This is a genomic window from Streptomyces sp. NPDC059895 (assembly GCF_042731035.1).
Lineage (GTDB): Bacteria > Actinomycetota > Actinomycetes > Streptomycetales > Streptomycetaceae > Streptomyces.
Genome location: NZ_JBHWKO010000014.1, coordinates 1 through 218879, shown reverse-complemented (window position 1 = coordinate 218879; position 218879 = coordinate 1). Strand labels below are relative to the sequence as shown.

Genomic DNA, 218879 nt, shown 5'->3' with positions numbered 1-218879 from the left:
GCCCGCGCCCGTGCTCGACGCCGCGGCCGCGGCCGCCACCAGCGCCGCCCGCTCCGCGAGGGCCTGGGCGCCCGCGCGCAGCAGCTCCCCGGCCCGGTCGTCGCTCAGGGCCCGCAGGAGCGCCGACGCCTCCGCGTCCCGGGGCCGCAGCGCGTGCCAGAAGTCGACCGGCGGCACCAGACGCGTACCGGCGGCGAACTCGCCGCCGCGCTCCAGCGGTGTCACCCGCCCCCACTCCAGCGCGCCGGCGGCCTCGTCCGCCGTGTACAGGGCGATGTGCCGGTGCACGGCGACCACCATGGGTTCCGCGCCGGGCAGTCGCAGCGCGCCGAGCGGAACGCCCTGCTCTCGGTCCTGTCCCGCCGGCAGGCTGACGGTCCGCCCGTCCGGGGTACCCGCGGTCGTACGGGCCTCGGCGCCCGTGCCCTCCCGGCGCACCCAGCGGCCGAGGACCGTGCCGTCCGTGCCGAACGGGCTGTGCTCCAGACCGGGCTGGAGCGGCAGCACCGCGCAGTGCTGCTGGAGCAGGGTCGTCCCCTCGCGGACCCCGGCCCGCAGGAACGCGGGCAGCGAGGCACGTCCGTGCGTGCCGGTGGCCGGGTCGTACTCCAGCCACACGCGGCGGCGGCCCTCCCTGCCCTGGCGCCAGTACGAGGTGCCGTCCCCGAGGACGGGACGGCCGGGCGGCACGACCGTGTCCCCGGCGTGCAGGGCCCGGCCGCCGGTGGCGCGGCCCCCGCCGGGCAGCGGGATCGACGGCTCGCCCGCGTCGCCGCTGCCGTACCAGTGGGGGAGCTGCTCGCCGCCGAGCGGGAACACCTCGGACGGGCGGGCCGACCAGTAGCCGAACTGCTTGCCGTCCTGCCGCCACATGACCAGCAGTTCCCCGTCCGTGTAACGGAAGACGGGACGCTGCCAGCGGTCCAGCTCCACGGGCAGCCGCAGGTCGTGCTCCAGCAGGATCTCCTGCGGGCCGACGACGATCGCCTTGTGCCGGCGGGAGAGGATCAGCGCGGGCCAGGCCTCCTCCACGGTCAGGGTGTCGTCGCGGCCGCGCCGGGTCTCGGCGTCGAGCCGTGCCAGCGCCTCCTCCAGAGCGGGCCAGCCCAGCTCGTCGGGGATCCCGGCCCGCAGGGTGCGGCCGAGCAGTGGCGCGGCCTGGTGCGCGGCGACCTTGGCGACGGCGGCCGGGCTCACCCGGGCGGCGACCGTCCGGAACGGACGCAGCCGGTCGAGTGCCGAGCGGGCCGCGGGCAGGCCGGCCGCGGCGGTCAGCTCCTCGGCCGCGTCGTCCAGCCACTCGCGCAGCACGTCGGCGAGGACCGGGTGCCCGGCCAGGCCGTCCAGCAGCTTCGGGTCGGGGCGGTGGCCGCTCAGGGTGCCGACGGACACGTACAGCAGCCGCCGGTGGCGCGGATCGGACGCGATGGCCGTCAGATCGCGGCGGCCGGTCCGGGTGTCCTCGAGCCAGCGGTTCAGCGGGAGGAAGACGTCCTGGCCGGCGGTGGGCGGCGTCAGCGGCACGCCCTGCGCGACGCACAGGTCCAGCAGGTCGAGGTCGGCGCCGGCGTGCCAGCGGCCCGTGAAGAGGTCCACGGCGCGGCCCCGGGCGCGCAGCCGCGGCGCCATCCGCTCGACGAGCGCGAGCGTGGACGGCGAGCGGTCGGAGACGGACGAGCCGTGCTTGCGGTGCAGGGCCCAGCGGCTGAGCCAGTCCGCCGGGTCGACACCGGCCGCCGGGTCCTCCCCGCCGGCCGTCGCCCCGGCGTCCCCGGTCAGCAGCAGGTCGGCGCGCGTCTCCGTGAGCAGCGCCAGCCAGAACTCGTCGTCCTCGGTGGACCGGCCCAGGCCCGCCGGCATGATCTCCAGCAGCCGGGCCCGTACGGCGGGCTGCCGCTCGGCCAGGACGACGAGGGCCGCCCGGTAGGTGTTCCAGAAGGACGCGGGCGCCCGGACCGCCGCCGGGGAGGCGAGCAGGTCGGCGACGAGGGAGCACTCCTCGGTGACCCGGTCGAGACCGGCGGCCTTGATCAGCCCGCGCGCGTCCTGCGGCAGCGAGGCGTACGGCGGCATGCCGGCCGCGCAGCGTTCCACGGTCAGCTGCCGGAACTGCGTCCAGGCGTCGGCGGGGCTGAGCCGTGCCGCGAGGGCCTTCACGTGTTCCTTGAGCGCCTTGACCGTGAGCGCCCCGGCGAAGGCGAACTCCAGGAACACGGCCCGCTGCCGCTCCTCGTCCACGGCCAGCGCGTGCACCCGCTCGGCCTCGCGGGCCTTGCCGAAGAACGCGGCCGCGTAGGTGGTGTTCTCGTGCTGGAGGAAGACCCGGGCGGCCTGCTCGTAGAAGGTGGGCAGGAAGTGCGGCACGGCCCGGCCGAGCCGTACGCCGAGCGCTTCGAAGCCCTCCTTGGCGGTGCCGGGGCGGGACTTGGCCTGCCGGGCGAGCCGCTCGACGTCCTTGACCAGGGCCAGCGCGTGGTGCCCGTTCGCCGGGTCGTTGACCAGCGCCCAGGCGGGGAAGCCGAGCGTCTCCCGGCGCACCTGGCCGACCTCGGGGGTCTCCGGCTCGCGGACCAGCCCCAGGAAGTCCAGGGCGAGGTCCTCGGCCTCACCGAGCGTGCCCGCCACGAGCCGCACGACCTGCCGGTCGTCCAGGGCGGGGTGCGAGTACGTGCGGACGGTGAGGGCGTCGGCGTCCTCCCGGCCGGTGGTGCCCGGCGGCAGGACGGCGCCGGCGTCGAGCAGTGCGGCCGTGGTGGTCTCGTCGTACGTCATGCCGCCTGCTCCTCGTCCTCGATGTCGCGTCCGGCGTACAGCGCGGCCGCCATGCGCATGCCCTCCGACCAGGCCACCGGCCCGACCTGACCGAGCTTCAGCACCCGCCCCGCGGGGTCGGTGAAGACCAGCGGGCCGGTCTCCGTCTCCTCGTAGCCGTCGTAGTCACCGACCCACACCCGGGCCTCGACGCCGCGGCCGTCCTCCAGGACGGAGCACACGGCGTGGCCGCCGCGCACGCGGTAGCCGAGCTGGGCCGCCCGGCCGTGCAGGAACCGCAGCTGCTTGAAGAGCCCGCCCGCGTAGTCCTCGACGGAGACGGCCTCCGCGTCGAGCGCGGCGGGCCGGTGCCACACCTCGCGGAAGAGCTGCTGGGCGCGCTGTTCGACGCCGAGTTCGACGGCGAACTCCCTCAGCTCCTCCAGGTCGTCGAGGAGCACCGGGTGCGGAAGCCGGACGAGGTCCGGTGCGATCCGGACGGTGTCGCCGTCCAGGTCGACCAGGCCGAGACCGCGCTCGGGGTCGGCGTCCCGCAGGAATCCGGCCACCTCGCCGTCGGCTCCCGTGACGACGAGGTCGCGCAGGGCGGCCTGCCAGGCCGTGTCGGGCCACACCCGGGTGAGGACGGCGAGCGGTACCGGCAGCGAGCGCACCATCCAGCGCTCGACGTCGGTCAGGCACTGGCGCTCGTGCCGCTCCAGCCACTCGACGAGCTGACGCAGGCCCACCACCGCCGGATCGTCCGCGATCTTGGGCGGTACGGACTTCAGCCGCCGCCCGGCCGCGTTGCGGCACACCACCTTGCCGTCGTCGAGGGCGACTTCGTAGCCGCCGGCCGACACCCACCCCATGTGTGCCTCCCGCACCCGCAGTGATCAAGTGACGGGAACTGTAGAACAGGCCACTGACAACGGGTCCCGGGCCGGGGCGCGGGCCCGGTGGTGCGCGGCATCACCGGGAGGAAACCCCTGGTCGTCGGCGTGCGGGGGCTTGGCCCGACGGGCGGACGGCTGCCCGCGGACGGCTGCCCGCGGGCGGCTCGTTCCGGTCACGAGCCGCTCGTCCCGCCCGGCGTCCCGACGATCTTCCGCCGGCGTCCTCACGGCGTCCCGACGATCTTCCACCGGCGCCTTCACGGCGTCCCGACTCGCTTCCGCCGGCGTCCTCACGGCGTCCTGACGATGTGTCCGACAGCGTCTTTCCGGCGTGCCGAACCCGTGTCCCGTCCGGCTCCACCGGAGCCGGACGGGACACGGGGGTCCTCGGCCGGGAGCCCCGGCCGGGGCTCTCAGCCCTCGACCCAGCCGTGGTTCTTCGCGAACTGGGCCAGCGCGCCGCGGACCTGGAGGATCTGCTCGGCGGTCAGCGAGGGTGCCGCCGTCAGCAGGGCCTCGGTGACGTCCCGGGTGAACTCCTCCGTGCTGAGCACATCGCACAGGACGTCGTCGTCGGCCGCCAGCGGCTTGCCGTCCTCGCCCCGCGCGAGCCGCACCCCGGACGCCTTCGGGCCGCGCTCGCCGTCCTCGATCTCGAACTCCACGACGATGCCCCGCCGCACCTGCGACTCGGGCATCAGCATGTCGTTCACGTGCAGGAAGACGTCCTCGCCGCCGTCGTCGGGCGCGATGAACCCGTAACCACGCTGGCTGTCGAAGCGCACCACACGACCAGCAACCATCCCGACCCCCAACAACCTCGAAACACCCACGTCGGTGAACCTGACCAGATCGTAGTCATCCCGACGGCCCCCGAGCGACTCCCGGGGGCTCACTGAGCACGGTACAGCGCCGTGAGCAGCTCCATCACGGCCTGGGTGGCCGGATGGGGATCGTCGCGCCACCACACCAGGCGCACGGCGACCGGCTCGGCGTCGCGGACGGGACGGAAGACGATCCCGGGCCGCGGATACTGGTTCGCGGTCGACTCGGCGGTCATGCCGACGCCGCGGCCGGTGGCGATCACGGTGAGCCAGTCGTCGACGTCATGGGTCTCCTGCGTGGCAGGCCGCGCGTCGGCGGGCCACAGTTCGGGGGTGGTGGCGCCGGTGCGGCGGTCGATCAGCAGCGTCCGTCCACCGAGATCGGCCAGTCGCAGGGACCGCCGCCGGGCCAGCGGATCGTCGGCGGCCAGGGCGCACAGGCGCCGTTCGAGCCCCACGAGCGCGGCGTCGAACCGCCGGTCGTCCAAGGGCCTGCGCACCACCGCCATGTCGGTGGCGCCCTCGGCCAGCCCCGCGCTCGGGGAGTTGACGCGCACCAGCTGGAGTTCGGTCGCCGGGTGCTCCGCCGCCCACCGCCGCTGGAAGGCGAGGGTGTGCCGGCCGAGCGCCGACCAGGCGTAGCCGATCCGCAGCCGGGTGTGCCGGTGGGAGGCCTCCCGCACCAGCGAGTCGACCTCGCCCAGCACCCGCCGCGGGTGCGCCGCGACGCGCAGCCCGGCCGCGGTCGGCGTCACCACCCGCGAGGTGCGCCGCAACAGCCTCACGCCCAGGGCTCGTTCGAGCGAGGCGAGGGTGCGGGAGACGGCCGCCTGGGAGACACCGAGCACGGCCGAGGCGTCGGTGAAGCCGCCCTCGTCGAGGATCGCCACGAGACACCGCAGCTGCCGCAGTTCCACGTCCGTCCCACGACTCACTCCGGCCACTCCCGTCCGACCTCCGGTCAGCCCCGCCACCCTCCCCGGTTCCCCGGAGGCACCATCCATGACCGCATCGTATGGATGGCGCATCGCATGCATTTTGCGCACCATCGGTCGCGCAGGACGATCCCCCCATGTCTGCCGTCTCCCCGCACGGAGAAGCCTCCGCGCCCGTGGCTCCGCCCGCTCCCACGGCTCCGCCCGCCCCCACGGCTCCGCCCGCCCCGCGGCGGCTCGCCGGGGTGGCCGTCATGGTCGGCAGCGGACTGTCCAACCAGACCGGCGCGGCGATCGGCTCTCTCGCCTTCCCCGTGCTCGGCCCCGTGGGCGTCGTGGCGGTACGCCAGTACGTCGCCGCACTCGTCCTGCTGGTCATCGGCCGCCCCCGCCCGCGGGCGCTCACCCGGCACCAGTGGGGGCCGATCCTGCTGCTCGCCCTGGTGTTCGGGACGATGAACCTCTCCCTCTACACCGCGATCGACCGCGTCGGCCTCGGGCTGGCGGTGACCCTGGAGTTCCTCGGTCCGCTGACCCTCGCCCTGGCCGCCGCGCGCCGCCGCGTCGACGCCTGCTGCGCCGTGCTCGCCGCGGCGGGCGCGGTGACGCTGATGCGTCCGCAGCCCTCCACCGACTACCTGGGGATGGGGCTCGGTCTGATCGCCGCGGTGTGCTGGGCGTCGTACATCCTGCTCAACCGGACCGTGGGGCGGCGGGTGCCGGGAGCGCAGGGCCCCGCGATGGCGGCCGCCGTCTCCGCCCTGGCGTTCCTGCCGGTCGGTGTCGGCCTCGTGCTCCACCACCCGCCGACGGCGTCGGCCGTGGGCTGCGCCGTCGCCGCCGGTGTGCTGTCCTCGGCGGTGCCCTACCTCGCCGACCTGTTCACCCTGCGGCACGTGCCCCCGGCCGCGTTCAGCCTGTTCATGAGCGTCAACCCGGTGCTGGCGGCGCTGGTCGGGTGGATCGGGCTCGGGCAGGCCCTCGGCCTCGTCGACTGGGCGGCCGTCGCCGCCGTCGTCCTGGCCAACGCCCTCGGCGTCGGTGTCGGCCGTCCACGGCGCGGGTGAAGGGGCCCGGGGCGCCCACGCGTCGCGCCGGGGGCGCTGTCGTCGGGGCCCCTTCCCGGCCGGATACCGGCGGCCGGGGGCCGGGGGCCGGGGGCCGGGGTCAGCGCTCCGTGCGCGCGGTCTGCTCCGCCTTCTCGGCCTTCTCCGCCTTCTCGGCCTTCTGCTTCTTGAGGCGGACCGCCTCCTTGCGGACCTCCGCCTGGGTGGCGCGTTCCTTCGCCAGCCACTCGGGCCCGGCGTCCTTGAGGTCCTCGATCTGCTCGGTGGTCAGCGCCTCGGTGATGCCGCCCCGGGCCAGTCCCGCGATCGACACGCCCAGCTTCGCCGCCACGACCGGACGGGGGTGCGGACCGCTCTCCCGCAGCGCCCGCAGCCATGCCGGCGGGTTCGCCTGGAGCTCGTTGAGCTCGGCGCGCGAGACGACACCCTCCTGGAACTCGGCGGGAGTGGCGGGGAGGTACACACCCAGCTTCTTCGCCGCGGTCGCGGGCTTCATCGTCTGGGTGCTCTGGTGCGACTTCATGCTGTCCAGACTATCGGCCGCGGACGGCGCCCCCGACCACAGCCGGTAGCCTGACGGGATGACCGACTCGGCGGATTCCCCCTCGTTCCGGCTCGCGTACGTCCCCGGAGTGACGCCCGCCAAGTGGGTGCGGACCTGGGCGGAGCGCCTGCCCGACGTCCCCCTCGCCCTCCTCCAGGTGACGGCGGACGAGGCCTCCGGCGTGCTGCGCGACCGCGCCGCCGACGCGGCCTTCGTACGGCTTCCGGTGGACCGTACGGTGTTCAGCGCGATCCCCCTCTACACCGAGACGACCGTCGTCGTGGTCCCCAAGGACCACCTGCTGACCGCGGCGGACGAGGTGACCCTCGACGACCTGGCCGACGAGGTGGTCCTCCACCCCCTCGACGACGTCCTCGGCTGGGAGCGGCTGCCCGGCGAGCCCGCCTTCGAGCGTCCGGCGACCACGGCGGACGCGATCGAACTGGTCGCGGCGAACATCGGCGTCCTGGTCGTGCCCCAGTCGCTGGCCCGCCTGCACCACCGCCGCGACCTCACGTACCGCCCGGTCGTGGACGCCCCGCAGTCGAGCGTCGCGCTGTCCTGGCCCGAGGACGCGACCACCGACCTGGTCGAGGCCTTCATCGGCATCGTCCGGGGCCGCACCGTCAACAGCACACGCGGCCGGGCCCAGCAGGCACCGGCGGAGCGCAGGGGCGAGCGGAGCGGCGACGGCAAGGGTGACCGCACGCAGGAGCGGAAGGGCGAGCGGCGGGCGTCGAAGTCCGGCGGTGGCGCCCCGCGCAAGGCCGCGGCGGGTGGGGGGACGCGCGGCCGCGCCGGCGGCGCCCAGGGCGGCGGCCGGCGCGGTACCGGCGGCGGCAGGCCGCGCCGCCGGTCCTGACGGTCACGCTACGGAGTGATCTCAGTCGCACTCCGTCATGCCGCGAAGGTCGCGCTCCGCGCCGTGCTCACCACCTTCTCTCCGGCGGCCTGTCCGAGCAGCCCGTCGGCCACCCAGGCGTTCACCACGCTCCGCACCCGGGCCACCAGCGCTCTCTTACCGCTGAACGGGGCCCCCGCCCACACCTCGTCGAGCAGGGTGGTGCCGTCCGCCTTGGCGGGGTTGGCCACGCCCGAGTCGCTGTTGCCGAAGACCACCCGGGGTTCGGCCCGGCGCACGTAGGCGTGGGTCGGATCCTCGGTGCCCTCGAAGAACGGGGCGAACTCGGTCCCGTCCAGCGTGTGGTGCAGCGGCTTCCCGTCCACGGGAGTGAGGGAGGGCAGCAGGTCGCCGGAGAGGGCCGCGTTGCGGTAGAGGCCGAACTCCAGCCAGGTGGTGGCGGCGTCCCGGGCGACGAGATGGACCGGGCCGTGGAACAGGGTCTGCAGGGCCGGATCGTCCAGGGCCTTCTCGACGCGCAGCCGGAACGGCACCTCGATGCGGACGGTGTCCCCGTCGTGCCAGGTACGGGACACCGTGAAGTAGCTCCCCGGGGCGGGGGTGCCGCCGGCCCTGCGGCCGTTGACCGTCACCCGGAACCCGGCGGTCGCCCAGGACGGCACGCGCAGCCGCAGCGCGAAGGACGCGGTACGGCCCCGCACGGTGAGCGTGGTGCCCTGCTCGCGCGGGAAGTCGGTGCTCTGCGTGACGGTGACGCCCTTCTCCGCCCAGGTCAGGGTGGAAGGGCTGTACAGGTTGACGTAGAGGGCGCTGCCGTCGGCGGCGGCGAAGTAGACCGAGTCCTGGTACTTGGTGGCGCTCTCCATGCCGGTGCCCTCGCAGCAGGTGGTGCCCTGCTTGGGCGTGTAGTCGCGGACATGCCCCGGCGTGAGCCCGATGAAGTACGTGACCAGCGGCTTCTCCGCGTCGGGGGTGTCCTGCTTGGAGCCGAGGACCTGGTTGAGCAGGGCCCGTTCGTAGTACTCCATGTACTTCGGGTCCTGCTCGTGGAGGAACAGCAGCCGGCTGAGTTTCAGCAGGTTGTACGCGCAGCAGGTCTCGGCGGTCGTGGCGCCGATGGTGCCCGCGATGACGTCCCGCGCCTTCCAGAACTCACCCGTGCTGGTGCCGCCGATGCCGTACATGCGGTGCGGTACGACCATGTCCCAGAAGTTCTTCGCGGCGGTGAGGTAGCGCTCCTCGCCCGTCGCGTCGTACAGCCGGACGTACCCGGTGAAGATCGGGATGTGCTGGTTGGCGTGCAGGCCGTCCAGGATGTCGGTGTTCGCGGCGCACGCGTCGATGAGCCGGTCGAGGTCGAACAGCTGGGCGAGTTCGAGGTGCTCGGCCTTGCCGGTGAGCGCGTGCAGATCGCAGATCGCCTCCACGATGCCGCCGAACTCGCCGCTGGAGAACAGGCCCCACATCCGCTGGAGCGTGGCCGCGGGCAGCGGTGACAGCCGGGAGTGCATCCAGTCGCCCAGCCCGGACGCCAGGTCGAGGGCGCGGGCGTCGTCGGTGGCGAGGTGGGCGTCCAGCAGGCCCCGCAGGATCTTGTGCGCGGTGTAGTAGGGCGCCCACACCCGTGTGTAGTCGCTGCTGGTCATCGACTCCAGCTCGATGAACTGCGTCTCCGGGTAGGCCGCGAGGAAACCGGGGTGGCTGGGACCGCCCCAGGTGCGGCGCAGGGTGGCGGTGAGGCCGTGCCCGGAGGTGTCCGCGAAGGTGGAGCCCGACGTCTCGTCGAAGGCGTACGAGGCGAGGTCGCCGGAGCCGCGGACGCTCTGCAGGCCGCCGATCTCCGCCGCGCTCAGGGCACGCGACCACACGTCGAAGCCGCCGAAGGCCCCCGCGAAGACGGGGTCGGAGGCGTAGTGGGAACGGCCGAGCCAGTGGTGGGCGAGACTGCCCAGGGCGGCCGGGGTGAGGGACATGGCCGTGTTCCGGGTCACTTCCGTGCCGTTGACGTACAGCGTCCCGGTGCCTCCCGTGAGGGTCACCGCCAGGTGGCTCCACTCGTCGAGGGGGAGCGCGGCGGTGCCGTCGAGGCCCTGCTCGGCGCCGGGCCCGCCGGTGGTGACGGCGAACCGGGGCACCCCGCCGGCATTGCGCGTGGTCAGGTACAGATAGCGGGTCGTGTCGTCGCCGAAGTCGAGGACGCGGGCCCAGGCGCCGGCGTGGGTGGGCTTCACCCAGGCTGCCAGGGTGATCTCCGACGCGCCGCCGAGGACGCCGGCGGGCAGGTCGACGTACTGGTGGGAGCCGCGGACGTTCTCCACGGCCGTGCCGAACCTGCCGCTGACGCTCAGCACGGCCGGGTCGTGCCGCAGCGCCTCGCGCACCTCGGTCAGCGCGCCGACCACGGTCCCGATCCGGTCCGCGTACAGCTGGTCGCCGGTGCTCGCGTGGGCCTGGGACAGCATCGTCAGGAAGTGGCCGGTGTAGTGGCCGCGCAGATTGCCGTTGGCCTCCCCGTCGAGCCCTTCCCAGCCGCCGGGGGCGACCGCTCCCAGCGTGGAGAGGCCCGCGTTCGCCCGGTACACCTGGAGCAGCCGGTTCACGTCGTAGCCGCGGGCGTGGTCCAGCATCAGCCGGCGCTTGTCGGCGAAGACGCCGGGGCCGAGGGAGACGCTGCCGAGGTCGAAGGGGAGCAGGGTCCAGGCGGCCGGGGGCGGGACCGCGGCCGCCGGGGCCGCGGTGGCCGCCGAGGCCGCCACGGAGGCTCCGCCGGCGATGCCGGGAACGGAGGCCGCGAGGACCGCGCTCTGCAGCAGGGTCCGTCTGGTGAGGGGCTGCGCCATGTACTGCTCCTCCGGAGGCCGATGTTCGATATCACGGACAGTGTGCGAGTGATCGACCAGACGTTAGAGGGGGTGCGGGAGAGCGTCAACGGTGCGGACCGGATCGGCCGCCCGGTCCGTCACTTCCTGACGGGGGACCGGCCGCCGTGCGCGCGTGCTCGGGTCACTTTCCGGCCGCGGACCGGCCGATCGACTCCACCAGCGGCAGCAGGCGGTACGGCACCCGTTCGCGCAACGCGACCTCGGTGCGGGTGCGGACGACGCCCGGGAGACTGATGAGCTTCTGGATGACGTCCTCCAGGTGTGCGTTGTCCCGCGCCACCACCCGGGTGAGGAGGTCGCCGCCCCCGGTGATCGAGAACGCCTCGACGATCTCCGGCACGGCGGCCAGCGCGTCACCCACGTCGTCGAGGTGGCCCTGGGTGACCTCGATGTGTACGAACGCCAGCACCGGGTGGCCCAGCGCCGCGGGGGAGAGGGACGGGCCGGTGCCGGTGACGACACCCTCCCGCTCCAGCCGGTCGAGGCGGGCCTGGAGGGTGCCGCGGGCGATGCCGAGAACGCGGGCGTACTCCCGCGCGCTGGTGCGCGGCTGCTCGAGCAGCAGGCGCAGGATGCGGGTGTCCAGCTCATCCACGGCCACGGGGTGTCCGGCCTCCTCGGTCCGCGGGTCTGTGATCTTCCCCTGACTGTACCAACGGCCCAGCTGCGCATCCTGAGGGTGAGCCGTTCGATCCTGAGCCGTTGGTATTCCGGTGGCCTTGCTGGCGCCCGATCCGATGAGCCATTGGCTCACCTTCAAAGCGACGACTTGAGCCAGTGGAGGCCCGGGTGGTGTCATGGGGGCATCGATGGCGCTGCGGACACCGCGGCGCCTTTTGCGTGCCGATGTCGCAGAGGGGCGGGAAGCAGTGCTCAAGAGGGTGTTCGTGGCTCCGGACCCGGGGCGGGCGCGGCTGCGGTTCGCCGCGCGGGCCGTCCTCGGGATCGGGTCGGCCGTCGTGGCGTGCGGCCTCGCCGGGCACTCCCTGGCCGGTGCCGTCACCGGCGGGCTCGCCGCGCTGCTCGCCCTGTTCACCGTCACCGACGCCACCGTGCGCGGACAGGCGGTCACCACCGCGCTGCTGCCCGCCGCCGGCCTGCCCGTGCTGGCGGCCGCGGCCCTGCTGCACGACCACCCCGTGGCCCGTGACCTCACCTTCCTCGCCGTCGTCGGCGCGGGCGTGTACGCGCGCCGCTGGGGGCCTCGCGGGCACAGCCTCGGAGTGTTCGCGTTCATGATGTTCTTCGTCGCGCAGTTCCTGCACGCGACCGGCGGCCGGCTGCCCGAGCTGTGCGCGGCCGTCGTGCTGTCCGTGCTGAGCGCGGCGGCGGTGCGCTTCGGGGCCTGGTGCTACGAGCGCCGGCTGCCGCCCGCTCCCGTTCCCGCGCCGCCGGGCGGCCGAGGACTCGCCCGCGTCACCACCCGCCAGGCGGTCCAGGCCACGGCGGGTGCCGGCTTCGCCCTCCTCGTGGGCCAGCTGGTGTCGGGCCAGCGCTGGTACTGGGCCGTCGGTGCCACCTGGTGGGTCTTCGTCAACACCACCTCGCGCGGCGAGACCCTGGTGCGCGGCTTCCGCCGGGTCCTCGGCACGGTCCTCGGCATCGGACTCGGACTGCTCGTCGCCGTCCCGGTGAACGGCGCCGGCGTGCCCACCGCCGCCCTCGCCGCCGTCTGCGTCTTCGGCATCTTCTACACCGCCGCCGTCTCCTACACCTGGATGATGCTCTGGGTGACCCTGCTCGCCGAACTGCTCTACGGCCTCCTCGGCGTCCTCAGCCCCGCGCTGCTCGCGCTGCGCGTCGCGGAGACCGGCGTGGGTGCCCTCGGCGCCGTCCTGGCGGTGCTGCTCGTGCTGCCCGTCACCACCCACGCCGTCACCGACGGCTGGATCCAGCGCGCCCTGCGCTGCGTCCACGCCTGCACCGCGGAGGCCGCGGCGCGCCTCGCCGGCGACCCGGAGGCCGACCCCGCCGCACGGGTGGCCGAACTCGAACAGCTCCTCGGCCGGGTACGGCTCTCCGTCGCCCCGCTCGTCCACCCGCTGAACCCCGTCCTCGCCCGCAAGCGGCGCGCCCGCCGGGTCCTGGCCCTGCTCGACGACTGCGCCCGCGAGATCCGAGGCCTGGCCGCGGTCGCCGCCGATCCCGAGTCCTCCCACGACGCCCGCCTCGCCGCCGCCTGCCGGCGCGTGCAGGGCGCGGTGGAGGCGCTGACCGAGGGCGGGCGGGGACGGGCGGTGCGCGCGGTGAGCGTGGTGCCTGTGGTGCATGCGGTGCGTGCGGTGACCGTGGAGCCCGCGGTGCCCGCGGTGCCCGCAGTGCGCGCGGAGCCGAACACCGAGCGCATGCGGACCTCGTCCGTCGACCGTCTGCCGGTGCCGCTCGCGGACCGCCTGCCGGTGCCCTCCCTCGACCACCTGCCGACGGCGTCCGCCGACCATCCGCCGGTGCCGTCCGCCGACCGCCCGCCGACGTGGTCCGCCGACCGCCGTGCGCCGCTCAGTGGTGAACCCGCTCTGACGCACCTGCACGGTCTGGAGCGGGCCCTGGCGGAGCTGGCCCACCCCCTGCGGGCGAGGCGAGAGGAGCCACTGGTCGGCGCGTGAGGCCGCCCCCCTCCTCGTAGGCACCTGTGGCACCCGTGGCACCCGTGGCACCCGTGGCACCCGTGGCACCTGTGGCACCTGTGGCACCTGTGGCACCCGTGGCACCCGTGGCACCCGTGGCAGGGCCGGGCTCGGGGCGGACACGGCGCCACGCCCGGACCGCCGGCGCCCTGGACGTGCCCCGTCTCCAGTCTCCCGTCGCGGGCCTGCGGAAACATCCGCCCCGAGCGTCTCGTTTGGTCTAGACCGATCGGGGCCGGCTGCTACCGTCACCCCCGGGACGACGGCGACACGAGAGGGGACAGCGGTGGCAGAGGTCGGCAGACGGCCCGGGCGGGCGTTCATCGGGTCGTTCACCGCGGCCGGCGGACCCGGGATCGTGATGGCGGCCGTGGACCCGGACGACGGCGCGCTGACCGTCCTGAGCAGGGTGAACGGCATCCCCGACCCCTCGTACCTGGCACTGTCGCCGACCGGCGGCACGCTGTACGCGGTGAGCGAGACCGCCGAGGGCGCGGTGGCGGCGTACAGCGTGACCGGGGACGTGCCCGAGCGGGTGGGGGCGCCGGTGCCGGTCGACGGCAACGGCCCCACGCACCTCAGCGTCTTCGACGGCCACGTCCTGACCGCCAACTACGGGTCCGGCAGCGTCACCGCCGTGCCCGTCCGGGCGGACGGCACCCTGGCCCGGGCCGCCTCCGGCGTTCTGCGGCACAGCGGCTCCGGGCCGCACACGAAGCGCCAGCAGGGGCCGCACGCCCACCAGGTCCTGCCGGACCCGACGGGGCGCTGGGCGGTCAGCGTGGACCTCGGGACGGACTCGGTACGGGTGTGCGACCTGCGCGACGGCCGCCCCCTGCTGCACCGGGAGGTCGCCCTGCGCCCCGGCTCCGGCCCGCGTCACCTGGCCTTCCACCCGGGCGGCTCGTACGCGTACGTCGTCAACGAGCTCACGCCGAGCGTCACCGCCTGCCGTTGGGACGCCCCGGACGGTTCGCTGAAGCCACTGGTGGAGGTCCCCGTGCTGCCCGACGCGCCCGCCGTGGACGCCTACCCCTCGGGCATCGCCGTCTCGCCCGACGGCCGGTTCGTGTGGACGGCCACCCGTGGCGCGGACGTGCTGTCCGTGTTCGCGGTGGAGGGCGAGGGGGAGGCGCTGCGTCTGATCGGCACGGTGCCGTGCGGGGGCCATTGGCCGCGCGCCCTCGCCGTCTCCGCGGGATTCCTCTACGTCGCCAACGAACGCTCCGGCGACGTCACCTGGTTCGCCCTCGACCCGTCCACGGGTCTGCCCCGCCGGGCGGGCTCGATCGAGGTGGCGGCGGCCTCCTGTGTGGTGCTCGGCTGACCGGCGCCCGCTCACACGCCCGACGGGCCACACCGGGCCACCGGCCCGCCCCTCCCGGTGAAGGGCACGCTTCTCACGGCGAAGGGCCCGCTTCTCATCCGGAGCGGGCCCTTTCGACGTACTGCGACGTGCCGCAGGCCCGTACGCGCGGCGTACGGGCTGCCGGAGCGGTCAGCGGACCGGCGTCCCCTGCGGCTGCTGGGGAGCGATGCCCAGGGCCGTCGTGTACTTGGCCAGGGCGAGCTTGCCGATGGCCGGGTACGGGCCGAGGGCGTCGGCGGCGGGGCAGCCGGCTTCCTTGGCCGCCTCCTCGATGAGCGAGGCGTCGATCTCCGGACCGATCAGGTACGGCGCCAGGGCCAGCTGCTGCGAGCCGGACGTGCGCAGCCGCTCGGCGACGGAGGCGATCGAGCCCTCCTGGTCGAGGGCCGCGGCCATCACCGGCACGGCGAGGCGCGCGGCGAGCAGCATGCCCGTGATGCCGGCGGCCTGCACTGCTTCGTCGCCGCCCACGGAGGCCAGGATGATGCCGTCCGCGGCGGTGGCCACCGTGAACAGGCGGGCGCGGTCCGCGCGGGCCAGGCCCGCCTCGGACAGGCGCACGTGCAGCGCCTCGGCGAGGAGGGGGTGCGGGCCGAGGGCGTCGGTCAGGTCGGCGGCGACCCGGCTGTCCATAACGGCCTGGCGGACCTGGCGCAGCAGCGCGCTGTCCGGCCCGGCCAGCAGCGGCACGACGACCGCGACGGGGCCGTCCGGCTCCTTGAGGTCCAGACCGGCGGCGAGGGCCTGCTCGTAGCGGGCGGTGCGCTCCTCACCGGCGTACGCCAGCACGGACTGGAGGCTGGGGAAGTCGCTGTCGTCCCCGTCCAGGTACCCGATGCGCGCGTCGAGGCCGGGAAGCTCCGAGCGGGCGATGCTCACGATCTCCTCGGCGAGGCCGCGGGTGGCGGCGCTAGGCGTGCCCGGCACTGCGAGGACGAGCGCGGGCGCGCCCTCGGGAGCCGCCAGGGGCTCGGGTCGGCGGTGCCGCCCGGGCTGGCGGGGGCGCGGCATTCGTACAGGCAGGCCGGACGCGGGCCCAGTGGGGGAACTCATGGCGCCGCATGTTACTGGCTTCCTGGGCTCCCCTGTTCGGGGAGGGTGCAGGTGAGCGGTATCCGTCCACTTTTGTCTGATGAGTTACGTACGGATCAGAAGTGATCAGCGTGTTTTCCGGGCGACTTGCCCTCGGAGGGGGGCAATCCCCCTTTTTGCGTCATGGCGTGTGGTTCACCACGTACAGCACCGTCTCGTCAACCGGCAGGGTGAGCGCGCCCTCCGCAAGGTCGGTGGCGATCCGGATCGCGCCGTCCAGCGGATCGCCGGCGGCCGCTGCCCGCCGCGCGTGCGGCAGCCGCCGTGCCAGTTCCTCCTCCACGGGGACGAGGAGGGGGGCGCCCAGCCGGAACAGGCCGCCGGTGAGCGCTATGCGGGGCTCTTTGTCGGTCGGGCAGACGGCGGCGGCCGCGTCGGCCATGTGCCGGGCCGCCGCCCGCAGGATGCCGGCCGCGACCGGGTCGTCCGGTGCGCACGCGGCGACCTGCGGCGCGAAGGAGGCGAGGACGGCCGGCCGGTCGGGGCGCGGGTAGAGCCGGCCGGGCAGGCCGGGCATCGGCCCGAACCGCTCCTCGGCGCGGGTGAGGAGCGGGACGGAGCCGCCGGCCCGGCCGTCGTGGGCGCGCAGGGCGGCTTCCAGCCCGGCCCGCCCGATCCAGGCGCCGCCGCCGCAGTCGCCCAGCAGATGGCCCCAGCCGTCGGCCCGTCGCCAGGCCGTCAGATCCGTGCCGACGGCGACGAGACCGGTGCCGGCGGCGACCACGGCACCGGGCCGGGTCCCGAGGGCACCGGCGTAGGCGGTGACGGCGTCGGAGGCGAGGGCGATGCCGCGCACGCCGAACTCCTGCGCGAGGGCGGCCGGGAGTTCGGCGCGCAGCGCCTCGCCCAGGGTGGCGAACCCGGCGGCGCCGATGGCCGCGGCGACGGGACTGCCGACGCCGGTCTCCGCCGTCAACGCCCGGACCATGGGCGTCAGCTGCTCCATCAGATGTGCCGGGTCGATGCCCCGCGCGCCGGTGCGCACCGGCACGGGGGACGAGCGGCGGGCCGGCGTGCCGTGCTCACCGGTGCCGAGGGCGACCCGCAGACCGGAGCCGCCCGAGTCCACGGCGAGGATGCCGGGGGACTTCCGCTGACCGGTCACGGCAGGCGCCAGTCCACGGGTTGACCTTCCTGACGGATCAGCAGGTCGTCGGGGGACGGGTGCGCTGCCCTGTTGAGCAGCAGCACGCCCTGCTGGGGCCGGGGCGTCGGATCGCCGTTGGGCGGCTGGGGCAGGCCCAGGTCGGTGGTCGGCTCCCGGTGGATGTTGATCAGGCTGCCGGGCAGCGACCGTACATCCGGCGCGACCGGGAAGGACAGGCCCACCGCGTGTGCGGGAGTTCCGGGAGCCGGGTATCGGAGAGGAGGGGCCGACGAGGCGCGATGACCATGGCGGAGTGGCTTGATCACTGGTCGCAACGGGCTCCCCTCCTTCCCGGTGACCGGCTGCGCGAGCTGCTGGACCGGCTCGATGACCTTGCCGAGGAGGAAGATTAGCGCTGAGTGCGGCGTCTGTGCGCGGGGGCTTCCGTGCGTGTGCGGGCCCCGGTGTGTGCCGGTAGGGTGACGCGCTGTGGCACGACGACCCTTGCATGAACTTGTTGAAGCGGGCTGGGCTAAGGCTCTGGATCCTGTGGCCGAACGTATCGCCGCGATGGGGGACTTCCTGCGGGCCGAGATAGCGGCCGGCCGGACTTACCTTCCATCCGGGGCCAATGTGCTGCGGGCGTTTCAGCAGCCCTTCGACGACGTGCGCGTGCTGATCGTCGGTCAGGATCCCTATCCCACGCCGGGAATGGCGATCGGGTTGAGTTTCGCGGTGGCGCCTGAGGTGCGTTCGCTGCCGGGGAGTCTGGAGAACATCTTCCGGGAGATGCACACGGACTTGGGGCTTTCCAGGCCGTCGAACGGCGATCTGACGCCGTGGACGCAGCAGGGGGTGCTGCTGTTGAACCGGGCGTTGACGACGGCGCCGCGCAAGCCGGCGGCGCATCGCGGCAAGGGGTGGGAGGAGGTCACCGAGCAGGCGATCCGGGCGCTGGCGGCGCGCGGTACGCCGCTGGTGTCGATCCTGTGGGGGCGTGACGCGCGTAACCTTCGCCCGCTGCTGGGGGACCTTCCGGCGATTGAGTCCGCCCACCCGTCCCCGATGTCGGCGGACCGTGGGTTCTTCGGCTCACGGCCGTTCAGCCGGGCCAACGATCTGCTCGTCAAGCAGGGCGCCCAGCCAGTCGACTGGCGGCTGCCGTAGGGCATGACGCTTCGGCGCCAACGACTTCATCGCCTCCGGCGAGGCGGGCGCCCTGCGGAAGGCCGCCGGCTCGTTCGACTTCGTCATGTCCACCGTGTCGGCAAACCTGCCCTGGGACGACTACCTCGGCCTGCTGCGGCCGCAGGGCCGACTGTCCGCCGCGCTTTCCCCGCCACGTCCCGGACGGCGCCGATGTCCGCAGCGCCCTGCTGGGCCTGGTCGGGGCCGCCGGAAGGCGCGCAGGAGGTTCGGTCCGGGTCACCCGACCACCGCGGCGCGCACGCACAGCACGTCGGGCAGGTGCGCGGCCAACTGCCGCCAGCTGTCCCCGTCGTCGGCCGACGCGAACACCTCGCCGTTGCGATTGCCGAAGTAGACGCCGGCCGGGTCCGCGTCGTCCGTGCAGAGCGCGTCGCGCAGGACGGTGCCGTAGTGGTCCTCCTGCGGCAGTCCCGCCGACAGCGGCTCCCAGCTCCTGCCCGCGTCCGCCGTGCGGAAGACCCGGCAGCGGTGGCCGGCGGGCACCCGGTCCGCGTCGGCGTTGATCGGGAAGACATACGCCGTGTCGCCCCGGCGGGGGTGCGCGGCAGCGGCGAACCCGAAGGTGGACGGCAGTCCCTCACCGATGTCGGTCCAGTGCGCGCCCGCGTCGTCGCTGCGGTACACACCCCAGTGGTTCTGCAGGTACAGGCGGTCGGGCGTGGCCGCGTCCCGCGCGACCTTGTGCACGCACTGCCCGAACTCGGGATTCGGGTCCGGCAGGAACACCGCGGAGACACCGGAGTTGGACGGTGCCCAGCTCGCGCCGCCGTCGGTGGTGCGGAACACGCCCGCCGCCGACACCGCCACCGTCACCGCCCTCGGGTCGCGCCGGTCGGTGAGCACCGTGTGCAGCCCCTCACCGCCGCCGCCCGGCACCCACTGGGACCGCGTCGGGTGCTCCCACAGCGGGCGGATCAGCTCGAAGCTCTCCCCGCGGTCCTCGGAGCGGTACAGCGCGGCCGGTTCCGTGCCCGCGTACACCACGTCCGGCTCGGCTGCCGACGGGTGCAGCTGCCACACCCGCTCCAGCGAAACCTCGGTGTCCGGTGGGAACTTCACGGCCGGTCGCGCCGGTTCGGTCCAGGTCCGGCCGAGGTCGTCGGAGTGGAACACCGACGGGCCCCAGTGGGCGCTGTCACCACCGGCGAGGAGCCGCGGCCGGTCACCCCGGGTGTCGATGGCCACCGAGTAGATCGCCTGAGCGTTGAAACAGGGGGATGGGTCGAACTCCCATGTGCCCGCGCGCCCGCGCCCGATGAACAGGCCCTTGCGCGTTCCCACGGCGAGCAGTACCTCGGTCATGCCGGTCACCTCCGCTGTGCTCGGACGGGACGGCGCTGTCCCGGCCACCGGCCAGTCTGCACCCCGCCACTGACAGTCACCTCCGGAAGCGGCGTCGCCGCAGGTCACATCGGCGGTGGCAGCCCCCGGACGCGCCGTCCGCCGGGCGGGTCCGTGCCGCCGCGTCGAGGGGGAGACCCCGCCTCGAGGGGCACGGTCGCGGCGGCGGGAACGGCTCAGGCGCGGGCGGTGCGGGCGGTGCGGGCGGTGCGGACGGTGCGGGCGGTGCGGCGGTGCGGGCGGTGCGGGCGGTGCGGCGGTGCGGGCGGTGCGGCGGTGCGGGCGGTGCGGGCGGTGCGGCGGTGCGGGCGGTGCGGGCGGTGCGGCGGTGCGGGCGGTGCGGGCGGTGCGGGCGGTGCCCGGTGCGTGCGGGTGAGGAGGAACGCCCGCCGGTCAGCGCCCGCCGGTCAGCCCGCCGGTCAGCGCCCGCCGGTCAGCGCCCGCTCCAGGATGCCGTCGAGGTCCGCGCCGTCGGGGAGGGTGCCGAAGGCGTACCCCCAGTCGCCGCCGAGCCGGGTCGCGCAGAAGGCGTCGGCGACCGCTGCCGGGGCGTGCCGGACCAGCAGGGAGGCCTGGAGGACCAGGGCCATCTGCTCCACCAGACGGCGGGCTCCGGCCTGCGTCGCCTCCCCGAGCCGGGACCTGAGCCGGGTGACCGCCGCGTCCAGCCGGGCATCGGCCCCCCGCGCCAGGGCGAGCTCGTCGAAGAGGGCCTCCGCGGTGGCCGGCTCCCTGGTCAGCGCCCGCAGCACGTCGAGGGCGTTGACGTTGCCGGAGCCCTCCCAGATCGACAGCAGGGGGGCCTCGCGGTAGTGCCGGGGCATGCCCGACTCCTCCACGTAGCCGTTGCCGCCGAGGCACTCCAGGGCCTCCGCGGTGAAGGCCGGACCCCGCTTGGTCACCCAGTACTTGCCGACGGCGGTCGCGATCCGCCGGAACGCCCGCTCGCCCGCGTCCCCGCGCACCGCCCGGTCGGCCGCCCCGGCCAGCCGCAGCGTGAGCGTGGTGGCGGCCTCGGACTCCAGCGCGAGGTCCGCCAGCACGTTGCGCATCAGCGGCTGGTCCAGCAGCCGCGCGCCGAACGCGCTGCGGTGGCGTACGTGGTGCCCCGCCTCGACGAGCGTCCTGCGCATCAGCGCCGCCGACATCATCACGCAGTCCAGGCGGGTGCAGTTCACCATCTCGATGATGGTCTTCACGCCCTCGCCCTCGGGCCCGACCAGCCAGGCCACCGTGCCGTCGAACTCGGGCTCGGAGGATGCGTTGGAGCGGTTGCCCAGCTTGTCCTTCAGTCGCTGGATGCGGAACGGGTTGCGGGTGCCGTCGGGCAGGACGCGCGGCACGAGGAAGCACGACAGACCCCCCGCTCCGCCGCGCGGGGACGCCTGGGCCAGCACCAGGAAGACGTCGCACATCGGCGCCGAGGTGAACCACTTGTGTCCCCGCAGGGTGTACACGCCGGGCTCGGCGGTCGGCGTGGCGGTCGTGGTGTTCGTCCGGACGTCCGAACCGCCCTGCTTCTCGGTCATCCCCATCCCCGCGAGCAGTCCGCGCTTGCCCGTCGGCGCCCGCAGCCCCGGGTCGTACTCCCGGCCGGTGAGCAGGGGTTCGTACACCTCGGCGAGCTCGGGCCGGCGGCGCAGGGCGGGGACGGCCGCGTACGTCATGGAGGTGGGGCAGCCGTGACCCGCCTCGGTGTGGCCCCAGACCAGGCCGCCGGCCGTCCGGGCGACATGGGCGCCGGGCCGGCCGTCCGCCCAGGGCGCCCCGGCCAGTCCCTCGGCCACCGCGACCCGCAGGAGCGCGTGCCAGCTCGGGTGGAAGTCGACCTCGTCGACGCGGTGGCCGTACCGGTCGTGCGTGCGCAGCACCGGTTCGTGCCGGTTGGCCAGCTCGGCCCACTCCTGCGCCTCGGGACCACCGGCCCGCAGCCCGAGCCGTCGGACGTCCGCCTCCGCCCAGCCGGCGCCCTCGCGCCGCAGCCCCTCCAGCAGGGCGGCGTCCTCGGAGGCGTCGTACGGGGCGAGCGGCGGGGGCTGGTTGGTGACGTCGTGCGTGGTGTGGGCCGGGACCGGTGACTGCGGCTGCGCGACGATGAGGGACATACGCCCATGTTGCATCCATTCAGCGGTCGCAGCAATAGTGCAACATCGTGGCGGACGTACAGTACGTCGTCATGCACGCGAACGTGCCGGCGGAGGCCGGTGAGGTGGAGCTGAGGCCGCTGTCGGCCCGCTCGGTGGTCCTGAGCCTGCTGCTCGGCTCCCACCCTCCGGAGCTGCCGGTGAAGGACCTCGTCCGGCTGGTGGAGCCGTTCGGCGTCGGCGGCTCCACCCTGCGGGCGGCCCTCAGCCGGATGGCGGCCGCCGGTGACCTGCGGCGTGCCGGTGCCGTCTACGGTCTCAGCGACCGTCTCCTGGAGCGGCAGCGCCGGCAGGACGACGCCGTCCGCCCGGCGACCCGGCCCTGGGGCGGCGACTGGGAGATGGCCGTGGTGACGGCGACCGGCCGCGGCCCCGCCGAACGCGCCGAGCTCCGTGCCGCGCTGACCCGGCTCCGCCTCGCCGAACTGCGCGAGGGGGTGTGGCTGCGCCCCGCCACCCTGCTCCGCCCCTGGCCGGACGGGCTCGCCGGCGTCGTCCGGTGTTTCTCCGCCCGCCCCGAGGCGCCGGCCGGCGCGGAGCGGCAGGACCGGGAACTGGCCGCCACCCTCTGGCCGTTGGACGAGTGGGCCGGCACGGCCCGGGCCCTGCTCGCGCACATCGCGCGGGCCGAACGGCCCGCCGACCGCTTCACCGCCCACGCGGCCGCCGTACGGCACCTCCTCGCCGACCCCGTCCTGCCCCCCGAACTCCTGCCCGCCGACTGGCCGGGCGCCGCCCTGCGCGCCGCGTACACCGCCTACCAGCGGGAGGTGTCGGAAGCGGTGCACGGGCGGACGCGCGTCTGACGGGCGTGGTGTGCGGGCGGGCGCGTATCCGGCGGGCGTGGTGTGCGGACGGGAGCACGCCTGACGGCCGGGGGAAGCGGGTGGGAGCCGCTTGCCCCGGCCGTCCGGTGGGGGGAGGGGAAGGGGTCAGGGGTAGGTGATGTCCGAGGTGGAGTACAGGCAGTTGGTGCTGTCGGGGCCCACGCCCACCGCCGTGTTGTTGTTGTACTTCTGGCAGGGCACGACCTTGCGGCTCGCGTCGTTGAGGACCGTGATGTTGCGCAGGGTGGCCACGTCGTTGCGGTTGACGTTGATGCCCACGATCCGGGCCGTGCTCCCCGTGCCGGTCACCTCGATGGTGTTGAGGTTGACCTTGCGCGTGTACGAGGTGGAGCAGTCGCCGCAGGAGCGGTACAGGGTCTTGAACTCCTGCACGGCGAAGCCCGAGATGTTCACCGTGCCGCCGCCGTTGTGCTGGAACACCTTGTCGGACGCCTTCTTGGCGCCGCCGCCGATGACGTTGTACGTGGCGCTGCTGCCCCCGCGGAAGGTCGCGGCGTCCTCGCCGACGTCCTCCCACCAGACGTTCTGGAGCGTGCAGCTGCCCAGGCAGTGGATGCCGTCGGCGCCGGGCGCCCCGATGACGACGTTCTTCAGGGTCACGCCGTCGGCGAGGGTGAGGATCGGCTGCTGGTCCTCGGCCTGGTCCCCGGTGCCCAGGGCGCCGCTGCCGTACAGGCGCAGCATGCCGTAGTCCTTCGAGCCGGTCAGGCTGATGGTCGCGGTGACCGCCTGGCTACCGGAGGCGGACGGCCAGGTGGCGGCGCTCGCCGGAGCCGTACCGACTGTCGTGATCATGCCAAGCGAAAGACCGAGAGCGGCCAGCGCTCCGGTGACCGCACGCCCATGGGTGCGCGGTCGGATGGCGGAGGTCTGTGCGCGTGTACGCATGCGGGTGCGTCCCTCCAAGGATGCGGCTCGATCATGTATGAGAACGCGGAGCTTCAGCTTGAACGACCAAGGCCGTACATTACCTGTTTCGGGCGCTGCATGAACGGCTGGGTCACGCTGCTGAACGGAACGTAGAGCGCAAGCGCTTTCTAGTCAACGCTTCGCGTAGACGACATCCGGACACCGTGACTGACCTACTGACCGACCGGCTCACCTACTGACCGCCCGGCCCCCTGTCCTCCTGACCGCCCGGCCGACAGCCCGCCTTGCCTGTTCCAATGCCCGCCTGTTCCAATGCCCGCCTGTTCCAATGCCCGCCTGTTCCAATGCCCGCCTGCTCCACTGCCCGCCCCGCCACCCGGCCGCCCGCCCGGTCCAAGTGGTCGGCTGCACGCGGCTGCGGCGGGCCGCGGGAGAGCCCGCCGCCGACGGCGACGGGCTCTCCCCTCAGCTGCTTCGGGCGGGCGTCTAGACCGCCTCCGCCCGGGGCTTCCCGACGCCCGCGTCGGCGCCGCCGTCAGCCGGCGCGTCCGGCGAGGCGTCCGCCCGCGCGTCCACCGTCGGTGCGTCCGGCGAGGCGTCCGCCCGCGCGTCCGCCGCCCGTGCGTCCCCCTCGGCGACCGCCGGACCGCTCCTGCCGGGCAGGTGGTTGAAGAGCAGGTTCAGCACGATCGCGGTCACGCAGCCCGCGCTGATCCCGCTGTTCATCACCGTCTGGAACCAGTCGGGGAACTTCTCGTAGATCGTCGGGACGCCGACCGGCAGCACGCCCATCGCCACCGACACGGCCACCACCGTCAGGTTGTGGTTGCCCCGGAAGTCGACCTCGGCCAGGGTACGCAGCCCGCTCGCCGTGACCGTGCCGAACATCACCAGGCCCGCGCCGCCCAGGACGGGCGCCGGGATCGCCGCGACCACCGCGCCCAGCTTGGGCAGCAGACCGAGCAGGACGAGGATGCCGCCGGCGGCGGCGACCACCCAGCGGCTGCGCACCCGGGTCATGCCGACCAGGCCGACGTTCTGCGCGTACGCCGTGTACGGGAAGGTGTTGAAGACGCCGCCGAGGACGGTCGACAGGCCGTCGGCGCGCAGCCCGTCCGCGAGGGAGCGCGGCTCCACCTTGCGGCCCGTCATCTCCCCGACCGCGATCAGGTCACCCGTCGTCTCGGTCATCGTCACCAGCGCCACCACCAGCATCGAGATGATCGCCGACGCCTCGAAGACGGGCGCCCCGAAGTGGAACGGCGTGCTGATCCCGACCCAGTCGGCGTCCGAGACCCCGCCGAAGTCCGTGAAGCCGAAGGGGACGGCGACCGCGAGGCCCACCGCTATGCCGATCAGCACCGCGACCCGGCTGAGGAAGGCGGGCGCGAACCGCTGCACGCCGAGCACCACCGCCAGTACGAACGCGGCGAGCGCGATGTTCTTCGGCTCCCCGAAGTCCTCCGAACCGGCGCCGCCCGCCACCCAGTTGCCCGCGACCGGCAGCAGCGAGATGCCGATGACCAGGATCACCGTGCCGGTGACGAGCGGCGGGAAGAACCTCAGGAGCCGGCCGAACACCGGTGCCAGCAGCACGATCGCGAGTCCCGCGACGATCACCGAGCCGTAGATCGCGGGCAGTCCGCCGCCCGTCGTCCCGATCAGCACCATCGGCGACACGGCCGCGAACGTACAGCCCTGCATGATCGGCAGCCGTACGCCGAAGCGCCAGAACCCCACGCACTGGACGAGCGTGGCGATGCCGCAGATCAGCAGGTCCGCGGTGATCAGGTACGCCAGGTCGGCGGGCGACAGCTTCATCGCCCCGCCCACGATCAGCGGTACGGCCACCGCGCCGGCGTACATCGCGAGCACGTGCTGCAGGCCGAAGGCGGCCAACTGCCGTGCGGGGGGCACCTCGTCGACGGGGTGGACGGGTGGGGTCGTGGACATGGGCACTCCAGGGCGGCGAGGGAGGGCGGGCTTGAGGGGGTGGCAACATCCGGACAGCACGAGACCGTACGAGCCTTAAACAGTTTGTTGATTTCACGGGTGTTGCCGGTGTGTGTCCTGCACCCCGGACCCGGCCGTGCCCGCCGCCGCCCGCAGGGCCGCCCAGTCCGGCAGCTTCACCACACCCCGCCCCAGGGAGGCCCCCAGCTCCGCCTCGGCACGCTCGATGGCCAGCCATCCCGCCCACTCGACCGGCTCGGCCCCCGCGGCCCGCAACAGCGTGAGCGGATCCCCGAGTTCCCGCCGCAGCAGGACGGGGGCGTCCTCCACCAGGGACGTCACCGTCTCCTTCGCGCACGGCCGGTTGGTGCCGATGACGCCCGTCGGGCCCCGCTTGATCCAGCCGGCCACGTACTCGCCCGGCGCCACGGCCCCGTCGCGCAGCACCCGTCCGGCGAGATGCGGCACCGTCCCCCGCTCCGCGTCGAACGGCAGCCCCTCCAGCGGCACTCCGCGGTAGCCCACCGACCGCAGCACTACCTGGGCGTCGACGTCCTCGTGCCCGCCGGTACCCGTCACCCCGCCGCGCCCGTCGGGAGCGGTCCGTTCGAAGCGCACCGCACCCACCCTGCCGTCGGCCGCGAGGAGTTCGACCGGCCGCAGGAAGAAGCGCAGGCGGATCCGGCGCCGCAGGCCCCGTGGCGGTGCGGCCGCCCAGCCGCGCAGTACCTCGATGTTGCGGCGCTGCGCCGCCGGCAGGGCGGACGGGTCGCGGTACGCGGGGTCCAGCGCCAGCTCCGCCTCGTCGACCACCACGTCGGTGTCCGGCAGGCCGCCCAGTTCCCGCAGCTCCTTGGTGGTGAACCGCGCCTGGGAGGGGCCGCGCCGCCCGACCATGTGGATCTCGGTCACCTCGCTCGCGGCCAGTGCCGTCAGCGCCGCCTGCGGCATGTCGGTGGCGGTCAGCTCCGCCGCGCCCCGGGCCAGGATCCGCGTGACGTCCACCGCGACGTTCCCCACGCCGATCACCACGGCCGAGCGGGCACCCGTCAGGACGCCGTCGACGACGGCGTCCGGGTGGGCGCTGTACCAGGCCACGAAGTCGGTCGCCGACCAGCTGCCGGGCAGGTCCTCCCCGGGGATCCCCAGCCGCCGGTCCGCCGCCGCGCCGACGCAGTACACCACCGCGTGGTACACCTCCCGCAGCCGCTCGACGGGCACCCCGCCCGCCCCGACCCGCACCCCGCCCAGGAAGCGCACCCGCTCGTGCTCCAGCACCGTGCGCAGGTTCTGCTGGAGCGATTTGATCTTCTCGTGGTCCGGGGCGACGCCGTACCGCACCAGCCCGTACGGGCACGGCAGCCGGTCCAGGACGTCGACGAGCACCTCGGGGTCCTGCTGGACCAGGCTCTGGGCGGTGTAGACCCCACTCGGCCCGGAGCCGACGACGGCGACACGGAGCACGGCCGAACTCCTTACCCCGGCAGGCGCAGGAGAGCGCTGACGCTTCCAGCATGGCACCGCCGCGGCCGCGCTGACAGGGCGCTGAGCGCCGGGGTCGTGCGTGTCCGCCCGTATGGAGGGTGATCGGGCGGTCACGTCACGTGGTGTGACGGACGTGCCCTGCCGCGCGGGACGCGTCTCGGCCGAGGGCGTGCGGGCCAGACGGGCCCGTCCAAACCGGCGGACCTGGCGGGCCCGTCCAGCCCGTCCAGCCCGGCGGGCCTGGCGGGCCAGACGGGCCCGCCCATGGTCGACCAGGTAGACCAGGTCGTCCTGGTCTACCTGGTCGACCTGGTCTATCTGACGGTGCCGGCGGGCTTACAGCATCGCCCTCATCCGCGTGATCTCCGTCGTCTGCTCCGCCACCACGTCGTCCGCCATCTCCTCGACGCGGATGTTGTTCCCCTGTGCCTTGACGTCCGCGGCCATGGTGAGCGCGCCCTCGTGATGGGTGATCATCAGGGTGAGGAAGAGCTTGTCGAAGGCCTTGCCGCGGGCCGCCCGCAGCTTCCCCATCTGCGCCTCCGTGGCCATCCCGGGCATCGCGGCGTGATCGTGCCCGCTGCCCGCAGTGCTTCCGTCGCTCGCCGTGCTTCCGTCGCTCGCCGTGCCGCCGTCGCCGTCCGCGCTCGCGCCGCCCGCCGGGCTCCCGTCGTCCTCGCCGTGGGCCGACAGCCAGCTCCGCAGGGCCTCGATCTCCGGCCCCTGGGTGGCGGCGATGCGCGAGGCCAGGGCCTTGACCTGCGCCGAGTCGGCCTGCTCGGGGGCGAGCTCGGTCATCTCCAGGGCCTGGCCGTGGTGCTCGATCATCATGCGGGCGAAGGACACGTCCGCCGAGTTCGGGGTGTCGTCCTCGGCCCGCTGCTCCGCGGCGTCCTCGGCGGACAGCGTCCGGTTCTCCTCGCCCGGCTTCCCCGGCACGATCACCGAGGGTCCGCCCGCCGCTCGGGGAGTGCTGTCCGCCCCGGAGTCGCAGCCCGCGAGGACGAGACAGCCCGCGAGGACGAGCGCCGGCAGCGAGGCACGGGCGAGGGACGCGCGGCGGAAGAGCACAACGACCTCCTGACGTGACGGGTCTGACCCCCTGTCGGGATCCGACGGGGGCATGTGTGACCGTCCTAGCACGACGTCCGCCCCGGCCGGCCGGAGACGTTCATGACGAGTATGTTGCCGACCCTTGATATGTGCATGATGAAGACGATACTTCGGAGGACCGTGAACCGTTCCGTCGTGAACGGCAGCAAGGGAGGACGCAGTGACCCTGTTGAACGATCCCCGAAGGCGGCGCAGACGGCGGACGGCCGTCGCGGCCTGTGCCGGCATCCTGGCCGCACTGCTCACAGCGGTCCCGGCGGCCGCGACCCCCGACCCGGGGGACGGTCCGGCCGCGGAGCCCAAGGTGTCCCAGGATGTACGGACCGAGGTGGCCGAGGCGATAGCCGCGGGAGAGGTGCCGGGACAGGACGAGATCGTCCACTCCGCCAACATCGAGCACCTCGCCAACGTGCCCAAGGACGCGCTCACCAGCCTCAATTCGGACATCGCCTTCCAGGGCAGGTACGCCTTCGCCGGCAACTTCGACGGCTTCCGTGTCTTCGACATCAGTGACCCGAAGTCCCCGAAGACCGTCGCCCAGGTGCTCTGCCCGGGCTCGCAGAACGACATCTCCGTCTCCGGGAACCTGCTCTTCCTCTCCACCGACTCCTCGCGCAGCGACAGCAGTTGCAACAGCACCACGCAGCCCGCGACCGAGAAGTCCTCCTGGGAGGGCATGAAGATCTTCGACATCAGCGACAAGCGGAACCCGAAGTACGTCGCCGCCGTCGAGACCGCCTGCGGCTCGCACACCCACACGCTGGTGCCGGAGCGCCGCAGCGTCTACGTGTACGTCTCCTCGTACGCCCCCAACGCCGCGTACCCCGACTGCCAGCCCCCGCACGACGGCATCTCGATCATCAAGGTGCCGCGCGGCGCCCCCGAGAAGGCCGCGATCGTGAACTTCCCTGTGCTCTTCCCCGGTGAGGGGGCGGACGGCGGCGGCAACCCGGGCGGGCCCACCAACCCGGGCGTCTCCAAGACGACCGGCTGCCACGACATCACGGTCCTCCCGGAGAAGGACCTGGCGGCCGGCGCCTGCATGGGCGACGGCATCCTGTTCTCCATCGAGGACCCGGAGAACCCGAAGATCATCGACCAGGTCCAGGACAACGTGAACTTCTCGTTCTGGCACTCGGCGACCTTCAACCAGACGGCGGACAAGGTCGTCTTCACCGACGAACTCGGCGGCGGCGGCGCGGCCACCTGCACCCCGGAGATCGGCCCGGACAAGGGCGCCGACGGCATCTACGACATCGTCGGCAAGGGCGACCACCGCAAGCTCGTCTTCCGCAACTACTTCAAGATCGACCGGCCCCAGACGGCCACCGAGGTCTGCGTGGCGCACAACGGCTCGCTGATCCCGGTCAAGGGCAGGGACCTCATGGTCCAGGCCTGGTACCAGGGCGGCATCTCCGTCTGGGACTTCACCGACTCCGCCCACCCCGAGGAGATCGCCTACTTCGAGCGCGGCCCGGTGGACACCGAGCGGCTCACGACCGCCGGCTCCTGGTCGGCGTACTACTACAACGGCTACATCTACTCGAACGACATCGCCAAGGGCCTCGACGTGCTGAGGATCGACGACCGGCGCACGGATCCGGCCCAGCGGGTCCGCCTGCCCGAGCTCAACGCGCAGACGCAGCCGGACTACTTCGGCTGATCGCCGGCGGACCGTCCCGTCGCGAAGTAGCGGGACAGGTCGCCGTCACCGCTCCCGCCGGGCGCCTCGGCGTCCGGCGGGAACCCCAGTTCCCAGTCGAGCCGGTAGCGGGCGAACAGTTCGGCCCGCACCGGGGCGAGCGGCATCCCCGCGGCCGGCAGGACCATCGCGTAGACGGAGCCCATCAGCAGGGCGCGCAGCACGGGGTAGTCGGTGTCGACGTCCCGCGATCCGTGCCGTGCCACGGTGTCCCGCAGCAGCTCCGCGAGCCGCCGCTGCTCCGTGCACGGGACGAAACCCTCCGCCTGGAGCAGCCCCGCCATGTGCTGGCGCATGAGTACCGTCCGGTCCCGCGCCAGGCCCAGGACGGCGTCGATGGCCCGCGCCATGCGCTCCCGGCCGTCCTCCGTGCGCGGCTCCCGCTCCAGCGCCTCCTCCAGCGTGCGGTGCATCAGCCGGTGCACGGCCGACTGCACCAGCCGGCGCTTGCCGGGGAAGTAGTACGACACCAGTCCGCGCGCCGAGCCCGCCCGGTCGGCTATGTCGCCGAGCGTCGTCGCCTCGTACCCGCGCTCGCTCACCAACTCGACCGCGGCGTGCAGCAGTCGCTCCCGGGAACGCCGCCGCAATTCTTCATTGACCGAGGCGCTGCGCGGGGACATGCTGTAACTCCTGCGTTGACTGGCCGACAGCCAACTATACTCAGCGCATCCCCGCCGGTTCCGTGTGCGAGCCGGGCCGGGCGGCCGCCTGCTCTGGGCGACACGGGGGATCGTCCAGAGTCGGCGTGCTCCGCACCGACGGGCCGCGGGCCCCGCCGTCTCAGCCGACCAGATCCAGCACCGGCCGCAGCCCGTCCGGACGTTGCGCCGCCGGCAGATGGTCCACGAAGTGCACCGCGCAGCCGAGCGCCGCCGCCCCGCCGTCCGCGCGCCGGTCGTCACCCACCATCAGCGTCGTGCGCGGATCGACACCGAGCGCCTCGCACGCCGTCCCGAACAGCCGCGGGTGCGGCTTCTGCACGCCGTGCTCGTACGACAGCACATACGTGTCGACGAACGGATCGAGGCCGTGCTCGCGGAACACCGGCCTGAGGTCCCAGCCGATGTTGCTCACCACGCCCACCCGGATCCCGCGCTCGCGCAACGCGCCCAGTACGGGCAGGGCGTCGGGGTACGGCGCCCAGGCGGCCGGCGTCATGTGCCGGTCGTACAGCGCGTCGTGGAGCGTCGGGTCGGGCAGCGGGACCTGACGGGAGAGCCCGGTGTACGCGGCCCGGTGCGACTCGGCGCTCGTGTCCCGCACCCGCCACAGCCCGGCCAACTCCTCGGGCACCCGACCGGGCGGCGCGCCACCCGGCAGCGCACCGGCCGCTTCGAGCGCCCGCGCCGCGGACGCCAGGTGCGCCCCGGTCAGTTCGACACCCGCCGCGTCGAGCACGGCCCGCAGCCACGACTCCGCGGACTCGATGCGGAAGAGGGTCCCGGAGAAGTCGAACAGCACGGCGGAGGTCATGGAACGGATCCTACGGACGCCACGCGTCGACGCTCCATGAACGGCGGAGCCCGGCGCCATGGAAAGCGCGCGGACGGGAACATCCTCGCGGACCGCACCGATCCGCCCGTCTCCCGGCGCCCCGTCCGGCCGACCGCCCGCCCGCCGCACCTGATCCGGCGAACCGGGCCCGGCCCGGGCTGCCCTCACCGTCGGCGGGGAGGACCGGCCGGCCCGCCCCGCCGAGCTGTCCGACGTGGCGGTACCGCCGGCCCGGTGGGCTCACGGCCGCCAGCGCAGGTGGGCCGCGATCGCCAGTGCCACCACCGTCGTGCCCAGGAGCCAGCCGCCGAGGACGTCCGAGGGCCAGTGGACCCCGAGCCACACCCGGGTCAGCCCCACGCCCGCCACCGAGACGACGGCCACCGCCACCGCCGTACGCCACACGGCGGGACGGACGCCGTGGCGGTACAGGAGCCACAGCAGGAGGCCGAGGACGACCGTGGCCGTGAGGGCGTGACCGGAGGGGAAGGCCGCGTAGTGGGCGGAGTCGACCGGGTCGGGCCAGCGGGGGCGTTCGCGGCCGACCGCGGCCTTGAGGCCCTGCTGGAGGACGGTGCCCACGGCCGACACCGTGACCAGCCACGCCGCCGTCCACCACGCCGCGCGCCGCCACACCAGCCATGCCGCGACCCCCGCGCACAGCAGTCGCATCGCCACCGGGTCCCAGACCCAGTCGCTGAGGACGCGGCAGACCTGGGTGAGGCCGTGCTCGGTGACGGCCCAGCGGTGCGTCGTGCGCGAGATGTCGCGGTCGGTGGAGACCAGGGGGTGCCACTCGGCCCACACCGGGACCAGGAGCAGCAGGGAGCACAGTCCCAGGGCGAGGCCGGCGCGGACGGCGGTGCGCAGGGGCGACGGGGCGGTGGGCGGGGAGTCGACGGACGGGTCGTGCATGAGGTGATCCTTGCCGAACAACGGCGTTCGAAGCCACCCCGGAAGGCGGCCTCCGAACCCGCAGGCGGCCCGGCGGGCCCCGGGCCGGGTCAGCCGAGCGCCCGCAGCCCCGGAACCAGCGTCACCAGCACCGGGATCACGGGGACCGGTGAGGCCGCCGCCGTCAGCCGCAGCCGACGGGCCGCGGTGAGCCGGTCCGGGGGCGTGAGCAGGCGGTGCACGCGCTGCGGCACATGCGCCTGCGCAGTGGGGGAGGGGCCGAACACGCCCCGGTCCTCGTTGAGTTCCACCAGCGCCAGCCCGGTCGCCAGCCGGCCGAAGCGCCGGGAGGCCGTGTCGTCGGCGGCGAGCTCGACCAGCCGGCGCATCTCGTCCCGGAACGCGGCGAACACCGGCACCCTCGGAGACCCGTTGGCCAGCGCGGACGAGCAGTGCAGCAGCCAGTCGTGCCGGGCCCGGGCGTGCCCCTGCTCGTGCGCGAGGACCGCGTCGAGCCGACGGCCCTTCAGGCGGCGCGGCGCGGCGGTGGTGACCACCAGCCGGGGCGCCCCGCCCGGCAGCCACCAGGCGTCGGGCCGTTCGCCCTCCAGCACCACGACCCGTCCGGCCGCGGGCTCCTCGCCCGGCAACAGGGCAACAGCGGTACCCGCAAGCGCAGTTCGGCCCGTCGGCGCCGACGCCGGGAGCCCGCCCGCGCGACTTCCCGCACCAGCATGGCCCCGCTCCACAGCCCGGCGCCCGCCAGCGCCACCGCGGTCCTTGTGAGCGGCGCACCGCTCAGGGGTACGGCTTGTCACGGCAAGTGACACAGGCCACGACCGCCCACCGCCGGCCCCGACCCGGCGCGGCCCGTCAGGGCAAGGGACGCGCGCCCCGGGAGTCCGCCGGACCGGCCGGACCTCACATGGTCAGCAGCATGGCCAGCATCCCGATCCCCATCGACAGCCGGCAGGCCCGCGCCAGTTCGGGCCGGTCGCTCCAGGCGAGGGTGCCTCCCCCCGCCGTTCCCGCCGGCAGCAGCAGCCGCATCCCCGAGACGAGGACGTATCCGGTGAAGTACAGCAGCAGCGCGCCCGTCAGCAGCGGACTCCCGGCGCCGCCGTGGACGTGCCCGGCGGTGCCGGGGGAGGCCGCGGGGGCGGCGGCCATCGCGACCGCCATGTAGACCATGGCCGAGGCGCCCACCAGGTGGTGCAGATGGTGGACGCCGCCGCGGGCCGTCCACAGGGCGTGCAGCGCGGCCGCGCCGAAGACCGCCGCGTACGCCCCCCACGCCCACGGCGGCGGGGTGAACGCCGCCGCGGGCACCGCCATCACCGCCATGCCGAAGCCCATGAGCGCCTCACCGCCCGCGGCCCGGCGCTGGTCGTCGTCCCTGCTGCGCATCCGCAGCAGGCAGTAGGCGCCGGTCGCCGCACACAGCGCGACCAGCAGCCAGCCGGGCGAAGCCGGTCCGTGCACGCGCACCTCCCCGCTCGACGGTCGGTCGAGGGATGCGATGCCCAGGACACGCGGTGCGCACGCGAGCGCAAGGGGGTACGCGGGGAGCGTTCGGCGGAGCACGGCGACGGGTGACGGACCGGTGACGGACGTCACGGCTGATGTTTTACGAGTAAAACACATGCTAAATTAGTTGCCATGAGAAGTGCGACCCGACTCCCGCTCGCCGGTGTGCTGCGCCTCGGCCGGCCCTCCGACATCTGGTTCAAGCCCGCCCTCAGCGTGGTCGCCGCGGTCGCCCCGCCGAACCTGATCCTGCTGGCGCTCGGCCGCCTCGACCTGGCGATGTACACGATGGCCGGATCCCTGTGCGCGCTGTACGCCCACAACCGCCCCTACGCCGTCCGCGCCCGTGTCCTCGCCTGGGTCGTGCTGGGCATGACCGGCGGACTGGCCGTCGCCCTGCTCACCGCCGCGCTCACCACGGACGCCGTCGTCCTCGTCACCGTCGGCGCCCTGCTCGCCGCCGCGCAGAAGGTGCTCTGCGACGTCACCCGCCTCGGCCCGCCCGGCAACGTCGTCCTCACCTTCATCACCTCGGCCTCGCTGTTCGTCCCCCAGACCCCGGGACAGATCCCCGGCCACCTCGGGCTGGCCCTCGCCGCGGGCGCCTGGTCCTGGATCATCGGCATGGCACCCGGGCTGCTGCGTCCGCACGGCCCCGAGCGCCGGGCCACCGCCCAGGCCCTGAACGCGGCCGCCGCGTACGCCGCCACACGCGGCACCGGCGACGGCCACACCCGGGCCCGCGCCGCCGCGGCGGCCGCCGTCCAGGCCGCCTGGCAGTCCCTGCTGTCGGCCCGCGAGGGGGAGACGAACCGCGCCCTGGAGCGGCTCGTGATCGGCGCCGAGGTGGCCCTCGCGGCCCCCGCCGACACCGACCCGGAGCGCCTGCGCGCCTGGGCCCGCGCACTGCGCGGCACCGGCCGCGTCCCGTGCCCCGACGACCTGGCGTCCCCCGGCGGCGGCCCCGGACACAGCGGCCCCGGTGACGGCGGCACCGGGAAGGGCGGCACCGTTGACGGCGGCCGCGGGGAAGACGACGAACTCCTCGGCGTCGACGTCGAGCGGGCCGCCGGACGGCCCCCGCTGTGGAGCCGCCTCGGGCCGCTCACCCCGCTCGCCGTGCGCACCGCCCTCGGCTGCGCCCTCGCCGGATACGCCTCCCTCGCCCTCGGTATCGGCCGCCCCTACTGGGCCCTGGTCACCGCCGCCTCCCTCTACCAGGCGAACCTCACCCTCACCTGGAGCCGCGGCGTCCAGCGCGTCGTCGGCAACCTCGTCGGGGTCCTCGCCTTCGCCGTACTCGTCCCGCTCGCCCATCTCCACCAGGCGGCCCTGGTCCTCGTCTGCGTCGCGCTCAACTTCGGCGCGGAGGCGCTGATCGGCCGCAACTACTGGCTCGGCAGCGTCTGCGTGACCCCGATGGCCCTGCTCATCAGCGAGTTCGCCCACTACCAGGACGCGGGCACGCTGATCACCGAACGGGTCGTGGACACCGTCGTCGGCGCCCTGGTCGGCTTCGCCGCCGCGGTCGTCGTCACCAACCGCCGCGCCGGCGACCGCCTCGGACACGCCCTGACGGCCGCCGAACGCGCCCGTGAACGCGCCGCCCGCCTGCTGGCCGAGCCGTGCCCCGCCCCCGGCGCCCTGGAGTCCGCCCGCCGCGCTCTGGCCGCCGCCCTGGTCGACCTGCGCGCCACCGCCGACGCTGCGTCCGGCGAATGGTGGCAGCGGGCGCTGCCCCAGGAGAGGGTCGTCGCGGCCGAACAGTGCGGACACCGTACGCTCGCCGCGACGGTACGGCGCCAGGGACTCCTCCCGGCCCGGGACACCAGCGCGAGAGCGGAGGGCGTACGGCCATGACGGCGACGCAGGGACGGCCTGCCGACGGGGACGGCGCAGAACGGGGACGGTCCGCCGCCGTCCGGCCCGGAGGAACCGGGGACCCGGCCGGCGGCGACACCGTCGCCGCGGTCGTACGGCAGTGGCGGTCCGTCCGCCCGGACCTCGACACCGCCCCCATGGAGATCATCGGGCGCGTCAACCGCTGCGCGGCCCTGCTCCAGCAGGCCGAGGACGCCCCCCTGCGCCGGGCGGGTCTGAGCCGGCCCGAGTTCGACCTGCTCGGCGCGCTGCGCCGCACCGGTCACGAGCTGACGCCGGGCGACCTGGCCCGCGAGACCTTCTCGTCGGGCGCCGCCGTCACCAAGCGCCTCAAGCAGCTGACCGAACGCGGTCTGGTGGAGCGCCGGGGCGACACCCGCGACCGCCGCGTCGCCCACGTCCGCCTCACCGACGCCGGCCGCGACCTGGTCGACGGCATCCTGCCCGAGCAGCTCGCCTACGAGACCGCCGTCCTGTCCGCCCTCGACGCCGACCGGCAGGGCGAGCTGGCGGGGCTGCTCGGGGACCTGCTGAGCCGCCTCGAAGGACATATGCAGGCGCTGCGGGTCTGACGCCCGCGGACCGAACGGCGCCCGGCCCTCGGCAGGGCCTCCCGGGGCCCGGTCGGCCGGCTTCCGGCCGGTCTTCCGACGCCCCGGCGAGCCGGGGGGATTGGGATTCTCTAGGGGACCGGACCGGACCGTACTGGACGGGGTCAGACCGGACGGGTCGTACCGTACCGGGGCAGGTCAGACGGGACAGGTTGGACCGGACAGGCCGTACCGGACCGGGGAAGGCGCACGGTCCCCCCGCCTCGCCCGTCCCGGACTACCCCTCGTCACCGGCCCGGTACACCCCGAACATCGCGCCCTGCGGATCGCGCAGCACCGCGATCCGCCGGCCGTTCGGCAGCGAGGTCGGTGCCATCAGCGCCGTACCGCCCGCCCGCTCCGCCGTCGCCGCGCCGGCGTCCACGTCGGCGACCGCGAAGTACGGCAGCCAGTGCGGCGGTACCTCGGGCGGGAACTTGTCGTCCATCGTGACCATGCCGCCGAAGTCCGCGCCGCCCACACCCCACTGCGTGTAGTGCTCCGAGGGGCGCACGGTCCAGCCGAACACCGTCGTGTAGAAGGTCTCCGCCCGTTTCGGGTCGCGGGACATCAGCTCCACCCAGCCCAGGGAGCCGGGCGCGTTGACCACCCCGGCGCCCGGGAAGGTCCGCGCCTGCCAGAGCTGGAAGGCGGCGCCGCCCGGGTCGAGGGCGACCACGAAACGGCCGAGGTCGAACACGTCCATCGGGCCGACCAGCACCTTGCCCCCGGCCTCCTCGATCAGCCGCGCGGTGACGTCGGCGTCGGAGACCGCGAACGAGACGCTCCAGGCGACGGGCTGACTCTCCTGGTACAGGGGACTGAGCGCGGCGGCCGCCGCGTCACCGAGGTGCGCCACGGTGTAGCCGCCCGCCTCCTGCCGCGGATCGGTCTCGCACCGCCAGCCGAACAGGTCCCCGTAGAACCGCCGGGCCGCCTCCAGGTCACTGGTGCCCAGCTCGGCCCAGCAGGGCCCACCGGGCACGGGCGCGTCGAGCTTCATCGCGTTCCTTCCGAAGGGAGCACCCCTTCCAGCACGCTAAGCCCGGACCCCGGGGCCCGGCATCCGCTGGCCTCAGATCCCCGGCCGGTACCGCATCGGATGGTCGGCCGGCACCTCCACCAGCACGATCGGCGTCCCGTCCGGGTCCGCGACCCACATCTCCAGCAGGCCCCACGGCTCCCTCACCGGCGGCCGCACGATCCCGACGCCCTTCGCGCGCAGCTCGTCGTGGGCCGCCGCGACGTCCGGGACCTGCACCCACAGCCGTACGGCGGGGTCCGGCGGTGTCTCCGAGCGGCCCGAGACCTCCAGGAACCCGCCGCCGAGGAAGTAGACCGTGCCCCGCTCCGGTCCGGTACCGAACTCGCGGTAGACGGGGAGGCCCAACTGCTCGCCGTAGAAGGCGCGGGACCGCTCGGGGTCGACGGGGCTGAGGAGGATCCGGCTGCTGAGTACATGCACCATGCGTCCGGAGACTAGGGGAGAGTTAGGCTCTGCGGTGCCCGAGCCGCGCCGCACGCCCGTCACCCCGGAGAGCCCGTATGGACGCCACCGCCACCGACCTCGTCTTCCGTGACGCCACCGAGGCCGACGTGGACACGCTCGTCGCGCTCGTGGAGTCGGCCTACCGCGGGGAGTCCAGCCGGGCCGGCTGGACCACGGAGGCGGACATCCTCCAGGGGCAGCGGACCGACCCCGAGGGCGTGCTGGACATCGTCACGTCGCCCGACGGGCTGGTGATCACCGCCGGGCGGGACGGCCGGATCGTCGCCTGCTGCCAGCTCGAGCACCGCGGCGACCACGCCTACTTCGGCCTGTTCGCGGTCAGTCCCGCGGCACAGGGCGGCGGTCTGGGCAGGACCGTCCTGGCGGAGGCCGAGCGCCGGGCCCGCACGGCGTGGGGCGCCACCGAGATGCGCATGACGGTGATCTCCGTGCGCGAGGACCTCATCGCCTGGTACGAGCGCCGCGGCTACCGCCGTACGGGCCGGATGACGCCCTTCCCGTACGGCGACGAGCGCTTCGGCATCCCGCAGCGCGACGACCTCCGGTTCGAGTTGCTGGTCAAGCCCCTGACCTGAGCCCGCCGGGGACGCGTCACGACGGGACGCCGGGCGGCTCACGCGGTGAAGCGGCCGGTGCGCTTGGTCCCGGGATGGTCGGTGGTGGCGCCGTCCAGCTCCAGGGCCCGCACCAGCCGCAGGTGGTCCGGTGTGTTGACCACCCACCCGATGATCCGCAGGCCGCGCGCGCGGGCGTGCTCGACGGTCTCCAGGGTGAGCCGCCGGATGTTCAGGCACACGGTCGCGGCGCCGACCGCGACCGCCCGGTCCACGATGTCGAGGCCGATGGGGGTGCACCCGCTCGAGCATGTTCGAGGGTGGGGGAGGCTGCCGATGAGCGCCGTGCGCACCCCGGGCACCAGCCGGGCGATCTCGGCGACGGCCTCGTCGTGGAACGAGGACACCTCCACCCGCTCCACCAGGTTCCGCTCGTGTATCACCGCGGCGAGCGCCCGCGCCGCCTGCACGTCCTTGATCTCGGCCTGGATCGGCACCGACACCGCCTCCAGGACCTCCTCGAAGACGGGCACCCGCTCGCCGCGCCCCGCGTCGAGGGCGCGCAGCTCGGCCAGTGTGTGGTCCGCGATCGGCCCGCTCCCGTCGGTCGTGCGGTCCACGTCCGCGTCGTGCATGACCACGAGCGCGCCGTCCTTGCTCAGGTGCAGATCGAGTTCGACGACGTCGAGGCCGGCGTGCTCGGCGGCGACGAACGACCGGAGGGTGTTCTCGGGCTCGACACCCATGACTCCGCGGTGACCGATGGTGAGGAGGTTCAAGACTCGACTCGCTTCCGTCGTCGGCGGCGCTGGAAGAGCCCGCAGCCTAGTCGCCCCGGGCCGACATGGACATGTGTCTGCGCCGACGGTTCCCCTACCCGCGACGCCCTGACGGAAGTCGCCGAACGGCCGTGGTAGCACAGGAAAAAACACGGTGACCATGAGGGTGAGCAGGATGATTTCCGGATGATCCTCTTGCTGGAGGAAACCCCGTCCGCATACGGTGTTCCTACGAGAGGTTCTCCCGTGGAGGATGGGTCATGACGGAAATTCTTGTGCAGGTGGGTTCGGAGGGACAGGTTCCTCCCGCGTCCAGGGTGGTGGAGCACTCGGCGTGGCCCGTGCTCAAGGATGCCGTGGAGCGGATCCGCCCCTGGCAGTCGAAGGACGGGTCGATCGACTTCGCGGCCGAGGGCGCTCCCGGGCGCTCCGACGCCGAGCACGCCGTGCGCCAGGTGAGCGAGGCCGTCGAGGAGCTCTCCCCGCTGCTCCCGCACGACGCGGACTACCACCGCGCCCTGGTGCGGGACCTGCGCCGCTGGGCCGACGGCGGCTTCGAGGTGCCGGACTTCCTCGACTCGCTGCTGGCCTTCCAGCCCGCGGCCCACCGCGCCGACGGCCTCCAGCACCTGGTCGTCTTCCCGATGTACACGCAGAACGGCAACCCCGACCGCAACCTGGAGGCGGTCGTGCTGCGCATGGTCTGGCCCGACTGGCTGGCCGAGCTGGAGCGCACCCGCTACGACAACCCGCTGTTCTGCGGCATCACCTTCGAGGACTTCACGGCCGGCTACGACACCAACTCCGCCGTCCTCTTCCCGGAGACCATCGCCGTGCGCGAGGCGCCGGAACGCTTCTCCTGGGGCGGCATCTTCTGCGACCGCGAGGCGGCCCGCTTCCGCCGCGTCACCGCCGCCGCCGTCGACATCCTGGGCCTGGACCTGCCCGAGGACATCGCCGCGATGGTCCACGACCAGAAGCGCTGCGAGGAGGCCTTCGTCCTGTGGGACATGGTCCACGACCGCACCCACAGCCACGGCGACCTGCCCTTCGACCCGTTCATGATCAAGCAGCGCCAGCCGTTCTGGATGTACGGCCTGGAGGAGCTGCGCTGCGACCTCACCGCTTTCAAGGAGGCCGTGAAGCTCCAGGCCGACGGCGTCCCGCAGGCCCGGGACGTGCAGTACGCGGTGCTCTTCGACCGCATGTTCCGCTTCCCGGTCACCGGCGAGCGCGTACGCAACTACGACGGCCTCGGCGGCCAGCTCCTCTTCGCCCACCTCCACCGGCACGACGTCGTGCGCTGGACGGACAACAAGCTGCACATCGACTGGCAGCGCGCCCCGCAGGTCACCAACGAGCTGTGCGCCGAGATCGAGAAGCTCTACCGCGACGGCATCGACCGCCCCAAGCTCGTCCACTGGTTCGCCGGGTACGAGCTGGTCTCCGGTTACCTCGCCCCGCATCCCGGCTCCCGCTGGGCCAAGGGCCCCGACGCCCTGGACCTGACCCAGCCGCCGCGCAAACTCGTCGATGACGTGCTTCCGGACGAGTTTCCGCTCAGCATGTTCTATGAGGCACTGGCCAAGAAGCTGAAGAACGTGATCGCCTCCACCAAGGGCATCACGGCGGGCGGCGCCGAGCGGATCGCCGCGTGAGCGACCGCCGTACCCGGAACACGGCTGACCAGGAGGCGAAGGACATGGGGAACGGGGCTCTCAGCGGTGCGGTGATCGCGGTGGCCGGCGCGGGCGGACCGGCAGGCCGGGCGGCACTGCTCCGCCTCGCGGAGGCGGGCGCGACGGTCGTCGCCGCGGACAACGACCCCGAGCGCCTGGCGGAGGCCGTCGACGAGGCCCGCTACGGCGCCGGCGGCGCCACCGTCACCGGCGAACCGGTCGACCTGCTCGACCTGCGCTCCACCCGCGAGTGGGCCGCCCACATCGAGAAGGAGTTCGGCCGGATCGACGGTCTCGTCCACCTCGTCGGCGGCTGGCGCGGCAGTGAGACGTTCATCAAGACCAGCCTCGACGACTGGGACTTCCTCGAACTGCTCCTCATCCGCACCGTGCAGCACACCTCGCTGGCCTTCTTCGAGGCACTCCAGGCCAGCGAGCGCGGACGGTACGTGCTGATCAGCGCCGCCGGCGCCTCCAAGCCCAGCGCCGGCAACGCCGCCTACGCCGCCGCCAAGGCCGCCGCCGAGGCCTGGACGCTCGCGCTGGCCGACGCCTTCCGCAAGGCGGGGGGCACCGCCGGGCCGACCTCCGCGGCTGCGATCCTGGTGGTGAAGGCGCTGGTGCACGACGCGATGCGCGCCGACCGACCCAACGCGAAGTTCGCGGGCTTCACGGACGTGAAGGACCTGGCCGAGGCCATCGCCGGAGTCTGGGAGCAGCCCGCCGCCGAAGTGAACGGACACCGTCTGTGGCTCACCGAGAAGCCGTGAACCCACCCAAGACCGACGCCCGCCGCCACCACGACCCGCAGGCCCGCGGTTTCGCCAGCGACAACTACGCCGGCGCCCACCCGGAGGTGATGGCCGCCCTCGCCCTGGCCAACGGCGGCCACCAGGTCGCCTACGGCGAGGACGAGTACACCGCCGGCCTCCAGCGGATCATCCGCAGTCACTTCGGGCCCACGGCGGAGGCCTTCCCGGTCTTCAACGGCACCGGCGCCAACGTCGTCGCGCTCCAGGCGGTCACCGACCGCTGGGGCGCGGTGATCTGCGCCGAGAGCGCCCACATCAACGTGGACGAGGGCGGCGCGCCCGAGCGCATGGGCGGCCTCAAGCTGCTCACCGTCCCCACGCCCGACGGCAAGCTCACCCCCGAGCTGATCGACCGCCAGGCGTACGGCTGGGAGGACGAGCACCGGGCGATGCCGCAGGTGGTGTCGATCACCCAGAGCACGGAGCTCGGCACCCTCTACACGCCGGACGAGATCCGCGCGATCTGCGACCACGCCCACGCGCACGGCATGAAGGTGCACCTCGACGGCTCCCGGATAGCCAACGCGGCGGCCTCCCTGGACGTGCCGATGCGCACGTTCACCAACGCGGCCGGCGTCGACATCCTCTCCCTGGGCGGCACGAAGAACGGCGCGCTCTTCGGCGAGGCCGTCGTCGTCATCGACCAGGACGCCGTCGGCCGCATGAAGCACCTGCGCAAGCTGTCCATGCAGCTCGCCTCCAAGATGCGCTTCGTGTCGGTGCAGCTGGAGGCGCTGCTCGCCAAGGACCTGTGGCTGCGCAACGCCCGCCACGCCAACGGGATGGCGCAGCGGCTGGCCGAGGGCGTGCGGGCCGTGCACGGCGTCGAGATCCTCCACCCGGTGCAGGCCAACGGGGTCTTCGCCCGGCTCCCGCACGACGTGGCCGAGCGGCTGCGGAAGCGGTTCCCGTTCTACTTCTGGGACGAGGCGGCCGGAGTGGTGCGCTGGATGTGCGCCTTCGACACGACCGAGGAGGACGTGGACGCCTTCGTGGCGGCGCTCAAGGAGGAGATGGCGCGCTGACCCCGGCACCCCTGCGTTATGCATAAGTATGCGGTCACCCGAAAAATCATTGACTCTCGGGTGATCGCGTTCCTATGCTCTCCAGACATGGAGCTGATCCAGGAGAACCCCGACCTGTCCGCCTATCTGGCCGCTGACGAGGTCATCGACCATGAACACCCGCTGGTGCGGGCCACCGCAGGACGTCTCGCGAAGGACGCGGAAGACTCGTATGCCTATGCGCGACTGGCGTTCGAGTTCGTACGCGACACCATTACCCACTCGCAGGACTCCGGCGATCCGCGCGTCACCTGGCGCGCCTCGGACGTCCTGGAGCGCGGGACGGGCATCTGCTACGCCAAGGCCCACGCGCTGGCCGCGCTGCTCCGCGCGGAGGACATCCCGACCGCGCTGTGCTACCAGCGGTTCGACGTGGTGCACGGGCTGGTCGCCGTCCGCTTCAACGGCGCCTGGCACCGGCAGGACCCGCGCGGCAACAAGCCGGGCGTGAACGCCCGGTTCTCCCTGGCCGGCGAGCGGCTCGCCTTCACCCCCGACGCCGCGGCCGGGGAGCTGGACCACCCCGTCCTGTACGCCGCGCCGCACCCGGCCGTCCTCCGCGCGCTGAAAGCCGCCCCCGACCGGCCGACCCTGTGGAAGACCCTGCCCACCGCCCTGTGAGCCCCGGCGGGTCGCCGCCACCGGCTCCCCCGGCCGGGGGAGGGGAGGGCGTTCGCGACCCGCCGCGCGCCGAGCGGGCCCGTCAGCGGGCCTCGGCCTGGCGGACCTGTTCCGGCGTCGGCGCGGTGCCGCCCAGGTGGGCCGGCATCCACCAGGTGTCGTCCGCGTCCTTCGGGCGCACCGGGTACGCGCGCTGGGCGGCCTCCAGCAGCTCCTGGACGCGCTCGCGCAGCTGCCGGGTGATCGCGCCCGCGTACTTGTCGCGGGAGGCCTCCACCGCCTCGCCGACCCGGATGGTGACCGGGATGTGGCTGCGCCGGAAGTTGCGCGGGTGGCCCTTGGTCCACAGCCGCTGCGTGCCCCACAGGGCCATCGGGATCAGCGGGACGCCCGCCTCCTGGGCCAGCCGCGCCGCACCGGACTTGAAGCTCTTCAGCGTGAACGACTCGGAGATGGTGGCCTCCGGGAAGACTCCGACGACCTCGCCGGAGCGCAGCGAGTCCAGGGCGTGCGCGTACGCCGTCTCGCCCTGCTTGCGGTCCACCGGGATGTGCTTCATCCCGCGCATCAGCGGACCGGAGATCCGGTGCCGGAAGACGGACTCCTTGGCCATGAACCGCACGAGACGCTTCTGCGGGAGCGCGGCCAGGCCGTTGAAGACGAAGTCCAGGTAGCTGATGTGGTTGCTCACCAGCACGGCTCCGCCCGAGCGCGGGATGTTCTCCGACCCCTGGCAGTCGATCTTGAGGTCCCAGACCTTGAAGAGCGTCTGGGCGAGGCCGACGACGGGGCGGTAGACAAGCTCTGCCATGGGCGGGGCGGACCCTTCCTTCTCTCTGCCCGGGAGGAACTCCCGACGGCAAAGTTACGCAGCCGTAGGTTTACGGCATCTCGCAGATCGTGCCCGAAGAACGGCCGGGTAGCCAGTCCTGGCACCTGTGAACCGCGAGACAATCATCACGTGGCACCATGATCCACCTCGGGCTTTGACGCCCCCTTTACTCCGCCCGTACCGCCACCCGCCGTACGAGCAGGTACATCTCGCACCCCAGGCAGAACCCGAATCCGGCGTTGAGGAAGGCGGCCGCCAGGGCCGCCGCGGTGGCCGCGTGGCCCAGCCACTCCGGGCCCAGCGTGAACCCGGCCAGACCCGCGCCCGCGAAGACCAGCCCCACCGCCTGGGCGAACCGCGGCGGCCGGGGTGACTCGAACTCCCTGGGGGGACCCAGCCGCGGCCGGACGGCCGTACGGAAGGCCCATCCGTAGGGCGAGCGTCCCACGCCGCCCGCCGCGCCGAGCGCGAAGGCCAGCGTCTGCCAGGCCAGCAGCCAGGGATTCCGGGTGATCAGCACGACCGCCAGGACGACGGCCGTGACCGCCGCCGCGAAGCGCGGCCCCCGCACATCGATGTCCATGAATCAAGCATTCCGCATCGGAAAGCCGGAAGGGCGGCGGGAATCTTTGCGGTCTCGTGAACGCTGGTGCGGGTGATGACCGGACTTTTCGTGTGTGCGGCGGTGCTCGCGGCGGCGAGCGCCTTCGGAGTGCTGCACCGGCGGCGGAGCGGGAGGGTGCGCGTGCGCGGGCGCGACGAGGGACAGCGGCTCGATGCGGACCGGCTGGGGGGCGAACTCGGCGAGCGGGCCACGCTCGTGCAGTTCTCCAGCGCCTTCTGCGCCCCCTGCCGGGCGACCCGCCGGATCCTCGGTGAGGTGTCCGGCATGGTCCCGGGTGTGCGGCACGTCGAGATCGACGCCGAGGCCCGGCTGGACCTCGTCCGCGAACTCGGCATCCTCAAGACCCCGACCGTGCTGGTGCTGGACGCCGGCGGGCGCGTCGTGCGCCGCGCCGCCGGCCAGCCCCGCAAGGCCGACGTCATCGCGGCCCTGGGGGAGGCGGTGTGAGGTCCGTCGCAGAGCAGGTCAGAGGACTTCCGGATGACGGGACGCACTTGACGGTGCGGGCCATCCGTCGTCAGCCTGACCCCATGCCTGAGGACCCCCTTCTCCACGGACGCGCGCACGTCGACCTGGTGCGCACCGCGAGCGCATGCTGTCCGGGCCGTTGAGCAGCCCCCGACGCCCGCGCCCCTCCCCCGAGAAGGACAACTCCATGACGGCCACCCCCGGCCTCCGCACCCCTCGGCTCGCCTCCCCCGACCTGCTGCGCTCCGTCTTCCGCCGGCACGCGGCGGGCGTGGCCGTGATCACCGCGTCCGCCGGGACCGGCCCCGTCGGCTTCACCGCCACCTCCCTCACCTCGGTCTCCGCGCAGCCCCCGCTGCTGTCGTTCGGCGTCGGCACCGGCGCCTCCAGCTGGCCGGCGCTCTCCGACGCCGACCACGTCGGGGTGCACATACTCGGCGAGCACCAGCAGGAGCTGGCCGCCACCTTCGCCCGCAGCGGCGCCGACCGGTTCGGCGCGCCGACGGCCTGGCAGGAAGGCCCCGAGGGCGTCCCCGTCCTCGACGACGTCCTGGCCTGGCTGGTGTGCCGGGTCGTCGCGCGGGTGCCCGCGGGGGACCACCGCATCGTGCTGGCCGAGGTCGTGCACGGCGATCCGGCGGGCGCCGGGCGGCCGTTGCTCTACCACCAGGGCCGGTTCACCGCGCTGCGTGACTGACCGCCGCCGGGCTCTTCTGCGAAACCGTCGGATTCCGATTACGCTGCGTTGCACAGGTCACAGTTCAAAGCGCTTGCTCAGCGGGAATGAACTGGGTGTACTGGCGAGTAATATTTCGGTCGGAGCGCAGGTCGCCCCGGTCGGGATCGGCCGCTTGTGGCGCCTATGCTGCCTGGAAGAAGGCAGCCGAGAACTGACGATGCAGTAGGAGAGCCGGCGTGAGCTTGAGGATCGTTGTCACTGTGAAGTACGTGCCCGACGCCACTGGCGACCGGCACTTCGCCGATGACCTGACCGTCGACCGGGACGACGTGGACGGTCTGCTCTCCGAGCTCGACGAGTACGCCGTCGAGCAGGCGCTGCAGATCTCCGAGAACTCCGACGACGACGTCGAGATCACCGTCCTGACGGTGGGCCCGGAGGACGCCAAGGACGCCCTGCGCAAGGCGCTGTCCATGGGCGCCGACAAGGCGGTCCACGTCGAGGACGACGACCTGCACGGCACCGACGCCATCGGCACCTCGCTTGTCCTGGCCAAGGCCATCGAGAAGGCCGGCTACGACCTGGTGATCTCCGGCATGGCCTCCACCGACGGCACCATGGGCGTCGTCCCGGCCCTGGTGGCCGAGCGCCTGGGCGTGCCGCAGGTCACGCTGCTCTCCGAGGTCTCCGTCGAGGACGGCACGGTCACGGGCCGCCGGGACGGCGACACCGCCTCGGAGCAGCTTCAGGCCTCCCTGCCGGCCGTCGTGTCGGTCACCGACCAGTCGGGCGAGGCGCGCTACCCGTCCTTCAAGGGCATCATGGCCGCCAAGAAGAAGCCGGTTCAGTCCTGGGACCTGTCCGACCTCGACATCGAGGCGGAGGAGGTCGGCCTCGACGGCGCCTGGACCAAGGTCGAGACGGCGACCGAGCGCCCGGTGCGCACGGCCGGCACGATCGTCAAGGACGAGGGCGAGGGCGGCAAGCAGCTCGCTGAGTTCCTCGCGGGCCAGAAGTTCATCTAGAGCCCCGCATCCGCTGACCGCCCCTCAAGATCGTTACGCAGGAGAGCATTCCCATGGCTGAAGTCCTCGTCTACGTCGACCACGTGGACGGTGCCGTCCGCAAGCCCACCCTGGAGCTGCTGACCCTGGCCCGCCGTATCGGCGAGCCCGTCGCCGTCGCCCTCGGCGCCGGTGCGGAGAACACCGCCGCCACGCTCGCCGAGCACGGCGCGGCGCGGGTCCTCACGCACGACGCCGCGGAGTACGCCGACTACCTGGTCGTACCGAAGGTGGACGCGCTCCAGGCCGCCCACGCGCAGGTGTCCCCGGCCGCCGTGCTGGTGTCGTCCTCCGCGGAGGGCAAGGAGATCGCCGCCCGTCTGGCGCTGCGCATCGGCTCCGGCATCATCACCGACGCCGTCGACCTGGAGGCCGGCGACGAGGGCCCGGTGGCCACCCAGTCGGTGTTCGCCGCGTCCTTCACCACCAAGTCCCGTGTCGTCAAGGGCACCCCGGTCATCACCGTCAAGCCCAACAGCGCCGCCGTCGAGGCCGCTCCGGCCGCCGGCACGGTCGAGGCGCTGTCGGTCTCCTTCGGCGAGCTCGCCACCGGCACCAAGGTCACCGGCCGCACCCCGCGCGAGTCGACGGGCCGCCCGGAGCTGACCGAGGCCGCGATCGTGGTCTCCGGTGGCCGTGGCGTCAACGGCGCGGAGAACTTCACGGTCATCGAGGCGCTCGCCGACTCGCTCGGCGCGGCCGTCGGCGCCTCCCGCGCCGCGGTGGACGCCGGCTGGTACCCGCACACCAACCAGGTCGGCCAGACCGGCAAGTCCGTCTCGCCGCAGCTGTACATCGCCAACGGCATCTCCGGCGCCATCCAGCACCGCGCCGGCATGCAGACCTCGAAGACCATCGTGGCCGTCAACAAGGACCCCGAGGCCCCGATCTTCGACCTGGTCGACTACGGCGTCGTCGGCGACCTGTTCGACGTCGTCCCGCAGCTCACCGAGGAGATCAAGACCCGCAAGGGCTGATCGCCCGCCCGCTCCCGGGCACGTCCGAGGCCCCTGTGACCGCGCCGGTCACGGGGGCCTCCGCTCATCCCAGGCCGAGCGTGGCGCACACCGGCAGATGGTCGCTCGGGAACCGGCCGTCCAGCGAGAAGGTGTCGACCCACGCGCGGTGCACCGTGACGCCCGGACGCACCAGGATCCAGTCGATCCGGGCGCCGCCCGGCACGAGCCCCTGGTAGCCGTGGTACGTCGCGTACCCCTCGCCGCGCCGCCGCGCGGTGTCCCAGCTGTCCACCAGACCGGTGGCGAGCAGGGCGTCGTAGACCGGATCGCGGTGGGCGACGGCGTTGAAGTCGCCGGTCACCACGAGCGGCAGGGACGGGTCGAAGCGCGCCGCCCGCGCGGCGATCAGGGAGGCGGAGCGCAGGCGCGCGTACCGGCTCTCGTTGTCGAGGTGGGTGTTGAGGAGGCAGAACTCCCGCCCTGCGGCGCGTACGTCGCGGAAGCGGACCCAGGTGACCATGCGCGGGTACGCCGCGCCCCAGGTGTTGGAGCCGCGCACGTCGGGCGTGTCGGAGAGCCAGAAGTGGGCGTGCTCGACCGGTTCCAGCCGGCGGGTGTCGTAGAAGACGGCCATGGACTCCTCGTCACCGCCGCCGCGCCCCCGGCCGATCCAGGCGTAGTGCGGCCCGAGGTCGGCCTCGATGTCCCGCAGCTGCGGTGGTTCGCCCTCCTGGGTGCCGATGACGTGCGGGGCCGCCGCGCGCAGCAGGGCGCGCATCACCGGGCGGCGGATGGGCCAGCTGTGCGGCTCCGCGGCGCTCGGGAAGCGGAGGTTGAAGGTCATGACGTCCAGCGGGGGGACGGAAGGTGCCGGGCCGGGGCTCACGCCCGTCTCGCGGGTCCGGGGCCCGGAGGAGCGGACCGCTCCGAGGACGGGGATCGCGACGGCCGCCGCCGCCACGGTTCTCAGCCCGGTGCGGCGCGTCGGCCCTCTGGTGACCGCCATGTGCGTCCTCCCCTCGTGAGCCAGGATGAAGGGGGGAACCGCTGTGCGGAAGGGGGCCGGGGGACGGCCGGGGTGACCGGGGCGCGGACCGGGGTGTTGACCCGTCGGAAGATCCACGGATAACTTCGTTCTACGGATTGTTGATTCCGTACAGCGGAAAAAGGAGGGTCTGGGATGGGTCAGGGCCAGCAGGAGACCGTGACGACGAGCCTCGCGGGCGCCGTCAGCGAGGAGATCAGCGCCTCCCTCGCCCCGGTCGACGCCGAACTCGAGCGCCTCTACCCCGGCGACCCCGGCACCCGCCAGCCCGTGCACACCGTCTACGTGCCCGGTGACGCCTTCCGCGCCGACACCCTCCGCTCCTGGGGCGACCGGGCACTGGCCGCCCTCGACGAGCACGCCCCGGACGCCGCGTCCTTCGCCGCCGTCCTTGGCCTGTCCGACGACCTCGCCGAGCCGGTGTACACCCGGGTCCGCGCCAAGCTGGAGCGCGAGCCGATCGAGGACCTGCGCGTCGACTTCGAGGACGGCTACGGCCCCCGTCCCGACGCCGAGGAGGACGAGGCGGCCGCCCGCGCCGCGCGTCTGATCGCCGAGGCGTACGCGAAGGGCACGGCGGCGCCGTACATGGGCATCCGCATGAAGTGCATGGAGGCCGCCGTGCGCGACCGCGGGATCCGCACCCTGGACATCTTCCTCACCGGACTGATGGAGGCCGGCGGCCTGCCGGACGGGCTGGTCCTCACCCTGCCGAAGGTGACGTACCCGCAGCAGGTCACCGCGATGGTCCGGCTCCTGGAGGCCTTCGAGAAGGCCCGGGGCCTCGCGCCCGGCCGGCTCGGCTTCGAGATCCAGATCGAGACCAGCCAGGCCGTTCTCGCCGCCGACGGCACCGCCGGCGTCGCCCGCATGATCCAGGCGGCCGAGGGCCGCGCCACCGGCCTGCACTACGGCACGTTCGACTACAGCGCCTGCCTCGGAGTCTCCGCCGCCCACCAGGCCAGTGACCATCCGGCCGCCGACCACGCCAAGGCCGTCATGCAGGTCGCGGCGGCCGGCACCGGCGTACGCGTCTCGGACGGCTCCACGAACGTCCTGCCCGTCGGCCCCACCGAGCGGGTGCACGACGCCTGGCGGCTGCACTACGGCCTCACCCGCCGGGCCCTCGCCCGCGCCTACTACCAGGGCTGGGACATGCACCCCGGCCACATCCCCACCCGGTACGCGGCCGTCTTCGCCTTCTACCGCGAGGGCTTCGTCCAGGCCGCCGAGCGTCTGGCCCGGTACGCCGACCGGGCCGCCGGCGACGTCATGGACGAGCCGGCCACCGCCAAGGCCCTCAGCGGCTACCTGCTGCGCGGTCTGGACTGCGGTGCGCTCGACCCCGCCGAGGTGACCGGCGCCACGGGGTTGTCCCGGGCGGCCCTGATGGGCTTCGCGGCACCGCGGCGGGGCGATCTTACGGCGTCGGCCCAGTAGAGCCGGGGCCTGTGGTCCGGGGTCTGTGGTCCGGGGCCTGCGGTCCGGGGCCTGCGGCCCGGGGCCTGTGGTCCGGGCCTGCGCCCGGTCCGTGGGCGGGTTGCCGCAGGGCAGGCCCGTACGGGCCTGCGTGACGGCCTGCGTGACGGTCTGCGTGACGGTCTGCGTGACGACCTAACGGACCCGGAGGTGTTCGAGCCCGGAGCGCGTCACCAGCCGCTCCCGCGCGAACAGCCGGGTCCCGCGCTCGCACAGCAGCGCGTCGGCCCGGGCCGCGGCGCAGAACGCCTCCGGGGTCACGCCGAACAGTCGCCTCAACTCGGCCGATGCCAGCAGGAGTTCGCTGATCAGGGCGTGCTGTCCCGGGTGGCTGCGCGGGGCGGCGGTGCCGTTGTGCAGGACGCCGTGGCGATTGACGTAGGCGAACGCGCCGCTGAGCTCGTCGCCGTCGTCCAGCTCGATCCGCACCTGGGAGGCGGGCAGCCGGACCCGGTCGAAGTTCGGCTCGGTCGCGTCGACGACGGCGAGCTGCACCGCGTCCAGCCAGATGACGAACAGCTCCCGGGTGACGCGGGGGGCGAGGACCGGGGAGGCGGACACGTATCCCAGCCGGCTGACGTGCGCCGAGACGCCGATGTCCACGCCCGTGACCCGGGTTCGCACCATCGGGACCGGCGAGCGGACGCCGCACTCGGCCATCTTGTGGCGCAGCTGGCCCGGGCAGGCGTTGGAGCCGACGGCCAGGACCGGTGTGCGGCCGGGGAACACCAGGCGGTCCAGGGGCAGCAGCTGGTCCCCGTCGAGCAGCCCGGACTCCTCGGGCCAGGCGCCGGGATAGGTCAGCGGGTGGTCGCGCGGCGCGTCGGCGAGGCCGAGTGCCTCCAGCGTGCGCCCCTCGGCGTGTCCGTCCACGCGGTCCTCAGCCCGCCGGGGGCAGCTCGCCCGAGCCGCGGGTGATCAGGCGTGTGGACAGTACGACGCGTTCCGGGGCGATCAGGGTGCCCTCCAGCCGCTGGAAGAGACGCTCGGCGGCGGTGCGGCCGATGGCGGCCGCGTCCTGGGCGACCACGGTGACCCCCGGCTGGAGCAGGTCGGCGAGCTCCAGGTCGTCGAAGGCCACGAGGGCGACCCGCCGGGCCTGCTCGGCGAGCACCCGGATGACGGTGACGGTCACCCGGTTGTTGCCCGAGAACACCGCCGTGACCGGCGCTGGCCCGGACAGCATCGCCTCGGTCGCCCGGCGCACCCGCGCCGGATCCGTGGCCCCCAGGGACATCCAGGCGTCCTCCACGGGTATGCCCGCGTCCTCCAGGGCCGCCCGGTAGCCACGAAGGCGCTCCGCCGCGGTGTGGATGCGCGGCATGTCGCCGATGAAGCCGATCCTGCGGTGCCCGTGCGCCAGGAGGTGGGCCACGCCCTGCCGGGCGCCGCCGAAGTTGTCCGACAGGACGCAGTCGGCGTCGATGCGCCCGGCCGGACGGTCGACGAAGACCGTGGCGACGCCCGCCCTGATCTCGGGCTCCAGGTACCGGTGGTCGTCCCCGGCCGGGATGACCACCAGGCCGTCCACCCGGCGCGCGCACAGCGCCAGCGCCAGTTCCTGCTCCCGTTCCGGGTCGCCGGCGCTGGAGCCGTTGATGAGCAGCGCGCCGTGGGCCCTCGCCACCTCCTCCACCGCGCGGCTGAGCGGGCCGTAGAACGGGTCGGCGAGATCCTCCAGGACCAGGCCGACGCTCGCGGTACGGCCTTTGCGCAGCACCCGCGCGCTGTCGTTGCGGCGGAAGCCGAGCGCGTCGATGGCCTCCTGCACACGCTGCTCCGTCTGCGGGGTGACCCCCGGCTCGCTGTTCACCACCCGCGAGACGGTCTTCAGTCCGACGCCCGCGCGCGCGGCGACGTCCTTCATGGTGGGACGGTTGCCGTAGCGAGGTCCGACGAGGCCGACGGGCCGGCTGGGCGTCTCGGGCACGGGGCGGTGTCCTGTCCTGTTGTCCATGGGGATGCGGCGTCCCGGGTGTCGTATGAGGATGTGCGGACGAGCATAGGCCCTGGACAACGTTGTCAGATGCGGGGGAGACTGTCCCCCGCAATCTCCGGCCCGCGTCCCCCACCGCCGGACCGGCCGGCCCATGTCCCAGGGTGGACGGGGAGGAGCGAGACGTGATGCACACCGACCTCGTGGCCGCGCTCGACATCGGCGGCACCAAGATCGCCGGAGCGCTGGTGGACGGCGACGGAACGATCCTGCTCCGCGCCAGGCGGCCCACGCCCGCGCGGCAGGACGGCGACACCGTGATGCGGGCCGTGGAGGAGGTGCTTCGGGAGCTGACGGCGTCGCCGCTGTGGGGACGCGCGCGCACCGTCGGCATCGGCAGCGCGGGACCGGTGGACGCCTCCACCGGCACGGTGAGCCCGGTGAACGTGCCGGGCTGGCGCGACTACCCGCTGGTGGAACGCGTGCGCGCCGCGGTCGGGGACCTGCCCGTCGAGCTGATCGGCGACGGCGTGGCCATCACCGCCGCCGAGCACTGGCAGGGAGCCGCCCGCGGCCACGACAACGCGCTGTGCATGGTGGTCTCCACCGGTGTCGGCGGCGGCCTGATCCTCGGCGGACGCCTGCACCCGGGCCCCACCGGGAACGCCGGCCACATCGGTCACATCAGCGTCGAACTCGACGGCGACCCCTGCGCGTGCGGGGCGCGGGGCTGTGTGGAGCGGATCGCCAGCGGCCCGCACATCTCCCGGCGCGCCCTGGAGAACGGCTGGCGCCCCGGCCCCGACGGCGACACCTCCGCCGCCGCGGTGGCCGCCGCGGCCCGCGCGGGCGACCCCGTCGCCCGGGCCTCCTTCGAGCGCGCCGCGCGGGCACTGGCGGCCGGCATCGCCGCCACCGCGGCGCTCGTCGAGATCGACATCGCGGTGGTCGGCGGCGGCGTCGCCGAGGCGGGCGAGGTCCTCTTCGCGCCCCTGCGCCGGTCCCTCGCCGACTACGCGACCCTGTCGTTCGTCCGCCGGCTGACGGTCGTGCCCGCACGGATGGGCACGGACGCCGGACTGGTCGGAGCGGCCGCGGCGGCCCTGGAGAGGAGACCGGGGGTGACGGCGGCGGGGGTGTGACGGGGTGGGAGGGGTGGTGGCAGGGGTGGGGGACGGGGCACGGCGGGGCGGTGGCAGGGGTGGGGGACGGGCAGGCGGGGCCGTGGCATGGGCGGGGGGCGTAGCACCGATGGTCGGTGCGGGTGCCGGCGAAACGTTGCGCCGATCGCCCGGCGGAGGCACGCCGCCCGGCCGCGGCCCGGCGCGCACCGGTTGCCGCGTGACCTCGCGCGCCCTGCGCAGTTGATCCCGGCATGAAGAAGCGCAGCATGCTCGCCATCGCCTCCCTCGCCACCGGCTTCGTCGTCGCGGCGATCACCCCCTCGCACGGTCTGGCCGGTCAGGATCTCGACGGGCTGAACGTGGGGGACACCCTCAGCACGCTCGACCCGGCCATCGCCAGCGACAGCCTGGCCGGCGTCGACGAGAGCGCCCTGGGCGGGAACGACTGACGGATTCCGTACACCGCCGTGGCGCCGGTCCCCACCGTGAGGGGCCGGCGCCGCGGTGTTCACGCGACCTCAACGGGAGGTGGTTTCCGTGGCAGGGTGGAGCGGGCAAGCCACAGGGGGCCAAACAGAAGAGGGGGAAACGTGATCGTCTGGGTCAACGGTGCGTTCGGCGCGGGGAAGACCACCACCGCACGCGAACTGGTCGACCTGATCCCGAACAGCACGCTCTTCGACCCCGAGGTCATCGGCGCGGCGCTCCCGCATCTGCTGCCGGCCAAACGCCTCGCCGAGGTCGGCGACTTCCAGGACCTGCCGATCTGGCGCCGGCTCGTGATCGACACGGCGGCCGCCCTGCTGGGCGAACTCGGCGGCACCCTCGTCGTCCCCATGACCCTGCTGCGCCAGGAGTACCGTGACGAGATCTTCGGCGGTCTCGCCGCCCGGCGCATCCCCGTGCGGCATGTGCTCCTCGCCCCGGCGGAAACGATCCTGCGCGAGCGAATAGCCGGGCGGGACATCCCGACCGACCTCCCCGACGGCGAGATGCGCCTACGGCAGTGGTCGTACGACCACATCGAGCCGTACCGCGCCGCCCTCGCCGCCTGGCTCACCGCGGACGCCCACCCGGTGGACACCAGCGACCTCACCCCGTACGAGACCGCCGTGCGCATCGCGGGGGCCGTCGGCAGCGGCGCGGTGCCCGCCTGCGACATCGTGCAGACCCCCGAACCCACCGCGGAGACGCTGGCCGCCGGCGTGCTGCTCTTCGACGAACGGGACCGGGTGCTGCTGGTCGACCCGACCTACAAACCCGGCTGGGAGTTCCCCGGCGGTGTCGTGGAGCCCGGCGAGGCTCCCGCGCGCGCGGGCATGCGCGAGGTCGAGGAGGAGACCGGCGTGCGCCTGGACGACGTACCGCGGCTGCTCGTCGTCGACTGGGAACGGCCGGCGCCGCCCGGCTACGGAGGGCTGCGCCTCCTCTTCGACGGCGGCCGGCTCGACCCGGCGGTGACCGAGGAACTGCTGCTGCCCGGGCCGGAGCTGCGCGCCTGGCGCTTCGTGACGGAGGACGAGGCGGCCGATCTGCTGCCACCGGTCCGGTACGAGCGGCTGCGCTGGGCGTTGCGGGCGCGCGAGCGGGGCGCGGCGCTGTACCTGGAGGCGGGGGTCCCGGTCTGACGGGGTAGCCGGCTCCGGGCCGGCTACCCGCGGCAGACTCCCGGCCTCGGGCCGCCGCCTCGGACGAACTCCCGGCCCCGGGTGGGAGGGCCCGGTCCGGCGGGGTCAGCCCGCCGGACCGGGGCAGTGGTTCCCGCCGGGCCGGGGCGGTGGTTCAGCTCGCCGCGTAGGTGCGCAGGAACAGGGCCTCCGCCACCGAAAGGCGCTCCAGCTCCTCGGGGGACACGCTCTCGTTCACCGCGTGGATCTGGGCCTCCGGCTCGCTCAGGCCGATGAGCAGGATCTCCGCCTTCGGGTACAGGGCGGCGAGGGTGTTGCACAGCGGGATGGAGCCGCCCTGGCCGGCGTACTGCATCTCCTGGCCGGGGTAGGCCACCGCCATCGCCTCGGCCATCGCCGCGTACGCCGGGCTCGCGGTGTCGGCGCTGAACGGCTGGCCCTGCCCGACCTGTTCGGTCCGCACCCGCGCGCCCCACGGGGTGTGCGCCTCCACGTGGGCCCGGAGCAGCCCGGTCGCCTCGGCCGCGTCCTTGCCCGGCGGCACCCGCAGGCTGATCAGCGCGCGGGCGCTCGCCTGCACGGACGGGGTGGCGCCGACGACCGGCGGGCAGTCGATGCCGAGGACGGTGACCGCCGGGCGGGCCCAGATGCGGTCCGCGACCGTGCCGGAGCCGATGAGGCCGACGCCGTCCAGAACCTTGGCGTCCTGGCGGAACTGCTGCTCGTCGTACTCCAGTCCCTCCCAGGCGGGGCCGTCGGTCAGCCCGTCGACGGTCGTCGAACCGTCCTCGGCGCGCAGCGAGTCCAGGACGCGGATCAGCGCGCCGAGCGCGTCGGGCGCGGCGCCGCCGAACTGGCCGGAGTGCAGGTTGCCCGCCAGCGTGTCGATCTGCACCCGCACCATGGTCATGCCGCGCAGGGTGGTGGTGACGGTGGGCAGGCCGACGCGGAAGTTGCCGGCGTCGCCGATGACGATGGTGTCGGCCGTCAGCAGCTCGGGGTGCTGCTCGGCGTAACGCTCCAGACCGCCCGTGCCCTGTTCCTCCGAGCCCTCGACGATCACCTTCACGTTCACCGGGACGCCGCCGTTCGCCTTCAGGGCGCGCAGGGCGAGCAGGTGCATGATGAAGCCGCCCTTGCAGTCGGCCGTGCCGCGCCCGTACCAGCGGCCGTCGCGCTCGGTCAGCTCGAACGGCGGGGTGACCCAGCCGGCCTCGTCCAGCGGGGGCTGTACGTCGTAGTGGGCGTAGAGCAGGACCGTCCGGGCACCGTCGGGCCCGGGCAGGAAGCCGTACACGGACTGCGTCCCGTCCGGCGTGTCGAGCAGGGCCACGTCCTGGAAGCCCTCGGCGCGCAGCGCGGCGGTTATCCAGTCCGCCGCGGCCTCGCTCTCGCTCCGGGGGAACTGGTCGAAGTCCGCCACCGAGCGGAAGGCCACCAGCTCGGTGAGCTCCGCCTTCGCCCGGGGCATGAGCGAGGCGACGGTCTCGGCGACCGGATTCGACGACATGGGCACGCTCCTTGTGGGTGCGACGTTGTACCGATGAGTGCCGTCGATCCTCCCACAACGGGCCGTGGCGATCTCGGTCGTAGGATGCGGGGGACAGGTGCGGCAGGCGGCGTGATCGGGAGCAGTAGACCATCGTGAGCAGCGAGAACTCTTCGGCGGACGACGAGCGGCGGGTGTGGGACGTCGTCGTGGTGGGCGCGGGACCCGCGGGGGCTTCGGCCGCCTACGCGGCGGCGGTCACGGGACGGCGTGTGCTGTTGCTGGAGAAGGCGGAACTGCCCCGCTACAAGACGTGCGGCGGCGGCATCATCGGTCCTTCCCGCGACGCCCTGCCACCCGGCTTCGAACTGCCCCTCCAGGACCGGGTGCACGCGGTGACCTTCTCCCACAACGGGCGCTTCACCCGCACGCGCCGCTCCCGGCACATGCTGTTCGGGCTGATCAACCGGCCCGAGTTCGACCAGCAGCTCGTCGAACACGCCCAGAAGGCGGGCGCCGAGCTGCGCACGGGCGTCACCGTGCAGCGCGTCGAGCAGCACGGTTCGGCGGTGCCGGACCGGCGGTCGGTCGCGGTCGTCCTCCAGGGCGGCGAGACGCTCCTGGCGCGCGCGGTCGTCGGCGCCGACGGCAGCGCCAGCCGCATAGGGGCGCACGTCGGGGTGAAGCTCGACCAGGTGGACCTCGGCCTGGAGGCGGAGATCCCGGTGCCGGAGACGGTCGCCGAGGACTGGAAGGGGCGGGTGCTCATCGACTGGGGCCCGATGCCCGGCAGTTACGGCTGGGTGTTCCCCAAGGGCGACACGCTGACGGTGGGGGTGATCTCGGCGCGCGGTGAGGGCGCCGCCACCAAGCGGTACCTGGAGGACTTCGTCGGGCGGCTCGGCCTGGCCGGCTTCGAGCCGAGCATTTCCTCCGGCCATCTGACCCGCTGCCGGGCCGACGACTCACCGCTCTCGCGCGGGCGGGTGCTGGTGTGCGGGGACGCGGCCGGCCTGCTGGAGCCGTGGACCCGGGAGGGCATCTCCTTCGCGCTGCGCTCGGGCCGGCTCGCCGGGGAGTGGGCGGTCCGCATCGCGGAGGCGCACGACGCGGTGGACACCCGCCGCCAAGCCCTGAACTACGCGTTCGCGATCAAGGCGGGCCTGGGCGTGGAGATGAGCGTGGGCAAACGCATGCTGGCGCTCTTCGAGCGGCGCCCGGGTCTCTTCCACGCGGTCCTCACCGGCTTCCGTCCGGCCTGGCGCGCGTTCACGGACATCACCCGTGGCCGGACCACGCTCGGTGAGCTCGTCCGTACGCACCCGCTCGCCCAGCGCGCGCTGAACGCGATGGACCGGCGCCAGACGGGCGAGGGCACCGGATCCGGCTCCTGAGCGGACGGACGGCGCGGATCGCTGTCTGTCCGCATCCGCGTCGTTGTCGGTCCGCGTCACTGTTGGTCCGGATCGCCGTCGGTCGCGTCATTGTCGGTCCGCGTCACTGTCGGTCCGCATCGCCGTCGGTCCGCATCGCCGTCGGTCCGCATCGCCGTCGGTCCGCATCGCCGTCGGTCCGCATCGCCGTCGGTCCGCATCGCCGTCGGTCCGGATCGCCGTCGGTCCGCATCGATGTCGGTCCGGATCACCGTCGGTTCGTGACGGTGATCCGGAACACCGGGTGGTCGGGGGCGGCGCGGCGCAGGTCGGCGTCGGAGGAGTCCGGGCCGACGCCCTTGAAGAAGGCCCCGACCTCGGCCTTCCAGCGCTTGAGGTAGGCCCGCAGCAGCGGCACCTTCTCGTCGTCGCCGACCTCGACGGCGGTGAACTCCTCCACCGTCCGGCCCAGGTGCAGCTCGCCGCCGCCGGCCGCGCGCATGTTGTGCGTCCACTGGACGTGCCCGCGCGGGGCGACGAGGTACTGCTGCCCGTCCACGGTCAGCAGGTTCACCGGCGTGGTCCGCCACTCCCCGCTCTTGCGGCCGCGTACGGCCAGCATCCGCGATCCCCACACGCTCAGGCCGCGGCGGGTCAGCCATGCCACGGCGCGGTTGAGCACGTTCACGGTGATCCAGCCGGGCTTCTGGACGTGGGTGGTGGTGGACATGGCTGTGGCCTCCTCGGAAGTAAGTGTGAGCACTGCTCTCGCTCGCTCATGGGAAGTCTGCACCGGATCGGTGATCCAATGCAAGAGCAGTGCTCTCTTTTGTGGTCACTGCTCCGCTTTCCGTGGGAGACTGGGCCCATGAGCAGCAGCGCACGCGGGGTCCGCGCCCGCGCCCGGATCGAAGTCACCGCCGCCATCAAGGAGGAGGCGCGCAGACAGCTCGAGGCGGAGGGCGCCGCCAGGCTCTCCCTGCGGGCCGTGGCCCGCGAGCTGGGTATGGTCTCCTCCGCCCTGTACCGCTACTTCCCGAGCCGTGACGACCTCCTCACCGCCCTGATCATCGACGCCTACGACTCCCTGGGGGAGAGCGCGGAGGCCGCCCATGCCGCCGTCGTGGACGCCGGGCCGGTCCGGCGCTGGGTCGCGGTCTGCGAGGGGGTGCGGGCGTGGGCGCTGGCCCACCCGCACGAGTACGCGCTGATCTACGGCTCACCGGTGCCCGGCTACAGCGCGCCCCGGACGACGGTCCCTCCCGCCGCCCGCGTCGGCACCCTCCTCATCGGCATCGCACGCGACGCCCGGGAAGGCGGAACGCGGCCCGTCGAGCCGGAGCTCCCCGCCGACCTGCGCGCCGAGGCCGAGCGGATGGCGTCCGACCTCGCGCCCGACCTGCCGCCGGAGGTCGTCGCGGCGCTGGTCGCGGCCTGGGCCCAGCTGTACGGGCTGGTCGGCTTCGAGCTGTTCGGGCAGTTCCAGCGGGTGGTGGAGGACCGCGAACCGTTCTTCCGGCACGCGGTGACGCGGCTCGCCCACGGGGTGGGGCTGGCGGAGACCGGCTGACGGGTTCGGTGGCCGGCGACGCGCTGCCGGGCGCGCACCACGGACGGGGCACGGCCGGGGCGGTGCCGGCCTGGGCCGACAGGGGCCGGCTAGGAGCCGGGGTCGGTCCGGCGGTTCCGGTCGGTCCGGTCGGTCCGGTCGGGCTGGGTGTCGTCGGTCCGGCCGGGCCGGCCGCCGGTGGAACGGAAGCGCGTCAGGACGCTCACCACCCGGGCCGTGAAGAGCACGGGCGCGAGCACGCCCCCCGTGCGCAGCAGCAGTGTCTCGACGGTGTCCGGGAGCCGGAACAGCAGCGCCGGGCCGGCGACCGCTCCGAAGAGGACGGCCGCCGCGAAGGCTGCGCTGACCAGCGCGTACCCGATCTCGACGGTGATGGCATCGCGTTCGGCCTGTGTGCGCCGTCCCCCGTGACCGCTCATGCCGTGAGTGTCACAGGCGTGCGCCCGGCGGGACAACCGCCCCCGCCGGGCGCACGTACGGAGGCGCCCCCTACTTGCGGACCGGGACCGGTTCCGCGTGTGCCTCCTCCACCGTGGACCCGGCGACCACGACCGACCGCCGCGCGTGGCGCGTGCGCAGGCCGGTGAGGCTGATCAGGAGCCCGAGGGCGGCGATCGCGGTGACCATCGCCAGGCCGGGCCGGTAGCTGTCCAGGACCGTTTGCGGGGTGGGGTCGGCCGGGGCGCCCGCGGTCACCACCGCCGTCACGACGGCGAGGAACAGCGCGCCGCCCACCTGCACCGAGGTGTTCAGCAGGCCGGAGACCATGCCCTGCTCGTGGTCCTCCACCCCGTTGGTGGCCTGGATGTTGAGCGAGGGGAAGACCAGCGCGCAGGCAGCGCCGATCAGCAGCATGCTGGGCAGGATCGCCGTGGCGTACACCGGGTCCAGGTCGACGCGCAGGAACAGCGCGTACCCGACGGCCATCAGGGCGAAGCCCGTCACGAGCAGCCGCGGGGTGCCGTACCGGTCGACGACGGAGCCGACCCTGGTCGAGGAGAGCGCCACCAGCGCACCCGCCGGCAGGAAGGCCAGCGCCGTGTGCAGCGCGGACCAGCCCAGCAGCGTCTGCATGTAGAGCGTCGCCAGGAACTGGAAGCCGACGTACGAGCCGAAGAAGGCCATCGCGCCGAGCTGGGCGCGGACCTGGCTGCCGGAGCGCAGCACACCGAGCCGGACCAGCGGACCGGCCGAGCGCCGCTCGACGAGGACGAACACGGCCAGCAGGGCGGCCACGGCGAGGAAGGACAGCAGGGTGCGGGCGGAGGCCCAGCCCGCCTCGGGCGCCTGGACGACGGTGAAGACCAGCAGCAGCATCGACGCGGTGCCGAGCACGGCGCCCGGGACGTCGTAGCCGCTGTGCCGCGGTTCGCGTTCGCCGCGCGGCAGCAGCTTCAGGCCCGCCAGCAGGGCGATGAGCGCGATCGGCGCGGGCAGCAGCATGGTGAGGCGCCAACTGGCCTCCGTGAGCAGGCCGGAGAGGACGAGGCCCATGGAGAAGCCGGTGGCGGCGCAGGTGGTGTAGAGGGAGAGCGCGCGGTTGCGCAGCGGACCCTCCGGGAACGTCGTGGTGATGATCGACAGGCCCGCCGGGGCCGTGAAGGCCGCGCTCAGGCCCTTGACGAACCGGCTGGCGATCAGCAGCGGCCCCGAGTCGACGAGTCCGCCGAGCAGGGAGGCGAGCGCGAAGACGCCCAGGGCGACCAGGAAGACCTGGCGGCGGCCGAGCAGGTCGGCGGTGCGGCCGCCGAGGAGGAGGAGACCGCCGTAGCCCAGGATGTAGCCGCTGACGATCCATTGCAGGGTCGAGGTGGACAGGCCGAGGTCGGAGCCGATGGACGGCAGGGCGACGCCGACCATCGACACGTCCAGCGCGTCCAGGAACATCGCCGCGCAGAGCACCAGCAGGGTGCCCCACAGCCGCGGGGTCCAGCGGACCTCCGACGGAGGTGACGCGGGGGAGGGGAGCGGAGAGGTCATGCCGCGACACTACATGCACGTGCATCGAATGCAAGTGCATTTAATGTCGGTGCAATGAAATCGGTCCTCTGCTACGGTGCGGGCCATGGCGGCGGAGAAGGCCGGACAGGCGGCGCTCGTGGAGCGGTGGCGGGGCATCCTGGCGACGCACGCGCGGACCCAGTGCGAACTCGACCGCGCCCTGCACCGGCACGGCCTGTGCGGCAGCGACTTCGAGGTGCTCGACGTGCTCGCCGGGAAGGCGCCCTCCGACGGCTCGTGCGGTTTCCGCGTCCAGGAGATCGCCGAGCGGGTGCATCTGAGTCAGAGCGCGCTCTCGCGGCTGGTCGCCCGGCTGGAGAAGGAGGGCCTCGTCGAGCGCGCCATGTGCGCCGAGGACCGCAGGGGCGTCCGGGTGGCGCTCACGGGAAAGGGGCGCGCGCTGCACGGCGAGGTGCTGCCCGTGCAGCGCGCGGTACTGACGCGGATGCTGGCGCAGTGACGGCACCGGCCGGCCGGTGCCGCCGGGCGGTCACTTCAGGACGATGGCGGACGTCTCGCGCCACAGGTCCGCGAGCGTGGCGTCGCCCGTGACGGCGGGCAGTGGCAGCCGGTTCCACAACGCCAGGTAGAGCTGCGCCGCCGTCCCCGTCACCTCGCAGTCGGCGTCGCCCTCGGCGCCCCGCTCGGCCTTGGGCGGCTCGGACGACAGGCGTACGGTCCACACGGCGTCGTCCGCGTCGGTCGCCCGCACCCGCAGGACGCGGGGGGTCACGGTGCGGACCCGGCTCTCGGGGCGCGCGTGGAGGGCGCGCAGCAACTCGTCGACGCCGTCCGCCGCGAACGCGTGGTCGAAGAGGTCGGCGCTCTCCCCGGGCGCCGTACCCTGCGCGGACTCGGCGTCCACCCGGTGCACGGCCGTCTCGTGCGCCTGCCGCCGGGCCCAGAAGGCGAGCGGCGAGGGCGCGGGCAGGAAGGCCCAGCACTCCACGTCGGGCGGGGCGGTGGCGAGGGTGTCGACGAGCCGGCGGTGTCCCTCCTCGAACCAGGTGAGCAGGTCGGCGCCGTCGAGGTCCGGCGGGTCCTCCACCGGGTGCGGGGCGGTGAGCCGCTCGGCGACGTGCGACGCCGCCCAGCGGTGCACGATGCCCGTGTGCCGCAGCAGGTCCCGGACCTGCCAGTCCGGGCAGGTCGGCACCTTCGCGTCCGGGCCCGCCGCGGCCGCCGCGGCGGCGAGCCGTGAGCCCTCCCGGTCGAGGACGCTGATGAACTCGGCAGTCTCCATGCGGTGAAGTGTGCCGGATGGAGTGTGCTCAAGGAGCTCCGCGCGGTGCTGCCGCTGAGCTCAACTCGGTGCCGCGCGGCGGAAGAAGAGGCCGATCAGGGCCGCGACCGCCGCCAGTGCGGCCACGCTGGTGAGCGCGACGGGCAGGGAGAACCAGTCCGCCATGAAGCCGATCGCCGGCGGCCCGAGGAGCATCCCGCCGTACCCGAGGGTGGAGGCGACGGCGACGCCGGTGGGACCGGCGAGGGCGCCCGCGCGTTCCACGGCGACGGGGAAGAGGTTGGCCAGTCCCAGCCCGGTGACGGCGAACCCGAGCAGGGCCACCCACACCGTGGACGTGAGGGAGGCGACCAGCATGCCGGCCGCCGCGGTCGCCCCGCCCGCCACGACCGTGCGCGTCCGGCCCAGGCGCTGCAGCAGCGTCGTGCCGGTGAGCCGGCCGACGGTCATGGCGAGCGCGAAGCAGGAGTAGCCCGCGGCCGCGAGCCCGGCGGAGGCGTCCAGGTCCTGCTGGAAGTGCAGGGCGCCCCAGTCGGCGAGGGCGCCTTCGCCGTAGGCCGTGCACAGGGCGATGAGGCCGAAGACGACGACGAGGCGGCGGGTGCGCGGGGTGAGGCGGCGCGGCGGTTCGGCGGGGCGTGTGGGCTTCTCTCGGACAGGCGCCTCGTTCACGCTGGTTGCGGGGTGCGGGTCGTCGCCGGCCGTCCCGCCGGTGTCCCGGGCGGACGCCGGCGGGGGCGGCGTCTCGCGCAGCAGCGTCGGTCCGGCGAGCGCGGTCACCAGCAGGCCGATGACGCACAGGCCCACCAGGTGGCGCGTGGGGGAGAGGGAGTCCGCGACCAGCCCGCCCAGACCGGCGCCGATCATCCCGCCCAGGCTGAAGGCCGCGTGGAACGTGGGCATGATCGGCCGGCCGAGGGCCGCGACCAGGTCGACGGCGGCGCTGTTGAAGGCGACGTTGATACCGCCGTAGGCGGCACCGAAGAGAAGGAGGACGGCCGCCAGCGCGGTCGCGGAGTGGGTCAGCGGGGGCAGGGTGACGCTGAGCGAGAGCAGGACCGCGCAGACCACGGTGACCTGGTGGTTGCCGTAGCGCCGGCAGAGCCGGCCCGTGAGCATCATCGTGACGACCGCTCCGGCGGAGACCCCGAGCAGGGCGAGCCCGAGCGCGCCGGTGGAGGCGTCCGTCTGTTCCTTGACGGCCGGGATGCGGACGACCCAGCCGGCGAAGACGAAGCCGTCGAGGGCGAAGAAGACGGTCAGGGCGACCCGGATCCGGCGGAGCGCGTCGCCCGGCACGGCGTTGTGCGGACGGGCTTTGTTTATGAGCGGCACAAAGTGAGGCTAGGTGAGGGATGCGCCTGGAACAAGGGAGGCTCCGGGCGGTGGGGGTGGCTCCGCCCTCCCCGGGATCTGGCTTCCGGCGCCCTCGGGCCCGGCCCCGGCGTCCTCGGGCCCGGCTCCCGGCGTCCTCGGGCCCGGCTCCCGCCGTCCTCGGGCCCGGCTCCCGCCGTCCTCGGGCCCGGCTCCCGCCGCCCTCCGGTCCTTGCTCCCGCCCTCCCGGGATTCCGGCTCCCGCTCCCCCTCGGGTCCGCAGATTCTTCACACTCCGCTCACCGAAAACTCTACTTGCTTAAGTCAATCAAAGGGATCTAGAGTCTGGGCGTCGTGCACACCGCATCTCCCCCCACGGAGGCCCGGCCCATGAGCCCTGCGCACCCCAGCCCCGAGCCGACGGCGGAGGTCCCCGCCTCGCGGGCCGGTCTCGTCGTCGCGGTGCTGGCCTTCGGCGGGATCGTGGTCTCGCTGATGCAGACCCTGGTGATCCCGATCGTCCCCGAACTGCCGAAGCTGCTGGACGCGTCGGCCTCGGACGCGGCGTGGGCGGTCACCGCCACGCTCCTCGCGGCCGCCGTCGCCACCCCCGTCATGGGCCGCCTCGGCGACATGTACGGCAAGCGCCGCATGCTGCTGGTCAGCCTGGTGCTGCTCGTCGCCGGGTCCGTCACCGCCGCGCTCAGCGACACGCTGGCCCCACTGCTCGTCGGCCGGGCGCTCCAGGGCCTGGCCTCCGGCGTCATCCCCCTCGGCATCAGCATCATGCGCGACGAACTGCCCGCCGAGCGGCTCGGGGCGGCCACCGCGCTGATGAGCGCCTCCCTCGGGGTCGGGGGCGCGCTGGGGCTGCCCGCCGCCGCGCTGATCGCGGACCGCTTCGACTGGCACGCGCTGTTCTGGACCTCGGCCGGGCTCGGCGTCCTCGCCGTGCTGATCGTGCCGCTGGCCGTGCCCGAGTCGGCGGTGCGCACCGGCGGGCGGTTCGACCTGGTGGGGGCCGTCGGTATCGCGGCGGGGCTGGTCTGTCTGCTGCTGGCGGTCTCCAAGGGCGCCGACTGGGGCTGGACCGGCGGCACCACGCTCGGGCTGTTCGCCGCCGCGGTCGTCGTCCTGCTGCTGTGGGGCGTGTTCGAACTGCGCGTCGCGCAGCCGCTGGTGGACCTGCGCACCACCGCCCGCCGCCAGGTGCTGGTGACCAACCTCGCCTCGACGGCGTTCGGGTTCTCCATGTTCGCCATGTCCCTGGTCCTTCCGCAGCTCCTGCAGTTGCCTGAGGCGACGGGGTACGGTCTGGGCCGGTCGCTGCTGGACGCGGGCCTGGTCATGGCCCCCGCGGGCCTGGTGATGATGGCCGTGGCGCCGGTCTCCGCCGCGCTCTCCAGGGCGCGGGGGCCGAAGGCCACCCTGATGCTCGGTGCGGTGGTCGTCGCCGTCGGCTACGGTCTCGGCACCGTGCTGATGGACGCCGTGTGGCAGCTCGTCCTGGTGTCCTGCGTGATCGGCGCGGGCATCGGCTTCGCCTACGGTGCGATGCCCGCGCTCATCATGGGCGCCGTGGACACCGCCGAGACGGCCGCCGCCAACAGCCTCAACACCCTGATGCGGTCCATCGGCACCTCCACCGCCGGCGCCGTCGCCGGCGTCGTCCTCGCCCGGATGACCACCACGTTCGGCACCACTGCCCTGCCCTCGGAGAACGGGTTCAAGGTCGTCATGGCCGTCGGATCGGGCGCCGCCGTGCTCGCCCTGCTGGTCGCCGCCTTCCTCCCCCGGCAGCGGACGGCCGCCGCCACGGAGCGGGAGGGCACGGACGGTCCCGTACCGGCCACCGCCGGGCAGCAGCCCGAGCGCTCTGTACCGGCCGCCGCCGGGCAGTTCCCGGAGCGCCCTGTACCGGTCGCCGCCGAGCGGCGTCCCGGCCACCCCGTCCCGGCCACCGCCGGGGTGTCGGAGCGGGCCGTGGGCGCGGCCGTCGCCGTCCCGCTGGCCCGTGCCGTCGCCGACCTGGTCGCCGCGGTGCCGGGCCTGGCCGACGGCGGCCCCGCGACGGGCGGGTACCGGGTGCGCGGCCGGGTGCGGGGCGCGGAGGGCGCTCCGGTGGGCGGCGCCTCCGTCACCCTGATCTCCCTGGGCGGAAGCCAGCTGAGCCGCTCGGCCGCCGCGCCCGACGGCTCCTACACGGCCGAGGCGCCGGGGCAGGGGACGTACGTGCTGATCGTCTCCGCCGACGGCCACCAGCCGCAGGCCACCACCGTCGTCGTCGGTGCCGCGCCCGTGACGTACGACGTGCTCCTCGTGGGCGGCAGCGTGCTCGCCGGCGTGGTGCGGTCGGCGGACGGCGGGAAGCCGGTCCCGGGGGCCGTCGTCATCGTCACGGACGTCCGGGGCGATGTGCTGGCCACCGTGCGCGGCGACGGCGTCGGCGCGTTCTCCGTCGCCGACCTGGTACCGGGGCCGGTGACCCTCGCGGTCAGCTCGCCCGGACACCGTCCGTCGGCGATGTCCGTCGAGGTCGCCGCCGCGGGGACCACCCGCGTCGACGTCGAGCTGCGGCCCGGGGCGCAGGTGCGGGGCACCGTGCGCGGAGCGGGCGCGCCGCTCGGCGACGCGCGGGTGACCCTGGTCGACGCCGCCGGGAACGTCGTCGCCACCACCACGACCGGGAGGGACGGCACGTACGCCTTCTCCGACCTGGACAGCGGGCAGTACACGGTCACGGCCACCGGCTACCCCCCGCGCGCGCAGGGCGTGCGCCTCTGCGGCGGGGACGCCGACGGCCACGACATCGAACTCGCCCACGCCGCCGACTGAGTTCCCGGGACGGGATCCGTTCCGCGTTCGCCGGTTCTCCGGACCGGGATTCCCTTCACGGCGCCTACGCGCCGCGGAGGGAATCCATACGTTGCGGCGTGGGAGGTGTACGCGGGGCCGCCGCGTCTGGCAGTACTGCAAGGAGCCGGAAGCCCGGGGTCCGCCCCTCCGGCGCACACGTCCGCCCGCTCGTCAGGGAGTCGCCCATGCCCCGCTCGGAAGCCCGCGTCCGCACCGACCGCCCCCATCGCTACGGCAAGCAGCTCGCCGCCCACCTCGGCCGCCGCGCCGAGTCGAGCTGGGACGAGGAGAAGGGTGAGGGCAGCATCACGTTCCCGCAGGGCACCGGCACCCTCACCGCGACCGAGGGTGCCCTGCTGCTCACCCTGGAGACCGAGGCCGAGCACCTCGACCGGCTGGAGGACGTGATGGGCCGTCACCTGGTCCGCTTCGGCACGCGCGACGAACTGGTCGTCGAGTGGCACCGCGACACCGGGGAGCCGGGCAGCACCCAGCGCGGCGAATCCGCCTGAGAACAGCGGCCGCAGCGACCGCGCAACGCCCCCGCCCGTCCCGTGGCGGGGGCGTTCGTGCTTCGCTCGTCAAGACGTACGTCTCGGCATGCGAGACGCCTCTTTGACATTAGCCGGACTTATGAAAGATAAAGGGGATGCTTTGGCCATCTATTAGCAATGTGTAGTCGATGGCCCCCTTCTAGCCGAATGAGTTCCGCCGTGCCCGAGCCCGCCACCGCTCCTCCTTCCACCGATGCCGCCGAGCGGTGGAACACCTGGTGTGCCGGGCGCCGCGCGGCGCTCACCGCCCCCACCGGGAACCTCGCCCTCGTGGAGACCCGCTGGCTCCCGGCGGGCGAACTCCCGGACGTGGACGCGGCCGGGGCCGGTCTGCCCGACACCGTGACCGTCACCACGGTGACCCGCACCGACCTGGTCACCGGCGCGCCCGAGCACGGGCTGCGCTTCTGGGACGCCGCCGCGCCCGCCATCGAGGGCTTCGAACGCGTGGACGTCTTCCCCTACGACCCCTCCTGGGTCCTCGAGGCCTCCTACACCCCGGTCCCGGGCGCCCGCCGCGTCGCCTTCGAGCACATCCGGGACAACGGCGGCACCCGCGACCTCGTCGTGCCCGGAGACATCTCACTCACCGTCGACGGCCACGACTACACCCTCAGCGCCTTCGACGACGACGGCACCCTCCTCCTCGTCTTCGGCGACCCCACCAACGGCGACAGCACCTACGGCGCCGGCCGCTTCCTCTTCGTCGAGCGCACGGACGACGACCACCGCGTGGTCCTCGACTTCAACCGGGCCTTCGTACCGCCCTGCGGGTTCTCCGATCAGTACAACTGTCCGATGCCGCCGCGGCAGAACCGCCTCCACCTGGCCGTCGAGGCCGGCGAGAAGCGCCCCGTCTTCCGCGACGGCTTCACCGCACAGCACTGATCGCTCCCTTCCCCGTCCCGCAGCACGCACGAAAGCACCGCACGCCATGAGCCTCCAGAAGTCGTCCCTGTACGCGATCACCACCGCGGCCGCCCTCTCCCTCACCCTCACCGCCTGCGGCGGCGGCTCCACCGGGGGCAGCGCCTCCGGCGGCACCTGGGACAAGAACGCCACCGTCGACATCGGCTCCCTCTACGAGCCGCAGAACCTCGACAACACCGCGGGCGGCGGCCAGGGCGTCACCGAAGCGCTCAACGGCAACGTCTACGAGGGCCTGTTCCGGCTCACCGACGACGGCGACGTGGACAAGCTCCTCGCCCAGGACTACCAGGTGAGCGCCGACGGCCTCACCTACACCTTCACCCTCCGCGACGGCGTGACGTTCCACAGCGGCAAGGAACTCACCAGCGCCGACGTCAAGTACAGCCTGGAGAAGGTCCTCGCGGACGACTCGCAGTCGGCCCGCAAGAGCAACCTCGAGGTCGTCAAGGACATCGCCACCCCCGACGCCAAGACCGTCAAGGTCACGCTGTCGCAGAAGTCGATCTCCTTCGTCTACAACCTCTCCTACGTCTGGATCATCAACTCCGAGGCGAAGGACCTGAAGACGAGCGAGGACGGCACCGGCCCCTACACCCTCGCCAAGTGGACCCGCGGCTCCGCCCTGAGCCTGAACCGCTTCGCCGGCTACTGGGGCGACGCCGCCGCCAACAAGCAGGTCGTCTTCCACTACTACAAGGACGCCACGGCGCTCAACAACGCGCTGCTGACCAACGCCGTCGACGTGGTCACCAGCGAGCAGTCGCCCGACGCCCTGGAGCAGTTCAAGAACAACCAGAACTACAAGGTCAACGACGGCGACTCCACCACCAAGCTGCTGCTCGCCTTCAACGACAAGGCCAAGCCCTTCACCGACGTCAAGGTGCGCCAGGCCGTCTCCGCCGCCATCGACGACAAGAAGCTCCTGGAGTCCGTCTGGGGCGGCTACGGCAAGCTCATCGGCTCGATGGTGCCGCCCACCGACCCCTGGTACGAGGACCTCACCGACGTCAACGCCCACGACGTCGCCCAGGCCAAGAAACTGCTCGCCGAGGCCGGTTACGCCAAGGGCTTCAGCTTCACCCTCGACACCCCCAACTACGACCCCCACCCCACCGCCGCGACGTTCATCAAGTCCGAACTCGCCAAGGTCGGCATCACCGTCAAGATCAACACGATCACGCCCGACGAGTGGTACACCAAGGTCTACAAGAACCACGACTTCACGGCCACGCTCCAGGAGCACGTCAACGACCGCGACCTCGTCTGGTACGGCAACCCCGACTTCTACTGGGGCTACGACAACGCGCAGGTCACCCAGTGGGTCGCGCAGGCCGAGGCGGCCTCCACCGCCGCCGAGCAGACCGAGCTGCTGAAGAAGGTCAACCGCAAGACCGCCGAGGACGCCGCCAGCGACTGGCTCTACCTCTACCCGCAGATCGTCGTCGCGAGCAGCAAGCTCTCCGGCTACCCGCTCAACGGCCTGAACTCCCAGTTCTACGCCTACGACATCAAGAAGAAGAGCTGATGGGCCGCTACCTGCTGCGCCGGCTCGCCTTCCTGCTGGTGTCGCTGGCCCTGGCGAGCGTGGTGCTGTTCGTCCTCCTGCGCATGCTGCCCGGCGACCCGGCCAACGCCCTCACCGCGGTCGGCGCCAGCGACGATCAGATCGCCGCGGCCCGCCACTCCATCGGCTCCGACCGCCCGCTGCCCGAGCAGTTCACCCACTGGCTCGGGCAACTGGCGGGCGGCGACCTCGGCACGTCCTTCGTCAGCTCGCTGCCCGTCGGCCCCGAGGTCACCGCCCGGCTGAACGTCACCGTCCCGCTCACCCTGGCCGCCTTCGTGCTCGCGGTCCTGGTCGCCGTACCGGCCGGGTTCGTCGCCGCGCACAAACGGCGCACCTGGTACGGCGCCCTGCTCAGCGGCGTCTCCCAGCTGGGCATCGCGGTACCCGTGTTCTGGCTCGGCATGATCCTCATCGCCGTGTTCGCGCTGAACGCCGGATGGCTGCCCTCCGGGGGATTCCCGCAGGACGGCTGGTCCGCGCCGGCCGACGCGGTCCGCTCGCTCGTCCTGCCGGTCGTCACCATCGCCCTCGTGATGAGCGCCTCCCTGATCCGCTACGTCCGCTCCGCCACCCTCGACGTGCTCGGCAGCGACTACCTGCGCACGGCCCGCGCCCTCGGCGAGGGCTTCGGCACGGCCATGTGGCGCCACGGCCTGCGCAACGCCTCCGTACCGGTCATCTCCATCCTCGGCATCGAACTCGCCTCCACCCTCCTCGGCGCCGTCGTCGTGGAGTCCGTGTACGCGCTGCCCGGTCTCGGCTCCCTGCTGGCCACCGGCATCGCCCAGCACGACTACCCGGTGATCCAGGGCGTCCTCTTCGTCTCCACCCTCGCGGTGCTGCTCATCGGCTTCCTCGCCGACCTCGTCCAGCGGATCGTCGACCCGCGGCTGCGCGGCCGCCTCTCGGGAGGTGCCCGGTGACGGCCCCCACGGACATCCTCGCCCGCCCGGCCGAACGGCGGACGGGCTCCCGCCCCCGCCGCGGCTCGGCCACGCTGGCCGTGGGCTGCGTCCTCACCGGCCTGGTCGCGCTGCTCGCCCTCGTGTCGTTCCTCTGGCTGCCCTACGCCCCCGACGACACCACCGGCGGACGGCTCGCCGGACCGGGGGACGGGCACCTGCTCGGCACCGACAAGCTGGGACGCGACCTGTTCACCCAGCTCATGACCGGTGCGCGCATCGCCTTCGGGGCGGGCCTCGGCTCCGTCGCCGTCGCCGCCCTCATCGGCGTCACGCTGGGCGTGCTCGCCGCCTTCGCCCAGGGCTGGCTCGACGACACGCTCTCGGCGTTCCTCGACATCCTCATCGCCTTCCCGACCCTGCTGCTGGCGATGCTCGTCGTCGCCGCCCGTTCGGCCACCCTCGGATCGGCGGTCCTGGCCATCGGGCTGGCGCAGAGCGCGGTCGTGGCCCGCCTCGTCCGCATCCTGGCCAAGCGGGTCCTCACCCAGGACTACATCACCGCGGCCCGCACCTCCGGCACCTCCTGGCCGCGCACCGTCGCCGGCCACGTCCTGCCGAACATCTGGCCCACCCTCGTGGTCAACCTGGCCCTCCAGTTCGGCCTCGCCGTCCTCGCCGAGGCCGGACTGTCCTACCTCGGCCTCGGCGCGCCGCCGCCCAACGCCTCCTGGGGACGCCTGCTCCAGGAGGCCCAGGCCACCTTCACCACCGCGCCGGCCGGCGCCCTCGCCCCCGGCGTCCTGCTCGTGCTCCTCGTCGTGGGCGTCAACCTGATCGCCGACGGCCTGCGCGACACCCTCGACCCGGCGAGCCGCGGGAGGCGGACATGACCCTCCTCGACGTGGACGGGCTGTCGGTGCGCACCGCCGGCGGACGGCCCCTCGTCACCGACCTGTCCTTCACCCTCGCGGGCGGCGAACGCCTCGGGCTGATCGGCGAGTCCGGTTCCGGCAAGTCCCTCACCACGCTCGCGGTGCTCGGACTGCTGCCGGAGGGCATGACGGCCACGGGCAGTGTCGTCCTCGCGGGAACCCAGATCGTCGGCGCCCCGGAAAGGCGCCTGACCGCCGTCCGGGGCCGCGACGCCGCGGTCGTCTTCCAGGAACCGCTGACCGCCCTCGACCCCCTGATGCGCGTGGGCCGCCAGATCGCCGGCCCCCTGGCCCGGCGCACGGGCCTGAAGGGGAAGAAACTGCGGACCGCCGTGTTCGACACCCTCGAACGGGTCCGGCTGCCCGAACCCGAGCGCATCGCCCGCGCCTTCCCGCACGAGATCTCCGGCGGCCAGCGCCAGCGCGTCGCCCTCGCCGCCGCCCTGGCCTGCGAGCCCGCGCTGCTCATCGCCGACGAACCGACCACCGCCCTCGACGTGTCCGTGCAGGCGGAGATGCTCGACCTGCTCGACACCCTCGTGCGGGAACGCGACATGGCGGTGCTCTTCGTCAGCCACGACCTCGCCGTCGTCGCCAAGGTGACCGACCGGGTGCTCGTGATGAAGGACGGCCGGGCCGTCGAGGAGGGCACGGTGCGGGACGTCGTGGGCGACCCCCGCGAGGAGTACACCAGGAACCTGGTCGCCAGCGCCCGCACGCTGGAGTCCGCACTGCACCTGAGGAGCGCGACGTGACCCCCGTGCTGGAACTCGCCGACGTGGCGGTGCGCTACCGGGGTGCCCGCGCCGACGTGGTCCGGGACGTGTCCCTCGCGGTGCGTCCCGGCGAGAGCCTCGCCCTCGTCGGTGAGTCCGGCGCCGGCAAGACCACGCTGCTGCGTCTCCTGCTCGGCCTCGCCCGCCCCACCGCGGGCACGGTCCGCTTCGACGGCGCGCCCCTGGCCCTGCGCGACCGGCAGCAGATGCGGCGCTTCCGGCGCAGCGTCCAGTGCGTCTTCCAGGACCCCTACTCCTCGCTCGACCCGCGCCGCCGGGTGGGCTCGATCGTCGCCGAGCCGCTGCGCTCACTGGGCCTGGACTCCCGGGCGAGCGCCGCGCCGAAGGTGGCCGCCGCGCTCGAAGGGGTCGGGCTGCCCGCCGACGCCGCCGAACGCTATCCGCACGAGTTCTCCGGCGGCCAGCGCCAGCGCATCGCCATCGCCCGCGCCACGGTGTGCGACCCGCGCGTCCTGCTCGCCGACGAGCCCGTCAGCGCGCTGGACGTCACCACCCGCGTGAAGGTGGTCGACCTGCTGGCCGAGCTGAAGCGGGAGCGGGGCCTGACCCTGGTGATGGTCTCCCACGACCTGTCCGTCGTGGCCTCCCTGTGCGAGCGCACCGCCGTGCTGGAGCGCGGCCTGATCGTCGAACAGGGCGACACGTCCCAGGTGCTGGGCGACCCGGCCCACCCGTACACCCGCCGCCTGATCGACAGCGTTCCCCGCCTTCCCGTCTGACGCGCCACCGTCCCCCGTCTTCCCGCCTGACGCGCCACCGGGCCGCCGGGCGCGGTCCCCACCCGGCGGCGGAGGGCCCGGCCTCGGCTGTCCGTCGCGGGGTTCGGCCCGCATGCCGCGACCCGCGGGGTTCGGCCCGCGTGCCGCGACCCGCGGGGTTCGGCCCGCGTGCCGCGACCCGCGTACTGCGGCCCCGCCGCGCACCCGTCGCCCCCGCTCGGGGACGCGGCAGGCGCTGACGCGGCAGGCGCTGACGCGGCCGGATCCGGCGGTCCTAGATCCGCCCCGCCCTGCGCTGTCGGCGCAGCAGCAGGCCCAGGTACAGGCCGCCGGCCACCGCGGTCACCACCCCCACCGGCAACTGGGTGGCCTCGTGGACGCGTTGGGAGGCGAAGTCGGCGGTCACCACGAGGAACGCGCCGGCGCAGGTCGCCGCCGCCAGGTTGGGGCCCGGAACCCGGGTGAGCCTGCGGGCCAGTTGCGGCGCGACGAGGGCCACGAAGGGGATCGGCCCGGCCGCCGCCGTGGCGACCGCGCAGGCCGCCGTGGCCAGGACGAGCAGTACCAGCCGGGTGCGCTGCACCGGCACGCCGAGTCCGCCCGCCGCGTCGTCGCCCATCTCCAGCACCTTCAGCCGCCCCGCCGCCGCCGCGACCAGCGGCAGCACCACGAGCAGCCCGAGGGCGGCCGGGCGGACGTCCTGCCAACCCCGGCCGTTGAGACTGCCGTTGAGCCACACCATCGCCTGCGCGGCCTGTGTGAAGCGGGCCTTGGCGAGCAGGTAGGCGTTGACGCCCTGGAGCAGCGCGCTCACGCCGATGCCGACCAGCACGAGCCGGTAGCCCTGCACTCCCCGCCGCCAGGCGAGCACGTACACCAGGACGGCCGTGACCAGGCCCCCGCCCACCGCGCCCATCGCGATCTGCCCGCCGGTGCCGCCGGCCACCAGGACGACGAGGAGGCCGCCGGTGGCCGAGCCGTAGGTGAAGCCGACGATGTCCGGGCTGCCCAGCGGGTTGCGGGTCAGGCTCTGGAAGAGGGCGCCGCTCAGGCCCAGCGCGGCCCCGACCAGGACGCCGGTCAGCAGCCGGGGCAGCCGCAGCTCGTTCACCACGAAGTCGGTGCGCCGGCTGCCGTTGCCGAGCAGGGTGCGCACCACGTCCGCCGGGGAGATCGTGTACTCGCCGGTGCCGAGGGCGAGGACGCCGATCCCGGCGGTGAGGGCGAGGGCCACCGCGCAGACCGTGATCGCCCGCACCTCGACGCGCAGGGAGACGCGGTGGGAGGGGCTGCGGACTACGCGCGCACGGCGCGGGGCCGGAGCCGGGGCCGGGGCCAGGGCCGGGGCCGGGGCCGGGACCTTTCGGCCCTCCGGCGTCTTCGCTTTCCTGACCTTCCCCCAGGCCTTCCTGGCCTTCCTGGCCTTCCTCGCCTTCTTCGGGTCCTTCGGGTCCTTCGCGTTCTTCGGGTCCTGCGGGTTCCTGGTGGAAGGGGTGGCCGCCGTCATACCGTCACCACCCTGCGGTAGCGCACGAGCGCGATGAACACGGGCGCGCCGACCACGGCCGTGACCACGCCCGCGTCCAGTTCGTCGGGGCGTACGGCGACCCGGCCGAGGACGTCTGCGTACAGCAGCAGCGCCGGTGCCAGCAGCATGGACAGCGGCAGCGTCCAGCGCTGGTCGGCGCCGACGATCATGCGGGCCATGTGCGGGACGGCCAGGCCGACGAAGACGAGCGGACCCACGGCGGCGGTCGCCGCGCCGCACAGCACGGTGACCGCCAGCAGCCCCAGGGAGCGGGTGCGGCGCAGCGGGGCGCCGAGGGCGCGGGCGGAGTCGTCGCCCAGCGCCATCGCGTTGAGCGGCCGTACCAGGGACAGCGCCAGCAGCAGGCCGACCGCGACGAACGGGCAGAGGGTGGTGAGGATCTCCGCGTCGGCGCGGGCGAGCGACCCCACGCTCCAGAAGCGCAGCTGGTCCAGTGCCTGGGCGTCGAGCAGCATCAGCGTCTGGCTGAGGCCGGTGAACACGGCGGCCACCACCGCGCCGCCCAGCGCGAGCCGCTCCGGTGTGGCGCCGCCGCGTCCGCCGGAGGCCAGCGAGTGGGCCAGCAGCCCGGCGATCACCGCGCCGGCCATCGCGAACCAGACGGAGGCCCACATGCTGGTCAGGCCGAGGGCGGTGAGCGCGAACACCACGCCGCCGGCGGCGCCCGCGTTGATGCCGAGCAGTCCGGGGTCGGCCAGCGGGTTGCGGGTCAGGGCCTGGATGAGCGCGCCCGCGACGCCCAGCGCGGCGCCGGCGGCGATGCCGGCGAGGGTGCGGGGCACCCGGACGTCCCGGACGACGGACGCGGCGACGGACCCGTCGTCGTGCAGCAGGGCGTCCAGCACGGTGGTCGGGGACAGGGAGCGCGAGCCGATCCCGAGGCTGAGCAGCACCGCCACCAGCAGCAGGAGCAGCGCGCCGGACACGGCCAGGGTGCGGGTGGCGGTCCGGCGGCGCACGGGGGGCGGGCCGGGGCGTCGTACGGAGCCGGTGGTGCCGCCGGAGTCAGTCGTCGCCACCGGTGCCCTCCGCCCGGAGCCGCTCGACGATCCGGCGCCCGAGCGCCTTCTTGTCGATCTTCCCGACCGAGGTGCGGGGGAAGGCGTCCACGCTCTCCACCCGGTCCGGCAGCTTGTACGCGGCGACCCCCCGCTCGGTGAGGAAGGCGGCCAGCTCCCGCTGGGTGGGAGCCGCGGCCCGCCCGCGCGGGACGAGGCAGGCGCAGGTGCGTTCGCCCAGCGTCGGGTCGGGTATGCCGACCACGGCCGCGTCGTGCACGGCGGGGTGCGCGAGGAGGTGGTTCTCCAGCTCCTCCGCGGAGATCTTGTCGCCGCCCCGGTTGATCTGGTCCTTCTCCCGCCCCTCGACGACGAGATGGCCCGACGGCAGGACCCGCACCAGGTCGCCGGTGCGGTAGAAGCCGTCCGGGGTGAAGGAGCGCGCGTTGTGCTCGGGCGCCCGGAAGTAGCCGCGCGGCGTGTAGGGGCCGCGGGTGAGCAGCTCGCCGGTGGCGCCGGGCGGCACGTCGTGGCCGTCCGGGGCGACGACCCGTATCTCGTCGGCGGGGGAGAGGGGCCGGCCCTGGGTGTGCAGGACCAGCTCCTCGGGGTCGTCCAGGCGGGTGTAGTTGAGCAGGCCCTCGGCCATGCCGAACACCTGCTGGAGGGCGCAGCCGAGGGCGGGCCGGACCCGGGCGGCGGGCTCGGCGCCGAGCTTGGACCCGCCGACCTGGAGCAGCCGCAGCGAGGAGAGGTCGGCCTCCTCCCACTCCACCGCGTCCAGCCACAGCAGGGCGACCGGCGGGACGACGGCCGTGGCGGTGACCTTCTCCCGTTCGATCAGCGCGAAGGCGTCCTCGGGACTGGGCGTGGGGGAGAGGACGACGGTGCCGCCGGCCATCAGCGTGCCGAGCAGTCCGGGGCAGGCGAGCGCGAAGTTGTGCGCGGTCGGCAGCACCACCAGGTAGACGGTCGACTCGTCGAAGCCGCAGATCTCGGCGCTGGCCCGCACGTTGTAGGCGTAGTCGTCGTGGGTGCGCGGGATGAGCTTGGGCTTGCCGGTGGTGCCGCCGGACAGCAGGAGCACCGCCACGTCGGCGGGGTCCGGCTCGGGCAGCGCGACGGGGTCGGCGTCGACGTCGGCCAGCGCGGTGAACTCGGCCGGCTCCCCGGCCACCAGGACGTGTTCCACGGACGGCACCGCCTTGCGCAGGGAGCGGGCGAGCGTGCGGTGGTCGAAGCGTTCGTGCACGTCGGGGATGGCGTACGCGGTGGCGCCTGCCGTCTCGGCGACGTGCACGATCTCGCTCTCGCGGTGCGCGGGCAGGGTCAGCACGGGGATCGCACCCGCCCGCAGCAGCCCGAAGAACAGCACCACGAAGGCGTCGGTGTTGGGGAGCTGGACGACCACGCGGTCGCCCGCGCCGATGCCGGTCCGGCGCAGCCCCGCCGCCGTGCGGTCGGCGCGCAGGTCGAGTTCGGCGTACGTCCACCGGTCGCCGTCGGCATCGACGAGCGCGGTGCGTCCCGGTGTGCGTTCGGCCCGCTCCCGCAGCAGCCGGTCCAGTGGCCGTCCCCGCCAGTACCCCTCCGCCCGGTACCGCTCCGCCAGCGCCTCGGGCCAGGGCACCCCACCGTCGAGCATGCTCAACTCCCGCCTGCCGTTTAGGAAAGGCTTGCCTAATCTCGCATGGGGGGTCAAGGCCGCGTGCGTGACGGCGGAGACCAGTACATATGTGCGGGTGGTCGGGGGGCGCGGATCGCGGCGTGCGATCTGGACGGGCCTTGCCGGGGAGGCTAGGGTCTGTGCTGAATTAGGTTAGGTTTACCTAAGTTCAGGGAGGTAGGTCGTTGCTGCGTTATCGGAGCGCGGAGACGGAACTGCCGGGAAGCCCGTTCCACGCGGCCGCGGGGCTGGCCGAGTCGGGCTTGTTCGACCAATACGTGGTCTATGAACGGGAAGGCGACGTCCGGTTCGCCGGAGGAGTGCTCGGCGAGGTCGTGGTCACGCGCTCCGAGGTCTGCGGCCGCTGGCTCGCCGAAGAGACCGCGACGCCCCTCGGACCACACCCCCTGCGACAGGTCGGGGACCACCTCGACCACATGGGCGTCGAGGACTGGCGCGCCTACGGCTGGATGGCCTTCGAGTTCTCCCACCTCCACGCCGGGCGGCCCGACCGCGCCGGCGACGGGGAACTGCTCCGACTCGTCGTACCGCACAGCGAAGTGAGGCTCCATCAGGGGCGGGCCGAGGTGCGCAGCGCCGACCAGCACACGCTGGAGGCACTGGCCGCGTCGCTCGGGCGGCCCGTCGGCCGCGCCGTCGCCCCGCCCTGGCCCGTCGACGTGACCGACACCGAGGGCCGCTACCCGGAGCTGGTCGCCCGGGCCGTCGAGGAGATCCGCACCACCGGCCTGCAGAAGGTGATCCTCTCCCGGAGCGTGCCGGTGCCCTTCCCCGTCGACTTCGTCGGCACCTATCTGCACGGCCGCTCCCACAACACCCCCGCCCGCTCCTTCCTGCTGCACCTGGGCGGACGCCGGGTCGTCGGGTTCAGCCCCGAGACCGTCGCCGAGGTGAGCGCCGACGGCGAGGTGGTCACCCAGCCGCTGGCCGGCACCCGCGCCCGCGGCCTCGGCCGGGAGGAGGACGAGCGGCTGCGGGCCGAACTCCTCGCCGACCCCAAGGAGATCTCCGAGCACGTGCTCTCCGTGAAGCTCGCGGAGGAGGAGCTCGCCACGGTCTGCCGCCCCGGTTCCGTCTCGGTGCGGGACCTGCTGAGCATCCGCCGGCGCGGCAGCGTGCAGCACCTCGGCTCCAGCGTGCGCGGCCGGCTCGCCGACACGGCCACCGCCTGGGACGTACTCCGTGCGGTCTTCCCCGCCGTCACCGCGTCCGGCATCCCCAAGGCATCGGCCTACGACTGCATCGCCCGGCTGGAGGGCGGCCGGCGCGGTATCTACAGCGGGGCCGTCCTGATGGCCGGCAGCGACGGGGATCTCGACGCGGCGCTGGTGCTGCGCAGCCTGTTCGAGGAGGACGGGCGCACCTGGCTCCGGGCCGGCGCGGGCATCCTCGCCGGATCGACACCGGCGCGCGAACTGGAGGAGACCTGCGAGAAGCTGCGCAGTGTCGCGCCGTACATCGTGCCGGCGCTCACGCCCGCGGCGGGCTCCGTGCCGGGTGCGCCGGGTCCCGGGACAGGCTCCGTGCCGGGTGCGCCGGGTCCCGGGACAGGCTCCGTGCCGGGTGCGCCGGGTCCCGGGACAGGCTCCGCGCCGGATTCCGTGCAGGGTCCGCCGAGTGTGCAGGGTCCGCCGAGCGTGCCGGGTCCGGTGCCGGGGGGCGTCCGTTCGCCGGGTCCGGTGCCGGGGGTCGTCCGTTCGCCGGGTCCGGCGTCAGGGGTCGTCCGTCCGCCGGGTGGCACGGCCGACGACCTCCGTCCGTTGAGCTAGGGAGCGGCGTGCGTCTCGGAGAGGTCGTCGTCGACGTCGCGCCCCTGCGGTCCAGCAGGGACTTCCGGCTGGTCTTCGCCACCCAGGCGATCTCCATGCTGGGCACCCAGCTGACCTCGGTCGCCGCGAGTCTGCAGATCTACCACCTCACCGGCTCCTCGGTGCAGGTCGGCCTGATGAGCCTCGTCCTCGGACTGGCGCTGCTGGCCGGGCTGGTCGCCGGCGGGGTGCTCGCGGACCGGGTAGACCGGCGCCGCGTGGTGCTGGTGACCCGGGCGGCGACCGCGGTGGTGATCGCGGGTCTCGCCGTGAACGCGGCCCTGCCCGACCCGCGGGTCTGGTTCGTGTACGTCGCGGCCGTCCTCGCGGGCGGGATCAGCGGACTGGGCGGCCCGGCCATGATGGCCGCCACCCCGTCCCTGGTCGCACCCGGCCAGCTCGCCGCGGCCGGGGCGCTCACCACGCTCACCGCCCAGCTGGGCGGCATGGCCGGCCCCTCGCTCGCGGGGGTGATCGCGGCGGGCCCGGGCGTCGCCGCGTGCTTCGCGATCGACGCGGCCGTGTACGTGGCCGGCCTGGCGCTCCTCGCCCCGCTGCCCGCGCTGCCGCCCGACGGTCCCGCCGACGCCCAGCACCCCCTGAAGGCGATGGGGGAGGGGCTGCGCTTCCTGCGCGGCAACCAGGTCGTGGCCGGACTGCTCCTCATCGACGTGTGCGCGGTGGTCTTCGCCATGCCCTACGCGCTCTTCCCGGAGCTGGGCACCGAGCACTTCGGCGGCGGTCCGTCCACCGTCGGCCTGCTCTACACCGCCCCCGCGGTCGGTTCCTTCTTCGGCGCGCTGACCAGCGGCTGGACCGGCCGGGTGCACCACACCGGGCGGGCCCTGATCGGCGCCGTCGCGGTGTGGGGCGCGGCCATCACCTGCTTCGGACTGAGCCCGGACCTGTGGCTCGCCCTCGCCTTCCTCGCCCTGGCCGGGCTCGGCGACACCGCCTCGGAGATCCTGCGCCGCGCCCTGCTCCAGCACTACACGCCGGACCGCCTCCAGGGCAGGGTCGGCAGCCTGTGGCTGGCCCAGGCCACCGCGGGCCCCTCCGTGGGCAACGTGGAGGCGGGCCTGGTGGCCCGCGCACTCGGCTCGGCCACCGGGGCGGTCGCCGCGGGCGGCCTGGTCTGCCTCGCGGGGGTGGCCGCGCTGGCCGTGACGATGCCGGGACTGCGCGGGGCGACCCTGCACGGACCTGCGGAACCGCCCGCACCCGGAGCCGGCGCCACCGGGTCGGGTACCACGGGGTCGGTCACCACCGCGCAGGCCGACGAACCCGACTGACAGCCGATGGAGAGGGGCACCGGGACAGCCGTGCCGAGCGCGCGGATCAACGGAGTCAGGCTCCACTACGAGGTGGCCGGGTCCGGAGCACGCGTTCTTCCACCCGGAGCGACGTTGTATTAGGTTAGCCTCACCTAAGTATCCGACTAGGGGGATTCAGCAGCCATGGCCAACCCGTTCGACGACGACAACGGCGTCTTCCTCGTCCTGGTCAACGACGAGGGCCAGTACTCCCTGTGGCCGGAGTTCGCGCCCGTCCCGGCCGGCTGGACCGGCGTCCACGGCCCCGACACCCGCGCCGCCTGCCTGGAGCACATCGAACGCAACTGGACGGACATGCGCCCGCGCAGCCTGGCCGAGGCCATGCGCGGAGCCGGCGACTGATGGCGGCCCGCCCGGTCGTGGAGGACGTCCTCCCCCTGTCGCCGATGCAGGAGGGCATGGTCTTCCACGCGCTGTACGACGCCCACGCTCCCGACGTCTACACCGGCCGGACGGCACTCCACCTCGAAGGCCCCCTGGACGAACGGCGGTTGCGCACCGCCGCCGGCGCGCTCCTCGCCCGGCACGCCGTCCTGCGGGCCGCCTTCCGCACCCGGCGCTCCGGACGCCCCGTCCAGGTGATCCGCAGGGCGGTGCCCACCCCCTGGCAGGTCACCGACCTGTCCGCGCTGCCGCCCGACCGGAGCGCGGCGGCCCTGGAGGAGTTACTGACCCGGGCCCGGGACGAACCATTCGACCTCGCCCGCCCGCCCCTGCTCCGGTTCCACCTGGTGCGCCGCGCCGACCACGACCACCGTCTGCTGATCACCTCCCACCACCTGCTCTGGGACGGCTGGTCCGCGCCCGTGCTCGTCCGGGAGCTGTTCCGGCTGTACGCCGCGGACGGCGACCCCACCGCCCTGCCCCGCGTCCGCCCGTACCGCGACTACCTGGCCTGGCTGGCCCGGCAGGACCGCGAAGCCGCCCGCCGGGCCTGGCGGGCCGCCCTCGACGGGCTCGACGAACCCTCCCTCCTCGCGCCGGGCGCCCCCGACCGCCCCGACGGACGCCCCGAGCGCCTGGTCCGCGACCTCTCCGAGCGGGACACCGCCGCGCTCACCGCCGCCGCCCGCACCCACGGAGTGACGGTCAGCACCGTCCTGCAAGGCCTGTGGGCGGTGCTGCTCGGCCGCCTGACCGGGCGCGACGACGTGGTCCTCGGCGCCACGGTCTCCGGCCGCGACGCCGACGTCCCCGGCATCGACACCATGGTCGGCCTGTTCATCAACACCCTGCCCGTCCGCGTCCGGCTCCGTCCCGCCGAACCCCTCGCGGCCCTGCTCGCACGCCTCCAGAGCGAGCAGTCCACGCTCCTGGACCACCAGCACCTCGGCCTCGCCGACATCCAGCGCGCCGCCGGGCACCCCGTCCTCTTCGACACCCTGCTCGTCTTCGAGAGCTACCCGATCGACGACGTCGGCATCGCCCGCGCCCTCGGCCCCGACGGCCCGCGGATGACCGCGGTGTCCGTCGACGACGCCACCCACTACCCGCTGACACTGACCGCCCTCCCCGGCGACCGGCTGACCCTCACCCTCGCCCACCGGCCGCCCGCCGTCGACCGCGCCGCGGCCGAGCGCGTCGCCGCCGGACTGCTCCGGCTGATCAGGACGTTCACGAAGGACGCCGGCCGTCCCGTGGCCGGCGTGGACCTGCTGGCCGAGGACGAGCACCGCGCCCGGCGCGAGCGCGCCGCCCGCACCGCCCGCCCCCTCCCGCACCCCACGGTCCGCGCCCTCCTCGACGACCAGGCCGCCCGCACCCCGCACGCCCCCGCCGTCCTGCACGGCGACACCACCCTCACCTACGCCCGCCTCCACGCCCGTGCCGACCGGCTGGCCGCCGTCCTCACCGGCCGCGGAGCCGGACCGGAGTCCCTGGTCGGCGTGGCCCTGCCCCGCGGCACCGACCTGGTGACCGCGCTGCTCGCGGCCCTCAAGGCGGGCGCGGCCGTGCTCCCCGTCGACCCCGCCCACCCGCGCGAGCGCATCGCGCTGACGCTGGACGAGGCGCGCCCCCGGCACGTGATCTGCGACCCCGCGACGGCCGAACGGCTCGGCATCCCACCGGAGTCGGTGATCCCGCCCGACCCGCCCGCCACTCCGCCCGACCCGCCTGACGCGCCCGCCATCCCGCCCGACCCGCTCGCCACCCCGCGCGGAGCCCCCGCCACTCCGCCCGACCCGCTCGCCACCCCGCGCGGAGCCCCCGCCACTCCGCCCGACCCGCTCGCCACCCCGCGCGGAGCCCCCGCCACCCCGCCCGACGCCCCCGCCCCGCCCGCCACCCCGCCCAACGCCCCCGACGCCCCCGCCACCCCGCCCCCCACCCCCACGCCCCTCTCGCCCGACCACCCCGCCTACGTCGTCCTCACCTCGGGCTCCACCGGCCGCCCCAAGGGTGTCGTGGGCACCCAGCGTGCCCTCGCCAACCGTCTGGCCTGGGCGCGGGAGCTGGCCGCGGGCGAGCCTCCCGGCGTCCGTATCGCCAAGAGCCCCGTCAGCTTCATCGACGGCCTCACCGAACTCCTCGGCGCCCTCGCCACCGGAGACGCCCTCGCGCTCGCCGACGACCACGAGGCCGGCGACCCCACCGCGCTGGCCGCCCTGGCCGCCCGCACCGGCGCCACCACGCTGACCGCCGTGCCCAGCCTCTACACCGCCCTCGTCGAATCCACCCCGCCGGACGCCTTCGCCACCGTCCGCACCTGGATCGCGAGCGGTGAACCCCTGCCCGGACCCCTGGCCGACGCGCTCACCCGGCACCGGCCGCACGCCCGCCTGCTCAACCTCTACGGCTGCTCGGAGGCGGCCGGCGACAGCCTGCTCCACGTCCACGACGGCGAGGAGGGCCCGGTGCCCCTGGGGCTGCCCCTCGCCAACACCCGCGCCCACGTCCTCGACACCTGCCTGCGCCCCGCCCCCGTGGGAGCGGCCGGCGAGCTGTACCTCGCCGGGGACGGCCTGGCCCGCGGCTACCTGAACCAGCCCGCCCGCACCGCCGAACGGTTCGTCGCCGACCCCTACGGCCCGCCCGGCAGCCGCCTCTACCGCACCGGCGACCTGGCCCGGCTGCGGGCCGACGGCACCGTCGAGTTCCTCGGGCGCGCCGACGACCAGGTCAAGATCCGGGGCTTCCGCGTCGAACCCGGCGAGACCGAGGCGGCCGCACGCGCCCTGCCGGGCGTGGCCCGGGCGGCGGTGACCGCCCGCCGGGACGGCACGGCACCACCGCGGCTGGTGGCGTACGTCGTCCCCGAGAGCGGCACCGACCCCGATCCGCTGCGCCTGCGCCGCGCCCTCGCCGACCGCCTCCCGGCCCACCTCGTGCCGTCCGCCGTGGTGGTCCTCGACGCGCTGCCGCTGACCCCCAGCGGCAAACTGGACCGGCGTGCGCTCCCGGCGCCCGACCACACCGGCGCGAGCACCCACGCACCCCCGCGCACCGCACCCGAGAAGGTGCTGTGCGCCCTGTTCGCCGAGGTGCTCGACCTGCCGCGGGCCGGCGTGGACGACGACTTCTTCGAACTCGGCGGCGACAGCATCGTCACCGTCCGGCTCGCCGACCGCGCCCGCAGGGCGGGCCTGGCACTGACCCCCCGGGACGTGTTCACCCACCGCACCCCGGCCGGCCTCGCCGCCGCCCTCACGGACGACGCCCCCGCGGCCGCGGACTTCACGGCGACCGGCGCGCCGCTGGTCTCGCTCAGCCCGTCGCAACTCGACAACGTCAAGGCGAGGTGGAGGAGGACCCCATGAGCAAGGAACCGGGGGACGACGGCTCCCTGGTCGAGGACGTCCTGCCGCTGTCCCCCCTGCAACAGGGCCTGCTGTTCCACGCCCTGTTCGACGAGGGCGCCCAGGACGTCTACACCATGCAGACCCTGGTCGGGATCGAGGGCCCGCTCCGCCCGGACCTGCTGCGCACCGCCGCCGAGGAGCTCTTCGCCCGGCACGCCAACCTGCGCAGCGCCTTCCTCCACGAGGACCTCGACGAACCGGTGCAGGTGGTCCTCAAAGAGGTCACCGTGCCCTGGCGGGAGGCGGAGGCCGCCGACGGGGCCGAGGCGGCCCGGCTGGCCGCCGCCGACGCCACGGCCCGCTTCGACCTGGCCGACCCGCCCCTGCTCCGCCTCACCCTGATCTCCCACGGCGACCGCCGCCTGCTCGTCCTCACCAACCACCACCTGCTGCTCGACGGCTGGTCGATCCCGCTGCTGGTACGGGAACTGCTCCAGCTGTACGCCGCCCGGCTCGCCCCCGGTCGCACCGCCCCGCTGCCCGCCGTCCGCCCGTACCGCGACTTCCTCGCCTGGCTGGCCTCCCGGGACCGGGAAGCGGCCGCCCGCGCCTGGCGGGAGGCGCTGGCCGGGGCGGTGCCCACCCTGCTGTCGCCGGCCCCCGCCGGGGCGGTGCCGGTGCCGCCCGAACTGCACACCCTGCGCCTGACCGGGGACCTCACCGGCCGCCTGGGCCGGACGGCCCGCTCCCGGGGCGTCACCGTCAACACGGCCGTACAGGGCCTGTGGGCCCTGCTGCTGGCCCGGCTCACCGGCCGCGACGACGTCGTCCTCGGCGCCACCGTCGCCGGCCGCCCCGCCGGACTCGCCGGCGCGGAGGACATGATCGGCCTGTTCATCAACACCGTGCCGGTACGGGTGACCACCCCGCCGGGCGAACCGGCCGGCGCGTTCCTGCGCCGGCTCCAGGACGAGCAGGCCCGGCTGCTGGAGCACCAGCACCTCGGACTCACCGAGATCCAGCGACTCGCCGCGGCGGGCGAACTCTTCGACACCCTGGTCGTGTTCGAGAACTACCCGGTCGACGGCGAGGCGGTGGCGGAGGCCGAGGCCCTCTCCGGTCTGCGGATCACCGACGTCCAGGGCTCCGGCGCCACCCACTACCCCCTCACCCTGGCCGTCCTGGACGAGGAACGCCTCGGCGTCGTCTTCGAGTTCCGCCCCGACTGCTGGACCCGCCCGGCCGTGGAGAGGCTCGCCGCACGTTTCGAACACCTGGTGCGGGCCGTCGTGGCCGACCCCGACGTCCCGCTGGCCGCCCTCGGCGTCCTCGCCCCCGACGAGCGGTCCGCGCTGCTCGCCCTCGGCGCGGGGCAGCGCCTGCCGGTGCCCCGCGCCACCCTGCCCGACGTGTTCCAGGACCGCGCGGCGCGCACCCCGGACGCGGTCGCCGTCGTCGGCGGCGACCGGCGGCTCACCTTCGCCGGCCTGAACACCGAGGCCAACCGGCTGGCCCGGCTGCTGGTCGCGTCGGGGGCGGGACCCGAGCGGTTCGTGGCACTGGCGCTGCCGCCGACGCCGGACACGCTCGTCGCCCTCCTCGCGGTGCAGAAGGCCGGCGCGGCGTACATGCCGCTCGACCCCGCGTGGCCCGCGGAACGCGTCGCAGGGATGCTCGCGGACGTGCGGCCCGTTGCCCTGCTGACGGTCTCCGGGTCCGCGCCCGCGCCGGACGCCCTGGGCGGCGTGCCCGCCGTCCTCCTCGACGACCCCGGCCTCCTCCGGGGCGTCCACGACGGCTCCGACCTGACCGACGCCGACCGCACGGCCCCCCTGCTGCCCGAGCACCCCGCGTACGTCATCCACACCTCGGGCTCCACCGGCCGGCCCAAGGCCGTCGTCGTACCGCAGCGCGCCATTGTGAACCTCTACGCGGCCCACCACGCGGCCCTGCACACACCGGCGTCGGCGGCGGCCGGCGGGCGCCCGCTGCGCGTCGGGCACGCCTGGCCGACCGCGTTCGACGCCTCCTGGCAGCCCATGCTGTGGATGTTCGGCGGGCACGAACTGCACCTCGTCCCCGAGGACGTGCGCCGGGACCCGGACGCGCTGCGCTCCTTCCTCCGGGAGCACGCGATCGAGTTCATCGAACTGTCGCCGTCACTCGTGGGGGAGCTGGTCACCCGCGACGGCTGGCGGGCGGACCTCAAGGTGCTGGGCGTCGGCGGGGAGGCCGTGCCGCCGGACCTGTGGCGCACCCTGCGCGAGACGGACGGCCTCACCGTCCACAACCTCTACGGGCCCACCGAGGCCACCGTCGACTCGGCCACGTGCGACCTCGCGCTCAGCGAGCGGCCCGCGATCGGCCGGCCGGTCGCGGGCGGCCGGCTGCTCGTCCTGGGCGCACACCTCGACCCGGTGCCGGTCGGCGTCGAGGGCGAACTGTACGTCGCGGGCGCCGGCCTGGCCCGCGGCTACCTGGGCCGGCCGGGGGCCACCGCGAGCCGTTTCGTGGCCGATCCGTTCTCCGGCGAGCCCGGCGCCCGCATGTACCGCACCGGGGACATCGCCCGCTGGACCGCGGACGGCCTGGTGGAGTGCCTCGGCCGGGTCGACGACCAGGTCAAGATCCGGGGCTACCGCGTCGAACCCGGCGAGATCGAGACCGTCCTGCTCGACCACGACCTCGTGGAGCGCGCCGCCGTCGTCGTCCGCGAGGACGCCCCGGGACCGCGCCGCCTGGTCGCCTACGTGGTGACGTCCGCCGCCGCGCCCCCCGCCGAGGAGACCGCCCACCTGCTGCGCCGGGCCGTCGCGGAGGTCCTGCCCGACCACATGGTGCCGTCGGCGTTCGTGCCCGTCGACGGCTTCCCGCTCACCCTCAACGGCAAGCTGGACACCGCCGCCCTCCCGGCCCCCTCCCGTACCGCGGGCCCCACCGGACGGCCGCCCGCCGACGGCGCCGAACGCCGGCTCGCCGAGCTGTTCGCCCAGGTGCTCGGGCTGGACGAGGTCGGCGTCGACGACAGCTTCTTCGCCCTCGGCGGCGACAGCATCGTGTCCATGCGGCTGGCCGGGCAGGCGCGCGCCGCCGGGCTGGCGATCTCCCCGCGGGACGTCTTCGAACAGCCGACGGTCGCCGGACTCGCCCGGCGCGCGGGCACGGCCGGGCCGGGGGAGACGGACCCCTCGGCGGGCACCGGCGACATCCCGCTCACCCCCGTCCTGAGCCGGCTCGTCGAGCAGGGCGTCCCCTTCCGCGCCCTCAGCCAGGCCCGGTTCCTGCGGACACCGCCCGCCATGGACCTCGACGCCCTCCACCGCACCGTCCAGGCCGTCCTGGACCGGCACGACCTCCTGCGCGCGACCCTCGCCCGGGACGGCGCGGACGGACGGTGGCGGCTGCGCGCGGCCCCCGTCGGCACGGCCCGGGCCGCCGACCTCGTACGGCGCGTCGACGCCTCCCGGCTCAACCCCACCGCCGTCGCCACGCTCGTGCCCGACGCCTTCGACGACCTGGTCGCCGAACTCGACCCGGCGTCGGGAGCGGTGGCGCGGTTCCTCTGGTTCGACCCGGGCGGGGGGCGTGAGGGCAGGCTGCTCGTCGTCCTGCACCACCTGGTGACCGACGCCGCCTCCTGGGGAGTGCTGGCGGCCGACCTGGCCGCCGCCTGGGAGGGCAGGCCGCTGTCACCGCGGGGCACCTCCTACAAGGAGTGGGCCCGGGCGCTGCACCGGGAGGCGCACTCCGCGCGACGCGTCGCCGAACTCCCCTTCTGGCAGGAGCTGCTCGACCGGCCCGAGCCGCCGCTGGGCGCGCACCCGTTCGACCCCGCCCGGGACACCCGGGACACCGTCCGCAGCCACTGGACGGCGCTCGGCCCCGACCTCGCCGGGCCCCTCGCCGGCGGCTCCGTCCAGCACCTCCTGCTCACGGCCCTCGCCCTCGCCGTCCCCGCCTGGCGCGACGCCCTCGGCCGCACGGCGGAGGGCGCCGGCCGCTCCGTCCTGCTCACCCTGGAGAGCCACGGCCGCGAGGAGCGCCTCCTGCCCGGGGCCGACCTGTCCGCCACCCTCGGCTGGTTCACCAGCGACTTCCCGGTCCGGCTCGACGCCGGTCCGCCCCCCGCCGCCGACCGCGTGCGCCGGATCCGCGACCAACTGGCCGCCTTCTCCGACCAGGGCATCGGCCACGGCCTGCTGCGCCACCTCAACCCCGACACCGCCGCCGCGCTCCGCGCGCTCCCCGAACCCCAGATCGGGTTCGGCTACCTCGGCCGGATGGCGCTCGGCGAGCGCCGCGAGCGCCCCGGCGCCGCCGCGTTCACCGGCGCGCCCGAGACCGGCGTCATGGGCCACACCACCGACCCCGGCATGCCCGCCTCCCACCCCCTGGTCGTGACGGCGGGCATCGACGAGGGGGCGGACCGAGCCGGGCCCGTCCTGAGGGTCTGCTGGCAGTGGCCCGAACGGCTCTTCACCGAGCCGGAGATCACCCGGCTGGCCGACCTGTGGACCAGTTCCCTGCACCTGCTGCTGAAGGGCGGTACCCCGTGACGCGGACGAGCCCGTCCCCCGACCTCGCCGCCCGCCGGCGCGAACTGCTGCGCCGCAAACTGGAGTCGGCCGGCCTGGCCGACGCCCGGGCCCGCTCCGAGCACATCCCGCCCCGCTCCCCGCACCAGGGGCCGCTGCCGCTGTCGTACGCCCAGTCGCGGATGTGGCTGCTCCAGCGGCTCGACCCGGACAGCCCCGCGTACAACGTCTGCCTCGCCGTCCGGCTGCGCGGACCGCTGGACGCGGCCGCCCTGCACACGGCGCTCCAGGGGCTGCTGGACCGCCACGAGGTGCTCCGCACCCGCTACCCGGCGACCGCGGACGGCACCCCCGAGCAGGTCGTCGACACCGCCGCCCGGGTCGCCTGGGACACCGCCGGCCTGGCCGGGCTGCCCGAGCCGGAGCGGGACCGGCGCGCCGGCGAACTGGCCCGCACCGCCTCCGCGACCCCCTTCGACCTCGCCGCCGAACACCCGCTGCGCGCCCTGCTCGTCCACCGCGCCCCGGACGACCACACCCTCGTGCTCACGGTCCACCACATCGCCTGGGACGGCGGCACCTTCGACGCCCTCTCCCGGGACCTGACCGCCCTGTACCGGGAGGCCGTCGACGGCACGCCGTCCGGTCTCGGCCCGCTGCCCGCGCAGTACGCCGACTACGCCGCCTGGCAGCGCGCCACCTGGACCGACGAGCGGCTCGCCGGCCACCTCGCGCACTGGCGGTCCGTCCTCACCCCGCCCCCGCGGCCGCTCGCCCTGCCCGTCGACGCCCCGCGCGCCGACCGGCCCACCGCCCGTGGCGGGCGCCGCTTCCGCACCTTCGCACCCGGCACCACCGACCGGCTCACCTCGTTCGCGCGCGCCGCGGGCGCCACCCCGTTCATGGTCCTGTTCGCCGGCCTCGCCGCCCTGCTGCACCGCTGCACCGGCGCCACCGACATCCCCATCGGCTCCGCCGTGATGAACCGCGACCTCCCCGGACTCGACCGGCTCGTCGGCAACTTCGGCAACACCCTCGCGCTCCGCGCCGACCTCGCCGGCGACCCCGGGTTCGCCGTACTCCTCGAACGGGTCCGCCGGATGTGCGCCGACGGTTTCGCCCACCAGGACATGCCCTTCGACCGTCTCGTCGAGCAGCTGCGGCCCGAACGGCGGCCCGGCCGCTCCGTCTGGTTCGACGTCATGCTCCTCTTCCTCACCCAGGGACTCCAGGGCCCCGAACTGCCCGGCGTCACCGCCGAGTGGGAGACCGTCCACAACGACACCACCCAGTTCGACCTCTCCCTGGAGGCCTTCCTCACGGGCGGCCGGCTGCGCATCGAGGCCACCCACCGCGCCGGACTGCTCGCGCCCGACACCGTCGACCGGCTCCTCGGCCACCTGGAGACCCTGCTGGCCGCCGCTCTCGCCGACCCCGAACGCCCGGTCTCCGAACTGCCGTTGATGCGGGAGGACGAGGAGCACCGGGTCGTCGCGGAGTGGAACGCCACGGAGCGTCCCGTCCCGGCCGCCACCCTGGTGGACCTGCTCACCCCGCGCACCCCGCACGCCCGCGCCCTCCTCGCCGACGACGCCCCGGACGGGCTCGCGTACGCCGCCCTCCACGCCCGCGCCAACCGGCTCGCCCGGCTCCTGATCGCCCGGGGCGTCGGCCCCGAGAGCCTCGTCGGCGTCGCCCTCGACCGGGGCACCGACCTCGTCGTCGCGCTGCTGGCCGTCCTCAAGGCGGGCGGCGCGTACGTCCCCCTGGACACCGGATATCCCGCCGAACGCCTGGCGTTCCTCGTCGAGGACACCGCGCCGCGGCTGATCCTCACCTCGGAGGCGGTGGCCGGCCGGCTCCCCGCCCACGGGGTGCCCCTGCTGCGGCCCGACGACCCGGGGACCGCCGGCACCGACGACGCCGAGCTCACCGACGCCGACCGGCTCCGGCCGCTGCGGCCCGGGCATCCGGCCTACGTCATCCACACCTCCGGCTCCACCGGCCGCCCCAAGGGCGCCGTCGTCCCGCACGCGGCGATCGTCAACCGGCTCCTGTGGATGCGGGACGCCTACCGGCTCACCCCCGACGACCGGGTCCTGCAGAAGACCCCGGCGAGCTTCGACGTCTCCGTCTGGGAGTTCTTCTGGCCCCTCATCAGCGGGGCGACCCTGGTCCTCGCCCGCCCCGGCGGCCACCGCGACCCCGCGTACCTTGCCGGGCTGATCCGCGAACGGCGCGTCACCACCGCCCACTTCGTCCCCTCGATGCTGCGGGTCTTCCTCGACGACCCCGCCGCCGGCCGGACCCGCGGCGTCCTGCGCCGCGTCGTGTGCAGCGGCGAGGCCCTGCCCACCGACCTCGCCGACCGCTGCGCCGCGGCGCTGCCGGGCACCGCCCTGCACAACCTCTACGGGCCCACCGAGGCCGCCGTCGACGTCACCCACCACCCCTGCGCCGAGGGCACCCGCTCCGCCGCCGGATCGGTGCCGATCGGCCGGCCGGTGTGGAACACCCGCACCCTGGTCCTGGACGCCCGGCTGCGGCCGGTGCCCCCGGGCGTCCCCGGCGAGCTGTACCTGGGCGGCGACCAACTCGCCCGCGGCTACCTCGGCCGCCCCGCCCTGACCGCCGACCGCTTCGTCGCCGACCCCCTCGGCCCGCCGGGCGCCCGCCTGTACCGCACGGGCGACCTCGTCCGCTGGAACGCCCACGGCGCCCTGGAGTTCCTCGGCCGCGCCGACGACCAGGTGAAGATCCGCGGCTTCCGCGTCGAACCGGCCGAGACGGAGACGGCCCTCGCCGCCCTGCCCGGCGTCTCCCAGGCCGCGGTCACCGTCCGCCGCGACGCGGGCGGCGAACCGCAGCTGATCGGGTACGCCGTCCCCCGCCCCGGCGCCGCCCTGCGCCCGCTCCGGCTGCGCGAGGACCTCGCCACCACGCTCCCCGACCACCTCGTGCCCGCCGCCGTCGTCGTCCTGGACGCCCTCCCGCTCACCCCCAGCGGCAAGCTCGACCGCCGCGCCCTGCCCGCGCCCGACCTCGCCGCCCTGACCACCGCCACCGCACCCCGCACGCAGGCGGAGGCGGCCCTGTGCGCGCTCTTCGCCGACCTCCTCGGCCTGCCCGCCGTGGGCGTCCACGACGCGTTCTTCGCGCTCGGCGGCCACTCCGTGCTGGCGACCCGGCTCGTCGCCCGCGTCCGGGCCGAGCTGGGCGTCGAGATCCCGCTGCGCGCCGTGTTCGACACCCCGACCGCGGCGGGACTCGCCCCGCTCCTGGACACCCCGGCCGCCGCGGGTCCCGCCGCCCCGGACACCCGGGCGGAACACCCGCCTGCACTACGCCCGGCAGCCCGCCGCCCCGACCCCCTCCCCCTCTCCTCCGCCCAGGCCAGGCTCTGGTTCCTGCACCGCATGGAAGGCCCCGACCCCAGCTACAACGTTCCCACCGCCCACCACCTCGCCGGCCCGCTCGACGCGGCCGCCCTGCGCGCCGCGCTCGACGACGTGGTGGCCCGCCACGAGGCCCTGCGCACCCTGTTCCCGGACGACGACGGCACCCCCCGCCAGCACGTCCTCGCCCCGGAGGAGGCGTCGGTCCCCTTCGCCGTCGTCACGGCCCGCCCGGACGACCTCGACGCGCTGATGCGGGAGGCCGCCGCCCGCCCCTTCGCCCTGGACGCCGAACTCCCCGTCCGGGCCACGCTGTACGCCCTAGGCGCCGAGGAACACGTCCTGCTGCTCCTCCTCCACCACATCGCCACCGACGGCTGGTCGCAGGCCCCGTTCCTGGCCGACCTGGAGACCGCCTACGCCGCCCGCTCCCGGGGCGAGGTCCCCGACCTGCCCCCGCTGCCCGTGCAGTACGCCGACTACACGCTCCGGCAGCGGGAGCGCTCCGACGAGGGCGACCTGGCCCACTGGACGCGCCGGCTGGCCGGCCTGCCCGAGGAGCTCCAGCTGCCCGTCGACCGGCAGCGCCCCGCCGTCCACGACCACCGGGCCGGCGCCGTCGACTTCACCGTCGACGCGGACACCCACCGGGCGCTGCGGGACCTGGCGGCCGCCACCGGCGCCACCGTCTTCATGGCGCTCCAGGCCGCCGTCGCCGTCCTGCTGTCCCGGCTCGGCGCCGGGGACGACATCCCCCTGGGCACGCCGGTCGCCGGCCGCGGCGACCCCGTCCTCGACGACCTGGTGGGCCTGTTCGTCAACACCCTCGTCCTGCGCACCGACGTCTCCGGCGACCCCACCTTCCGTACGCTGCTCGCCCGGGTCCGCGAGAGGGACCTCGACGCCTACGCCCACCAGGACCTGCCGTTCGAACGCCTGGTGGACGCCGTCGCCCCCACCCGCTCGACGGGCCGCCACCCGCTGTTCCAGGTGATGCTCGCCCACCAGCAGGCCCGGCCGCCCGGCCGGGACTTCGCGGGCCTGACCCGCACCGAACGCCGTGTCGACTTCCACACCGCGAAGACCGACCTGGCCTTCCACCTGTCCGAGAGGGCGGACGCCGCCGGCATTGACGGATCGCTCGTCTTCAGCACCGGCCTGTACGACCGCGAGAGCGCCCGGGAGACCGCCGAACGACTCGTCCGGCTCACCGCCGACCTGGCCCGCCACCCCGACCGCCCGGTCGGCGCCGCCGACGTCCTCACCCCGCGGGAGCGCACCCGGCTGCTGCGGGAGTTCAACGACACCGCCCACCCCATGCCCGTCACCACCCTCACCGCCCTGGTCGAGGAACAGGCCGCCCGCACCCCGCACCTCGTCGCCGTCGAGTACGGCACCCCGGACGGCCCGTCCCTCACCTACGCCGAACTCGACGCCCGCGCCAACGCCCTCGCCCACCGGCTGCGGGCCCTCGGCGTCGGCCCCGAGCGGTGCGTGGGCGTCCACCTCGAACGGTCGGTGGAGATGGTGGTGGGACTGCTCGCCGTCCTGAAGGCGGGCGGCGCCTTCGTGCCCCTGGAGCCGTCCTGGCCGGCCCGCCGGGTCGCCGAGGTGGTCCGGGGCGCCGCCCTGACGGCGGTGCTGGGCCGTCCCGGGGACACTGTGGAGGGCGTTCCCGTCACCGAGGTCGACCTCGGCGGCCCCGTCCCGGACGCCGCACGGCCCGACGTCACCGTCGACCCCGAGGGCCTCGCCTACGTCATCCACACCTCCGGCTCCACCGGCGTCCCCAAGGGCGCCATGATCCGGCACCGCGCCATCGCGCACCGGCTGCTGTGGCAGCGCGGCCTGCTCGGCTTCGGGCCGGACGACGCCACCCTCTTCAAGGCCCCGCTCGGCTTCGACATCTCCGTCAACGAGATCTTCCTGCCGCTGGCGCACGGCGGCCGCGTGGTCATCGCCGAACCCGGCCAGGAGCGCGACGCCGACCACCTCCTCGACACCCTCGAACGCCACCGCGTCACCTTCACCTACCTCGTCTCCTCGATGCTGGACCTCCTCCTCGAAACCGACGGCTTCGCCCGCCGCGCGGCGTCGCTGAAGCACCTCTGGTGCGGCGGCGAGGTCCTCACCCCGGAACTCTTCGCCCGCTTCCGCGCCGCGAGCGACGCCGTCATGTACCACGGCTACGGCCCCGCCGAGGCCACCATCGGCGTCAGCCACGTCGTCTACCGCACCGGCGCGGTCCGCGGCGCCGTCTCCATCGGCCGCCCCAACACCAACACCCACCTGTACGTCCTCGACGACCGGCTGCGCCCCGTCCCCGTGGGCGTCCCCGGCGAGCTGTACGCGGGCGGCGTCTACCTGGGCCGCGGCTATGTGAACGACCCGCGCCGCACCGCCGACCACTGGGTGGCCGACCCCTTCGGCCCGCCCGGCGAACGCCTCTACCGCACCGGCGACCTGGTCCGCTGGCGCCGCGACGGCACACTGGAGTTCCTGGGCCGCGCCGACCACCAGGTGAAGATCCGCGGCATGCGGGTCGAGCTGGAGGAGATCGAGGCGATCCTCGAACAGCACCCGGGCGTACGGCGCGGGGTGGTCGTGGTCCGTGAGGACTCCCCGGGCGTCAAACGCCTCGCCGGATACGTCCTGGCCTCCCCGGAAGCGGTGGACCCGCTGGCCGGCCGGCTGCGGGAACGGCTGCCCGAGCACATGGTCCCGGCCACGCTCACCGCCCTCGACTCCTTTCCGCTGCTGCCCTCCGGCAAGGTCGACCGGGCGGGCCTGCCCGCCCCCGCGCCGGTCGCCGCGGGCCCGGTCCGGGCGCCCGCCGACGACCGCGAGCGGCTGCTGTGCGCCCTGTTCGCCGAGGTTCTCGGCCTGCCCCGGGCCGGCGTGGACGACGACTTCTTCGCCCTCGGCGGCGACAGCATCGTCTCCATCCGCCTCGTCACCCTGGCCCGCCGTGCCGGTCTGGCCCTCAGCCCCCGCCAGGTCTTCCAGTCACCCACCCCGGCCGGCCTGGCCGCCGCGCAGGGGACGCCGGAGCCGGCCGGGTCCGCGGCGGCCGACGACCCGGTCGGCGAACTGGAGCCGACCCCGGTCATGCACGGCGCCCACGACGGCCTCGCCCAGGCCGTGCTGCTGGTGACCCCGGCCGGCCTCACCCGCCAGGGGCTCACCGACGTCCTCCAGGCCGTCCTGGACCGCCACGACATGCTGCGCGCCCGCCTCACCGACCCGTCCGCGGGCCGGCCCCGGCTCGTCGTCCCGCCCGAGGGCACCGTGCGGGCCGGGGAGGTGCTGGGCACCGACGGCGACGGGGACCTCGCGGAGCGGATCGCCGACGCGGCCGCCCGCCTGGACCCGCGCGCCGGCCGCATGCTCCGGGCCGTGTGGTCACCGCACACCCGCCGGCTCCTCCTCGTCGCACACCACCTGGTCGTCGACGGAGTGTCCTGGCGGATCCTCACCGCCGACCTGGCGGAAGCCTGGCGGGCGGTCGCCTCCGGCACCGCACCGCGCCTGCGGCGCACGGGCACCTCCTTCCGCCGCTGGAGCGCACTCCTCGCCCGGGAGGCCCGCACCCCGGGACGGACGGCCGAACTCCCCTGGTGGACGGGGACGTCGGCCGGGGCCCGTCCGCTCCTGGACCGGCCCCTGGACCCGGTCCGCGACACCGCGGCGACCCTCCGCGAACGGACCCTGGTCCTCCCCGAGGAGATCACCGCTCCGCTGCTGACGACGGTGCCCGCCGCCTACCGCGCGGCCGTGCCCGACGCCCTGCTGACCGCCTTCGCGCTGGCGGTCGCGGCCTGGCGGCAGGAGCGGCACGACCCGGCCGGACGGTCGCTGCTCGTCGCCGTCGAGGGCCACGGCCGCGCCGAGCACCTCGCCGACGGCGTCGACCTGTCCGCCACCGTCGGCTGGTTCACCACCGTCCACCCCGTCGCCGTCGACCCCGGCCCGCTCGACCTCGACGAGGCGCTCGACGGCGGCCCGGCCGCCGGAACGGCCCTCAAACGCGTCAAGGAACAGCTCCGCGCGGTCCCCGACCACGGCCTCGGCCACGGCCTCCTGCGCCACCTCAACCCCGGCACCGCACCCGAGCTGGAGAAGCTTCCCCGGCCCCAGGTCGGCTTCAACTACCTCGGCCGGTTCACCGCGTCGGCCACCGGCGAGGAACCCTGGGATCTGGCCCCCGAGGCACCCGTGCTGCGCGTGCCACCGGACCCCGGGCGGGCCGCGCCCTTCGGGCTGGAGATCAACGCCGTGGCCGTCGAGGACACGGGCGGCGTCCGGCTGCACGCCGTCGCGGCCTGGCCGGAGGCGTTCCTGGCACCGGAGGAGGCGGAGTCCCTGCTCGCGCTCTGGGAGAGGGCCCTGCGCGGGCTCGTCCGGCACACGCGGGACACCGCCGGCGGCCTCACCCCGTCCGACCTCCCCCTGGTCGACCTGACCCAGGAGGACATCGACGACTTCGAGAACGACTTCCAGGACTTCCCCGACGACGTGTGAGTGAGGGAGCGGAGGAACCGGTGACGCAACACCCCCCGACCGCGGACGACTTGCTCCGTGCGGTCATCGACACGTTCGACCCCGCGGAGCGACCGGGCGAGGACGACAGCCTCATCTCCTGGGGCCTGGACTCGATCACCCTGATGAGGATCGCCGGCGGCTGGCGCCGGCAGGGCGTCAGAATCGGCTTCGCCGAACTCGCCAAGGAACCGACGCTCAGGGCCTGGCGGACCCTGCTGGCCTCCCGCACCCGGGCCACCTCAACCCCCACCCCCGGTCTCGGCCCCGACCCCGGGCCGCAGGCCGGACCCGGACCCGAACCCGCCCCGGCGCCCGCCCCCGTCACCGCCCCGGACGGGCCGTTCCCGCTGGCCGTGATGCAGCACGCGTACTGGATCGGACGCGGTGAGGACACCACCCTGGGATCCGTCGCGGCCCACCTCTACGTCGAGTTCGACGGCACCGCCGTGGACCCCGCGCGCCTCGACACGGCCGTAGGGGCCCTCGTGGCCCGCCACGGCATGCTCCGCGCCCGGTTCACCGACGACGGCCGCCAGGAGATCCGGCCCGCGCTCACCCGCCCCGCCACGACCGTCCACGACCTGCGCGGCCTCGACGAGAAGGCGGTCACGACCCGCCTGGAGGAGCTGCGGCAGGCCTCCTCGCACGCCCGGCTGGACGTCGAGGGCGGCGAGGTGTTCTCCGTGCGGCTCTCGCTGCTGCCGGAGGGACGCGCCCGGCTCCACGTCGACGTCGACATGCTCGCCGCGGACGCGCTCAGCTACCGGGTCCTCCTCGCCGACCTCGCCGCGCTGTACGAGGACCCCGGCGCCGCCCTGCCGCCCATCCGCACCAGCTACCCGGCCTACCTCGCCGAGCGCGCGGACGTACGCCGGCTCAGCCGTGAGCAGGCGCGCGCCCGGTGGCGGCGGCGGGTGCCCGAGCTGCCCAGCGCGCCCGAGCTGCCCCTGGTCGCCGAGGCGGAGCGGGCCGACCCGACCCGGGTGACCCGGCGCCACCACTGGCTGCCGCCGGGGGAGAAGCGCCGGCTGACCGCCCGCGCCCACCAGCACGGGCTGACCCCCGCCATGGCGGTGGCGACCGCCTTCGCGGAGGTGCTCGCCGCCTGGAGCGGTCAGCCGCGCTTCCTGCTCAACGTGCCGATGTTCGACCGGCGCGGCTCGCACCCGGACGTCGACCTGCTCGTCGGCGACTTCACCAGCTCGGTGCTGCTGGACGTCGACCTCGGCGCCCCCGCGCCCTTCGCCGAGCACGCCCGGCGCCTCCAGGACCGGATGCACACCGACGCCGCGCACGCCGACTACTCCGGCGTGGAGGTCCTGCGCGACCTCTCCCGCGAGCGCGGCGAACAGGTCCTCGCCCCGGTCGTGTTCACCAGCGCGCTCAACCTCGGCGAACTGTTCGACGCCGGGGTGCGGCGGTCCTTCGGCGAGCCGGTGTGGATCATCTCCCAGGGCCCGCAGGTCCTGCTGGACGCCCAGGTCACCGAGGTCGACGGGGGTCTGCTGGTCAACTGGGACGTCCGCGAGGACGCCTTCCCCGCCGGGCTGGTCGACGCGATGTTCGCCGCCTTCCACGGGCTCGTCACCCGCCTCGGCACCGAGGACGAGGCCTGGGACCGGCCGGTGCCCGCCCTGCTCCCCGCCGACCAGCGCGAGGTCCGCTCCGCCGTCAACGCCACCGCCGGCCCGCGCGGGCACCGCCTGCTCCACGACGGCTTCTTCGCCCGGGCGGCCGCCAACCCGGAGGCGCCGGCGCTGCTGTGGGGGACGGACGGAGTGCTGACCCACGGCGAGCTGGCCGACCGCGCGCTGCGCTGCGCCGCCGCCCTCGCGGCCCGCGGCACCCGCCCCGGGGACACCGTCGCCGTGAGCCTCCCCAAGGGACCGGACCAGCTCACCGCCGTCCTCGGCGTGCTCGCCGCGGGCGCCGCGTACGTGCCGGTCGGGGTGGACCAGCCGCCCGCCCGCCGCGACCGCATCCTCGCCACCGCGGGCTGCCGTACGGTCCTCACCGACGGCCGCCCCCTGGCGGGACCGGACGGCCCGCACGCCCCGGACGCCCCGCGGCCGGACGTGCTGCCGGTCGCGGAGGCGGTGCGCGAGGCGCCCCTGCCGGAGCCGGTGCGGGTGGACGAGGAGCAGGTCGCCTACGTCCTGTTCACCTCCGGCTCCACCGGCGAGCCCAAGGGAGTCGACGTGCCGCACCGGGCGGCCGTGAACACGATCGACGACCTCAACGACCGGTACGCGGTGGACGCGTCGGACCGCTGCCTCGCCCTGTCCGCGCTGGAGTTCGACCTCTCCGTCTACGACGTCTTCGGCCTCCTCGGCGCCGGCGGCGCGGTGGTCCTCGTCGACGACGACGACCGGCGCGAGGCCCGCCGGTGGGCCGACCTGGTGCGGCGGCACCGGGTGACGCTCGTCAACTGCGTGCCCGCGCTCCTCGACATGCTGCTCCTCGCCACCGCCCCCGGCGAACTCGGCGGCCTGCGCGCCGTGCTGCTGGGCGGCGACCGGGTCGGCACCGACCTCCCCGCCCGGCTCGCCGAGCGGGCCCCCGGCTGCCGGTTCACCGGGCTCGGCGGCACCACCGAGACGGCGATCCACTCCACCGTCTGCGAGGTGACGGGCGGTCGGGTGCCCGCCCACTGGAAGGCGGTCCCCTACGGCACCCCGCTGCGCAACGTGCGCTGCCGCGTCGTCGACCCGCGCGGCCGGGACTGCCCCGACTGGGTGCCCGGCGAACTGTGGATCGGCGGCGACGGCGTGGCCCTCGGCTACCGGTCCGATCCGGACCGCACGGCCGAGAGGTTCACGGAGGCGGACGGTGTGCGCTGGTACCGCACCGGCGACCTCGCCCGCTACCGGCCCGACGGCACTCTGGAGTTCCTCGGGCGCCGCGACCACCAGGTGAAGGTCCGGGGCTTCCGCGTCGAGCTGGGCGAGGTGGAGGCGGCCCTCGCCGGACACCCCGCCGTACGGGGGGCCGTCGCCGGTCTCACCCGGGGCCAGGGCGTCCAGCTCGCGGCCGCGGTGGCCGCCGAGGCGGTCACGGAGGCGGATCTGCGGGAGTGGGCCCGGTCGGTGCTGCCGCCGCACATGGTCCCGGCCCGGATCGCGGTCACCGGGGAGCTGCCGCTGACGCAGAACGGCAAGCTCGACCGGCGGGCCGTGCGGGAGCTGTGGGCGGGGGACCACGACGGCGGGCACCGCGCGCCCGGCACCGCGCTGGAGTCGGTGGTCGCCGGCACCTGGGCCGACGTCCTGGGCGTCGAACGGGTCGGCCTCGACGAGGGGTTCTTCGCGCTCGGCGGCGACTCGGTGCTCGCCACCGTGATCGTGGCCCGGCTGCGTGAGGCGCTGGACACCTCCGAGGTGTCCGTCCGCTCCCTCTTCGCGAGCCTGACCGCCGGCGGTATGGCCGAGCGGCTGGCGGCCGAGGAGAGCACCCCCGGCCGGCTGGAACAGGTCGCCGCCCTGCATCTGGAGATCCAGGCGATGTCGGCCGAGGAGATCGACGCGGCGCTCGGCGAGGCGTAGGAGCGAGAAGGACGAGTGGGAAGGGAAGCAGCAAGAAGGACGAGCGGGAAGGAAAGAAGGAGGGGCCGCGGGGTGGACCGTACACCCCGAGGCCCCTCCGGCTCGGACGGGTCGCCTCGATCACCGGCCGCCGGTGGTCGCTAGTCGAACTTGGCGAACCCGGGCTCCAGGTTGTCCAGCGCCCAGGGGATGCCCAGCGCGGACGGGCTCCTGAGCTGGCTGACCGTCTCGACGTCGGTGACGACGTAGTTGTCCTTCTCCACCGCGGACATGCTCTTGACCAGCGCGCTCGCCTCGAACGCCTGCTGGAGGTCCTTCGTCGTGAATGCGATGACCACCAGATCGGCGTCCAGCCTGTCGAGTTGCTCGAAGGACAGCTCGCCGGTGGGGGAGCCGCTGACCGTCTTGATGTCCGTGATCGACGGGGTCAGTTTCAGCCCCAGCTCGCCCATCAGCTTCGCCGCGAAGTCGTCCTCGGAGGCGATCGTGTAGATCTTGGCCGGGGTGTTGCCGATGGACAGGGTGTACGTCTTGCCGTTCAGCCCCGGGTGGGCCGCCCTGACCTCGTCGATGGCGGCCTCGGTGCCGGCGACGACCTTCTCCGCCTCCTGCTGCTTGCCGACCGCCTTGCCCACCACCTGCACGTGCTCCTGCCAGGACTGCGCGCCCCACGCGGTCTCGTAGCCGATGGTCGGCGCCACCGCGGCGAGGTTCTTGTAGTCCTTGTCCAGCTGGAAGTCGGAGGTGGCCAGGATCAGGTCGGGCTGGAGCGAGGCCACCTTCTCGAAGTCGACGCCGTTGACGGTGTCGAGGAGCGTGGTCTTCTCCGTGTCGATCCGGTCCTTCAGCCATGGGTAGACGCCGTCGGCGGCGAAGGCGTCCTGGGTGATGCCGACCGGGGTGATGCCCAGCGCGTAGAGCGCGTCGATGTCGTCCGTGCCGCCGCCCCCGATCACCACCACGCGCTCCGGCGCCTTCGTGATCCGCGTGGAGCCGAACTTGTGCTCGATGGTGACCGGGAAGGCGGAGGAGGAGGTGCTCGCCTCGCCCGAGGCGCCCGACGCGCCGTCCTCGTCCTCCTCGACGGAGCCGCAGGCCGTCGCTCCGGCGGCCAGTATGACGGTGAGAAGGGTCGTGAGGAGCTTTCTCGACATGGGCATCCCTTTTCGCCGGTGCGGGAGGAGCCGTACGGCCGTCAGTAAAGCAAGGTAAGGCTTACCTTAGCAATGCGTTCTGGCCGAAGTCGCGGGCCGGGCGACTGATGTGACGTTTCCTCAGAACACCTGACCTCAGAACACCTGACTGAATAAGGGAGTTGAGGGAAGGGGGCGCCGGTGCCCGGCTCCGTCTCAGGGCCGGTCGGTGAGGTAGCCCCCCATCGTGCGGAAGTACTCGCCCGCCGCGTACTCCGTGCCGTCGTCCGTGCGCAGCCGCCGGATCACCAGCCCCCGGGACCGGCCGGTGTGCGCCTCGGGACCGGCCACGACGACCACGCCGTCGCCCTCCCGGATGAAGATCCGCCCCGGCGTGCCGCCGTAGCGGCCCTCCGAGACCGCGGCCGAGACGATCCGCAGCCGCTGACCCCGGTGGTGGGTGAAGGCGTTCGGGTACGGGTCCGACTGGGCGCGCACCAGCCGTTCCAGCCGCTCGGCCGGCCACCGCCAGTCGATGCGGCTGTCCTCGGGCGCCCTCTTGTGGAAGAAGCTCGCCCGGTCGCGGTCCTGCGGCACCCACTGCCCGGCGTCCCGGCCCGAGGCGATGAGGTCGAGCGATTCGCGCACGATCGGCGCGATCAGGCCGACCGTGCGGTGGAACAGGTCGGTCGCCGTGTCGGCGGGCCCGACCGGCACCGCGCGCTGCACCAGGATGTCCCCGGCGTCCAGTTCGGCGTTCATCCGGTGCGCGGTCACACCGACCCGCTCCTCGCCGTTGATCAGCGCCCAGATGAGGGGGGAGAAGCCGGCGTACGCCGGCAGCAGCGAGTCGTGGATGTTGAGCGTGCCGTGCGGCGGGAGGTCGAACAGCTCGGGCGGCAGCCAGGTGCGCCAGTTGTTGGCGACGATGATGTCGGGGCGGGCCGCGCGGACGGCGTCGAGGAGTTCGGGGTCGTCGGGGCGGTTGCGGAGCAGGACCGGGATGTCGTTCTTCTCGGCGAGTTCGGCGACGTTGTCGCCCCAGATCCTCTCGTAGGCGTGATCGCTCCTGGGGTGGGTGAGTACGAGGACGACCTCGTGCTCGGAGTCGAGCAGGGCCTGGAGTGTGCGGTGCCCCCAGGTCTGGTAGCCGAGCATGACGACGCGCAAGGCGGTTCTCCCCTCCGACGGCTCCATTGCAAGGTAAGGCTTACCTTATCTAACATGTGGCTGCCTGAGGGAGGCGATGCCACGGTGAAACCCCCACCGCATCTGGGATCGGACACCAGCCACGACATCCTCGGAATCGGCTTCGGCCCGTCGAATCTCGCCCTGGCCATAGCGATCGAGGAACACAACGCCGGACTCCCGCCCGAGCGGCGGCTCGACGCCCACTTCCTCGAACGCCAGCCGCGTTTCGGCTGGCACCGGGGCATGCTCATCGACGACGCCACCATGCAGGTGTCCTTCCTCAAGGACCTGGTGACGTTACGGAATCCGGCCAGCGACTTCAGTTTCCTGTGCTTCCTGCGCGACCGCGGCCGGCTCGTCGACTTCCTGAACCAGAAGACGCTCTTCCCGCTGCGCGTGGAGTTCCACGAGTACTTCGAGTGGGCCGCCGAGCGGATGCGCCACCTGGTGTCGTACAGCCACCACGTCGTCTCCATCGACCCGGTCCGGGACGAGTCCGGTGTCGTGACCTGCTTCGACGTCGTCTGCCGGGATCCCGAGCGGCCCGGCCGGACCCTGACCCGCAGGGCCCGCGACATCAGCGTGGCCGTCGGCCTCGAACCCCATGTGCCCCCGGGCGCCGAACTGACCGAACGGGTCTGGCACAACAGCGAGTTACTGCCCCGCGTCGCCGAACTGCGCGCACAGGGGCGGCCGGTGCGCCGGGCCGTAGTCCTCGGCGCCGGACAGAGCGCCGCCGAGACCGTCGACTACCTCCACCGCGCCTTCCCCGCCGCCGAGATCTGCGCGGTCTTCGCCAAGTACGGCTACACCCCGGCCGACGACAGCCCGTTCGCCAACCGCATCTTCGACCCGGAGGCGGTGGACGTGTACTTCACCGCGCCCTCCGAGGTGAAGCAGTCCCTGTTCGACTACCACCGCTCCACCAACTACTCGGTCGTCGACATGGACCTGATCGAGTCCCTGTACGCCACCTCCTACCGGGAGAAGGTCACCGGCGGGGAGCGGCTGCGCTTCCTCAACGTCTCCCGCATCCGCGACGTACGGCCGAGGGCCGACGCCTCGCTCGACATCGCCGTGGAGTTCCTGCCCACCGGCGAGGAGCAGGTGCTGGAGGCCGATCTGCTGGTGCACGCGACGGGATACCGCCCACGGGACCTGACGGCCCTGCTCGGCGAGGCGGCCAAGGTCTGTCTGCGCGACGACGGGGACGCCCTCCGGGTCACCCGCGACCACCGCGTGGAGACCGCGCCCGACGTCACCGCGGGCATCTACGTCCAGGGCGGCACCGAGCACACCCACGGACTGACCTCCACCCTGCTGTCCACCACCGCCGTCCGCGCCGCGGAGATCCACGGCTCCCTGCTGGACCGGCACGCCGCGTCCGCGTGACCCGGCCACCCGCGCCGGCCGTCCCACGGGCGCGCCCCATGGCCGGCCCCGGATCCCCGCCTCGTCGCACCGCCGCACCGCATCCGTCCGACCACCGCCCCGGCCCCGTCGCGGGCGGCGGCGCCGGCCCGACCCGCTCGCCGGCCCGGTCCGAACCCAGCGCCTCGCCGCCGTCCGACCGCCGTCCGACCACCGTCCGACCGCCGTCCGACCGCCGTCCGACCGCCGTCCGGCCGCGGCCCGCGGCCCGGCCCCGGTCGGCCGGGCCGGCCCACCCGCCCGGTCGTCCACGTCCCCTGCCCCCGACCGGGAGGCGTCGTGCCCCTCACCACCACCGGCGAACTGGTCACCCGGGCCCGCGCGGCCCGCACCGCCGTCGCCGCCTTCAACATCGTCACGCTGGAGCACCTCGAGGCCGTCGTCACCGGCGCCGAGTCCGTCCGCGCCCCCGTCGTCCTCCAGGTCAGCGAGAACGCGGTCAGGTTCCGCCGCGGACGGGTGCTCCCGCTCGCCCGTGCCGCCGCCACCGCCGCCGAACGGGCCGCCGTACCCGTCGCGCTGCACCTCGACCACGTCCGGAGCGACGCCCTGCTCCGGCAGGCCGCGGACGCCGGCTTCAGCTTCGTCATGTACGACGCCTCCCGCCTGCCGTACGAGGAGAACCTCGCCGCCACCCGGGCGGCCGTCGACTGGGCGCACGCCCACGGCCTGTGGATCGAGGCCGAGTTGGGAGAGATCGGCGGCAAGGACGGGACACCCCCGCGCGACGCCCACGCGCCCGGCGCCCGCACCGACCCCGCCGAGGCCCGCGCGTTCGTCACGCACTCCGGGGTGGACGCCCTGGCCGTCGCCGTCGGCAGCGTCCACGCCATGACCACGCGCACCGCGTCCCTCGACCACGACCTGCTCGGGCGGCTCGGCACCACCCTGGACGTGCCCCTCGTCCTGCACGGCTCCTCCGGCGTGCCCGACGAGGAGCTGCGGGCCGCCGTCGCGGGCGGCATCGCCAAGGTGAACGTCGGCACCGCCCTCAACCTGGCCCTGACGGGCGCGATCAGGCAGTACCTCCACACGCACCCGGACGCGGTCGACGCGCGCGCCTACCTGGACGCCGGCCGCGAGGCGATGGCCCGGACGGTCCGGCGGATCCTCACCGGCGTGGGGCTCACCCCCGCTTGACGGCCTTCAGCACCACGAACTTGCGGTCACCGGCGACCAGCCTGCTGTTGCCGAACAGCCGTCGCAGCTTCACGTGGTACCCGAGGTGCCGGTTGCCCACCACCCACAGCTCACCGCCCGGCCGCAGGGCGCGCCGCGCCCCGGTGAACATCCGCCACGCCGTGGCGTCCGTCGTCGCCTGGTGGGAGTGGAACGGCGGGTTGTTCAGGACGAGGTCGACGCTGCCGTCCGGTACGCCCGCCAGCCCGTCGCCGACCCGGAACTCCGCGTGCCCCGGCATTCCGTTCGCCTTGTACGTCGCCTCCGCCGAGGCCACCGCCTGGAACGACTCGTCGGTGAACAGCACCTCGGCCCGGGGGTCGGCCAGCGCCACCGCCGTCCCGACGATCCCGTTGCCGCAGCCGAGGTCGACGACGCGGCGCGCGCCCCGGGTGTCCGGCAGGTGCCCCAGGAAGAACCGGGTGCCGATGTCGAGCCGGTCGGCGCAGAACACCCCCGCGTGGTTGACGACCGGACGGCCGGAGAGCGGCCCGATGCCGTCGGGGAGGTCGTAGCCGTACGGCCACGGACTGGCGGGACGCTCCAGGGACGGGTCCGCAGCCGTGAGGACGAGTCGCGCCTTCTGCTCGGCGAGGGAGGTCCGGGTCGGGCCGAGGATCCGCTCGAACAACCGGAGCGTCGAGGTGTGGATCTCCTTCACCATGCCGGTCCCGACGACGACCGTGCCCGCGTGCACCGACGGCGCCAGCCGCAGCAGCTGGTCCTCCAGGAGCGCGAGGCTCTTCGGCACGCGCACCAGCAGTACGTCGATCCGGGCGGGCGGCGGGTCCTGGGTGGTCAGCAGCCGCACGGAGCCGGGTTCGGCGCCGTTGCGGGCGAGGTTCGCCCGGGTCGCCTCCTGCCCCAGCCAGGAGTCCGTGATCTGCGCCGGCCGGTGCGCGGCGAGCGCGGTCGCCAGCGCGCCCCAGCGGTCGCCGAGCACCACGACCGTCCCGGTCAGCGGGGTCCGCTCCGCGGCGAGGTGGCGCAGCAGGTACGCGTCGGAGGCGTCCCAGGCGCGCAGGCCGTCGCGCGGGTCCTCGGGGTGGCGGGCCAGCGAGAGCTCGCCCCACGGCGTCGTCATACGGTCGTCCATCGTGTGCCAAGGCTAGCCGAGCCGCAGCTCAGGCCCGCCGGGGGAGGATGGGGTCATGGACGGTGAGCTGTTCCCCCGCGAGCGCGCGCTGATCGCGCCGGGCGCGGTGCACGTTCCGGGCTGGCTGGACGCGACCGGCCGGCGGCGGCTCCTGGACGCCTGCCGCGAGTGGGCCCGGCCGCCCGCCGGCCTGCGCACGGTCCGCACCCCCGGCGGCGGCACGATGACCGCCCGCCAGGTCTGCCTCGGCTGGCACTGGTACCCGTACGCCTACGCCCGCACGGTCGTCGACGGCGACGGCACCCCCGTGAAGCCGTTCCCGGCGTGGCTGGGCGAGCTGGGCCGGCGCGCGGTGGCCGACACGCTGGGCCCCGAACAGGCCGGGCCGGCGGCGTACGACATCGCCCTGATCAACTTCTACGACGGCGACGCCCGCATGGGCATGCACCGCGACGCCGACGAGCGGTCCGACGCGCCCGTGGTCTCCCTCAGCCTCGGCGACACCTGCGTCTTCCGCTTCGGCAACACCGAGACCCGGACCCGCCCCTGGACCGACGTCGAGCTGCGCAGCGGCGACCTGTTCGTGTTCGGAGGGCCGTCGCGGCACGCCTACCACGGGGTGCCCCGGGTGCTGCCGGGGACGGCGCCGGCCGGGCTGGGACTGAGCGGGCGGCTGAACGTCACCCTGCGCGTCAGCGGCTTCCCGGGGGCCACCTGACCAGCGGATCATGGGAGACTCCCCCTCATGAGCGGCAAGGCGGACCCCCGGGCGGCGGGGGAAGGGACCACCTCCAGAACGCGGCTGGACCGGGGGCGCGGTGCGCTCGGACCCGCGTTGGAGCTCGTGCACACCGGACGGGCCCCCACCCGTGCGGTGCTCACCGCCGAACTCGGCGTCACGCGCGCCACCGCCGGCGCGGTCGCCGCCGAACTGGAGGCGCTGGGCCTGATCCGGGTCGACGCGCGGCCCGGTGCCGCCGCCGGCTCCCAGGGCCGCCCCTCCCACCGGCTCGAACTCGCCGAGGACGGTCCCGTCGCCCTCGCCGCCCAGGTGCACGCCGACGGATTCCGGGCCGCGCTGGTCGGCCTCGGCGGGCGGATCGTCGCGACGACGCCCGGCTGCGAGACCGTCGACGCCGACCCGGCCAAGGTGCTCGCCACCGTCGTGGAGGCCGGCGCGGAACTGCTGCGCGCCACCGGCCGCCGCTGTGTGGGCGCCGGACTCGCCGTGCCCTCCGCGGTCGCCGCACCCGAGGGCCTGGCCCTCAACCCGCTGCACCTGGCCTGGCCGGTCGGGGCGCCCGTCCTGGAGATCTTCGCCGAGCGGGTGCGCGCGGCCGGCATCACCGGCCCGGCCTTCGCCGCGAACGACGTCAACCTCGCCGCCCTCGCCGAGCACCGGCACGGCGCCGGGCGCGGCGCCCGCGACCTGCTGTGCGTGGCGACCGGCCACCGCGGGGTCGGCGGCGCGCTGGTGCTCGACGGGCGGCTGCACACGGGCAGTTCCGGGCTCGCCCTGGAGGTCGGCCACCTCACCGTCAACCCCGAGGGCCGGCCCTGCCACTGCGGCAGCCGCGGCTGCCTCGACGTCGAGGCCGACCCGCTGGCCCTCCTCACCACCGCCGGCCGCCGGCCCGGCCCGGAGGGCTCCCTGCTCCAGCAGGCCAACGAACTCGTCCGCGAGGAGTACGCCGACCCGGTCGTCCGCATGGCCGTCGAGGCCCTCATCGACCGGCTCGGGCTGGGCCTGGCCGGCCTGGTGAACATCCTCAACCCCGACCGGATCATCCTCGGCGGGCTGCACCGCACCCTCCTGGACACCGACCCCGACCGCCTCCGCGCGGTCGTCGCCGACCGCAGCCTGTGGGGCCGTAGCGGAGGCGTCCCCATCCTGGCCTGCTCCCTCGACCACAACAGTCTGGTCGGCGCCGCGGAGCTGGCCTGGCAGCCGGTGCTGGACGACCCGCTGGAAGCGCTGAGCCGGGTCTGAACACCCCTGTCCGCCGCGGGGTGCCCGGCGGCGGACGGTCACGCCCCCTGAGCCGGCCGCCCGCGCAGCCGGTCCGGCGTCGCCCCGCCACGGCGCACACCGCGGCGCGGTCCCGCCCGCCGCCCTTCCGGCGGGACGCCTGCGAGCGCGGTGCGGACGGCGTTCACCACTGCCGGCCCCCGGACAGCACGGCCCGCCCCGGCGCCGACACGTGCAGCACCTGGAACAGGTCGCCGCCGCGCACCGCGCCGGGTTCCGCGTGCTCCCACAGCGAGAAGTGCACGGTCTCCCAGCGGCTGGTGTCGACGGCCGCCGCCGCGAGCACCGCCCCGTCCTCCCGCGCGAGCCGCCCGGCCTCGTCCGCCGCCTCCCGCGCCACCTGCGCGTACTCCACCCCGTCCGGCACGGGTCGGCGGTGCCGTACGGCGAACCGGGCGGGTGCGCCGGCGGCGACGCCCTCCTCGTACGCGAGGCCCGTCCACTGCCGGACCGCCGGACGCCCGAAGTCGTCGCTCAGCCCCTGGAAGGGGCCGCCCCACAGGAAGGCGTTCATGCCCTCCACCGTGTTCCACAGGTAGAACGGCGCGTACTGGTCGACCGGCGAGCCGTGCACCCCGCGCTCGCGCAGGAGGTACGCCTTGAGGCCGAGCCCGGCCCAGTCGTCGAGCCTGTGCCCGACGCGCGACACTCGGGCGCGGATCAAGTCCGTGTCGTAGTCGGCGGGCAGCGTCACCGCGTACTGCATGGCGTGCATCGGGATCGGACTCCTCGTGAGGCGGGGCGGTCGTACGGCCGGAGGCACCGGGCGGGCGGACCGGGGTGCCGGGCGGGGGCGCTGGGCGGGCGGAGCGGGGTGCCGGGCGGGGCGCTGGGCGGGCGGACCGGGGTGCCGGGCGGGGCGCTGGGCGGGCGGACCGGGGTGCCGGGCGGAGGTGCTCGGGGGCCGGGCAGGTGGCACAGGGCGAAGGTGCCCGCCGGTTGGTCCGGGGTGCCGGGCGGCGGGTGGTTCCTGGCGGGTGGTCCGGGGTGCCCGAGGGGTGTTCCCAGCAGGCGACGGGAGGCGGGCGGCAGGTGGTTCCTGGCGGGTGGTCGGGCGTGCCCGAGGGGCGTTCCTAGCAGGCGGCACGGGAGGCGGGCGGGGAGGACAGCAGGGACAGCAGCCCCCGGACGCCCGCGTCGAAGGCGGCGGGTGAGCCCGAGGCGCGGGCGAGCACATAGCCGCCCTGCACGGTCGCGACCACGGCCGCGGCGATCTCCTCGCCGTCCAGCCCGGGCCCGAAGTCGCCTCGCGCCTTGCCCTCCTCGACGATCCCGGCGAGCCGCCCGCGCAGCCAGCCGATCGTCTCGTCGACCGGTGCGCGCAGTTCCTCGTCGGCGACGACGTCCGGATCCATCGTCAGCCGACCGAGGGGACAGCCGCGTAGTACGTCCCGCTCCCGCAGCAGATACGCCTCGATCCGCTCGTACGGCGTACCCGGCCCGCCGAGCACGCCCTCGGCCGAGGCCCGCATCTCCTCGGCCGTCCTGCGGATCGCCGCCGCGGCGAGATCGGGTTTGCCCCGGAAGTGGTGGTACATGCTGCCCTGCCCGGCGCCGGCCCGCTCCAGGATCGCCTTGGGGCTGGTGCCCACATAGCCGCGCTCCCAGAGCAGCTCCCGGGTGGACTCGATCAGTCGCTCCGACGTGCTCATACACCGAACAGTACATACCAGTAGGTACAGAAGTCGACCTCTGCCGCCCCGGCCTCGGCGTACCGCCCGGGACGCCCCGACGGGGGCGGAGGGGACACCGCCAGGCGTGGTGAGGGCATGCGCCGCCGAGGCACCGTCGGGGGCCGGCCGGGCGCCGCCGGGTCAGCCGACGGCGGCCGACCGGGCGGGAGCGTGCGCCGGAGCGCGGTCGTCGACCGCGACGACCTCCGGGAACAGGCGCGCACCCTGCTCGCCGGCCGCCCGGCGCGGCGGACGTGCCGCGCGGTCCCGTGCCGCACCGAGGGCCGGCAGTGTGAACCACACGACCTTGCCGGACTCGCCGTCCGGCCGTGCTCCCCAGCTCTCGCTGACCGCGGCCACCATCGCCAGGCCGCGCCCGCACGTGGCGAGGGCGTAGGGGTCCGTGACGTGCTCCACCACGGGAAGCCGCGGGTCGTGGTCACGCACGGAGACGGTGAGCCGGCCGAGCAGCAGTTCCATCTCCACGGTGCACGTCTTGTCGGGCTGGGCGTGCCGGTGGACGTTGGTCAACAGCTCCGTCACACCGAGCGCGGCCCGGTCTATGAGGGGATCCAGATGCCAGTAGCGCAACTGCGCCGATACGATTCTGCGGACCTGGCCGATCCGCGACGGCAGGGCTTGAAGCTCCACCGTGCAGTGCCTGCTTGGGTTGCTGATCACGGCTGCGACTCCCCGACGTGAGGTCCGGAAGAACACGGAGTTCGGATCGATCGGAGCAGTGCGTCTGCGCGAGGCGGCCGCCTGCTGTCGTGGCCGGCGGGCTGGTTCGCAGCGTTATCGCCGGTAAACCCAGAGTGACGTGAGACCAGCGTGACGCAAGGTTCCCCGGACCGCAACTCGCCGTCATGGGCCCGTCACCCTGCGCGGCCGGCTCAGTCGCCGCGGCCCGCCGCCCGGCGTACCGCCTCGATGAACCGGCTTGCCGCGGGCGGCCCGGGCTCTCCCGGTGCCGGGTCGTGGTCACCGAGGGTGAGCAGGTACCGCTGGCCGTTGAGGTCGGCCAGCGCCCGGTCGTCCGGCGCGAACCACGGCCGCGAGGCGCGTACCGCCTGCACCGGAGCGCTGTCGATCTCGCTGCCGTAACTGGTGAGCAGCTCCAGCCGGCCGTCGCTGATCCGGACCTGTCCGGCCCGGGTGAGCGACCGCAGCCGCTTGCCGATCCGCACGCCCTTCGCGGTGAACTCCGGCTCCGCCATGCCCGCCCCCTTGCCCGTGGGTGTCCCGGCCCGCGTCCCGCGCCTCCTCCGGCGTGCTGCCACGCGGGCCGGCACCAGCTCGTGTCGTGATCCAGTGTGCGCCCCCGTACGGGACCTTCGTCCCGCCGGGTGCAGTCTGCCCGCGCGGGACGCCGAGCACCAGTACGTGCGACACGCGGTCCGGGGGCGGCCGGAGCACTCGCGCGAATGCGCCCCCGCCCGGCCCCCACCCGGCGCGGCCGCCCGGCCCCCGATCGGCGCGCCCCGCTCGCCCCCAGGGCCGCCTTTGAGCCGCTCAAAGCGGTGTTTATGCAGGTGGGAAGCGGTGTGAAAGGTGCTTATGATCGAACCGTCGGCCGCCCGAGGGGCGTCGGCGCGCAGCACGAAGGAGCACCGCCGTGACCGTCCCCGCGCAGAGCCCGACCGGCGCCACCCTCGACGTCGACCGCAGCGATCCCGCCTACCGCACCTGGCTGAAAGAAGCCGTCCGCAAGGTCCAGGCCGACGCCAACCGTTCGGCCGACACGCATCTGCTGCGCTTCCCGCTGCCCGAGAGCTGGGGCATCGACCTGTATCTCAAGGACGAGTCGACCCACCCCACCGGCAGCCTCAAGCACCGCCTCGCCCGCTCCCTCTTCCTCTACGGCCTGTGCAATGGCTGGATCCGGCCGGAACGCCCGGTGATCGAGGCGTCCAGCGGCTCGACGGCCGTCTCCGAGGCGTACTTCGCCCAGCTGATCGGCGTGCCCTTCATCGCCGTCATGCCGCGCACGACGAGCGCAGAGAAGATACGCCTGATCGAGTTCCACGGCGGCCGGTGCCACTTCGTGGACGACTCACGGAAGATGTACGAGGAGTCCGCCCGCCTCGCGGGGGAGACCGGCGGTCACTACATGGACCAGTTCACCTACGCCGAACGGGCCACGGACTGGCGCGGCAACAACAACATCGCCGAATCCATCTTCCGGCAACTGGCGTTGGAGCGGTTTCCCGAGCCCGCGTGGATCGTCGCCACGGCCGGCACCGGCGGCACCTCGGCGACCATCGCGCGCTACGTCCACTACATGCAGTGCGACACCCGCGTGTGCGTCGCCGACCCCGAGAACTCCTGTTTCTTCGACGGCTGGACCACCGGCGATCCGGACGTCACCTGCGACCGCGGCTCCCGCATCGAGGGCATCGGCCGGCCCCGTATGGAACCGAGCTTCGTCCCCGGCGCCGTCGACCGGATGATGAAGGTCCCGGACGCCGCCGGCGTCGCCGCGGTCCGCGCCCTGGAGCGGGTCATCGGTCGCAGGGCGGGCGGCTCGACCGGTACCGGCCTGTGGAGCGCGTTCAAGATCGTCGCCGAGATGGCGGCCGAGGGGCGGCAGGGCAGTGTGGTGACCCTGCTGTGCGACCCCGGCGACCGCTACCTCGACAAGTACTACTCCGACGCCTGGCTCACCGGACAGGGCCTGGACATCACCTCGTACAGCGCGGCGATCGACACACTGCTGGCGACGGGCGTCTGGCCGCACTGAGGGCCCCGGAAGAGCGTGACCCGCGCTCGGGCCCGAGCGCGGACGTCCACGGACGGTCCCGCTGATCCGCGCTCCTCGGCACGGATCCCCGCCACGGTCCCGCGAGTCTCCGCCGGCGCCGTCCGAAACCCCGTCAGGTGTCCGTGTCCGAATCCGAGTCCGTGTCGGGCTCGCCCGCGACCACCAGCCGCCGCAGGTGCTCGGAGACCTCCGCGCGGGCCTCGTCCGGCAGGCCGGAGTCCGTCACCAGCGTGTCGACCTGCTCCAGCGCCGCGAAGGAGCTGAGCCCCACCACACCCCACTTGGTGTGGTCGGCGACCACCACGACCCGGCGCGCCGACTGCACCAGACGCCGATTGGTCTCGGCTTCCGCCAGGTTCGGCGTCGACAGGCCGGCCTCGGCCGATATCCCGTGCACCCCGAGGAACAGCACGTCGAAGTGGAGCGCCGCGATGGCCTGGTCGGCCACCGGCCCCACCAGGGAGTCCGACGGGGTGCGCACGCCGCCGGTCAGCACCACCGTGGCCGCGCCCTGCCGGGGACCCGCCGCGCGCTGGGCGACGTGGAAGACGTCGGCCACCCGCACCGAGTTGGTCACCACCGTCAGATCCGGCACGTCCACCAGCCGGTGCGCGAGCGCGTACGTGGTCGTGCCGCCCGACAGCGCGATGGCGCTGCCCGGCACGACCAGGTCCGCCGCAGCCCGCGCGATGTCCTCCTTGGCGGTCAGCTCCAGGCCCGACTTCGCCTCGAAACCCGGCTCGTGGGTGCTCGCCTCCACCACCGGTACCGCGCCGCCGTGCACCTTCTCGAGCATGCCCTGCCGGGCCAGCGCGTCGAGGTCGCGGCGCACGGTCATGTCCGACACGCCGAGCTTGCGCGTCAGCTCGTTGACGCGGACGCCGCCACGGCGCCGGACCTCGTCCAGGATCAGGGCACGGCGCTGCTCCGCGAGGAGGTTCTGATTCTCACTCACGTCCGCTCCGGTCCTCTCGCCTCAAGCCGATCCGCTCCGTCCGACACACCCCGCGCACCTGCGACGACGGCGCCGTCACGCCGGTCGCCGGGTGAGCGGGCGTCCCATCCTCGCACGGGCCGGTGCGGGCCGCGCCACCACCCATCCGACGCGCACATGCCATCGCCGGACCGTACATCGGTTCCGTTCCTCACACGGATCGGCGGAGATTCGGTGACGACACGTGTGCGCGGGCCCCCGAACGGAGAACCTGATGCCCGCACGCACACAGAGACCGACACAGCGTCACGGGGGAAGTGCGAGACAGTGGAACGTGTCCACGAACGGGACGGCATCCGCCGGCCGACCGGAACAGCCCTGGAACTCCTGGTGCACGGCGTGGGCGGGGCCACGCCCGACAAGATGCTCAACGACCCGCGCACGGTGCGGATCACCGGCGACGACACGGCCGCCGTGTTCCGCCGCGCCGACGACGTGGACGCCGACCGGGCCGGCGACGCGACCGGCGGCCCCCGGCAGCGGCCGGTCCCCGAGGCCTACGTCTGGTGCAACCTGACCTCCGGCAACGGCACACGCGCCCTGTGGCTCCTGCTGCTGCCGTTCATGGTCGTCAACCTCGCCCACTGGATGCGCCCCGCCGCCCGGGAACGCACCCGCGGGGTCCGCCTCTACGGGCTCCTGGTGCGGCTCGCCGGCCTGACCCTGACCGTGCTGCTCGTCGCCGCGGCCTGCGAGGTCGCCCTCGACCTGACGGCCTGGCAGTGCGCGGGCACCCGCGCCTGCGCCGAACGGCACTCCTGGCTGGGCTTCCTGTCGCCGGACGTCAGGGACGGCGGCTGGTGGACCCGGCCCGGCCGCCGCCTCGCCCTCGCCGCCCTGGTCCCGGCCGCCCTCACCGGCCTGCTGTGGTACCTCTCCCACCGCACCTGGCGGGCCTACGAGTCCCAGGAGCCCCTGGGCGGCAGGCCCGAGCCCGAGGACGTGCTCGGCCACACCGCGCTGGGCCGCCCCGGCTTCTGGTACGGGCGCCGCCTGGTCGCCCGGCTGCGGGCGGCGCACACCGCGGCCGGCCTGCTCACCGTGGCCGCCGCGGTCGGCACGGCCGCCGCCCGCCAGGACCACCGCCCGGGCGGCCCCGCCCTCCTCGACGTCCTCGGCCGGCTCCTGGAGACCTCCCTGGCCGCCGGAGCCCTCGCCACGGTCTGGGTGGTGTGCCGCCGCGGCCGCAGCGAACACCGCCTCGACCGCCGGCTCGACGCCCACCTGGTGCGGATCCTGCCCCTGGCCGCCCTCGTCCTGCTCGCCCTCACCCTGGTGTACGCCGGCTGGCACCGCCCCGGCTGGACATCGGCCGGACGTCTCCCCGGCGACGCGGCGTTCGGTGCGATCGCCCTGTTCCAAGGCGCCCTGGTGCTCGTCCTGGCCGTCGTCGCCGCCGTCCTCCACCGCGCCGCCGGCCCCGACCCGCAGGGGCGCGCCGCGCTCCGGGGCCTCGGCGGTCCCGCCGTCGTGATGCTGGCCTGCGCGCTCGGTGGCGTGATGTCCGGCGGGGTCTCCCAGCGCGTCTCCGACTGGCTCGACGGCACCGGCACCTTCCTCGCCGGCCCGCCGGTGCTGCTGACCTGGCAGGCGTCCGTGATCCCGGTGCTGCTGATCGTGCTGGGCGTGCTGGGCGGTCTGCTCGGCCGGAGCGCCTGGAGCCTGACGCGGACCGAGCGCACGGCAGTGGCCCGTGAGTACGGTGCCGACCCGGGCGACCCGGCCCGCACCCAGCGCATCGCCCGCGCCCGCGCCATGGCCACGCTCACCGACCGCGCCCCGCTCCTCGTCGGTGTCACCTCCGCCACGACCCTCCTGCTGGGCGCGGGCGCCCTGGCCGGCGCCTTCACCACGGGCAGGACACCCAGCCGGGCCGCCGAGGGCGCCCCCTCCTTCCTCCAGGGCGCCGCCCAGACCGGCCAGGCGCTCGGTTCCTGGCTGATCGGGCTCGGCTTCATACTGTTCGTCACCTGGGGCAGGCGCGCCTACAAGGACGCCTCCGCACGACGCACCATCGGCATCCTCTGGGACGTCGGCACCTTCTGGCCCCGCGCCGCCCACCCCTTCTCGCCGCCCTGCTACGCCGAGCGCGCGGTGCCCGACCTGACCTGGCGCATGGCCACCTGGACCCGTGCCACCGGCGGCCGCCTGGTCATCTCCGGCCACTCCCAGGGCAGTGTCCTCGCGGCGGCCGCGGCCTGGCAGCTGAGCGCCGCCGACCGCGGACAGGTCGCCCTGCTCACCTACGGCTCCCCGATCGAGAGGCTCTACGGCCGCTGGTTCCCGGCCCACTTCGGCCCGGCCGCGCTCAAGGCCCTGCACGAGGACGTCGACTGCTGGCGCAACCTCTACCGGCTCACCGACCCCATCGGCGGCCCCGTCCGGCTGCCCGGCGGCGGCCGCGGGCCCGAGGTGGACCGCGCGCCCCTCGCGGACCCGCTCGCCTACGGACGTACGGAGCACCACCCCCTGCCCGCGCCCGTGCTGGGCCACTCCGACTACCAGGCGGACCCGGCGTTCGCGGAGGAACGCGAGCGGCTGCTGGCGCGGCTGTGCCCCGTGGTGCCCGCGCAGGGCGGCGAGCCGCGGGAGCGGGAACGGTCCTGACACCCCTGCGGCCCGCCGTCCGGGCGGACGACGGGCCGCAGGCCGGGCCGTGGGCTGGGAGGACGGGCAGGGTCAGTGCAGCTCGGGCAGGTCCTCCGCGTACACCAGCGTCAGATCGTCGGTGGTCGGATCGGCCACCTGAGCGACCCGGCTGGCGTGCCGCTCGACCATCGCCTCGAACGTCTGGCGCGCGGTGCGGCCGTTGCCGAAGGCGGGGCCCTTCGGGATCTCCGTGAAGTACTTCAGCAGCGCCTCCTCGGCGCCCGGCGCGAGCCGGTACTCGTTCTCCTCGGCCTGCTGCTGCACGATCCGCAGCAGCTCCTCGGGGCCGTAGTCGCCGAAGGTGATGGTCCGGGAGAACCGGGACGCGACACCGGGGTTGACCGTCAGGAAGCGTTCCATCTCGGCGGTGTACCCCGCGACGATCACCACCACGGAGTCCCGGTGGTCCTCCATCAGCTTCACGAGCGTGTCGATGGCCTCCTTGCCGAAGTCCCGCCCGGCGTCCTCCGGCGACAGGGCGTACGCCTCGTCGATGAAGAGCACGCCGCCACGGGCCCGTTCGAAAGCCTCCTGGGTGCGGATCGCGGTGGAACCGATGTGCTCGCCGACCAGGTCGACCCGGGACACCTCGACCAGATGCCCCTTCTCCAGGACGTCCAGCGCGGCGAGGATCTCGCCGTACAGGCGCGCGACGGTCGTCTTGCCGGTGCCGGGGGAGCCGGTGAAGACCAGGTGGCGCTTGACCGAGGCCGCCTTCAGACCGGCCCGCTGCCGGCGCCGGCCCACCTCGATCATGTCGGTCAGCGCCCGCACCTCCCGCTTGACGCTCTCCAGGCCCACCAGCGCGTCGAGCTCGCCGAGGACGTCCTTCGGGGTCCGCGCCGGCTGCTCCGCGGCGGCCGACGCCGCCCCCGGTACGTCGGCCCGTTGCCCGGGGACCGCCCCGAGCAGGCCCGCCGACGGGACCGTCGTCTGCGCGGCCGTCTCCCGCGCCGTCTCCGGCGGAGTGCGCGGGCCGGCGCTCTCGTCGCCCGTGCAGTCCTCGACGACGGGCCCCGCGCCGGCCGCCGCGTCCGGTCCGCCGTCGGCGAACTCGTAACCGCCCCGCGTGCAGCGCTCGGTGCGGCACTTGCGCAGGGTCGTACGGCAGCCGTCTATCACGTGGAAGCCGTAGCCGCCGCTGTTGGTCACGCGGCAGTTCAGGAAGCTGCCGCGGCCCCCGGCCGACACGTAGAACCCGGCCTCGGCGGGGGAGTCGACGGTGCAGCGCTCGATGGTGGGGTCGGCGCCCTTGGTGACGATCACACCGGTCTGGGTGGCGTCGATGCTGCAGCTGTTGAGGGTGCCGCCGCTGCCGTGGTCGCGGAACCAGGCGCCGGTCCCGGCGTCCCGGATGCGGCAGTCGTCGAGCTGGGCGGTCGCGCCGTCGCTCACCGACACGGCCGTGTTGCGCACCTGGGACAGGTCGCTGTCGACGACGTCCGCGCGTGAACCGCGGTCGAGGACGAACAGCGCGTCCGGCACGTCGTGCACCCGGCAGGAGTCCAGGACCACGGTGGCGCCGTCACTGACCCAGACGGCCGGGTAGTCACCGGTGCTGTCGAAGATCTCGCACTGGTTGGCGTCCACGCGTGTGCCCGGATCCCATACCGACAGGCCGTTGCGCCCGAACCGGCTGACCGTCGTCCGGGTGAGCGTCAGCACGGAACGCGACCTCAGGTCGACCGCGTTCTCCGGGATGTCGTGGATGCGGCAGTCGGCCAGGGTGAGCACGGCGTCCGTGTCGAGTGTGACCCCGTCGGCGGTGGTGCGGTGGACATCGCAGTCGATGAGGTGCGCGGTGGCCCGTGCGGTGATCTGCACGCCACTGCCACGGACCTCGTACACCTCGCAACCGACCGCCTCCAGGGCCGAGTTGTCGCCGGTCGCGCTCAGTCCGGCGCCCGAGGCGTGGTGCACCCGGCAGCGCTCCAGACGGGGGTGGGCGCCGCCGCGCACCGCGACACCCGCCTGCCCGGCCGCGACGACCTCGCACTCCTCGAAGACACCGCCGCCGCCGTCGACCACTGCGATGCCGATGCCGGCCGGGTTGTCGACGGTGCACCGCCGCACGGTCGGGCGGGCACGGCCCCGCACCTCGATGCCGGCCGCGGACCGCGTGACGACCCGTACGTCCAGCAGCTCGGGGGTGCCCTCCTCGACGAGCACCGCGGGCGCCGCCGCGTCCTGGCCCTCCACGTGCAGGTCCTGCACCACGGCCGAGGCACGCACGGTCAGCGGCACCCCGTCCGGCGGCGCGATGCGCACGGATCCGGGGGAGCCCTCGGGACCACGCAGGGTCACGGCCCGCTCCACCACGAGGTTCTCCCGGTAGGTGCCGGGGGCGATGGTGAGGACGTCGCCCTCGGCCGCGGCCTCCAGGGCGGCGGCGAGCGAAGCGTACTCACCCGTGCGGCGCCGCCACCGCGACGTGCCGGTGTGCGTCACCTGGACCGTGCCCTGTGCCATGGCGTTGCTGTGCCCCCACCTCGGTCGTGCTGATGGCTCGTTCGCCTTCGGGGCGTGCGCCCCTAGGGATCCCTCGCGCGCGGGTCGTGCCGAATGCGTCGGCCGGTCCACCGTAGCGTGCGCGGGGGCGGTGGGTTGACCACAGACGCGACACTGTCAGCTACCAGTGCCGGTACGGCCCCAATCCGGGCCCGCGCGGTCCCACGCCTGGTCCCAACGGGCGTACCGGCGCCGGACCATGCGCCACACGATCAGTCTTCGTCCGGCCTCCACCACACCGGCGGCGAGCAGCGCGGCACCGAACCCGGCGAGGACCGCGTGTGTCGTCGCCGTGGTGGAGTCGAGCGGACGGGCCACCAGACGGCCGTGGGTGTCCGTCCATATCGCGAAGTGGTCGCCGCGGTGCGTGGACTCCAGGCCCGCCAGGACCGTGCCGTGGCGCGCCGTGCCGTCCGGGGCGGTCCAGTCGGCGATCACCCGGCTGCGGAGGTCCCGCCCGGAGGCGATCTCGGGATCCGCCTCCACCAGCGGTCCCTCGAGCTTGCGCACGACGGTGGCCGTCACCAGGTGCCGGGCCGCGTGCTGGGCGCGGACCGACCGCTGCAACGCGTCCTGGGCGACAGCGCCGGTGAGCGAGCCGACGACGGGCGCGCCGATGAGGATCAGGAGCAGCGCGGACAGGGCGAGCCACGCCTCTACCAGATCCGTCGTACGGCGCAGCGGATTGTGCCGCCAGTGCCAGAGCCCACCGATCACCCGCACCGTCCGCACCCCCTTTCCGCTCCGTGATAACCCCCCGCCGGGCCGTTCACGCGCGGGACGGGCCGAAGAGAGAGGCACATCACCCGCGGCCGCGGCGCGTCGTGGACGTCCGGGAACGTCTCACCACAGCGAACGGCCAAGGGGGCGGCGGAGGTTCCCGCGGCCGTCCGCCGGTGCGGAACCCGCCGACTACGCGACGACCGTGACCGGATCGCCGACCCGGACGGTGCCGCGGGACAGGGGCACCAGGTTCTGCCCGAAGATCAGCTTGCCGCCGAGGCGGCGGTGCCGGCCCAGGGTGTGCAGGGGCTCCCTGCCGCGGCCCGCGGTGGCCTGGTCGGTCGTGGTCACGACGCACCGCCCGCAGGTCTTGGCGACGCGGAAGTCGACCTCGCCGATCGTCAGGCGGGTCCAGCCGTCCTCCGCCCACGGGTCGGTGCCCGCCACGACCAGGTTCGGCCGGAAGCGGTTCATCGGCAGCGGGCCCTCCGCGGCGTGCTCGCCCTGTGCGATCAGCGCGTTGAGGGCGTCGAGAGAGGCGCTGGCGGTGACGAGGAGCGGATAGCCGTCGGCGAACGTGACCGTCTCGCCCGGCAGCGCGTACGCGGGGTCGACGGGGCGGCGCGTGGCGGGATCGTCCATGTGCACCAGCCGGACGTCGGCGCCCAGGTGCGCGCTGCACCAGGCGTGCGCGGCCTCGTCGGCGAGGACCCCCTCCACCTTGTCGCGGAAGATCGCCAGCGAGACCGTCCCCACCGGCTCGGGCACCCGCACGGTCAGCGGTTCGAGTCCGGGTGCGGACAGACGAAGGCCGCCACCGGGCAGAAGCTCGGCGGCGGCCAGCGCGAGGCGCGGCTGCTGGCGTTGGGTGACGACCTTGCCCCCGTCGTCGATCAGCGCCCAGCGTCGGTCTCCGGCCAGACCCCAGGGTTCCACGACGGCCTCCCGGGGTGACTGGGCCCGGAACGCCTTGACCGGATGAACGTGGATCGACAGCAGCTGCGCATTCCCCATGAGCCCATCCTGCCAGGTGGCGCGGACGGTCCCCGGGTCGGCTCAGTAGCCCCGGTACTGCTGGTTGCCGTACGGGTCCTGGTACTGGGGGGCGGCGGGCCGGGGCGCCGCGGGGCGCATCGCCTCGTAGCCCATGCCGGGCGCGGCAGGGCGCGGCTGCTGCGCCTGCGGGCCGGGGTAGCCGCGCGGCGCGGTGGCCTGCGGCGGGATGTAGGCCGCCGGGGCCTGCTGCAACGGGGCGGGCTGCTGGGTCTGCGGGTAGCCGTAGGACGGCTGGGACGGTGCCGCCGGGAGGGCGGGCAGCGCCGACGGCAGCGCGGGCAGGTTGCTGCCCGTGTCGTAGGCGGCGGGGACCCGGATCGGGGCGATCTGCGGGGTGCCCCGCTCGGCCACGAGCGAGTCGTAGATCGGGGTGTCCGGGAAGGAGGCGGAGTAGTAGCCGCCGCCATAGGTGGAGCGGGGGGAGGTCATGGCACATAAGTTAAGCCCACGATGTGCTGGTTGGGGAGACCGATAAGAGGGTTGTTTTCCGTGTCGGCGGTGACCTTGGATCCTCAATGCGAGCGAACTTGGGAAAAAGGGGCGGCATTCACGGTTTGGATCGTGTAAGGACCCATTTCTGACGGGGGTTACCGGTGGTCCGGTGATCGCCGGCCACGGCCGTCCCGGCGCCGGGCGGACGCCTTCCGGGGCCGGTGCGCGCGGGTTCCTGTGCCGGGGATGGGAGTTCGCCGTCCGGCCGCATAGGTTGGCCGGGTAGAAACCCGATGGGTGCCGGGGCGCGTGGCCCGGCGCGGAGACAGGGGGCGGACATGTCGATGTCGAAGGGATCCAACGCTCCGGTGCCGACGACGGCGCTGCGGGTCGAGGTGGGCTGGCGCTCCGGTCCGGGCGTGCCCGACGCGGACGCCTCGGCGCTGCTGCTGGCCGCCGGAAAGGTCCGCTCCGACGGCGACTTCGTCTTCTACAACCAGCCGGCGCACTCCTCCGGAGCGGTCCGTCACGAGGGCAAGCGGGAGGCCGGTGGCCGGGTGACCGACACCCTGGTCGTCGACCTCGCGCGCGTGGAGCCCGCGATCGAGACCGTCGTCCTCGCGGCCTCCGCCGACGGCGGCGCGTTCGGGCAGGTGCCGGACCTGTGCATCGAGGTGCGGGAGGCGGCACGCGACACCGTGGTCGCCCGGTTCGACGGCACCGGCGCCACCGTCGAGACGGCGTTCGTGCTCGGGGAGTTCTACCGCCGCCAGGGCGCCTGGAAGTTCCGGGCCGTCGGTCAGGGCTACGACAGCGGACTGGAGGGCCTGGCCACCGACTTCGGCATCACCGTCGACCAACCGCAGCACACCGGGGCCCCGGCGGCCACCGCGCCCGCGCCGCCGCCTCGCCCTCCGGCGCCGCCCGCCACCGTGCCGCCGCCCGTCCCCCGCACCCCGCCACCACCGCCCGCCGCACCGGTCCGCCTGACCAAGGTGACGCTCACCAAGGCCGCCCCCTCGGTGTCGCTGACCAAACAGGGCGGCACCTCCGGCGCCATGCGCGTGAACCTCAACTGGGAGGTGCGCAAGCAGTTCTCGGGCTGGGGCGGCAAGCGGGGCCGCGCGGTCGCCCTGCACAACGACCTCGACCTCGACCTGTGCGCCCTGTTCGAACTGGCCGACGGCCGCAAGGGCGTCGTCCAGTCCCTCGGCAACGCCTTCGGCGCCCTGCACCAGCCGCCGTACATCCACCTCGACGGCGACGACCGCACCGGTGCCCTGGCCACCGGGGAGAACCTCACCATCAACCTCGACCACAGGGACGACTTCCGCCGCATCCTCGTCTTCGTCACCATCTACGAGGGCGCCCGCTCCTTCGCCGACCTGCACGCCACCGTCACACTGCACCCCCAGTACGGCGCCCCGATCGACTTCTCCCTGGACGAGTGCACCGTCCCCTCGACCGTGTGCGCGCTCGCGCTGATCACCCGGCAGGGCGGCGACCTCGTCGTCCGGCGTGAGGCCCGCTACCTGGTGCCCGAGCGCGGGGTGAGCCCGCAGCGGACCGTCGACCACGTCTACAGCTGGGGCATGAACTGGACGCCCGGCCGCAAGTAGCGCCCGGCGCCGGGCTCAGCCCTCGTCGGCCACCGCGTCCGGACGCGCGTAGGTGCGGCCCTTCCAGGCCGCGCCACGCCCCCGGTGATGCCGCACCGCGGAATCCACCGTCATCAGCAGATAGAGGAGCGCGGTGAACGGCAGCAGCGGGGCGAGCCGCACCGGCAGCCGGTAGTAGCGGAGCATCGGGACGTACGTCCCCGTCATCACCAGCCACGCGGAGCCCCCGAGCACGGCCGCGGCCGGATCGCCCAGGACGAGCCCGGCGAGCAGGGCGACCGGAGGCACCAGGTACACCAGCCCCAGCCCCAGCACCGTGCCCACCAGCACCGGCGGACTGTGCCGCAACTGCGCGTAGGCGCTGCGCGACACCATCCGCCACAGGTCCCGCAGCCCCGGGTACGGGCGCACGCTGTCCACGTGCTCGGCGAGCCCCAGCCAGATGTGACCGCCGCCCGCCTTCACGGCGCGGGCCAGCGCCACGTCGTCGATGACGGCGTGCCGGATCGCGTCCGGGATCCGGGCCCGCTCGGCGGCCTCGGTCCGCAGCAGCACACAGCCGCCCGCCGCGGCCGCCGTGCGCGCCCCGCGCCGGCCGACCCGGCGGAACGGGTACAGCTGCGCGAAGAAGTAGACGAAGGCCGGCACGACCAGCCGCTCCCACCGGCTCTCCGCCCGCAGCCGCGCCATCTGGGAGACGGCGTCGAAGCCGCCGGTGCGTGCCGCCGCCACCAGTTGCCGCAGGCTGTCGGGTGCGTGCGCGATGTCGGCGTCGGTCAGCAGGAGGTATTCGGGCCCACGCGCGCGTGCCAGGCCGACACCGTGCCGCACCGCCCACAGCTTCCCCGTCCAGCCCGCCGGCGGCTCACCGGGCGAGTCCACGGTCAGCGGCACCCCGCCGTGCCGCCGCGCGAGCTCACGGGCCAGCTCCCCGGTCCCGTCGGAACTGCCGTCGTCGACGAGGAAGATCTCCACCCGCCCCGGATAGTCCTGCGCCAGCAGTGACGGCAGACTCGCGGGCAGGACCGCCGCCTCGTCGCGCGCGGGGACGACGACGCAGACCGACGGCCACTCCCGCGGCTCCCGCCGCGGCGGCAGCCGCACGTCGGTGCGCCAGAAGAAGCCCTGACAGAGCAGCAGCCACAGCCAGACGGTGAAGGACACGGCGGCGATCCACCCGATGAGGCTCACGGGCGCAGTCTGCCCCACCCGGCCGGGCGGCACCGGCACATCGTCTATGGTGGCCGGGTGAAGATCGCGCTCATGGACTCCGGAATCGGGCTGCTGGCGGCCACCGCCGCGGTACGGCGCCTGCGACCCGACGCCGATCTCGTGCTGTCCCTGGACCCCGACGGGATGCCCTGGGGGCCGCGCACCCCCGAGGACCTCACCAGGCGCGCGCTGGCCGTCGCCGAGGCCGCCGCCGCCCACCGCCCCGAGGCCCTCATCGTCGGCTGCAACACGGCCACCGTGCACGCTCTGCCCGCCCTGCGCGCCCGTCTGGAACCGGCCGTTCCGGTGATCGGCACCGTCCCCGCGATCAAGCCGGCCGCGGCCGGTGGCGGCCATGTCGCGATCTGGGCCACACCCGCCACCACCGGCAGCCCCTACCAGCGCAACCTCATCCGGGACTTCGCCGACGGCGTCCCCGTGGCCGAGGTGCCCTGCTGGGGCCTGGCGGAGGCCGTGGAGCGGGCGGACGAGGAGGCGATCGCCGCCGCCGTCGCCGCGGCCGCCGAGCTCACCCCCGAGGACGTGACGACCGTCGTCCTGGGCTGCACCCACTACGAACTCGTCGCCGAACGGATCCGCGCCGCCGTCCAGCGCCCCGGCCGTCCGCCGCTCGCCCTGCACGGCTCGGCCGGCGCGGTGGCCGCCCAGGCACTGCGCCGCCTCGAGGCCGGGCCCGCCCCCGACGCGGCGGCGTACGGCACGGTGACGGTCCTGCTCAGCGGCCGGGAGGGCGTGCTTCCGGCGCCCGCCCTCGCCTACCCGGAGGGCCGGCTCCTCCAGGCGGTCAGCCCCGCCCGCTGACCCCGGGCCGTGCGGACGGCCGGATTCCCTCCGTCGTCGACCGGTCGGCGCAGTCACCCTGCGCGACCCGGTACCGGCGGAGCGAAACGTGAGTAACCTCATGAATATGAGGGACCACCACCCCCGCGACGAGGACGTCCCGTACCCCGATGTCTGGCACGGGCGCGCCACCAACCGCTTCCAGTGGCTGCTCGCGCTCGCCGGTGCCGCCTGCATGGCGCTCGGCATCGCGCTGGCGGTCGACTCCGCGTGGACCTCGGGCATCGCCCCGCTGGTCATGTCAGTCGTCGGCTGTATCGCCGCCGGTCTGCTGGTCCTCTTCGGCACCCTCGCCTTCGTGCACGTCGACCTGAGACTCGACAAGGAGTGCCTGGAGATCCGCTGCGGCCACATCGGCGTCCCGCGCCGCCGCATCCCGCTGGCCCACGTCGCCGGAGCCGACTTCGAACCGCACGTCACCCCGCGCCAATGGGGCGGCTGGGGCTATCGCTGGCGCCCGGAGAAGGGCACCGCCGTGGTCGTACGGCGCGGCGAGGGAGTGGTGCTGCGGCTGTGGGACGGCCACACGTTCACCATCACCGTGGACGACGCCGAGTCCGCCGTACGGGTCATCCGGGACCGGCTGCGGCAGGAGACGCCCGGCACGGCGCACTGACCTCAGGCGGCGGGGCGGTCGCCCCACGGGCGCGGGTCCCCCGCCCATTCCGTCGGCGCCTCGGCCGCCGACGGCTCGGCGCCGAACGGGCGGGCCGTGGCCAGGCCGGCCAGCAGGCCGGCGCCGGCCGACACCGTGGTGAAGCTGAGCGCGTTGCCCACCGAGGCGAGCGCGGCCAGTGCCGTGAGCGTGGCACCCGCCGTGAGTACGACCGGGGTCGGCCGCGCCGCGCGCCACAGCGCGAACAGCACCCAGCAGAAGGCCGCCGCGAGGAGCAGCACTCCTACGACGCCCTGTTCCGCGGCCATCTGCAGCGGCGCGGAGTGCGGCCTGCCGTCGGACGGCGCCGCTCCGGCCGCCGTGGCGCTGAGCTCCCCGAAGCGCCCGGGGCCCACGCCCAGGCCGGCGTCGTCGTGCGCCAGGCGCAGGGCGTCGCGCCACAGGCCGACCCGGTGGGGCGTCAGCTGGTCCTCTAGCGCGGCGGCGAGTCCGGCGGGCAGCGCGTTCCCGGCGACCGCCCAGGTCAGGCCCGTCACGACGGCCGCCACCAGGGCCAGGCCCGCCAGCCCCGGCCCCCGGTGTCGCACACGGCCCGCGGCCAGGGCACACAGCAGCACCCCGCAGCAGGTCACCACCGCCACCGTCGAGCCCAGCACCGCCCCGGCGAGCGTGACACCCGCCGCGAGGCCCCACAGGCCGAGCCGCGGTACGGGCCGGGGAGCGGACCGGGCGGCGCAGCAGGCGGCACCGGCCGACAGGGTGAGCACCGCGGCCGTGGCGCCCGCACGGCCCAGGGGCGCGGCGATCTCCGGCCCGGGAGTGAGCCGGGGCACCGCCACCGTCAGGGCGAGCCCGGCCAGCGCCGCCGCGCCGGGCGCGGCGACCGGCAGCAGCGCCCCGGCGATACGGCCCGTGGCGTACCCGGCGGCCACGGCCAGCACCGCGAGCAGCACGCCCTCGGGCCGTCCGCCGTGCGCGGCCGCGGTGATCAGGGACCAGGCGGCGCAGGCGCCGAGCACCGCCACACCCGTCACGTCCGAAACGTTTCGTCTTTCCCCGTCCGCGTCCTGACCGGCCGTGGACGTCATCCCCGTGGACCCCACCCCGTCCGTCCCCCCTGCGTCCGGTCGCCCCCCGACCGTGACGGCCCCGGCCACCCCGCGCGACAGGAGCTCTGCCACACCGTAACCGCTGATGGGCGGTTTGGGGATGCGTCGTACACGGGCGCGAGGACCCGAGGCCGGGAGCGTCCGGGCGCCGTGCGGACCACGGGAGTGGGCGTCCGTGGACCGTGCCGGTTCGGGGCCGGGCTGCCCGTGGACCGTGTTGCCGGCCGAAAGGTCACCCGCCGTACACTCCCGGAGTGACCGTCACCGCAACTCCCGTGGGCCGGCAGGACGAGCCGGAAGCCACGGCCCCGCCGTCGTGGCGCGCCCGGCTCCTGCGCCTCGTCCCGGCCGCCGCAGCGGCGCTCTCCGGAGTGCTGCTCTACGTCAGCTTCCCGCCGCGCACCCTGTGGTGGCTGGCCCTGCCGGCCTTCGCCGTGCTCGGCCGGGTGCTGCGCGGCCGCGGCTGGAAGGCGGCCCTCGGTCTCGGTTACCTCTTCGGCCTCGGCTTCCTGCTGCCCCTGCTGGTGTGGACCGGCGTCGAGGTCGGCCCCGGCCCCTGGCTGGCCCTGGTCGTCATCGAGGCGGTCTTCGTCGCCCTGGTCGGCGTCGGCGTCGCCGCGGTGTCCAAGCTGCCGGCCTGGCCGGTGTGGGCGGCCGCGGTCTGGATCGCCGGCGAGGCGGCACGCGCGCGTGTGCCCTTCCACGGCTTCCCCTGGGGCAAGATCGCCTTCGGGCAGGCGGACGGTGTCTTCCTGCCGCTCGCCGCGGTCGGCGGCACCCCCGTGCTCGGCTTCGCCGTCGTCCTGTGCGGCTTCGGCCTGTACGACGCCGTCCGGGTGGGCCTGGAGTGGCGGCACACGCGCCGGGTGCGGCGCCCGGCCGCCGCGATCGCCCTGCTCAGCCTCGCACTGCCGGTCCTCGCTGCCCTGGCCGCCCGCCCCCTGGTGAGCGACGAGGCGGAGGACGGCACCGCGACGGTCGCCGTCATCCAGGGCAACGTCCCCCGCCTGGGCCTGGAGTTCAACGCCCAGCGCCGCGCCGTGCTCGACTACCACGCGCGCGAGACGGAGCGGCTGGCCGCCGAGGTCGCGGCGGGTACGGTGCCCCGGCCCGACTTCGTGCTGTGGCCCGAGAACTCCTCCGACATCGATCCCTTCGCCAACGCCGACGCCGCCGCCGTCATCGACAAGGCCGCGCGGGCCATCGGGGCGCCCATCTCGGTCGGCGGGGTCGTCGAGCGCGACGGCAAGCTCTACAACGAGCAGATCCTGTGGGACCCGGACAAGGGCGCCACCCAGACCTACGACAAGCGGCAGGTCCAGCCGTTCGGGGAGTACCTCCCGCTGCGCTCCCTCATCGGGGCCGTCAACGAGACGTGGACCTCGATGGTCCACCAGGACTTCAGCCGGGGCAGCGAGCCGGGCGTGTTCGACTTCGGCGACGCCGAGGTCGGCCTCGCCACCTGCTACGAGGCCGCCTTCGACTGGGCCGTGCGCGACACCGTCACCCACGGCGCCCAGATGATCTCCGTCCCCAGCAACAACGCCACCTTCGACCGCAGCGAGATGACCTACCAGCAGCTCGCCATGTCGCGCGTACGCGCCGTCGAGCACAGCCGCACCGTCACCGTGCCGGTGACCAGCGGGGTCAGCGCGATCATCATGCCGGACGGCACGATCAGCCAGAAGACCGGCATGTTCGTCCCGGACTCCCTGGTCCAGGAGGTGCCGCTGCGCTCCTCCCAGACACCCGCGACCCGCCTCGGCATCCTGCCGGAGATCGCCCTGGTGCTCGTCGCCGCGGGCGGTGTGGGCTGGGCGATCGCCGCGGGCGTGCGCGGACGGCGGGCCTGACGGGGGCGCGGACGCGGACGGCGGGCTCCTTCGGGCCGGACGCCGGTCCCGTTAGGGTCGGGGCATGCCGATTCCTGACTTCATCCGTGACATCCGGGCCAGTGCCGGCCACCAACTGCTCTGGCTCCCCGGCGTCAGCGCCGTCGTCTTCGACGACGACGGCCGGGTACTGCTGGGGCAGCGCTCGGACAACCACCAGTGGACCGTGATCACGGGTATCCCGGACCCGGGCGAGCAGCCCGCCGACTGCGCCGTCCGGGAGGTGTACGAGGAGACGGGGGTGCGCTGCGTGCCCGAGCGCGTGGTGCTGGTCCGCTCCGGACGGGAGGTCGAGTACCCGAACGGCGACCGGTGCCGGTTCATGGACATCACCTTCCGCTGCCGGGCCGTCGGCGGGGAGGCCCGGGTCAACGACGACGAGTCCGTCGAGGTGGGCTGGTTCGCGGTGGACGCGCTGCCGGAGATGCACGAACGGCAGCTGTTCCGTATCAAGCAGGCCCTCTCCGACGAACCCACGTGGTTCGAGACCACGACTTCCTGATGAACTGTGGGGCGTGACCATATGGGGTGGGGGGTGGGCGCTGCCTAGGGTCGAGTCATGACGACGCCCCCCGCCGCCCCGGGTTCCCACGCCCCCTCGCTCGACCTCGGCGGTCGCACCGCCCTCGTCACCGGCGCCGCCGGCGGTATCGGCCGCGCCTGTGCGCTGCGGCTGGCGGCCGCCGGGGCCAAGGTACGGGCCGTCGACCGGGACGCCCCCGGTCTTCAGACGCTCACCGAGAGCGCAGCCGGCCTGCCGGGCGTCGTCGAGCCGCACGTCCTGGACCTCACGGACCTGGACGCCGCCGAGAGCGCCGCCGCCGGAACCGACGTCCTCGTCAACAACGCCGGGCTACAGCTCGTGCGCCCCCTGGAGGACTTCCCGCCCGACGTCTTCCACACGGTGCTCACCGTGATGCTGGAGGCGCCGTTCCGGCTCATCCGCGGCGCCCTGCCCCATATGTACGGGCAGGGCTGGGGCCGCATCGTCAACGTCTCCTCCGTCCACGGACTGCGCGCCTCGGCCTACAAGTCGGCGTACGTGGCCGCCAAGCACGGGCTGGAGGGCCTGTCCAAGACCGCCGCCCTGGAAGGCGCGGCCCACGGCGTGACCTCCAACTGCGTCAACCCCGCCTATGTGCGCACCCCGCTGGTGGAGCGGCAGCTCGCCGACCAGGCGGAGGCGCACGGCCTGCCCGAGGAGCGGGTGCTGTCCGAGGTCCTCCTGCGGGACAGCGCCGTCCGACGGCTCATCGAACCGGAGGAGGTCGCCGAGGCCGTCGCGTACCTGTGCGGTCCGTCGGCGTCCTTCGTCACCGGCACCTCGCTCGTCCTCGACGGCGGCTGGACCGCGCACTGAGCAGCCTCGCGGCCCGTGGGACGGGAGTTTTCCACAGGGCTGACGGGCCGGCCCGGTCATGAGTGATCCTGTGGACATGTCCCGCGATCACGTGGAGCCGGCCGAGCGCTCCGTCAGCGATGCCCAGGCACCCCGAGGTGCCGAGGCGGCCCCGGGCGCCTCCGACGGCGTCGAGGCGCCGTTCCTCGCGCTGCTCGCCCGGGGCGCACCCACCGAGGCGTACGAACGGCCGGTCCTGCTCGCGCGCGCCGAGGGGCTCCCCGTCGAGCGGATCGCGGCACTCGAACACGCCAAGCTGCTCGCGCTGCGGGTCCGCGCGGAGCTGGAGGGGCTCCGCAGGCGGGAGACCGAGCTGTCGGCGCTCTTCGAGACCGCCCACGACCTGGCGGGCCTGCGCGACGTCGACGCCGTCCTCCAGGCCATCGTGCAGCGGGCCCGTTCCCTGCTCGGCACGGACGTCGCCTACCTCAGTCTCAACGACCCGGTCAGGGGCGACACCTACATGCGGGTGACCGAAGGCTCGGTCGCCGCCCGCTTCCAGCAGCTGCGCCTCGGCATGGGGGAGGGGCTCGGCGGCCTCGTCGCCCAGACGGCCCGTCCGTACGTCACCGACGACTACTTCCGCGACGACCGCTTCCGGCACACCACGACCATCGACGCGGGCGTCCACGACGAGGGCCTGGTGGCCATCCTCGGCGTCCCGCTGACCCTGGGGGCGAACGTCATCGGAGTGCTGTTCGCCGCCGACCGGCGCGCCCGGGTATTCGAGCGGGAGCAGATCGCGCTGCTCGGTTCCTTCGCGGCGCTGGCCGCGGCCGCCATCGACACCGCGAACCTGCTCACCGAGACCCGCTCGGCCCTGGCCGGCCTGGAACGCGCCAACGAGATCATCCGGGACCGCAGCGGTGTCATCGAACGAGCCTCGGACGTCCACGACCGGCTCGCCGAGCTCGTCCTGCGCGGCGGCGGCGTCCACGACGTGGCGGCCGCCGTCTCGGAGGTCCTCGACGGCGCGGTCGAGTTCACCGAGGCCGCCGACACACCATCCGAGGCGCTGGAGCGGTCCCGCGCCGAAGGACACGCGGTACGGCACCGGGACGACTGGGTCGCCGCCGTCGCCGCGGGCGGCGAACTGCTCGGCGCGCTCGTCCTGCGCGGCCACCCCGGCCTCGACCCCGTCGACCAGCGCACCCTGGAGCGCGCCGCGATGGTCACCTCCCTGCTGCTGCTCGCCCGGCGCTCCGCCGCCGAGGCCGAACAGCGCGTGCGGGGCGAACTCCTCGACGACCTCCTCGACGCCCGCGACCGCGACCCGCGCCTGCTGCGCGAGCGCGCCTCGCGGCTCGGGGCCGACCTCGACGCCACGCACGTCGTGCTCGCCGCCCGCCTGGACGCCGGCGCCGCCGACGCCGATCAGGAGGCCGTCGCCCGCCGGCGCCTGTGGTCCGCCGCCTCCCACCTCGCCGCCACCCGGCACGGCCTGGCCGCCGCCCGAGACGGCGGCACCGTCCTGCTGCTGCCCCTCGCACCCGGTGACACGGCGACGGAGCTGGCCCGCCGCACCGCCCGCCGGCTGGGCACCGCCGTCCGCGAGGCCGTCACCGTCGGCGCCTCCGCGCCGGTCCAGGACCTCACCGTCCGCCCCGACGCGGTGGTCGCCGCGTACGAGGAGGGCCGCCGCTGTCTGGACGCCCTGCGCCTGCTGGGGCGCTCCGGCGACGGAGCGGCGGCCGAGGACTTCGGCTTCCTCGGGCTCCTGCTCGCCGGCCGCCGCGATGTGAGCGGCTTCGTCGAGCGCACCATCGGTCAGGTCGTCGCCTACGACGAGCGGCGCGGCACCGACCTGGTGCGCACCCTCGACGCGTACTTCGCCAGCGGCATGAGCCCGGCCCGCACCAAGGACGAACTCCACGTCCACGTCAACACGGTGGCCCAGCGACTGGAGCGCGTCGGCCGCCTCCTGGGCGACGACTGGCAGAGCCCGTCCCGCGCCCTGGAGATCCAACTGGCCCTCAGACTGCACCGATTGGCGTCCCCCATATCCCGCTGACCCCCATATCCCGCTGACCCCCGATCCCGCTCACCCCCGATCCCATCCCTCCCCGTACGCGGGCCGGCGTACGGGGGGCGACGGGATCGGGCGGGGTCAGACGGCGCGGGCGTCCGCCGCCGGGGCCGTCGCGGGTTCCGCGTCGGCGGAGGCATCGATCTCGGCGAGGTCGCGGTGACGGGTCTCCCGGGCCGCGCCCACGGCGACGACCGTCAGCAGGGCCGCGGCGATCACGTACAGGGCGATCGGCGTTGAGCTGTCGTAGTCGGCCAGCAGCGCGGTGGCGATGAGCGGTGCCGGCGCGCCGGCCGCGACCGAGGCGAACTGCGCGCCGATGGAGGCGCCGGAGTACCGCATCCGGGTCGCGAACATCTCGGAGAAGAACGCGGCCTGGGGCGCGTACATCGCCCCGTGGAACACCAGACCGACGGTCACGGCGAGGAGGAGGCTGCCGAAGCCGCCCGTGTCGACGAGCGCGAAGAAAGGGAACATCCACAGTCCGACCCCGACCGCGCCCAGCAGGTACACGGGACGCCGCCCGATTCGGTCGGAGAGTGCCCCCCAGGCCGGGATCACGGCGAAGTGCACGGCGGAGGCGACGAGGACGGCGTTGAGGGCGGTCTGCTTGGAGACCCCGGCCGAGGTCGTGGCGTAGACGAGGATGAAGGCGGTGATGACGTAGTAGGAGATGTTCTCCGCCATGCGCGCACCCATGGCGACCAGCACATCACGCCAGTGGTGCCGCAGCACGGCCACGAGCGGCAGCTTCTCGGCGGCCGCCTGTGTCGCCTTGCGCGCCTCGGCCTGGGCCAGCGCCTGCCGGAAGACGGGCGACTCGTCGACGGACAGCCGGATCCACAGACCGACGATCACCAGTACACCGGAGAGCAGGAACGGGATCCGCCACCCCCAGCTGCCGAAGGCGGAGTCCGACAGCACGGCGGTGAGCAGCGACAGCACACCGGTCGCGAGCAACTGGCCCGCCGGCGCCCCGGTCTGCGGCCACGACGCCCAGAACCCGCGCCGCCGGGCGTCGCCGTGCTCGGACACCAGCAGCACGGCCCCGCCCCACTCACCGCCCAGCGCGAAACCCTGCACCAGGCGCAGCAGGGTCAGCAGCACCGGCGCGGCCGTCCCGATGGTGGCGTGGGTGGGCAGCAGCCCGATGGCGAACGTCGCCCCGCCCATCAGCAGCAGACTCAGCACCAGCAACTTCTTGCGTCCCAGCCGGTCCCCGTAGTGCCCGAAGACCAGCGCCCCGAGCGGCCGCGCGGCGAACCCGACGGCGTAGGTCAGGAAGGACAGCAGCGTGCCGACGAGCGGGTCGGAGTCGGGGAAGAACAGCTTGTTGAAGACGAGGGCGGCGGCCGAGCCGTAGAGGAAGAAGTCGTACCACTCGATGGTGGTGCCGATGAGGGAGGCGGCGACGATGCGCTTGAGGTTCGACGGGGCTGGTGGAACGGCTGCGGGCGACGACATCGGCACCACTTCCTGGCGTTCGACGGGGACGGTTGCGTGTCGCCATACCGTAGGAAGGCGCAGGTCAGAGGCGTATGTGGTGGGGCACCATAGTTTTGGGCGCGGGAGTGCGCGCACCCACCATGGAGGTGGTGCGAGGGTTCCAGGACGGCGCCGACGAGGGCGCGAACGGGACTGCTGCATGATCGGGTGACAGTGGGGTTTATGCAGCCAGAGCTGCGGTGGGGTCACGGTGGTCTCGTACTCGACGGGGGTCAATCGGCCCAGGCGTCGTTGCCGTCGGCGCCGGTGGTGGGCCCACTCGATCCAGGTGACGATCGCGATCCGCAACTCCTGGCGGGTGGCCCAGACGCGGCGGTCGAGGACGCTGTCCGCCGCGGGCGCGCTGCTCCTGGCCTCGGTGGTCGTGCTGAACGGGCGAGCGGGGACGGTCCCCTGAACAAGTTCGGTTATAGCGGCGCCTTTCCCGTCGCATTCATGGAATTCCGGTTTACCGGCCGACGGGGCCTGAATTCCGTGACGATCTTTACGAACGTTTGATTGTCCCGGTCGTCGGAGCCGCGTCAATCTTGATCACGCGCCGTGGTCGGGCATGTACCCGAATGCAATTCCGGCGCCTGATCCGAGCGGAAGCGCAAAAACCGTCGATCGTGATGAATTGTTGATGCACTGGAAAGCGAGACGCCCGGGGACAGCAAAAGTCCGCTCTTTCTGTTCCCCCGCGATCACCTCCGGCCTGTTCGCCCTCGTTCTCGCCCTGTCCTGCGTCTTCCTGGGGTCGGGACCGGCTTCGGCCGACAGCTGCAAGGGGTCGGCCTGCACCGGGCTCAACCCCGCCGCCATGGGATGCGACGACGACGCCCGGGTCCTGGAGGAACTCACGGAGACGGGCCTGTCGCTGTCGTTCCTCTATTCACCGGAATGCGCCGCGTCCTGGGCCTATCTGACGCTCAGCCCGAGCGAGTCCCTGTGGCCGCAGTCCCTGAACATCTTCTACGTGCCGCAGCTCGGCGGCAGCGAGCAGTCGTTCTCCACCGGTTATGTGGACCCGGACGACGTGGCGAAGCCCTCCGCCATGGTCGGTGGAAATGTCCTGGCGAAGGGCTGCACGACCGAGATGGGAGAGGGATTCGACCCCTCGCCCGAGTCGTGGCAGGACGGAACAGCGGGGGAGTGCACGCAATGGCACTGACGAACCGGTGCGGAGCCTCGCGCCCGCGCGGACACGCGTCGGCATGGACGGCCCGGACGGCCGCCGTGTCCTGTGCGGTGGCCCTGGCCGGGCTGCTGCCCGCCACGGGCGCCGCCTCCGCCGAGCCCGCCGCGCAGGCGACCGCCGCGCCGTCGTCCGACGGCCGGCCGTTCGCCTCGCCCGACACGGCCCTCGGCAAGAGCCGGCGGACCTCCGAGGACCGCTCGGTCATCGGCACCGGCGACATCGCGGGCTTCCACATACTGGTGGCCGACGAGTCCGATTCGTTCCGCTACCGGGAGCTGGCCACCCTCACGCAGTCCGGACTCGACGGCATCGGACTGTGGACCGGCTATGTGTGCACCACCGGCTCGGGCCGGTACGCGGCCGCCGTCTACGCCCCCTCCACAGCGACGAACACCCCCGAGCTGACCCGGCACGGGGCCTTCGCCGCCGTCGTGGACCTGGAGACGGGCAAGGCCACCCAGTCGATCACCGGCGTCCAGCTCGCGTACTTCTCGCCGGGCTGCGGGCGGGGCGACACGGTCACCTTCACCCGCAGCGACACCGGCGATTCGGCGAAGGGGACGACCAAGCCCTACGACGTCGACGCCAAGACCGGCAAGACGGTCGCCTCCCACGACGTCACCGGCCAGCTGACCAATCCGGTGCCCACGGACGACGGCGATCTGGACGTGCTCGGCGGCGATCTCGTCAAGGTGGCCGCCGACGGGTCCACGGCCCCGCTCGCCAAGCTCCCCGGACGCCCGTTCGCGCTCACGGCGGCGGCGGACGGAGCTGTCGACCTGGGCGTCGTCACCGGCGGCAAGGACGTGCTGCACCGCTGGGACGGCAAGCGGCTCACCCGGCTGGGCACGGCCCCGCTGGGCACGCTCGGTCTCCACGGCCGCGACCTCGTCGCCGGTGACGTGTCCGGCATCGACGTGTCCAAGGCGCCCGGCCTGCGCAAGACGGAGGCTCCCGGCAAACCGCTGGCCGCCTCCCGTCAGGGGCACCTGCTGACCACCTCCGCGGTCTCCGGCGCTCCCTTCGCCGAGGGGTACACCGGGACGGCCTACGTCGACGCGGTGGCCGAGGGGTGGCACATCGAGCTGAGCGAGCGGAAGAAGAGCGACCTCGACCCCCAGGACGAGGTCCCCGCCGTCCTGTACTCCGCGGGCTCCGCCGACGCGTCCTCCGACGACAAGCTGTCCTTGAGCGTCACCTGGAGCCTGTCCGGTGAGCTGGAGTCGCTGGTCTGCTCGGCGGGCCACAAGGCGGCCGACCACGAGAAGTTTCTGGAGGACTGCGCGAAGCTGGACCACCCGAAGTCCCGGCCCGCCTCGGCGGCGACGTGGCTCGACGGCATGCTGCCCCTCCTCGACAAGAGCTACCGGCAGAACAAGAGGCCGGTCGGCAGCCCGCTGCACCGGCAGGGCACGGCGGCGTTCTTCCTCCAGGCGTACAACGACGGCGCGAAGGGCATCGTGTACCGGCTGCGCGTCTTCGGCACCGACACGTGAGGGGCGGCCGAGACGGACGGCAGGTACCCGCCCGGTCCAGGCCTCGGTGACGCGCTGCAGGGGTCGTGCGGCGCGGAGCCGTGTACCGGACCGCTCGGTCTCCAGCGCCCGCACCCTGGCCACCCCCACCGCCGTGGCCCACACTCCCGACGGCCGCACCCGCTCCTGCCCATCAGTCACCGCGCCAGCCTGGATGATCAGTTCCAGGGGGCCTGATGAGTGGAGCCACCTCCAGGCGCGGCCGGCCGGTCATACGCGCACTGACCGCCTACGACCACCGAAACCACCATTAGGCGAAGATCAACAGTCACCCCGTGTACGCGACCACACGAAGTGGACCAGAGCCGTAACTCACCGACAAAGCCACGTCACCAGGAGCTCTCCCTGCTGGCGCGCCTGGACACCGGTCGGCCCCCGGCGAGCGACGCGATCGACCTGCGGCGGCTGGCAAGGGACGCAGTCCAGGACGCCCGGGTCATCGCTCCCGACCGCGTCATCCGCCTACACCCTCCGCTCCCATCTACGTCACTGGGGACCTGGAGGTACCCCGGCTGCAGCAGGCCTTGCACCATCTGATCGGCAACGCCGTCCAGCACACCCCGGACGACGCCATGATCGACGTCTCCGTGGAGACGTCGAGGCGGAGGAGGTCCTGCTGTCGGACGTTTGGGACTATGGACTCACGTTTCGCCCCGCACACCGGCGTGGCAGCGCGTCGGGATGGGTGGTCGCAGTGCTCAGGAGCGATGTCCGGCTGGAGTGGTTCGTCTCGTTCCTCGCCGTGGTGGACACCGGCAGTTTCGGTGCCGCCGCCGAGGCCACGCACCGTTCCCAGCCCCGGGTCAGCATGCATGTGGCGGCGCTCGAACGGGAGGCGGGGGTGGCGCTGTTCGACCGGCGCAGACGGCCGGTCGCCCTGACCGACGCGGGTACGGCGCTGGCCGAGCACGCCCGCCGCATCCTCGGGGAGCTGCACGCGGCGGAGGAAGCCATGGCCGCCCGGCGCGGCACCGCGCGGGGTGTGGTGACCCTGGGCAGTTATCCCAGTCCCAGCGCGGCCTTCGTGCCCCGTGTCCTCACCGCGCTCGCCCGAACCAACCCGGACATCGAAGTGGTCCTCTCCGACCACTCGATCCCGGTACTGGACGAGGCGTTCACCGCCGGGAAGATCGATGTGTGCCTGCGGCCGCTCACCCCGCCGCCGGTCTCCAAGTCCCTGCGCCACCAGGTGCTGTGGCGTGAGCCGTTGGTGATCGTCCATCCGCTGGACCATCCGCTCGCCGCGCTCCCCGGCCCGCTGCCGGCCGCCGCCGTCGCCGAGTACCCGGTCATCACGATCGGGCGGGCGGAGGACATGGCCTTCGAGTGGTACAAGCTCTTCCGCGACCGCGGACAGGACCTCCAGCCCGTGCACACCACCAACCAGCCCCAGACGGTCATCGGGCTGGTCCGGGAGAACCTGGGCGTGGGCATCATGAACGCCCTGGCGGCGCAGGTCTCGGACACCACAGGCGTGGCGGTGCGCCGGCTGGAGGGGGACTGCGGCCGCCGGGTCGCCGCCTTCTGGGACACCTCCCGCTCCCTGACCCCCGCCGCGCGCACCCTCTTCCGCCTTCTCGGCACCACCCCGATTCCGCAGGGCACACAGCCCCCGCCGGAGCAGGACGTCGCCACCGTCTGCTGAATCCCGCCGCGCCACAACCCGCCGGGGCGCCGCCGCCCTGCGCGTGCCCACATCAGCAATGCGAATACAGGCATTCGAAACCTGTGCTTAACGCGCACGACAAGTCTGCATAGCCTCTTGTCGCAGACGGTCCGAGCCGCTTCCGGGCCGTCCGGCGAAGGATGTCGTCCACCGGCCGCCACGGCCTCGTCCCCACCCTTCGCGGCAGTCCCCGTCCAACCGCCGCACGGCCGTATCACTCTGGAGCACGTATGCCCTCTGCCACGGAGAGTAATGAGCTGAACACGGCGAGAGATGTTCCGGTGTCGTCGGGTGGGAAGGGATTCCGCGGCACCCGCTGGGGGATCATCTCGGTCGTCTTCGCCGGCACCGCCATCAACTACATCGACCGCGCCAACCTGAGCATCGCGCTGCCCTACATGTCGGACGACCTCCACCTGTCGGGCACCGCCTCCGGTGTCCTGCTCGGCGCGTTCTCCCTGACCTACGCGCTGATGCAGTTCCCGGCCGGCTGGCTGGTGGACAAGGTGGGGCCGCGCAGGCTCTACGGCTACGCGCTGATCGTCTGGTCGATCCTCACCATGCTGGTCGGCGCCGCCACCGGACTGCTCGTCCTGGTGCTGCTGCGGATGCTGCTGGGGGTGGGCGAGTCCCCCGCCTACCCGTCCAGCGCGAAGATCGTTTCCCGCTGGTTCCCGCAGAAGGAACGCGGGCTCGCCTCCTCCATCTTCGACAGCGGCGCCCGTATGGGCAGCGCCGTCTCCCTGCCGCTGATCACCGGCGTCATCGCCCTGCTCGGCTGGCGCGGCGCGTTCGTCGCGGCCGGTGTCGTAGGACTCCTCTTCGGCCTGTTCTGGCTGCGCTTCTACCGTGACCCCGAGGACCACCCGAGGCTCTCCGCCGAGGAACGCGCCTACATCCAGACCGACACGCCGGCCGGCGGTGAGCAGGCCCGTGAGGCCCTGCCGTGGCGGGCGCTGTTCGCGCACCGCGCCACCTGGGGCATGATGCTCGGCTTCTTCTGCCTCTCCTTCGTCCTGTACTTCTTCATCACCTGGTTCCCGTCCTACCTGGTCGACGAGCGCGGCTTCGACCTGCTCAAGCTGGGCTTCTTCGGCATGATCCCGGCGCTGTGCGCCATGCCCGCGCAGTGGCTCGGCGGGCTGCTCCAGGGCCGTCTGATAGCCCGCGGCCGGCCGGTCTCCTTCGCCCGCAAGGTGCCGCTGGTCAGCGGTCTGCTGGTGGCGTCGGTGATCGTGTTCGCCGGTTCCGCCCCCAACGCGGCCACCGCCCTGATCCTGCTCACCATCTCCTACTGCGCGCTGACCTTCGCCGCCTCCAGCCTGTGGGCCCTGCCCTCCGACGTGGCACCGGCCCCGGGCAACGTGGCCTCGCTCGCCGGCATCCAGGGCTTCGGCTCCAACTTCGCCGGATTCCTCAGCCCCATCGTCGTCGGTGCCCTGCTGGACGCGGGCGGCGGGTCCTACGCGGTGCCGCTGACCGTCGCCGGGGCCGTGTCGATCACCGGCGCCCTGGTCTACGGACTGGTCATCGGCCGGATCGCGCCGCTGGGGAGTGCCAAGTGACATTCCTCGAAAGGCTTGAGGACGCGGGCTGCGTGGCGGTGCTACGCAGCCGGTCCGCCGACGACGCCGTGGCCACCGCCCACGCCCTCGTCGAGGCGGGCGTCCGCGCCGTCGAACTCACCTTCTCCACCCCGGGCGTCCTCACCGCCGTCGACCGGCTGCGCGGCCAACTGCCCGGTGACGTCCTGGTCGGCGTCGGCACCGTCACCCGGCCCGCACAGGTCCGGGAGGCGGTGGCGGCGGGCGCGGCGTTCCTGGTCAGTCCGGGCACGGACGCCATGCTGGGCCGCGCGCTGGCCGACGGCGGCGTGCCGTTCCTCGCGGGGGCGCTGACCCCGAGCGAGGTCATGGCGGCCGCCGCCCACCGCCCCGCCGCCGTCAAACTGTTCCCCGCCTCGGCCGTGGGCCCCGACTACCTCAGGGCCCTGCGCGGTCCCTTCCCCGGCCTGCCGATCGTCCCCACCGGGGGCATCGGCCCGGACAACGCCGCCGACTGGATCCGGGCCGGCGCCCCGGCCGTCGGCGCCGGGGGCGCGCTCGCCCCGGCCGACGCCTCACCCGCCGCTCTCGACCGGGCCCGGGAGACGGCCGCCGCGCTGCTGGCCCGGATACGCACCGCCCGCACCACCACCCCCACGGGAGTTCCCACGTGAAAGTCGTCATCACCGACTCCGAATACCCCGACCTCGACATCGAGCGTGCCGTTCTCGAAGAGGCCGGACTGACCGTGGTCCGCGCCCAGGTCCGCGACCCCGAGGAGGTCGCCGAGGCGGCGCGGGACGCGGATGCGCTGATCGTCCAGTGGGCCACGGTCACCGACGCGGTCTACGAGGCGGCGCCGAGCCTCGGCCTGGTCTCCCGTTACGGTGTCGGCGTCGACAACTTCGACCTGGCGGGCGCCGAGAAGCGCGGCATCTGGATCGCCAACGTCCCCGACTACGGCACCCAGGACGTCGCCGCGCACGCCTTCGCCGGCGTCATGGCCGGGGTCCGCCACCTCAAGCAGTACGACGCGCTCAGCGCCGGCGGCACCTGGGACTACTTGGCCACCGGCCCCGTCCGCCGGCTGTCCACGCTGACCATCGGCGTCCTGGGGCTCGGCCGGATCGGCCGCACCCTGGCCGCCGGCGCGGCACCATGGTTCGGCGCGGTCGTCGCCTACGACCCGTCGCTGCCGGACGCGTCCTGGCCGTCCGGTGTGGAACGCGTCGGCCTGGACGAGCTGTTCCAGCGGTCCGACGTGCTGTCCCTGCACCTTCCGCTGAACGACGGCACCCGGCACATCGCCGACGCCCGCCGGCTCGGCCTGATGCCGCGCGGCGCCATCGTGGTCAACACCGCGCGCGGCGGCCTGGTGGACGAACAGGCGCTGCACGCCGCCCTGGAGTCCGGGCAGCTCTCGCTCGCCGCGGTCGACACCTGGACCGACGAACCGGTCGCCGCGGACCACCCGCTCGTCGGCCACCCCAGGGTCATCGCCACCCCGCACGCCGCCTGGTACTCGCAGGAGGCCGAGGAGGAGGTACGGCGCCGTGCCGCCCTCAACGTCGTCACCTGGGCGCGCACCGGCAAGCCCGACCACGCCGTGGTCACCGGCACCCGCACCGCCGCCTTGTGAAACCGACTTCCCTTCCCCGATCCCCCACCGCACACCCCGGCCGATTCCCGGGGCGCACAACCGAAGGAGCAGCCATGCCCGCCACCTACCCGCAGGACGTCCTCGACGCCTTCCGCGCCATCACCACCGCCTCCATCGCCGACGCCGCCGAGCAGGTCGGGGTGCGCGGCTACCTGGACGGCGCCATCAAGCCGGTCGTCCCCGGCAAGATCGTCGGCCCCGCGGTCACCGTCCGCGAGGTGCCCGCGGAGGACGCCGAGGCCCCGACGCACGCGCTGCGGGCCATCGACGAGTCCGCGCCGGGCAGTGTCATCTGCATCGCCGCCGACGGCGCGGACGTCGCGGTCTGGGGCGGTCTGATGACCGCCGGCGCGGTCGCCAACCAGCACGCCGGTGCCGTCCTGGACGGGGGTGTGCGGGACGTCGAGGAGATCAAGCGGGACTTCGGCTTCCCGGTGCAGGCCCGCAGCGCGGTGCCCGCCACCACCCTCGGCCGGATCAAGACCCTCTCCCTCAACGAGCCCGTCGTCATGGGCGGTGTGACCATCGAGCCGGGTGACCTGATCGTCGCCGACAGCGACGGAGTGGTCCGCATCCCCGCCCGTCACGTCGAGGAGGTGCTGCGCATCGCGACGGACATCGAGGAGCGCGAGAAGGAGCAGACCAAGCTCATCCTGCAGGCCGGTTCGCTGCGCGAGGGCCTCGCCAAGTACAACCGGATCTGAGGCCATGACGAACACCCCGACCAGCACCGACACCCCGGCGGTGCCCGCCGCCGACATCCTCGCCCTGGGCGAACCGATGCTGGAGTTCAACGCCGACGCCGACGGCGCGCTGGAGAACGCCGAGTCCTTCGCGGTCGGCTATGGCGGCGACACCTCCAACTTCCTGGTCGCGGCGGCCCGGTCCGGCGCCCGCGCCGGATACGTGACCAGGGTCGGCGACGACGCCTTCGGTACCGTACTCACCCGTCTGTGGGGGCGCGAGGGCATCGGCACCGCCCATGTGGTACGGGAACCGGGCGGCCGTACGGGCATCTACTTCATCGCGCGCGGCCCGGCCGGACACGGCTTCACCTACTACCGGGCGGACTCGCCGGCCAGCCGTCTGGCCCCCGCCGACGTGCCCGAGCAGGCGGTCGCCGACGCCCGGCTGCTGCATGTCACCGGTATCACCCAGGCCATCGGCACCGCCGCCTGTGACGCCGCCTTCCACGCCATGCACGTGGCCCGCGCCCACGGGACGCTGGTCACCTACGACCCCAACCACCGGCCCGCGCTGTGGTCCGGCGACCGGGCCCGGGCGATCATCCTGCGCAGCCTGGAGCTGTGCGACATCGCCCTGCCCAACATCGACGAGGGCCGGATGCTCACGGGCGAGGAGTCGCCGGAGGCGGTGCTGCGGGCGTTGCGTGCCCGGGGGCCCGAGGTGGTCGTGCTGAAGCTCGGCGAGCAGGGGGCGCTGGTCGCCGACGGTGACACCGTCACCCGCGTACCGGCCCACCGGGTCACCGCCATCGACGCCTCGGGCGCCGGCGACACCTTCGACGGGGCGTTCGCCGCCCGGCTGGTCGACGGTGCGTCGCCGGTCGAGGCCGCCCGGTACGCGGCCGTCGCCGCTGCCCTGACCACCACCGGACACGGCGCCGTCCGGCCGATCCCGGGCCGGACGGAGATCCTCGCCCGGCTCTACAGCGCCGGGGAGACCGCAGTAGCCGAGGAAGGAACACACGCATGAAACGCCGTACGTTCCTCACAGCCACCACCGTCGCCGCGGCCTCCGTGTCGGCCGCCGGGCTCGCCGCACCGGCGTACGCCACGGGCGCACGAACCGTCGGGTACGAAGTCGTCGCCCGTTTCCGGCGGGCGATGCCGACCGGTGTCACCGTCTCCCGTCGCGGCCGGGTCTTCGTCAACTTCCCCCGCTGGGGGGACGAGGTGCCCTTCACCGTGGCCGAGCTGCGCGGCGGGAAGGCGGTGGCCTATCCGGACACCGAGGTGAACCGCGAGGACGCGAGCGACCTGGCCGGGCACTTCCAGTCGGTGCAGAGCGTCGTCGTCGACCCCCTCGACCGGCTGTGGATCCTGGACACCGGCAGCCCGCTGTTCGCCGCGTCCTCCTACGGCGGTCCGAAACTGGTCGCCGTCGACCTGCGCACCAACCGGATCGTCCGCAAGATCCTCTTCCCGTCCGACGTGGTGCCGTCGGACAGCTACCCCAACGACGTGCGCTTCGATCTGCGGCGCGGCGCCGCGGGGACGGCGTTCATCACCGACTCGGGCGGCCGCAACGGCATCATCGTCGTCGACCTGGCGACGGGCCGCTCGTGGCGCCGCCTGGCGGGCCACCCGTCCACGCTGCCGGACGAGGACTTCCTGCCGGTCATCGACGGCGAGCCGTTCATGAACCGCCCGGCGGGGGCCGCGCCCACCTACTACGAGGTCGGCTCGGACGGCATCGCCGTCAGCGCGGACGGCGAGCGTCTGTACTACTGCCCGCTGTCCAGCCGCCGGCTGCACAGCGTCCGTCTGGACGCGCTCGCCGACCCGGACGCCACTGACGCCCAGGTCGCCGCGACCGTCGTCGACCTGGGCGCCAAGCCGATGGCCGACGGGCTGGAGAGCGACGACAAAGGGCGCATCTACGGCGGCGACCTGGAACACGACGCGCTGTGGCGCCGCAATCCGGACGGCACGTACGACACCCTCGCCCAGGGACCGGACCTGGTCTGGATCGACACCCTCTCCGTCGCCTCCGACGGACACCTGTACGCCATCGCCAACCAGCTCAACCGGCAGGCGGACTACCACGAGGGCCACGACCTGCGCCGCGCGCCCTACCTCCTGATCCGCATACCGGTCGACGCCGGCCCGGTCCGCCTACGCTAGCCGACGCCGCACACCGCGGGGGCGGCTCCCTTCCCGGGAAGCCGCCCCCGCGCGTCCGCCGCTCCCCGGGACCATGCGATGACGGTCTGAATGGGCACGAAGTCGAGGTGAGGTGGGTACCTGGGTATCGGTGCGCCTTTCGCCTCGCCTGCGGCGCACGCCCGTGGTGCGATGAAACAGGGGGTCGGGAAGGAGAGAGCGATGGCCCCACCGGCAGGGGAGCGCACAAGTGGCACGGGCCCGTTGTCGGTCCGCCCGCTGGGTGAGGCGGACCTGGATCGGGCCGACGAGATCTTCAGGGTCGCTTTCGGGACGTTCCTCGGGGCTCCCGATCCGAAGACGTTCTTCGGGACCGCCGACTACGTCCGCACCCGCTGGGCGGCCGATCCGCGGGCGGCCTTCGCAGCGACGGTCGAGGGCGAGCTCGCCGGATCGAACTTCGCCGCCAACTGGGGCAGCGTCGGGTACTTCGGCCCGCTGACCGTGCGTCCGGACCTGTGGGACCAGGGCGTCGGCAGGCGCCTCATGGAGCCGGTCATGGACTGCTTCGACACCTGGGAGAACCGCCACCTGGGCCTGTTCACCTTCTCGCACAGTCCGAAGCACCTCGAGCTCTACCGCCGGTACGGTTTCTGGCCCCGCTTCCTCACAGCCATCATGAAGAAGCAGGTGGCAGGCAGTGCCGCAGTCCCCGGCCGAGTGCTGTACGGCCACCTGCCCGCCGCCGGGCAGCCCGACGCCCTGAGCCTCTGTCGCGCACTGACCGGGGCCGTGTACGAGGGCCTGAGCCTGGAACGCGAGATCGTGGCCACGCACGCGCAGGGGCTCGGTGACACCATCCTGCTCCAGGGCGCCGGCTCCGAGCTCGATGGCCTGGCCGTCTGCCACTGCGGAGCCGGGTCGGAGGCCGGCGAGGACGTGTGCTTCGTCAAGTTCGGAGCCGTACGCCCTGGCCCGGAGGCCGCCAACCGGTTCGAACGACTGCTTGACGCGTGCGAGCAGCTGGCCGCCGAGCGCGGACTGGGTCAACTGGACGCCGGGATGAACCTGGGCCGCCCGGATGCCTACCGTCGCATGGTCGACCGCGGGTTCCGCACCTGGTTGCAGGGCGTGACCATGCACAGGCCCAACGAACCCGGCTACAGCCACCCCGACGCCTACGTAATCGACGACTGGCGCTGAGATACCGCCACACTCGGCTTGCGAGGACGGCCCGGTGCCGCCCGAACCCGTGAACATCTCGCGCCCGCCGTGGCGGCGGGCAAAACAGTGGTTCTACGGGGATCGGCGCGCGGATCAGTCGGACACGGGGGCTGAGGCCGTGCCGTGGTGCGGTCGTCGGCTCCGGCGGGGCGGAAGAGTTCCAGCAGCTGCTTGGGGCCGATGCTGTGCAATGCCTTCACCACCCGGCTGCCGGCGAGGTGGCGCTGCACCAGTTCACTGGAGGTCAGCTCGTTGCTGTCGAGTCGCGGAACCGAGAAGCCGGGATACACCGCGTAGTTCATCGGGTCGATCACGGTCTTGCCGGAGAGCTCAGCTCGGGGCAGCCGCTCGTGGGCTGCCAGAGGCACGGCGGCGAGGACCAGATCACCGGCGCTCGCTGCTTCGCTCGGGTTGGCCGCGCGGGCACGGTCGCCGAGTTCTGCCACCAGAGCGTGCCGACGCTGACGGTGCGCACGGACCGTTACGGCGGCGCCCGCCGGCCGACGGCCAGGTGCGCCGTGGCAGTCGACTGGAGCGATCGTGCGGGTCGGTCCTGACCCACCATTCTTGGTAGTCCTCTTTCGCGGCCCTTTTCGCGAAGGTTGCGCGTGGTAATTTCCTCGGGTCGGAGTCCCGTGCGCACGGTTACCGGTAAGGCTCCGGCATACGGGGTGGCGCATTGCGGTGCATCGGATTTCCGGGAGTCCTCCGTGGTGTTTCCCGGGGTTTACGGAACGGATTCCGCCTTGACGTTTCCGGCCGATGTCTCCGGCGTGCCGAGTAATTGCCCCGACAGCTGCGCATCCGTTTGTCGGACCGAAGGGGGATCAGCTGGTGAGGTCTGGAACCGATGTCGTCCTGGCCGCCCCGGTGGCCCCGCTGGCGGCCCATCCGCTGCTCGTCTTCCTGACCCAGGTGACGCTGCTGCTCCTCGCCGCGCTGCTGCTCGGCCGGCTGGCCCGGCGGCTGGGCATGCCGGCCATCGTCGGTGAACTCAGTGCGGGCGTGCTGTTCGGGCCCACCGTGCTCGCGCATCTGGTGCCGTCGATCTCGGACTGGCTGTTCCCGCCGGAGATCGAACAGCTCCACCTGCTCGACGCCGCCGCACAGCTGGGCGTGCTCCTGCTGGTCGGCTTCACGGGCGTCGACCTCGACATCGGGATGATCCGGCGGCGCGGTACCACGGTGCTGCGGATCAGTCTGGCGGGCTTCCTGCTGCCACTGGGCCTCGGTGTCGGACTCGGGCTACTGCTGCCCGCCGACGTCCTCTCCGGCGGCGAGGACCGGGCCACGTTCGCCCTGTTCCTCGGCGTGACCATGTGCGTCAGTGCCATCCCGGTGATCGCCAAGACGCTGTCCGACATGCGGCTGCTGCACCGCAACATCGGTCAGTTGACGCTCGGGGCGGGCATGGTCGACGACGCGCTCGGCTGGTTCATGCTGTCGGTCGTCTCCGCCATGGCCACCGGCGCGGTGCGCGCGCACAACGTCGCGCTCTCGCTGATGTGGCTGGCGGTCGTCCTCGTCGGAGCCTGGCTGGTCGGCCGCCCGCTGGTGCGATGGATCCTGCGGCAGGCCACCCGCGGCGACGACGCGGCGCCGGCGGTGGCCGCCTCCGCGATCATCATCGTGGCCTGCTCCGCGTGCACGCACGCCATGGGGCTCGAAGCCCTCTTCGGCGCCTTCGTCGGCGGCGTCCTCATCGGCACCAGCGGCGTCGAGGTCAACGGCCGGATCGCCGCACTGCGCACCGCCGTGTTCGCCGTGCTCGCGCCGCTGTTCTTCGCCACCGCGGGACTGCGCATCGACCTCAGCGCGCTCGGGCGCCCCGTCGTGCTGTTCACCGGCATCGTGGTGCTGCTCACCGCCATCGTGGGCAAGTTCGCCGGTGCCTACATCGGCGCGCTGACCAGCAGGCTCAACCGGTGGGAGGCACTGGCGCTGGGCGCGGGGATGAACGCGCGCGGTGTCGTGGAGGTCGTCGTCGCGATGACCGGTCTGCGGCTCGGCGTCCTCAACGTCGCCTCGTACACGATCGTGGTGCTGGTGGCGATCGTGACGTCGGTGATGGCGCCGCCGATCCTGCGCTACGCGATGGCCAGGGTCGAGCACACCGGCGAGGAGGAACTGCGGCTGCGCGGCGGACTGGCGTATGCCGCGGAACAGCAACAACAGCAGCAACAACAGAAACAACGGCCACAAGAGCCACAACAGCAACTCGTCCTGCCGGAGCGGGGCGACCGGGAGTAGCGCGTGCTGGACCTGTCGCCCGCGGGCCCGCTCCGCGCGCCGGCCGACCTGTCCCGCTCGGCCCGTGCCGCCGGCCTGGTCGAGCGGGACGGCGTCATGGCACGACTCGCCGGGCTGTACGCCGAATCCGCCCGGGGGCGCGGGCGGTGGGCCGTGCTGCGCGGGCCGATGGGCATCGGCCGCAGCACCCTGCTCGCGTGCTTCCGGGAGGCGGTCGCCGAGCAGGGGGCGATCACCCTGCACGCCACGGCCACCCCGCGCGAGCGGCTCGTGCCCTACGGAGTCCTGGCACAACTCGTCCACTCGGCCGCCGTGCCCTCGGCGCTCGCGGGGCGACTGACCGCCCCTCTCGACGCGCTCACCGCGGGAACGGGCACCGAGCCGGACCCCCGGCACCTGCACGCGCTGGCCGTGGCGCTGGCCCGCCTGGCCGGCACCGCGCCGGTGCTGATCACCGTCGACGACGCGCACCATGTGGACACGGCGTCGCTGCACGGATTGGCCGCACTGCTGCCCCGTTCCGCCGCGGCACGGATCCTGCTCGTGCTCGCCGTCCGCCCGGGGCTGGCACCACCGCCTGCGCCGCAGTTGACAGAACTGCTCACCGACCCGGCCCTGCGCCCGGTGGTGTTGGCGCCGCTGAGCGAGCGCGGCGTCGCCGAGGTGCTGGCCCGGCGGCTCGGCGCCCCCGCCGCCCCGCAGACGGTCCGTGCCTTCGACCAGGCCAGCGGCGGCAACCCGTTGGTGTTGCACTGCCTGCTCGACGCGCATCGGCCCGATGCCGCCGAACCCGTGCCCGAGGGTGCCGACCGGGCCATGACCCGCTGCCTGCGCGACGCCGACGAACCGGCCCTGGCCGTGGTCCGCGCCTGGGCCGCACTCGGCCCGCTGGCCTCCCGCGACCGCGTCTCCCGGCTCGCGGGTACCGGTCGGGACGAGGTCGAGCGTGTCGCGCACGCACTGCGCGACGCCGGTCTGGCCCCCGACGCCGATCTGCGGGACTGGCACGGCGGCGACGCCGTACTCGCCGGGCTGCCGGCCGGCACGCGGCGCGCCCTGCACCGACGGGCGGCCCAGGTACTGCGCGACGAGGGCGTCGCGGCGTGCGACGTGGCCACCCAACTCCGGCAGGCCGGCACCGCCGAGCAGCCGGCTTGGGCGCCGTGGGTCCTCACCGCCGCGGCAGCGCAGGCGTCCGCCGCCGGCCGGCTACCGGACGCGGTGGACTTCCTCCGGCTCGCCACGGCAGCGAACACCGGGGGCGGGTCTGCGACGGATACCGGGGGCGGGTCCGCGGCGGATACCGGGGGCGGCGGGTCTGCGGCGGATACCGGAGGCGGGTCCGCGGCGGAATCCGTACCGGAGTCCGCGGCGGGCTCTGTGGCTGGACCTGCGGCTCGGTCCGTAGCCGGGTTCGCGGTCGGTTCCGGAGCACGGTCCGTAGCAGGATCCGTTGGGGTGTCCGAGGCCGGCTCCGCCGCGGAGTCCGTGACCGAGTCCTCGGCGACGACCGCGGTCACGACCGCGGTCACGACCGCGGCGACGACCGCGGCTCGGTCCGTAGCCGAGTCCGCGGCCCTCTCCCGGGCCACCCTGCATGCCCGGCTGACGCGTGTCGAGTGGCATCTCGCTCCCGCCGGGGCCGCGGGCCGGCTCGGTCGGGTGCGTGAGGACGTGCTCGCCGGGCGGTGTGATCCGCCTGCGGGTGTCGAGTTGGTGTGGCAACTGGCCTGGGCCGGGCGGCTGGACGAGATCGACGCCGTACTGGACGTGCTCGACGGGCACCTGGCGCGGCCCCCGCACGCCGCCGCCACCGCCTGGCTGAACGCCACCTACCCGCTGCGCCGCACCGCCACCGGAGTGCGCCCGTCCGGCGACCCCGGCCCGGAGGCGCTGCCGGCCGCGGCGGCGCTCGCCGACGCCCTGGTGCACGGCCGGCCCGCCGATCTCGCGCGCGTCGCGGAGCGCGTACTGCGGGGCGTACGCCCGGACCTCGGGACGCTGTGGAGCACGGAGGCCGTCCTGCTGGCGCTGCTCTGCCTGATCTCCGCCGAGCGGTTCGACGTCGCCGGGGCCTGGTGCGACCGGCAGCTCGGCGCGCCCCGGGTCCGATCGGTGCCGGTGTGGTCGGCCCTGCTCACCGCGGTGCGCGCCGAGATCGACCTGCGACGCGGGCGGCTGTCCGAGGCGTACGACGGGGCCACGGCCGCCCTGGGAACGCTGACGGTGCCGGGCTGGGGAGTGGCGGCGGGACTGCCCCTGGGCTGCGCCGTCCAGGCGGCCGTCGGCATGGGGCGGTCCGACGACGCCGAGCGGCTGCTCGCCGAAGCCGTCCCGGACGCGCTGCCGGAGAGCCGCTACGGCCTGCACTACCTGCACGCACGGGGCTGCCACCGGCTGGCCGCCGGTATGGAGCAGGCCGCGCTCGCCGACTTCCTGTCCTGCGCCGAGCTGACCCGGGGGTGGGGGAGCGCGGCCATCGGTCTGGTGTCCTGGCGTACCGGAGCCGCCGAGGCCTGGCTGCGGCAGGGAAACCCCGAGCAGGCCCGTCGGCTGCTGCGCGAGCAGATGGCGGCGCTGCCGCCGGGCAGCCCCCGGGCCCGCGGCCTGTCGCTGCGGATGCTCGCCGCGGCCGGCCCGCCCGGACGCCGCGCCCAACTGCTCACCGACGCCGTCGAGGTGCTGCGGGACGCGGGTGACACGGCCGAGCTGGCCCGTGCGCTGAGCGACCTCAGCCGTGAGCGGGAACGCCTCGGGGACCGGCAGGCCGCGCGGCGCGCGGCGCACCGGGCCCGGCGGTTCGCCCGTCACTCGGGGACCGCGCAGATCGGCGACTTCTGCGAACCCGAGCCCGTGGAGGTGCCGGACCGGCAGGACTGGTCGGCGCTGACCGAACAGCAGAGACGGATCGCCGCGCTGGCCGCCGACGGCTACACCAACCGCGAGATCGGCGCCCGGCTCTTCATCACGGCGAGCACGGTGGAACAGCACCTCACCCGGATCTTCCGCAGGCTGGGGGTGGCCGGCCGTGCCCAGCTGACGCCGGTGCTCGCGGATCAGGCGGCGGGGGCCGGTCAGTCCACGGTCTCCAGCAGCGCCCGCGCCGCGAGACGGTAGCCCGGCGCGCCGAGCCCGAAGATCACCCCGTTGGCCAGCGGGCCGAGCACCGACGCATGCCGGAACTGCTCGCGGGCCCACAGATTGGACAGGTGCACCTCGATCCACGGCCGGGGGAAGTTGGCCAGCGCGTCGCGCAGGCTCCAGCCCGCCATCATCAGCGCGCCCGGATTGACGATGGCGCCGACGGTCTCGTAGCTGTCCTGCACCGTGCGCACCATCTCGCCCTCGCCGTCGTGCTGACGGGCCACCACCCGCCAGCCCCGGCCGGCCACCTCGTCGGCGACCGCCTTCTCGATGTCGGCGAGCGTGTCCGTGCCGTAGATCTCCGGCTCGCGCCGTCCGAGAATGCCGAGGTTCGGGCCGTTGAGCAGCAGCAGGTCGGGCATCGCTTCCTCCTCCAGCGCGCTCGTCGACGGTCGGCGCGCACCCCTGGGCGGGCCCCGCTTACGCGTCGGCGGGCCCCGCGCACTTGTCGGCGGGCGGATTCGTGAATTTAGCACCCGGGCGTCCGAGAGCGGCACCGCGAACGGCTGTGAGAAACGACTGAGGGGGGTTGAGGGGGTGCCTTACGGGGTGTGGGCCCTTGTCATTGTCCGGGTAGCGTGACAACGGCCGACGGAAATGCGAAAACAATTGCGGGAGAGGTTTCCGATGACCGAATCCACACCCGAGAAGCTCTCTTTTCCCGACTGGCCGCAATTCGACGAGAACGAGCGGGCCGGCCTGCTGCGAGCACTCGACCAGGGCCAGTGGTGGCGCATGGGCGGCAGCGAGGTCGACCAGTTCGAACGCGAGTTCGCCGAGTTCCACGGCGGCGGACAGGTCTTGGCCGTGACGAACGGCACGCACGCCCTGGAACTGGCGCTCCAGGTGCTGGGCGTCGGGCCCGGCACCGAGGTGATCGTCCCCGCCTTCACCTTCATCTCGTCGTCGCAGGCCGTGCAGCGGCTCCAGGCCGTCGCCGTGCCGGTGGACGTCGACCTCGACACCTACAACATCGACGCGGCGGCGGCGGAGGCCGCGATCACGCCCCGCACCCGGGCCATCATGCCGGTGCACATGGCCGGGCTCGCGGCCGACCTGGACGCGCTCGGCAAACTCTCCGCGGCCACCGGCATCCCGCTGATCCACGACGCCGCCCACGCGCAGGGCATGCGATGGCGCGGCCGAGGACTCGGCGAACTCGGCTCGGTCGCGGCGTTCAGCTTCCAGAACGCCAAGCTGATGACCGCGGGTGAGGGCGGGGCCGTACTCTTCCCCGAGGCCGAGCAGTACGAGCACGGGTTCCTGCGGCACAGCTGCGGGCGGCCCCGCGCCGACAAGGCGTACCTGCACCAGGTCTCCGGGTCCAACTTCCGGCTCAACGAGTTCTCCGCGGCCGTGCTCCGTGCCCAGCTGGCCCGGCTGGCCGGGCAGACCGACGTCCGGGAGCTGCGCCGGCCGGTGCTCGCCGCCGAACTCGCCCGGATACCCGGGGTGCTGCCGCAGGGCACGGACGACAGGTGCACCCGCAACCCGCACTACATGGCGATGTTCCGGCTGCCCGGCAGCACGGCCGAGCGTCGGGACGCCGTGGTGGAGGCGCTGAACGAGCGCGGCCTGCCCGCGTCCAAGGCGTTCCGCGCGGTCTACCAGAGCCCCGGGTTCTGGGAGTACGGCGCCCCCGCGCAGTCCCGTGAGGAGCTCGCCCGCCGCTGCCCCAACTCCGAGCGGCTCAGCCGGGACTGCGTCTGGCTGCACCACCGCGTCCTGCTCGGCACCGAGCAGCAGATGCACGCCGTCGCCGAGACGGTCGCCGACGTCCTGGCGAGGACGGCATGACGGCGCTGCGGACGGCGGTGGTGGGGCTCGGCTGGGCGGGCCGCAGCATCTGGCTGCCGCGGCTCGCGGCGCACCCCGCGTTCGAGGTGACGGCGGTCGTCGACCCCGACCCGGCGGCCCGCGCCGCGGTCGTGCGCGAGCTGCCCGGCTGCACCGCGTACACCCGGCCGGACGGACTCGACGCCGGCGCGATCGACCTGGCGGTGGTGGCGGTGCCCAACCACGCCCACGCGGACGTGGCCGCCGGGCTGCTGCGCCGGGGCGTGCACGTCTTCGTCGAGAAACCGGTCTGCCTCAGCACCCGCGAGGCCGACGAACTCGCCGCCGCGCAACGGGCCAAGGGCGCCACCCTGGTGGCCGGCAGCGCCGCCCGGCACCGCCGTGACGTCGGCGCGCTGCGTGAACTCGTGGACCGCGTGGGCACCCTGCGGCACGTCGAGGTCTCCTGGATCCGCGCCCGGGGCGTCCCCGGCACCGGCTGGTTCGTACGGCGCGACGCCTCCGGCGGCGGGGCCATGGTCGACCTCGGCTGGCACCTGCTCGACGTCGCGCTGCCGCTGCTGGGCACGGCCACCGTCGACCAGGTCGCCGGCTCGGTGGCCGCGGACTTCGTCAACCGGTCCGCCTCGCGCGCCGCCTGGAAGGCGGACCCGAGCGCGTCGCCGGCCGCCGAGGGCGACGTCGAGGACACCGTCCGGGCGTTCCTCGTCACCGACGGCGGGGTCTCCGTCGCCCTGCACGCGGCGTGGGCCTCGCACGCCCCGCTGGACCGTACGGAGATCACCGTGAGCGGCAGCGCCGGGACCGCCACACTGCGCTGCACCTTCGGCTTCAGCCCCGACCGGGCGGCCCCCTCGCTGACCCTGGTCAGCGACGGAGAGCTGAGCACCGTCGCGCTGCCCGAAGAGCCCGTCGGAGCCGAGTACGACCGGCAGGTCGACGCCCTGCCCGCGATGCTGGCCGACGGCGACCCGGACGCCGCCGTCGCCGAGGCCCGCCGGATCATCGACGTGGTCGAACGCGTCTACGCTTCGGCCCGCCGCCGCGCCCCGTCCGCCGCGAGGGAGCCGGCATGGGCCGCCACCACCGGCTGACGGGCGAGCGGCGGACGCCGGACCCGCGGACCGCCGATCACCGGCCGCCGTGGCCGCAGCGGCGGCTGGACGAAGTCGTCGCCCGGATCGCCGAGCGGCCGCCGCTGGTCACCGCCGACTCGGTCACCCGGCTGCGCCGGCGGCTCGCCGAGGTGGCTCGCGGGGAGGCGTTCCTGCTCCAGGGCGGCGACTGCGCCGAGACCTTCGACGCGGTCTCCACGGCCCGGGTACGGGCCCTGTCGGACACCATGGCCCGGATGGCCGCGACACTCACCGGCGCACTCGCGGTACCGGTCGTCAGGGTCGGTCGGATCGCCGGCCAGTACGCCAAGCCACGGTCCAAGCCCACCGAGATCCGGGCCGGCGTGGAACTGCCGGCCTACCTCGGCGACGCCGTGAACGACCGCCGGTTCACCGCGGCGGCCCGCGCCGCGGACCCCGGGCGGCTGCTCACCGCGTGCGAAACGGCGGCGGCCACCCTGGAGTTGCTGCACGCCGCGGATCCGGAGATGTTCGCCAGCCACGAGGCACTGCTCCTGGAGTACGAGACGGCGCTGGCCCGCACCGCCCCGGGCGACGGCCGCCGCTACGGTTCCTCCGGCCACCTGCTCTGGATCGGCGAGCGGACCCGTCGGCTCGACGGCCCGCACCTCGCGTTCGCCGCCTCGGTGCACAACCCGGTGGCGGTCAAGCTGGGCCCCTCCGCCACCGGGGACGAGGTGCGCGCGCTGATCGAGCGGCTGGACCCGGACCGGACGCCCGGGCGGCTTACCTTCGTCACCCGGCTCGGCGCGCACCGCGTCCGCGACGTGCTGCCGGACCTGGTCGTCGCGGCGCGCGCGGCCGGCGCCGCCCCGGTGTGGGTCTGCGACCCGATGCACGGCAACACGTTCGAGGTGGCGGGCGGGCGCAAGACCCGGCACGTCGACCAGCTGCTCGCCGAGATCGAGGAGTTCTGGACGGTGCTGTGCCGGCACGGCGTCCGCCCCGGCGGCCTGCACCTGGAGATGACCGGCGAGGACGTCACCGAATGCCTCGGCGGCCCGGCCGGCCTGGTCCCCGACGACCTGCGGCGGCGCTACGAGACGGCCTGCGACCCCCGGCTCAACCGGGACCAGGCGCTCGGACTCGCGGCACACACGGCGGAGTTCGTCCGGCGGACGGCCGGGACGGGGCCCTGCGGCCAGGAGGCCTGACATGCTGCGCGGCGACCTCGTCGTCCCCCTCCCGGAGCTGCTGCGCCGCCAGGCCGAGCGCCACCCCGAGACGGTCGCGTTCGACGACGGGCACCGCGCGGTGACGTACCGGCAGCTGGAGGCGCGGACCCGGCGGCTGGCCGGGCACCTCGTCGAGCTGGGGCTGCGACAGGGCGACCGCGCGGCACTGCTGCTCGACGACCGTACCGAGCTGGTGGAGAGCTACCTCGCGGTGCCGCGGGCGGGTGCCATCGGCGTGCCGGTCGGACCGGGCGCCTCCGACGACGAACTGACCCGGCTGCTCTCCGACAGCGGCGCCCGGCTCGTCGTCACCGACGCGGCGCACCGCGAGCGGCTGTCGCGGCTGGAGCTCGGGTGCCCGCCCCGCACGGTGCTCGTCGACGGCGCCGGGCCGCACGGCTACGCCCGGCTGGCCTCCGCCGAGCCGGCCGTGCCGGCCCCCGACGACCTCGGCCTGGACGAGCCGGCGTGGCTGCTCTACACGGCCGGGACCAGCGGTGTCCCCAAGGGCGTCCTCTCCACCCAGCGCAACTGCCTGTGGTCGGTGGCGGCCTGCTACGTACCGGTGCTCGGCCTGGGCCCCGGCGACCGGGTGCTGTGGCCGCTGCCGCTGTACCACAGCCTCGCCCACATCGCGTGCGTGCTGGCGGTCACCGCCGCGGGCGCGAGCGCCCGGATCGTCGGCGGCCACGACCCCGGTGAGATGCTGCGGATCTGGGACGAGTACCGGCCGACCGTCGTGGCCGGGGTGCCCGCCACCTGGCACCGGCTCGCCGACGAGGCCGCGGCCCGCGGCGCGCCGCCGCCCGGCCCGCGCGTCTGCCTGGTGGGCGGCGCCGCCGCCACGCCCGCCCTGCGCCGCCGCATCGAGCGGACCTTCGGGGCACCTCTGGCCGACGCCTACGGCTCCACGGAGACCTGCGGCTCCATCGCGATCAGCTGGCCCGGCTCCCCGGTGCCTGGCGACGCCTCCTGCGGGCTGCCCGTGCTGGGTCTCGCGGTGCGCCTGGTCGACCCCCGGACCGGCCACGACGTACCGGACGGCACCGAGGGCGAGGTCTGGGTCCGCGGTCCCAACGTCATGGCCGGCTACCACAACCGGCCCACCGCCACCGCCGAGGCACTGGCGGACGGCTGGTACCACACCGGCGACCTCGCGCGCCGCGACCGCACCGGACACCTGACCATCACCGGGCGCCGCACCGAGCTGATCGTCCGGGCCGGCGAGAACATCCACCCGGCCGAGATCGAGCATGTGCTGTACACCGTCCGCGGCATCGCGGACGTCGCCGTCGCGGGACGGCCGCACGAGGTGCTCGGCGAGGTGCCGGTGGCCTACGTACGCCCGGCGCCCGGCGGCTTCGACCCCGCCGAGGCGCTGGCGGTCTGCAAGGCACGCCTGGCGCACGGCAAGGTGCCCGAGAACCTCTACGAGGTCGCGTGGATCCCACGGACACCCGCGGGCAAGGTCGACCGCCGGCGGCTGCTGACCCTGCCCACCCGGCTGCGGGCGGTCGGCGAGGAGTACTTCCCGGCGCTGTACCGGCTGGACTGGGTGCCCCGGCCGTCGGTGCGGCGGGCCGGCTCGGCCCGGTGGGCGCTGGTCGGACCGCACGCCGAACGCCTGGCGCGGGCCTGCCCGGACGCCCCGGTCACGCTGTACCGCGACGTCGCCGCGCTGGCCGCGGCCGTCGAGGAGGGCCTGCCGCCGCCTCCGGTGGCGCTGCTCGGCACCGCACCGCACGACACCGAGCCGGCCGGCCGTCGGGTACGGTGGCTCCGTCCCTGGCTGGCCGACCCGCGGTTGGCCGGCACCTGCCTGGCCGTGACGATGTGCGGCGCGGTGACCACCGGGCCGGGGCAGCCGGCCGCCTCCCCGGGGCGTGCCGGACTCTGGGCCCGGCTCGGCGCGTTGCAGGCCGAGCACCCGGGCCGCCTCGCGCTCGCCGACATCGACGACGACACGGCCGTGGCGCTGCTGCCCGCGGCCGTGACGGCGGGCGAGCACCGGCTCGCGGTACGGGCGGGCGTGGTCCTGGCACCCCGGCTGGAGCGGGTCGCCACCGATCACGACCGCACGCCGCCGCTCGTCTTCTCCGCCGCCGGGACCACCGTGCTCACCGGCGCCGACACCCCGTGCGGCGCGGCGGTCGCCCGCCACCTGGTCGGCGCGTACGGCGCCGCGCACCTGATCCTGCTCACCGCGCCGGGCCGGGCCGGCCACGCGGCGCCGGTCCGCGCCGAACTCACCGCGGCCGGCGCCGGCGTCGCGCTGCGCGAGTGCGATCCCGCCGACCCCGGGGCCGTGGCGCGGGCGGTGCGCGACGTGTGTGCCGAGCCGGTCACCGCCGTCGTCCACACCGGCCCGCCCGGGGCCCGCCCCGCCGAGGACCCGTCGGCGGTACGCCACCTCTACGCGGCGACCCGGGGCGAGGCGCTGTCGGCCTTCGTGGTCCTCGCCCCGGCCGCCGGGCTGCTCGGCGTGCGGGCCGACGGCCACGACACCGCGTACGCCGCGATGCTCGACGCCGTGACCGGTCAACTGCGCGACGAGGGCGCCCCCGCGCTCTGCGTGGGCTGGGGACCGTGGGCGGACGACGGCACCATCGGCGGCCTGAGCGAACGGACGGCGCTCGCCATGCTGGACGCGGCCCTCTCGGTCGGCCAGGACCGGCTGCTGGCCTGGCACCTCGACACGGAGCCCGTCCTGACCGGCGGCACGCCCTCGGTCCTGGCCGGGCTGATGGGGTGAGCGGCACGGCGCGAGGCCGGCCCCGGCGCGTGCCGGGGTCAGCGGGGCATGTCGGCCAGTGCCGCGCGTACCGCCGACTCCGGTACGTCGCGCACCAGCTCCGCCCCGCCGGGACCGTCCAGGACGAAGGCGAGACCGCCCGCCGCCTTCTTGTCGCGGCGCATCAGGGCGACCAGCCGGTCCGCCGCGACACCGTCGGGCAGCGTCACCGGCAGCCCGTAGTGGGCCACCACCTCGCGGTGTTCGGCCGCGCGCCGCGCGTCGACGCGGTCCAGACGGTGGGCGAGCAGGCCGGCGAAGACCGTGCCGACCCCGACTCCCTCGCCGTGCCGCAGCGCGAAGTCCGTGGCCCGCTCCAGGGCGTGCCCGAGGGTGTGGCCGTAGTTGAGCAGGTGCCGCAGGCCGGTGTCGCGCTCGTCGGCCGACACGATCTCGGCCTTGCGCCGTACGCTCGCGGCGATCTGCTCGGCGACCGGCAGCTCCCGCAGGTCCCCGGCGCCGATGAAGTGGCAGCGGGCGATCTCCCCGTAGCCGTTGATCCACTCGGCGCGCGGCAGTGTGCTCAGGTAGTCGGTGTCGCACAGCACCGCCCGCGGCTGCCAGTACGCGCCCATGAGGTTCTTGCCCTCCGGCAGGTTGACCGCGGTCTTGCCGCCGACGCTGGCGTCCACCTGGGCGAGCAGCGAGGTCGGCAGGTGGATCACCGCGACGCCCCGGTGGTAGAGCGCCGCGGCCAGGCCCGCGCAGTCCGTGGTGCTGCCGCCGCCCACCGAGACCACCGCGTCGTCGCGGTGCAGGTCGAAGCGGGCGAACTCGCGGCACATCTCCTCGACCGAGGCCAGTGTCTTGTTCGCCTCGCCGTCGCGGGCGGCCACGAAGCGCCACGGCACCCCGGGGTCCGGCACGGTGTCGCGCGGCCGGGCGGAGACCACCACGGCACGCCGGGCGCCGACCTGCTCGAGCACGGTGGGCAGGGCGTGCCGGGCACCGGGGCCGATGTGGACGTCGTAGGAGCGGTCGGCCAGCCGTACGCCGACCCGGGTGATCGTCTGTGTCACGGGAGTTCCTCCGATGTTCGGCGGCCGTCGAGCGACCGGGCCAGCCGCAGCGCGCCGCGCAGCGAGGACAGCCCGTCGGCCGCGGCGGCGCGGACCCGCGGGACGTCGAAGCCGGTACGGGCCAGGCGGCGTACGGCGGTGTCGACGGCGTCGACGAAACCGGGGACCCCGGCCGCGAAACCGCCGCCGATGAGCGCCAGTTCGGGATGCAGCAGCTCGGTCACGCCGACGACCGCCGAGGCGAGCGCCGCACCGGCGTCGTCCACCGCCCGGGTGGCCCACGCCTCTTTCGCGCTCACGCCCGCGCGGAGCTCGTCGAAGGTCACCGGGGCACCGCGCAGCCGGGCCGCCCGGCGCAGCACGGCCGGGCCGCACGCCGTCGCCTGGAGGCAGCCGGTACGGCCGCAACGGCAGCGCGGGCCGCCGCGCCGCACGATCAGGTGGCCGATCTCGAACGCCGGCCGTCCGGGCCGGGGGTGGGGCACGCCGCCGAGGACGAGGCCGCCGCCGACGCCGGTGCCGACACCGACGTAGAGCACGTCGTCGCAGCCGCTGGCGGCGGCCTCCGCGAGCGCACCGAGGCCGCCGTCGTCGGACCACGCCACGGGGACGCCCGGCAGGAACGCGCGCAGGGCGGCACCCAGGTCGAGGCCGAGCCAGCCGGGCCGGCTCGGCCAGGCGGTCACCCGCCCGTCCGCGTCCACGGTCGCCGGTACGGCCACGCCCACCGCCGTGAAGCCGCCGGTGCCCGCGGCGAACTCGCGGACCCAGCCGCCCAGCGCGGCCAGGTCGGCGGCACCGCCCGGACCCGGCGCCCAGGTGTGGGTGACGGCGCCGCGGATGCTCGTGCCCTCCCGCTCCGTGCCGTCGTGTTCGGCGCGCAGGGCCACCTTGGTGCCGCCGATGTCGATGCCCAGGTAACCCGGTCGGGACGTCATGCCACGGCTCCGGTCACGCGGGCACGGCGGGGCAGTGGGCCAGCAGCTCGCCGGGGGAGCGGATCACCAGGTCCGGGTGTGCGGCGAGCAGGTCGCCGTCGTCGGACAGCGCCCAGGTGGCGGCGACGGCGGTCACCCCGGCGCCGCGCGCGCTGGCGATGTCGGTGGGCGCGTCGCCGACCATGACCGCCTCGGCCGTCGGGACGCCGAGCAGCCGCAGCGCATGCTCGACCATGTCGGGCGCGGGCTTGGGCCGCGGAACCTCGTCGGAGCCGATCACGTGGGCGAAGAACCCGGCCAGGCCGGCGTCGTGCAGCAGCGCCCGGGCCCGCGGACCGCTCTTGCCGGTCGCTATGGCCATGACCAGCCCCCGGGCGCGCAGCTCGGTCAGCAGATCGAGGACGCCGTCGAAGACGGTCACCTGGTGGGACAGCCGATAGCTCTCCCGTACGAAGGGCGCCTCCATCGCCAGCGGCAGGCCCATGATCTGCATGATGTCGGGGAAGTGCCGGCCCAGATGGCGCCGGTACTCGTCGAACGGCGCCGGACCCGGGCCGACGACCTCGGCGTACGCGACGGCGAACGCCTGCTCCATCACGGCGAAGCTGTCCACCACGACGCCGTCCAGGTCGAAGATCACCGCGCGCCGGGCCGGTGCGCCCGTGGTCCGGGCGCCGGTCCCGCGGAGGTCGGTGCTGCGGGCGTCGGTGCTGCGGGCGCCGGTCCGGTGGGTCGGGTCGATGCTCATGGGGCTCCGATCTGTGCGGGGCACGGTCAGCCGGCGGCCACGGCGTCGGCCAGGGTGTCCGCCACGATCCGGGCGACGAGGTGCATGTCCTCCTCGGTGGCGAGCAGCACCCGGTGGTGGAGCCAGACGCAGTCCTGGCTCAGCGCCTCGGAGACCGGACAGCGCCGGGCCAGTTCGTCCACGGTGGTGTCCGGCGCGGCCGTCTCCCAGAACCCTCCGGTCCGGTAGACCACGCGGAACGCGCGGAAGGCGGGCAGCCCGGCGGTGACGAGCCGGTCCACGAGGTCGTTGCGGCGCCGCTCGTCCCAGCCCGGAAGCCGGAACATCGCCATGTAGTGCGGGTTGCGGTCGCCGCGCTTGTCCACGCCCTGCGGTACCACGCCGGGTATCTCGGCGAGCAGTGCGGACAGCAGCGGCCAGCGCTCCTCCCGGACGTCGATCTGCTGCTCCAGCCGTCCCAGTTGGGCGCGGAGCAGCGCCGCCGAGAACTCGTTCATCCGGAAGTTGGAGCCCGACGTCTCGTGGAAATAGCCGAGGTCGTCCTGCGGACGCCCGCAGGTGTGCCGCAGATACGCCTGCTGGTGACGTTCCGGGTCGGGGCCGAGCAGCGCGCCGCCCTCGCCCGCGGTCATCAGCTTGCCGTTCTGGAAGCTGAAGGCCGCGTCCGAGCCCAGTTCGCCGACCCGCCGGCCGCGCCAGCGGGCGCCGTGCGCGTGCGCGGCGTCCTGCACCAGCGCCACGCCGGCCGCGGCGGCCAGCTCCGGCAGGGCGTCCATGTCGGCCAGCTGACCGGCCATGTGCACCGGCATGATCGCGCGGGTCCGGTCGGTGATCGCGGCGGCGGTGGCCTGCGGGTCGAGACACCAGGTGCGCGGGTCCACGTCGACGGGGACGGCCACCGCGCCGATCCGCTGGACCGCCTGCGACGACGAGATGAACGTGAAGGCGGGCACGATGACCTCGGTGCCGGGGCCGACGCCGTGGCACTCCAGGGCCAGTTCGAGCGCGGCGGTTCCACTGCTGACCGCCAGTGCGTGCGGGGACCCGTGATGCTCGGCGAACTCCCGCTCGAAGGCCGTCACTTCGGTGCCGGTCACCCGCCACCACTGGCCCTGGTCCAGGACGCGGAGCAGGCCCTGCCGCTCCGTGTCGTCGGATTGCGGCCACTCGGGAAAACTCGGCCGCGCCGCTGCGCGCATGACGACTCCCTCACTGGGTTCGGTAGTGCGTACGGTGCAGGAACTCGTCGACGAGGCCGGGCAGTCCGGCGGTCGAGGCCACCGCGCCGAAGACGTGGTAGTCCGGCCGGACCAGCGCCGCGGCGGCCCCGGCGGCGGCCAGCCAGGCGTGGTAGACGCCGTCGGTGTCGGTCACTTCTGTCACTTGCGTCACTTGCGTCGGCTGCGTCACTTGCGCCGGCTGTGCCGGTGGTGCCGGTGGTGCCGGCTGTTCCGCTGTCGCCGTCCCGTCCGCGGGCAGCAGGTGGACGAGGCGGCAGCCCCAGCGATCCAGCGCGGCGAGCCGGTCGGCGCCGAGCGCCGGGCGCGGGTCCGCCGTGGCGACGAGTACCAGGCCCGTGCCGACGGCCTCGTCGAAGAGCGCCACCCGGCCGGCGCGTGCCACGCGGCCCTGGGGGACCACCTCGCCCACGGCGAGCCGCCGTTCGGCATCGCGGGCCAGCAGTCCCTGGGGCAGCGACTCGGCGGGGTCGGGCGCGGCGGCGGGCCGGTTCTCGGCGCCCGTCAGCATCGAAGCGTCCCGGTCGGCCGCCGCCGCCGGGTCCGTCACACAGATCACCTGGCCGAGCTTCACCGAGGCGACGATCGACTCCTTCGCCAGCCGGCGGCGCTCGACGGGGTACGTGTCGAGCAGCCGCTCGCCCGCCAACCCGCGCAGCACCGCGTCGAGCTTCCAGGCCAGGTTGGCCGCGTCGCGAATGCCCGAGCACATGCCCTGGCCGACGAACGGAGGCATGAGGTGGGCGGCGTCCCCGGCGAGCAGCACGCGTCCCGAGCGCCACCGTTCGGCCCAGCTCGCCTGGAAGGTGTAGACGGCGCTGCGGGTCAGTTCGGCGTTCTCCGGGGTGACCCCGTGGTCGGCGAGCAGCCGCCACACCGTCTCGGGCCGCTCCAGTTCGGCGGCGGTCTCGCCGGGCAGCCGCATGAACTCGTAACGGCGCCGGCCGTGTCCGCTGCCGACCAGGGTGGTGGGGCGGACGGGGTCGCAGATCTGGATGTTCGTGGGTACGAAGGTCACCGGGCCGTACGGCACCACGTCGCACAGCAGCCAGTCGTACGAGAAGCCCAGGTCGGTGCCGGGCGGGTCGAGGTGCTTGCGGACGAAGCTGTTGGCGCCGTCGCAGCCCACCACCCAGGCACCGCGGAGTACCTCGGTGGTGCCGTCCGGCAGTGCCGCCGTGACCTCGACCCGGTCGGAGTGGTCCGCGATGCCGACGACGGTGTGCCCGTGGCGGACGGACAGCCCGGGGTGTTCCCGCTGCTGTGCGTGCAGGGCGGCTTCGAGGTGGGGCTGGTGCATGGTGGTGGCGTCCGGCCAGCCGTAGCGTCCCGGGTCGGCGAAGGCGAGGCGGACCAGCGGACGGCCTGCGGCGTTGCGCCACTCGTAGCCGGTCGCGGGCTCGCCGACATCGGCCAGCCGGCCGCCGACGCCGGTCGCGGCCAGCAGCCGCGCCGTCTCCCCGTCGAAGCTGGTCGCGCGGGGCAGGGTGTAGGGCCCGGTGCGCCGTTCCAGTACGACGACCCGGTGCCCCCGCCGGCCCAGGTAGAGTGCCAGCGCCGCGCCGACCGGACCGTGTCCGACGACGATGACGTCCGGGTCTTCGACGTCCGCGTCGTGCGGCGGTGCTGAGCTGGACAAACCTGCCTCCGTACCTTCGGGTGGACCCCTGGGGCCCTTCTGACGGACCCGGGTGGCGGCCCGCCGTGCCGCCCGGGGCCGGGGTCCGCCGTCAGACGCCCGTCACCCTCCCGTCGCACTCCCGCCCGCGGGCCGTGCCGCGCCGCGGGCGGGAGTACGACGGTGACGACGGGCCCCGGCGGGGCGCGTGTCGACCGCGCACGGTCACCAGGTGACCGGCAGCTCGCGGACGTTGAAGATGGACGTCTTCGTACGCAGCGGGATGTCGGACGACGGCACGGCCAGCCGCAGCCCCGGCAGGCCCTCGAACAGGGTCCGCAGCCCGGCCTTGAGGAGCACCCGGGCGAGGTTCTGCCCGATGCACTGGTGGATGCCGTGCCCGAAGGCCACGTGCCCGGCGGCGTCGCGGCCCAGGTCCAGCTTGGCCGGGTCCGGGAAGACCGACGGATCGCGGTTGGCGGCCGGCAGGGACACCGTGACGGTCTCGCCCTTACGGACCAGGACGTCACCGAGCTGCACGTCCTCCAGCGCGGTCCGGAAGATCTCGTACTGGTTGACCGTGACGTAGCGCAGCAGTTCCTCGAGGCCCTTGTCGAGCAGCGCGGGTTCGGCCCGCAGCCGCTCCAACTGGTCCGTGTGGTGCAACAGCGCGAAGCTGCTGACCGCGAGGGCGCCCTCGGTGGTGACGGTGCCCGCGACGAACAGGAGCATCAGGATGCTCGTCAGTTCCTCGTCGTTCAGCTCGCCGGCCTGGACCAGCCGGGTGATGATGTCGTCGCCCGGCTCGTCGCGCTTGCGGGCCACGAACTGCGGGACCATGTTGAACGTCTCCGTGGCGACCCGGTCGGCCCAGTCGATGTCCGCCTCGGGGTTGTGGATGACGTCCGGGTACTCCGCGAGCTTGAGGTACTCCTCCTCGGAGAGCCCGAGCAGATCGGTGATCACCCGCAGCACCAGCGGCTCGACGTAGTGGCGTACCAGGTCGGCCCCGGGCCCCTGCTCCTTGAGCAGCTCCAGCTGAGAGGTCGCGAACTCCTGTATTTTCGGCGCCAGTTGGTTCATGCGGCGGGTGGTGAACTCGCCGGTCAGCATCCGCCGGTACTTCGTGTGGTCCGGCGGGTCCATGTGGATGAACATGCCCGGCACCGCGGGCCAGACCGGGATCGGCTCACCGTTCTTCGTGACCGGGAAGTGCCCGATCTCGATGTCGTGGCTGAACCGCGGATCGGCCAGGACCTGGCGGGTCAGCTCGTAGTTGCAGACGAACCAGCCCAGGTGCCCGGAGGGGTAGGTCATCCGTACGGCGGGCTGCTCCTCGCGGAGCGCATCGAACAGCGCCGGCGGATCGAAGGCGTCGGTGCGGTCCCAGTGTTGCTGGAAGGTGATGGTGTCGACCATGAACGGCCCTCTTCTCAGACGGTGGCCAGCTTCCGCAGCGTCTCGATCGCAGTGGCCTTGGATTTGTCGGCGGCGGGGATGAATTGCGCCAGCGGCGGAGCGACGTGCGCCATCGTCAGCTCGGCCTGCACGAAGGTCAGGTCCTCGTCGAGGCCGATCGAGGCCAGCACGTGCCGCAGATACGGCTCCACGTGGTCCCGGGGCTCGCGCGAGGGCACCATCGAGTTGGAGCCGCCGCGGGCACTGGTCAGGACGACCTGCTTGCCCTTGAGCAGAGCGCCCGCACCCGGGATCACCTGGTGCCGGGGGACGACGATCCAGTCGAACCACGCCTTGAGCGTGGAGGGGATGTTGTAGTTGTACATCGGGACGCCGATCAGGATCGTCGTCGCCTCACGGATCTCGGCGATCAGCCGCGCGGCGAGTTCGCGCTCCTGCTCCGTCTCGCCGTGGTGGCCGCCCGCCGGATCGTACAGGTGCTCCCGGATTCCGTGGGTGAGGTGCGGCACCGGATCGGTGGCCAGGTCGCGGTAGACGTAGCCGGCCCCCGGATGCGCGGCCTTCCACTCCTGTGCGAAGAAGGCGCTCAGCTCCCGACTGGTGGAGCCGGTCCGGCGGATGCTGGAGTCGATGTGCAGCAGCACGGGCATGCAGTCTCCTTCGCACGTACGGGTGCGACGTGTCGGGGTGTGTGAACAGCGGCCCGGTCAGGCTATGAAGCCCCGTGGAGCGCCCACATCCCTCGTCTTGATAGGCGCCGCGGACCGCCCCCGGAGCGCCGGGGGTCCCGCCCGCCGGCAGGGACTCAACGGCCGGTCAGGGAACGGGAGACGACGCGCAGCACCGCGGGGGCCTGCTCGACGAGGAAGAAGTGACCGCCGGGGAAGCGGTGCAGCGCGAAGGCGCCGTCGGTGTGCTCGCGCCACGCCTCGGCCTCCTCCTGGGACACCCGCGGGTCCCGGTCGCCGGTCAGCACGGTCACCGGGCAGTGGAGCATCCGGCCCGGCACGTCCCGGTACGTCTCGACCGCCCGGTAGTCGGCACGGATGGCGGGCATGCTCATGGCGAGCACATCGGGGTCGGACAGGAACGGCGCGTCGGGTCCGGACAGCAGCTTCATCTCGGCCACGACCTCGTCGTCGCTGCGCCGGTGCACGTTCTCCGGCCGGTGGCGCGAGGGAGCCCGGCGGCCCGACGCGAACAGATGGCTCGGGCCGGGCCGGCCGGTCTCCTGGAGCCGCAGGGCCAGCTCGTAGGCCAGGGTGGCGCCCATGCTGTGTCCGAACAGGGCGAACGGCCGGTCGCTGATCGGGGTCAGCGCGGCGAAGATCCGGTCGACCAGCTCGGAGATGTTGTCGATGTTGGCTTCGGTACGCCGGTCCTGCCGCCCGGGGTACTGCACCGCCAGCACCTCCACAGCGGGCGACAGCGACCTCGCCACCGGGAAGTAGAAACTGGACGATCCGCCGGCGTGCGGCAGGCACACCAGCCGGGGCGCGCCGTCGGGCGCCGGCTGGAAGCGGCGGATCCAACGGCTGGCGGCGACCGTCTCGACCTGGCTCTGGGACACGCTGCTGCTCCTTGCGTCGACAACGCCGCGAGGCCGGACGCCTCGCGGGGCCGGACCGGAAGGGGTCCCGGAAAATGCTCCGGGACAGCCCCCCGGCGGCGCCCCACCAGGTTTGACAGTCCTGCCGTGTCCGTGGGTTCCGTCGGCCGGTCGCCACTCCTGGCGGTCAGCCGTGGGTTCCGTCGGCCGGTCGCCACTCCTGGTGGTCAGCCGTGGGTCCCGCCGGCCGGTCGCCACTCCTGGCGGTCAGCCGTGGGTTCCGTCGGTCGGTCGCCATTTCTGGTGGTCAGCCGTGGGTTCCGTCGGTCGGTCGCCATTTCTGGTGGTCAGCCGTGGGTTCCGCCGGCCGGTCGCCACTCCTGGCGGTCAGCCGTGGGTCCCGCGAACCGGTGCCCGTACTGCCGGTTCGTCGCCGGTTCCACCGGTCAGTCGCTCTGCTCGGCCAGGCGTGTCCACAGGCTCGTGAGCTCGCCCCGGGACGAGACGCTCAGCTTGCCGAAGATGCTTTTCAGGTGGTAGGCGACGGTGTGTCGGGACAGGTAGATCTGGTTCGCGACCTGGCTGTTCGTCAGGCCCTGTGAGACCAGCTCGGCCACCTGCGTCTCGGTCTCGGTCAGACTGGAGCGGCCCGAGGGCGCTTCCACGGAGCGTGCCGACGGGGACCGCCGCCGGTGGTCGCGCATGTCGCGCAGCCTGGCCCTGACGCGGGCGAAGTCGTGCAGGGAGCCGATCGCGTCGTAGGCCTTCAGCGCCTGCTCGAGGCTCTCGATCCCGGCGGCGCGGTCACCGGGGCGGCCGGCCAGCAGCAGACCCAGGTGCTCGGTGGCCAAGGCCCGCGTCCATGGGTCGGTGTGCTCCTGCGCGGCCCGCCGTAACTCCTCGGCCTCCTGGTGGAGCAGGCCCGCGGCGTGCATGGCGGAGACCTGCAACGTGTGGAACTCGGCGTTGTTGCGTGCGATGGTGTCGGCCAGTTGCACCAGGCGCTCGGCCATCCCGGTCGCCCCCGACCGGAGGGCGAAGCGGACCAGCACCGGCGCGGCGGCGGGCTGCCCCAGGAAGATATCGTTGTCGTAGAGGGCGTTCTCCGCGACCGCGGCCATCACGCGCGCGGCCTCCTGCGGGCCGCGGTGGACGCGCACCACCTGAGCGGTGATCCAGGCGGCGTCCGCGCCGATCAGCGGCAGCCGGCCGAAAAGGGCGTCCTCACACAGGCGCTGCGAGTAACGTAACGCCGTGCGCAGGTCGTTCAGGCGTAAGCCCACGGTGGTCATGACGATGTGTCCGAGGGGCACGATCCGGCAGTTCTCCTGCCGTTCGGCCTCGTCCAGACCGGCCGTGGCCAGCTTCAGCGCCTCTCTGTAGCGGCCCTGCGCGAGCCGTATGTGGGCCCGCACTATGGCCGCGTCCGCGCCGCCGTGCCGCCGGGCGTGGGGGACGAGGAAGCGTTCGAGCGCCGCCTCCGCCTCCGCCGTCCGGCGCAGCTGGGTGAGCTGGAGCGTCAGGACCAGTCCGGCGGCGGAGAGGTCCTGGCGGTTGTGTTGTTCGACGTGCTGCTCCGCCACGTTCTCCATGCAGGACAGTGCAGGTTGGACCTCGGCGTGCTGCCAGAATCGCAAACCTTTTTCGAACAGGTCCATGCGCACGTCGCATGGCGTCGTCGCCACGGCGTCGTGCGATTTCCGACTCGGACTCCTGTGGGAGATTTTCAACCTGAACATAATGGTGCTCCCGCTGTTGTCTGTCTAGACGCGACCCCCGTGAACGCGCCACGGTGGCGAGGTTTGGCGCAATCATTTCCGCCCGCGGCGACGCGACCCGTCGTGTCGATAGACAGGCCCCGTGGTGAGCCGGTTCCATGATGTGCCCAAGAGCTGCTCGCGCATGATCATTTGGGAGAACTGTTGATCAGTGCCTCTCACTGTAGTCTCACGCCCACTACGAGTATGTGAAAGCTTATCTATTTCTTGGTTGTTAAAGAGTCTGTAACAAATGCGGGCCGCGAGACCGTGCGAAGTGGGATGACCGGCCGGTCATGCCGACCAGAACGGGGCGAATCGGAACGGTGGTGCGTGGAGTCGGGGCCGCCGACGCCGTCGCTACCAATCTGGGGGATGTGACGCTCTGTCGGAGCGATCTAGCGTGGCGTCACAGCGGTCGGGGAAAGCGGTGGTGAGCGGGGCGGGAGGCGCCCGCCGGCCTGCTTCGCCGGGTGCCGGCGGTGACCCGCGCGGCCCGGTCCGGTACCTGGCGCGGGTGCGGTCGCACCCTTCATCGGGATTCGTGGCGCCTACGCAATGACTCACAGGGACGGACAGCTCTTCAGGGGGAAGGTGTGGTGGTTCCGTTCATGCGTTCCGACCTTGTCAGGCCGCTGACTGAACTCCTGATTCGGCATTCCGTGGAACGCGGTTCGCGGATTGCGTTCGCTGATGATCTGCGCGCTGTCACTTACCGCCAACTTGAGGCACGGACCCGCCGACTCGCAGGTCACCTGGTGGAACTCGGGGTCGTTCGCGGAAGTAAAGTTCTGATGTGCTTCGGTAATCGTGTAGAAATGGTGGAATCCTATCTGGCGGTGTTGCGCGCGGGCGCCGTGGCCGTACCCGTCAACCCGCGGTCCACCACCGCGGAACTGCGTTATCTGCTGGCCGACAGCGGCGCGGCCTTCGTCCTCGCACACACCTCCTGCGCGGCCGCCCTGCGCGCCGCCCACGGCGCCGAGCCGCCCGTCACGATCGTCGCCGGAGCCGGGACGCCGGAGCCGGGTGAACTCGCGTACGAGCGGCTGGCGGACGTCGAGCCGCCCACGGATCCACCCGACGACCTCGGCCTCGACGAGGTCGCGTGGATGTTCTACACATCGGGAACCACCGGACGGCCCAAGGGGGTGCTCTCCACTCAGCGCAACTGCCTCCACTCCGTGGCCGCCTGCTATGTGCCGGTGCCGCAACTGTCCCCGGAAGACCGGGTGTTGTGGCCGCTGCCGCTCTTCCACAGCCTTTCGCACATCGCCTGCGTCCTGTCCGTGACCGCCGTCGGCGCGCAGGCCCGGATCATGGCGGGCAACTCCGGCGCCGACGTGGTCGAGGCGCTGCGCGCCGAACGCTCCACGTTCCTGGCCGGCGTGCCCACCGTCTACCACCACCTCGTGCGCGCCGCACAGGACGGCTTCACCGCCCCGGACCTGCGGATCGGCCTGGTCGGCGGCGCGGTCACCAGTGCCGAACTGCAACGTGCCGTGGAGGAGACGCTCGGCGTGCCGCTGGTCGACGCCTACGGCTCCACCGAGACGTGCGGCTCCATCACCGTCAACCCGCCCGGTGGCAACCGGGTGGAGGGCTCCTGCGGACTGCCGGTGCCCGGCGTCGACGTCCGCGTCGTCGATCCCCGTACCGGCGCGGACACCGCCGACGACGAGGAGGGCGAGGTCTGGGTCCGCGGCCCCAACGTCATGGCCGGCTACCACGGTGCGCCCGAGCTCACGGCCGAGGCGTTCCGCGACGGCTGGTTCCGCACCGGCGACCTGGCCGTCCGGGCCGCCACCGGCCACCTCAGCATCCGCGGCCGGATCAAGGAACTGATCATCCGGGGCGGGGAGAACATCCACCCCGTCGAGATCGAGAGCGTGCTGCGCACCGTCCCCGGGGTCGCCGACGTGGCCGTGGCCGGGCTGCCGCACGACACCCTGGGCGAGATCCCGGCCGCCTACGTCGTCCCCGGGCCCGGCGGATACGACCTCGCCGCACTGCTGGCCCGCTGCCGCACGGAGCTGTCCGCCTTCAAGATCCCCGAGCAGGTGCACGACGTCACGGAGATCCCGCGCACCGGCTCCGGCAAGGTGATCCGGCACCGGCTCGCCGAACTCCCCACCGAACAGCGGTACTCGGCGAGCGCACCCGGCGACCCGGCACCGGCGCACCGCGCGGACCCGGCCGTCGCCGCACGGCTGCGCACCGAGCTGAGCGGCCTCGACGCGCAGGACCAGGAGGAGACGCTCACCGCCCTGGTGTGCGCCGAGGTGGGCCGGCTCCCGCTGCCGCCCGGCGCGCCGGAACCGGCTCCCGGGCAGGCCTTCCGGGACCTGGGCCTGACCTCGGCCCTGGTCGTCCAGTTGCGCGACCACCTCACGGGGCGCACCGGACTGCGGCTCACCTCCACCGTCGGCTTCGACCACCCGACGCCCGCCGCGCTCGCCGCACACCTGCGCCGCGGGCTGTTCGGGATCTCCGAACCCGACGCCCCCTCGCCCGCCGGTCCCGCGGACGCCGACGAGCCCATCGCCGTGGTCGGCATGAGCTGCGAACTGCCGGGCGGGGTCACCGGCCCGGCCGGACTGTGGGACCTGGTCCGCGCCGGACAGGAACGGCGCTCCGAGTTCCCGGCCGACCGCGGCTGGGACCTCGACCGCCTGCTCGACACGGAACCGGGCCGGACCGGCACCTCGCACACCCGCCACGGCGGCTTCCTGGCCGACGCCGCCGGCTTCGACGCCGCGTTCTTCGGGATCTCCCCGCGCGAGGCCCTGGCCATGGACCCGCAGCAGCGACTCCTCCTGGAGAACTCCTGGACGGCGCTCGAACACGCCGGTCTCGCACCCGACGGACTGCGCGGCGCCGACATCGGCGTCTTCACCGGCGTCATGAACCGCGACTACGCGAGCGGGCTGCGGCAGGTCCCCGAGGAGACCGAGGGCTTCCTCACCACCGGCCTGGCGACCAGCGTGGCCTCCGGCCGGATCGCGTACGTGTTCGGCTTCGAGGGCCCCGCGGTCACGGTGGACACCGCCTGCTCCTCCTCACTGGTCGCCGTCCACCTCGCCGCGCAGGCGCTGCGCTCGGGGGAGTGCTCGATGGCGCTCGCCGGCGGCGCCACGGTGATGGCCTCGCCGGACTCCTTCGTGGAGTTCTCCCGGCAGGGCGGCCTCGCCGCGGACGGCCGCTGCAAGTCCTTCGCGGCCGGCGCGGACGGCACGGCCTGGGCCGAGGGCGCCGGTGTCGTCGTCCTGGAGCGGCTCTCCGAGGCCCGGCGCCGCGGCCACCGCGTCCTGGCCGTGGTCCGCGGCTCCGCGGTCAACCAGGACGGCGCCTCCAACGGCCTCACCGCCCCGAACGGCCGCGCCCAGCAGCGCGTCATCCGCCGGGCCCTGGCCACGGCGGGCCTGACCGGCGCCGACGTGGACGCGGTGGAGGCGCACGGTACGGGTACGACGCTCGGCGACCCGATCGAGGCGCAGGCGCTGCTGGCCACGTACGGCCGTGACCGGGACGCGGACAACCCGCTGTGGCTGGGTTCGGTGAAGTCCAACATCGGCCACGCGCAGGCCGCCGCCGGAGTGACCGGGCTGATCAAGATGGTGCAGGCGCTGCGCCACGAGGAACTGCCGCCCACCCTGCACGTCGACGAGCCGACCCCCGAGGTCGACTGGTCCGGCGGCACGGTACGGCTGCTCACCGAGACCCGGCCGTGGCCGCGCACCGACCGGCCGCGCCGGGCCGGTGTCTCCGCCTTCGGCATCAGCGGCACCAACGCCCACGTGATCATCGAGGAGGCGCCGGCCGAGCCGCCCGCCACCGACGAACCCGGCACCGAACCCGACGCCGTGCTGCCCCTGGTCCTCTCCGCGCGGGGCACCGCAGCCCTCACCGAACAGGCCCGCCGCCTCGCCGACTTCCTCGCGACGGACCGGGCGGACCTCCGGCAGGTCGCCCGCACCCTGGCCGACCGGCGGGCCACGCTGCCCGACCGGACCGTCGTCGTCGCGGCCGACCGGGCCGCCGCGGTCACCGCCCTGACCGCGCCGATCCCGGCCGCCGCCGACCGCGGTGACACCGGCGTGGTGTTCCTCTTCCCCGGACAGGGCGCCCAGTGGGCCGGGATGGCCCGCGGCCTGTACCACCGGTTCCCGGCGTTCGCGCGGCGCTTCGACGAGACCTGCGCGCTGCTCGACGAGCACCTGGCGGGCGCCGTCTCGTGCCCGGTCGCGGACGCGGCGTTCGGCGCGGTGGGCGAGGACGCCGCGGACCTCGTCGACGGCGCGGTACCCGGCCTCGGCCCGCTCGACCAGACCGTACTGTCCCAGGCCGCCCTCTTCGCCGTGCAGAGCGGGCTCCTGGCCCTGCTGCGGCAGGCGGGCGTCCGGCCCGCCGCGCTGGCCGGACACTCGATCGGCGAGGTGGCCGCGGCCCACGCCGCCGGAGCGCTCTCCCTGCCCGACGCGGCCCGCCTGGTGGCCGCCCGCGGCCGGGCCATGCAACGCGCCGCCGCGGGCGGGGCGATGGCCGCCGTGGCGGCGGCCGAAGCGGACGTCCGCCCGCTGCTGCGCGACGGCGTGGAGATATCCGCCGTCAACGGCCCGGCGGCCGTCGTCGTCTCCGGCCGCGGCGGCGCCGTGACCGACCTCGTCGCCGCCGCCCGGGAACGCGGCTGGCGGGTCCGCGAGCTGCGCGTCTCGCACGCCTTCCACTCCGCCGCCATGGAACCGGTGCTGCCCGGCTTCCGCGACGCGATCGAGCACCTCGACCGGCGGGCCCCCACCCTGCCGGTCTACGCCGGCCGCACCGGGGCCCGCGCCGCCGACGACTTCGCCACCGCGGACTACTGGGTCGCCCAGACCCGGCACCCGGTCCGCTTCGGCGACGCCGTGGCCGCCGCGCTGGCCGACGGACACCGCACCTTCCTCGAGCTGGGCCCGGCGACGCTGGGCGGACTGATCGGCGAGCCGGATGCCGTCACGCACAGCTTGCTGCGCCGGGACCGCGACGACCGGCAACAGCAGGAGGACCTGCTGCGCGCCCTCGCCGCGCTGCACACCGACGGCACGACCGTCGACTGGGGCGCGCTGCTGCCGCCGGGCGCCGACCCGGTCGTGGACCTGCCGACGTACCCCTTCCAGCACCAGCGCTACTGGCTCACCGACGCCGCCCGCCCCCGCGGCGGCGACGGGCTCGGCCTCGGCGCCGCCGGACACCCGCTGGTCGACGCGTTCGTCGAGGCACCCGGCACGGACGTCCGGATCGCCGCCGCGACCTGGTCCCGGCGGACGCTGCCCTGGTCCACCGTGCCCGCCGCGGCCCTGGTCGAACTGGCCATCCGGCTCGGCGACGAACTGGGCACGCCCCGGCTGCGCGAACTCGTCGTGGACCGGCCGCTCACGCTTCCCGAGCGCGGCGGGATCGCGGCGCGGGTCACCGTGGACACCGCGGGCGACGACGGGACGCGTGCGCTGCGCGTCCACACCCGGGGCGGGGCGGACACCGGCTGGCGGGAACACGCACGGGGAGTCCTGGAACCGGACACCGCGCTGCGCGAGGTCCCGGCCGAGGGCGCCGGTGAGGCCGAAGAGTCCGCGTACGCCGTTGAGTCCGCGTACGCCGTTGAGGCCGCGTACGACGTTGAGCCCGCGTACGACGATGAGTCCGCGTACGCCGATGAGCCCGCGTCCGACAATGAGTTCGCGTACGCCGAAGAGTTCGCCCAAGACGCCACGCCCGACGCCACGCCCGACGGCGACACCAGCGCCTACGACGTCGCGCTCGGCCCCGACGACGACGCCGGCGCCTACGGACTGCACCCCACCCTGCTGGACGCCGCCGTACGGACCGTCCTCGGCGACGGACGGCACCCGGCGCGCTGGAGCGGCGTCTCGCTGCTCGCCTCCGGTGCCACCGCCGTACGCGCACGCTCGGCCGGCTCCCCCTCCGCCGAGGGCGCTCGGCTGGTCCTGAGCGATCCGGACGGCCGCCCCGTGATGACCGTCGACGCGGTGGCCGGCGCCGAGCTCGGCGCCGAGCAGCTGCGGGCCGACCCCGGCCTGCTCCGCGACGCGCTGTTCCGTCCCGAGTGGACGGCCGTCGACCTGCCCGTCCCGGCCGCCGGGAGCGGCGACCTCCCGGACCCGGTGCGGGTCGCGACCGCCGCCGACCTGGCCGTGCTGGCCGCGGGCGGCGACGCGCCCGGACTGCTGCTGTTCGAGGTCGGCGCGGACCTGCTCGACGACCCGCTGGCGGCCACCGGCACCGTCCTGGAGGTGCTGCACCGCTGGCTCGCCGAGCCCGCCCTGGAGCGGACCCGCCTGCTCGTGCTCACCCGCGACGCCGAACAACCGGGCATCGACCGGCCGGGCGCCGCGGCCGTCGCGGGCCTGATCCGCTCGGCACAGTCCGAGAACCCCGGACGGCTCCACCTGGTGGCCGCCGACACGCCCCCCACCCCCGGCACCCTGCGCGCCATCGCCGCCGCCGGCCATCCGCAGACCCGGATCAGCGGAGCGGCAGGAGCGGCCGGAGCGGACCGGCCGACGGTTCTGCTGCCCCGGCTCACTCCGGTCCCGGTGCGGCCGGCCGACCCCCGACTCGCCCCCGGCGGCACCGTCCTGATCACCGGCGGCACCGGCACCCTCGGCGCCCTCGTGGCCCGGCACCTCGTCACCCGGCACGGCGTACGCCACCTGCTGCTGGTCAGCCGCCGGGGACCCGCCGCGCCCGGCGCGCGGCGGCTGACCGACGACCTCACCGCGCTCGGCGCCGAGGTCACCGTCGCCGCCTGCGACGCCGCCGACCGGCCGAGCCTGGCCGCGCTGCTCGACTCGATTCCCGCCGCACACCCGCTGACCGGCGTCGTGCACGCGGGCGGCGTCCTCGACGACGGCGTCCTCACCGCGCTCACCCCGCAGCGCCTGGCCACCGTGCTGCGCCCCAAGGCGGACGCCGCGCTCGCGCTCGACGAACTCACCCGGAACCTCGACCTGGCCGCCTTCGTGCTGTTCTCCTCGGCCGCGGGCGTGTTCGGCAACCCGGGCCAGGCCAACTACGCCGCCGCCAACGCCACCCTCGACGCGCTCGCCGAACGACGCCATGCCCAGGGGCTGCCCGCCGTCGCCATCGCCTGGGGACAGTGGGCGCCACCCGGCGAGATGACCGGCCGGATGAGCGCCACCGACCTGCGGCGCACCCGCCGTACGGGCATGGTCGCCCTCACCGAGGCGGCCGGCCTGACGCTCCTGGACGCCGCCCTCGGCGCCGGACAGCCCGTGCTGGTCGCCGCCCAGCTCGACCTGCCGACCGTGCGCGCCGCCGCGTCCGGCGCCGCCCTCAGCCCGCTGCTGCGGGCCCTCGCCCCGCCCGCGCGCCCGGCCGCCGGCGCCCCACCGGCCGGTCCGGACGGCCTGGCACGGCGCCTGGCGCCGCTGCCCCCCGCCGAGCGGGACGCCGCGCTGCTCGAACTCGTCCGCCGGCACGCCGCCGACGTGCTCGGACACCCCGACGCCACGGCGATCCGGCCCGACCGGGCCTTCCGCGAGGCCGGCTTCGACTCGCTGACCGGCGTCGAACTGCGCAACCGGCTGGCCGCGGCGACCGGCCTGCGGCTGAGCCCCACCGTCACCTTCGACCACCCGACGGCCGCCCGGCTCGCGGCCCGCCTCGGCACCCTGCTCCTGCCGGAGCCGGCGCGGGAGGCCCGCCCGACCGTGCCGCGGGCCGCCCCGGCGGACGAGCCCGTCGCGATCGTCGCCATGGGATGCCGCTTCCCCGGCGGCGTCACAGGCCCCGAGGACCTCTGGCGGATCGTCGCCGACGGCGTCGACACGGTCGGCCCGTTCCCCGCCGACCGCGGCCTCGACGCCGAGGCGCACTACGACCCCGACCCCGACCGGGCCGGCGCCGTCTACGTCCGCGACGCCGCCTTCCTCGACGACGCCGCCGGCTTCGACGCCGCGTTCTTCGGCATCTCGCCCAACGAGGCGCTGGCCATGGACCCCCAGCAGCGGCTGCTCCTGGAGACGTCGTGGGAGACCTTCGAACGGGCCGGGATCGACCCGGACACGCTGCGCGGCCAGGAGGTCGGCGTCTTCGTCGGCACCAACAGCAACGACTACGCCCTGCGCCTGCACGACGCGAACGCGCTCGAAGGACTGCGCCTGACCGGCGTCTCACCCGGTGTCGCCTCGGGCCGTATCGCCTACCACCTCGGACTCGAAGGCCCCGCCCTCACCCTGGACACCGCCTGCTCCGGCTCGCTGGTCGCCCTGCACCTGGCCGCGCAGGCACTGCGCCGCGGAGAGTGCACGATGGCCCTGGCCGGCGGTGTCATGGTCATCGCCGCCCTCGACACCTTCGTGGAGTTCTCCCGGCAGCGCGGCCTCGCACCCGACGGCCGGTGCAAGGCCTTCGCCGACGGCGCCGACGGCACCGGCTGGTCCGAGGGCGTCGGCCTGCTGCTGGTCGAACGGCTCTCCGACGCCCGGCGCAACGGGCACGAGGTCCTCGCCGTGCTGCGCGGCAGCGCGGTCAACCAGGACGGCGCCTCCAACGGACTCACCGCGCCCAACGGGCCCTCGCAGGAACGCGTCATCCGGCGCGCCCTGGCCGACGCCGGCCTCACCCCCGCGGACGTCGACGCCGTCGAGGCACACGGCACCGGCACCGCCCTCGGCGACCCGATCGAGGCGCAGGCACTCCTCGCCGCCTACGGCCAGGACCGCGCGGACGGCGCACCGCTGTGGCTCGGCTCGGTCAAGTCGAACATCGGGCACACCCAGGCCGCCGCGGGCGTCGCCGGGGTCATCAAGATGGTGCAGGCCCTGCGGCACGGCGTGCTGCCCCGCACGCTGCACGCCGACCGGCCCACCACGCAGGTGGACTGGACGGCCGGCGCGGTGCGGCTCCTGACCGAGCAGCAGCCCTGGCCGCGCACCGACCGCCCCCGGCGCGCGGGAGTGTCCGCCTTCGGCGTCAGCGGCACCAACGCCCACGTCATCCTCGAACAAGCGCCTCCGGCCGCACCAGAAGCCGGGCCCGAGGGCGACGCCACCGACGGCACGCCGGTGCCCGTGCTGCTGTCCGCGCGTACCCCCGCCGCGCTGCGGGAGCAGGCCGCCCGACTGGCCGGACACCTCGCCGCACACCCCGACCTGCCGCTGCGCGACGTCGCGTGGACCCTGCTGCACGGCCGGGCACGCCTGGAGCACCGGGCCGTCGTGGTCGCCGCCGACCGGGCCGAACTCCTCGGCGAACTCGGCCGGCTGGCCACCGGCACGGCCGGGGAGACGGTCGCCGCCGGCACCGCGACCGAGGGCCGGCTCGCCTACCTCTGCACCGGCCAGGGCAGCCAGCGAGCCGGTGTCGCACGCCGCCTCGCCGACGCCCACCCCGTCTTCCGTACCGCCCACGACGAGGCACTGGCGGCGGTGGAACGGCACCTGGCGCCCTACGACCCGCCCCGGCCGCCGCACGCGGTCGCCCACGCCGAGCCCGGCACGCCCGACGCCGTCCTCCTCGACGAGACGCTCTACACCCAGGCCGCGCTCTTCGCCCTCCAGACCGGGCTGTTCCGGCTGCTGGAGTCCTGGGGCATCCGCCCCGACCACCTCGCCGGGCACTCCATCGGCGAGGTCACCGCCGCGCACCTCGCCGGCGTCCTGACCCTCGCCGACGCGGGCCGTCTCGTCGCGGCGCGCGGCGCCCTGATGCAGCGGCTGCCGCGCGGCGGCGCCATGGTCGCCGTGCAGGCCGCCGAGGACGAGGTACGGCCGCTGCTCGCCGGACACCCCGGCACCGACCTGGCCGCGGTCAACGGGCCGGACAGCGTGGTGGTCTCCGGGCAGGAGGGCGGTGTCCTCGCCATCGCCGAGGAGTTCACCGCACGCGGGCGCCGCACCCGGCGGCTGACGGTCAGCCACGCCTTCCACTCACCGCTGGTCGAGCCGATGCTCGACGCGTTCCGGGCGGTGCTCGACCAGCTCACCTTCCGGCCCGCCGCCCTGCCGATCGTCTCCACCCGCACCGGCGAACCGATCACCGCCGACGCGCTCGCCGACCCCGGCTACTGGACCGGACAGGCCCGCCACACGGTGCGGTTCGGCGACGCCGTCGCCGCGCTCCGCGACCACGGGGTCACCACCTTCGTCGAACTCGGCCCCGGCGGTGCGCTGAGCGCCATGGTGCTCACCTCCGCCCAGCCACCCGCCTCCGTTTCCTCGTCCGTGTCCGCCGAGGCCGCGGTGCCTCTCCTGCCCCACGACACCCCGGAGCACCTCGGACCGCTGCGGGCCGCCGCCCACCTCACCGTCCGCGGCCACGCCGTGCGCTGGGACCACGTGTTCGACCGGCCCGGCGTCCTCCGCACCGACCTGCCCACCTACGCGTTCCAGCACCGGCGCTACTGGCTGGACGGCCCCGGCGGCACCCCGCTCGCCGCGCTCCCGCCCACACCCGCCGTGCCCGAGCCGGGCGAGCCCGCGGACAGCGAACTCGCCGCCGAACTGGCCGCACTGACCCAGGCCGAGCAGACCCGGCGGCTGACCGCGCTGGTCCGCGACGGCGTCGCCGCGGTCCTCGGCCACCGCGACACCGAGGACATCGACCTCGCCCGCCCCTTCCGCGACCAGGGCTTCGACTCGCTCGCCGCGGTCAGACTGCGCAACTGGCTCGGGGCCCGCGCCGGCGTCGGACTGCCGGCCACCCTGCTGTTCGACCACCCGACGGCCGCCCGGCTCGTCGAGCGGATCCGCGCCGAACTGCTTGGCGAGACCCCGCCCGGCGCGGCGGCCGTGACCGCGGCCGGACACGCCGACGAGCCGATCGCCATCGTCGGCATGAGCTGCCGGCTGCCCGGCGGCGTCGACACCCCCGAGGACCTGTGGAACATGGTGCTCGACCGGCGCGACGGGCTCTCCGGCTTCCCCGCCGACCGCGGCTGGAACCTCGACGAACTCTTCTCCACCGACCCCGACCGGACCGGCACCAGCTACGTACGCACCGGCGGCTTCCTGCACGACGCCGCCTCGTTCGACGCCGGCTTCTTCGGCATCTCGCCCCGCGAGGCACTCGCGATGGACCCGCAGCAGCGGCTGCTCCTGGAGTGCTCCTGGGAGGCGATGGAGCGCGCCGGCATCGACCCGGGCAGCCCCGACGTCACCGACGTCGGCGTCTACACCGGCATCGTCTTCCACGACTACGGCACCCGGCTGCGCCGCGTCCCCGAGGAAGCCGAGGGCTACCTCGTGACCGGCGCGGCGGGCAGTGTCGCCTCCGGCCGCGTCGCCTACACCTTCGGGTTCCAGGGGCCCGCGGTCACCGTGGACACCGCCTGCTCCTCCTCGCTGGTGGCGATCCACCTCGCCGTACAGGCCCTGCGCCGCGGCGAGTGCGCCACCGCGCTGGCCGGCGGCGCCACGGTGATGCCGTCGCCCGACGCCTTCGTGGAGTTCTCCCGGCAGCGCGGCCTGGCAGCCGACGGCCGCTGCAAGTCGTTCGCCGCCGCGGCCGACGGCACGGGCTGGGCCGAGGGCGTCGGCGTCGTCGTCCTGCAACGGCTCTCCGAGGCCCGGCGGCACGGCCACCGCGTCCTCGCCGTCATCCGCGGCAGCGCCCTCAACGCCGACGGCTCCTCCAACGGGCTGACCGCCCCGAACGGCCCCGCTCAGGAACAGGTCATCCGCCGCGCCCTGGCCTCGGCGGGCCTGACCGGCGCGGACGTCGACGCCGTCGAGGCACACGGCACCGGCACCACCCTCGGCGACCCCATCGAGGCGCAGGCGCTCCTCGCGACGTACGGCAAGGAGCACGACGACGCCAACCCGCTGTGGCTCGGCTCGCTGAAGTCCAACATCGGCCACGCCCAGGCCGCCGCGGGCGTCGCCGGCGTCATCAAGATGGTGCAGGCACTGCGCCACGCCGAACTGCCGGCCACCCTCAACGTCGACGAGCCCACCCCGCAGGTCGACTGGTCCAGCGGCGGCGTGCGACTGCTGACCGAGCCACGGCCCTGGCCGGCGGCGGACCGCCCGCGCCGCGCCGCGGTGTCCGCCTTCGGCATGAGCGGCACCAACGCCCACCTCGTCCTCGAACAGGCACCCGCCGACCTCGACCTGCCCGTGACACCCCCCACCGCCACCGGCGACGACGAGCAGACCCGCGTCCTGCCGCTGGTCGTCTCGGGACGGGGCACGCCCGCGCTCGCCGCGCAGGCGGGCCGCCTCGGCGCCTTCCTCGCCGGCTCCGGCGTCCCGCTGCCCGCCGCGGCCACGGCACTCGCCCGGCGCTCCGTCCTCACCGACCGGGCCGTCGTGGTGGCCACCGACCGGCTCCGGGCCAGGGACGCGCTCGCCGCGCTCGCCGCCGGCACGCCCTCGCCCGACGTCGTGACCGCCCCGGCGGCCCGCCCGCTCGACCCGGACGCACCGGTCGTCCTCGTCTTCCCCGGCCAGGGCGGCCAGTGGGTCGGCATGGGCCGCGGCCTCCTCGCCGACTCGGCCGTCTTCGCCGCCGAGATCGACCGCTGCGCCGAAGCCCTCGAACCCTGGGTCGACTGGTCGCTGCGCGAGGTCCTCACCGCCGACGGCGAGACGGGCGCCGACCTGCTGCGCCGGGTCGACGTCGTACAGCCCGCCTGCTTCGCGGTGATGGCCGGCCTGGCCGCCGTCTGGCGCTCCCTCGGGCTGCGCCCGGACGCCGTGGTCGGCCACTCGCAGGGCGAGATCGCCGCGGCCTACGTGGCCGGCGCCCTCTCCCTGGCCGACGCCGCCCGGGTGGTGGCCGTCCGCGCCCGGGTCATCGCCGAACGACTGGCCGGGGGCGGCGCGATGGCCTCCGTGGCCCTGCCCGCCGCGCGGCTCGCCGAACGCCTCGACCCGGCCGACGGAGTCGAGATCGCCGCGGTCAACGGGCCCACGTCGGCCGTCGTCGGCGGCCCCGTCGACGCGGTCGCCCGATTGGCCGGCCTGCTCACCGGCGAGGGCGTCAAGGCACGCGTGCTCCCCGTGGACTACGCCTCGCACACCGCGCAGATCGACGCCGTCGCCGACGCGCTGCGCACCGAACTCGCCGGCATCGAGGCACGACAGCCCGCCATCCCGCTCTACTCCACCGTCGACGACGACTGGATCCGCGAGCCCGGGGTCATGGACGGCGAGTACTGGCTGCGCAACCTGCGGCGGACCGTCCGCTTCCACGACGCCGTACGCGCCCTCGCGGGCAGTGGCCACAGCGTCTTCGTCGACCTGGGCGCACATCCCGTGCTGGTCCAGCCGATCACCGAGACGCTCGACGAGTTCGGCGCCGCCACCGCCGTCACCGGCTCACTGCGCCGCGACGAACCCGAACTGCGCCGCCTGCTGCTCAGCGCGGCGGAACTCTTCGTCCGGGGCGTACCCGTCGACTGGACCGCGGCACTGCCGCCGGCCGGCGAACCGGTCGCGCTGCCCACGTACGCCTTCCAGCGCCGGCACTACTGGCTGCTGGACGCCGACGGCGAGGACGCCGGTGACGACCAGGGGCCCGGCGCCGACCCCGAGTTCTGGGCCGCCGTGGAGGCCGCCGACCTGGACGGCCTGGCCCGCCTGCTGGATCTGCCGGCCGACGACGGCCGCGACGCGCTGCGCACCGTACTGCCCGGCCTGGCCGGCCGCCGCGACGGCCGCCGGGAGAGCTCCACCGCCGCCGCCCTGCGCTACGACCTCACCTGGCGCCCCCTGGAGCCGGCCGGCACCGGGCTGCCCGCCGGCCGGTGGCTGGTCGTCCTGCCGCCCGGCGACCCCGCACAGCCGGCCGCCGAGATCCTGGACGCCCTGATCGCGGCCGGCCTCGACGCCCGGCCCGTCCGCGCGCCCGCTGACCGGGAAGCGCTCGCCGACGCCGTCCGCGCGGCCGTCGCCGACGCCGAACCGCCCGGCGTGCTCAGCCTCCTCACCGCCGGCGCACTACCGGACGGCACAGCGGCCCCCGACCCCGTCGCGCCCGCCGCGGCGCTGCTCGCGCTCACCCAGGCACTCGCCGACGCCGGCGTGGACGCGCCCCTGTGGTGGGTCACGCGCGGCGCCGTCAACACCGGTATCGACGTCACCGACGTCGAGGAGTCCCAGGCCGCGCTCTGGGGACTCGGCCGCGCGGTGGCCCTCGAACACCCGGACCGCTGGGGCGGCCTGGTCGACCTGCCGCCCACCGTGGACACCCGCGTCGCCCGCACCCTGCTGGCCGTGCTCGGCGGATCCGGCGACGAGGACCAGCTCGCGGTCCGCAGGTCCGGCGCCTACACCCGCCGACTGGTCCGCAAACCGCTGCGCGAACAGAGCCCGCAGCAGCGCTGGCGGCCCCGCGGCACGGTCCTGGTCACCGGCGGCGCCGAGGGACTGGGCCTGCACATGTCGCGCCGGCTGGCCGAGGGCGGCGCGGACCGGCTGGTGGTCACCACGGACCCGGCGACCCCGGACGGCAGTGTGGCCGCGCTCCGCGCCGAACTGGCCGACGCGGGCCTTTTGACCACCGTGGCCGACTGCCCCGCCGCCGACCGCGACACGCTGGCCGCCCTGCTCACCGACGACCTGACCGCCGTCGTCCACGCCGCCGACATCACCCACACCAGCAACGTCGCCGACTCCGGCCGCGCCGACCTGGAACGGGTCTTCGCACCCAAGGTCGGCACCGCGATCTGGCTCGACGCACACCTCCACGACACCGACCTGGACGCGTTCGTCGTCTTCTCGTCCATCGCCGGCATCTGGGGCGGCGGCGGCCAGGGCGTCACCGCCGCGGCCAACGCGGCCCTCGACGCACTCGCCGAACGCCGCCGCCGCCGCGGCCTGGCCGCCGTGTCGCTGGCCTACGGCGCCTTCGACGGCATCGGCATCGGACTCGACCCGGAAGCCCTGAACCAGCTGCGCCGCCGCGGCGTGCTCGCGCTCCCGCCGCGGGCCGCGGTCGCCGCCGCGGAACGCGCCGTCGCGACCGGCGAGAAGGCCGTGACCGTCGCCGACATGGACTGGGCGGCGTTCGTCACCGGCTTCACCTCGGTGCGGCCCGCACCGCTCTTCGACGAGATCCCCGAGGCGAGCGCGGCGCTGGCGGCCCTGGCCGCCGACACCGGCGGCGCCGACTCCGCACTCGCCGAGTCCCTCAAGGGCGCGGGCGAGGCCGAACAGGACCGCATCCTGCTCAAGCTGGTGCAGAGCCAGGCGGCGGCCGTCCTCGGCCACGGCGGCACCGAGGCGATCACCCCGCTCCAGGCGTTCTCGGACGTCGGATTCGACTCGCTCGCGGCGGTCGGCTTCCGCAACAGCCTCCAGGGCGCGACCGGACTCGCCCTCCCGGCCACCCTCATCTTCGACTACCCCACCCCGGACGCACTCGTCCCCTACCTGCGGGACGAACTGCTGCGGGACCCCGCCGACGCGTACGCCGGCCGCGAGGACGAGCTGCGGCGCGTCCTGGCCGACGTACCGCTGGCCCGCTTCAAGGAACTCGGCGTGCTCGACACGCTGCTCGCGCTGGCCGAGACCGGGGAGGCCGGGCCGGCCCCCGCGGAGCCCGCGGACCAGGAATCCGAACTCATCGACACCATGGACGTCGCCGACCTCGTGCGGCACGCCATGGGCAACCTGAGCTGATCACTGACGGTGACCGGAGGGACGGGCATGGCAACCCAGGACGAGCAGCTGGTCGGCGCGCTGCGCCAGTCGCTCAAGGAGAACACCCGGCTGCGTCAGGAGAACACGAGGCTGGCCCAGGCCGCTTCGGAGCCGATCGCGATCGTCTCGGTCGGCTGCCGCTACGCGGGCGGCATCGACGGACCCGAGGAGTTCTGGCGGGTCGTCCGCGACGCCGCCGATGTCTACACGCCGTTCCCCACCGACCGCGGCTGGGACGTCGACGGCCTCTACGACCCCGACCCCGACCAGCCCGGCAAGACGTACGTCCGCGAGGGCGCCTTCCTGCACGAGGCCGCGCGGTTCGACGCGCCGTTCTTCGGCATCTCGCCGCGCGAGGCGCTGGCGATGGACCCGCAGCAGCGGCAACTGCTCGAAATAGCCTGGGAGACCTTCGAACGGGCCGGCATCAACCCCGCCCGCGTCCGCGGCAGCGAGATCGGTGTCTTCGCCGGCAGCGTCCACCAGGACTACGCCCCCGACCTCAGCGGCCTCGAAGGGTTCCTCAGCCTGGAGCGCGCACTCGGCAGCGCCGGCGGTGTGCTCTCCGGACGCATCGCCTACACCCTGGGCCTGGAGGGCCCGGCGGTGACCGTCGACACGATGTGCTCCTCGGCGCTGGTCGCCATCCACCTGGCCTGCCAGGCACTGCGCCGCGGCGAGTGCGAGATGGCGCTGGCCGGCGGAGCGGCGATCATGGCCACCCCGGGCGGCTTCGTCGGCTTCGCCCGCCAGCGCGGACTCGCCGTCGACGGACGCGTCAAGTCGTTCGCGGCGGCGGCCGACGGCTCCGGCTGGGCCGAGGGCGCCGGCCTGCTGCTGCTGGAGCGGCTGTCCGACGCGCAGCGCAACGGCCACCGGGTCCTGGCCGTGATCCGCGGCTCCGCCGTCAACCAGGACGGCGCCTCCAACGGCCTCACCGCCCCGAACGGCCCCTCCCAGCAGCGCGTCATCGCGCGGGCCCTGGAGACGGCACACCTCGGCCCCGCGGACATCGACGTCGTGGAGGCGCACGGCACCGGCACCGTCCTCGGCGACCCGATCGAGGCGCAGGCCCTGATCGCGACCTACGGCGCCGCGCGCACCCCGGAGTCCGGACCGCTGTGGCTCGGCTCGGTGAAGTCCAACATCGGGCACACCCAGGCCGCGTCCGGCGTGGCCGCCGTGATCAAGATGGTGCAGGCGCTCCAGCACGAGGAGCTGCCCGCCACCCTGCACGTGGACGCGCCGACCCCGCAGGTCGACTGGTCCGGCGGCAGCGTACGACTGCTCACCGAGCCCCGTCCGTGGCCGGCGGGCGACCGGCCGCGCCGCGCCGGCATCTCCGCGTTCGGCGCCAGCGGCACCAACGCCCACCTGATCCTGGAGGAGGCGCCGCAGCCGGAACCCGAGGCGGAACCCGGCGCCGACCCGGTACCCGCCCCCGAGGCCACGGCACCCGCCGGACTGCGCTCCGACGTCCTGCCGCTGATCGTGTCCGGGCAGGGCGAGGCGGCGCTCGCCGCCCAGGCCGGCCGGCTCGCCGCCTTCCTGCGCCACGACACCGACGACCGCCCGCGGACGGCCGACCGGCCCGACCTGACCGGCGTGGCCCGCGCGCTCGCCACCGGGCGCGCCGTCCTCACCGACCGGGCGGTCGTGGTCACCTCCACCGCCGACGGGGCCGCCGCCGGTCTGGCCGCACTGGCCGCCGGCGAGCACACCGCAGGCCTGGTCGACCTGGCCGGCCTCGGCGCCACCGGGCCGGTCCCGGCCGGCGGCGTGGTCTTCGCGTTCCCCGGCCAGGGCGCGCAGTGGGCCGGCATGGGCCGTGAACTGCTCGCCGCCTCCCCGGTCTTCGCCGCCGAGATCGACCGCTGCGCCGAAGCCCTCGAACCCTGGGTCGACTGGTCGCTGCGCGAGGTCCTCACCGCCGAGGGCGAGGCGGGCGAAGCCTGGCTGGCCCGCGTCGACGTGGTCCAGCCGGCCTGCTTCGCCGTCATGGTCGCCCTCGCCGCGCTCTGGCGCTCCCTCGGCGTCCACCCCGACGCCGTGGTCGGCCACTCGCAGGGCGAGATCGCCGCCGCCTGCGTCTCCGGCGCCCTGTCGCTGGCCGACGCCGCCCGGGTGGTCGCGGTCCGCTCCCGGGTGATCGCCGCGGGACTCGCCGGACACGGCGCGATGGCCTCCGTGGGCCTGCCCGAGACCGAGATCCGCGAACGGCTCGCCACCGGACGCTGGCCCGGCGTGGAGGTCGCCGTCCGCAACGCCCCCGAGTCCGTGGTGCTCGGCGGCCCCACCGACACCGTCCGCGAACTCGCCGCCGAGTGGCGCGCCGAGGGCGTGCGGATCCGCCTGGTCACCGTCGACTACGCCTCGCACACCGCGCACGTCGACGCCATTCGCGACGACGTCCTGGAAGGGCTCGCCGGGATCCGCTCCAGCGCACCGCAGACCGAGTTCTACTCCTCGGCACGCGGCGACTTCATCCGCGAGGCCAACGCGCTGGACGCCGCCTACTGGTTCGACAACCTGCGCGGCGTGGTGGACTTCGAGTCCGCCGTGCGCGCACTGCTCACCCAGGGCAGGCGGGTCTTCGTCGAGATCGGCGCCCACCCGGTCCTCGTGCAGTCGATCGCGCAGATCACCGACCAGACGGCGACCGACGCCGTCGCCGTCGGCTCGCTGCGCCGCGACCAGCCCGCCGTGCGCGCGCTGCTCACCCACGCCGCCGAACTGTTCGTACGCGGCGTCGACGTGGACTGGACGGGCGCACTGCCCCCCGGACCGGCCGCCGACGTCGCGCTGCCCACGTACGCCTTCCAGCACCAGCACTACTGGATCGACCTGGCCCGCGAAGGCGGCACCACCGACGCCGCGACACTCGGCGTCACCGGCGCCGACCATCCGCTGCTCGGCGCCGTCGTGGAACTGCCCCACACCGACGGGCTGCTGTTCACCTCCCGGCTCTCGGTCCGGACCCACCCCTGGCTCGCGGACCACTCCCTGCAAGGCGTCGTCCTGGTGCCCGGCACCGTCTTCGTCGACCTGGCCGTCCGCGCCGGCGACGAACTCGGCTGCCCCGCGCTCGACGAACTCGTCATCGAGGCGCCCCTGCTGCTCCCCGAGCACGGCGGAGTGCGCCTCCAGATCGCCGTCGGCGCCGCCGACGAGGACGGGCGCCGCAGCATCGGCGTCTACTCGGCCCGCGAGGACGGCGGCGAGGTCGGCCCGTGGGTGCGCAACATCTCCGGCACCCTGTCCCCGCACGGCGCCGGAGACAGCGACTTCGACTTCACCGCCTGGCCGCCGCCGGGCGCCGAACCCGTCGACGTCACCGACCTGTACCCGTCGCTGGCCCGGCGCGGCTACGAGTACGGACCCGCCTTCCGCGGCCTGCGGGCCGCCTGGCGGCGCGGCGAGGAGATCTTCACCGAGGCGTCGCTGCCCGAGGGACAACTCGACCAGGCCGGCCGCTTCGGCCTGCACCCCGCCCTGCTCGACGCGGCCCTGCACACCAACGCCCTGCACCTGCGGCCCGGCGACGAGCGCAACGTGCTGCCGTTCGCCTGGAACGGCCTGGTCCTGCACGCCGAGGGCGCCGCCACGCTGCGCGTACGGGTCGCGCCGTGCGGCCCTGACGCGCTGTCGTTCGAGTCCGCCGACGAGACCGGCGCACTCGTGCTGACCATGCGGTCGCTGGTCTCCCTGCCGGTCACCGAACAGCAGCTCGGCTCGGCCGGCGGCGCGGTGGGCGGCGACTCGCTGTTCCGGCTCGGCTGGAGCGCACTGCCCGAACCGGCCGCCGGCCCCGAGGCGGGACCGCCGGCCGACCGGGACGTCTGGCACGCCGTCGCCGACGCCGCCCAGATCGAGGACCTGTCCGTCGAGGCCGACGCCGGGGGAGTGCTGCCCCGCTGGGTCCTGATGCCCGCGACCGCCGAACCCACCCGGCCCGGCGCCGACCTCGACCCCGCGACGGCACTGGACCTGACCACCCGGGTGCTCGCCGCCCTCCAGGCCTGGCTGGCCGATCCGCTGTTCGAGGACGCCACGCTGGTGGTCGCCACCCGCGGCGCGGTCGCGGCCGGCGACGACGCACCGCCCCTGGACGTGGCCGGCGCGGCCGTCTGGGGCCTGCTGCGCACCGCCCAGGCGGAGAACCCGGGCCGGTTCGTCGTCATCGACACCCCGACCGGGACCGGGCCGGGCGCACCACCGCCCGGCGTCAACCCGCTCACCGGCGGCCCCGTCCTCTCCGGCGCCTCCGTCGCCGCCATCGAGGCGGCCGTGACCGCGGGGGAGACCCAACTCGCCGTCCGCGACGGGGTGCTGCACGTGCCCCGGCTCGCGCGGGCCGTCGCCCGCACCGACGCCCCGCCGCCCGTCCTCGACCCCGAGGGCACCGTACTCGTCACCGGTGGCACCGGATCCCTGGGCGCCCGCGTCGCACGCCACCTGGTCGACCGGCACGGCGTACGCCACCTCGTCCTGGCCGGCCGGCGCGGCCCCGACGCCCCGGACGCGGCGGCCGTCACCACCGCCCTGACCGACCTCGGCGCCACCGTCTCCGTCGTGGCCTGCGACACCTCCGACCGCGACCAGGTCGAACAGCTCCTCACCACCCTGCCGGGCGGACGCCGGCTCACCGCCGTGCTGCACCTGGCCGGCTTCCTCGACGACGGCGTGCTGCGCGAACAGACCCCCGACCGGCTCGCGGCCGTCTTCGGGCCGAAGGCCGACGCCGTGGCCCACCTCGACGCGCTCACCCGCCGACTCCACCCCGACCTCGACCAGTTCGTCCTCTTCGCCTCCGCGTCCGCGGTGTTCGGCTCGCCCGGCCAGGCCAACTACTCCGCCGCCAACGCCGTACTCGAAGCGGTCGCCCACCGCCGCCGCGCCGCCGGACTGCCCGCGCTCAGCCTGGCCTGGGGCCTGTGGCAGCAGGACACCGGCATGACCGGCCACCTCAGCGACGTCGACCACGCCCGCATGCGGCGCGGCGGCGTACTCCCCTTCACCCCCGACGAGGCCGTCGAACTGCTCGACGTGGCGCTGCGCGCCGACGACGACCGGCTGGTGCCGATCAAGCTGGACCTGCGGACCGTGCGCAACGCCGGCGGCGCCGTCCCGCCGCTGATGCGCTCGCTGGTCACCCCGCTGCGCCGGCAGGCCCAGGGGCAGGGCGCGGGCGGTGCCCGCGGACTCGCCGCCCGGCTGTCCGGGCTGCCCGCCGCGGAGCAGGAGAAGATCCTGCTCGACATGGTGCGCGGCGAGAGCGTCGACGTCCTCGGCCTGACCGCCCGCGACCTCGCCGACGGCAGCCGTGCCTTCGGCGACATCGGCTTCGACTCGCTCACCGCACTCGAACTGCGCAACCGGCTCAGCTCCGTCAGCGGCCTGCGACTGCCCGCGACGCTCATCTTCGACTACCCGACACCCCAGGCGCTGGCCCGCTTCCTGCGCGAGGAGATCGACGCCCCGGCCACCGGCACCACCGCAGCCGCGGGCACCCCCGCACCCGCCGCCCCCGCGGCCCTCTCGGCCGACGAGCCCATCGCGATCGTCGGCATGAGCTGCCGGCTCCCCGGCGACGTGCACAACCCCGCCGAGTTCTGGGAACTCCTGCGCACCGGTCGGCACGGCATGACCGGATTCCCCGCCGACCGCGGCTGGGACCTGGAGTCGCTGCTCGCCGACGACACCGAACGCGCCGGCACCTCCGCCACCCGCGAGGCCGGATTCCTGCACGACGCCGCCGAGTTCGACGCCGCGTTCTTCGGGATCTCCCCGCGCGAGGCGCTGGCCATGGACCCGCAGCAGCGGCTCCTGCTGGAGGCCTCCTGGGAGGCGCTCGAAGACGCCGGCATCGACCCGGGCACGCTGCACGGCAAGGACGTCGGCGTGTACTCCGGCGTCTCCATCCACGACTACCTCGGATCGCTCGCCGACGTCCCCGAGGAGATCGAGGGCTACGTCACCACGGCCATCGCGGGCAGCGTCGCCTCCGGCCGGGTGTCCTACACGTTCGGCTTCGAGGGCCCCGCGGTCACGGTGGACACCGCCTGCTCCTCCTCGCTGGTCGCCATCCACCTGGCCGCGCAGGCGCTGCGGCAGGGCGAGTGCTCCATGGCGCTGGCCGGCGGCGTGGCCGTGATGGGCTCCCCCGTCGGGCTGCGCGGCATGTCCCGCCAGCAGGGCCTGTCCCCGGAGGGCCGCTGCAAGTCCTTCTCGTCGACCGCCGACGGCACCGTGCTCTCCGAAGGCGTCGGCATCGTCCTGCTGGAGCGGCTGTCCGAGGCCGAACGCCTCGGCCACCAGGTGCTCGCCGTGATCCGCGGTTCCGCCGCCAACCAGGACGGCGCCTCCAACGGACTCACCGCCCCCAACGGCCCCTCCCAGCAGCGCGTCATCCGGCGCGCCCTGACGGCCGCCGGCCTCACCGGCGCCGACGTCGACGCCGTGGAGGCGCACGGCACCGGCACGGTGCTCGGCGACCCGATCGAGGCACAGGCGCTGATCGCCACGTACGCCCGCGACCGCGACCCGGCGGCCGGGCCGCTCTGGCTCGGCTCGGTGAAGTCGAACATCGGGCACACCCAGGCCGCCGCCGGCGTGGCCGGCGTGATCAAGATGGTGCAGGCGCTGCGGCAGGGGGAACTGCCCGCGACCCTGCACGTGGCCGAGCCCACCCCGCAGGTCGACTGGTCCAGCGGTGCCGTCCGCCTGCTCACCGAGTCCCGGCCGTGGCCGGCCGGCGACCGGCCGCGCCGGGCCGGCGTCTCGTCCTTCGGCATCAGCGGCACCAACGCGCACCTCATCCTGGAGGAGGCGCCGCCGACGCCCGCCGCGGCCCCGGCCGAACCCGCCCGGGCACCCCAGGACGGCGCCGTCGTACCGCTGGTCGTCTCCGCCCGCGGCCGGGCCGCCCTCGCCGCACAGGGTGCCCGCGTCGCCGAACTGCTCGCCACCGGGGTCCCGTTGGCCGACGTCGCGGCCGCCCTGGTCACGCGCCGGGCCCGGCTCACCGACCGGGCCGTGGTCGTCGCCGCCGAGCGGGCCGAGGCGATCGCCGCCCTGACCGCACTGCCCGCGCAGCGTCCCGAACCCGCCGGCCCGGACCCGGTGTTCGTCTTCCCCGGACAGGGCGCGCAGTGGGCCGGGATGGGCCGCTCGCTGTGGGAGAGGTTCCCCGTCTTCGCCGCCCGCTTCGACGAGGCGTGCGCCCTGCTGGACGAGCACCTGGCCGACGTGGTGGACGGCGGGGTCCGCGCCGCGGTGTTCGGCACCGGAACCGGTTCGGTGACGGACGCCGTCGACGGCGTCGAACTGCTGGACCAGACGGTGCTGGCCCAGGCGGGCCTGTTCGCCGTCCAGACCGGCCTGCTCGCCCTGCTGGAGTCGTCCGGGGTGCGGCCGGCCGCCGTGCTCGGCCACTCCATCGGCGAGGTCACCGCCGCCCACGCGGCCGGTGTCCTGACCCTGTCGGACGCCGCGCGGCTGGTCGCCGCGCGCGGCCGGGCCATGCAGCAGGCGCCCTCCGGAGGCGCGATGGCCGCCGTGCAGGCCACCGAGGACGAGATACGCCCCCTGCTCACCGACGGCGTGGAGATCTCCGGCGTCAACGCCGCCGACTCCGTCGCCGTCTCCGGCCGCCGCGAGGCCGTCGAGGCACTGGTCCAGCGGCTGCGCGAGGACGGCCGCCGGGTGCGGATGCTGCGGGTGTCGCACGCCTTCCACTCGGCCGACATGGACCCCGTCCTGCCGGGGTTCGCGGACGCGCTGACCGGGATCGCGTTCGCCCCGGCCCGCCTGCCCCTCTATTCCAACCTGACCGGCGAGGCGGTGGGCGAACGGATCACCGACCCCGGCTACTGGATACGGCAGGCGCGCGGCGCCGTACGGTTCGCCGACGGCGTCACGGCCGCGCTGGCCGCCGGGCACCGGCTGTTCGTCGAGGTGGGCCCGGCCACGCTGAGCGGCCTGATCGAGCACGACGAGGCGGTGGCGGTCCCGCTCACCCGCCGCGACGGCGCGGAGGACCGCGACCTGCTCACCGCCTTCGGCGACCTGTTCGCGCGGGGCGTCGACCTCGACTGGCGGCCCGTGCTGCCCGCCACCGCGCCGGCCACCCCGGTCCCGCTGCCCACGTACGCCTTCCAGCACCAGCACTACTGGCTGGTGGAGGACGCCGCAGCCGGCGACCTCACCGCGCTGGGCCTGGCCGGCGCCGACCACCCGCTGCTCGGCGCGGTGGTACGGCTGCCCGACACCGGCGGCGCCCTCTTCACCGCCCGGCTCGCCCCGGCCGGCCACGCCTGGCTCGGCGACCACGCGATCGCCGGCACGCCCCTGCTGTCGGCCGCCGGCCTCGCCGAGCTGGCCGTGCGCGCGGGCGACGAGGTCGGAGTCCCCGTCCTGGACGAACTCACCGTCGAGACCCCGCTGCTGCTGCCCGCGCAGGGCACCCTCCGCCTGTACGTGGCGGTCGGCGGACCCGACGAGACGGGCCGGCGCGCCGTCCACATCTACGCGAACCCGGTCCCGGGGAACGCCGACGCCGCCGCCGGGACCGACGGCGGTGACACCGGCTGGCGTCGGCACGCCGTCGGCACGCTCTCGGACCGGGCCGGCGCCGCCCCGCCCGCCGGGGAGCTCGGTACCGACGTCTGGCCGCCCGCGGGCGCCCACCCGGTCGGCCCCGCCGACCTGCACGGCCGGCTCGCCGCCCTCGGCCACGAGTACGGGCCCGCCTTCCAGGGCATCGACGCCGCCTGGCGCCGTGGCGACGAGCACTTCGGCCACGTCGCGCTGGCCGGCGAGCAGTGGGCCGAGGCCGGCCGGTTCGGCATCCACCCGGCGCTGCTGGACGCCGCCCTGCAACTCGGCGAGGCGACCACGCGGACATCCGCGCCGGCCGGCACCGTGCGCCTGGTCACCGGGTTGCGCCGGTTCGTGCTGCACGCCACCGGAGCCGTCGCCCTGCGGGTGCGGGTCACCCCCGGCGAGCACGGGTACGCCGTGCACGCCGTCGACGACGACGGAGTACCGGTCTTCTCCGTCGACGCCGTCCGGTCCGGCCCGCCGGCCGCGGACGGCGGGCTCGGCACGACGGTGCCCGGCGCCGACACCGGTCTGCTCCAGCTCGGCTGGAGCGCACGGGACGACCTCGCCGTCGAACCCGCCGGCACCGCGTCCGACGACCACGGCTGGACGACGGTCACCGACCCGCAGGACGTCCGGGCGCTGGCCCACCGGCAGGCCCGGCCCGAACAGGTGCTCCTCGCCGCCGTCCCGCCCGCCGGCACCGACCCGGCCACGGCCACCGCCCTGCTCAGTGAACGCGTCCTCGGCGTGCTCCAGGCCTGGTTCGCCGAGCCCGCGCTGGAGACCACCCGGCTGGTCGTCGCCACCCGCGGCGCGGTCGAGGCCGCCCCGGGTACGCTCACCGACCTCGCCGGCGCCGCCGTATGGGGCTTGGTGCGCGCGGCCCAGGCGGAGCAGCCGGGCCGGGTCGTCCTGCTGGACACCGACCCCGCCACCGACCCCGCCACCGCCCCGGACACGAGTCCGTACACGAGCCCGTACACGAGCCCGGACACGAGCCCGGACACGAGCCCGGACACGAGCCCGGACCGCACGGACCTGCCCCGCGGCCTGGCCGCCGCCCTCGACCGGGCCACCGCCGCGGACGAGTGGCAGATCGCCGTGCGCGGCGGGACGCTGTCCGTCCCGCGGCTCACCCGCCTCGCCCCCGAGCCCACGGCTCCCGAACCCACCGCTCCCCGCCCCGGGTTCGACCCCGAAGGCGTCGTCCTGGTCACCGGCGGCACAGGCTCCCTCGGCGGCCTCGCCGCCCGGCACCTCGTCGAGACCCACGGCGTCCGGCACCTGGTGCTCGCGGGCCGTCGGGGCGCCGACGCTCCGGGCGCCGCGGAACTCGCCGCCGAACTGACCGGCCTCGGCGCCGAGGTCTCGGTCGTGGCCTGCGACGCCGGGGACCGCGACGCCCTGCGCGCCCTGCTCACCGGCCTTCCCCAGGGCCGCGCCCTGAGCGGCGTCGTGCACACCGCGGGCACCCTCGACGACGGCATCCTCGGCGAACAGCGTCCGGACCGGTTCGCCACCGTCTACCGCGCCAAGGTCGACGCCGCGGCACACCTGGACGAACTGACCCGCGAACTCCACCCGGAACTCGGCGCGTTCGTCCTGTTCTCCTCCGCCGCCGCCGTGCTCGGCGCGGCGGGCCAGGCCAACTACGCGGCGGCCAACGCCTTCCTCGACGCGCTCGCGACCGCACGCCGCGCCGCGGGCCTGCCCGGCAGCGCGCTCGCCTGGGGCCTGTGGCAGCAGGACACCGGCATGACCGGGCACCTCACCGAGACCGACCACGCCCGGCTCGGCCGCGGCGGCATCCTGCCCATGACCCCGGACGAGGGCCTGGCGCTCTTCGACGCGGCCCTGCGCACCGGGCGAGCGCATGTGCTGCCCATGAAACTGGACCTGACGAAGGTCCGGGCAGCCGCGACGGCCGCCGGCGGGCCGGTGCCCACGATGCTGCGCGCGCTGGTCCGCCCGGTGCGCCGCCGGCTCGGCTCCGCCGTCCCCGGTCCCGCCGGCCCGGTGGCCGCCGACCGTCCCGAGGGGCTGGCCGGACAGCTGGCCGCCCTGGACACCGACGAGCAGGAGCACCTGCTGCTCGCGCTGGTGCTCGACCACGCGGCCGAGGTGCTCGGCCACCGCCACGGCGGCGACGTGGACGCCGCGCAGGCGTTCAAGGACGCCGGCTTCGACTCCCTGACCGCCGTCGAACTGCGCAACCGGCTGCGCGAGAACACCCGGCTCAAGCTCCCCACCACGGTGGTCTTCGACTACCCGACGCCGCAGGCGCTGGCGAGGTTCCTCAGGACGGAGCTGGTCGGCGACACCGAGACCGCCGCGGCGCCCGCCGCGGCCACCGCGATCGCCACCGACGAACCGATCGCCATCGTCGGCATGAGCTGCCGGTTCCCCGGCGGCGTCGAGGACCCCGCCCAGATGTGGGAGATGCTGCGCGACGGCGTCGACGGCATCGGCGACTTCCCGACCGACCGCGGCTGGGACCTCGGCCGGCTCTTCGACGACGACCCGGACCGCCCCGGCCGCTCCTACGTCCGCCAGGGCGGCTTCCTGCACGGCGCGGCGCAGTTCGACCCGGGCTTCTTCGGGATCTCGCCGCGTGAGGCGACCGCGATGGACCCGCAGCAGCGGCTGCTGCTCGAAGGGTCCTGGGAGGCGCTGGAGAACGCCGGCATCAATCCGGACACCCTCAGGGGCACCGAAGTAGGCCTCTTCGCGGGCGTGTTCGGCCAGGCGTACGGCTTCGGCGCGGGCACCGCGGCCGGCCTCGACGGCTTCCTCGCCACCGGCGCCAGCGCCAGCGTCGCCTCCGGCCGGGTCTCCTACGTCTTCGGCTTCGAGGGCCCCGCGGTCACCGTCGACACCGCCTGCTCGTCGTCGCTGGTCGCCATCCACCTGGCCGCGCAGGCACTGCGCTCCGGGGAGTGCACCACGGCCCTGGCCGGCGGTGCGACGGTGATGGCCTCACCCGGTACGTTCGTCGAGTTCTCCAAGCAGCGCGGACTGGCCGCCGACGGCCGCTGCAAGCCGTTCGCGGCGGCCGCGGACGGCACCAGCTGGGCCGAGGGCATGGGCATCGTCGTCCTGGAACGCCTCTCCGACGCGCAGCGCCTCGGGCACCGTGTCCTGGCCGTGGTCAAGGGCTCGGCCGTCAACCAGGACGGCGCCTCCAACGGCCTGACCGCCCCGAACGGACCGTCGCAGCAGCGCGTCATCCGCCGCGCCCTGGCCGCGGCCGGGATCTCCGCCGCCGAGGTGGACGCGGTGGAGGCGCACGGTACGGGCACGACGCTCGGCGACCCGATCGAGGCACAGGCGGTGCTGGCCACCTACGGCCGCGAGCGCGACGGCACCGACCCGCTGTGGCTGGGTTCGGTGAAGTCCAACATCGGTCACGCGCAGGCCGCCGCCGGTGTCGCCGGTGTGATCAAGATGGTGCAGGCCCTGCGGTACGGGACGCTGCCCCCCACCCTGCACGTGGACGCCCCGACCCCCGAGGTCGACTGGTCCAGCGGCACGGTCCGCCTGGTGACCGAGGCCCGGCCCTGGGTGCGGGACGGCCGTCCCCGCCGCGCGGGCGTGTCCGCGTTCGGCATCAGCGGCACCAACGCCCACCTCATCCTCGAAGAGGCACCCGAGCCCACGCAGAGCGTCACGCGGCCCGCCCCCGTGCCCGGCCGCGTCGTCCCCCTCGTCCTCTCCGCGCGCGGCACCGACGCCCTGACCGCGCGGGCCGCCCGCCTGGCCGACCACCTTGGCACCGGCGCGAGCCTCCCCGACGTCGCGCACGTCCTGCTGACCGGACGGGCCCAACTCCCGGACCGCACCGTGGTGCTCGCCGCCTCCACCGAGGAAGCCGTGGCGGGGCTGGCCGACATCACCGTGGCATCGAACCGTGCGGGTGGTCGTACGGCGTTTGTTTTCCCGGGGCAGGGGGCGCAGTGGTTCGGGATGGGTCGTGAGTTGTTGATGTCCTCGTCGGTGTTCGCGGCGGAGGTGGAGCGGTGTGCGGGGGCGTTGGCGCCGTGGACGGACTGGAATCTGTATGAGGTGTTGACGGGGGAGAGCCGGGCGTGGCTGGGGCGGGTGGATGTGGTGCAGCCGGTGAGTTTCGCGGTGATGGCGGGGTTGGCGGCGGTGTGGAAGTCGTTGGGTGTGGTTCCGGATGCGGTGGTGGGTCATTCGCAGGGTGAGATCGTGGCGGCGTATGTGGCGGGTGCGTTGTCGTTGGAGGATGCGGCGCGGGTGGTGGCGGTGCGGTCGCGGGTGATCGCGGGGGGTCTGGCGGGGCGCGGTGGGATGGCGTCGGTGGGGTTGGGTGAGGAGGCGGTGGTTGCCCGGTTGCCGGAGGGTGTGGAGGTGGCGGCGGTGAACGGGCCGGGGTCGGTGGTGGTGGGTGGTCCTGAGTCGGTGTTGCGTGTGTGGGTGGAGGGTTTGGTGGGGGAGGGGGTGCGGGCGCGGATGATCGCGGTGGATTACGCGTCGCACACGGTGGCGGTGGAGGGGGTGCGGGAGGAGTTGGGTGAGGCGTTGGGTGTGGTGGAGTCGGTGGTGCCTGGTGTGGGTTTCTATTCGACGGCTGAGGGTCGTTGGGTGGAGGGGGCGGGTGAGCTGGATGCCGCTTACTGGTTCGCGAATCTGCGGGGTCGGGTGCGGTTCGGTGATGCGGTGGCGGCGTTGGCGGGTGCGGGGTTCGGGGTGTTCGTGGAGGTGAGTGCGCATCCGGTGTTGTTGCCGGCGGTGGTGGACGGGGTGTCGGACCAGGTGGTGGCGGTGGGGTCGCTGCGGCGTGAGCAGCCGGAGCTGCGTGCGTTGCTGGGTGCGGCGGGCGAGTTGTTCACCCGGGGCGTCGACATCACCTGGGACAGCGTCCTGCCCCCGCCCGGCGACACCGACCTGGAACTGCCCACCTACCCGTTCCAGCGCCGTCACTACTGGCTGAACGAACGGGCCGGCGACGACGCCACCACCTTCGGGCTCGCCGGCGTGGGCCACCCGCTGCTCAACGCCGTACTCGAACTGCCGCACGCCGGCGGCGCCGTGCTCACCTCGCGCCTGAGCCTGGCCACCCACCCGTGGCTGGCCGACCACGCCGTCTCCGGCGTCGTCCTGGTCCCCGGCGCCGCCCTCGTCGAGCTGGCGGTCAGCGCCGGCGACCAGGTCGGCACCCCCGTACTGGACGAGCTGGTGGTCGAGGCGCCGCTCGTGCTGGCCGCCGACGGCGCCGTCCGGTTGCAGGTCGCCGTCGACGCCGCGGACGTCCAGGGGCGGCGCCCGGTCGCCATCTACTCCGCGTCCGAGGGCGACGGCCACGACGGCCTCGACATCGGGCTCGACTCCGAGGCGACCGTCTGGCAGCGGCATGCCACCGGTCTCCTCGCCGGCACCGCCCCGGACGCCCCGCAGGCCCTCTCCGAGTGGCCGCCGCCCGGCGCCGAACCCGTGGACGTCACGGACTTCTACCCGCGACTCGCCGAGCGCGGCTACGAGTACGGCCCGGTCTTCCAGGGCCTGCGGGCGGCGTGGCGGCGCGGCGACGAGTTCTTCGCCGAGGCCGTCCTGGCCGAGGAACAGCACGGCGACGCGGCCCGGTTCGGCCTGCATCCGGCCCTCCTCGACGCGGCGCTGCACACCGGCCTGCTGGGGATCGGTGACATGACCGGCGGCGAGCGGGACGGACACGAGGGCGACAGGGGCGAGCGGGGCGGAAGCGAAGGGGTGGGCCTGCCGTTCGCCTGGAACGGGGTCGCCCTGCACGCCGCCGGCGCGACCGCCGTACGGGTCCGGGTCACCGGCGGGAGCGACGGCCTGACCGTCCACCTCGCCGACGAGCTGGGCACCCCGGTCCTCTCCATCGACTCCCTCGTCTCCCGCCCGGTCTCCGCCGAGCAGCTCGACGCCGCGGCACGCCCCGACCACGACGACTCGCTCTTCGAGGTGCACTGGCAGGCGCTGCCGGACCGCCCGGTCTCCGCCGACCGGGCGCAGCCCGCCGACGTCCGGGCCGTCGTCGACGCGCCCGGCCGGATCGGCGAACCGGCGGCCGGGACACCGGCCTGGCTGGTGCTCCCGCTCGCCGGTGCCGGAACCGGCCCCGACGCGGCGGCCACCGTCGCCGGGGACCTGCTCGCCGCGCTCCAGGCGTGGCTCTCCGCGCCCGAGCGGGACGGCACCCGGCTCGTCGTCGCCACACATGGCGCCGTCGCCACGGGAACCGGCGACGCGGTCACCGACCCCGCGGCGGCGACGGCATGGGGCCTGGTCCGCGCGGCGCAGGCGGAGAACCCGGGCCGTTTCGTGCTCGTCGACGCCGATCCCGGGGTGTTCGAGGGGGGTGATGTGCCGGCGGCCGTGGTGGCCGCGGTGGACGCGGGTGAGTCCCAGCTCGCCGTGCGGGGCGAGGCGGTGTTCGTGCCTCGTCTGGTGCGTGTGGGGGCGGGTGTCGGTGGTGCCGGGGTGGCCTTCGATCCCGAGGGTGTGGTGGTGGTGACGGGTGGCACGGGTTCGGTGGGTGGTCTGGTGGCGGGTCGGTTGGTGGCCGGTCATGGGGTGCGGCATGTGGTGCTGGCGAGTCGTTCGGGGCGTGCGGAGGAGTTGAGGGGGGAGTTGGAGGCGGCTGGGGCGTTGTCGGTGTCGGTGGTGGCGTGTGATGTGTCGGACCGGGCCGCGGTGCGGGAGTTGCTGGCGGGGTTGCCGGGGGGGCGGCGGTTGTCGGGTGTGGTGCACAGCGCGGGTGTGCTGGACGACGGTGTGGTGGGTGAGTTGTCGCCGGAGCGGTTGGCGGCGGTGTTCGCGCCGAAGGTGGACGCGGTGCATCATCTGGACGAGGTGGTGCGGGAGTTGCATCCGGATGTGGACGCGTTCGTGGTGTTCTCGTCGGCGTCGGGTGTGTTCGGTGCTGCGGGGCAGGGCAATTACGCGGCTGCCAACGCGTATCTGGACGCGTTGATGTCGGTGCGCCGGGCGGAGGGGCTGCCGGGGCTGTCGTTGGCGTGGGGTCTGTGGCGGCAGGCGTCGGGCATGACCGGGCACCTGACCGGGACCGACCACGCCCGGCTCAGCCGGGGTGGTTTCCTGCCGCTGGACAGCGACGAGGGCCTGGACCTGTTCGACGCCGCCCTCACCGTCGATCGCGCGGTGCTCGTGCCGGTCAAGCTGGACCTGGCCGCCGCCCGGACCAACGCGCTCCGAAACGGCGGCGCCGTCGCGCCCCTGCTGCGCGCCCTCGTCCGCCCCGTGCGCCGTACCCTGCAACCGTCCGCCGCCCACGCGGGCGAGGCCGGCGGACTCGCCGCCCGGCTGGCCGCGCTGGCCGCGCCGGAGCAGGAGCAACTGCTCGTCGAACTCGTCCGCAAGCACGCCGCCGCCGTCCTCGGCCACGACGGCGCCGCGGACATCGCCGCCGACGGCGCCTTCAAGGACGCCGGCTTCGACTCGCTCACCGCGGTCGAACTGCGCAACCGGCTGCGCGAGGCCACCGGCGTACGCCTCGTCGCCACCGCCGTCTTCGACTACCCCAGCCCCGGCGCGCTCGCCCGCCACCTGCGCGACGAGGTCGTCGGGACGGACCCCGCCCCGGCGACGCCGGCGACCGCGCGCACGGCCACCGACGAGCCGATCGCGATCGTCGGCATGAGCTGCCGGCTGCCCGGCGACGTGCACGATCCCGCCGAGTTCTGGGACCTGCTCCGCGGCGGCCGCGACGGCATCGGCGACTTCCCCACCGACCGCGGCTGGGACCTCACCGCCCTCTTCGACGACGACCCCGAGAGCACCGGCACCTCGTACGCCCGCCAAGGCGGATTCGTCAGCGGAGCCACCCACTTCGACGCCGCCTTCTTCGGCATCTCACCGCGCGAGGCGACCGCGATGGACCCGCAGCAACGGGTGCTCCTCGAATGCTCGTGGGAGGCGCTGGAGCACGCGGGTCTCGACGTCGCCACGCTGAAGGGCACCGAGGTCGGCGTCTTCTCCGGCGTCTCCGGCGGCGGCTACATGGGCGGGCCGGGCACGCTGCCCGACGACCTCGAGGGCTACATGGGCATCGGCAACGCGGCGAGCGTCGCGTCCGGCCGGGTGTCGTACGTGTTCGGCTTCGAGGGCCCCGCGGTCACGGTCGACACGGCGTGCTCGTCGTCGCTGGTCGCGATCCACCTGGCCGCGCAGGCGCTGCGCTCGGGCGAGTGCACCATGGCGCTGGCCGGCGGCGCGACCGTCATGTCCGACCCCGGTACGTTCGTGGAGTTCTCCCGGCAGCGCGGGCTGGCCGCCGACAGCCGCTGCAAGTCGTTCTCCTCGACCGCCGACGGCACCGGCTGGGCCGAGGGCGTCGGCATCCTGGTACTCGAACGGCTCTCGGACGCGCAGCGGCTGGGGCACCGGGTCCTGGCGGTCGTGAAGGGCTCGGCGGTCAACCAGGACGGCGCCTCCAACGGGCTGACCGCGCCGAACGGGCCGTCGCAGCAGCGGGTCATCCGCCGTGCCCTGGCCGCGGCCGGGCTGCGCACGGACGACGTCGACGCGGTGGAGGCGCACGGCACGGGTACCACGCTCGGCGACCCGATCGAGGCGCAGGCGCTGCTCGCCACGTACGGCCGCGACCGGGACCCGGAGCACCCGCTCTGGCTCGGCTCGGTCAAGTCCAACATCGGCCACGCCCAGGCGGCGGCCGGCGTCGCCGGGGTGATCAAGATGATCCAGGCGCTCCGCCATGAGACGCTGCCCGCCACCCTGCACGTCGAGGCCCCGACTCCGCAGGTCGACTGGACGGCGGGCGCGGTCGAACTGCTCACCGAGGCCCGCCCGTGGGCGCGCAACGGCCGGCCCCGCAGGGCAGGTGTGTCCGCGTTCGGCATCAGCGGCACCAACGCCCACGTGATCATCGAGGAGGCGCCCGTCACCGGGCCCTCGACCGAGGCGTCCGCCGCCGAGCAGCCCACCGGCACTCCCGGAACCGCTCTGCTGCCGGTCGTCGTCTCCAGCCGCGGCCCCGACGCGCTCGCCGACCAGGCAGGCCGGCTCGCCCGCCACCTCGCCGACGAGGCGCGGACCCTGACCCCGGCCCAGGCCGCCGCCGCGCTGGTGCACCAGCGCACCCTGCACGCCGACCGGGCCGTCGTGCTCGCCCGCACCACCGACGAGGCCGTCGCCGGGCTCACCGCGGTCTCCCGCGGCGAACGCCCGGCAGGCGTGATCGCCGGCCCGGCCCCGGCCGTCGCGGGCCAGACCGTCTTCGTCTTCCCCGGCCAGGGCGCCCAGTGGGCCGGCATGGGCCGGGAACTGCTGATGACCTCACCGGTCTTCGCCGCCGAGATCGACCGCTGCGCGGCGGCGCTCGCGCCGTGGGTGGAGTGGTCCCTGCACGGTGTGCTCACCGACGACGACCGGTCCTGGCTGGACCGGGTCGACGTGGTCCAGCCGGTCAGCTTCGCCGTCATGGTGTCGCTCGCGGCCGTGTGGAACTCCCTCGGTGTCGTCCCGGACGTGGTGCTCGGCCACTCCCAGGGCGAGATCGCCGCCGCGTGCGTGGCGGGCGCCCTGTCGCTGGAGGACGCGGCCCGCGTGGTCGCCGTCCGCTCCCGCCTGATCGCGGCCGAACTGGCGGGCAAGGGCACCATGGCGTCCGTGTCGCTGCCCGAGGCCGAGGCACTCGCCCGGCTCACCGACGGCGTCGAGATCGCCGCCGTCAACGGCCGCACCTCGGTGGTCGTCGCCGGCCCGGACACGGCGGTGCGCGCGCTCGTCGACTCGCTGACGGCCGAGGACATACGAGCCCGCCTGGTGGCCGTGGACTACGCCTCCCACTCGGCCTACGTGGACGATATCCACGACGCGCTCCTCACCGACCTGGCCGGCGTCGAGTCGCGGACCCCGCTGGTGGGCTTCTACTCCACCGCGCAGAGCCGCTGGATCACCGGCGCCGGCGAACTGGACGCCGCGTACTGGTTCGCCAACCTGCGCGGCCAGGTACGCTTCGCGGCGGCCGTGGACACCCTCACCGACGCGGACGCCAGGATCTTCGTCGAGGTCAGCCCGCACCCGGTGCTGCTGCCCGCACTGGAGGAGGTCGTGCCCGACGGCGTCGTCGCGGTCGGCACGCTGCGCCGCGAACAGCCGGAACTGCCCGCGCTGCTGACCGCCGCCGCGCACCTGTTCGTCCGGGGCGTCACCGTCGACTGGGGCACCCTGCTGCCGCCCGCCGACACGGTCCTCGACCTCCCGGCCTACGCCTTCCAGCACCGCCACTTCTGGCTGCCCGAGCCCACGGTGCCCGGCGACGTCGCCCGGCTCGGTCTGGCCGGCGCCGACCACCCGCTGCTCGGCGCGGTCGTCGAGACACCTCGCTCCGGCGGCCTCCTGTTCACCTCCCGGCTCGGCCTGACCAGCCACCCGTGGCTCGCCGACCACGCCGTCACCGGTGTCGTGCTCGTACCGGGCACCGCGCTGGTCGAACTGGCCGTCCGCGCCGGCGACCACGTCGGCACGTCCGCCCTGGAGGAACTGGTCATCGAGGCGCCGTTGGCGCTGCCGCGGCAGGGCGCCGTCCGGGTACAGGTCGCCGTGGACGCCCCGGACGAGCAGGGCCGGCGCGCGGTCGGCGTCTACTCCGCCCCCGACGACGAGCCCGGCGCACCCGCCACCTGGCAGGTGCACGCGACCGGCACACTCGCGCCGCAGCCCGCCGCCCCGCCGGCCACCGCCCTGGACACCGAGACCTGGCCGCCCGCCGGCAGCGAGCCGATCGACCTCGACGGCCTCTACCCGCGCCTGGCCGGCTCCGGCTACGAGTACGGGCCGGTGTTCCAGGGACTGCGGACGGCGTGGCGGCGGGGCGACGAGATCTTCGGCGAAGCGGCCCTGGCCGAGCCGCAGCTCGACGAGGCCGGCCGGTTCGGCATCCACCCGGCGCTGCTCGACGCCGCCCTGCACACCGCCATGCTGCGGACCGGCGACGGCGGCGACGCAGTGGACCTCGGCCTGCCGTTCGCCTGGAACGAGGTGGCACTGCACGCCACCCGCGCCACCGTCCTGCGGGTGCGCCTGCTGCCCACCGGCACCGGAGCACTCACGGTCGAGGCCGTCGACGAGAACGGCGCGCCCGTGGTGACCGTCGGTTCCCTCGTCAGCCGCCCGGTCTCGGCCGAGCGACTCACCGCGTCCGGCTCGGCTGCCGACGACGCCCTGTTCCGGGTCGACTGGACGGAGAGCGCGGTCCGCACCGAGTCCGCCCTGGCCGACCCGGACGCCTGGGCCGGCGAACGGGCACTGGTCACCGACGCCGCCGGCATCACCGCGCTGGCCGCCGAGGTCGCGGACGGCCACCCGGCCCCGCGCTGGCTGCTGCTGGAGGTCGCCTCGGCACCCGCCCAGGACGTCACGGTCGCCGCCCTGGCCGCCGTGCGGGAGTTCCTCGCCAGCACCGAACTGGAGGACACCCACCTCGTCGTACTGACCCGGAACGCGGTGGGCGCCCCCGCGCCCGCACCCGCCGACCCGGACGTCACCGCCGTCTGGGGCCTGGTACGCGCGGCACAGGCCGAGGCGACCCAGCGGATCACGCTGGCGGACCTCGACACACCCGTCACCGATGCGGATGACGCGTCCCTGGCACCCGCGCTGGCCGTCGCGGCGACCGGCGAGACCGAACTGGCCGTCCGTTCGGGTGTGGTGTGGTTGCCGCGTCTGGTGCGTGGTTCGGGTGCGTTGGTGGTGCCTGGGGGGTCGTCGGTGTGGCGTCTTGCGGGTGGGGGTTCGGGTTCGTTGGAGGATCTGTCGTTGGTGGCGGCGCCGGAGGTGGCGGTGCCGTTGGGGGTGGGTGAGGTGCGGATCGGGTTGCGGGCGTTGGGGTTGAACTTCCGGGATGTGCTGATTTCGTTGGGGATGTATCCGGGGGAGGCGTTGCCGGGTACTGAGGGTGCGGGTGTGGTGACGGAGGTGGGTCCGGGTGTGGGTGGTGTGTCGGTGGGGGACCGGGTGATGGGGATCGTGTCGGCGGGGTTCGGGTCGGTGGCGGTGGCTGATCATCGGTGTGTGGTGCGTATTCCGCGGGGGTGGTCGTTCGCGGAGGCGGCGTCGGTGCCGGTGGTGTTCTTGACGGCGTATTTCGGGTTGCGGGATCTGGGTGGGCTGCGGGCGGGTGAGCGGGTTCTTGTTCATGCGGCGGCGGGTGGTGTGGGGATGGCGGCGGTGCAGTTGGCGCGGTGCTGGGGTGCGGAGGTGTTCGCGACGGCGAGTCCGGGGAAGTGGGGGGTGCTGCGGGGGCGGGGTTTCGACGAGGCGCATCTGGCCTCGTCGCGGGATGCGTCGTTCGTGGAGCGGTTCGCCGGTGGTGTCGATCTCGTGCTGGACAGTCTGGCCGGTGGTCTGGTGGATGCGGGGTTGGGGTTGCTGGGTGAGGGGGGTCGTTTCGTGGAGATGGGCAAGACCGATGTCCGTGAGCCGGGTGAGGTCGCTGAGGCGTATCCCGGTGTCTCTTATCGTGCGTTCGATCTGGTGGAGGCGGGTCCGGCGCGGATGGGGGAGATGCTGGCGGAGGTGGTGGGGTTGTTCGAGGAGGGTCGTCTGGAGTTGTTGCCGCGGTCGGTGTGGGATGTGCGGCAGGCGCGTGCGGCGTTCCGTTTCATGAGTCAGGCCCGGCATGTCGGGAAGATCGTGCTGAGTGTGCCGCGGTCGCTGGATCCCGAGGGTGTGGCGGTGGTGACCGGCGGGCTGGGTTCGCTGGGTGCGTTGACGGCGCGGCACTTGGTGGCCGAGCACGGCGTACGCCATCTCGTACTGGCGGGCCGTCGGGGCGCCGAGTCGCCGGGTGCTGCGGAGGTGGTGTCCGGGCTTGAGGGTTTGGGTGCGTCGGTTCGGGTGGTGGCGTGTGATGTGGGTGACGGTGAGTCGGTGCGGGCGTTGTTGGGTGATCTGCCGGAGGGTCGTCGGCTGACGGCTGTGGTGCATACGGCGGGTGTGCTGGATGACGGTGTGGTTGGTGAGCTGACGCCGGAGCGGGTGGCGAGGGTGTTCGGGCCGAAGGTCGATGGTGTGGGTCATCTGGATGTGGTGACGCGTGAGCTGCATCCGGATGTGGATGCGTTCGTGGTGTATTCGTCGGCGTCGGGGACGTTCGGTTCGGCGGGGCAGGCGAACTACGCCGCCGCCAACGCTTATGTGGACGCGGTGGTGGCGCGTCGTCTGGCGGACGGGTTCGCGGGTGTGTCGCTGGCGTGGGGGCTGTGGCGGCAGGAGTCCGGTATGACCGGGCATCTTTCCGGGACCGATCATGCCCGCATCAGCCGTGGGGGCTTCCTGCCGCTGGAGCCGCAGGAGGGCATGGCACTGCTCGACCGGGCACTCGAAGCGGGCCTGGCCGCACTGGTGCCGGTGAAGATCGACATGTCGGCGATCCGCGCCGCGGGTGGCGACGTCGCCCCGCTGCTGCGGGGACTGCTCCCGCCGTCCCGCCGGGTGGTGCGGGCCGGCCGTGCCGCGACCGCGGCCGGTGGCCTGGCCGCACGCCTCACCGGCCTGGCCGGTCCGGAGCAGGAACAGACGCTCCTCGAACTGGTCCGCGCCGAGGCCGCCGCGGTGCTCGGCCACGCCGGTGCCGGTGAGGTCGCCGTGGACCGGGCGTTCAAGGACGCGGGCTTCGACTCGCTGACCGCCGTCGAACTGCGCAACCGATTGCGCGAGGCCAGCGGCGTACGGCTGCCCGCGACCGCGGTGTTCGACTACCCGACACCGCTGGTGCTGGCCCGCTTCCTGCGGGACGAGCTGGTGGGTGACCAGGCGGCGCCGGTGACGCCGGCGCCGGTGGCCTCCGCCTCCCCGGACGAGCCGATCGCCATCGTCGGCATGAGCTGCCGGCTGCCCGGCGGAGTGACCGACCCCGCCGGGTTCTGGAACCTCGTCCGCGAGGGCTGGGACGGCATGGGCCCCTTCCCGACCGACCGCGGCTGGGACCTGGACGGGTTGTTCGACGACGACCCGGAGCGAGCCGGCACGTCGTACGTCCGCCAGGGCGGATTCGTACAGGACGCCACCCACTTCGACGCCGGGTTCTTCGGGATCTCGCCGCGTGAGGCGACCGCGATGGACCCGCAGCAGCGGCTGCTGCTCGAAGGGTCCTGGGAGGCGCTGGAGAGCGCCGGCATCGACCCCACCTCGCTGCACGGTCAGGACGTCGGCGTGTTCACGGGCGTGTTCGGCCAGACCTACGGAGCGGGCGTCCAGAGCACGCCCGGCCTCGAAGGGTTCATGGCGACCGGCAGCGCGGGCAGCGTGGCCTCCGGCCGGGTGTCGTACGTGTTCGGTTTCGAGGGCCCCGCGGTGACGGTCGACACGGCATGCTCGTCGTCGCTCGTCTCGATCCACCTGGCGGCGCAGGCACTGCGCTCGGGCGAGTGCTCGATGGCGCTGGCGGGCGGCGCCACGGTGATGGCCTCACCGGGCATGTTCGTGGAGTTCTCCCGGCAGCGGGGGCTGGCCGCCGACGGCCGCTGCAAGTCCTTCGCGGCGGGCGCGGACGGCACGGGCTGGGCCGAGGGCATGGGCGTCGTCGTCCTGGAACGCCTCTCCGAGGCCCGGCGCCTCGGGCACCGCGTCCTGGCCGTGGTCAAGGGCTCGGCCGTCAACCAGGACGGCGCCTCCAACGGCCTGACCGCGCCGAACGGACCCGCGCAGCAGCGGGTCATCCGCCGCGCGCTCGCCTCCGCGGGGCTGACCGGCGCCGACGTGGACGTCGTCGAGGCACACGGCACGGGCACCGTCCTCGGCGACCCCATCGAGGCGCAGGCGCTGCTGGCCACGTACGGCCGTGACCGGGACGCGGACAACCCGCTGTGGCTGGGTTCGGTGAAGTCCAACATCGGCCACGCACAGGCCGCCGCCGGAGTGGCCGGCGTGATCAAGATGGTCCAGGCGCTGCGCAACGAGGAGCTGCCGCCGACCCTGCACGTGGACGCCCCGTCCCCGGAGGTCGACTGGACCAGCGGCGCCGTCCGTCTGCTGACCGAGGCCCGGCCGTGGTCGCGCAACGGCTCCCCGCGCCGGGCCGGTGTCTCCGCGTTCGGCATCAGCGGCACCAACGCCCACCTCATCCTCGAAGAGGCACCGGAGCCGGAGAAGCCGAACCCGCCCGTCGAGCCGTGGGCCGGCGGCGTCCTGCCCCTCGTCCTCTCCGCTCGCGGCGCGGACGCCCTCGCGGGACAGGCCGGCCGGCTCGCGGACGTCCTGCCCGGCGAGAGCCTGCCCGCCGTGGCCCGCGCCCTGGTCTCACGGCGCGCCGCCCTCACCGACCGGGCCGTCGTACTCGCCGACTCGACGGCGGAGGCCGTCCACAGCCTGACCGCGCTGGCCTCCGGCGAGCACCCGGCCGGGGTGATCGCGGGACCGGTGAGCCGTGCGGGTGGTCGTACGGCGTTCGTGTTCCCGGGGCAGGGGGCGCAGTGGTTCGGGATGGGTCGTGAGTTGTTGATGTCCTCGTCGGTGTTCGCGGCGGAGGTGGAGCGGTGTGCGGGGGCGTTGGCGCCGTGGACGGACTGGAATCTGTATGAGGTGTTGACGGGGGAGAGCCGGGCGTGGCTGGGGCGGGTGGATGTGGTGCAGCCGGTGAGTTTCGCGGTGATGGCGGGGTTGGCGGCGGTGTGGAAGTCGTTGGGTGTGGTTCCGGATGCGGTGGTGGGTCATTCGCAGGGTGAGATCGTGGCGGCGTATGTGGCGGGTGCGTTGTCGTTGGAGGATGCGGCGCGGGTGGTGGCGGTGCGGTCGCGGGTGATCGCGGGGGGTCTGGCGGGGCGCGGTGGGATGGCGTCGGTGGGGCTGGACGAGGAGGCGGTGGTGGCGCGGTTGCCGGAGGGTGTGGAGGTGGCGGCGGTGAACGGGCCGGGGTCGGTGGTGGTGGGTGGTCCTGAGTCGGTGTTGCGTGTGTGGGTGGAGGGTTTGGTGGGGGAGGGGGTGCGGGCGCGGATGATCGCGGTGGATTACGCGTCGCACACGGTGGCGGTGGAGGGGGTGCGGGAGGAGTTGGGTGAGGCGTTGGGTGTGGTGGAGTCGGTGGTGCCTGGTGTGGGTTTCTATTCGACGGCTGAGGGTCGTTGGGTGGAGGGGGCGGGTGAGCTGGATGCCGCTTACTGGTTCGCGAATCTGCGGGGTCGGGTGCGGTTCGGTGATGCGGTGGCGGCGTTGGCGGGTGCGGGGTTCGGGGTGTTCGTGGAGGTGAGTGCGCATCCGGTGCTGTTGCCGGCGGTGGTGGACGGGGTGCCGGACCAGGTGGTGGCGGTGGGGTCGCTGCGGCGTGAGCAGCCTGAGCTGCGTACGTTGCTGGGTGCGGCGGGCGAGTTGTTCACCCGGGGCGTCGACATCACCTGGGACAGCGTCCTGCCGCAGGTCGAGGCGGCGGCCGGTCTCCCGGCGTACGCCTTCCAACGCCGTCACTACTGGCTGCCCGGCGCGACGCGCACCGGGGACGTGACCGCCTACGGGCTCGACGGCGCCGACCACCCGCTGCTCGGCGCGCTCGTCGACCTGCCGGAGACCGACGGGGTCGTCTTCACCTCCCGGATCGGCCCCGCCACGCACCCGTGGCTCGCCGACCACCTGGTGCACGGCGCCGCCGTCGTACCGGCCGCGGCCCTGATCGACCTGGCCGTCCGGGCCGGCGACCACGTCGGCCTGCCGACCGTCGCCGCACTCACCGTGCACTCCCCGCTGGTGCTGCCCGAACGGGGTGCCCTGCGGCTGCGGGTGTCCGTGGGCGCGCCGGCGCAGGACGGCACCCGGCCGATCGCGGTGCACTCGGCGGGCGACCAGCCCACGGCGGACGGACCCGGCGCCGACTGGCGCCGCCACGTCACCGGGACCCTGGCCCCCGCCGCCGTTCCCCGCACCGGCGGCACGGGTGACGAGCCGTGGCCCCCGGCCGGCGCCCAGCCCATGGACGTCGGTACCTGGCACGCGCTGCTCGCCGGTCACGGCGTCGAGTACGGCCCGGCGTTCCAGAGCCTCGACGCCGCCTGGCGGCACGGCGGCGAACTGTTCGGCCACGTCGGCCTCGACGAGCAGCAGCTCGCCGACCACGACCGGTTCGGCCTGCACCCCGCGCTGCTCGAACCGGCGATGCGGCTCGCGGCACCGCAGGACGCCGACGGCGCGCCGCTGCCCGGCACGGTGCGCGACGTCGCGCTGCACGCGACCGCGGCCACCGCGCTGCGGGTACGCCTCACCCCGGCGTCCGACGGCACCGGCGCCTGGACCCTGCTCGCGACCGACGACGCGGGCAACCCCGTCCTCACCGCGGGCGCCGTCGAGACCCGGACGGTGACGCCGGCCGACCTCGGCCGCTCCGCCGCCGGATCCGGCGCCGTCCTGCTCAGGGTCGACTGGACCGAGCTGCCGGACATCGCCGTTCCGGCCGGGACGGCGGGCCCGGACGGCCCGGAGGGCCACCTGCGCGACGCCGCCGCGCTCCGGGCCCTCGCCGCCGAGGTCGCGGCCGGTGCGCGGCGTCCCGCGCGGCTGGTGGCCGCCGCGGGCGGCGGTACGCCGCTCGCGGCGACCGCAGAGGTCCTCGACCTGCTGCAAACCTGGCTCGCGGCCCCGGAGTTCGACGACACCCCGCTGGTCGTCGTCACCCACGGCGCCACGGACTCCGGCGACCACGACGACCACGGCGATGCCGGTGGCTCCGGCGGCTCCGGCGATTCCGGTGGCTCCGGTGGCTCCGTGGACCTGGCCGGCGCGGCCGTCTGGGGTCTGGTCCGGGCGGCCCAGGCCGAGAACCCCGGCCGCATCACGCTCCTCGACCTGCCCGCCGGACAGGACGGCCTGCCCACGGACGCCGCGCTGGTCACCGTCCTCGCGGCCGACGAGCCACAGGTGGCGCTGCGCGGCGAAACCGTCCGGGTCCCGCGCCTGTCCCGGGTGGCAGCCGGGGAGCCGGCGGAGACGGAGCCGGAGGCCGAGGGACGGACGGAGGCGGCGCCGGTCTTCGACCCGGACGGCGTCGTACTCGTCACCGGCGGCACCGGCTCGCTCGGCTCGCTCGTCGCCAGGCACCTGGCCACCGTCCACGGCGTACGCCACCTCCTGCTGGTCGGCCGGCAGGGCCCGGCCGCGCCCGGCGCGTCCGAACTGACCGCCCAACTGGCCGAGTCGGGTACCACCGTCACCGTGGTCGCGGCCGACGTGGCCGACGCGGACGCGGTACGGGCGCTGCTCACCGGCCTGCCGGACGGGCGCCGCCTCACCGGCGTGGTGCACACCGCGGGCGTCCTCGACGACGGTGTGACAGGCGAGTTGACGGCCGACCGGATCGCCACCGTCTTCCGGCCCAAGGTGGACGCGCTGGCCCACCTGGACGCCCTCACCCGCGAACTCCACCCGGACCTCGACGTGTTCGCGGTGTTCTCCTCGGCGGCGGGCGTCTTCGGACCAGCGGGGCAGGGCAACTACGCCGCCGCCAACGCCGTGCTCGACGCGGTCGCCGCCACCCGCCGGGCCGACGGACTGCCGGGGCTGTCGCTCGCCTGGGGTCTGTGGCAGCAGGACAGCGGCATGACCGGCACCCTCACCGCCCGCGACCACTCCCGCATCGGCCGCAACGGCGTACTGCCGCTGAGCCCCGCCGACGGTCTCGCCCTGTTCGACCGGGCGCTGCGGTCCGCGCCCGCGCTCGTGGTGCCGATCACGCTGGACCTGGCGACCGCACGGGCCAGGGCCGTCGCCGACGGCGGCCGGGTGCCGCCGCTGCTGCGCGGGCTCCTGCCCGGGGTACGCCGCCGGGCCACGGCCACGGCGGAGCCGGCCGCCGCCACCCTCGCCGCGCAGCTCGCCGACCGGCCGGCCGAAGAGCAGGACAGGCTGCTGCTCGACATCGTGCTGACCCACGTGGCCGTCGTTCTCGGCCACACCGGCGGTGACGCGATCGGCGCCGAGCAGGCCTTCAGGGACAGCGGATTCGACTCGCTCACCGCCGTCGAACTGCGCAACCGGCTCCGCGACGCCACCGGCGCGGCCCTGCCCAGCACCGCGGTGTTCGACCACCCGACCCCGCTCGCGCTGGCCCGGCAGCTGCGCGTGCTGCTCGTGGGCGCCGACGACGCCCAGGTCTCGGTGTCCGAGCGGGCCCTCAGCCAGATCGAGGGCCTCGAACGGCTGCTCACCGCCGACGAGGCGGAGGTCGACGGCGTCGAGCGGCTCGGCCTGACCACCCGGCTTCAGGAGCTGCTCGCCCGGCTCACCGGGGGCGGGGCCGAGGACGCCACCGGCGAGGCGCCGGACGACGACCTCGACGAGGCCAGCGACCAGGAGATGTTCCGGATCCTCGGCGACGAGTTCGGCATCCAGTGAACCACCACGACAGCACGGACCAGGACGGCACGAACCAAGACGTAACGGACAAAGACGGAACGAACCGAGACGGCGTGAACCAAGACGGCACGAACCAAGACGGTACGAACTTAAACGGCACGTACTGAGACGGCACGTACTGAAAGGAACGTTCGTGTCCGACGAGCAGCAGCTCCGCTACTTCCTCAAGAAGGTCACCGCCGACCTGCGGGAGACCCGCAAGCGTCTGAGCCGTGCCGAGTCGATGGTCTCCGAGCCCGTCGCGATCGTCGGCATGGCCTGCCGGTTCCCCGGGGACGTCGCTTCCCCGGACGACCTGTGGGACCTGGTCCGCAAGGGCCGGGACGGCGTCGGCGCCTTCCCGGCCGACCGCGGCTGGGACCTGGACCGGCTCTTCCACGACGATCCCGGTCACCCCGGCACCACGTACGCCCGCGAGGGCGGGTTCCTCGCCGGGGCGGCCGAGTTCGACGCCGGGTTCTTCGGCATCTCGCCGCGCGAGGCGCTGGCGATGGACCCGCAACAGCGGCTGCTGCTCGAATGCTCCTGGGAGGCGCTGGAACACGCCGGTATCGACCCGACCTCGTTGCGAGGCAGCCAGACCGCGGTCTTCGCCGGCACCAACGGCCAGGGATACACGGCGACCGCCGCCACCGCCGAGCAGGACGTCGAGGGCTACCTGCTCACCGGCCTGTCCGCGAGCGTGGCCTCCGGCCGGGTCTCGTACGTGTTCGGTCTGGAGGGCCCTGCGGTGACGGTGGACACGGCGTGCTCGTCGTCGCTGGTCGCGATCCACCTGGCGGCGCAGGCGCTGCGCTCGGGCGAGTGCACCATGGCGCTGGCCGGCGGCGCCACGGTCATCGGCTCGCCCGGCACCTTCATCGAGTTCTCCCGGCAGCGCGGGCTGGCCGCCGACGGCCGCTGCAAGGCGTTCTCCTCGACCGCCGACGGCACCGGCTGGGCCGAGGGCGCCGGCATCGTCGTCCTGGAACGGCTCTCCGACGCACGGCGCCTCGGCCACCGTGTCCTGGCCGTGGTACGCGGCTCCGCCATCAACCAGGACGGTGCCTCCAACGGCCTGACCGCGCCCAACGGTCCGTCGCAGCAGCGGGTGATCCGTCGCGCGCTGGCTTCGGCGGGCCTGACCGGCGCGGACGTGGACGCCGTGGAGGCACACGGCACGGGTACGACGCTCGGCGACCCGATCGAGGCGCAGGCACTCATCGCCACCTACGGCCAGGACCGGGACCCCAAGACCCCGCTCTGGCTCGGCTCGATCAAATCCAACCTGGGCCACACCCAGGCGGCCGCGGGCGTCGCCGGGGTCATCAAGATGGTCCAGGCCCTCCGGAACGCCGAACTGCCGCCCACCCTGCACGTGGCCGAACCCACGCCCGAGGTCGACTGGTCCGACGGGACCGTGGCGTTGCTGACCGAGGCGCGTCCGTGGTCGCGGAATGGTTCGCCGCGTCGGGCGGGTGTGTCGGCGTTCGGGATCAGTGGTACGAACGCGCACGTGATCCTGGAGGAGGCGCCTGCGCAGGAGACGTCGGCCGGGGCTGGGGCTGACGCGGGGGGTGATGCGCATGGTGATGGGGGTGTGGTGGTGCCGTTGGTGGTGTCGGCGCGGGGTGCGGGGGCGTTGCCGGGTCAGGCGGAGCGGTTGGCGGGTGTGCTGGGGTCGGGTGTGCTGGGGTCGGGTGTGTCGTTGGCGGGTGTGGCGCGTGGGTTGGTGTCGGGGCGTGCGGTGTTGCCGGATCGTGCGGTGGTGGTGGCTGGTTCGGTTGAGGAGGCGGTGGCGGGTCTGGCGCGGGTGGGTGCTTCGTCCGTTCCCGCTCCCGTTCCTGTGGTGGGTTCGTTGGTGTTCGTGTTTCCGGGGCAGGGGGCGCAGTGGGCGGGGATGGGGCGTGCGTTGGCGGAGCGGTTCCCGGTGTTCAGGGAGCGGTTCGACGAGGTGTGTGCGCTGTTGCCCGACGGTACCCGCGAGGTGGTGTTCGGTGAGCGGACCGGGGAGATCGAGGGTGTGGCGCTGATCGACCGGACGGTGGTGGCGCAGGCGGGGATTTTTGCGGTGCAGGTGGGGTTGTTGGGTTTGTTGGAGTCGTGTGGGGTGCGGCCTGGTGCGGTGGTGGGTCATTCGGTGGGTGAGGTGGCTGCGGCGTATGCGGCGGGGGTGGTGTCGTTGGTGGATGCGGCGCGGTTGGTGGCGGTGCGGGGTGCGGTGATGCAGGGGGCGCGGGGTGGGGGTGTGATGGCGGCGGTGGCTGCGTCGGAGGAGGAGGTGCGTGGGCTGTTGGTGGAGGGGGTGGAGATCTCGGGGGTGAACGGGGCGGGGTCGGTGGTGGTGTCGGGGCGTCGGGAGGCGGTGGAGGTGGTGTTGGCGGGGCTTGCGGGGCGGCGTTCGCGGATGTTGCGGGTGTCGCATGCTTTCCATTCGGCGGACATGGATCCGGTGCTGGAGTCGTTCGCGGCCGGGCTGGAGGGGATGGTGTTCGGGGAGCCGGCGTTGTTGATGCAGTCGACGTTGACGGGGCGGCCGTTGGGGTCGGTGGATGCGGGTTATTGGGTGGAGCAGGCGCGGGGTGCGGTGCGGTTCGCGGATGCGGTCGGGGGGTTGCGGGAGGCGGGGTTCGGGACGTTCGTGGAGGTGGGTCCGGCGACGTTGAGTGGTGTGCTGGAGGACGCGGTGGTGTTGACCCGGCGGGAGGGTGACGAGGTCCGGGAGGTGCTGGCCGGGTTGGGCGAGTTGTTCGGCCGGGGAGTGGACGTCGACTGGGGCCCGCTGCTGCCGCCCGGCGAGACCGTCCTCGACCTGCCCACTTACGCCTTCCAGCACCGCCGTTACTGGATCCTGGACGCCTCCGGCGGCGGTGACGTCACGGCGCTCGGCCTGACCGCGGCCGACCACCCCCTGCTCGGCGCACTCGTCGAACTGCCCCACGCGGGCGGCGTCCTGTTCACCACCCGGCTGAGCCTTGCCACCCACCCCTGGCTGGCCGACCACACGATGCAGGACGTCGTCCTGATGCCCGGCGCCGGTCTCGTCGAACTGGCCGTACGGGCCGGCGACCACGTCGGCGCCCCGGTCCTGGACGAACTCGTCATCGAGGCGCCCCTGGCCGTCCCCGCCCGCGGCGGCCTGCGCATCCAGGTCGCCGTGGACGCGCCGGGCGAGCAGGGTGCCCGCGCCGTGGCCGTCTACTCCGCCCCGGAGACGGACGAGACCGGTGACGCCTTCGACCCCGAGCTGTGGCAGTGCCACGCGACCGGCCTGCTGCTGCCCGAGAACGAGGCCGCCGCCGACAGCGGAAGCCTCCCGGCCCAGTGGCCGCCCGCCGGCGCGGAACCGGTCGACATCGCGGACCTCTACCCCCGACTCGCCACCCAGGGATACGGCTACGGGCCGCTCTTCCGCGGTCTGCGCCGCGCCTGGCGCCATGAGACCGGCCTCTACGCCGAGGCCGCGTTCGACGAGGAGCACTGGAGCGAGGCCCGCCGCTACGGCATCCACCCGGCCCTGCTCGACGCCGCCCTCCACACCGCCCTGGTGAGCGAGACCGGCGACGACGGGACGGTGGGCCTGCCGTTCGCCTTCTCCGGCGTCACCCTGCACGCGGCCGGCGCCGTCGCCGTACGCGTCCACCTGGTCCCGAACGGCGGCAGCGACGGGCTGGCCCTGCGCCTCATGGACGACAAGGGCGCCCCCGTACTCACGGTCCGCTCGGTGGTGTCCCGCCCGGTGACCGCCGAGCAACTGGGCGGTGCGCCCGGCCGCGCCGGCGACGACGCGCTCTTCCGCGTCGGCTGGAACCGGCGTACCGACGTGGCCGCCGATCCGCGTCCGGATCTGCTGCTCGTCGAGAACGCCACCCAACTCACCGCGCTCGCCGCCGAGGTCGCCGACGGGGGCCGACTGCCCGACTGGCTCGTGCTGGCCGTCCGGGCCGGGGACACCCCTGGCGAACCCGCCCTGCACGCACTCCACATGCTGCAGACCCTGCACGCCCATCCGGAGCTGGAGGACGCCCGGCCGGCGGTGCTCACCCACGGCGCGGTGACGACCGGCCCGGGTGACACCCCTCCCGACCCGGCCCTGGCCGCCGTCTGGGGCCTGGTCCGCTCCGCGCAGGCAGAGTGGCACCGGCCGATCGCACTGCTCGACGCGGCGAACGACGATCTGGCCGTCGCCCTGGCCGCCGTCACCGACGGCGAGAACGGCAAGCACGGCGAGGACCAGGTCGCGGTCCGTACGGGTGTGGTGTGGTTGCCGCGTCTGGTGCGTGGTTCGGGTGCGTTGGTGGTGCCTGGGGGGTCGTCGGTGTGGCGTCTTGCGGGTGGGGGTTCGGGTGCGTTGGAGGATCTGTCGTTGGTGGCGGCGCCGGAGGTGGCGGTGCCGTTGGGGGTGGGTGAGGTGCGGATCGGGTTGCGGGCGTTGGGGTTGAACTTCCGGGATGTGCTGATCTCGTTGGGGATGTATCCGGGGGAGGCGTTGCCGGGTACTGAGGGTGCGGGTGTGGTGACGGAGGTGGGTCCGGGTGTGGGTGGTGTGTCGGTGGGTGACCGGGTGATGGGGATCGTGTCGGCGGGGTTCGGGTCGGTGGCGGTGGCTGATCACCGGTGTGTGGTGCGTATTCCGCGGGGGTGGTCGTTCGCGGAGGCGGCGTCGGTGCCGGTGGTGTTCTTGACGGCGTATTTCGGGTTGCGGGATCTGGGTGGGCTGCGGGCGGGTGAGCGGGTTCTCGTTCATGCGGCGGCGGGTGGTGTGGGGATGGCGGCGGTGCAGTTGGCGCGGTGCTGGGGTGCGGAGGTCTTCGCGACGGCGAGTCCGGGGAAGTGGGGGGTGCTGCGGGGGCGGGGCTTCGACGAGGCGCATCTGGCCTCGTCGCGGGATGCGTCGTTCGCGGAGCGGTTCGCCGGTGGTGTCGATCTCGTGCTGGACAGTCTGGCCGGTGGTCTGGTGGATGCGGGGTTGGGGTTGCTGGGTGAGGGGGGTCGTTTCGTGGAGATGGGCAAGACCGATGTCCGTGAGCCGGGTGAGGTCGCTGAGGCGTATCCCGGTGTCTCTTATCGTGCGTTCGATCTGGTGGAGGCGGGTCCGGCGCGGATGGGGGAGATGCTGGCGGAGGTGGTGGGGTTGTTCGAGGAGGGTCGTCTGGAGTTGTTGCCGCGGTCGGTGTGGGATGTGCGGCAGGCGCGTGCGGCGTTCCGTTTCATGAGTCAGGCCCGGCATGTCGGGAAGATCGTGCTGAGTGTGCCGCGGTCGCTGGATCCCGAGGGGGTGGCGGTGGTGACCGGCGGGCTGGGTTCGCTGGGTGCGTTGACGGCGAGGCATCTGGTGGAGGCGCATGGGGTGCGGCATGTGGTGCTGGCCGGGCGTCGGGGTGTGGAGTCGCCGGGTGCTGCGGAGGTGGTGTCCGGGCTTGAGGGTTTGGGTGCGTCGGTTCGGGTGGTGGCCTGTGATGTGGGTGACGGTGAGTCGGTGCGGGCGTTGTTGGGTGATCTGCCGGAGGGTCGTCGGCTGACCGCCGTGGTGCACACCGCCGGTGTGCTGGATGACGGTGTGGTCGGTGAGCTGACGCCGGAGCGGGTGGCGAGGGTGTTCGGGCCGAAGGTCGATGGTGTGGGTCATCTGGATGTGGTGACGCGTGAGCTGCATCCGGATGTGGATGCGTTCGTGGTGTATTCGTCGGCGTCGGGGACGTTCGGTTCGGCGGGGCAGGCGAACTACGCCGCCGCCAACGCTTATGTGGACGCGGTGGTGGCGCGTCGTCTGGCGGACGGGTTCGCGGGTGTGTCGCTGGCGTGGGGGCTGTGGCGGCAGGAGTCCGGTATGACCGGGCATCTTTCCGGGACCGATCATGCCCGCATCAGCCGTGGGGGCTTCCTGCCGCTGGAGCCGCAGGACGGCATGGCACTGCTCGATGCCGCCCTGGACAGCGGCGAACCGGTCGTCGTACCGGTCAGGCTCGACTTACGCGCGCTGGGTGACGGCGACGGGGTCCCGCCGATCCTGCGCGGTCTCGTCCGCCCCGCACGCCGCGCCGCCCAGGCGCCCACGCCGGTCGGCGGCGGGGGACTGGCGGACCGCCTCACCAGGCTCGCCCGGACCGAACAGGAGCAACTGCTCCTGGAACTCGTCCGCACCGAGGCCGCCGCTGTGCTCGGTCACGACAGCGCCGCGGAGATCGCCGCGGACCGGCCGTTCAAGGACGCGGGCTTCGACTCGCTGACCGCCGTCGAACTGCGCAACCGATTGCGCGAGGCCAGCGGCGTACGGCTGCCCGCGACCGTCGTGTTCGACCACCCGGTGCCCGTGGCGCTGGCCCGCCACCTGCGCGACGAACTGGTCGGAGAGGTGACCGGCGCCGTGGCGGAGCAGGCCCCGGCGCGGGTCGCCACCGACGAGCCGATCGCGATCGTCGGCATGAGCTGCCGGCTGCCCGGCGGAGTGACCGACCCCACCGGGTTCTGGAACCTGCTCCGGCAGGGCCGGGACGGCATGGGCCCGTTCCCGACCGACCGCGGCTGGGACCTGGACGGGCTGTTCCACGACGACCCGAGCCACCCCGGCACGTCGTACGTGCGCAACGGAGGCTTCCTCGACGGTGTCTCCGGGTTCGACGCCCATTTCTTCGGGATCTCACCGCGTGAGGCGACCGCGATGGACCCGCAGCAGCGGCTGCTGCTCGAAGGCTCCTGGGAGGCACTGGAGAGCGCCGGCATCGCCCCCACCTCGCTGCACGGCCAGGACGTCGGCGTCTTCTCCGGCGTCTCCAGCCACGGCTACTCCATGCAGGCCGGCGGCGCCGTTCCCGAGGACGTCGAGGGCTACCTCGCCACGGGTACGTCCGTCAGCGTCGCCTCCGGCCGGGTCTCGTACGCCTTCGGCTTCGAGGGCCCGGCGGTGACGGTGGACACGGCGTGCTCCTCGGCGCTGGTGGCCGTCCACCTGGCCGCGCAGGCGCTGCGCTCGGGCGAGTGCTCGATGGCGCTGGCCGGCGGGGTCGCCGCGATGGCCACCCCCAACGCCTTCGTCGAGTTCTCCCGGCAGCGCGGCCTCGCGGCCGACGGCCGCTGCAAGCCGTTCTCGTCGACCGCGGACGGCACGGCCTGGGGCGAGGGCGTCGGCGTCGTCGTCCTGGAACGCCTGTCGGACGCGCAGCGGCTGGGGCACCGGGTCCTGGCGGTCGTGAAGGGCTCGGCGGTCAACCAGGACGGCGCCTCCAACGGGCTGACCGCCCCGAGCGGGCCCGCGCAGCAGCGGGTGATCCGCCGCGCGCTGGCCGCCGCGGGCGTGACCGGCGCGGACGTGGACGCCGTGGAGGCGCACGGCACGGGCACCGTCCTCGGCGACCCGATCGAGGCGCAGGCGCTGCTGGCCACGTACGGCCGCGACCGGGACCCGGAGCACCCGCTGTGGCTCGGCTCGGTCAAGTCCAACATCGGCCACACCCAGGCCGCCGCGGGCGTCGCCGGACTGATCAAGATGGTGCAGGCGCTGCGCCACGAGACCCTGCCGCCCACCCTGCACGTGGCCGAACCCACGCCCGAGGTCGACTGGTCCGACGGGACCGTGGCGTTGCTGACCGAGGCGCGTCCGTGGTCGTGGAACGGCAGGCCGCGTCGGGCGGGTGTGTCGGCGTTCGGGATCAGTGGTACGAACGCGCACGTGATCCTGGAGGAGGCGCCCGCGCAGGAGACGTCGGCCGGGG

General features: G+C 74.3%; 135 protein-coding genes and 4 pseudogenes. 74 read left to right on the top strand and 65 right to left on the bottom strand.

Annotation, left to right across the window (positions count from 1 at the left end; all coding sequences use genetic code 11):
- From ACFV9M_RS19010 to ACFV9M_RS18995, 4 genes and pseudogenes are all read right to left on the bottom strand, one after another.
- Positions 1-2772, bottom strand: a pseudogene (locus tag ACFV9M_RS19010) (hypothetical protein); the annotation flags it as partial.
- The gene (locus tag ACFV9M_RS19005; RefSeq protein ID WP_385079062.1) at positions 2769-3623 is read right to left on the bottom strand and encodes a DUF4132 domain-containing protein; all 855 of its coding nucleotides are present in this window, start codon (positions 3621-3623) and stop codon (positions 2769-2771) included. The gene ACFV9M_RS19005 and the pseudogene ACFV9M_RS19010, both read right to left, overlap by 4 nt.
- 437 nt (positions 3624-4060) lie before the next feature.
- Positions 4061-4450 carry a cold-shock protein gene (locus tag ACFV9M_RS19000; RefSeq protein ID WP_385062917.1) on the bottom strand — a complete coding sequence of 130 codons (390 nt, stop codon included), beginning with the start codon at positions 4448-4450 and terminating at the stop codon, positions 4061-4063.
- Positions 4451-4539: 89 nt separating this feature from the next.
- The gene (locus tag ACFV9M_RS18995) at positions 4540-5388 is read right to left on the bottom strand and encodes a LysR family transcriptional regulator (RefSeq protein WP_385063136.1); all 849 of its coding nucleotides are present in this window, start codon (positions 5386-5388) and stop codon (positions 4540-4542) included.
- Between the two features lie 155 nt (positions 5389-5543).
- Here ACFV9M_RS18995 and ACFV9M_RS18990 point away from each other — a divergent pair, with 155 nt between their 5' ends.
- Positions 5544-6473: a DMT family transporter gene (locus ACFV9M_RS18990; RefSeq protein WP_385062919.1), complete on the top strand. Its 930-nt coding sequence runs from the start codon at positions 5544-5546 to the stop codon at positions 6471-6473.
- Between the two features lie 100 nt (positions 6474-6573).
- Here ACFV9M_RS18990 and ACFV9M_RS18985 read toward each other — a convergent pair whose 3' ends face one another.
- Entirely contained in the window at positions 6574-6996 is a 423-nt protein-coding gene (locus ACFV9M_RS18985; protein WP_385062921.1) for a DUF5997 family protein, read from the bottom strand.
- 58 nt (positions 6997-7054) lie between these two features.
- Here ACFV9M_RS18985 and ACFV9M_RS18980 point away from each other — a divergent pair, with 58 nt between their 5' ends.
- Complete coding sequence (locus ACFV9M_RS18980) at positions 7055-7879, top strand: LysR family substrate-binding domain-containing protein (RefSeq protein ID WP_385062923.1); 825 nt, start codon at positions 7055-7057, stop codon at positions 7877-7879.
- Between the two features lie 35 nt (positions 7880-7914).
- Here the strand turns inward: ACFV9M_RS18980 and ACFV9M_RS18975 are convergent, their stop codons facing one another.
- Complete coding sequence (locus tag ACFV9M_RS18975; RefSeq protein ID WP_385062925.1) at positions 7915-10719, bottom strand: beta-L-arabinofuranosidase domain-containing protein; 2805 nt, start codon at positions 10717-10719, stop codon at positions 7915-7917.
- A 163-nt stretch (positions 10720-10882) separates the two neighbouring features.
- Positions 10883-11362: an Lrp/AsnC family transcriptional regulator gene (locus ACFV9M_RS18970; RefSeq protein ID WP_385062927.1), complete on the bottom strand. Its 480-nt coding sequence runs from the start codon at positions 11360-11362 to the stop codon at positions 10883-10885.
- Between the two features lie 268 nt (positions 11363-11630).
- On the opposite strand from ACFV9M_RS18970, the gene ACFV9M_RS18965 reads away from it, so the two are divergent.
- Positions 11631-13367, top strand: coding sequence for an FUSC family protein (locus ACFV9M_RS18965; protein ID WP_385062929.1), 1737 nt, complete (start codon positions 11631-11633; stop codon positions 13365-13367).
- 307 nt (positions 13368-13674) lie between these two features.
- On the top strand, positions 13675-14715 hold the full coding sequence (locus ACFV9M_RS18960) for a lactonase family protein (protein ID WP_385062931.1): 1041 nt from the start codon (positions 13675-13677) through the stop codon (positions 14713-14715).
- A 171-nt stretch (positions 14716-14886) separates the two neighbouring features.
- On the opposite strand, the gene ACFV9M_RS18955 is transcribed toward ACFV9M_RS18960, so the two are convergent.
- The 3 genes and pseudogenes from ACFV9M_RS18955 to ACFV9M_RS18945 form a co-directional block, all read right to left on the bottom strand.
- Positions 14887-15810: a sirohydrochlorin chelatase gene (locus ACFV9M_RS18955; RefSeq protein ID WP_385062933.1), complete on the bottom strand. Its 924-nt coding sequence runs from the start codon at positions 15808-15810 to the stop codon at positions 14887-14889.
- A 160-nt stretch (positions 15811-15970) separates the two neighbouring features.
- Positions 15971-16954, bottom strand: a complete 984-nt coding sequence (locus ACFV9M_RS18950) for an N-acetylglucosamine kinase (protein WP_385062935.1) — start codon at positions 16952-16954, stop codon at positions 15971-15973.
- Positions 16951-17208 (bottom strand): annotated as a pseudogene (locus ACFV9M_RS18945) (hypothetical protein); the annotation flags it as partial. The gene ACFV9M_RS18950 and the pseudogene ACFV9M_RS18945, both read right to left, overlap by 4 nt.
- A 217-nt stretch (positions 17209-17425) precedes the next feature.
- On the opposite strand from ACFV9M_RS18945, the gene ACFV9M_RS18940 reads away from it, so the two are divergent.
- Positions 17426-18103, top strand: coding sequence for a uracil-DNA glycosylase (locus tag ACFV9M_RS18940; RefSeq protein ID WP_385062937.1), 678 nt, complete (start codon positions 17426-17428; stop codon positions 18101-18103).
- Positions 18104-18361: 258 nt separating this feature from the next.
- Here ACFV9M_RS18940 and ACFV9M_RS18935 read toward each other — a convergent pair whose 3' ends face one another.
- Positions 18362-19447: a WD40/YVTN/BNR-like repeat-containing protein gene (locus tag ACFV9M_RS18935; protein WP_385062939.1), complete on the bottom strand. Its 1086-nt coding sequence runs from the start codon at positions 19445-19447 to the stop codon at positions 18362-18364.
- Positions 19448-19905: 458 nt separating this feature from the next.
- Complete coding sequence (locus tag ACFV9M_RS18930; RefSeq protein WP_385062941.1) at positions 19906-21591, bottom strand: acyl-CoA dehydrogenase family protein; 1686 nt, start codon at positions 21589-21591, stop codon at positions 19906-19908.
- Positions 21592-21662: 71 nt separating this feature from the next.
- Between ACFV9M_RS18930 and ACFV9M_RS18925 the strand changes: the two genes are divergently transcribed.
- The gene (locus tag ACFV9M_RS18925; protein ID WP_385063138.1) at positions 21663-22436 is read left to right on the top strand and encodes a PaaX family transcriptional regulator C-terminal domain-containing protein; all 774 of its coding nucleotides are present in this window, start codon (positions 21663-21665) and stop codon (positions 22434-22436) included.
- A 126-nt stretch (positions 22437-22562) separates the two neighbouring features.
- Here ACFV9M_RS18925 and ACFV9M_RS18920 read toward each other — a convergent pair whose 3' ends face one another.
- The 4 genes from ACFV9M_RS18920 to ACFV9M_RS18905 form a co-directional block, all read right to left on the bottom strand.
- On the bottom strand, positions 22563-23366 hold the full coding sequence (locus ACFV9M_RS18920) for a pectate lyase (protein WP_385062943.1): 804 nt from the start codon (positions 23364-23366) through the stop codon (positions 22563-22565).
- 468 nt (positions 23367-23834) lie between these two features.
- Complete coding sequence (locus ACFV9M_RS18915; protein WP_385062945.1) at positions 23835-25301, bottom strand: nucleobase:cation symporter-2 family protein; 1467 nt, start codon at positions 25299-25301, stop codon at positions 23835-23837.
- Positions 25302-25394: 93 nt separating this feature from the next.
- The gene (locus ACFV9M_RS18910; RefSeq protein ID WP_385062947.1) at positions 25395-26765 is read right to left on the bottom strand and encodes an FAD-dependent oxidoreductase; all 1371 of its coding nucleotides are present in this window, start codon (positions 26763-26765) and stop codon (positions 25395-25397) included.
- A gap of 357 nt (positions 26766-27122) precedes the next feature.
- The gene (locus ACFV9M_RS18905) at positions 27123-27857 is read right to left on the bottom strand and encodes a DUF305 domain-containing protein (protein ID WP_385062949.1); all 735 of its coding nucleotides are present in this window, start codon (positions 27855-27857) and stop codon (positions 27123-27125) included.
- A gap of 202 nt (positions 27858-28059) precedes the next feature.
- Between ACFV9M_RS18905 and ACFV9M_RS18900 the strand changes: the two genes are divergently transcribed.
- On the top strand, positions 28060-29562 hold the full coding sequence (locus tag ACFV9M_RS18900) for an LVIVD repeat-containing protein (protein WP_385062951.1): 1503 nt from the start codon (positions 28060-28062) through the stop codon (positions 29560-29562).
- Here the strand turns inward: ACFV9M_RS18900 and ACFV9M_RS18895 are convergent.
- From ACFV9M_RS18895 to ACFV9M_RS18875, 5 genes and pseudogenes are all read right to left on the bottom strand, one after another.
- Positions 29550-30224, bottom strand: coding sequence for a TetR/AcrR family transcriptional regulator (locus tag ACFV9M_RS18895; protein ID WP_385062953.1), 675 nt, complete (start codon positions 30222-30224; stop codon positions 29550-29552). The two genes, ACFV9M_RS18900 and ACFV9M_RS18895, sit on opposite strands and share 13 nt — an antisense overlap.
- A 160-nt stretch (positions 30225-30384) precedes the next feature.
- Positions 30385-31077, bottom strand: coding sequence for an HAD family hydrolase (locus ACFV9M_RS18890; protein WP_385062954.1), 693 nt, complete (start codon positions 31075-31077; stop codon positions 30385-30387).
- Positions 31078-31338: 261 nt separating this feature from the next.
- A complete protein-coding gene (locus ACFV9M_RS18885; RefSeq protein WP_385062955.1) occupies positions 31339-32013 on the bottom strand; it encodes a phosphatase PAP2 family protein in 675 nt (224 codons plus the stop codon).
- Between the two features lie 89 nt (positions 32014-32102).
- Positions 32103-32770, bottom strand: a pseudogene (locus ACFV9M_RS18880) (M56 family metallopeptidase); the annotation flags it as partial.
- Between the two features lie 143 nt (positions 32771-32913).
- Positions 32914-33474: a DUF5134 domain-containing protein gene (locus tag ACFV9M_RS18875; RefSeq protein WP_385062957.1), complete on the bottom strand. Its 561-nt coding sequence runs from the start codon at positions 33472-33474 to the stop codon at positions 32914-32916.
- A 177-nt stretch (positions 33475-33651) separates the two neighbouring features.
- On the opposite strand from ACFV9M_RS18875, the gene ACFV9M_RS18870 reads away from it, so the two are divergent.
- Positions 33652-35379 (top strand): FUSC family protein, encoded by a 1728-nt coding sequence (locus ACFV9M_RS18870; RefSeq protein ID WP_385062958.1) that lies wholly within the window; start codon positions 33652-33654, stop codon positions 35377-35379.
- Entirely contained in the window at positions 35376-35972 is a 597-nt protein-coding gene (locus ACFV9M_RS18865; RefSeq protein WP_385062960.1) for a MarR family winged helix-turn-helix transcriptional regulator, read from the top strand. Before ACFV9M_RS18870 ends, ACFV9M_RS18865 begins: the two co-directional genes overlap by 4 nt.
- A 256-nt stretch (positions 35973-36228) precedes the next feature.
- Here ACFV9M_RS18865 and ACFV9M_RS18860 read toward each other — a convergent pair whose 3' ends face one another.
- Entirely contained in the window at positions 36229-36993 is a 765-nt protein-coding gene (locus ACFV9M_RS18860; RefSeq protein WP_385062962.1) for a VOC family protein, read from the bottom strand.
- 72 nt (positions 36994-37065) lie between these two features.
- A complete protein-coding gene (locus ACFV9M_RS18855; protein ID WP_385062964.1) occupies positions 37066-37458 on the bottom strand; it encodes a VOC family protein in 393 nt (130 codons plus the stop codon).
- A 77-nt stretch (positions 37459-37535) separates the two neighbouring features.
- Here ACFV9M_RS18855 and ACFV9M_RS18850 point away from each other — a divergent pair, with 77 nt between their 5' ends.
- Positions 37536-38075 (top strand): GNAT family N-acetyltransferase, encoded by a 540-nt coding sequence (locus tag ACFV9M_RS18850; protein ID WP_385062966.1) that lies wholly within the window; start codon positions 37536-37538, stop codon positions 38073-38075.
- Positions 38076-38113: 38 nt separating this feature from the next.
- On the opposite strand, the gene ACFV9M_RS18845 is transcribed toward ACFV9M_RS18850, so the two are convergent.
- On the bottom strand, positions 38114-38833 hold the full coding sequence (locus tag ACFV9M_RS18845) for a glycerophosphodiester phosphodiesterase (protein ID WP_385062968.1): 720 nt from the start codon (positions 38831-38833) through the stop codon (positions 38114-38116).
- A gap of 260 nt (positions 38834-39093) precedes the next feature.
- Here ACFV9M_RS18845 and ACFV9M_RS18840 point away from each other — a divergent pair, with 260 nt between their 5' ends.
- The 4 genes from ACFV9M_RS18840 to ACFV9M_RS18825 all read left to right on the top strand — a co-directional run bounded on the left by ACFV9M_RS18840 (position 39094) and on the right by ACFV9M_RS18825 (position 43009).
- Positions 39094-40491, top strand: coding sequence for a DUF6421 family protein (locus ACFV9M_RS18840; RefSeq protein ID WP_385062970.1), 1398 nt, complete (start codon positions 39094-39096; stop codon positions 40489-40491).
- A 44-nt stretch (positions 40492-40535) separates the two neighbouring features.
- Entirely contained in the window at positions 40536-41282 is a 747-nt protein-coding gene (locus ACFV9M_RS18835) for an SDR family NAD(P)-dependent oxidoreductase (protein ID WP_385062972.1), read from the top strand.
- Positions 41279-42349 (top strand): threonine aldolase family protein, encoded by a 1071-nt coding sequence (locus ACFV9M_RS18830; RefSeq protein WP_385062974.1) that lies wholly within the window; start codon positions 41279-41281, stop codon positions 42347-42349. The genes ACFV9M_RS18835 and ACFV9M_RS18830 overlap by 4 nt, the downstream gene beginning before the upstream one ends.
- Before the next feature lie 87 nt (positions 42350-42436).
- A complete protein-coding gene (locus ACFV9M_RS18825) occupies positions 42437-43009 on the top strand; it encodes a transglutaminase domain-containing protein (protein WP_385062975.1) in 573 nt (190 codons plus the stop codon).
- An 82-nt stretch (positions 43010-43091) separates the two neighbouring features.
- On the opposite strand, the gene ACFV9M_RS18820 is transcribed toward ACFV9M_RS18825, so the two are convergent.
- The gene (locus ACFV9M_RS18820; RefSeq protein WP_385062976.1) at positions 43092-43820 is read right to left on the bottom strand and encodes a lysophospholipid acyltransferase family protein; all 729 of its coding nucleotides are present in this window, start codon (positions 43818-43820) and stop codon (positions 43092-43094) included.
- Positions 43821-44007: 187 nt separating this feature from the next.
- Entirely contained in the window at positions 44008-44424 is a 417-nt protein-coding gene (locus tag ACFV9M_RS18815) for a DUF4395 domain-containing protein (protein WP_385062977.1), read from the bottom strand.
- A gap of 75 nt (positions 44425-44499) precedes the next feature.
- Between ACFV9M_RS18815 and ACFV9M_RS18810 the strand changes: the two genes are divergently transcribed.
- The 5 genes from ACFV9M_RS18810 to ACFV9M_RS18790 all read left to right on the top strand — a co-directional run bounded on the left by ACFV9M_RS18810 (position 44500) and on the right by ACFV9M_RS18790 (position 47654).
- A complete protein-coding gene (locus ACFV9M_RS18810; protein ID WP_385062978.1) occupies positions 44500-44913 on the top strand; it encodes a TlpA family protein disulfide reductase in 414 nt (137 codons plus the stop codon).
- Between the two features lie 83 nt (positions 44914-44996).
- Positions 44997-45077: a putative leader peptide gene (locus ACFV9M_RS18805; RefSeq protein ID WP_385063140.1), complete on the top strand. Its 81-nt coding sequence runs from the start codon at positions 44997-44999 to the stop codon at positions 45075-45077.
- Between the two features lie 44 nt (positions 45078-45121).
- The gene (locus tag ACFV9M_RS18800) at positions 45122-45631 is read left to right on the top strand and encodes a flavin reductase family protein (protein WP_385062980.1); all 510 of its coding nucleotides are present in this window, start codon (positions 45122-45124) and stop codon (positions 45629-45631) included.
- Positions 45632-45849: 218 nt separating this feature from the next.
- Complete coding sequence (locus ACFV9M_RS18795; RefSeq protein ID WP_385062982.1) at positions 45850-46638, top strand: electron transfer flavoprotein subunit beta/FixA family protein; 789 nt, start codon at positions 45850-45852, stop codon at positions 46636-46638.
- Positions 46639-46691: 53 nt separating this feature from the next.
- The gene (locus ACFV9M_RS18790; RefSeq protein ID WP_385062983.1) at positions 46692-47654 is read left to right on the top strand and encodes an electron transfer flavoprotein subunit alpha/FixB family protein; all 963 of its coding nucleotides are present in this window, start codon (positions 46692-46694) and stop codon (positions 47652-47654) included.
- Positions 47655-47718: 64 nt separating this feature from the next.
- On the opposite strand, the gene ACFV9M_RS18785 is transcribed toward ACFV9M_RS18790, so the two are convergent.
- Positions 47719-48642, bottom strand: a complete 924-nt coding sequence (locus ACFV9M_RS18785; protein ID WP_385062985.1) for an endonuclease/exonuclease/phosphatase family protein — start codon at positions 48640-48642, stop codon at positions 47719-47721.
- A gap of 174 nt (positions 48643-48816) precedes the next feature.
- Here ACFV9M_RS18785 and ACFV9M_RS18780 point away from each other — a divergent pair, with 174 nt between their 5' ends.
- Positions 48817-50121, top strand: a complete 1305-nt coding sequence (locus tag ACFV9M_RS18780) for a DUF6986 family protein (RefSeq protein ID WP_385062987.1) — start codon at positions 48817-48819, stop codon at positions 50119-50121.
- Positions 50122-50295: 174 nt separating this feature from the next.
- Here the strand turns inward: ACFV9M_RS18780 and ACFV9M_RS18775 are convergent, their stop codons facing one another.
- Together ACFV9M_RS18775 and ACFV9M_RS18770 are read right to left on the bottom strand one after the other, a co-directional pair.
- Positions 50296-51033 (bottom strand): hypothetical protein, encoded by a 738-nt coding sequence (locus tag ACFV9M_RS18775; protein WP_385062989.1) that lies wholly within the window; start codon positions 51031-51033, stop codon positions 50296-50298.
- Positions 51034-51040: 7 nt separating this feature from the next.
- Positions 51041-52117, bottom strand: a complete 1077-nt coding sequence (locus ACFV9M_RS18770; RefSeq protein WP_385062991.1) for a LacI family DNA-binding transcriptional regulator — start codon at positions 52115-52117, stop codon at positions 51041-51043.
- 167 nt (positions 52118-52284) lie between these two features.
- Here ACFV9M_RS18770 and ACFV9M_RS18765 point away from each other — a divergent pair, with 167 nt between their 5' ends.
- The 3 genes from ACFV9M_RS18765 to ACFV9M_RS18755 all read left to right on the top strand — a co-directional run bounded on the left by ACFV9M_RS18765 (position 52285) and on the right by ACFV9M_RS18755 (position 54848).
- A complete protein-coding gene (locus tag ACFV9M_RS18765) occupies positions 52285-53238 on the top strand; it encodes an ROK family protein (RefSeq protein ID WP_385063141.1) in 954 nt (317 codons plus the stop codon).
- A 233-nt stretch (positions 53239-53471) separates the two neighbouring features.
- The gene (locus tag ACFV9M_RS18760) at positions 53472-53669 is read left to right on the top strand and encodes a hypothetical protein (RefSeq protein WP_385062992.1); all 198 of its coding nucleotides are present in this window, start codon (positions 53472-53474) and stop codon (positions 53667-53669) included.
- Positions 53670-53810: 141 nt separating this feature from the next.
- Positions 53811-54848, top strand: a complete 1038-nt coding sequence (locus ACFV9M_RS18755; RefSeq protein ID WP_385062994.1) for an NUDIX domain-containing protein — start codon at positions 53811-53813, stop codon at positions 54846-54848.
- A 154-nt stretch (positions 54849-55002) separates the two neighbouring features.
- Here the strand turns inward: ACFV9M_RS18755 and ACFV9M_RS18750 are convergent, their stop codons facing one another.
- Positions 55003-56358, bottom strand: coding sequence for a dipeptidase (locus tag ACFV9M_RS18750; protein WP_385062996.1), 1356 nt, complete (start codon positions 56356-56358; stop codon positions 55003-55005).
- Between the two features lie 134 nt (positions 56359-56492).
- Here ACFV9M_RS18750 and ACFV9M_RS18745 point away from each other — a divergent pair, with 134 nt between their 5' ends.
- On the top strand, positions 56493-57731 hold the full coding sequence (locus ACFV9M_RS18745) for a geranylgeranyl reductase family protein (protein WP_385062998.1): 1239 nt from the start codon (positions 56493-56495) through the stop codon (positions 57729-57731).
- 247 nt (positions 57732-57978) lie between these two features.
- Here ACFV9M_RS18745 and ACFV9M_RS18740 read toward each other — a convergent pair whose 3' ends face one another.
- Positions 57979-58440, bottom strand: a complete 462-nt coding sequence (locus tag ACFV9M_RS18740; RefSeq protein ID WP_385063000.1) for a nitroreductase family deazaflavin-dependent oxidoreductase — start codon at positions 58438-58440, stop codon at positions 57979-57981.
- 138 nt (positions 58441-58578) lie between these two features.
- Here ACFV9M_RS18740 and ACFV9M_RS18735 point away from each other — a divergent pair, with 138 nt between their 5' ends.
- Complete coding sequence (locus ACFV9M_RS18735) at positions 58579-59280, top strand: TetR/AcrR family transcriptional regulator (protein WP_385063002.1); 702 nt, start codon at positions 58579-58581, stop codon at positions 59278-59280.
- Between the two features lie 89 nt (positions 59281-59369).
- On the opposite strand, the gene ACFV9M_RS18730 is transcribed toward ACFV9M_RS18735, so the two are convergent.
- Both ACFV9M_RS18730 and ACFV9M_RS18725 read right to left on the bottom strand, forming a co-directional pair.
- Positions 59370-59699, bottom strand: coding sequence for a DUF6332 family protein (locus ACFV9M_RS18730; RefSeq protein WP_385063004.1), 330 nt, complete (start codon positions 59697-59699; stop codon positions 59370-59372).
- A gap of 70 nt (positions 59700-59769) precedes the next feature.
- Entirely contained in the window at positions 59770-61260 is a 1491-nt protein-coding gene (locus tag ACFV9M_RS18725; protein WP_385063006.1) for an MFS transporter, read from the bottom strand.
- 85 nt (positions 61261-61345) lie between these two features.
- On the opposite strand from ACFV9M_RS18725, the gene ACFV9M_RS18720 reads away from it, so the two are divergent.
- Complete coding sequence (locus ACFV9M_RS18720) at positions 61346-61741, top strand: MarR family winged helix-turn-helix transcriptional regulator (RefSeq protein ID WP_385063007.1); 396 nt, start codon at positions 61346-61348, stop codon at positions 61739-61741.
- Positions 61742-61771: 30 nt separating this feature from the next.
- Here the strand turns inward: ACFV9M_RS18720 and ACFV9M_RS18715 are convergent, their stop codons facing one another.
- Both ACFV9M_RS18715 and ACFV9M_RS18710 read right to left on the bottom strand, forming a co-directional pair.
- Entirely contained in the window at positions 61772-62524 is a 753-nt protein-coding gene (locus tag ACFV9M_RS18715; RefSeq protein WP_385063008.1) for a maleylpyruvate isomerase family mycothiol-dependent enzyme, read from the bottom strand.
- Between the two features lie 60 nt (positions 62525-62584).
- The gene (locus ACFV9M_RS18710; RefSeq protein ID WP_385063009.1) at positions 62585-63859 is read right to left on the bottom strand and encodes an MFS transporter; all 1275 of its coding nucleotides are present in this window, start codon (positions 63857-63859) and stop codon (positions 62585-62587) included.
- A 369-nt stretch (positions 63860-64228) separates the two neighbouring features.
- On the opposite strand from ACFV9M_RS18710, the gene ACFV9M_RS18705 reads away from it, so the two are divergent.
- The 8 genes from ACFV9M_RS18705 (at position 64229) to ACFV9M_RS18670 (ending at position 73098) form a co-directional block, all read left to right on the top strand.
- Positions 64229-66673 (top strand): MFS transporter, encoded by a 2445-nt coding sequence (locus ACFV9M_RS18705; protein WP_385063011.1) that lies wholly within the window; start codon positions 64229-64231, stop codon positions 66671-66673.
- Positions 66674-66879: 206 nt separating this feature from the next.
- The gene (locus ACFV9M_RS18700; protein ID WP_385063013.1) at positions 66880-67206 is read left to right on the top strand and encodes a DUF2218 domain-containing protein; all 327 of its coding nucleotides are present in this window, start codon (positions 66880-66882) and stop codon (positions 67204-67206) included.
- Between the two features lie 189 nt (positions 67207-67395).
- Entirely contained in the window at positions 67396-68136 is a 741-nt protein-coding gene (locus ACFV9M_RS18695; RefSeq protein WP_385063015.1) for a DUF1684 domain-containing protein, read from the top strand.
- Between the two features lie 46 nt (positions 68137-68182).
- On the top strand, positions 68183-69703 hold the full coding sequence (locus ACFV9M_RS18690; RefSeq protein ID WP_385063016.1) for an ABC transporter substrate-binding protein: 1521 nt from the start codon (positions 68183-68185) through the stop codon (positions 69701-69703).
- Positions 69703-70668 carry an ABC transporter permease gene (locus ACFV9M_RS18685; protein ID WP_385063018.1) on the top strand — a complete coding sequence of 322 codons (966 nt, stop codon included), beginning with the start codon at positions 69703-69705 and terminating at the stop codon, positions 70666-70668. Before ACFV9M_RS18690 ends, ACFV9M_RS18685 begins: the two co-directional genes overlap by 1 nt.
- Entirely contained in the window at positions 70665-71540 is an 876-nt protein-coding gene (locus ACFV9M_RS18680; protein ID WP_385063020.1) for an ABC transporter permease, read from the top strand. The genes ACFV9M_RS18685 and ACFV9M_RS18680 overlap by 4 nt, the downstream gene beginning before the upstream one ends.
- Entirely contained in the window at positions 71537-72337 is an 801-nt protein-coding gene (locus ACFV9M_RS18675; RefSeq protein ID WP_385063021.1) for an ATP-binding cassette domain-containing protein, read from the top strand. Before ACFV9M_RS18680 ends, ACFV9M_RS18675 begins: the two co-directional genes overlap by 4 nt.
- Positions 72334-73098 carry an ABC transporter ATP-binding protein gene (locus ACFV9M_RS18670; protein ID WP_385063023.1) on the top strand — a complete coding sequence of 255 codons (765 nt, stop codon included), beginning with the start codon at positions 72334-72336 and terminating at the stop codon, positions 73096-73098. Before ACFV9M_RS18675 ends, ACFV9M_RS18670 begins: the two co-directional genes overlap by 4 nt.
- A 274-nt stretch (positions 73099-73372) precedes the next feature.
- Here the strand turns inward: ACFV9M_RS18670 and ACFV9M_RS18665 are convergent, their stop codons facing one another.
- From ACFV9M_RS18665 to ACFV9M_RS18655, 3 genes are read right to left on the bottom strand one after another with little or no spacing between them, the layout of a single operon-like run.
- Positions 73373-74605, bottom strand: coding sequence for a FecCD family ABC transporter permease (locus tag ACFV9M_RS18665; RefSeq protein ID WP_385063025.1), 1233 nt, complete (start codon positions 74603-74605; stop codon positions 73373-73375).
- Positions 74602-75666, bottom strand: a complete 1065-nt coding sequence (locus ACFV9M_RS18660) for a FecCD family ABC transporter permease (protein WP_385063027.1) — start codon at positions 75664-75666, stop codon at positions 74602-74604. The genes ACFV9M_RS18665 and ACFV9M_RS18660 overlap by 4 nt, the downstream gene beginning before the upstream one ends.
- The gene (locus ACFV9M_RS18655) at positions 75653-77290 is read right to left on the bottom strand and encodes a (2,3-dihydroxybenzoyl)adenylate synthase (protein ID WP_385063029.1); all 1638 of its coding nucleotides are present in this window, start codon (positions 77288-77290) and stop codon (positions 75653-75655) included. Before ACFV9M_RS18655 ends, ACFV9M_RS18660 begins: the two co-directional genes overlap by 14 nt.
- Before the next feature lie 206 nt (positions 77291-77496).
- Between ACFV9M_RS18655 and ACFV9M_RS18650 the strand changes: the two genes are divergently transcribed.
- The 7 genes from ACFV9M_RS18650 (at position 77497) to ACFV9M_RS18620 (ending at position 100228) form a co-directional block, all read left to right on the top strand.
- Entirely contained in the window at positions 77497-79101 is a 1605-nt protein-coding gene (locus ACFV9M_RS18650; protein ID WP_385063030.1) for a salicylate synthase, read from the top strand.
- Between the two features lie 8 nt (positions 79102-79109).
- The gene (gene entS, locus ACFV9M_RS18645) at positions 79110-80432 is read left to right on the top strand and encodes an enterobactin transporter EntS (protein WP_385063032.1); all 1323 of its coding nucleotides are present in this window, start codon (positions 79110-79112) and stop codon (positions 80430-80432) included.
- Positions 80433-80597: 165 nt separating this feature from the next.
- Positions 80598-80816, top strand: coding sequence for an MbtH family protein (locus tag ACFV9M_RS18640; RefSeq protein WP_385063034.1), 219 nt, complete (start codon positions 80598-80600; stop codon positions 80814-80816).
- Positions 80816-84232: a condensation domain-containing protein gene (locus ACFV9M_RS18635; RefSeq protein ID WP_385063036.1), complete on the top strand. Its 3417-nt coding sequence runs from the start codon at positions 80816-80818 to the stop codon at positions 84230-84232. The genes ACFV9M_RS18640 and ACFV9M_RS18635 overlap by 1 nt, the downstream gene beginning before the upstream one ends.
- Positions 84229-88770: an amino acid adenylation domain-containing protein gene (locus ACFV9M_RS18630; protein ID WP_385063037.1), complete on the top strand. Its 4542-nt coding sequence runs from the start codon at positions 84229-84231 to the stop codon at positions 88768-88770. Before ACFV9M_RS18635 ends, ACFV9M_RS18630 begins: the two co-directional genes overlap by 4 nt.
- Complete coding sequence (locus ACFV9M_RS18625) at positions 88767-96665, top strand: amino acid adenylation domain-containing protein (RefSeq protein ID WP_385063039.1); 7899 nt, start codon at positions 88767-88769, stop codon at positions 96663-96665. Before ACFV9M_RS18630 ends, ACFV9M_RS18625 begins: the two co-directional genes overlap by 4 nt.
- 20 nt (positions 96666-96685) lie before the next feature.
- On the top strand, positions 96686-100228 hold the full coding sequence (locus ACFV9M_RS18620) for an amino acid adenylation domain-containing protein (protein ID WP_385063041.1): 3543 nt from the start codon (positions 96686-96688) through the stop codon (positions 100226-100228).
- Between the two features lie 140 nt (positions 100229-100368).
- On the opposite strand, the gene ACFV9M_RS18615 is transcribed toward ACFV9M_RS18620, so the two are convergent.
- On the bottom strand, positions 100369-101382 hold the full coding sequence (locus ACFV9M_RS18615) for an iron-siderophore ABC transporter substrate-binding protein (protein ID WP_385063042.1): 1014 nt from the start codon (positions 101380-101382) through the stop codon (positions 100369-100371).
- A gap of 195 nt (positions 101383-101577) precedes the next feature.
- Positions 101578-102531 carry a methionyl-tRNA formyltransferase gene (locus ACFV9M_RS18610; RefSeq protein ID WP_385063044.1) on the bottom strand — a complete coding sequence of 318 codons (954 nt, stop codon included), beginning with the start codon at positions 102529-102531 and terminating at the stop codon, positions 101578-101580.
- A 54-nt stretch (positions 102532-102585) separates the two neighbouring features.
- Between ACFV9M_RS18610 and ACFV9M_RS18605 the strand changes: the two genes are divergently transcribed.
- Together ACFV9M_RS18605 and ACFV9M_RS18600 are read left to right on the top strand one after the other, a co-directional pair.
- Positions 102586-103944: a lysine N(6)-hydroxylase/L-ornithine N(5)-oxygenase family protein gene (locus tag ACFV9M_RS18605; RefSeq protein ID WP_385063046.1), complete on the top strand. Its 1359-nt coding sequence runs from the start codon at positions 102586-102588 to the stop codon at positions 103942-103944.
- A gap of 318 nt (positions 103945-104262) precedes the next feature.
- Positions 104263-105123 (top strand): ketose-bisphosphate aldolase, encoded by an 861-nt coding sequence (locus tag ACFV9M_RS18600; RefSeq protein WP_385063048.1) that lies wholly within the window; start codon positions 104263-104265, stop codon positions 105121-105123.
- Here the strand turns inward: ACFV9M_RS18600 and ACFV9M_RS18595 are convergent.
- The gene (locus tag ACFV9M_RS18595) at positions 105110-106246 is read right to left on the bottom strand and encodes a methyltransferase (RefSeq protein ID WP_385063049.1); all 1137 of its coding nucleotides are present in this window, start codon (positions 106244-106246) and stop codon (positions 105110-105112) included. The two genes, ACFV9M_RS18600 and ACFV9M_RS18595, sit on opposite strands and share 14 nt — an antisense overlap.
- A 67-nt stretch (positions 106247-106313) precedes the next feature.
- Between ACFV9M_RS18595 and ACFV9M_RS18590 the strand changes: the two genes are divergently transcribed.
- Together ACFV9M_RS18590 and ACFV9M_RS18585 are read left to right on the top strand one after the other, a co-directional pair.
- A complete protein-coding gene (locus ACFV9M_RS18590) occupies positions 106314-106976 on the top strand; it encodes an alpha-ketoglutarate-dependent dioxygenase AlkB family protein (RefSeq protein ID WP_385063051.1) in 663 nt (220 codons plus the stop codon).
- Between the two features lie 27 nt (positions 106977-107003).
- Complete coding sequence (locus tag ACFV9M_RS18585; protein ID WP_385063053.1) at positions 107004-108248, top strand: ROK family protein; 1245 nt, start codon at positions 107004-107006, stop codon at positions 108246-108248.
- A gap of 163 nt (positions 108249-108411) precedes the next feature.
- Here ACFV9M_RS18585 and ACFV9M_RS18580 read toward each other — a convergent pair whose 3' ends face one another.
- From ACFV9M_RS18580 to ACFV9M_RS18565, 4 genes are all read right to left on the bottom strand, one after another.
- Positions 108412-109002 carry a DUF4865 family protein gene (locus tag ACFV9M_RS18580; RefSeq protein ID WP_385063055.1) on the bottom strand — a complete coding sequence of 197 codons (591 nt, stop codon included), beginning with the start codon at positions 109000-109002 and terminating at the stop codon, positions 108412-108414.
- 358 nt (positions 109003-109360) lie between these two features.
- On the bottom strand, positions 109361-109939 hold the full coding sequence (locus ACFV9M_RS18575; RefSeq protein ID WP_385063057.1) for a TetR/AcrR family transcriptional regulator: 579 nt from the start codon (positions 109937-109939) through the stop codon (positions 109361-109363).
- A 162-nt stretch (positions 109940-110101) separates the two neighbouring features.
- Entirely contained in the window at positions 110102-110641 is a 540-nt protein-coding gene (locus ACFV9M_RS18570; RefSeq protein WP_385063058.1) for an ATP-binding protein, read from the bottom strand.
- A gap of 212 nt (positions 110642-110853) precedes the next feature.
- Positions 110854-111177 carry a hypothetical protein gene (locus tag ACFV9M_RS18565; protein WP_385063060.1) on the bottom strand — a complete coding sequence of 108 codons (324 nt, stop codon included), beginning with the start codon at positions 111175-111177 and terminating at the stop codon, positions 110854-110856.
- Positions 111178-111575: 398 nt separating this feature from the next.
- Between ACFV9M_RS18565 and ACFV9M_RS18560 the strand changes: the two genes are divergently transcribed.
- A complete protein-coding gene (locus ACFV9M_RS18560) occupies positions 111576-112700 on the top strand; it encodes a PLP-dependent cysteine synthase family protein (protein ID WP_385063062.1) in 1125 nt (374 codons plus the stop codon).
- Between the two features lie 133 nt (positions 112701-112833).
- Here ACFV9M_RS18560 and ACFV9M_RS18555 read toward each other — a convergent pair whose 3' ends face one another.
- Complete coding sequence (locus tag ACFV9M_RS18555) at positions 112834-113676, bottom strand: DeoR/GlpR family DNA-binding transcription regulator (protein ID WP_385063063.1); 843 nt, start codon at positions 113674-113676, stop codon at positions 112834-112836.
- 306 nt (positions 113677-113982) lie between these two features.
- Here ACFV9M_RS18555 and ACFV9M_RS18550 point away from each other — a divergent pair, with 306 nt between their 5' ends.
- On the top strand, positions 113983-116322 hold the full coding sequence (locus tag ACFV9M_RS18550; protein WP_385063064.1) for a hypothetical protein: 2340 nt from the start codon (positions 113983-113985) through the stop codon (positions 116320-116322).
- Positions 116323-116394: 72 nt separating this feature from the next.
- Here the strand turns inward: ACFV9M_RS18550 and ACFV9M_RS18545 are convergent, their stop codons facing one another.
- From ACFV9M_RS18545 to ACFV9M_RS18530, 4 genes are all read right to left on the bottom strand, one after another.
- Positions 116395-118833, bottom strand: coding sequence for a right-handed parallel beta-helix repeat-containing protein (locus ACFV9M_RS18545; protein ID WP_385063066.1), 2439 nt, complete (start codon positions 118831-118833; stop codon positions 116395-116397).
- Positions 118834-118989: 156 nt separating this feature from the next.
- On the bottom strand, positions 118990-119595 hold the full coding sequence (locus tag ACFV9M_RS18540) for a hypothetical protein (protein ID WP_385063068.1): 606 nt from the start codon (positions 119593-119595) through the stop codon (positions 118990-118992).
- Between the two features lie 189 nt (positions 119596-119784).
- Positions 119785-120609, bottom strand: coding sequence for an MOSC domain-containing protein (locus ACFV9M_RS18535; protein WP_385063070.1), 825 nt, complete (start codon positions 120607-120609; stop codon positions 119785-119787).
- 42 nt (positions 120610-120651) lie between these two features.
- The gene (locus ACFV9M_RS18530; protein WP_385063072.1) at positions 120652-121080 is read right to left on the bottom strand and encodes a DUF6643 family protein; all 429 of its coding nucleotides are present in this window, start codon (positions 121078-121080) and stop codon (positions 120652-120654) included.
- Positions 121081-121427: 347 nt separating this feature from the next.
- On the opposite strand from ACFV9M_RS18530, the gene ACFV9M_RS18525 reads away from it, so the two are divergent.
- A complete protein-coding gene (locus ACFV9M_RS18525) occupies positions 121428-122702 on the top strand; it encodes a TerD family protein (RefSeq protein ID WP_385063143.1) in 1275 nt (424 codons plus the stop codon).
- A gap of 15 nt (positions 122703-122717) precedes the next feature.
- Here the strand turns inward: ACFV9M_RS18525 and ACFV9M_RS18520 are convergent, their stop codons facing one another.
- Entirely contained in the window at positions 122718-123911 is a 1194-nt protein-coding gene (locus ACFV9M_RS18520) for a glycosyltransferase (protein ID WP_385063145.1), read from the bottom strand.
- Between the two features lie 39 nt (positions 123912-123950).
- On the opposite strand from ACFV9M_RS18520, the gene ACFV9M_RS18515 reads away from it, so the two are divergent.
- Complete coding sequence (locus ACFV9M_RS18515; protein ID WP_385063074.1) at positions 123951-124736, top strand: glutamate racemase; 786 nt, start codon at positions 123951-123953, stop codon at positions 124734-124736.
- A gap of 106 nt (positions 124737-124842) precedes the next feature.
- Positions 124843-125391, top strand: a complete 549-nt coding sequence (locus ACFV9M_RS18510) for a hypothetical protein (protein WP_385063076.1) — start codon at positions 124843-124845, stop codon at positions 125389-125391.
- A 2-nt stretch (positions 125392-125393) separates the two neighbouring features.
- On the opposite strand, the gene ACFV9M_RS18505 is transcribed toward ACFV9M_RS18510, so the two are convergent.
- A complete protein-coding gene (locus tag ACFV9M_RS18505; protein WP_385063077.1) occupies positions 125394-126479 on the bottom strand; it encodes an O-antigen ligase family protein in 1086 nt (361 codons plus the stop codon).
- Positions 126480-126754: 275 nt separating this feature from the next.
- On the opposite strand from ACFV9M_RS18505, the gene lnt reads away from it, so the two are divergent.
- The 4 genes from lnt (at position 126755) to ACFV9M_RS18485 (ending at position 131802) form a co-directional block, all read left to right on the top strand.
- Positions 126755-128353 carry an apolipoprotein N-acyltransferase gene (lnt, locus tag ACFV9M_RS18500; protein WP_385063078.1) on the top strand — a complete coding sequence of 533 codons (1599 nt, stop codon included), beginning with the start codon at positions 126755-126757 and terminating at the stop codon, positions 128351-128353.
- A 64-nt stretch (positions 128354-128417) separates the two neighbouring features.
- Positions 128418-128894 (top strand): NUDIX domain-containing protein, encoded by a 477-nt coding sequence (locus ACFV9M_RS18495; RefSeq protein ID WP_385063080.1) that lies wholly within the window; start codon positions 128418-128420, stop codon positions 128892-128894.
- A gap of 57 nt (positions 128895-128951) precedes the next feature.
- On the top strand, positions 128952-129752 hold the full coding sequence (locus ACFV9M_RS18490; protein WP_385063081.1) for a 3-hydroxybutyrate dehydrogenase: 801 nt from the start codon (positions 128952-128954) through the stop codon (positions 129750-129752).
- Positions 129753-129828: 76 nt separating this feature from the next.
- Entirely contained in the window at positions 129829-131802 is a 1974-nt protein-coding gene (locus ACFV9M_RS18485; RefSeq protein ID WP_385063083.1) for a helix-turn-helix domain-containing protein, read from the top strand.
- A 96-nt stretch (positions 131803-131898) separates the two neighbouring features.
- On the opposite strand, the gene ACFV9M_RS18480 is transcribed toward ACFV9M_RS18485, so the two are convergent.
- Positions 131899-133281, bottom strand: a complete 1383-nt coding sequence (locus ACFV9M_RS18480; protein WP_385063146.1) for an MFS transporter — start codon at positions 133279-133281, stop codon at positions 131899-131901.
- A gap of 234 nt (positions 133282-133515) precedes the next feature.
- Positions 133516-133650 (bottom strand): annotated as a pseudogene (locus ACFV9M_RS18475) (IS3 family transposase); the annotation flags it as partial.
- Here ACFV9M_RS18475 and ACFV9M_RS18470 point away from each other — a divergent pair.
- The 11 genes from ACFV9M_RS18470 (at position 133592) to ACFV9M_RS18420 (ending at position 144954) form a co-directional block, all read left to right on the top strand.
- Complete coding sequence (locus tag ACFV9M_RS18470) at positions 133592-133720, top strand: hypothetical protein (protein ID WP_385063149.1); 129 nt, start codon at positions 133592-133594, stop codon at positions 133718-133720. The pseudogene ACFV9M_RS18475 and the gene ACFV9M_RS18470 overlap by 59 nt on opposite strands.
- Positions 133721-133945: 225 nt before the next feature.
- On the top strand, positions 133946-134473 hold the full coding sequence (locus ACFV9M_RS18465) for a DUF2690 domain-containing protein (RefSeq protein ID WP_385063084.1): 528 nt from the start codon (positions 133946-133948) through the stop codon (positions 134471-134473).
- Complete coding sequence (locus ACFV9M_RS18460; RefSeq protein WP_385063086.1) at positions 134464-135996, top strand: hypothetical protein; 1533 nt, start codon at positions 134464-134466, stop codon at positions 135994-135996. Before ACFV9M_RS18465 ends, ACFV9M_RS18460 begins: the two co-directional genes overlap by 10 nt.
- Positions 135997-136729: 733 nt before the next feature.
- Complete coding sequence (locus tag ACFV9M_RS18455) at positions 136730-137680, top strand: LysR family transcriptional regulator (RefSeq protein ID WP_385063088.1); 951 nt, start codon at positions 136730-136732, stop codon at positions 137678-137680.
- Positions 137681-137982: 302 nt separating this feature from the next.
- Positions 137983-139266: an MFS transporter gene (locus ACFV9M_RS18450; RefSeq protein ID WP_385063089.1), complete on the top strand. Its 1284-nt coding sequence runs from the start codon at positions 137983-137985 to the stop codon at positions 139264-139266.
- Positions 139263-139919 (top strand): bifunctional 4-hydroxy-2-oxoglutarate aldolase/2-dehydro-3-deoxy-phosphogluconate aldolase, encoded by a 657-nt coding sequence (locus ACFV9M_RS18445; protein WP_385063091.1) that lies wholly within the window; start codon positions 139263-139265, stop codon positions 139917-139919. The genes ACFV9M_RS18450 and ACFV9M_RS18445 overlap by 4 nt, the downstream gene beginning before the upstream one ends.
- Positions 139916-140884: a C-terminal binding protein gene (locus tag ACFV9M_RS18440; protein WP_385063093.1), complete on the top strand. Its 969-nt coding sequence runs from the start codon at positions 139916-139918 to the stop codon at positions 140882-140884. Before ACFV9M_RS18445 ends, ACFV9M_RS18440 begins: the two co-directional genes overlap by 4 nt.
- Before the next feature lie 74 nt (positions 140885-140958).
- The gene (locus tag ACFV9M_RS18435) at positions 140959-141609 is read left to right on the top strand and encodes an RraA family protein (protein WP_385063095.1); all 651 of its coding nucleotides are present in this window, start codon (positions 140959-140961) and stop codon (positions 141607-141609) included.
- A gap of 4 nt (positions 141610-141613) precedes the next feature.
- A complete protein-coding gene (locus ACFV9M_RS18430) occupies positions 141614-142621 on the top strand; it encodes a sugar kinase (RefSeq protein WP_385063097.1) in 1008 nt (335 codons plus the stop codon).
- Positions 142618-143772: an L-dopachrome tautomerase-related protein gene (locus ACFV9M_RS18425; protein WP_385063099.1), complete on the top strand. Its 1155-nt coding sequence runs from the start codon at positions 142618-142620 to the stop codon at positions 143770-143772. Before ACFV9M_RS18430 ends, ACFV9M_RS18425 begins: the two co-directional genes overlap by 4 nt.
- Before the next feature lie 201 nt (positions 143773-143973).
- On the top strand, positions 143974-144954 hold the full coding sequence (locus ACFV9M_RS18420) for a GNAT family N-acetyltransferase (protein ID WP_385063101.1): 981 nt from the start codon (positions 143974-143976) through the stop codon (positions 144952-144954).
- Here ACFV9M_RS18420 and ACFV9M_RS18415 read toward each other — a convergent pair.
- On the bottom strand, positions 144930-145655 hold the full coding sequence (locus tag ACFV9M_RS18415; RefSeq protein ID WP_385063103.1) for an NADPH-dependent F420 reductase: 726 nt from the start codon (positions 145653-145655) through the stop codon (positions 144930-144932). The genes ACFV9M_RS18420 and ACFV9M_RS18415 overlap by 25 nt on opposite strands.
- A 154-nt stretch (positions 145656-145809) precedes the next feature.
- Between ACFV9M_RS18415 and ACFV9M_RS18410 the strand changes: the two genes are divergently transcribed.
- A complete protein-coding gene (locus tag ACFV9M_RS18410) occupies positions 145810-147225 on the top strand; it encodes a cation:proton antiporter (RefSeq protein ID WP_385063105.1) in 1416 nt (471 codons plus the stop codon).
- A gap of 3 nt (positions 147226-147228) precedes the next feature.
- Positions 147229-150342, top strand: coding sequence for an AAA family ATPase (locus ACFV9M_RS18405; protein ID WP_385063107.1), 3114 nt, complete (start codon positions 147229-147231; stop codon positions 150340-150342).
- Here the strand turns inward: ACFV9M_RS18405 and ACFV9M_RS18400 are convergent.
- Positions 150300-150731: a type II 3-dehydroquinate dehydratase gene (locus ACFV9M_RS18400; protein ID WP_385063109.1), complete on the bottom strand. Its 432-nt coding sequence runs from the start codon at positions 150729-150731 to the stop codon at positions 150300-150302. The two genes, ACFV9M_RS18405 and ACFV9M_RS18400, sit on opposite strands and share 43 nt — an antisense overlap.
- A 265-nt stretch (positions 150732-150996) precedes the next feature.
- On the opposite strand from ACFV9M_RS18400, the gene ACFV9M_RS18395 reads away from it, so the two are divergent.
- The 4 genes from ACFV9M_RS18395 to ACFV9M_RS18380 are packed head-to-tail and all read left to right on the top strand — an operon-like array spanning position 150997 to position 157229.
- Positions 150997-152166, top strand: coding sequence for an aminotransferase class I/II-fold pyridoxal phosphate-dependent enzyme (locus ACFV9M_RS18395; RefSeq protein WP_385063110.1), 1170 nt, complete (start codon positions 150997-150999; stop codon positions 152164-152166).
- A complete protein-coding gene (locus ACFV9M_RS18390; RefSeq protein WP_385063112.1) occupies positions 152163-153260 on the top strand; it encodes a Gfo/Idh/MocA family protein in 1098 nt (365 codons plus the stop codon). The genes ACFV9M_RS18395 and ACFV9M_RS18390 overlap by 4 nt, the downstream gene beginning before the upstream one ends.
- Positions 153239-154456 (top strand): 3-deoxy-7-phosphoheptulonate synthase, encoded by a 1218-nt coding sequence (locus ACFV9M_RS18385; protein WP_385063114.1) that lies wholly within the window; start codon positions 153239-153241, stop codon positions 154454-154456. Before ACFV9M_RS18390 ends, ACFV9M_RS18385 begins: the two co-directional genes overlap by 22 nt.
- A 1-nt stretch (position 154457) precedes the next feature.
- Complete coding sequence (locus ACFV9M_RS18380) at positions 154458-157229, top strand: AMP-binding protein (RefSeq protein ID WP_385063115.1); 2772 nt, start codon at positions 154458-154460, stop codon at positions 157227-157229.
- A 38-nt stretch (positions 157230-157267) separates the two neighbouring features.
- Here the strand turns inward: ACFV9M_RS18380 and ACFV9M_RS18375 are convergent, their stop codons facing one another.
- From ACFV9M_RS18375 to ACFV9M_RS18335, 9 genes are all read right to left on the bottom strand, one after another.
- The gene (locus ACFV9M_RS18375; protein WP_385063117.1) at positions 157268-158287 is read right to left on the bottom strand and encodes a 3-dehydroquinate synthase family protein; all 1020 of its coding nucleotides are present in this window, start codon (positions 158285-158287) and stop codon (positions 157268-157270) included.
- Complete coding sequence (locus ACFV9M_RS18370) at positions 158284-159225, bottom strand: ROK family protein (protein ID WP_385063119.1); 942 nt, start codon at positions 159223-159225, stop codon at positions 158284-158286. Before ACFV9M_RS18370 ends, ACFV9M_RS18375 begins: the two co-directional genes overlap by 4 nt.
- Positions 159226-159238: 13 nt before the next feature.
- Positions 159239-159973 (bottom strand): HAD-IA family hydrolase, encoded by a 735-nt coding sequence (locus ACFV9M_RS18365; RefSeq protein ID WP_385063121.1) that lies wholly within the window; start codon positions 159971-159973, stop codon positions 159239-159241.
- Positions 159974-159999: 26 nt separating this feature from the next.
- Entirely contained in the window at positions 160000-161172 is a 1173-nt protein-coding gene (locus ACFV9M_RS18360; protein WP_385063123.1) for an aminotransferase class I/II-fold pyridoxal phosphate-dependent enzyme, read from the bottom strand.
- A gap of 10 nt (positions 161173-161182) precedes the next feature.
- Complete coding sequence (locus tag ACFV9M_RS18355; RefSeq protein WP_385063125.1) at positions 161183-162850, bottom strand: bifunctional 3-(3-hydroxy-phenyl)propionate/3-hydroxycinnamic acid hydroxylase; 1668 nt, start codon at positions 162848-162850, stop codon at positions 161183-161185.
- Positions 162851-163054: 204 nt separating this feature from the next.
- Positions 163055-164248, bottom strand: coding sequence for a cytochrome P450 (locus ACFV9M_RS18350; protein WP_385063127.1), 1194 nt, complete (start codon positions 164246-164248; stop codon positions 163055-163057).
- Between the two features lie 14 nt (positions 164249-164262).
- Positions 164263-164898, bottom strand: a complete 636-nt coding sequence (locus tag ACFV9M_RS18345) for an FMN-dependent NADH-azoreductase (RefSeq protein ID WP_385063129.1) — start codon at positions 164896-164898, stop codon at positions 164263-164265.
- A 155-nt stretch (positions 164899-165053) separates the two neighbouring features.
- On the bottom strand, positions 165054-165818 hold the full coding sequence (locus tag ACFV9M_RS18340; RefSeq protein ID WP_385063131.1) for a thioesterase II family protein: 765 nt from the start codon (positions 165816-165818) through the stop codon (positions 165054-165056).
- 425 nt (positions 165819-166243) lie between these two features.
- A complete protein-coding gene (locus ACFV9M_RS18335; RefSeq protein WP_385063133.1) occupies positions 166244-167389 on the bottom strand; it encodes a response regulator transcription factor in 1146 nt (381 codons plus the stop codon).
- A 776-nt stretch (positions 167390-168165) separates the two neighbouring features.
- Between ACFV9M_RS18335 and ACFV9M_RS18330 the strand changes: the two genes are divergently transcribed.
- The 3 genes from ACFV9M_RS18330 to ACFV9M_RS18320 all read left to right on the top strand — a co-directional run.
- Positions 168166-183198, top strand: a complete 15033-nt coding sequence (locus tag ACFV9M_RS18330) for a type I polyketide synthase (protein ID WP_385063135.1) — start codon at positions 168166-168168, stop codon at positions 183196-183198.
- 27 nt (positions 183199-183225) lie between these two features.
- Positions 183226-211167, top strand: coding sequence for an SDR family NAD(P)-dependent oxidoreductase (locus ACFV9M_RS18325; RefSeq protein ID WP_385102494.1), 27942 nt, complete (start codon positions 183226-183228; stop codon positions 211165-211167).
- A 154-nt stretch (positions 211168-211321) separates the two neighbouring features.
- On the top strand, positions 211322-218879 hold a 7558-nt coding region (locus ACFV9M_RS18320; RefSeq protein ID WP_385102492.1), incomplete at its 3' end, for an SDR family NAD(P)-dependent oxidoreductase.

Bases quoted from the DNA above. Each gene is read 5' to 3' on its own strand.
- ACFV9M_RS19005 (WP_385079062.1), bottom strand. From the start codon at position 3,623: ATGGGGTGGGTGTCGGCCGGCGGCTACGAAGTCGCCCTCGACGACGGC.
- ACFV9M_RS19000 (WP_385062917.1), bottom strand. From the start codon at position 4,450: ATGGTTGCTGGTCGTGTGGTGCGCTTCGACAGCCAGCGTGGTTACGGG.
- ACFV9M_RS18990 (WP_385062919.1), top strand. From the start codon at position 5,544: ATGTCTGCCGTCTCCCCGCACGGAGAAGCCTCCGCGCCCGTGGCTCCG.
- ACFV9M_RS18985 (WP_385062921.1), bottom strand. From the start codon at position 6,996: ATGAAGTCGCACCAGAGCACCCAGACGATGAAGCCCGCGACCGCGGCG.
- ACFV9M_RS18980 (WP_385062923.1), top strand. From the start codon at position 7,055: ATGACCGACTCGGCGGATTCCCCCTCGTTCCGGCTCGCGTACGTCCCC.
- ACFV9M_RS18975 (WP_385062925.1), bottom strand. From the start codon at position 10,719: ATGGCGCAGCCCCTCACCAGACGGACCCTGCTGCAGAGCGCGGTCCTC.
- ACFV9M_RS18955 (WP_385062933.1), bottom strand. From the start codon at position 15,810: ATGAGTTCCCCCACTGGGCCCGCGTCCGGCCTGCCTGTACGAATGCCG.
- ACFV9M_RS18935 (WP_385062939.1), bottom strand. From the start codon at position 19,447: ATGACCGAGGTACTGCTCGCCGTGGGAACGCGCAAGGGCCTGTTCATC.
- ACFV9M_RS18930 (WP_385062941.1), bottom strand. From the start codon at position 21,591: ATGTCCCTCATCGTCGCGCAGCCGCAGTCACCGGTCCCGGCCCACACC.
- ACFV9M_RS18925 (WP_385063138.1), top strand. From the start codon at position 21,663: ATGCACGCGAACGTGCCGGCGGAGGCCGGTGAGGTGGAGCTGAGGCCG.
- ACFV9M_RS18920 (WP_385062943.1), bottom strand. From the start codon at position 23,366: ATGCGTACACGCGCACAGACCTCCGCCATCCGACCGCGCACCCATGGG.
- ACFV9M_RS18915 (WP_385062945.1), bottom strand. From the start codon at position 25,301: ATGTCCACGACCCCACCCGTCCACCCCGTCGACGAGGTGCCCCCCGCA.
- ACFV9M_RS18895 (WP_385062953.1), bottom strand. From the start codon at position 30,224: ATGTCCCCGCGCAGCGCCTCGGTCAATGAAGAATTGCGGCGGCGTTCC.
- ACFV9M_RS18890 (WP_385062954.1), bottom strand. From the start codon at position 31,077: ATGACCTCCGCCGTGCTGTTCGACTTCTCCGGGACCCTCTTCCGCATC.
- ACFV9M_RS18885 (WP_385062955.1), bottom strand. From the start codon at position 32,013: ATGCACGACCCGTCCGTCGACTCCCCGCCCACCGCCCCGTCGCCCCTG.
- ACFV9M_RS18870 (WP_385062958.1), top strand. From the start codon at position 33,652: ATGAGAAGTGCGACCCGACTCCCGCTCGCCGGTGTGCTGCGCCTCGGC.
- ACFV9M_RS18865 (WP_385062960.1), top strand. From the start codon at position 35,376: ATGACGGCGACGCAGGGACGGCCTGCCGACGGGGACGGCGCAGAACGG.
- ACFV9M_RS18860 (WP_385062962.1), bottom strand. From the start codon at position 36,993: ATGAAGCTCGACGCGCCCGTGCCCGGTGGGCCCTGCTGGGCCGAGCTG.
- ACFV9M_RS18855 (WP_385062964.1), bottom strand. From the start codon at position 37,458: ATGGTGCATGTACTCAGCAGCCGGATCCTCCTCAGCCCCGTCGACCCC.
- ACFV9M_RS18850 (WP_385062966.1), top strand. From the start codon at position 37,536: ATGGACGCCACCGCCACCGACCTCGTCTTCCGTGACGCCACCGAGGCC.
- ACFV9M_RS18840 (WP_385062970.1), top strand. From the start codon at position 39,094: ATGACGGAAATTCTTGTGCAGGTGGGTTCGGAGGGACAGGTTCCTCCC.
- ACFV9M_RS18835 (WP_385062972.1), top strand. From the start codon at position 40,536: ATGGGGAACGGGGCTCTCAGCGGTGCGGTGATCGCGGTGGCCGGCGCG.
- ACFV9M_RS18825 (WP_385062975.1), top strand. From the start codon at position 42,437: ATGGAGCTGATCCAGGAGAACCCCGACCTGTCCGCCTATCTGGCCGCT.
- ACFV9M_RS18820 (WP_385062976.1), bottom strand. From the start codon at position 43,820: ATGGCAGAGCTTGTCTACCGCCCCGTCGTCGGCCTCGCCCAGACGCTC.
- ACFV9M_RS18815 (WP_385062977.1), bottom strand. From the start codon at position 44,424: ATGGACATCGATGTGCGGGGGCCGCGCTTCGCGGCGGCGGTCACGGCC.
- ACFV9M_RS18810 (WP_385062978.1), top strand. From the start codon at position 44,500: ATGACCGGACTTTTCGTGTGTGCGGCGGTGCTCGCGGCGGCGAGCGCC.
- ACFV9M_RS18805 (WP_385063140.1), top strand. From the start codon at position 44,997: ATGCCTGAGGACCCCCTTCTCCACGGACGCGCGCACGTCGACCTGGTG.
- ACFV9M_RS18800 (WP_385062980.1), top strand. From the start codon at position 45,122: ATGACGGCCACCCCCGGCCTCCGCACCCCTCGGCTCGCCTCCCCCGAC.
- ACFV9M_RS18790 (WP_385062983.1), top strand. From the start codon at position 46,692: ATGGCTGAAGTCCTCGTCTACGTCGACCACGTGGACGGTGCCGTCCGC.
- ACFV9M_RS18785 (WP_385062985.1), bottom strand. From the start codon at position 48,642: ATGGCGGTCACCAGAGGGCCGACGCGCCGCACCGGGCTGAGAACCGTG.
- ACFV9M_RS18780 (WP_385062987.1), top strand. From the start codon at position 48,817: ATGGGTCAGGGCCAGCAGGAGACCGTGACGACGAGCCTCGCGGGCGCC.
- ACFV9M_RS18770 (WP_385062991.1), bottom strand. From the start codon at position 52,117: ATGGACAACAGGACAGGACACCGCCCCGTGCCCGAGACGCCCAGCCGG.
- ACFV9M_RS18765 (WP_385063141.1), top strand. From the start codon at position 52,285: ATGCACACCGACCTCGTGGCCGCGCTCGACATCGGCGGCACCAAGATC.
- ACFV9M_RS18760 (WP_385062992.1), top strand. From the start codon at position 53,472: ATGAAGAAGCGCAGCATGCTCGCCATCGCCTCCCTCGCCACCGGCTTC.
- ACFV9M_RS18750 (WP_385062996.1), bottom strand. From the start codon at position 56,358: ATGTCGTCGAATCCGGTCGCCGAGACCGTCGCCTCGCTCATGCCCCGG.
- ACFV9M_RS18740 (WP_385063000.1), bottom strand. From the start codon at position 58,440: ATGTCCACCACCACCCACGTCCAGAAGCCCGGCTGGATCACCGTGAAC.
- ACFV9M_RS18735 (WP_385063002.1), top strand. From the start codon at position 58,579: ATGAGCAGCAGCGCACGCGGGGTCCGCGCCCGCGCCCGGATCGAAGTC.
- ACFV9M_RS18730 (WP_385063004.1), bottom strand. From the start codon at position 59,699: ATGAGCGGTCACGGGGGACGGCGCACACAGGCCGAACGCGATGCCATC.
- ACFV9M_RS18725 (WP_385063006.1), bottom strand. From the start codon at position 61,260: ATGACCTCTCCGCTCCCCTCCCCCGCGTCACCTCCGTCGGAGGTCCGC.
- ACFV9M_RS18720 (WP_385063007.1), top strand. From the start codon at position 61,346: ATGGCGGCGGAGAAGGCCGGACAGGCGGCGCTCGTGGAGCGGTGGCGG.
- ACFV9M_RS18715 (WP_385063008.1), bottom strand. From the start codon at position 62,524: ATGGAGACTGCCGAGTTCATCAGCGTCCTCGACCGGGAGGGCTCACGG.
- ACFV9M_RS18705 (WP_385063011.1), top strand. From the start codon at position 64,229: ATGAGCCCTGCGCACCCCAGCCCCGAGCCGACGGCGGAGGTCCCCGCC.
- ACFV9M_RS18700 (WP_385063013.1), top strand. From the start codon at position 66,880: ATGCCCCGCTCGGAAGCCCGCGTCCGCACCGACCGCCCCCATCGCTAC.
- ACFV9M_RS18695 (WP_385063015.1), top strand. From the start codon at position 67,396: ATGAGTTCCGCCGTGCCCGAGCCCGCCACCGCTCCTCCTTCCACCGAT.
- ACFV9M_RS18690 (WP_385063016.1), top strand. From the start codon at position 68,183: ATGAGCCTCCAGAAGTCGTCCCTGTACGCGATCACCACCGCGGCCGCC.
- ACFV9M_RS18685 (WP_385063018.1), top strand. From the start codon at position 69,703: ATGGGCCGCTACCTGCTGCGCCGGCTCGCCTTCCTGCTGGTGTCGCTG.
- ACFV9M_RS18675 (WP_385063021.1), top strand. From the start codon at position 71,537: ATGACCCTCCTCGACGTGGACGGGCTGTCGGTGCGCACCGCCGGCGGA.
- ACFV9M_RS18665 (WP_385063025.1), bottom strand. From the start codon at position 74,605: ATGACGGCGGCCACCCCTTCCACCAGGAACCCGCAGGACCCGAAGAAC.
- ACFV9M_RS18655 (WP_385063029.1), bottom strand. From the start codon at position 77,290: ATGCTCGACGGTGGGGTGCCCTGGCCCGAGGCGCTGGCGGAGCGGTAC.
- ACFV9M_RS18640 (WP_385063034.1), top strand. From the start codon at position 80,598: ATGGCCAACCCGTTCGACGACGACAACGGCGTCTTCCTCGTCCTGGTC.
- ACFV9M_RS18635 (WP_385063036.1), top strand. From the start codon at position 80,816: ATGGCGGCCCGCCCGGTCGTGGAGGACGTCCTCCCCCTGTCGCCGATG.
- ACFV9M_RS18630 (WP_385063037.1), top strand. From the start codon at position 84,229: ATGAGCAAGGAACCGGGGGACGACGGCTCCCTGGTCGAGGACGTCCTG.
- ACFV9M_RS18615 (WP_385063042.1), bottom strand. From the start codon at position 101,382: ATGTCGAGAAAGCTCCTCACGACCCTTCTCACCGTCATACTGGCCGCC.
- ACFV9M_RS18605 (WP_385063046.1), top strand. From the start codon at position 102,586: ATGTGGCTGCCTGAGGGAGGCGATGCCACGGTGAAACCCCCACCGCAT.
- ACFV9M_RS18595 (WP_385063049.1), bottom strand. From the start codon at position 106,246: ATGACGACGCCGTGGGGCGAGCTCTCGCTGGCCCGCCACCCCGAGGAC.
- ACFV9M_RS18590 (WP_385063051.1), top strand. From the start codon at position 106,314: ATGGACGGTGAGCTGTTCCCCCGCGAGCGCGCGCTGATCGCGCCGGGC.
- ACFV9M_RS18585 (WP_385063053.1), top strand. From the start codon at position 107,004: ATGAGCGGCAAGGCGGACCCCCGGGCGGCGGGGGAAGGGACCACCTCC.
- ACFV9M_RS18580 (WP_385063055.1), bottom strand. From the start codon at position 109,002: ATGCACGCCATGCAGTACGCGGTGACGCTGCCCGCCGACTACGACACG.
- ACFV9M_RS18575 (WP_385063057.1), bottom strand. From the start codon at position 109,939: ATGAGCACGTCGGAGCGACTGATCGAGTCCACCCGGGAGCTGCTCTGG.
- ACFV9M_RS18565 (WP_385063060.1), bottom strand. From the start codon at position 111,177: ATGGCGGAGCCGGAGTTCACCGCGAAGGGCGTGCGGATCGGCAAGCGG.
- ACFV9M_RS18545 (WP_385063066.1), bottom strand. From the start codon at position 118,833: ATGGCACAGGGCACGGTCCAGGTGACGCACACCGGCACGTCGCGGTGG.
- ACFV9M_RS18535 (WP_385063070.1), bottom strand. From the start codon at position 120,609: ATGGGGAATGCGCAGCTGCTGTCGATCCACGTTCATCCGGTCAAGGCG.
- ACFV9M_RS18530 (WP_385063072.1), bottom strand. From the start codon at position 121,080: ATGACCTCCCCCCGCTCCACCTATGGCGGCGGCTACTACTCCGCCTCC.
- ACFV9M_RS18525 (WP_385063143.1), top strand. From the start codon at position 121,428: ATGTCGAAGGGATCCAACGCTCCGGTGCCGACGACGGCGCTGCGGGTC.
- ACFV9M_RS18510 (WP_385063076.1), top strand. From the start codon at position 124,843: ATGAGGGACCACCACCCCCGCGACGAGGACGTCCCGTACCCCGATGTC.
- ACFV9M_RS18505 (WP_385063077.1), bottom strand. From the start codon at position 126,479: ATGACGTCCACGGCCGGTCAGGACGCGGACGGGGAAAGACGAAACGTT.
- ACFV9M_RS18495 (WP_385063080.1), top strand. From the start codon at position 128,418: ATGCCGATTCCTGACTTCATCCGTGACATCCGGGCCAGTGCCGGCCAC.
- ACFV9M_RS18490 (WP_385063081.1), top strand. From the start codon at position 128,952: ATGACGACGCCCCCCGCCGCCCCGGGTTCCCACGCCCCCTCGCTCGAC.
- ACFV9M_RS18485 (WP_385063083.1), top strand. From the start codon at position 129,829: ATGTCCCGCGATCACGTGGAGCCGGCCGAGCGCTCCGTCAGCGATGCC.
- ACFV9M_RS18480 (WP_385063146.1), bottom strand. From the start codon at position 133,281: ATGTCGTCGCCCGCAGCCGTTCCACCAGCCCCGTCGAACCTCAAGCGC.
- ACFV9M_RS18465 (WP_385063084.1), top strand. From the start codon at position 133,946: ATGCACTGGAAAGCGAGACGCCCGGGGACAGCAAAAGTCCGCTCTTTC.
- ACFV9M_RS18460 (WP_385063086.1), top strand. From the start codon at position 134,464: ATGGCACTGACGAACCGGTGCGGAGCCTCGCGCCCGCGCGGACACGCG.
- ACFV9M_RS18435 (WP_385063095.1), top strand. From the start codon at position 140,959: ATGCCCGCCACCTACCCGCAGGACGTCCTCGACGCCTTCCGCGCCATC.
- ACFV9M_RS18430 (WP_385063097.1), top strand. From the start codon at position 141,614: ATGACGAACACCCCGACCAGCACCGACACCCCGGCGGTGCCCGCCGCC.
- ACFV9M_RS18425 (WP_385063099.1), top strand. From the start codon at position 142,618: ATGAAACGCCGTACGTTCCTCACAGCCACCACCGTCGCCGCGGCCTCC.
- ACFV9M_RS18420 (WP_385063101.1), top strand. From the start codon at position 143,974: ATGGCCCCACCGGCAGGGGAGCGCACAAGTGGCACGGGCCCGTTGTCG.
- ACFV9M_RS18415 (WP_385063103.1), bottom strand. From the start codon at position 145,655: ATGCGCCACCCCGTATGCCGGAGCCTTACCGGTAACCGTGCGCACGGG.
- ACFV9M_RS18400 (WP_385063109.1), bottom strand. From the start codon at position 150,731: ATGCCCGACCTGCTGCTGCTCAACGGCCCGAACCTCGGCATTCTCGGA.
- ACFV9M_RS18395 (WP_385063110.1), top strand. From the start codon at position 150,997: ATGACCGAATCCACACCCGAGAAGCTCTCTTTTCCCGACTGGCCGCAA.
- ACFV9M_RS18390 (WP_385063112.1), top strand. From the start codon at position 152,163: ATGACGGCGCTGCGGACGGCGGTGGTGGGGCTCGGCTGGGCGGGCCGC.
- ACFV9M_RS18385 (WP_385063114.1), top strand. From the start codon at position 153,239: ATGGGCCGCCACCACCGGCTGACGGGCGAGCGGCGGACGCCGGACCCG.
- ACFV9M_RS18380 (WP_385063115.1), top strand. From the start codon at position 154,458: ATGCTGCGCGGCGACCTCGTCGTCCCCCTCCCGGAGCTGCTGCGCCGC.
- ACFV9M_RS18370 (WP_385063119.1), bottom strand. From the start codon at position 159,225: ATGACGTCCCGACCGGGTTACCTGGGCATCGACATCGGCGGCACCAAG.
- ACFV9M_RS18365 (WP_385063121.1), bottom strand. From the start codon at position 159,973: ATGAGCATCGACCCGACCCACCGGACCGGCGCCCGCAGCACCGACGCC.
- ACFV9M_RS18360 (WP_385063123.1), bottom strand. From the start codon at position 161,172: ATGCGCGCAGCGGCGCGGCCGAGTTTTCCCGAGTGGCCGCAATCCGAC.
- ACFV9M_RS18350 (WP_385063127.1), bottom strand. From the start codon at position 164,248: ATGGTCGACACCATCACCTTCCAGCAACACTGGGACCGCACCGACGCC.
- ACFV9M_RS18345 (WP_385063129.1), bottom strand. From the start codon at position 164,898: ATGCCCGTGCTGCTGCACATCGACTCCAGCATCCGCCGGACCGGCTCC.
- ACFV9M_RS18335 (WP_385063133.1), bottom strand. From the start codon at position 167,389: ATGGAGAACGTGGCGGAGCAGCACGTCGAACAACACAACCGCCAGGAC.
- ACFV9M_RS18330 (WP_385063135.1), top strand. From the start codon at position 168,166: ATGCGTTCCGACCTTGTCAGGCCGCTGACTGAACTCCTGATTCGGCAT.
- ACFV9M_RS18325 (WP_385102494.1), top strand. From the start codon at position 183,226: ATGGCAACCCAGGACGAGCAGCTGGTCGGCGCGCTGCGCCAGTCGCTC.